The organism is Sphingomonas sp. Leaf28, from assembly GCF_001421685.1.
Taxonomy (GTDB): domain Bacteria; phylum Pseudomonadota; class Alphaproteobacteria; order Sphingomonadales; family Sphingomonadaceae; genus Sphingomonas; species Sphingomonas aurantiaca.
The window spans coordinates 171769-398703 of sequence record NZ_LMKX01000010.1; the positions used below are offsets into that span (position 1 = coordinate 171769).

Sequence of the window (226935 nt, forward strand, 5' to 3'; positions counted from 1 at the left end):
CGCGATCAGGCGCTGGTCCGCGCCGCCATGCCCGAAGGCGCGCGCGGCTTTCTCGATTCGATCCCGGCCTTGCGCAACCGCGAATGCATCATCTGCGGCGAAGGCGTGACGATTCCGATCCGCGTTGCCTTCGACACGCTGGAAGAGGCCAAGCAGCCCGCCTCCACCGATCCGCTATTCTCCGAGCTATGGCGCGATATCGGCGGCGAGGATCAGATCATCGGCCGAACGATCCAGCGGTGGCGCGCGCAAGGCAAATGACGGCGGCATAGACTCCCCCACAAGGGGGCCGCGCTCGTCTCAGTCGGCGTCGGGACCCAGCGTCGGATCTAGGTCGCGCGGGCGGACGAAGCGGGTCAGGCGGGCGGTCCCGGCCGCCAGATCGGACCAGTCGCCCTCGAACTCGAGTTCGGCGATGCTCGCGGTCGGATATTTGTCCTCCACCGCATCGCGCAGCGGGTCCGCACCGTCGGCGACGAGCATCAGCACCAGATCCTCGAGGCCGGGATTGTGACCGATAAGCAGCGCGCGCGTCGCCTTGGCGGGAAAGCCGTGCACCACGTCGAGCAACGTCACCGCGGATGCCAGATACACGCGCCGATCCATCGCCGGCGCGATCGTCCGTCCGTAACCCGATTCGATCTGTGCGAGCGTCTCGACCACGCGCACCGCGGGCGAGGCGATCGCATGGTCAAACGCCAGGTCCAACGACCGCATGTGCCGGCCGACCATCGCCGCAGCGCGCTTGCCCTTGGCGTTGAGCGGGCGATCGAAATCGCGGGCGACCGGATCGTCCCAGCCGGATTTGGCGTGGCGCAACAGCGTCAGCGTCTTCATGGCGATCCTCAAGCCGGTTCGCGGCTTTCATGCCCTACCGGAGCCCTTGAGGAAAGCCGGCTCGCCACTCGGGCCACCGCTTCTTCGAGCGTCACGCGCGCAATCGGCACGCCCGGCGGGAACGCGGCGAGCAGGCGCGAGGGCATCGCTGCCGACAGCATAACGAACACGCCCGAATCGTCGGCGCGGCGGATCAGCCGGCCGAACGCCTGCGCCAGCCGCGCGCGGACGAGCCGATCGTCATAGGCCGAGCCGCCGCCGGCAAGCCGCCGCGCGGCGTGCAGCACCGACGGTTTCGCCCAGGGCACGCCCTCCATCACCACGAGCCGCAGCGACTCACCGGGCACGTCGACGCCGTCGCGCAGCGCATCAGTGCCGAGCAGCGACGCGCCGGGATCGTCGCGGAAGATGTCGACCAGCGTGCCGGTATCGATCGGATCGACGTGCTGCGCGTGGAGCGGCAGGCCTTCGCGCGCGAGGCGATCGGCGATGCGCCCATGCACGCCGCGCAGCCGCCGGATCGCGGTGAACAGCCCCAGCGTCCCGCCACGGCTGGCGACGATCAGCTGCGCATAGGCGTTGGCAAGCGCGCCGATGTCGCCGCGCTTCACGTCGGTGACGATCAGCACTTCGGCCTGGCGGGTATAGTCGAACGGGCTTTTCGCCTCGAATCGCGCGGCGGGGCGAAGAAGGTGGGGGGCGCCGCTGCGCGCTTCGGCGACCTCCCAGTCGCCGCCGCCGGTGAGCGTCGCCGAGGTGACGAGCGCGCCATGCGCGGGCTTGAGGACGATCTCGGCGAACGGCCGAGTCGGGTCGAGCCAGTGGCGGTGGAGGCCGATGTCGAATTCGCGGCCCTCGATCCGGTCGACCGCGAGCCAGTCGACGAAATCGCCGTCGACCGGCCCGCCAACGCGCGCGAGCAGCGACAGCCACGCCGCGACCGTCTCCGCGCGCCAGCCGATCGAGGCGATTGCGCCCTCGACGCGCGCGCGGGCGGGGCCGTCCATCCAGTCGGGCGCTTCGGCGAGCACCGCTTCGAGGCGGCGGGCGAGCGTGACGAGTGGGCGGACCAGCGCGTCGAGCGCAGAGGCGGCGGGGGCGGCGGCCTCGATCAGAGTCGCGTCGGGTTCGGCGAGTTCGGTCTCCAGCCCATAGCCCGCATCGCCGGGTTGCTCGGCGCGCGCATAGGTGAGGCCGCGGACGGCGGCGAGCAGCGTCTCGATCGGTCCGAACGGCGCGCCTTCGCCAAGCCGTTGCAGCCAGCCGTCGCTCGCCAGCGCCCCCGCCGCGGTGACCGCGTCGCTGATCGCGCGCGCGCCCTGTTCGTCATAGCTGGCGAGGTCGGACAGCCGTGCGGCAAGGCCGCGCCGCCGGCCACGCCCACCCGATTCGGGGCCGAGGATCCAGCGGCGCAGTTCGATCGTCTCGGCACCGGTCAGCGCGGTCGCGAACATCGAATCGGCGGCGTCGAAGATGTGATGGCCCTCGTCGAACACATAGCGTGTCGGCCGGGTCGCGAGTTCGCGGCCGCGCGCGGCGTTGACCATCACCAGCGCGTGGTTGGCGATGACGATATCCGCGTCGGACGAGGCGCGCGCGGCGCGCTCGATGAAGCATTTCCGGTAATGCGGGCAGCCGGCATAGACGCATTCGCCGCGCCGGTCGGTCAGCGCGGTCGAGCCGTTGCGGCGGAACAAGGTCGGCAGCCAGCCGGGCAGGTCGCCGCCGACCATGTCGCCGTCGGCGCTATACGCGGCCCAGCGCGCGACGAGGTGTGCGAGGATCGCCGCACGGCCCGCGAACCCGCCCTGCAGCGCGTCCTCGAGGTTGAGCAGGCACAGGTAATTCTCGCGGCCCTTGCGCGTGACGACCTTGGCCTTGCGGATCGCGGCGTCGGGATAGAGTCGCGCGGTTTCCTGTCCCAACTGGCGTTGCAGCGTCTTGGTATAGGTCGAGATCCACACCGCGCCGCCCGCCTTCTCCGCCCAGAGCGACGCGGGCGCGAGATAGCCGAGCGTCTTGCCGATCCCGGTGCCCGCCTCGGCGAGGACGAGGTTGGGCGTGTCACGCATCGCACGCGGTGCGAAGGCGGCGGTCGCGGCGCCGGCATAGGCGCGCTGGCCGGGGCGTTCCTCCGCGCCATGCCCGGTGAGGTCGACGAGCCGCGCTTCGGCGTCGCCGGGCTCGATCGTGACGGTGCGCGGTGCGGGGCGCGGCGCATGCTCCTCCCATTCGGGCAGCACCGAGAACAGCCAGCGTTCGTTGACCGACGGCTTTTTCAGCCGCTCGGCGACGACCGGCGCCCAAGGCCAGCGCAGGCGGAACAGCGATTGCGCCGAGGTCCACGCGCCTTCGCGCTCGGGCCAGTCGCCATCGGTCAGCGCCAGCATCGCCTCGGCCGCACGCAGCAGGAACGACGCCACCTCGGCATCCTCGGTGGGAACGTCCAGACCGGTGACACGCGCGATGCCCTTGGGCGTCGGGACCGCGAACTGCGAAGGGCGCAGGAAGGCGTAGAGTTCGAGCAAATCGAGCCCCGACAGGTCGGGATAGCCGAGACGCTGCCCGATCAGCGGCGCGTTGAGCATGATGACGGGCGTATCGGCGGCGATCCGGATCGCCTCGCCCCGCCCGATCGGGCGCGCGCCGTCTGCATTCGCGATCCAGATGCCGGCGTGGCTGGCGTGGAGGGCGGGATAGGGAAGCACCGCGCGACCTTGTGCCAAGAGGAACGAAAGGGCAACCTTTTGTAAGGCGGCTGGGCAATCTCCGCTCTTCCGTCGTCCCACCGAAAGCTGGGATGACGGGAGGGTTTGAGAGACTTTTCAGCGATCTCATCATCCTAGGCCGCCGTTACGCAACCGGTACGGTTCACGTGCGTTGCGCCCCTATCGATACCGGGCTTTACTTACATCAACAGGGACGATGATCATGCAGAAGTTTCTCATGGCGCTGAGCGCGCTCTCGCTCGCCATTCCCGCTGCCGCCGTGATCCCCACGGGCAAAGCCGAAGCGCGCTCGCGGCATGAATATCGCGGTCACAACCGTCGCTATCAGGCGCGGCGCTGCCGCCATTCGAGCGGCACGACCGGTCTGGTCGCCGGCGGCGTCGGTGGCGCGGTGCTCGGCAATGCCGTTGGTGGTGGCCTGCTCGGCACGCTCGCCGGCGGCGCAGCGGGTGCGCTCGGGGGTCGCGCGATCGATCGGACGATCACTGCAAAGGATCGTTGCCGCTAAGACCCATGCGGCGGTGTGGGGGTGACGGGCAGCGGCGCACGCGCTAGTCGCGATGGGCTATGACCGATGACCTCCGCACCGCCGCCCTTGAGTCCAAAGCCTGGCCGTATGAGGAAGCGCGCAAGCTCCTCAAGCGGTATCCGAACGGCAAATCGGGCGCGCCGGTGCTGTTCGAAACGGGCTATGGACCGTCGGGGCTGCCGCATATCGGCACGTTCAACGAAGTGTTGCGCACGACGATGGTGCGCAACGCCTTCCACGCGCTGAGTGACACGCCGACGCGGCTAATTGCATTTTCGGACGACATGGACGGCCTGCGCAAGGTGCCCGACAACGTCCCCAACGGCGACATGCTGCGCGAGCATCTCGGCAAGCCGCTCACGCAGATCCCCGATCCGTTCGGCACGCATTCGAGCTTTGCCGCGCATAACAACGCGATTCTGCGCGAATTCCTCGACCGCTACGGCTTCGACTATGAATTCGCGTCGTCGACCGACTATTACACCAGCGGTCGCTTCGACGAGGCGCTGAAAGGCGTGCTGCGGCATTTCCAGGGCATCCAGGACGTGATGCTGCCGACGCTGCGCGCCGAGCGCCGCGCGACCTATTCGCCGGTGCTGCCGATCTCGCCGACCAGCGGCATCGTGCTGCAGGTGCCGATCGAGGTGATCGATGCCGAAGCCGGGCTGATCGCGTTCGACGATGAGGGCCAGCGGATCGAGCAGTCGGTGCTCGGCGGCAAGGCCAAGCTCCAGTGGAAGGTCGACTGGGCGATGCGCTGGGTTGCGCTCGGCGTCGATTACGAGATGGCGGGCAAGGACCTGATCGATTCGGTGACGCAGTCGTCGAAGATCGCGCGCGTGCTCGGGGGCCGGCCGCCCGAGGGCTTCAACTACGAGATGTTCCTTGACGAGAATGGCGAGAAGATCTCGAAGTCCAAGGGCAACGGCCTCAGCCTCGACCAGTGGCTGACCTATGGCCCGCAGGAGAGTCTCGCCTTCTACGCGTATCGCGAGCCCAAAAAGGCCAAGTCACTGCACATGGGCGTGATCCCGCGCGCGGTGGACGAATATTGGCAGTTCCGCGGCAATTATGCGGCCCAGGATCTGAAGCAGAAGCTCGGCAATCCGGTGCATCACATTCATGACGGCAAGCTCCCCGAGGGCGAGCTGCCGGTGACGTTCGGTCTGTTGCTCAACCTGGTCGGCGTGATGGGCGATGCGAGCAAGGCGCAGGTCTGGGGCTATCTGGCGAACTACGTCCCCGATGCGTCGGCGGAGAGCTATCCCGAGCTCGACAAGCTGATCGATCACGCGCTGGCCTATGGCCGTGATTTCGTCGCGCCGACCTTGAAGCGTCGCGCGCCCGTGGCGCACGAGGTCGCGGCGCTCGAGCGGCTCGACGCCGAACTCGGCGCGCTGCCCGCGGAGGCGAGTGCCGAGGACATCCAGAACATCGTCTACGAGATCGGCAAGACCGGCGGGTTCGAAAACCTGCGCGACTGGTTCAAGGCGCTGTACGAGACGCTGCTCGGCTCCGAGCAAGGGCCGCGGATGGGCAGCTTCATCGCGCTGTACGGCGTCGCGAACTCGCGCAAACTGATCGCAGAGGCCTTGGCGCGGTAAGGGCGTACGCTGGAAGAATCATCCACCCCGGTGGAGGCCGGGGCCCAATTGGGGGACGTACATAACGAGGTGCAGCGTATCGTTACTGCAGCCTCTCCAATTGGGCCCCGGCCTTCGCCGGGGTGGTGTTTGATCCACAGGATTTCGCGCGATACCTAGACGACAACACCGGAACATATTAGCAACAAAACGTCCCCACCCGACCCGGAAAGTGGCCATGTTTCATCGACCGATCGCCCGTCACAGCCTGTTCTTTGCGATCCGCCCGCCGCTGCCGCTCGCGCGCCAGATCACCGAGGCGGCGTCGTGGTTCGAGACCGAGGGGCAGAAGCGGCGCCCCGACCATCTCCACGTCACGATCGACATCCTCGACGACCATGACCGCGTGTCGACCGCGCTCGAGCGCGACCTCAAGGCGATCGGCGATGCGGTCGAGGCCGCACCGTTCGCGCTACGGTTCGATATCGCGGTCGGGACCGAGCGATCCGTCGCGCTGTGTTCGCGCCACCCGAACGCCTCGCTAGACGCACTGCGGCAGCGGATCGCGGTGGCGCGCGAGGCGGCGGGGCTGTCCGCACGCGCAGGCCACCGGTCCAGTCCGCGGATGACGCTCGGCTACCGCGACGGCGCGCCGTTCACGCACGACATCGCGCCGATCGGCTGGACCGCGGACGCGTTCGTGCTGGTCCACAGCCGGGTCGGCCAGATGCGGCACGACGTGATCGGTCGCTGGCTCCTGAACGGCGTGGACGATCGGCAGCTGGCGCTGTTCTAGGCTGTCGAATTGGTCGAACGCGCGGGACCCGGTAGGACCCACAGCGCGATCGGTTGGTTCTTCCCTCGTGACCGCGCACCAAGGAGCAAACATGCGGCTGTTCTTCGACGATGCCCAGCGGACCCATGCGCCAGCCCGCGAACTGCACAACGGCGCGTTCACCGCCTATGCGGAGACGCCCGCGCGCATAGATGCGATCCTCCGCGCGATCGGCCCGGTCGAGGCGCCGGAGGATCGCGGCGAGGCGCCGATCCTGGCGGTGCATACGCAAGCCTATGCCGCGTTCCTCAAGGATGCCGCGCGGCTGTGGCGCGACGCGGGGCGCGAAGGCGATGCGATCCCCTACGCGTTCCCGGTTCGCGGCCGCCGTCCGCTCGATCTCACGCGGATCGACGCGCTGATCGGTGCGCACAGCTTCGATGCCACTACGCCGATCACGCCCCAGGCCTGGGCCGCCTCCTACGGCAGCGCGCAGTCCGCGCTCGCCGCGACGCATGCGGTACTCGACGGCGAGCGCGCTGCGTTCGCGCTGTGCCGCCCGCCCGGCCATCATGCGGGTGCGGATTATTGCGGCGGATACTGCCATCTCAACACCGCCGCGATCGCCGCGCAGGCTGCGCGCGACGCCGGAGTCGCGCGCGTCGCGATCCTCGACATCGATTATCACCACGGCAACGGCACGCAGGACATTTTCGCGCGCAGGGGCGACGTGTTCTACGCCTCGGTCCATGCCGATCCGAAGACCGACTATCCCTTCTACTGGGGCCATGCCGACGAGACCGGCGAGGGCGAAGGGCTCGGCACGACGCTGAACCTGCCCTTGCCCCACGGCACGCGGATCGAGGCCTTCCGCGCCGCGCAGACGACCGCGCTCGACGCGATCGCCGCGTTCGATCCGGGCCTGCTGGTCGTGAGCTTCGGCGCGGATACGTGGGAGGGCGATCCGATCTCGCACTTCGCGCTGACCACGCCCGACTATGCCATACTCGCCGCCGATATCGCGGCCCGCGGCTGGCCGAGCGTCATTGTCATGGAGGGCGGCTATGCGGTCGACGCGCTGGGCCACAACGTCGCGAGTTTCCTGAGTGGCTTCTGAGGCGCCGATTGCTCTGGGCACACCCGCCTATCGCCGGCTGACGCTGGCGATGCTGTTTGCGGGGTTCTCCACCTTCTCGCTGCTCTATTCGGTGCAGCCGTTGCTGCCGCTGTTCGCCGCGCAATATGGCCTGACCGCGGAGGCCGCCTCGCTGGCGGTGTCGCTCGCGACCGGGCCCTTGGCGATCGGCATCCTGTTTGCCGGGTTCGTCTCGGACCGGGTCGGGCGGCGGCCGTTGATGATCGCGGCGATGTTCGCGGCGGGTGCGCTGACCGTGGCGGCGGCGGTTGTGCCGGGGTGGAGCGGGTTGCTCGTGCTGCGTTTCCTGACCGGCGTCGCGCTGGCAGGCGTGCCCGCGGTGGCGATGGCCTATGTCGCGGAGGAGGTCGATGCGGGCGCGGTCGGCGCGGCGATGGGACTGTATATCGCGGGGAGTGCGCTTGGTGGGATGGCGGGGCGGCTGGTCGTCAGCGTCGTCGCCGATCTCGAAGGCTGGCGCTGGGCGCTCGCCTCGGTGGGGATCGCCGGGCTGGCGATGGCGGAGGCGTTTCGCCGGCTGTCTCCGCCCTCGCGCAATTTCACGCCGAGCGAGGGGCGGCCGGGCGCGCTGCTGCGCAGTGCCGGGTCGCTGTTCACCGACCGCGCGATGCCGTTGCTGTATCTCGAGGCGTTCCTGCTGATGGGCGTGTTCGTGACGATCTACAATTATGCCGGCTTCCGGTTGATGCGCGCGCCGTACGGCCTCAGCCAGGCGGCAGTCGGGGCGGTGTTCCTGCTCTATGTGCTGGGATCGGTCAGCTCGGCGAAGTTCGGCACGCTCGCCGGGCGGCGCGGGCGGCGGACGATCTTCTGGATCCCGGTGGTGCTGCTGATCGTCGGCGTCGCGCTGACCGCGATGACTCCGCTGGCGCTGGTGATCGCGGGGATCGCGGTGGTGACGATCGGCTTTTTCGGCGCGCATTCGATCGCCAGCGCCTGGGTCGGCCGCCGTGCGCAAGGCGCGCGCGGACAGGCGGCGGCGTTCTACCTGTTCTTCTATTATATGGGGTCGAGCGTGCTGGGGTCCGCCGGCGGGGTCGCATGGACGCACGCCGGCTGGCCGGGGGTGACCGCGTTCTGCCTGGTGCTCGGCGTGGCGGCGCTGGTGATCGGGCTGGTCCTGCGCACCGTGCCGCCGCTGGTGGTGGAGCCGCCGGCGCCGCAGCGCATGCCGGATCCGTGACGCCCCTCCCACCGTCATCCCAGCGAACGCTGGGATATCCCCGTTAAGCACGCGTTGCCTGATACGGAAGGATACCCCAGCTTTCGCTGGGGCAACGAGGTTTGGCCGTCACGGTTGCGGCTTGCGCGAAGGCCAAGACCCTATCGCGACGCGACGTCGGTCGCATCGACGGGCGGCAGCCCGGCCATCGCCTTCGCAACGCCTTCCACCGCCTCCATCACGCGCAGGACGTTGCCCCCCGACAGCTTCGCCAGATCGCCATCGCTCCACCCGCGCCGCGCGAGTTCGGCGAACAGCAGCGGATAGCCGTCGACGCCCTTCAGCCCGATCGGCCCGGTGCCCTGGATGCCATCGAAGTCGCCCCCGATCCCGACATGATCGTGGCCAGCGATTTGCGCGATATGCTCGACATGATCGGCCACCGTCGCGGCGGTGACATGCGGTTCGGGATGCGCGGCGTCCCACGCGACAAGAGGCGCGGGCGACTTGGAACCATACACCCCCGCCGGCACGCCGATGCTCTTGGCATAGGCGGTTCGCGCGCCGTCCCAGCCGCGCCACGCGCCCGACAGGAACGACGGGTAGAAGTTCACCATCACCACGCCCCCGTTCGCGCCGATCGCGCGGAGCAGGTCATCTGGAATGTTGCGCGGCGCATCCGCAATCGCGCGCGCGCTGGAGTGCGAGGCGATCACCGGCGCCTTGGTCGCGGCGAGCGCCGCGGTCATCGTCGCGTCCGAGACGTGGCTGACGTCGACGATCATCCCGATCCGGTTCATCTCGGCGATCACCTGCCGCCCGAAATCGCTGAGCCCGTTGGCACGCGGTGCGTCGGTTGCGCTGTCCGCCCAGTTCAGGCTCTTGCCGTGCGTCAGCGTCATATAGGCGACGCCGAGCGCGCGGTACTGGCGCAACACAGAGAGCCGACCGTCGATCTGGTGCCCGCCCTCGACCCCGATCAGCGACGCGATCCGCCCGGCTTTCTCGATCCGGCGGATGTCGGCGGCGGTGGTCGCCAGTTCGAACGTCGCCGGATTGGCCGCGACGAAGCGGCGGACGATATCGATCTCCTCGAGCGTCATCTCGACCGCGCGCGGCGCGTCGGCGGGGATGTAGACCGACCAGAACTGGCCGCCGACATGGCCCTTGCGCAGACGGGGGATGTCGGTCTGGAGCGGGTAGGGCAGATGTGCGGTATCGGCCGACAGATCGACCGCCTCGACCTTCGCGTCGTGCAGCTCGCGAATCTCCCAGGCTAGGTCGTTATGACCGTCGATGACCGGGTTCCGCTTCAGCACGCGCTCGACTCGGCGGGATAGGACCGCGTCGGGCCCCGCCTGCGCAGCCATAAGCAGGAAAGCGGCGATCATGTCTTTGTCCCCCGTAACGTCCGCTCCATCCTGAACACAGTGTTCGCGCGCGACAAGCCGGGTAAGGCGCGCGCTACAGCAGGCGGAGGGGCGCATTTGAACACGGGGACCGCCGAACCGGCACGCGGCGCGGAGAGCCGACTTTCCACCGCGATCGCGATCGCGCGGCTGATCGGGATCATGGGGATCGTCTATGTCCACGCCTGGACCGGGCGAACCGCCGAGGAGCTCGCGGCGGTCTCGTTCGGCGGACAGGCGATCCTGCGCACCGTGCTGGGCGAGGTGTTCGGGCGCAGCGCCGTGCCGCTGCTCGGCATGATCTCGGGTTGGCTGGTCGTCTCGACCGCGATGCGCCAGCCTTACGGTGCGTTCCTGCGCGGCAAGGCGCGGACGATCCTGCTCCCGATGTTGCTGTGGAACGCGATCGCGATCCTGCTGGTCGGTGCCGCGGCGACGTTCGGCGACCTGAAGGCGCCGACGCCGTCGAGCATCGGCTGGACGCTCAACGAACTCGTGCCGCTCGTCCATGCCAATGATATCAACGTGCAGATGCCGTTCCTGCGCGACCTGTTCGTCGCGATGATGATCGCGCCGCTCCTGGTCCGGGCGTCGAGTCGATGGCTGGCGGTGGTTTCGATCATGGTCGTCGCGTGGAGTGTATCCGGGGTGCGCGTGCCCTTGCTGTTGCGGCCGCAGATCCTGCTCTTCTTTACCGCGGGCATCGCCGCGCGGCGGTTCGGCGTCCCGGAGGCGGTCGCGCGGTGGCCGGTCGCGCTGTGCGCGCTGCCGTTCGTGGTGCTGATCGCGCCGCGGCTCTGGACGGCGTTGCTGGGAAATGTCTTCTTCGACGCACATCCGCACGCGATGGCAGCGTTCGATATCGTGTTTCGCCTGGCGTCCGCGGTGCTCTTCTGGCGCGTGGCGTGGGCGTTGGCGGGGAGCCGCTGCGCAGAGGGCTTGCGGGAAATCGAGCGCTACGGATTTCTCGCCTTTTGCGATCATCTCGTGCTGTTGTGGCTGTTCGGGCCAGTGATCGGGCTGGTGACCGGCGCGCTCGGCGCGGGGCTGTATCCGGCGTATCTGCTGGTCCAGCCGTTGCTGGTGCTCGGCGTCACGATCGGTCTGGGACGCGCGTTGATGGCGGTTTCGCCGACCGCCGCGCGGGTCCTGAGCGGGGGACGGCTCGGGCGGTAGAGGGTGCGATCAGTCGCCGCGCGACGGCGGTCCGCGCTGGTTGACCCATGACTGGTTGCGGACGACGGTCGACCGGACCGGCCGCCCCGCCGCATCGCGCCACGGGCGATAGCGAAAGCGCAGCGTGATCAGGCGGCAGGTGGTCGCATCGAGTACCGCATTGCCGCTCGATCGCATGATTCCGCAGTGCGTGACGCTGCCATCGGTCTCGACCGTGTAGCTCACGCCGACGATCCCGCCCGCGCCGATCACCGCCTCGGCATTGAGGAAGTCCTTAGTCTTGAAGCGGCCGTTAAGCAGCTTTGGCGGGGTCTCGGCGCCGCCATCGCCGTCGCCATACCCGGCGCGGCCGCTGCCCGAGCCGTTGCCATCGCCACCCGCGCCGGTTCCGGGGCCCAAGACGGGCGCGGCGCCCGTGGTGGCCTCGCTACCCGGGCCGGGCTTCAGCGCGACAATGACCGGCGGTGGTGGAACGGGGGGCGGCACGATCGGCGTGGGCACAACGATGTCGGTGGCTTTCGCGCGCAGGTTGGCGGGCGCCGCCGCGCCTTCGGGACGATGGCGTTTCGCCGGCCGAGGGATGATCGTTTCAGGCGGCGGCGGGGGAGGTGCGGGGCCAATTGCGAACGTCTTCAGCGCGTCGGGGATGGCGACGGGCATGCGCACGCCGAGACCGAGGATCAGCGCGTAGCCCAAGACGCCACACAGGATCGTGGCACCGCCCGCGGATATCAGGCGATCGCGCGGGTTCGGGTGGACACCGTACATCCCGGCTAATTGGGGAGGGCGACGGCGGGCGGCAACTCCGCGCCTTGGGGTTCGGCCGCCGGCACTTGCGATACGTCTCAGTCAAGGGCTGCTGCCCCCGGACTTGCTTGACCCTTATCCCCCAGGAACAACGGTAGCCTTGTTTCCCCGCGAAGGCGGGGACCCAGACTGGGCTCCCGCCTTCGCGGGAGAACAAGGAGGAGCGGACTGCCGCTCGAACGCGGCCGGACCTTGCGTGACGGCGACAAGCAATGACGGGGTCGGGGGCTATTGTTCCCCGAGCCCTATGTCGGGTTGGTGCGGAACAGTGGATACCGGAACGCGCTTGGCGTAATTGGGCGGACGGTGCGCTGGCGTTGATACGAGAACGGGCGGTGCGACCTAAGTCACACCGCCCGTTCCTGGCGTGCGCCGCGGGAGTGAATCCCGCGGAGACGGTCGGCGCTATGGCGCCGCCGGCCGGCCCGTCGCGTGCGAACCTGCGCTTCGCTGGTTCGCACCGGCGTGCTGTTGCACGCCTCGCTCGGGCTTACAGTTTCTCCGTCAGCTCCGGCACGATCTTGAACAGATCGCCGACCAGGCCGATGTCCGCGACCTGGAAGATCGGCGCGTCCTCGTCCTTGTTAATCGCGATGATGACCTTCGAGTCCTTCATCCCCGCAAGATGCTGGATAGCCCCCGAGATGCCAACCGCGACATACACTTCCGGGGCGACGATCTTGCCGGTCTGGCCAACCTGATAGTCGTTCGGCGCATAGCCCGCGTCGACCGCGGCGCGCGAGGCACCGACGCCCGCGCCCAGCTTGTCGGCAAGCGGATCGATCAGCGCGTGGAACTGGTCGCTCGAGGCCAGCGCACGGCCGCCCGAGACGATGATCTTCGCGCTGGTCAGCTCGGGACGCTCGTTCTTGGCGATCTCCGAGCCGGCAAAGGTCGACAGACCCTTGTCGCCCGTCGACGCGACCGCCTCGATCTCGCCAGACCCAACCTCGGTCGCGGCCTTGGCGAAGGCCGTACCACGCACCGTGATGACCTTCTTCGCATCCGACGACTGGACGGTCGCGATCGCGTTGCCCGCATAGATCGGGCGCGTGAACGTGTCCTCGCTCTCGACCGACAGGATGTCGCTGATCTGCATGACATCGAGCAGCGCGGCGACGCGCGGCGCGATGTTCTTGCCGTGCGTGGTCGACGGCGCGACGAACGCGTCGTGTGTGGCCATCAGCTCGACGATCAGCGGCGCGACGTTCTCGGCCAGCGCATGCGCGAACGCGGCGTCGTCGGCGACATGCACCTTGCCGACGCCGGCGATCTTGGCGGCCTCGGCTGCGACGCCGTCGACGCCCTGGCCGGCGACCAGCAGATGGACTTCGCCGAGCTGCGATGCGGCGGTCACCGCCGACAGCGTGGCATCCTTGACGGCCTGACCGTCATGTTCGACCCAGACGAGCGTCTTCACTTGGCGACTCCCATTTCCTTGAGCTTGCCGACCAGTGCGTCGACATCGGCGACCTTGATCCCGGCCGAGCGCTTGGCGGGCTCGACCACCTTCAGCGTGGTCAGGCGTGGCGTCACGTCGACGCCGAAATCGGCCGGCGTCTTCTGCGCCATCGGCTTCGACTTGGCCTTCATGATGTTGGGCAGCGACGCATAGCGCGGCTCGTTGAGGCGAAGATCGGTGGTGATGATCGCAGGCAGCTTGAGCGTGTCCGTCTCCGCGCCGCCATCGACTTCGCGGGTCACGTTGACCGACCCGTCGGCGATCTCGACCTTCGACGCGAACGTGCCCTGGCCCCAGTTCAGGAGCCCGGCGAGCATCTGCCCGGTCTGGTTGTTGTCGTCGTCGATCGCCTGCTTGCCGAGGATGACCATGTCGGGCTTTTCTTCCTCGACGATCTTCGCGAGGATCTTGGCCACGCCCAGCGGCTCGACCTTGGTCTCGCTGACGACCAGAATCGCACGGTCAGCGCCCATGGCGAGCGCAGTGCGCAGCGTTTCCTGGCTTTTCTGCTCGCCGATCGAGACGACGACGATCTCCGTCACGCCCTTGTCCTTGAGGCGAATCGCCTCTTCGACCGCGATCTCGTCGAACGGGTTCATGCTCATCTTGACGTTCGCCAGATCGACGCCCGTTCCGTCCGCTTTCACTCTAGGCTTCACGTTGTAGTCAAGCACGCGCTTGACCGGCACCAGCACCTTCATCGGGGTTCCTTCCAAGGTGAATCTCATCGTTCGATCACCGTCGCACTATGGGTCACAGCGTGACGGCGTTGGCGCGACAGATGGCGGTTTCGCGCCGTTTTCGCAAGTCCGGTATGGAAACATCACCGTTCCGTAGCGTCACGACGGGCGACCAACCGGACCAGTCGCGACACCAACGAAAAAGGGCCCGGACGTTTCCGTCCGAGCCCCGTTTTTCGCAGAATCAGTATGCAGTGGGCAGTGGTTACGCCGCGACCTTCTGCACCTCTGCGACAATCTTCTTGGCGGCATCGCCAAGGTCGTTCGCAGGAACGATCGCGAGGCCGGAGTTCGCGAGAATCTCCTTTCCCTTCTCGACGTTCGTACCCTCGAGGCGGACGACCAGCGGCACCGACAGGTTCACTTCCTTCGCCGCCGCGACGATGCCGTCGGCGATGATGTCGCACTTCATGATGCCACCGAAGATGTTGACCAGGATGCCCTTCACGTTCGGATCCGCGAGGATGATCTTGAACGCGGCCGTCACCTTCTCCTTGTTGGCGCCGCCGCCAACGTCGAGGAAGTTCGCCGGGAACATGCCGTTCAGCTTGATGATGTCCATCGTCGCCATGGCGAGGCCGGCGCCGTTGACCATGCAGCCGATGTCGCCGTCGAGCTTGATATAGGCGAGGTCGTACTTCGAGGCTTCGAGCTCGGCAGGATCTTCCTCGGTCTCGTCGCGCAGCTGAAGCAGGTCCTTGTGGCGGAACAGCGCGTTGCCGTCGAACGCGACCTTCGCGTCGAGCACCATCAGCTTGCCGTCGTTGGTGACCGCGAGCGGGTTGATCTCGATCTGCTCGGCATCGGTGCCGATGAACGCGTCATACAGCTTCGACGCGGTGTTCGCGGCCTGCTTGGCGAGATCGCCGGTCAGCTCGAGCGCTGCAGCAACGGCGCGGCCGTGATGCGGCATGAAGCCGGTCGCCTGGTCGATATCGATCGACTGGATCTTCTCGGGCGTGTCGTGCGCGACCGCTTCGATGTCCATGCCGCCTTCGGTCGAGGCCACCATCATCACCCGGCCGGTGGTGCGGTTGAGCGTCAGCGCGAGGTAGAATTCCTTGTCGATATCGACACCGTCGGTAACGTACAGGCGATTGACCTGCTTGCCCGCGTCACCCGTCTGGATCGTGACGAGCGTGTTGCCGAGCATGTCGGTCGCGGCCGCGCGAACCTCGTCCTCGGTCTTGGCGAGGCGGACGCCGCCCTTGGCGTCGGGGCCGAGCTCGACGAATTTGCCCTTGCCGCGGCCGCCGGCGTGGATCTGCGCCTTGACGACGTAGAGCGGTCCGGGAAGCTTCTTCGAGGCCTCGACGGCCTCCTCGACGGTCAGCGCCGCGAAACCGGCGGGGACGGGGACGCCGAACTTGGCCAGCAGTTCCTTGGCCTGGTATTCATGGATGTTCATCGGGAAGGCTCCACGCAATTTTTAGGAAACTCGGGAATTGGTTCGGCGTAAAGCACAGGGCGGGTCGCAAATCCACCCTTAAGGCATTTGCAGTTGCGTCTCTTTCGCAATAGCATGTGCGAAACGCGCGTTTCCGCGGGTTTTGCGGAAGCGCCGCTAGGACAATTCGCCTTTTGCCCTGCGGCCTTGGCGGCCCTATACGAGAGAGATGGCGATCTGGCTCGGCATCCTTCTGTTTCTCGGTACCGTGCTCGGCATGGAGGCGTTTGCGTATGCCGCGCACCGCTGGATCATGCATGGCTTTGGCTGGTTCCTGCATGAGAGCCACCATCGCGCACGCCATGGCAACTGGGAGTTGAACGACCTGTACGCAGCGATCTTCGCGGTACCGTCGTTCGTGTTGGTGTTCGGCGGCTTGAACCTTGGCTGGTGGCCAGGCTTCGCCTGGATCGGCGCGGGGGTCGCGACCTACGGCATGATCTATTTCGGGTTCCACGACGTCATCGTGCACCAGCGCATCCCGAACCGGTATCTGCCCAAGTCCAAATACATGAAACGCATCGTCCAGGCGCACCGGCTGCACCACGTCGTCGAGACGCGCGAGGGCAATGTCAGCTTCGGCTTCCTCGTCGCCCCGAAGCCGGAGATGCTCAAGGCCGAACTCAAGCGGCGCGCGCGTGCCGGCATCCGGGCGCCTGCACGGCCGCGCGAGACGCAGGCCGGTACGCACGCTCCAGCGGTCGAATCATGATGGATTCGGAAAAAAGTAACCCTTTTGGGAGCAGTGTCCCGGACATGACACAGCCCGTCCCCATTCCCCCTGCCGACTCGACCGGCGAGGAGCTTCGTCAGGCGTTCCGCAAGGCCGTCAAGATGCGCGCGCATCTGCGCGACCGTGGCCAGACGCGATTCGAGATCGAGGTCACCGACCTCTCGCTCTCCGGCTTCCGCGCCGAGACGAGCTTTACCTTGTGGCCCGGAACGGTGGTCTGGCTGACGCTGCCCGGGCTCGCGGCGCTCGAGGCGGTGGTCGCATGGCGCGACAAGTTCAAATACGGGTGCGCCTTCGCCAAGCCGCTGCATCCCGCGGTGTTCGACCACATCGTCGCACTGTCGCAGCGCTAAGCACAACGGTCTCTTGCAAAGACGGAAACCCGGTCCGGGTCACCGCCTTCGCGTTCAAACACCCTGCCCCCGATCTCAGTCGAACAGGCTCGACACGCTCGTCTCGTCCGCGATCCGCTTGATCGCCTCGCCGAGCAGCGGCGCGATCTGCAGGTGGCGGATCTTGCCATGCGCGCCCTTGATGACGTCGTGATTGCCGATCGAATCGGTGATCACCAGCTCGCGCAACTCGGAGCCCTCGACCCGCGCGACCGCGCCCCCAGACAGCACACCATGCGTGACATAGGCGACGACGCCCTCGGCTCCCGCCTCCATCAGCGCAGCAGCGGCGTTGCACAGCGTCCCCGCCGAATCGACGATGTCGTCGACCAGGATGCAGAAGCGACCCTCTACCTCGCCGATGATGTTCATGACCTCGGACTCGCCCGCGCGCTCGCGACGCTTGTCGACGATCGCGAGCGGCGCGTTGTCGAGTCGCTTGGCCAGCACGCGCGCGCGCACCACGCCGCCGACGTCGGGCGACACGACCATCAGGTTCTTGCCGCCGAAGCGCGCCAGGATGTCCGCCGACATCACCGGCGCGGCATACAGATTGTCCGTCGGGATATCGAAGAAGCCCTGGATCTGCCCGGCATGCAGGTCGACCGACAACACGCGGTTCGCGCCTGCGACGGTGATCAGGTTGGCGACCAGCTTGGCCGAGATCGGCGTGCGCGGGCCCGGCTTCCGGTCCTGCCGCGCGTAGCCCATATACGGGATTACCGCGGTGATGCGGCGCGCCGACGCACGCTTGAGCGCGTCGATCATGATCAGCAGTTCCATGAGGTTGTCGTTGGCCGGGTAGCCGGTCGACTGGATCACGAACACGTCCTCGCCGCGGACATTCTCGTTGATCTCGACAAAGACCTCCTCGTCGGCGAAGCGCCGGACACTGACGTCGGTCAACGGCGTCTCGAGATAGGCGGCGATCTCCTGCGCGAGTGGCAGGTTCGAATTGCCGGTCATCAGTTTCATGAAAGTCTTCCCCGCTCGATCACGCGCACCCCTTAGGCGCACGAATCGCCGGTTGGAAGCGTTGCGTGCCGGGGTGGTGGGCCGGGGCGGCGGGCCAGCACATAGGCCAGATGGCCTGGAAGCGTTTGCCCGTCGGCGCGCGGCTACCTACAGCGATCCGCATGACCGTGATCACCCGTTTCGCCCCCTCGCCCACCGGCCGGCTGCATGTCGGCAACATCCGCACCGCGCTCCACAACTGGATGTTCGCGCGCGCGAACGGCGGCAAGTTCGTGCTCAGGATCGACGATACCGATCCCGAACGCAGCGAAGAACGGTTCGTCGATGCGATCCGCGCGGATCTCGACTGGCTCGGCATGACGCCCGATGCGGAGGAGCGGCAGTCGGCCCGGTTCGCGCTATACGAGTCGCGGTTCGCCGCGCTGGTCGCGAGCGGTCATGTCTATCCGGCGTATGAAACGACGCAGGAACTCGACCTCAAGCGCAAGATCCAGGCCGGACGCGGGCTGCCGCCGATCTATGACCGCGCGGCGCTTGCGCTGGACGACGCCGCGCGCGCGAAGCTCGAGGCGGATGGGGTGCGGCCGCATTGGCGGTTCAAGCTCGATCACGACTCGGCGATCGACTGGGACGATCTGATCCGGGGACCGCAACATTTCGAGGCCAGGACAATGAGCGATCCGGTCGTGCGGCGCGCAGACGGGTCGTGGCTCTACATGCTCCCCTCGGCGATCGACGATGCCGAGATGGGCGTCACGCATGTCGTGCGCGGCGAAGATCACGTCTCGAACACCGCGCTCCAGTTACAGATGTTCGCCGCGCTCGGCGTCGCGCCGCCGCAGTTCGCTCATGAGGCGTTGCTGACGGGGGCGGAGGGCAAGCTGTCGAAGCGACTCGGCTCGCTCGGCGTCGATCATTTCCGTGAAGTCGGGATCGAGCCGCAGGCGGTGCGTGCGCTGCTCGCGCGGATCGGGACAAGCGATCCGGTCGAGCCGATCGCCGATGCCGCGCCGCTGATCGCCGGGTTCGATTTCGCCAGGTTCGGACGCGCGCCGGCACGGTTCGACGAAGCCGAGCTCGCACAACTGAACGCGCGGATCCTGCACACGCTGCCGTATGACGATGTCGCCGCGCGGTTGCCGGCGGGGATGGGTGCGGCGGCGTGGGAGGCCGTGCGGCCCAATCTGGTGACGCTGGCCGACGCCGCGGACTGGTGGGGCGTGATAGAAGGCCCCATCGCGGTCGAGGGCGATACGGACGTTGCGTATCTCGACAGCGCCGTGGCGGCGGCTGGGGCGATCGACTGGTCGAGCGACCCCTGGCACGCGCTGACCGCTCGGTTGAAGGACGAGACGGGGCGTAAGGGCAAGGCGCTCTTCCTGCCGTTGCGCCGCGCGCTGACCGGGCGCGATCACGGGCCCGACATGGCGGCGCTGCTGCCGCTGATCGGCCGGGAGCGGGCACTGGAGCGACTGGCAGCACGGTAACGGCGCGCTCCCGGAATTCTGTCGCTCTGCGAACAGTACGTTCTCCCGCGAAGGCGGGAGTCCAGTCTGGCTTCCGCCTCCGCGGGAGAACAAGGAGCCGGCCAGCGGTCGACCAACCGGCCTGATATTCGCGGCAGCCAAGAGAAGCACCGCCCTCCCCCCAAACACCATGTCGGCGGAGGCCGGGGCCCAGTTAGAAAGGTCGCAGCTACAAAGCGCCTCTCTACGTTAGCAACGTCTCTCAACTGGGCCCCGGCCTTCGCCGGGGTGGTCGATATGTCGACGAGGGGAGGCTGCCGAACTGGCCGAACCGATGCGTCGAACTAGTCCGCTGTGTCCCTCACAACGCGAACGTCGCTGTCTCAGATCCGACGCCGACAAGACAGCGCATACCTGATTCCCTCTCCCCCAAACCCCTTGCCCTCGCAATGTGATGATGTACCATACCCATCGGCGGTGTCTATCGCGCCGCCAGCCTCAAGGAGATGAAGGGGAGACGGACATGTACGCGGATCGACCAAACCGGACCGGCGGATTCAATCCCGGCAGCCTTGGCATTGCGCTGCTGGTCAACGGCGCCGTGATCGGAGCATTGTTCTTCGCAGCGCCGAGACTGCTGCCATTCACGCCGCCCGACGGGCCGCTCATCACCTATGTACCGTATACGCCGCCGCCCCCGCCCGAGCCGGTGCGGCCCGCCGATCCGCTGATCCGCCAGCAACCGCGCCCCGGGCCGCGTCCCGATGCGCCGGTCCCGCAGGTACCGACGCCCACCGACACCGGCTTCGTCGTCACGCCCGATCCGCTCCCCCTCACGCCGCCGATCGGGGTCGAGGGCACCGGGACCGGCACCGTCGCGGTCGACCCGCCAAAGCCTACGCCGGTGTTCGTCCAGCCAGGCATCGACCCGCGCTACGCCGCCGATTTCCAGCCAAGCTATCCGTCGGAGGAACGCCGTGCCGAGCGCGAGGGCAGGGTCGTGGTGCGCGTGCTGGTCGGAATCGACGGGCGCGTGAAGCAGGTCGAGCGGGTCAGCGCGACCACCGACGCGTTCTACAGCGCCACGCTCGACCGCGCGCTGGCGAAGTGGCGGTTCAAGCCGGCGACGCGTGACGGTGTTCCGGTCGAGGCGTGGCGATCGATGGCGCTAACGTTCGTGCTGCAGAACTAAACCTTCGCGGGGGCAGGGCTGGCCTAGGCGGCCCTGCCCCCCTATCTTGGCGCGCATGGGCTTATTCAGTCGTTTCTCACCGATCGTCGCCTATCGCGACCTGCGGCTCTTCCTGAGCCAGCGCCAGCCGTACGAGTTCTTCTTCCTCGCGGCCGCGCTCTGCGTCACCACCTTCCTGATCTACGCATTCATGAAGGATTCGTACGTCGAGCAGGAATATCGCCCGAAGATCATCTATGTCGAACAATGGCCCGCCGATCGCACCGATGCGCAGATCATCGCGCAACAGAAGATCGACGCCCCGATCAAGGCCAAGGCGCTCGCCGAGCAGAAGGCGCGCGAGGACGCACAGCGCGCCTCGTTCAAGCGGCTCGACGACAAGCTGAAGGCGATGGGAATCTGACCCACGCTCCGGATGCGCGGTGGATGGGTGCCGCGCTGGCGCTGGCCGAGCGGTCCCGCGGGCGGACCGCACCCAATCCCAATGTCGGGTGCGTCATCGTCGCGGACGGTCGAATCGTCGGACGCGGCTGGACGCAAGCAGGCGGGCGACCGCATGCCGAGGCGATGGCGCTGGCCGAGGCCTGCGCGAAGGCGAACGGTGCAACGGCCTACGTCACGCTCGAACCCTGTGCGCACCAGTCGCCCCGCGGCCGCGCCTGCAGCGACCTGCTGATCGAGTCGGGCGTCGCGCGCATCGTCGCAGCGCTCGAAGATCCCGACGCGCGAACCGCCGGCCAGGGGTTTGCCCGCCTCGAGGCGGCTGGCATCACCGTGGCGCGCGGCATCCGCTCGGCCGAGGCGCGACGCTCGATGGCCGGGTTCCTGACGCGGCAGGCGCTCGGCCGCCCCCATGTCACGTTGAAGCTCGCGACCTCACTCGACGGCTGCATCGCCATGGCGGATGGATCGAGCCGCTGGATCACCGGCCCACAAGCCCGCGCGCATGCGCATCTCGAGCGGAGCCGGCACGAAGCGATCCTCGTCGGGCGCGGCACGTACGAGGCGGACGCGCCTCGACTCGACGTGCGCGTGCCAGGTCTGGAAAATCGCGCGCCTCTCCGCGTGTTGCTATCCACGACCCTCGCTGCCCCCCCGTCCCCGCCTCCGTTCCCCTCCCCCCGTCATTCCAGCGAAAGCTGGAATATCCCCGTTGAGGCGCCCGACGGAGCCTCACCGGAAGACCCCAGCTTTCGCTGGAGTAACGAAATTGGGAATTGGACCGTTATCGCCGAGCCGGGCGCCATCGCCACCCTCCCCCACGTCGATCACATCCTCGTGGAAGGCGGCGCGGCCGTAGCGTCGGCGTTCCTCGCCGCCGATCTCGTCGACCGGCTCCTTCTGTACCGCGCGCCGATCCTGATCGGCAGCGGCCGCCACGCACTCCGCGACATCGGCCTTACCGACCTGGCCGAGGCGCACCAACGCTGGACACAGCTCGACTCGCGGCAACTTGGCAGCGACCGGCTCGAGGTCTACGAGCGCGAACGAAACGAGGGATAATGTTTACCGGAATCGTCACCGACATCGGCACCGTCACCACCGTGGAATCGCCCGGCGATACGCGCGTGGTCGTCTCGACCGCCTATGATACCGCCACCGTCGATCTCGGCGCGTCGATCGCGTGCTCGGGCGTCTGCCTCACCGTTGTCGACAAGGGACCAAACTGGTTCGCGGTCGACGTCTCGGGCGAGACGATCAGCCGCACCGCAAAGGACCAGTGGACGCAAGGGCGCAAGTTCAACCTGGAACGCGCGATGAAGCTCGGCGACGAGCTCGGCGGCCACATCGTCACGGGCCATGTCGACGGTCTCGGCACCGTCGTCGCGGTGACCGAGGAAGGCGGCTCGCACCGCGTCACTATCCGCGCCGGCGCCGACATCGCGCCGTTCATCGCCCCAAAGGGCTCGGTCACAGTCGACGGCGTCTCGCTTACCGTGAACACCGTTCGCGACGTCGAGGGAGAGGTCGAGTTCGGCCTGAACATCATCCCACATACCTGGGCGGTCACGACGCTCGGAACGATCCACGTGGAACAGTCGGTCAATATCGAGATCGACGTCCTCGCCCGCTACCTCCAAAGAATGGAGCATTACCGTGCCTCTGCCCGCTGAGCTTGCCCGTCTGAAGCACGGTTATCTCTCCAGCCCCGAAGAGATCATCGACGAGGCGCGCAATGGCCGTATGTTCATCCTGGTCGATGACGAGGACCGCGAGAACGAGGGCGATCTCGTCATCCCCGCGCAGATGGCGACGCCCGAGAAGATCAACTTCATGGCCAAATACGGCCGCGGCCTGATCTGTCTTGCGCTCACCAAGGACCGCACCGAGGAACTCGGCCTCGAGCTGATGAGCCGCAACAACGGCACCCGTCACGAAACCGCGTTCACCGTGTCGATCGAGGCGCTCGAAGGCGTCACCACGGGTATCTCCGCGGCGGATCGCGCGCGCACCATCGCGGTGGCGGTCGATGCGACCAAGGGTAAGCCCGACATCGTCACCCCGGGCCACGTCTTCCCGCTGGTCGCGCGCGACGGCGGCGTGCTGGTCCGCGCCGGGCATACCGAGGCGGCGGTCGACGTCGCGCGGCTCGCCGGGCTCAACCCTTCGGGTGTGATCTGCGAGATCATGAACGAGGACGGCACGATGGCGCGGATGGACGATCTCGTGACCTTCGCGCAGTTCCACAACGTCAAGATCGGCACGATCCGCGATCTGATCGCGTATCGTCGCCGCTACGATCATCTCGTCGAGAAGCGCGCCGAGGCCAGCTTCACCTCCGAATGGGGTGGCGACTGGACCGCGCTGACGTTCTGGAACAAGGCCACCGGCACCGAACAGGTCGCGCTGGTCAAGGGCAAGATCGACCCCGCCACGCCGACGCTCGTCCGGATGCACGCGTTGTCGCCGTTCGCCGACATCTTCGGCGAATCGGGCGATCGCGGCCGTATCCTGGCGCGCTCGATGCAGATGATCGCCGACGAGGGCGCGGGCGTGATCGTCGTCATCAACCGCCCGCGCAGCAACACCTTCACCTCGGCGGTCCTGAAAAAGGCCGGCGCGGAGATCACGCCCGACATGGAAGAACTGCGCGACTATGGAGTCGGCGCGATGATCCTGACCGAGCTTGGCGTGCACGACATGGTGCTGATCACCAACACGCATCACACGCTGGTCGGGCTCGATGGCTATGGCCTGTCGATCGTCGGTGAACGGCGGATCGCGTCCCTGGATACCGAAGAGAGTTCAAACTGATGGCCCATCTCCTCATCGTCGAAGCCCGGTTCTACGATCACCTCAACGACCTGCTGGTCGAGGGTGCGAAGGCGGCGATCGAAGCCGCGGGCCACACGCACGAGACGATCACCGTGCCCGGCGCGCTCGAAGTCCCCGGCGCGATCGCGCTGGCAGCCGAGAGCGAGACGTTCGACGCGTACGTCGCGCTGGGCGTCGTGATCCGCGGCGAGACTTATCATTTCGAAATCGTCGCGGGCGAGAGCGCACGCGGGATCATGCAGTTGACGATGGACGGCCTGCCGATCGGCAACGGCATCCTGACCACCGAGAACGAGGCGCAGGCGCTCACGCGTGCCAAGCCGACCGAAGGCGACAAGGGCGGCGGCGCGGCGAACGCGGCACTGGCGATGCTGGCGCTGAAAGACCGCTTCCTCGCATGAGCAGCGCGTGGGTGAAGTAATCAACCTGAGGTTCGCGCGAAAGCAGCGGGCTCGGGCGGAGGCTTCCGCGCGCGCCGACCAGAACCGGCAGCTGTTTGGCCGGACGACGGCGGAAAAGGCGAGGGACGCAGCCGAGCACGCGCGGATCGAGGCAACGCTCGACGGCGCGCAACTCGAAACTCCCGAGCCCGACAACCCCGTTCAATAACCGCAGGCTGAGGCTTCCCGCGGCGGGCCTCGTCCCTCTCCCATCGGTAGCGAGCGACCACCAAGCGGTCGCGCAAGGTTTCGAACCCGCTGGTCCTTTGCAAAAAACCTGAAATCCTCCCCCTGGCGGGGGAGGATCATGCATGCGTGTTTGGGCACGGGCGTGGAAACCTCGCGCCCTTCACAGGAACGTCCCGCCCGACGAACTGTTGTGCCTGCGTAACAAGGGGGCCTTCATGATCTCGGATGCAAATGCGACATGGCTCGCCAAGCTCGGCTTTGCCGCGCGGGGGGTGGTCTACATCCTCGTCGGATGGTTCGCCGTCGACGCAGCGCTGCGGGGTGGCGAGGTTGCGGACAACCAGGGCGCGATCGGGTCGATGGCGGACGAGGCGTTCGGGCCTGTCCTGCTTGCGATCATCGCGGCCGGACTGCTCGGCTATGCGGTGTGGCGGCTGACCGAAGCTGCGGCGAACCCCGAGCAGATCGGCCGCGACGTCAAGGGCAGCCTCAAGCGGATCGGCCATGTCGTCAGCGGGATCGCGCATCTGATCCTCGCCTGGACCGCCGCCAAGCTCGCGCTGAAGACCGGCTCACGCGACGCGGCGGTCTCACCCGGCGACGAGAGCGCGCGCGACTGGACCGCGTTGCTGCTCGACCAGCCTGCCGGACGGCTGCTGGTCGGCGCGGTCGCAATCGGCGTGCTGGTCGCGGCGTTCCAGCAGGGACAAAAGGCGTGGCGCGGCGATTTCATCCGCGACCTGCGCGGCGACGCGCCTGCCCCCGGCTATGTCTGCACCATGGGCCGGATCGGCTACGGCGCGCGTGCGCTCGTGTTCGTGATCGTCGCCGGGTTGTTCGGCCTTGCCGCATGGAGCGCGCATGCAAGCGACGCAGGCGGCGTGGCCGACGCGCTGGAGAAGCTCCAATCGCAGCCGGGCGGCAAATGGCTGCTCGCATTGACCGGGCTCGGCCTGGCGTTGTTCGGCGCCTATTCGCTCATCGAGGCGCGCTTTCGCCGGCTCCATGTCGACCTGCCCGGGACCGATTGAGGCGCGCCGATAGCGGATTGTTAAGGCGCGGATGCTAGGGGGCTGCATGTACACGATCAGTTTCGACGTCCTGAGCAAGACCCTGACGATCGTTACCGAGGGATTCTGGTCGATCGCTACGACCGCAGCGTTCTCCGCCGAACTGCTCGCGCGCGGCACCGCGGCGCGACTGTATCACGGACGGTTCGTCGTGCTCGCCGACCTGCGCAAGGCGGCGATCCAGCCGTTGAAGGTGGTCGATGCGCTCGAGGCGATGATGCCCAAGGCGTTGAAGGTGACGTCCGCGCCGATCGCGGCGGTCGTCGCCTCGCATCTGGCCAAGCTTCAGACCGAACGCTATCTGAAGGCGGCGAACTGCCGGACGTTCCTCGATATCGACGCAGCGCGCGCCTGGCTGGCGAGCGACGACCACCCCGCCTGACGAAGGCTAGTCCTGCGGGGCCGTTTCCCGCAACGCCGCTTCGACCTCTTCGACCGTGATGCCGAACGCGCCGGCCAGCCCCGACACCGACGCGCCGCGATCGGCAAGCGTGCGGATCCGTGCGTTGTCGACGATGGTCTTGTAGCTGCGCGTGTCGCGCTCCTTCTTCGTCTCCTCACCGCTGCGGGCGAGCGCGCCGGAGCGGCGGCGCTTGGAGATCTTCAGCGCCTCGACGTCGTTGGTCGGCGGTGCATCGAGCCGCGCCTGAATACGCTGTCCCTCCTCGATCCGCCGCGTCTCTCGCGCGCGCTCGCGCTCCTGCGACTGGAGGTCACGCTGGGCCGCGCGGGATTCGGATCGCTGTTCGGAGGCGGCGAGCCGCTCCTTCGCGCGCTGCTCGCGGTCCTTCGCGCGCTCCTCGGCACGCCGCGCGGCACGGTCGGCGGTGCCCGGCATCAGCGGCCCCGTTCCCCTGCCCCCGCTCGGCCAACCGTCGGTCATGCGTCATCCTGTCGTCACCGGTGCGCCCTCAGCGGCGCGGAAGCGCGCTGCTAGGCGATGGCGTCACCGGTGACAATCAGCCTGCGCTCACCCGATTACGCGTCGGCGGTCTGCAGCGCCGGGTAGTCGATATAGCCCTCGGGACCCCGGCTGTACCACGTCTTGGCATCATCCTTCGCCAGCGGCGCACCGTCACGGAGCCGCTTGGGCAGATCGGGATTGGCGATGAACGGACGACCGAAGCTAATCGCGTCGGCGATGCCGGTGTCGAGTTCGGCCTGCGCCTTCTCGAGCGTGTCGTAATCCGAGTTCACGACAAGCACGCCGGTGAACACCTTGCGGATCGCCGGGCTGAGCTTTGGCACGTCGGTCTTGCCGAACGTGCCATCGGGGCCGGGCTCGCGCAGTTCGAGGAACGCGATCCCCAGATCGGACAGCGCCTTGGCGGCGGCGGTGAACAGCGGCTCGGGGTTGCTGTCGTCGACACCCTGCGAATCGCCGTTTGGCGACAGGCGGACGCTGGTGCGATCCGCGCCGGCGACCGCGATGACGCGCTCGGCGACTTCGCGGAGCAGGCGGATGCGGTTCTCGATCGAGCCACCATATTCGTCGGTGCGGCTGTTCGCGTTGTCGCGCAGGAACTGGTCGATCAGATAGCCGTTCGCGGCATGGATCTGGACACCGTCAAAGCCCGCGGCGAGCGCGTTCTTCGTCGCCAGCTCGTAATCGTTCAGCAGGCGCGGGATCTCGTTCAGCTCGAGCGGACGCGCGACCTCGAAATCCTTCTTGCCCTCGAAGGTGTGCGCCTGGCCTTCGGTCTTGGTCGCCGAGGACGAGACCGGCTGCGTTTCGTACACCGACGAATGGCCCTGACGACCCATGTGCCACAACTGCGCGATGATACGGCCACCCGCGGCATGAACCGAGTCGGTGACGGGCTTCCAGGCGGCGACCTGCGCGTCGGTCCACAGACCCGGCGCGAACGGCCAGCCGAGACCTTCGCGGCTGATGCCGGTGGCTTCCGAGATGATCAGCCCGGCGCTCGCGCGCTGCGTGTAATACTCGACCATCATGTCGCTCGGGACGGCGTCGCGGTCGGCACGGCCGCGCGTGAGCGGCGCCATGAGGATGCGGTTCGGCGCGTCAACGGCACCAAGGGTAATTGGATCGAAAAGGCTAGGCATGGAAGCTCCTTATTGGCCTGACGGGGCAAAGATAGGAGGCTACAGCGCGGCATGCATCGCCCTGACCCGCAAAGATTATCTAGCGTGCCCGATACGCCGCCCGATACGCCACATGATGTGCCTGCTGCGCCGGCCATCGCCGCACCCGGCCTGATCGCGTTCGCGGCGCTGGTGGTGGCCAACGTCGCGCTCGCTTTCGGGCCGTGGTTTGTCCGCGCGACCGAGGTGGGGCCGGTCGCCGCAGGGTTCTGGCGGCTTACGCTGGCGGTGCCGTTCCTGGTCGTGCTCGCGGTCCAGCAAGGCGCGCGGCCGATGCGGCTTGGCTGGAAGCTGTGGGCCGGGCTGCTCGCGGGCGGGGTGTGCTTCGCCGCCGATCTCGGCACCTGGCATCTCGGGATCCTGCGCACCACGCTCGCCAATGCGACGCTGTTCGGTAACGTCGCGACGCTGATCTTCCCGATCTACGGCTTCCTGATCGCGCGCAGCTGGCCGACGCGGACCCAGGCGTTCGCTTTGGCCTTGGCGGCGGCGGGTGGCGCGTTGCTGCTCGGCCGCTCATATCAGCTCGACGCGAAGAACCTTGCCGGCGATCTGTTCTGCCTGCTCGCGGGCGTGCTCTACACCATCTATTTCATCCTGATGGCGCGCGCGCGCGCGACGCTCGCGCCGGTCTCGGCGCTGACGCTGTCGACGCTGGCGGGCATCGCGCCGCTGCTCCTGTTCGCGCTGGCGATGGGCGAGCGCGTGCTGCCGGCTCACTGGACCCCGCTGATCGGGCTAGCGCTGTGCAGCCAGGTGCTGGGGCAAGGCCTGATGATCTACGCGCTCGGTCGCTTCACGCCGTTGGTGATCGGCATCGCGCTGCTGATCCAGCCCGTGGTGGCGGGGATCGTCGGCTGGCTCGTCTATGGCGAGCGCCTCGGCACCGCGGATCTGGTCGGGGTGGTGATGGTCGCGACGGCGCTGGTGCTCGTCCGGCGAGGCCCCCCTCTTGAAGACACGCTTGATACGCCTGATTTTGAACGGCAGGAGACGGTATGACCCAGGACCTTACGCTCGACGAAATCCGCGCCCTGCTCGCGCCCGGCATCGCCGCCAACGCGGCGTTCGACGGTTGGGGCGACGCCGCGCGCGACATGGCCGCGCAGGCCGAGCGGGTCGATACCGACATCGCCGCGCTGGCGTTCAAGGACGGGCCGGTCGACATGATCGACGCGTGGTTCGCGCATATCGACGACGTCATGCTCGCCGCGGTGCCGCCCGAACGCCTCGCAGCAATGAATATCCGCGACAAGATCACCGCGCTGGTCGAGGCGCGGCTTGATGCGACGTCGGCAGATCGCGAATCGCTGCGGCGCGCACTGGCGATCCTCGCGCTCCCGCAGAACCTGGCGAAGGCGACGCGGCTCGGCTGGCGGACGGTCGACACGATCTGGCACGCGGCGGGCGACGTCGCGACCGACTATAATTACTACACCAAGCGGACGATCCTGCTCGGCGTGTACGCCTCGACGATCACGATCTTCCTCGACGACGAGAGCGAAGGCCTCGCCGAAACGCGTGCCTTCCTCGGACGCCGCATCAATGGGATCATGCAGTTCGAAAAGGCCAAGTCCGGTTTCCTCAAGCGAACCGAGCATGGGTTCAGCCTGTCGCGATTCGTCGGTCGCCTGCGCTATCCGACGGCTTGAGCGCGGTACCGAACCCCGTCATCCTGGGCTCGACCGAGGACCCAGAACCCCGAAGGGTGCGCTAAGTGGCTCTGGGTCCTGACTTTCGTCAGGATGGCGGGACGGCGAGGCGATGGTAACCAGCGGCGGTTAGGGCTTCCCTTCCCCGAGCGTTACTGATAATCACTCGCATCATGGACATGCGCCCCGATCGATCCGTCAGCCTCGAAACCCTGCCGCGCAAGCAGCATGCGATTGTCGCCGCCATCGAATGGGCGCGACTCGCAGGGCCCGAGGCGCGCCGCCTGCGCGAACTCGGTTTCGACGAGGGTGTCGATGTCGAGGTGCTGCACCGCGCGACGCTGGGCCAGGGCCCGATCGCCTGCCGGATCGGCCGCATGACCGTCGCGCTGCGTCGCGCCGTCGCGGGCGCGATCCAGGTCTCTCCGATGCCTGCCGCGGCCGAATAATCCTTTAGAATGAACGCAGCACCGCTGGTCGCGCTGGTCGGCAATCCCAACGCCGGCAAGAGTGCGCTGTTCAACGCGCTGACGGGTGCGCGGCAGAAGGTCGGCAATTATCCGGGCGTCACGGTCGAACGCAAGGTCGGGCGGCTGATGCTCGACGACGGGCGGCCGGTCGAACTGGTCGACCTGCCCGGCGCGTACAGCCTCGAGCCCTCCTCCCCCGACGAGCGCGTCACGCGCGACGTCGTCACGGGCACGCAGGATGGCGAGCGCCTGCCCGACGCACTGGTCGTCGTCGTCGACGCCGCCAATCTCGACAATCACCTGCGCTTCACGCTCCAACTGATCGCGCTCGGCCTGCCGGTGGTGGTCGCGCTCAACATGGTCGATCTCGCGGAGCGCGACGGCCTGAAGCTCGATCCCAAGGTGCTCGAACGCGAACTTGGCGTGCGCGTGATCCCGACCGTCGCGGTGCGCAAACGGGGCCTCGACGAACTCAAGGCCGCGCTCTCCGGCATCGTCATCAACGGCCCGATGCGGCTGCGCAAGTCCGACGGCAGCGTGCAGGACGACATCGTCACGCTCCAGCGCCGCGCGCGCCAGATCGCAACCGCCGCGACCGTATCAGAAACGACCGTCCGCCGCTGGACGCACATGCTAGACGCGGTCGCGCTGCACCCCGTCGCCGGGCCGATCCTGCTGCTCGCGATCATGTTCTTGATGTTCCAGGCGGTGTTCAGCTGGGCACAGCCGTTCATGGACGCGATCGACGCAGGGTTCACCGCGTTGCAGGCGTTCCTGACGGCCGAACTCGCCCCGTCGCTGCTCCGCTCGCTGCTGGTCGACGGCGTGATCGCGGGGGTCGGCGCGGTGATCGTGTTCCTGCCGCAGATCCTGATCCTGTTCCTCTTCATCCTCGTGCTCGAGGCGAGCGGCTACATGGTCCGCGCGGCGTTCCTGATGGACCGCGTGATGGCGAGCGTCGGGCTGTCGGGACGTGCGTTCATCCCGCTGCTGTCGAGCTTTGCCTGCGCGATTCCCGGCATCATGGCGACTCGGACGATCGACGACGAGAAGGACCGGCTGACGACGATCCTGATCGCGCCGCTGATGACGTGCTCCGCGCGCCTGCCCGTCTACACGCTGATCATCGGCGCGTTCATTCCTAACACACGGATGCTGCCGTTCGTCGGGTTGCAGGGACTGGTGATGCTCGGGCTGTACGTGATGGGGATCGTCGGCGCGTTCGTCGCCGCCCTGGTGCTGCGCCGGACGGTGACCAAGGGCGTGTCGTCGGGGTTCATGATGGAGATGCCCAAATACCAGTGGCCGCAGTGGCGCGACGTCGGCATCGGCCTGTGGAGCCGCGCGCAGATCTTCCTGAAGCGCGCGGGCGGCATCATCCTGACCTCGACGATCATCCTGTGGGTGTTGCTGAGCTTCCCCAAGCCCCCCGAACAGCCTGCGGGCGCACCGAAGATCTCCGCGGTCGATTATTCGATCGCCGGGCGGATCGCCAACGGCATCGCCCCCGTGTTCGCACCGATCGGCTTCAACCGCGACATCGTGCTGGCATTGATTCCGGCAATGGCCGCGCGCGAAGTCGCGGTCGCGGCGATCGGCACGGTCTATGCGATCGACGATCCCGAGAGCAACCAGGGCGGAAAGGCGATGATCGAGAACCTTCGCGGCCGCTGGAGCCTGCCCACCGCGCTCGCCTTCCTGATGTGGTTCGTGTTCGCGCCGCAGTGCATTTCGACGATCGCCGTCACGCGTCGCGAGACAAACGGGTGGAAATGGCCGGCGTTCATGGTTGGCTATTTGTTCGCTGCCGCCTACATCATGGCTGGCATTACATACTGGCTGGCGGTGTTCGCCGGCCTCTGAGGGGCATCATGGCAGGCAGCGTCAACAAGGTAATCATCGTCGGCAATCTCGGGCGCGATCCCGAGAGCAAGGCGTTCCAGAACGGCGGCAAGGTCGTCAACCTGCGCATCGCGACGTCCGAGTCCTGGAAGGACAAGATGTCGGGCGAGCGCAAGGAAAAGACCGAATGGCATTCGGTCGCGATCTTCAACGAGGGCCTCGCCAACGTCGCGGAGAAGTATCTGCGCAAGGGCTCGAAGGTCTATATCGAGGGCGCGCTCCAGACCCGCAAATGGCAGGACGCGCAGGGCCAGGACAAATATTCGACCGAGATCGTGCTGCAGGGCTTCAACAGCGTGCTGACGATGCTCGACGGCCCGAACGGCGGGCAGGGCGGCGCCGGTGGCGGCGGTGGTAGCCGCGGCGGCGGCGACGACTGGGCCGGTGGCGGCGGCGGCAACGACTTCGGCGGTGGTTCGTCGGGCGGCGGCGGTGGTTACGGCGGCGGTGGTGGCCGTGGCGGCAGCGCACCCTCGGGTGGCGGCGCACGCGGCGGCAGCTTCGGCCAGACCGGCGGCTTCTCGGACGATCTCGACGACGACGTGCCGTTCTAAGGTCCGTGACGACGCCGTATTCCGTTTCGACGACCGCTTTGTACGACGAGGCCGAGCGCTCCCGCGTGATCTCGGCCTACGACGTCGCCGGTGCGCGTGCCAAAGGCCAGCTGGACGACATCGTGTCGTTCGCGGCCGAATTGTGCGGCGCACCGGTCGCGTTGCTGAGTCTCGTCGAGGAGGAATATCAGCGGTTCCTCTCGCGCACCGGCACCGATCTCGAACAGACGCCGCGCAGCATGTCGTTCTGTGCGCACGCGATGCACCATCATGACGTGATGGAGGTGCCCGACGCGCGCACCGATCCGCGCTTCACCGACAACGCGCTGGTGACCGGCGCGCCGTATGTCCGCTTCTATGCCGGTGCGCCGCTCGTCTCGAGCGAAGGCGTTCCGCTCGGGGCCCTGTGCGTGCTGGCGCCCGACGCCCGCGACGGGCTGACGCGGTTCCAGCGCGATGGGCTGACCTTACTCGCCAAGGCGGCGATGGGGCGGCTCGACGATCGCCGCACCGCACGCGAGCAAGCCCTTGCCGAGACCGAGGCGCGGCGCACGCTGGAAGCGAGCGACCTGAAGTTCCGCACGCTGGCCGACACCATGCCGCAGATGGTGTGGTCGACGCTGCCCGACGGCTTCCACGATTATTATAACGCGCGCTGGTACGAGTTTACCGGTGCGCCCGCGGGCACCACCGACGGCGAGGGATGGAACGGCATGTTCCACCCCGAAGACCAGGATCGCGCATGGTCGATCTGGCGCCAGTCGCTCGACACCGGCGCGCCCTATGCGATCGAATACCGGTTGCGGCATTTCGACGGGACCTATCGCTGGGTGCTGGGCCGCGCGCTGCCGGTCCGCGACGAGAGCGGCGCGATCCTGCGCTGGTTCGGGACGTGCACCGATATCCACGAACAGAAGCTCGCTTATGAAGAGCGCGAGGTCATCAGCCAGGAGCTGAGCCACCGCATCAAGAACATCTTCGCGGTGATCGCCGGGCTGATCGCGTTCGCCGCGCGCGGCAAGCCCGAGTTCGCGGGGATCGCGACCGACCTGCGTCACCGCATCACCGCGCTCGGGCGCGCGCACGACTTCGTCCGGCCACATAGCGCGAACTCGCGTCCTGCCGCGGCGCAGAACAGCCTGCACGGGCTGTTGCACGAACTGTTCGAACCCTATCAGCGGGTTGATGCCATGCGCGTGACAGTGGCGGGCGACGACGTGACGATCGACGATCGCTCAGCCACGCCGCTCGCGCTGCTGTTTCACGAGCTGGCGACCAACGCGACCAAATATGGCGGGCTCTCGACCGAGCTCGGCACCGTGCGGATCACCGCCACGGCAGGCGAGGATACGGTCACGCTGACATGGTGCGAAGAAGGTGGACCACGCGTGGAGAAACCGACGACGCCGGCAGGTTTCGGTACGCAGCTGATCGAAATGAGCGCGGTGCGGCAACTGGGCGGCACAATCGAGCGTAAATGGGACGAGTCTGGGCTGAACATGGTGCTCGCCGTCCCGCGAGCTGCCTTCAGCCGCTAGACGAGGCGGATGACGTCGTCATGGACGACGGGATGGTCTTCACAGGCCAGCGCGGCCGCCGCAAGGATCGCCGCATCGCTGAACGGCTTGCGGATATAGCCGAGGCATTCCACGTTGCCGATCTGGGACGGATTGGCAGTGACGAAGACGACCTTCACGCCATAATCATCCGCCATCCGCTTCGCGATTTCCGGCCCGGTCGGTCCGTCACGCAAATTGATGTCGACGAACGCGAAGCTGCATCCGGGCGCCGCCGCGATCGCGCTCTCGCGATCGGCCGCAATCCCTGCGACGTCATAACCGGCGTCGATCAGGATCCTCTCTAGGTCGAGGGCAACGAAAATCTCGTCTTCGACAATGAGGGCGGTGTTGGTCATCGGCCAAGTAACCAGTCGCCAACCGATGAGTTCCGCGTAAATCTAAGTTTCGGTCAGGGTTGATCGAGATTGCGTTACATCCGCGACCGCTGCTTCGTTATCGCCGCAGCAGGAAAACGGCGTGTTCGGCGAGCAGATTGGCCGCGCCTGCGCCGGTGCGCTTCTCGCCGGACAGGAACCACGCGTCCTCGACGGTGATCCCGCGCGCCTTCACGAAGCTGCGGAAATCGTCGATCGTGACGTGGTGGATATTGGGGGTGTCGTACCAGCTTTCGGGCAATTGCCGCGTCACCGGCATCCGGCCCCCCCACAGCAGCGACAGCCGGACTCGCCACTGCGCGAAATTGGGGAAGCTGACGAACGCGCGCCGTCCGATCCGCAGTAGATGATCGAGCACCAGATCGGGCGCGCGTGCGGTCTGCAGCGTCTGGCTGAGGATCGCATAGTCGAAGCTCGCATCGGGATAGCCCGCCAGATCGATGTCCGCATCGCCCTGGATCACCGACAGCCCGCGCGCGACCGCGGAGGCGACGTTACGCGCGTCGAGCTCCAGCCCGCGCGCGTCGACGCCGCGCGTGTCGCGCAGCGCCGCCATCAGCGCGCCGTCGCCACAGCCGATATCGAGCACGCGGCTGCCCTGCGCGACATGCTCGGCGATGACGGCGAGATCGGTGCGTAACGTCATGGTGCGGTCCGTAACTGATCGGCAAGCCCGGGGGCGAGGCGCTCCATATAGCGATCGGCGCGGACCAGCGGGTGGAAGCCGAGCTCCGCATAGACGCCGTGCGCGTCCGCGGTGACGAGCCCGATCCGCCGCAGCCCGGCAAATAACGGATGATCGAGGAACCAGCCGACCATCCGCCGCCCCAGCCCCTGCCCGCGTACCGATTCCTCGACCCAGACGTCCGCCAGCCATGCAAAGGTCGCATGATCGGTGATCATCCGCGCGAAGGCGACCTGTTCGTCGTCGCGGTATGCGCCGAGGGAGTGCGATCCGGCGATCGCGCGTTTGACGAGCGCGCGCTCGATCCCCGGCGACCAGTAGCTGCTCGCCAGCCACCCGTGGATGCGGTCGATCTGCAACCGGCTCGCGTCGTCCGAAAGGATGATCGTCATCGCCCTGCCCTCAGAAACCCGTCGACGACCCGGTTGAGATCGGGCGCCTCGAGTAGGAACGCGTCGTGGCCGTACGGGCTCGACAGCTCGACGAAGCTGACTGGTGCGCCGGCGGCGTTCAAGGCCTGGACGATCGCGCGCGACTCCGCCGTCGGATAGAGCCAGTCGGTGTCGAAGCTGACGAGGCAGAACCGCGACCTGGTCGCGCGGAAGGCGTTGGCGAGCAGCCCGCCATGCTCCTCGGCGAGATCGAAATAATCCATCGCGCGCGTGATGTAGAGGTACGAGTTCGCGTCGAACCGGTCGGTGAAGGCGAGGCCCTGGTGGCGCAGATAGCTTTCGACCTGGAAATCGGCATCGAATCCGAACGATTTCGCATCGCGCGCCTGGAGGCGGCGGCCGAATTTCTCGGTCAGGCCGGCTTCGGACAGATAGGTGATGTGCGCCGCCATCCGCGCGACCGCGAGCCCTGCGGTCGGCGCCGAATCGTCGTGATAGTCCCCGCCGCGCCAGTTGGGATCGGCCATCACCGCCTGGCGCCCGACCTCGTGGAAGGCGATGTTCTGCGCGGTGTGGCGCGCGGTCGAGGCGATCACAACGCACGCCTTCACGCGCTCGGGGAAAGTCGCGGGCCAGCTCAGCGCCTGCATGCCGCCCATCGATCCGCCGACGACCGCGTGGAGCACGCCGACGCCGAGATGATCGAGCAACATCGCTTGCGCGCGGACCATGTCGCGGATCGTGATGACCGGAAACGCCATCGCCCAGGGCCGCCCGGTCGCCGGGTTGATCGTCGCGGGGCCCGACGAGCCCATGCAGCTGCCGAGCACGTTGGCGCAGACGACGAAGTGGCGCGCGGGGTCGATCGGCTTGCCCTCGCCGACCATCCGCGTCCACCAGCCGGGCTTACCGGTGCGCGGGTGGTTCGACGCGACGTGCTGGTCGCCGGTCAGCGCGTGGCAGATCAGGATCGCGTTCGAGGCGTCGGCGTTCAGCGTGCCATAGGTCTCGTACGCGATATCGACCGGCGACAGCAGCACGCCGCCATCGAGCCTGAGCGGCCCCGGCAAGGTGACTCGGCGCGCGAGGCCGAAGCGGCGGTCGGTCACGGGGTCGATGGTCGCAGGATCGAGCATGCCGCGCGCTACCATAAGCAGCCGCCGTCACACCAGCGCGCCGTCCACCGCCGCGATCCTCCCCCGCCAGGGGGAGGTGGCGCCGAAGGCGACGAAGGGGAAGGACACGCAACGACGGTTTCCCTTGCCTCCCCCTCCGTCTGGCAAGCGCCAGCCACCTCCCCCTTGCGGGGGAGGTCGTCCCCCCCCGTCATCCTGACGAAAGTCAGGACCCAGGGTTACAGGCGCCGACATTCGTGGCTCTGGGTCCTGACTTCCGTCAGGATGACGGGAGAGAAGAAGGGAAGCGCGACGCCGACCTTTCGCCACCGGGACACACAAGCATTTGCCACCGCGGCACCGCGCCCGCTATGCCCCGCGGCCATGACAAACATCACGCCCGCCCCCTCGCCCAAGCCCTGGATCCTGGGGATCGCGCCGTACACGCCCGGTCGCTCGACGACCGACGATGGCCGCAAGGTGATCAAGCTGTCGTCGAACGAGAATCCGCTCGGCACCAGCCCTGCCGCGAAGGCCGCGTTCGATGCCGCCGACCGGACGCTCGAACGCTATCCCGATGCGGGCGCGGTCGAATTGCGCGAAGCGTTGGCGGCGCAGTACGACCTCGATCCGGCGCGCGTCATCTACGGCACCGGCTCCGACGAGATCCTGCATCTGGTCGCGGGCGCCTATGCGGGCCCGGGCGACGAGATCATCCATGTCCGCTATGGTTTCGCGGTGTACGAGATCGCCACGCGCCGCGTCGGCGCCGAGCCCGTCATCGTCGACGACCGCGACTATGCGACCGACGTCGATGCGATCCTCGCCGCGGTCACCGAGCGTACGCGCGTCGTGTTCGTCGCCAACCCCAACAACCCGACCGGCACCTTCACGCCGCGCGCGGAAATCGCACGGCTGCATGCCGGCCTGCCCAAGTCGGTGCTGCTGGTACTCGACCAGGCCTATGCCGAATATCTGTCGCCCGAGGAGGACGATGCGGGTCTCGCGCTCGCGATGACCGAGGCGAACGTGCTCGTCACGCGGACCTTCTCGAAGATCTACGGGCTGGCCGCCGAGCGGATCGGCTGGGGCTATGCCTGCGCGCCGATCATCGACGCGATGCACCGCATCCGCGCGCCGTTCAACGTGACCACCGCCGGCCAAGCCGCCGCGGTCGCCGCACTCGCCGACACCGGCTTCGTCGACGCGACGCGCGCGCACAACGACACGTGGCGCGGCTGGTTCGTCGAGCAGATCGGCCAGATGGGCAATGCGGGGCTCCGCTGCGTACCGTCGAAGGCGAACTTCGTGCTGGTGCTGTTCGAGGGCAACCTGACCGCCGACGCCGCCTATCACGGGCTGATGGAGGCGGGCTACATCGTCCGCTGGCTGCCCAGCCAGGGGCTGCCCAACGCGCTGCGCATCACGATCGGCACCGAAGAGGAGACGCGCGGCGTCACCGCGGCGCTGCGCGATCTGGTCGAGCGGGCCTGATGCTGCCGTTCGCGCGCGTCACGATCATCGGGCTGGGGCTGATCGGCTCGTCGGTGGCGCGCGCGGTGCGCGAGGCGATGCCGACGGTCCGCGTCACCGGCTACGACGCCGATGCGCGCGTGCGTGAAACGGCGGATCGGCTGCAATTCTGCGACGACGTCGCGGATTCGGCGGGCGCAGCAGTGATCGACGCCGACCTCGTGATCCTGTGCGTGCCGGTCGGCATCATGGGCGACGTCGCGCGCGAGTTCGCCGCAGAGCTTCCCGCGGATGCGATCGTCAGCGACGTCGGCAGCTGCAAGGCCGAGATCGTCCGCGCGCTGACCGACGCGCTGCCGAACGCGATCGTGATCCCGGCGCATCCGGTCGCCGGCACCGAACGGAGCGGCCCCGAAGCGGGCTTCGCGACGCTGTTTCGCCACCGCTGGTGCATCGTCACGCCCCCCGAAGGCGCGGATGCGGTCGCGGTCGAGCGCGTCTCCGAATTTTGGCGACGGCTCGGCGCGCAGGTCGAAACGATGGCGCCCGAGCATCACGACCGCGTCCTCGCGGTGACCAGCCATTTGCCGCATCTGATCGCCTACACGATCGTCGGCACCGCGGGCGATCTCGAGGAGGTGACGCAGTCGGAGGTCATCAAATATTCCGCGGGCGGCTTTCGCGATTTCACGCGGATCGCCGCGTCGGACCCGACGATGTGGCGCGACATCTTCCTCAACAACCGCGAGGCGGTGCTCGAGATGCTCCAGCGCTTTTCGGAGGATCTGAGCCAGTTACAACGCGCGATCCGCTGGGGCGACGGCGATGCGCTGTTCGACCTGTTCACGCGGACCCGCGCAATCCGCCGGAGCATCGTCGAACAGGGCCAGGACGACGACGTCCAGGATTTCGGCCGCACGCACGACTGAGATGTACCGCCCCGGCGGAGGCCGGGGCCCAATTGGATAGGCGCGGAGTAACGGCGCGCAACGCACGTTCGCCACGTCCCCCATTTGGGCCCCGGCCTTCGCCGGGGTGGTGCACGGCTCGGTTTAGTCCAGCGCGTTCATCGCCGCATGGACACGCTGCTCCGCCTCCTCGCGCGGCAGGCCCGGCGGTACCACCTCGCCGAAGCGGAAGGTAATCACCCCCGGCCGCTTCGGGCCCTTTTTCGGCCATACCAGCCCGCTGTCGCAGGCGATCGGCACCGTCGGCATCTTCAGCGCGCGGTAGAGCCCGGCGAACCCAGGCTTCAGCGGCGGATGCTCCCCCGGCGATACCCGCGTGCCTTCGGGAAAGATCAGGATCGACCGGCCCGTCGCCTTGGCCGCAGTCGCCTCCCGCATCATGCTGCGCATCGCCTTCGCCGACGCCTCGCGGTCGACGACGATCGCGCCATAGCGCCGCGCGGCCCAGCCCCAGGCCGGGATATCGGCCAGCTCGCGCTTCAGCACGATCGCCGGGCCGTCGAGCATCCGCTGCAGCTCGAGCGTCTCGAACATCGCCTGGTGCTTGCAGGCATAAAAGGCCGGCTCTTTCGGGCGCATCCCCTCGATCCGGACATGCACGCCGAGAATCACCCGCGCGCACCAGCGGTGAAACCGCGTCCAGATCGTCGAATGGACGATCACCGCGCGCGATCCGAACAGCGCGGAGATCGGCACGCTCACCACGATCGGCACCGACCCCGTGTAGAAAACGAGCATGAACGCCCAGTTGCGCAGCCAAATCATCCGCCAAATCCTATCCACAACGCGATCCGGCGAAGGATCAACTTGTTATATTCGTTGACCAGCGTCCCCAGCCGAGGCGTGCCGGGCACCCCGTCGCCAAGGATCACCACCGACGTGTCGAGCGCCGCCGCCAGCTCCATCCGCGCCCGCGCGAGGTGCCAGTCCGACGTCACCAGCCGCACCGACCGATATTTGTGCACGCGCACCCATCGCGCGGTCTCCTCGGCATTCGACCGCGTATCGACCGCCTCGCGACCCAGGTCGACACAGCAATCGAACACCGCCGGCGACGTGCGATATTCGAGCGCGAGGTCGATCGGCCTCACGCCGGGCGCGACGCCGGTAACCAGCATCCGCTTAGCCTGGTGATCGCGCAACAGCGCGAGGCCACGGTCGATCCGCCCCGGCCCGCCGGTCGGCACGACGATCGCGTCGGAGGTGAAGCCGTTCAGCGGCTCGGGCAGCATCAGCATGAACACGGCAAAACCGAACGCCCAGGCAAGCCCCATGATGCCAAGCAGCCGGACGATCACAGGATATGCCTCAGCGCGCGGACGATCGTCACGCGCGCGGCGAGCGTCGCCAGCACGACGAACGCGACCGGCAGCAGCGCGAGCGCGATCCAGTCGGTCCCGCCGAGCGTCACCCCGCCGAGCAGTTCGGAGCCGAGACCGTGCAACCGGACGCCGATGAACGCGACCACCAGCAACGCGGCGAGCCCGCCGCCGACGCCGCCGATCGTCGCGTCGAGCGCGATCCGCCGCTGGAACAGTCGCGCGACCTGCAGATCGGTCGACCCGAGCATGTGCATCACCCCGATCGTCGCGCGGTGCGTCTCGAGCCCAGCGCGCGCGGCGAGCACGACGACCGCGGCGGTCGCGCTCGCCATCAGCAGCACCAGCGCGAGCGCGAGGAAGGTGAGCGTGCGCATCACGTCGTTGACCGGCGACATCCAGCTTTCGTGGCGATCGACTCGGATCGCCGGGCCGAACCGGCGCAACGCGGCGGCGACGCGCACGGCCGCCGCATCACCCGAATCGCCGAGGTCGACGTCGATCATCGCCGGCACCGGTAATTGCGGATCGGCGCCGTCTGCGCCGAGCCAGGGTTGCAGCAACCGCGTGAGGTCCGCGCGGTCGACGGGCACGGCGCGTGCCACCCCGGGCATCGCCCGCAACGACGCGAGCACCCGCGCCGCGGCACCGTCCCGTCGCACCGGATCACCCTCGACGATCTGCACCGTCAACCGCCCCGCCAGTTGCCGATCGAGCAGCCGCGCCGCCCCCGCAGTCGCCAGCCCCAGCGCCGCGGCGAGCATCGTCAGGAACAGCATGATCGCCATCACCCATGTCATCGCGCGCAGCCCGCCCGCTTCGTCGAGCACGCGCCGCTCGGCCGAGGACCGTGCCTTGGTGGCGCCGCTCATGAGTCGGGCCGCGTCGGCGGATAGCGCAGCGAGCCCGTCGGATCGAGGAGCCGCCCGCGATCGAGCCGCATCATCTGCGCGCCTGGGATTCGCCCGAGCAAATGAAAGTCGTGCGTCGCGACGACCACGGTCGTGCCCAGCTTGTTGAGCGATTCGAACAGATGCAGCAGCCGCTCGGCCATGTCGGGATCGACGTTGCCAGTCGGCTCGTCCGCGACCAGGATCTCGGGCCGCGCGATCACCGCGCGCGCGATCGCGACCCGCTGCTGCTCGCCCCCCGACAGCGTCGCCGGGCGCGCATCCGCACGATCGCCGAGTCCGACCCAGGCGAGCATCTCGCGCACCGGCTGCTCGATATCCGCCTCGGGCATCCCCGCCACGCGCAACGGCAGCGCGATATTGTCCCAGGTCGACAGATGCGGGACCAGCCGGAAATCCTGGAACACCACGCCGATCCGTCGCCGGAAACCGGGCAGGCGGTCGCGCGACAACACCACCGCATCCTCGCCGAACAGCCGGATGACGCCGCGGGTCGGGCGTTGCGCAAGGTAGAGCAGCTTGAGCAACGAGGTCTTGCCGGCACCACTGGCACCGGTGAGGAAATAGAAGGCGCCGCTGCGCAGAGTGAAGCTGACGTCCGACAGCGTCTCCGGCCCAGCGTCCGGTCCCGTGCCGTAGCGAAGCCCGACATTTTCGAATTGGACGATATTCGCCATGACGTGGTTGCGCCCGCTCTCGCCCGCTTGATGCCCGTGCCAATGCCCGTATCGGCGCTTTCGCATGAAAGCGCGCGCCGCTTCAAGCTTGCCACATATGCGGACAGCGTGCTTATTCGGCACAAGAACGGTCGCGCTCCGGCGGCCGCTGGTGAAGCGTATCCATGATCCTCCAATGTCCCGAGTGCAGCACCCGCTATCTGGTGCCCGACAGCGCGATCGGGACCGAGGGGCGAACCGTGCGCTGCGCCAATTGCCGGCACAGCTGGTTCCAGGCCGCCACGCCGGTGGCCGAGGATGCGCTCGACCTGCCCGAAACGGCCCCGCTTGCGCCGGCACCGCCGCCGCTGGCGCCTCTGCCGCGCGCGTCGGTGACCGAGCCTGCGGACCGATTCGTGCCGTTCGGCTCCCCTGCGCCGGTCGCCGCCGCGCCGGTGACGCCCGATCCCGCCAGCCCGCCCGCCTTTGCTGCGCCGTCCTACGCGCCCCCGTCCTATGAGGCGCCGGCCTTCGCAGCGCCGAGCTATGACGCGCCGACATTCCCGCCGGTTTCCGACCAGGTTCCGTTCCGCCCGCGCCGCAATGCCACGCGGCGCTGGACGATCGTCGCGGTGCTTGCCGGGTTGCTGATGCTGATCGCGGCCTCGGCGATCGTCTATCTCGGCGCACCGGGCGTCGCCGCCAAGCTGGGTTTCGGCAGCCAGAGCGACGAAACGCCGCTGCGGCTGCGCGATAACCCGATCGAGCGGCGCGAGCTCGACAATGGCTCCGAACTGTTCGCGGTGAGCGGCCAGGTCACCAATCCTTCGGACCAGCGCCAGCGGGTCCCCGACATCCGCGCCGAACTCCGCGATGCGCAAGGCCGGCTCGTGTACAGCTGGACGATCACCCCGCAGCAGCGGACGCTGGCACCAGGTGGGGCGATTGATTTTAATTCGGCGACACTGAATGTTCCCGCAAATTCGAAGCGTCTGGAGCTGAGTTTTGCGGGCGAGGCGACTCGCTAGTCGACGCGCAATCGGCGGCGGACGATCCAGAACCGGGCTGCGTGGAGCAGCGCGGCGGTGACCATGCCCAGCCCCGAGGCATAGACCAGCGCCATCGGTCCGACGCCCGCATGCACCATCCACCAGCCCGCGCCGCCGGTGACGACGAAATAGGCGATGATGCTGTTCGCGCCCGCCACCACCTGATCGCCGAGCGAGCGCAGCGCATAGACCAGCACGACCTGCGCGCCGTCGAACAGGATGAACGGCGCCCATAAAGGCAGCATCGCCAGCGCGACGCCGTGGGTGGCGAGATCGGCCGGAAACGCCGCGACGATCGGCCCGCGCGCGACGACCAGGACGATCCCGCACAGCCCGAGCGCGAGCATCGACAGGCCGGTGGCGATCAGCGCGCGCGCGATCCCGGCCTTAGGATCGCCCTCGCCCACCGCATTGCCGACGCGGACCCCGCAAGCCGAGCCGAGCCCCAACGCCAACCCGAACGTCACGTTGTGGACCGAAAAGACGATCTGGAACGCATGCGCGACATCGTCGCCGAACCGGGTCGACAGCGCGATCAGGATCGAGAAGCCCGCAAGCTCCAACCCCGAGGCGATCGCGGGGACGATCCCGAACACCGCAAGCGCGACGATCCCGGCGGGCACACCGCGCCACGCCGCCAGGTCGAGCCGCCGGACGCCGCGCGCCGTCGCACGCGGCACGCTCAGCGCGGCGGCGATCATCCCGACCGCGCCGAGACCCGAGGCGATCGCAGTCGCGGTCGCGGCACCGACCGCGCCCATCGGCGCGAAACCGAGATGCCCGCCCGACATCGCCCAGGCCAACAGCGCATTCAACGGCAGGATCGACAGGTTGACCACCGCGACCCGGCGCGGCCGGCTGACACCCTCCAGGAAGAAGCTGGCGGCGACGATCATCAATTGCGGCGGATAGGCGAGCGCCATCACGCGCACGACTCGCCCCGCCGGCGCGACCAGCGCGGGCGCGACGCCGATCCCGGCCAGCATCGCGTCCGCGAAGGCGAGCATGATGCCGCCCACCACCAGCCCAAGCAGCAGCCCGAGGACGAGGCCCTCGCGCAGCACCTGCCCGGTACGCGGCAGATCGCCCGCGCCATCGGCGCGCGCGGCATGGACGAGCACGCCCGACAGCCATGCCAGCCCGGTGACGATCGCGATGAACGTCAGCGAGCGGCTCGCGCCGAGCGCCGCCACCTCATGCGCGCCGACCAACCCGACCACGATCACGTCGGTGACGTGCAGGATCGTCCAGTTGAGGCTGGTCAGCATCACCGGCCAGGCGAGCGCCAGCAAACGTCGCGTTTCGGCGCTGGTATCGGTCGAGAAAAGGACGTTGGGCATGGTTTGCGGTACCGGATGCGGACTTTATCGCAAAGCGCGCGCAAAGGCCGTTGCGTGAACCCGAAAGCCTTGCTAGTGGCGCTCGCCTACCAGCTGCCGGGTCCGCCCGGTTATGTTTCATGGGCGGCCATGGCGGAACTGGTAGACGCGCAACGTTGAGGTCGTTGTGGGCGAAAGCCCGTGGAAGTTCGAGTCTTCTTGGCCGCACCATTTTTCCTGACAGATAGAGCATCCCTTTCGGGGGCCACCCGTTTCGTTCCGGTCTCGGGAGGAGAACAGCCATGAGTTCGATCGACGACACGATCATCGACACGCCCGAGGGCCCGATGACGTTCGCGCAGTGGAAGAAGAAGAACCCCGTCCAGCTGCCATCGCGCCGGACCAAGGGGAAGAAGCTGCCCAACAAGGTGAAGCTGACCACCGACGAGGTATAGGTCGCGCGGTAGGGTGGCGGTCTTATTCAAAGCCACCGTCATCCTGACGAAAGTCGGGATCGAGAGCCGTTAGGACGATGCCTGAAACTCTGGATCCTGACTTTCGTCAGGATGACGGAGAGCAAGGTGAAGCTGACCACCGACGAGGTATAGGTCGCGCGGTAGGGTGGCGGCCTCGTTCCAAGCCACCGTCATCCTGACGAAAGTCAGGATCCGGGGCGGTGAAGGACGACGCCTCGAAACTCTGGATCCTGACTTTCGTCAGGATGACGGATAGCACGGTGAAGCTCACCACCGACGGGACATAGACGGCGCGGTAGAGTGGCGGTCTCGTTTCAAACGACTGTCATCCTGACGAAAGTCAGGATCCACTGTCGTGAAGGACGGCGCCTGGAACCCTGGATCCTGACTTTCGTCAGGATGACGGAGAACCCGGTGAAGCTTACCACCGACGAGGTTAGGTCGCGCTGCAATCCTCCCCCGCAAGGGGGAGGTGGCGCCGAAGGCGACGGAGGGGGCGGTACGCGCTGACTGCTGTTCCGTGTCCTCCCCCTCCGTCTGGCAAGTGCCAGCCACCTCCCCCTGGCGGGGGAGGATCTAGTGCCGACTTATCGCAGCCCCCGACCCATGCCGCGCGCGAATCATCCGGGCCTGGAACTTCACTCGCTGCCAGAACGTCGCATCGTCGAGCCGCCATTGCCGGATCGCCTGAGTCGCCAGCGTCTCGATCAGCGCCTCGCTGCTCGCCGCATCCTGCTTGGCGAACTCGCGGGCAAGCTCCTCGACGCACGGGCCGTGATCGGCGAAATCGCGCGGTGGCGTCATCTGTCTCTCTCCCTGTGGATCATCGCCGTCCGCCGAACAGCGCGCGCGTCGCGCCGCCGATCGTCGCCTGATCGAATTTCAGCCGCATCGTGACGTACGGTCCCTGCCGCGTGTACCGGTCGTCCTCGAAATCGCGGTCGCGGTAGCCGGACACGTTGTAGCCCGCGCTGATCCACGTGTTCTGCGCAGGCGACACGCCGACCGACGGCCCGCCGCTCCACGACCAGGCGCCGCGCGACCAGGCATGCTGCGCCGATCCGCTGACGCCGACATCGAACCGCGTGCCGATGTCGTGGCGCAGTTCGAACCCAGTGACGTCGATATAGCCGTCATAGGTGTCGTCGGCGAACCGCCCCGCGACGTATTTCGCGCCGTAATACAGCGTCGCCTCGGTGCCATGCCCGAGCCCTTCGGGGCCGGTGCGATAGTTCACCGCGAGGTTGTTGATGATCCGCGACGTTACCTGCTGCCCGCCGCCATAGGCCGGCACGCCCAGCACGTTGGAGTCCGAGAACCCCGCATCCGCGCTTTCGTGCCGCAGTTCGAGCCGTTCGAGCAGCGACCAGCGACTGTCGAGCGGCCGGAAGGCGAGCGCGACGTCGGCGGTGGCATAGGTCGCGACAGCGCCGCTCCGGTCGGTGATCGTGTATGCCTTGATGCTCGACGCGAGCGTCTTGCCCTGCCCCAGCGTGCGCAGGAAATTGGTGGTCAGCCCCCAGCGATCGCCGCTGTCGGCGTTGCGATATTCGAGCCGGCCATTCACCGACCAGCGCGCCTGGCGATAGGTCGCCCCCAGCGTCACCGCGGCATAATCGCCATTGGTCTGGTCCTGGCCGACATAGCCGCCCGAGGTGACCGGCTGGAACGCGTTGACGACGGCCCCCTCGGGAATCGCGCCCTTGAGCGTGTTGCTGGCGTCGAGCGTCCCGTCGACCGTCCAGTTCTTGCCGAGCGGCACCGACTGGCTGAGGCCGTATTGCGCATAGGTCCTGCCGCCATTCTCACCGATCGCCTGCTGGTTGAGCGTGCTCATCAGCTTGGCGCCGGTCCAGGGCGCGACGTCGACGCCGAACTGCTTGGTATGCGCGACATAGCCGTCGCCATTGGCGATCTCGTACCCGCCGATCAGGCGGATGCCGGGCTTGATCCGGTAGGCGAGCTGGATCTGGTGGCGAACCGGGAAATCGACGCTGTCGGCATCGCCGCCGGGTGCGAACTGGGTCTGGCCGGTCAGCGTCACCTTGTCGCCGAACAGCAGCTGCGTGCCGCCGAGCGTGAGCAACCGGCTGTCGCGGTCCTTGCCGTCGAGCCCACGATCCGCCGCATATTGCCCGCCGACGAAGATCGTACCGGTGTCGCGGCGATATTCGATCCGAACGTCGCCTGCGGTCCGGTTACCCGCGCTGGCGAGCTGCTGCTGGTGCCACACGAGGCCCGTCACGCTGATCCGGTCGGTCAGCCGCAACCGGCCGTCGAGCCCGAATTTGCGCGTGCCCGCTTCGACCAGATTCTGCTGGCCGACGCCGAAGGATGCATCCTGCTGGCGCGCATAAGCGAGCAGGTCGAGCCTGGTCCCGTGATGATCGACCTCGGCGAGATACGCCAAGCCCTGCCCGAGCCCGCCGCGTCCGCCCTTGGCGATCTCGCCGCGCAGTTCGGTGCCCGCGCCGACGCGCGCCTTGATGTCGGCGCCGAGGACGGTCGCGTTGGTGCCGGCGGTCTCGTCGCGGATCGCGGCGACACCGACCTCGACCCGGCCCTCGGCCAGCTTGGTCGCGACGCGCGCGGCGGCCGCCAGCTTGGCCGAACGCCCGCCCTCGACCTCGTAGTCCGCGACGATGAAGACCGGATTCAGATTGCTGTCGCGGCTGAGGATCGGCTGGCGGAAGCGGACCGTGCCCATGCTTGTGTCGATGTCATAGTCGATATGGCGGGTCAGCTGCGTCGTCGCGACGATCAGCTCGGAGCGGAACCGGTCGCGCGTCTCCAGCCGCAGCTTGTCGCTGTTGGGGACGATGTTGCGCCCCGACAGGCGATACGGACCGCTCAGGCCGTTGCCCTGGATCTCGTCGCGCGAATAGAGCGTGTCGGTGTTCGCGGCGAACCCGGTCGCGCGCACCCGCTTGCCTTCATAGGCGGTCTTCACCCCGTTGAGCGTGCGGTTGTAGCGGGTCAGCTGCGCGTCGGTGAAGCCGGTCTCGAAATCGCCGAACAGCGCATAGAATTCGCGACGCTCGAGCCGCAGGTACAGCTTGCGCCGGGTCGCGGCGTCATAGCCCTGGCGCGAACCGTCGCCATAAACGGTGTAATAGCGATCGGGGTCGATCGTGCCGAGCAGCCCGCGATCGGGGTCGTATTTGCGGTCGCTGTCATAGGCGATCGTCACGAGCCACGAGCCCTTGACGCGGCCCTTGGCGTAGAAGGCGAGCTGGCCGTCGGTGACGACGCTGTTCCGCTGCGCGCGCGGCAGGCCCGACTGGCGCTTGCTGAGCATGTCGTAGCCGATCGAGCCCGCGCCGAACCCGACCACGACCCAGTCCTTCGCAGACGCGGCGAGCCAGGCGCGAACCTCGTTGCGGTGGACGACCTTGTCTTCGGTCAGCGAGACGATCGCGTGGACCGCGCCCGCCTGGGTCGTCGGCTGGAGCGCGATGAAGGCCAGGCCGTCATCGCCGACCACCTGTGCGGTCGTCGACGACCGTTCGCGACCGGCAAGCTGGCGACCCTGTTCGAGCTCGGCCTCGACCGCGGCGGTATAGGGCTGGTCGACGGTGAACGGGACGAGCGTACCGGCGCGGACCGGACGGCCGGTCTTGTCGGTGACTCGCACCGCGATCAGCGGGCGGGTGAGGCCATCGGCGACGAGCCGGCTGCTGGCCGGATCGACCACCGCGCGGACGCCTGCGCCCGCATAATAGACGCTGCGGTCGATCGTCTTGACGACGCTGCCGTCCGCGGCGAGCACACGTGCCTGAAGGCGATTGTCGCCATCGATCAAGGGGATACCCGTCCAGCGCGAGACCGCGATCTCGGTCCCGTCGCGCAGGTCGGTGCCGTCGAACGCGAGCGGCTCGACCGGCTTGCCGTTGATCGTGAGCGCGACGCGCTGGCCGGGCATGTGCTTGACGACCGCACGGACGATCGGTGCGCGCGGGTTGTGGTCGGCGGCGGGGAACAGCCAGTCGATTCCCGGAGTCTGGCCGGCACCCAGCCAGTCGCGGCTGCCCGCGGCGGTGGCGTCGTCGAGGATCGCGACGGGGAGCGCGGCGTTCGCAGCGGCGACCTTGCCGGTCGGTTTCAGCTGGAAGTCGACGCGCTTGAGCAGGCCGCCATCGCCCTCGACGAAGCGCGAGATCGGGCTGTTCGCCTGGCGCGTATCGATGTCGCAGGCGACCGGTGCGTGCGTCGCGGGGATGCTCGACGTGTCGATCTGGACGACGTGACGCCCGGCGCGGACGCCCTCGAAATGGTACAGCCCGTCGCGATCGGTCGAGACGAACGTGCCGTCCTCCATCAGCAGGCGGATCCCGGGCACGCCCTTGCGCTTGTCGACCGGATCGCCGCAATTCCCCTCGGTCACGCGGCCGATGATCGTCATCGCGTCGGTGAACAGCAGCGGGCGCAGGCGGACCGATGCCGCCGCCTCGTTGCTGGTGACGCTGCCCGGCCCGATGACGCGCGCGCGATTGAGCGCTTCGCCGGTGGGGGCGCCGGGGGCGATGCTGACGACGTATTTCAGCTCGGTCGTGGCCCCCGCGGCGAGCACGGGGATCGCGAAATCGAGCGTGCGGCCGTCGCTGGAGACGGTCGGCTCGTCACCGCCGCGCGCGGACCTGCGCTCGTAGCGCAACCCTCTCGGCAGCGTGTCGGCGACGTGGAGGCCGCGCGCGGGGACCGAATCGCGGTTGGTGATGCGCAGCAGATACTGGACGAAATCGCCCGGCGCCGCCTCGCGGACGGAGGCGATCTTGGTCAGCAGCAGCGCGCCGCTGCCGGGGGCGTCGAGCGGGATGTCCGCCGAAAAGGGCTCGGGCGTCGACAGCGTAAATATCTCGCCGAAGCTGGCGTCCTTGAGGATGAACGCGGCGCCCTTCGGGTCCCTGAGCGCCGCGAGCGCCGCGCGATCGGCGGTCGAGGGCGCGACATAGGTGCCGGGCGGCACGACCTTCACCGCATAGCGGCCGGGTGTGGTCAGCGGAAAGCGATAGCGCCCGGTTTCGCCGGGATAGACTCGCCCGCTGGCATCGGTGACGCTCTCGCCCGTCACCATCGTCGAGGGATAGCGGCTGATCCCGTCGTCGCCGAACACGATGGCGGGCTGGCCGGCCTCGTCGACCAGCGTCACGGTCGCGCCGTCGACCAGCGCGCCGGTGCGCGAATCGAAGGTATAGCCGGCGGGATCGATCAGGATCGACGCGGTCGAGCCGAAGCTGAACTCGTCCTCGGTGAAGCTGAGCGTGATCTTTGCGCCGCGCGTGCGCACTTCGCAGGGTTCGAGTTCGGGGTATCGGCCGGTTTCGGTCGAGGGAACGCCGCCTGCGAAGATGCCGCTGTCGGGCGTGGTCTCGGTCAGCGTCAGCATGACCTTGTTCTCGCCGATATCGGCGGTGATCATCGACGTTTCACGGACCGCGGGATCCCGGTTGCCGGCCTGGTTGTCGAGCACCAGGATCATGTCCGCCTTGACGTCGAGCGCCGCAACCCGGGGCGCGGCCGCGAAGGTGGCCCCGTCGATCGGTGCGGGGGTGAAGGCATAGGTCGGCGCGGTCTGACACTTTGCCCCGGTGAACGCGTAATTGGGCGGTGCGAGACGGAAGGAGAGCGTCGTCGGACGCTTGCCGCGGTTCACGTCGAGCGAAACCGTGTTGGACGGGACGGTCCGTATCCCGGAGTCGCTGCCCGCGTCGTCGAACGACAGCGTTGCGGTATTCTGGACACGGACGGTCTGCGCCGTCGCCGGTGCCACACCAAGGGCGGGGCCGAGCAACAGCGTCGGAATGAGGGCGCACAGGCGCAAGAGGCGACGGGAGCTGGACATAAGGGCCCCTTTCCCGGCACGCGTCGCCACGCGCCGGGATCGGTCGTTCCTTGTTCGCGAGGGGTGGGATTTAGTTGATGGTGACCCGGAAGGTCGCCGCGACCGACGTACCGCCGAGCAGCGTCGGGATCGTCGCATTCACCGTTTTCGTGTTCGCATTGTACGAACCGGTGAAGTTGAGCACCGGCACGGTGATCGTTCCATCGTCCGCCAGCGGCACGCCGCCGACGATCCCCGTCAGCAGGCACGTCTGGCCGAGCGCGAGCGCGCCGATCGAGATCGAGTTGGCGACATAGGTGGTATTGGCGGGGATGACGTCGCTCAGCGTGACGTTGGACGCCGGAGTGCCGACCGTGCCGTTGTTGACGATCAGGCAATATTGCACGACCGCGCCCGGGATCGCCTTTGGCGCGATGGCCAGGTTGATCGGATCGGACAGCACCAGCTGCGACTTGGCGACGGTCAAGGCGACGTTGCGCGTGGTGATCTCATAGCCGAGCGACGCGCGGCCCTGTCCGTTCAGCGCGACGTCGAGACCGAGACCGTCCGAATCATTGTCGGCAAAGACCACGTCGACGACCGTGTCGTTGTTCGCGCCGACGCTGACCGCCAGCGGCAGCCCCTGCGCCGCCGCATCGCCACCCGCCGCGACCTGTACGATCAGCGTGACGCCGGCCAGCACATTGGCCTGGTTGTTGGGTATGTCGGCGACGATGAACACGATCGCCGACTGATCGGCCCCGAGTTCGTTGATGTACGTCGCGGTATCGACACCGGCGTCATAGGTGCCGTTGCCGTTCGAATCGACGAAGATCTTGATGTTTTCCACGTCGAAATTGTCGCCGGCGAACAGGTTCTGGATCGGCAGCTGGGTCGGCGAGAGCAGGAAATCCTGCGTGCCGTTGGTGTTGTTGGTCACCTTGAACGTCGTCACCGCCGCAGTCTGGCCGATCGAGACGGGTGTGTTGGCGGGCTGGTTGGCGGTGACGGTCAGGTTGACCTTGCGATCGACCACGAAGTTTACCGCGTTCGACGTTGCCGATTGCTGGACGCCGTTGACCGAATAGCTGGCCTGCGCGGTGTTGGTGACCGTCGTGCCGGCCGCGGTGCCCGCGGGCCCCGGTGCCTGCGCCTGTGCGCTCGCCGTGCCTGTCGCGATGCCGATTGCCACGACTGCGGCCGTACCGGCCATCAGCGTGCGAATTACCCCTTTTGCATGCATGTCTAAATCTACCTCTTAGGTGGTTGGTGTGGGTGGTGTGGTGGTGGTGGGAGACGCGATCATTTGAGCACGGCCTGGAACGCGAATTGACCTTGCGAACCGGCCGCCAACGGGCTTGCGAGGCGCCACCGGACGCTGGTGACATCGTTCGGGCTCGCCGCGCGCGTGCTGCCGTCGAGGCTGCGGACGCGGAGGGTTTCGAGCGAGCCGAAAGTCTTGCCGTCGACCGACACGTCGGGCGCGGGCGACCCTGGATTGGCCGAGCGATACGCGACCTGCCGCGGCAACGGGTTGTCGAGCACCACGTTGCCCAGCGGCTGCGTGCCCGTATTGCGGTAGCTGACCACGAAGATCACCTTGTCGCCCGGCGTCACCTTCGACGGCTTCACCAGCGCGATCCGCGTGGTGCCGTCGGCCGCGGCGGCGCGCGCCTCGACCAGGATGCTGCTGGTCACCTGCAGCGGCCCCGCCGCGGCGGAAGCGACCGCCGCGGTGGCCGCCAGGACGGCGGCAATCATCGGACGCGTAATCATGACTTTGCTCCTCATTGGATCTTTGCTTTGAACTGGACGACGTGGACCGACGCGGCCGCGACCTGCCCCAGCGCGACGGCGATGCCCGGGCCCTGGGCAGTGCCGCCGGCGGCGTCGAAGCGGCCCGCATCGTCGTCGGCGGCGTCGCTGAGCGGCGCGCCGTCGAGCGTCAGGCTGCCGGGGACGAAGGCGGTGCCGGCCGGGATCGGATCGGCGATCCGCGCGCCGCTGACCGCATCGGTGAAGCGCGCCTCGAGCGTGTAGGTGATGACCGAATCGCGCACCGCGGTCTGCGATCCGTCGGTCGCGCGGACCGACTGCGACTTGACCAGCGCGGGGCCGGCAATCGCGCTGGTCAGCGGGACGACGACGCTGGCGCTGGCCCCGGTCGGCCCGACGACCGCGTCGCCGCCACCGTCGCCAAGTCCCGCATAGGCCGTGCCGGGCGCGCCCGATCCGGTCACCGCGCGCGCGGTGACGGTCAGCGTGGCATCCGCCGCGGGGCGCTCCGCGGTGCCGGCAAGGATCGCGAACACGGTGATCGACCGGCCCGGGGCCAGCGGCGGCACCGTCGCGTCGACCAGCGCCGTATCGACCGCGGGATCATAGCGTCCGTCGCCATCGGCATCGATCGCGAGCGCCCGCAGCGTGACCGCCGGGGACGACAGCCGCGTTTCGAGGACGAAGGATTCGGTGCCGTTGTCGGCATTGGTCAACACGAACGGGACGATCGTCGGCGCCGCGGGCGACGGCGCAACGACGACCGCCCCCTGCCCTTCGCGGACGAGCCGGGTGTCGAGCCGCTCGGCGACGATCAGCGTGACCGTGTTCGACGCGACGGAGCGCGACGCGCCCTCCAGATCGTAGCGGAGATTGGCGGTGTTGAGGATCGGCGTGCCCGCCAGCGTCTCCGCACGGACTACAGCCGGGCGAACCGCAAAGGCGAAGACGCTCGCTGCCATGACGATCGCGACCGGCGCGGCGACGTCGGCGCATGTTCGGCGTGCTCTGTCACGGACCTTCAAGACGACGTCTGAACGCAATGTGCCCCCCACTTGTTGTTGGGGAACAAATCGAGCATTCGAACTTAATCAAATGCTACAAAATCGTAACGGTATGTTTTAATAGCAAAAATTGCAGATTTGATACTAAACCGGTTATAGTGTCTTCGTGACTAACATTTGATCCGATTTGCCACGCGACCGGCATCAACCGGATCTCGGCAGTCGAGACCAGACTTGCCCCAGAATGAACTTGTCAGCGAAGGAGCAGGGCTCGGAGATAACCGCGCATCGCCTGCTCGCCATCGTAGCTCAGCGAGATTTCGACACGCCGTCGATCGGTCGGATCGATCACGCGGTCGATGAGCCGCAGCTTGTGCAGATGCTCGATCCAGCGCTGCGACGTGGTCACCGGCGCGTCGGACATGCTGACCAGTGCCTTGATGTTCATCGGCTGGCGTTCGTCGCGCGACACGAACAGCGCGAGCATCATGTCCCAGGCCGGTTCGTGGAACAGCTCGGACGGCAGGAACCGGCGCCGCAGCCGGCGTTCGGCAAGCACGGCCTGCGCCTGTTCGACCAGATCGGTTTCGCTGGGTTCGGTACTGGTCGGCGCCGGATCGGCAGCATGGGCGACACGGCCGTTGAATTCTTCCGCAACCGCCGAAAGCTTGGCGGTCAGGTCCTTGATCAAATCCACTACCGACTCGTTCTTCACCAATCACTCCCTCTGTCCGTCTCCAACGCGAAATGCGGTCTCCGGCTCCCGCTCACCGGATCGCTCGCACCGCCATTGTGTCACCTGTCCGGGACAGCGTACTTACTGCCAATTCCCTACCCAAAAATCTGCACATAGCATGACATGATTGTCACCGTTTACCATGTAAAAATGCAGTATCTCCGCGATAGCCCCGAAATGCAGCGTAAGAATTGCCAGTTAAACGGTGATTACACACCATTCCGGTTTTATTTACTTTGTTACCCAAACCCATTATGGGTTATTTTGTATTGATTTCGCGCAATCCCGGCGTTTGTGGCCATTCAATACTATGGTATACTTTTCTTGGGTCGCCAGGACGCCGGGCGAAATCGTGTCTGCTGGGCGGCGTCAGTTTGAAGAGGGACCGAATGATGGCCGCGTCACGAATTTATGCGTTGCTGCAAGAGGCGTGCGCCGCGCTGGAAACCTCGGACGATCACGCGATCGCCGCCTATGTCGGGTTCGCCATGTCGCTGGTCGAGGAGAAATACGGGGTCGGACACGACCATCTCGAAAGCGTCAGCCGCGACTGACGCTGCCGTCGCCCGTCACAGGGGCGCGAGGGCCAGGCGCGGGAGGGACCGCGACGACCGACGGCCGCGGACTGCTCTCCACGGATACCGGAACATCCTGATTTTAGCGCAGCATGCGGATTGTCGGCCGCGGCAACGTCTATATGCATCGGCTATGCGTTAAGCAGTCGACTCGCGTGTCATCGCACGCGGACGAAAGGACGTTGTGCCCGCTTCCATGCCTGTTCCCCTGCCCAGCCCCTCCCCAGCCGCTCCGCCCGCCTATCTCAACGCCGTGGGGACGGCGGTTCCCGATCACGATATCCACGCCGCATTCATCGCCTGGGCGCGCGCGCGAACCGATTCGCGATCGACCAAGGTCTTCGACCGGATGGCGTCGCGGTCGGGGATCGGGCATCGCTGGTCGGTGCTGCCGCCGACCGCAGCCGGCGGGTCGCCGGTCGACGATGCCGGCTTCTACGCGACCGAGCCGCATCCGGGGACGGCGGCACGGATGACGCTCTATGCCGAGCACGCACCCGAGCTCGCGATCCGCGCGATCGCGGCGCTGCGCGACAGGATCGCGGTCGACGGCATCACGCATCTGGTGGTGGCGAGCTGCACGGGATTCGTCGCCCCCGGCATCGACCAGATCATCGCGCGCCGGCTCGGACTGTCCTCCAGCGTCGAGCGGCTGCTGATCGGGTTCATGGGCTGCTATGCCGCGATCGTCGCGCTGCGCAGCGCGCGGCACATCGTCCGGTCCGAGCCGAGCGCGCGCGTGCTGGTGGTGACGGTCGAGCTCTCCACGCTGCACCTGCAACCCGCCAACGATATCGAGGCGCTGCTGGCGATGCTGCAATTCGGCGATGGCGCCGCTGCTGCGCTGGTGACCGCGGATGCAGCCGGGTTCGCGCTCGAGGCGCCGTTCGCGGCGTCGCTGCCCGATAGCGAGACGCTGATCCGCTGGGACGTCACCGATGCGGGCTTTGCGATGCACCTGTCGGGCGAAGTGCCCGGCCGAATCGCCGCCGCGCTGTCCGACGCGGCATTTCGCACGGTCGTCAGCGATGGCCGGCCGCCCGAATCGATCGACGGCTGGGCGGTGCACGCCGGCGGCCGGTCGATCCTCGACGCGGTCGAGCATGCGATGCACCTGAACGCCGATGCGCTGGCGGCGTCGCGCCGGGTGCTTGCGGACAATGGCAACATGTCGTCGGCGACGCTGATGTTCGTGTTCGAGGCGTTGCTCAAGGGTCCGCCGATCGGCCACGGCGTCGCGCTGGCGTTCGGGCCGGGGCTGGCCGCGGAGGGCTTCGGATTCCGAAGCGCGCCATGAGTCTCGACACGCGCAGCCAGGCCGAGGAGCTGATGGACGCGGACGATCTCGACGCCGCGACCTATGCCGATGTGGTGGGCGATCTGGCGAGCGTGAACACCGTGACGATGGCGCGCCGCCCGACGCTCGATTTCCTCACGCGTGCTATCGCGGGGCGCAAGACCTTCCGGCTGCTCGACGTGGGCTTTGGCGATGGCGACATGCTGCGGCGGATCGCACGCTGGGCCGCCGCGCGCGGCATCGCGGCGGAGCTCGTCGGGGTCGATCTCAACCCGCGCAGCGAACAGGCGGCGCGCGCACATGGCGGCAACATACGCTACGTCACCGGCGACTATGCAGACCTTGCCGACGAGCCGTGGGACGTCATCGTCAGCAGCCTCGTCGCGCATCACATGACCCGCGATCAGCTCGTCGCGTTCCTGCGCTTCATGGAGCGGCATGCGAGTGCGGGATGGTTCGTCAACGACCTGCACCGCCACGGTTTTGCGCATTGGGGCTTCCCGATCCTCGCGACGCTGGCGCGCTGGCACCCGATCGTCCGGCATGACGGGACGCTGTCGATCGCGCGCAGCTATCGCCCCGACGAATGGCCGCCGATCCTCGCCGACGCCGGTATTTCCGCCGCGACCGTCCGCCGCGTCTTTCCGTTCCGGTTATGCGTCGAACGCCTGCGCTGATCGTCGGCGGCGGGCTCGCCGGGGCCGCGACGGCGATCGGGCTCGCGCGTGCGGGCCTGCCGCACCTGCTCGTCGAGCGATCGCGCGAGACCGGCGATGCGATCTGCGGCGGGTTCCTCAGCTGGCGGACGCTGGAGACGCTGGCCGGGCTCGGCATCGATCCCGATACGCTCAATCCCACCCGCGTCACGCGCGCGCGCATCTATGCCGGGACACGGCGCGCGGATGCCGCGCTGCCGCATGCCGCGGTGTCGGTCACGCGCCGCCGCCTCGACAGCGTCATGCTCGCGCAGGCCGAGCGGCTCGGCACGCCGATCGAGCGCGGCGTCACCGTGCGCGAGATTGACGGATTGACGGTGCGCACCGCCGATGGCGCCACCTTCGCCCCCGACGCGCTGTTCCTGGCGAGCGGCAAGCAGGACGTGCGCGGCATGGCGCGGCCCGAGACTGCGCGCGGTATCGATCCGACGCTGGGGCTGCGGGTCCGGATCGCGCCCTCCCCTGCGCTGCGCCGCGCGCTCGACGGTGGCATCGAATTGCACCTGTTCGATCGCGGCTATGCGGGGCTTGCCTTGCAGGAGGATGGCACCGCGAACCTGTGCCTCGCGGTGCATCGCTCGCGGTTGCAGGCTGCCGGATCACCTGCGCAGCTGCTGGCGGCGCTGGGGCGCGACATGCCCGCGCTCGGGGAATGGGTCGCGTTGATCGACGGACGTGCGCCGATCGATGCGATCGCCAACGTCCCCTATGGCTGGCGGCAACGCGCGGGCGTCGATGCGCTGTTCCGGCTCGGCGACCAGGCCGGAGTCATTCCGTCGCTCGCGGGGGAAGGAATGGGCATCGCACTCGCCAGCGGGGTCGCCGCCGCCCAGGCCTATGTCCGCGGCGGGCCCGGATCCGCCGAACGGTGGCAGGAGGATTTCGCGCGTCGCCTCGCCCGTCCGATCGGTATCGCCGGGATCGTCCGGCAGGTGGCGGAGAGCAGGCGCGCGGCGTGGCTGCTCCCGCTTTTGCGCCCTGGCTTGATCCAGATCATCGCCAATGCAACGCGGATCGGCCAGACCTGACCTTCGCCCTCCCGGCATCTTGAAATCCGTCCCGCCAGCACGAGATTCAAACCCATGGATCAGCTCAATCTTTCCGAAGCCGAGTGGCGCAAGCGACTCACCCCCGAACAATATCACGTGCTGCGCGAGGCGGGCACCGAACGCGCATTTGCCGGCGCGCTGAACGACAACAAGGCCGATGGCATCTACCGGTGCGCGGCGTGCTCGAACGAACTGTTCGACAGCGCGGACAAATATGATTCGGGCTCGGGCTGGCCGAGCTTCACGCAGCCGATCGGCCCCGATGCGGTCACCGATCACGCGGATCGCAGCCATGGCATGACGCGGATCGAGACGCGGTGCGCGCGTTGTGACAGCCATATGGGGCATGTCTTCCCCGACGGCCCGCCACCGACCGGGCAGCGTTACTGCATGAATTCGCTGTCGCTCGAATTCCGGCCGCGCAAAGCAAACGCCGCGGCTTGATGCCGCTTGTAGGGCGGGGGCATAGCGCGTAATTCCGCGAGCTACATGGCTCGTACGCGTTCTGCTTCCCCGTCCCGTCGGCCCCCCACTCCACCGGCGTCACGCTGGCGGCGGCGGCTGGTCGTCACTCTTCAGCTCTGTGTCGGGATCGGGGTGCTCGCACTCGGTGCACTGGCGATCGCGGTCTATGTCGCGATGTCGCAGCTGCCGAGCTTCGACAGCCTGAAATCCTCGCCGAACGGCCAGATGATCCGAGTCCATGCCGCCGACGGCACGGTGATCGTGTCGATGGGGCCGAGCTTCGGCGAATGGCTGCCGTACAGCCAGATCCCCCAGGTGATGCGCGACGCGACCGTCTCGGTCGAGGATCGCCGCTTCCGCTCGCATATCGGCATCGACCCGGTCGGCGTCGCGCGATCGTTGAAGGTGCGCTATGATCGCGGCCACTGGACGCAGGGTGGATCGACGATCACGCAGCAGCTTGCGCGCACCGTCTTCCTCAACAACCAGAAGAAGTTCGGCCGCAAGTTCCGCGAAGGTATCCTGGCGTTCGCGCTGGAGTGGAAGTTCACCAAGGACCAGATCCTCGAACTCTATCTCAACAAGGTCTATTATGGCGGCGGCGCGTACGGGATCGACGCGGCGAGCCGTAAGTTCTTCGGTCACGGCGCGGATCATCTGAGCCTGGCCGAGGCGGCGGTCATCGCCGGCCTCGTCAAGGCGCCGTCCAACTACTCGCCGACCGCCGATGCCGAGGCCGCGATGGGCCGCGCGGGCGTGGTGCTGGAGACGATGCGCGAGACCGGGGCGATCACCGCATCGCAGGCGGCCGATGCCGATATATCGGGCCTCAAGCTCGCGCCCGAGCCCAAGCAGAACAGCGTCCGCTACTTTACCGACTGGGCGTTGCCGCAGCTCGATACGCTGATCGACGAGACCACCGAGCCGCTCGAGGTCTGGACGACGCTCGACCTGACGATGCAGCGCCAGGCGGACAAGGCGATCCGCGCCAATGCGCCACCGGGCGCGCAGGGCGCGCTGGTCGCGCTCGATCGGGGCGGCGAAGTGCGCGCGATGGTCGGCGGCAAGGATTACGTCTCGTCGATCTACAACCGCGCGACGCAGGCGGTCCGCCAGCCGGGCTCGTCGTTCAAGCTGTTCGTGTACCTTGCCGCGCTCGAGGCGGGCCACAAGCCCGCGGATTCGATTGTCGATGAGCCCGTCACGATCAGCGGCTGGAGCCCGCGCAACGATTCCAGGCGCAATTCCGGCGCAGTCTCGCTGCGCACCGCGTTCGCCTATTCGCTCAACACCGTGGCCGCCAAGCTGGGCCAGGAGGTCGGCTTCACGACGGTGGCGGACATGGCGCGGCGGTTCGGGATCACGACGCCGGTCAATACGCATCCGTCGATGGTGCTCGGCACCTCGGAAGTGCGCGTGATCGACATGACGCGTGCCTTCGCCTCGGTCGCCAACAAGGGCGTCGCGGTCACGCCCTATGGAATCACGCGCGTGACCGCCAATGGCCAGACGATCTACACGCATGAGGTCGACCGCAGCCATGTGCTCGTCGCGCCCTATGTCGCCGCGGAGATGACCGATCTGCTGCAGACCGCGGTCAACACCGGCACCGGTCGCGCCGCGCAGATCGGCCGCCCCGTCGCGGGCAAGACGGGGACGACCAGCGCATCGAAGGACGGCTGGTTCCTGGGCTTCTCCAGCGGCATCACCACCGGCGTGTGGATGGGTCGCGACGATGCCAGGCCGATCGCCGGGCTGCACGGTGGCACCGCGCCGGCCAAGGCCTGGGCGGCGTTCATGAAGCCCGCGACCGCCAGCCGGCCGATCGAGCAGTTCGATACGCAGGTGACGTTGCCCGAATGGCAGCTCGAACCCGACGAGGAGAGCTATTTCGGCCAGCCCGACAATGGCCAGATGGCGGTCGATGCGGATGGCAACCCGATCGCGCAGGACGGCGTGCCCGTTCCGACCGACGCACAGACCGGCGACACGCTGGCGCGGCCCGATGCGGATCAGCCCGAGACTCCGGCGCCGCCCGCGGTCCCGCCGCAGCAGATGAACCAGGATTGGATCGACCGTGTCACCGGGCGTGAACGGCGCGAGCCGTCACCCGCGGGGCGTCAGCCACTCCAGCGCGACGTGCCGCGCGACCAGGTCCAGACCCAGCGCTTCCAGAGCGACCGGGATCAGGAAGACCGCCCGAACCAGTGAAGCCCGGCGCCGTGCGTGCGTAGCCAGACGCGCGCGGGGGTCGGGTCTTCGCCGTACAGCTGCTCGACCAGCGCGTGGAAGACGGGCGCGTGGTTCATGTGGACCCGGTGTGCGACTTCGTGCGCGACGGTGGCGCGGCGGACCCAGCTCGGCGCCAGGATCAGCCGCCAGCTATAGCGGATGACCCCGCTTGAGGCGCAGCTGCCCCAGCGGCCCTTGGCGTCGCCGACCGCGACCTGTGCGACGGTTACCTTGGCCTTGGCGGCATATTCGGCGGTTTCGGTTTCCAGGACGGCCAGCGCGGTGCGTTTCAGCCAGGCCTCGACGCGACGGGAAATCGTTTCGGGCGGCCCCGACAGCGACAGGACGGCGCCATCGCGGACGACCGTCCGGCGGCTGCCCGGCTCCCATGCGATCGTCAGCGCCTCGTCGGCGACGGTGAGCACCGCACCGGGCTCGAAAGGGCGGGGCTGGGGCAGCAACGCGCGCTGCTCGGCGATCCAGTCGGCCTTGTCCTCCGCCCAGGCCAGCGCCTGCTTCAACGCCGCCCGTTTGGGCAGCACGAGCCGCGCACGGCCGCTTGCGGGATCGATCGACAGACGCGCGCGACGGGCGCGGGGGTGACGGACGATCTCCAGACCCTCGATCATCGTGCGCGCACCGGCTTACAGTTCGCGGTCGATCACGTGATATTCCAGCTCGCCGGCCTCGTCCTCGCTGACGGTCCAGCCGCGGACGGACTGCTTGGCGCGGTGGACTGCCTCGCGGTCGCCGCAGACCAGGTAATGCCATTCGGGCAGCTGCTCGCCCGCCGCGCGCAGGCGGTAGGCGCAGGTCGAGGGCAGCCAGTCGATCCCGTGGACGTTGCCGGTCGTCAGCCGCACGCATTCGGGCACATAGGCGTGCCGGTGCCGGTAATCGGAGCATTGCCCGCTGCGCCGGTCGAGCAGGCGGCACGAGACGTTGGTCGCGACGAGTTCGCCGGTTTCCTCATCCTCGAGCTTGTGGATGCAGCATTTGCCGCAGCCGTCGCACAAGGCCTCCCATTGGCCGCGATCAAGTTGCTCGATCGGCGTATCTTCCCAGAAGCGTGCGCTCACCGGGCCCAGCGCTTGATCTCTGTCGCCACGGCATCGGGCCCTTTTTCCTGCGGCAGCAAAGCGAGGGGCTTGCCGTCCGGGTCCATCAGATAGGCCTGGCGGGAGTGGTTTACGAGGTAGCCGCCGCCCGGCGACGCATCGCCCTTGCTCGAATAGACCGCATAGTCGGTCTTGATCCGCGCGATCTGCGCGTCGGTGCCGGTCAGCCCGACCATGCGCGGGTGGAAGGCCGAGACGAACTGTTTGAGCACCGCGGGCGTATCGCGTGCCGGATCGACCGTTACGAACACCGGGACGATCTTCGCCGCCAGTACGGGGTCGCTCGACTCGAGCGTTTTCACCGCGGCGCCGATCGCCTGGACATCCGTCGGACACACATCGGGACAGAAGGTGTAGCCGAAATACATGATCCGGTATTTGCCGGCGAAACTCCGCTCGGTGACGGCCTGGCCATTCTGGTCCGTCAGCGCGAAGGCCCCGCCGATCCGGGCGCCTTCGAGCGGGGGTTTTGCGGGCGGTGCGGAGGCATTGCACGCCGTTAGGGCAAGGGCGCTGAAAAGGATGAAACGCATGGTCATGATGCCGCCAGCCTTGATCTGTTCGCTACTGCGGCGCAAGCGTCGGCCTATATCCAGGACGAACCAAGGAAGTCTCTCGATGCGTATTCGCCTGATGCTCGCCGCCGCCATTCTCACGCCGGCGCTGGGCGTCGCCACGCCATCCTCCGCGCAAGGCCAGTCGGAGGGGTACAAGTTCCTGTCCGCGGTGCGCGATGCCAAGAACAACGACGTGCTCGAGATGCTCGGCCGCCCGGGCAGCAACATCATCAACACGCGCGACGTCACCAGCGGCGAGGGCGCGCTCCACATCGTCATCAAGCGCAGCGACGAGGTGTATCTGCGGTTCCTGTTGCAGAAGGGCGCCGACGCGAACCTGCGCGACGGCAAGGGCAACACCCCGTTGCTGCTCGCGGTGACGCTGGGGCAGACGGGCATGATCCCGATCCTGACCGCCGCGGGCGCGAACCCGAACCTTGCCAATTCGGCGGGCGAAACCCCGCTGATCCGCGCGGTGCAGCGGCGCGATGTCGGCATGATCCGGGTGTTGCTGACCGAGGGCGCCGATCCCGACCAGGCGGATATCATGGCGGGCATGTCCGCGCGCGACTATGCCAAGCAGGACGGCCGCAACCCGGTCGTAACCAAGCTGCTCGCCGATGCACCGAAGAAGGTGAAGAAGGCGGTCTCGGGGCCGAAGTTCTGAACGGGCGCTCGCCACGAATCCCTCATCCGTCATCCTGGCGAAAGTCAGGATGACGGGTGCACTCAGAACGCCAACCCGTCCGCATCCGGGTCCATCTGCGCGATCAGCCGTCGCGCAGCGCGCCGCGCAAATGACAGCGTCCCCCGCTTGCGGACATGCGCGGGCAGGGGGGTGGTATGCGCCTCGCGCACGATCGCCGCATCATAGCGGTCCGCGACGATGATCCCGGTCCGCTCGGGCAGGAACACGGGGCCGTGCAGCGGCGCGGTGTCGAACCCCGCCGGCACCGCCCAGAAATACCGGTCGCAATGGGCGAGATAGTCGGGCCATTTCCCGTCGCCGAGCAGGTCCGCGCGCGAGACCTTGATCTCGACGATCACGATCTGCCCGCGCGCATCGACCGCCATGAGGTCGGCGCGACGGCCGCCATCGAGCGGTACTTCGGTCATCGCTACAAGGTCGTGGCGCAGCAGCATCCGGATCACGCCGCGCGCCACGTCAGCGGCGCACATCATGGCATCGGGGGGTGATCCCGGTTTGTCGATGCAGGAGTCCGGTGGCATGTCGAGCATAGCCCGGAAATAGAACAATCCGCGAACGAGGCAAGCTCATTCACGGATTGTGGTATCGCTGGTGGCGACGGATCGCCCGAGAGGGTTACGCGCTCAGCGATAGAAGACGTGGTTGCCGATCGAGGCGACCTTGACCGCGCGAACCGAAGGACGGCGATCGGCGGTGTTGAAGTACAGCGCCTTCTCGGCAGGGCTGTTCCAGGCGTCGGCGAGTGCAACCTTGGCGACCGCGATCGCGGTGCGATAGGCGGTGCCGGCGTTGATCGTGGGGATCTGGCCACCGCGGACAAAGCTGAACTGGCCGCGCTGCTTGACGACGGCGCAGACGTCGGCGGGGAAACGACCCGACTTGGCGCGGTTGATGATGACTTCGGCGACGGCGAGCTGGCCGGTCAGCGGCTCACCCTTGGATTCGAAATAGATCGCGCCAGCAAGGCACTGGAGCGCATCGTCGGCGGCGGCGCTGTCCTGCGCGGCGACGGCCTGGGCGAGCGTGTCGAATTCTTCGGCTTCGGCCGTGGCAGCGTTCGTGGCGATGGGCTCGACGGCAGCAACGGGCGTTGCGACTGGAGCGATCTGCGGAACATTCTGCGGGGAGAGGGCGTTGAGATTAGCAAGAGCAGTGAGATTGGTGGTCGAGCGATCGAGACCGGTTGCCTTGCCGGGAGCGCTGTTGCCGAGCAAGCCGGCGAGAGAGAAGGTCATGACTGCGATCGTCGCAGCCCGCTGAAGAATCGTCATTCAAACTTATTCAGATGCGGTTGAACCACGAAAGCGATCGTACAAGCCGATCGTCCGAGCATCCCCCCGACTGCGTAACTGATCCGGATCGCACCCGTCCCAGCACAACGCCATTCAATGTTGGAATCCCCCTCTATTGGGGGGGCTTTCGAGTCAATCGTTCAGGATCGTTTCAGCGGCGAACCGTTCCGCCGCTGCGATGTCCACCTCCACGACCCACAGATCGGGGTCGCGCGCGCGCCGCCGCCGCCAATAGCCGTCGGGGTCCTCGGCCGGAGTCGAGTCGATCATTGCGGTCCGCCCATCGGGCCCGAGACCGCGTTCCAGCAGGCGGGGAGGGGCCCCTTTATCGACCGCGATGACCAGGATCGCGCCGCCCTGCGGATCGCCCTTCGCCATCACCGCGCCGAACCCGCCGGCGTCGTTCACGCGGCGGAGGAGGGCGCTGACGAGCACGCCGCTGGGCAGCCGGCCGCTCATGCCGGCGCGCGGTATCCGGGCAGGCCGGCGAGCGCGATCCGCGAGCGCATGAAGGTGCCCGTGCCGCGCGCGGCCTCCTCGCCGTCCGCATCGATCAGCCGCGCATCCGCGACGAACACGCGCCGTTTGCCGCTGATCCAGCGGCCCTCGGCGATCACCGGTCCGACCTTCAGCGGCCGCGTGAGCAGGAGGTTGAACGCGGTCGTCAGCAGGAAACGATCGGTGACGAGGCTGTTCGACGCGTAGAACGCCGCATCGTCGAGCATCTTGAAATAGCTCGTCCCATGCGCGGCGCCACCCGCGTGATAATGGCGTTCGTTGATCGTGAAATGGATCCGCGCGACACCAGCTTCGGGGATTTCGAGCGAGGATTCGAAAAATCGATTGATCGGCGCCTGCGCGTAGAGCGATTCCAGCGCGCGAAAATGCGCCTCAGCGCCAGCCGACTCAGGCGGCATCGCGCACCTCGTCGGCGGTGAATAGTGCGTAGAGCGCATCGGGCGAACCCGCCCCGCGCAGTTTTTCGAGAAACGCCTTGTCGCGCAGTCGCCGCGATACGCGTGCGAGCGCCTTCAAGTGAACCGCCCCCGCATCGGTGGGGGAGAGCAGCATGAAGACGAGATCGACCGGAAGATCGTCGACCGCCTGGAAATCCACCAGCTGCGCCAACCGGACGAAGGCGCCCGTCACCTGTGCCAGCCCGTCCAGCTTGGCATGCGGGATCGCGACGCCGCCGCCAAACCCGGTCGAGCCGAGCTTCTCGCGGGCGGTCAGTCGCTCGTTGATCGTCTTGACGTCCGCATCGACGGTTTCGGCGGCCATCGTCGCGATATGCTGGAACACCGCCTTCTTCGTTGCGGCGACAACGCCCGTCTGCACTGCGTCGGGACGCAGCATATCACTGAAATCGGTCATGCTGTACATTGTCTCAAGGCGCCCCCGCGCAGGTCCGCCTTAGCGGGTTGCACGGGGGCGTAAAGGCGCAGCCGAGAGACGGACGCCGTATTGGACGCTTCTTATTGCGGCGAAGCGGAGGTTGGGGCGGAGGTCGGGGCGGAGGATGCCGCAGCACGCTGTGGCTCGACCCAGCCAATCGTGCCGTCGCCGCGGCGATAGACCATGTTGTGCGCGCCGGTGCCCGCATTCATGAACAGCAATGCGGCGGTATTGCGCAGATCGAGCATCATCACCGCGTCGGACACCGTCGCCTCGGGGATGTCGACACGCGTCTCGGCGATGATCAGCGGTGCGTCCGCGACATCGTCCTCCTCGACGCTTTCCTGGAACAGCGTGTAGCCGGCATTGTCGTAGCCGTTGCTCTCGGCCATCGCGACCGCTTCGCCGGCGTGGCGATCCTTCAGGCGACGCATGTAGCGGCGGAGTTGCGTCTCGATCTTGGCGGCGGCACCGTCGAACGCGGCGCGGGCATCATAGGCGTCCGAATGCCCCTTGAGCACGAGGCCCTTCATCACGTGCGCGACGATATCGCATTTGAAACCGGCGTCGTGCGGCCCCTTGCCGAACGTGACCTCGGCCGAGATGGCGCGCGCGAAATACTTGTCGGCGATACCCTGGAGTCGGTCTTCCACATGGCTGTTCAGCGCTTCGCCAGTGTCAACCTGATGACCAGAAATCCGGATATCCATGTTCGTCTCCTTGTCGACGTTACTGTCTTCGGGCGGTCCTGTTGGCTCCACCCTGCCGGCGTCATCCGGACGCCACGGCCCCCCAAATCGGATCCTTGATCCCCTTCATAAACGCCGCATGCGCCGCAAGGTCTCCCTCGCCCACCGCGAAAACCCGCGGCGGACGAACGACCCGAGGCGCCTGTGCGACGACCGGAGTCGAAGCGCTGCTGCCAGTGTCGCTGAGCAGCCCGAGGCCGATCTGGCGACCGCCCATCAGCTCGACATAAACCTGCGCGAGCAGCTGCGCGTCGAGCAACGCGCCGTGGAGGACGCGGTGGCTTCGATCGATTCCGAAGCGCGAGCACAGCGCGTCGAGCGAGTGCTTGGCGCCCGGATGACGGCTGCGCGCAATCTGCAGCGTGTCGACCATCCGCTTCATGTGGATGATCTGCCGCCCGCACTTGGTCAGCTCGCCGTTGAGGAACGAGAAATCGAAGCCGGCATTGTGCGCGATCATCGGCGAGTCGCCGACGAATTCTAGCAGCTCCTCGACCGCGTCACCGAATCGCGGCTTGTCGGACAGGAACGCCTGACTGAGCCCGTGGACGTTGAACGCCTCGACCGGCATATCGCGTTCGGGATGGTAATAAGCGTGGAAGGTGCGCCCGGTCTCAACCCGGTCGAGCATCTCGACGCAGCCGATCTCGACCATGCGGTCGCCACCGGAAAAACTGAGGCCGGTGGTTTCGGTGTCGAAGACGATCTCGCGCATCGCCATGGTATCGGCTCAGATTTCCAAGGACGCAAGCACCGCGCGAACCTGCGCCCGCGTTTCGTCGAAGCTCGTATCGGTATGGATGACATAATCCGCGCGCGCGCGTTTCTCGGCATCGGGGGTCTGGCGGGCGAGGATTGCCGCGAATTTTTCCGCGGTCATGCCAGGACGCGCGAGGACGCGCGCGCGCTGGACATCGGGCGCGGCGGAGACGACGACGATCACGTCGACTCGCTGGTTGCCGCCGGTTTCGAAAAGGAGAGGGACGTCGAACACGACTTGCTTGCCGGCATGCCTTGCCAGGAACGCGGCGCGCTCTTCGCCAACCGCCGGGTGGACGATTGCTTCGAGTCGCTTGATCGCGGCATCGTCGCCGAAAACCGCCGCGCCAAGCTTCGCGCGATCGACCGCGCCGTCTGCGGTCGTGCCGGGGAAGGCGGCCTCGATCGGTGCTACCAGTCGACCGCCGACCCCCTGCAACCGGTGCACCGCCGCGTCCGCGTCGAACACCGGGATGGCTTCGTCGGCGAACATCGCGGCGACGGCGGACTTGCCCATGCCGATCGATCCGGTGAGGCCGATGATCATTTGACCAGCAACGCCCGGAGATCCTCGTCGCGGTCGCGCGGTGGTTCCACGTGGAACAATATCTCGAACGCGACCGCAGCCTGGCCAATCAGCATCTCCAGCCCGTCGACGGTTTCCAGATCGCGCGCGCGCGCCGCCTTGAGCAGGTCTGTCTCGAGCGGCGAATAGACGATGTCGTACACGAGCGAGTCTGGCTCGAGCGCGCCAAGGTCGATCTCGAGCGGAGGTTGGCCCGTCATGCCGAGCACGCTCGCGTTGACGAGAAGCCGCGAGGGCGGGGCGGCGGGGCCGATCGGCAGCGCCTGACCCTTCAATCCGAAGCTCGACAGCAACGCCGCGCCCTTGAGCGGATTGCGGTTGAGGATCGTCACAGGGCCGACGCCCATCCGCGACAGCGCGAACAGGATCGCACGCGCCGCGCCGCCCGCGCCGATCACCGTCACCGGCTGGCCGGCGATGTCGAGGTCGTCGATCGGCGCCCAGAATCCGGCGGCATCGGTGTTGGTGCCGATGCAGTCGCCCGCCTGGTTGCGAAACACGGTGTTGATCGCGCCGATCGACCCGCGGACGTCGCCGGGGTCGGATACGTGGTCGAGCGCGGCGAGCTTGTGCGGCATCGTGATGTTGCACCCGCGCCAGTCCGGGTCCGCCTTGCGATCGGCGAAATAGGCGGGGAGATCGTCGGCGGTGACGAGCTTGTGGCGATAGTCGGCGTCGATCCCGAGCGCCTTGAGCCAGAAGCCGTGGATCAGCGGCGATTTCGACTGCGCGATCGGATCGCCGATCACTTCGGCATAGGGTCGGGTCATGCAAGGCTCCGTGCGTCCCCGCGACGGCGGGGATCCAGTCTGGAAGACGGTTTAGTCTACCGCGGTGGAATTGCCACGGGGCTGCATTTGCGCCGTTAGCGGCGTCATTCCTCCACGCCGTGCCGCTACACCCCGTCATCCCAGCGAAAGCTGGGATCTCCCTGTTTGGCGGGCGTCGTCTGCCTCGTGAGATACCCCAGCTTCCGCTGGGGTGACGGGTGGGAGTGGCAGGCGGTGCGGGTGCGGGTGCGGGTGCGGGTGCGGGTGCGGGGCAGGTGGAAGGGAGAAGCGGAAGATTACACCGGCAACTCGCCACGCATGCGCAAAAAATCGAGCACGTTCAGCAACGGCATCCCCAGCACCGTAAACTGGCTCCCCTCGATCCTGGCGAACAGCTGCGCCCCGGGCCCCTCGATCCGGTAGCAGCCGACGCAGCCCGCAATCGCCGGCCATTCAGCATCGAGATACGTCTCGATGAACGCCTCGGACAGCGGGCGGACGTGCATCTTCGCGCGCTCGACATGCCGCCAGATCGCCTGGCCATTCTCCGCGATCACCGCCGCGCTCCACAGATCGTGCCGCTTGCCCGACATCAGACGTAGATGCGCCGCCGCGTCGTCACGGTCAGTGGGCTTGTCGAGGATCGTGCCGTCCTCGAGCGCGACCAGCGAGTCGCTGCCAAGCACGAGCTGCCCCGGCATCCGCGCGGACACCTTGCGCGCCTTCAGCTCGGCCAGTGCATCGGCGAGATCGCGCGGCGACAGGTCGCGCAGTGCCGCCTTGGCCGCATCCTCGTCGACGCCCGCAAAGGTCGCGTCGAACGCCACCCCCGCCGCCGTCAGCATGGCCCGGCGCGAGGCACTTTGCGATGCCAGGACCAGGCTCATGCTTCGATCTGCCGCTGGTTGCACAGCGCGATGATCGCCGCCGCAGTTTCCTCGATCGACCGCCGCGTGACGTCGATTACCGGCCAGCCATTGTCCGCGAACATCCGCCGCGCAAAGGCGAGCTCGCGCATCACCGCCTCCTCCTCGACATAGGAGGTATCGGGCGCCTGGTGGAGCGACAGCAACCGGTTGCGCCGCACCTGGATCAGCCGGTCGGCACTCGTCGTCAGCCCGACGATCAGCGGCCGGCGGAGCGCATAGAGGATCTTTGGCGGCGGGCTCTCGACGACGATCGGGATGTTCGCGGTCTTGTAGCCACGGTTGGCGAGATAGATCGAGGTCGGCGTCTTCGACGAGCGCGACACGCCCGCGAGCACGATATCGGCCTCCTCCCATTCCTCCCACGCGATCCCGTCGTCATGCGCGATCGTCCACTGGATCGCATCGACACGCGCGAAATAGGCCGCGTCGAGGACGTGCTGACGCCCAGGTCGTGCCTTGGCCTGCTGTCCCAGCAAGCCGGACAACGCGTCGTTGACGGGGTCGAGCGGCGCTACGGCCGGAAGCCCGAGCGCGAGGCACCGCTGCTCGAGGATCCGCCGCGTCGCGGGGTTCACCAGCGTGAACACGACCAGCCCGGGGTTCTGCGCAATCTCTTGGAGGATCCGCTCGAGATGCGCCTCGGTCCGCACCATCGGCCAGAAATGGCGGACGGTCTCGACGTCATCATATTGCGCCAGCGCCGCCTTCGCGATGTTCTCCAGCGTCTCGCCGGTCGAATCCGACAACAAATGCAGATGGAGCCGCATCATGGGCGTTTTATCCCCAGCGGGCGGGTCCGTGGGTGTGAATCTGTGGATAACATGGGGAAAACGGCTAGCGTAACTCGCTGCCCTCGCCAAGCGACCGTGGCGCCGTGGATAACACCGATTCTATCCACACGCTCGCGCACAGGGCCGGATTTTATCCACAGGCTGTGGGTAATGGGGAGCCTTGAATCGAATCAGCGCGTTTGTCGCGGTGCGCGGGGGTCAAGCTGTTGGCAATTCCGGGATCACCGCATAAGTCCCGGGTTCAACCGCCCAACCACTGCAACAACCTATTTCTTGAATCTTCTTATAGTAGAAGAAGGGTGCTCCGCTGACCGATCCGACCTCCAATTCGCTCGCCTTCAAGCCCCTCCTGGCGACTCTTCGCGGGGAGCGTCAGGCCGTGCCGCCGCTGTGGCTCATGCGGCAGGCGGGGCGCTACCTCCCCGAATATCGCGCGCTGCGGGCCGAGAAGGGGGGATTCCTCGCGCTGGCGACCGATCCCGACGCCGCGGCAGAGGTGACGCTCCAGCCGATCCGCCGGTTCGGGTTCGACGGCTCGATCCTGTTCTCGGACATATTGATGATCCCCTGGGCGCTCGGTCAGGATCTCAGCTTCGGAGTGGGTGAGGGGCCGCGGCTCGAACCCGCGCTGGTCGACCATGCGCTCGATCGGTTGCAGCCGGTCATGGGGCGGCTGGAGCCGGTCTACGGCACCGTTGCCAAGGTCGCCGCGGCATTGCCGCCCGAGACGACGTTCCTGGGCTTTGCAGGCTCTCCCTGGACGGTCGCGACCTATATGGTGGCGGGCAAGGGGTCCAAGGATCAGTCCGAGACGCGGCGTTTCGCCTATGCCGATCCGGCCGCGTTCGGCGCGATCATCGATGCGATCGCGGACAATACGGTCGAATATCTCGCGCGGCAGATCGAGGCGGGCGTCGATGTGGTGCAGCTGTTCGACAGCTGGTCGGGAAGCCTCAGCCCCGCGCAGTTCGAGCGTTGGGTGATCGCGCCGACCGCGTCGATCGTCGAGCGCCTCCATGCGCGCTGCCCGGGCGTACCCGTGATCGGCTTTCCCAAGGGGGCAGGGGGCAAGCTTCCCGCCTATGCGCGCGAGACGGGCGTCGATGCGATCGGGCTCGACGAGACGGTCGATCCGGTCTGGGCGCATGCCTCTCTGCCCGCCGACATGCCGGTGCAGGGCAATCTCGATCCGCTTGCATTGATTGCGGGCGGTGCGGACCTCGATGCGGCGATCGACCGAATCCTCGCGGCATTCGTCGAGCGGCCGCACATCTTCAATCTGGGCCACGGTATCCTGCCCGACACGCCCGTGGAGCATGTCGAGCAGCTCATCGCCCGCGTCAGGAGCACGACATGAGCGGTTTTCTCGGAGCGGCCTATGACTGGGTGAAGGCCGCGCACCTGATCTTCGTGATCTTCTGGATGGCCGGGCTGTTCATGCTGCCGCGCTACCTCGTCTATCATCAGGAGGCGCTGGCCGCGGGCAATGCGGCCGAGGCGGCGAACTGGGTCGAGCGCGAAGGCAAGATCCGCCACATCATCCTGACGCCGGCGATGATCGTTGTCTGGGTGCTCGGGATCGCGCTGGCGCTGAACCTCGGGCTGGCGGATGGCGCGCCGGGGCTGGGTTGGCTGCACCTCAAGCTGCTGCTGGTGTTCCTGCTGACGGGCTATCATGGCTGGACGATCGGCTATGCCAAGAAGCTCGCGGCCGGGAAGCCCACGCTGACGGGCAAGCAACTGCGGATGCTGAACGAGGTGCCCGCGCTGGCGGTAACGCTGATCGTCGTGCTGGCGATCGTAAAGCCGTTCTGACCTTCTCAATCCTCCCCCGCCAGGGGGAGATGGCTGGCGCTTGCCAGACGGAGGGGCGGTAAGGACAACCCCTGCTGCGCATCCTCCCCCTCCGTCACCTGCGGTGCCACCTCCCCCTGGCGGGGGAGGATTGGAGGAAAGCGGCACGCACTCCGCTTGACTAACCGCCCCCTCAATTCTACCCCGATTTCCAGCACGGCCTCCTGGCGTCCTGCCCGGTCGTGTGGTCCTGCCTGTTCGGCTCGCCCAGTTCCGCTTTCCAGCGCACGCGCAGACCGAACCTGTTCCCGTTGATCGCTATCCGGAAATCCCCATGCATCTCAAAGACCTGAAGAAAAAGAAGCCTGCCGAGCTGGTCCAGCTGGCCGAGGAATTGGGGGTCGAGAGCGCCTCGACGCTGCGCAAGCAGGACCTGTTGTTCGCGATCCTGAAGGTGCAGGCGGACAATGGCGACCAGATCATGGGGCTCGGCACGATCGAAGTGCTGCCCGACGGCTTCGGCTTCCTGCGCTCGCCGGAGTCCAACTATCTCGCCGGGCCCGACGACATCTACATCTCGCCGAACCAGGTCCGGAAGTTCGGCCTGCGCACCGGTGACACGGTCGAGGGCGAGATCCGCGGGCCAAAGGATGGCGAACGCTATTTCTCGCTGGTGAAGCTCACTGCGGTCAATTTCGACGATCCCGACGTCGTCCGTCACCGCGTCAATTTCGACAATCTCACGCCGCTCTACCCCGAGAGCAAGCTGACGCTCGATCCCGCCGACCCGACCGTCAAGGACAAGTCGGCGCGCGTCATCGACATCGTGTCGCCGCAGGGCAAGGGCCAGCGCACGCTGATCGTCGCCCCGCCGCGCGTCGGCAAGACGGTCATGCTGCAGAACATGGCCAAGGCGATCACCGACAATCACCCCGAGGTGTTCCTGATCGTCCTGCTGATCGACGAGCGCCCCGAGGAAGTCACCGACATGCAGCGCAGCGTGAAGGGCGAGGTCGTCAGCTCGACGTTCGACGAACCCGCGCAGCGCCACGTCCAGGTCGCCGAGATGGTGATCGAGAAGGCCAAGCGCCTGGTCGAGCACAAGAAGGACGTTGTGATCCTGCTCGACTCGATCACCCGTCTGGGTCGTGCCTACAACACCGTCGTGCCGTCGTCGGGCAAGGTCCTGACCGGTGGTGTCGATGCGAACGCGCTGCAGCGTCCGAAGCGTTTCTTCGGTGCCGCGCGCAACATCGAGGAGGGCGGTTCGCTCTCGATCATCGCGACCGCGCTGATCGACACGGGCAGCCGCATGGACGAGGTGATCTTCGAGGAGTTCAAGGGCACCGGCAACTCGGAAATCGTGCTCGATCGCAAGGTCGCGGACAAGCGCATCTTCCCGGCGCTCGACGTCGGCAAGTCGGGCACGCGCAAGGAAGAGCTGCTGGTCGACAAGGCCAAGCTTTCCAAGATGTGGGTCCTGCGTCGCATCCTGATGCAGATGGGCACGATCGACGCGATGGAGTTCCTGCTCGACAAGATGAAGGATTCGAAGACCAACGAGAATTTCTTCGACAGCATGAATCAGTAACCGAGTGCGGCCTGCTGCAAGCTGCAGCAGGACTCGCACCGGTTCGGCCGGCGGGGCGAAGCTCCGACCGACGATATGGGTTTTGCCCATGTCCGCCCAAAAGACCGACCAGGCGGCACGCGAGAGCAATGGCTTTCGCGTGCCGCTTTGCTATTAAACCCCTCGAAATCCGCCACCCCCGCGCACCGGCGGTGGCCCGTCACCGGGAGCTGACATCTTGAGTATCATCGCCATGCTGGCCGCCGCCGCATCGGAAGTCGCCGGACCCGGCTCGCCGCTGGAGATCTGGCAGCACATCGTCGCCGACTTCTCCAATCTCGGCGATCCGAAGGCGCTGGCCGCGTTCGGATCGGTCCTGATGATCGACCTCGTCCTCGCGGGCGACAATGCGATCGTCGTCGGCGCACTCGCCGCGGGGCTTCCCGCCGACCAGCGCAAGAAGGTCATCCTGATCGGCATCGGCGCGGCGCTCGTCCTGCGCATCTTCTTCGCGCTGATCGTGACGTGGCTGATGGGCATCGTTGGGCTGATCTTCGCGGGCGGCTTGCTGTTGCTGTGGGTCAGCTGGAAGTTCTGGCGCGAAATCCGTGAGGGTGCGGAGAATGCCGGGTCCGAAGAGATCGAGGGTGACGAGCGCTCGGGGATCAAGTCGTCGAAGGGCTTTGCCAGCGCGGCTTGGGCGGTCGCGGTCGCCGACGTGTCGATGAGCCTCGACAACGTGCTCGCGGTCGCGGGCGCGGCGCGCGAGCATCCGGGCATCCTCGTCATCGGCCTGTTGCTGTCGGTTGCGATGATGGGTCTGGCGGCGAACTACATCGCGCGCGTCATCAACAAGTATCGCTGGATCGCCTATATCGGCCTCGCGGTGATCCTCGTGGTCGCGGTGAAGATGATCTACGAGGGCTGGGTCGGGACCGGCGAGACGCTCGGGATCATCTCGCTGCTCGGCTGATCACGCCGCTTTTGAGATAGCAAAAAGGCCTCGCCGGGATCGTCCGGCGAGGCCTTTTTCATGTCCGTCGCTCGCTCGTCATGCCGGGCATAGTGCGCCCCGACATAACCCCCACCATCGTCATCCCCGCGCAGGCGGGGATCCATATCCTCAAAGGGCGGCGATTTTTAAGCGACGCCAGCCAGTATGGATTCCCGCCTCCGCGGGAATGACGATTGTTGAGGGGAGGGGGCGCCCCTCAGCCCAGATGCTCGGCGAAGAACTTGGCCGTCCGCTCGTCGGCCAGCTTCGCTGACGCATCCGACCGGCGCTCGCCGAACTCGGTCGCGAAGCCGTGATCCTCGCCCGCATAATCGTAGATCGTCACCTTGGGGTGATCGTCGAGCCCGGCATGCATCGCCGCCTGCGCATCCTTGTCGACGAAGTGATCCTCCTCGGGCACGTGCAGCAGCACCGGATGCGCGATCGCGTTCTTCTCACCGAGCAGCCCGTCGATCCCGACGCCATAATAGCCGACGCTCGCATCGACGTCGGTGCGTGCCGCGGTCATGAATGCGAGGCGCCCGCCGAGGCAGTAGCCGACCACGCCGACCTTGGTTCCGTCGCCCAGTTCGCTGCGCACTGCGCGCACGGCCGCCTCGATATCGGCGATACCCTTGTCCTGGTCGAACTGGCCCATCAGCTCGAACGCGCGGTCGAACTCGGGCTTGATGTCGGGATCGAGTTCGATGCCGGGCTCGAGCCGCCAGAACAGGTCGGGCGCGATCGCGAGGTAGCCGGCCTCGGCGAGCGTGTCGCACTTGCGGCGGATGCCGGCGTTCACGCCGAAGATCTCCTGGATCACGACGATCGCGGCCTTGGGCGTGCCGGCCGGCGTTGCGCGATACGCGGTGAATTCGCCATCGCCGGCGAGCGTCGGGATGGTGGTGGTGTTCGTCATAGCAATCCTCCTTGCGGCCGTTCGTGGTCGAGCAGCCTGGATTTGGTGATGGGGCCGTTGCCCGCGGAATACGCACCAAGCCGCCCTCCGGCTCCAAGGATTCGGTGGCAGGGGACGATGATCGGAAACGGATTGCGCGCGCACGCCTGGCCGATCGCGCGCGGGCTCGACCGGATCGCCTTGGCGAGCGCGCCATAGCTCGCGGTCTGGCCATAGCCGATGTCGACGATCCCCTGGCGGAGGACTGCGCCGCGGTCGGTAGGCGAGGGGGCAAGCGGCAGATCGAACGCCGTCAGTCGCTCAGCAAAATACGCCTCGATCTGGCGCAGCGCCTCGCGGATCGCCGGCGCATCGGTCGCGACGGCATCGCCACTAGCCACGATCTCGATCGAGTCGATCCGGTCCGCGGTGCCGGTCACGCGGACCAGCCCGATTGGCGTTGCGATCGAGGCGGCATCGCGCGCATACATGACCCTGCTATGCAGCGCCCCGATCGGCCGCTCAAGCGTCATCGGGGGTGCCGCACATGAAGATGAATATCGAGATCGAATGTACCCCGGAAGAGGCGCGCCGCGCGGTCGGGCTGCCCGATCTGACGCCGATCCATGACCGCTATGTCGCGATGATGATGGACGCGATTCCCGACGGCCAGATGAAGCCCGAGATGCTCGAATCGATGATGCGCGGCTGGCAGCCTATGGGCGAGGCAGGGATGGCGATGTGGAAACGCATGTTTGACACCGCGACGAAAAGCAGCTGAGTTTCCCGTGAAAACGATCTTCGCGGTATCGAGCGGACGCCCGCCCGCGGCGATCGCTGTCGTCCGGGTGAGCGGGCCACACGCGTTCGCGGCGGCGCAGGCGCTGGCGGGGCCGCTGCCCGCGCCGCGTCATGCGAGCCTGCGGGGCTTGCGCGATGCAGGCGGCGCGTTGCTCGACCGCGCGCTGGTCATCGTCTTCCCGGGCCCCAATACCGCGACCGGCGAGGATCTCGTCGAGTTCCACTGCCATGGTGGTCGTGCCGTGATCGCCGCGGTCGAGCAGGCGCTGTCCGCGGTCGCCGGGCTTCGTCCCGCCGAGCCCGGTGAGTTCACCCGCCGCGCGCTGACCAACGGGCGCATCGACCTCACCGAGGCCGAGGGCCTTGCCGACCTGCTCGAAGCCGAAACCGAGGGGCAGCGCGTCGCGGCGATGACCGCGGCGGAAGGGCGGGTGAGCCAGGCGGTGCGCGGGTGGATGGACTCGGTCGCGATGCTGTCCGCGCGCATCGAGGCGATACTCGACTTTGCCGACGAGGACGACGTCGCCAGCGACAGCGCGGCGTTCGACGCGATCGTCGCCGGGGTGAGTGCGCTCGCCACCGAGATCGAGGCGGTGGTCGCTGCGCCGCCGGTCGAGCGGTTGAAGGACGGCCTGCGCGTCGTGATCGGTGGCCCGCCCAATAGCGGCAAGTCGACCTTGCTCAATCTGCTTGGCGAGCGCGATGCGGCGATCGTCTCGCCGATCTCGGGGACGACGCGCGACCGGATCGAACTGCCGGTGACGCGCGACGGCGTCGCCTATGTCCTGACCGATACCGCGGGGCTGATCGATACGCGGGACCCGATCGAGGCGATCGGCGTGACGCGCGCGGAGGATGCGCTGGCCGCTGCGGACATCGTCCTCTGGCTGGCCGACACGCCACCGCCGCGCTCGGACGCGATCTGGATCCACGCGCGCGCCGACCTGCCGGGGCGGGGCGAGATCCCGGCGGACCGCGCGCTCGCCATCGCGCAGACCGACCGTGGGTCGCTCGACCGGCTATGGGCCGCCCTGCATGCCCGCGCCGCGGCGATGCTCCCGCGCAGCGACGCGATCGCGCTCAAGGCGCACCAGCGGCGGCAATGCGGCCTCGCGGTCGACGCGCTACGATATCCCGGTTTGGACGCCCTCATCGTCGCCGAGCACCTCCGGCAGGCGCGCGCGATCCTGGCGGGCGTGCTCGGCCTCGACGCGACGGGTGAGATGCTCGACGCGCTGTTCGGGCGTTTCTGCATCGGCAAGTGATGTTCCACGTGGAACATCTTTGACGTGCTCAATGCGCCGTTCTAGGGCGGTGGCATGTTCGATGTAGTGGTGGTTGGCGGTGGCCATGCCGGAACCGAAGCCGCAGCCGCGGCGGCGCGCAGGGGCGCGCGCACCGCGCTCGTGTCGTTCGACGCGCGGCATATTGGCGCCATGTCCTGCAATCCCGCGATCGGCGGCCTCGGCAAGGGCCACATGGTCCGAGAAGTCGACGCGTTCGACGGATTGATCGGACGCGCGGCCGACGCCGCGGCGATCCATTACCGGATGCTCAATCGCAGCAAGGGATCGGCGGTCCAGGGGCCGCGCATCCAGGCCGATCGTCGGCGATATTCGCAGGCGATCCAGACGATGTTGGCGGCGACCGCAGGGCTGTCGATCGTTGAAGGGGAGGCCATCGCGCTCCATTTCGAGGGCGATCACATGGCGGGTGTCGTGCTGGCGGACGGCGCGATCGTCAAGGCGCGTGCGGTCGTTCTGGCAACGGGCACGTTCCTCGGCGGTCGCATCTTCCGCGGCGACGACCGCGAGGAGGGCGGTCGCATCGGCGAGCGCGCGGCCAAGCCACTGGCCGATCAGCTGCGGGCTCGCGACCTGCCGATGGCGCGGCTGAAGACGGGGACACCGCCCCGGCTCGACGGGCGAACGATCGACTGGGGGGCGCTCGCCGAGCAACCTTCCGACCTCGATCCCTGGACGATGTCGCCGATGACGCGCGCGCGTCCGCTCCCGCAGATCGCCTGCGCGATCACGCGCACGACCGACCAAACCCACGCGATCATCCGCGAGGCGTTCCATCGCTCGCCGTTGTTCACTGGCGCGATCGAGGCAGCGGGCCCGCGCTACTGCCCGTCGATCGAGGACAAGGTCCACCGCTTCGGCGACCGCGACGGGCACCAGGTGTTCCTCGAACCCGAGGGGCTCGATGATGCAACGGTCTATCCGAATGGGCTGTCGACCTCGCTCCCGGTGGAGGTCCAAGCCGCAATGCTGGCGAGCATCCCCGGTCTCGAACGCGTGACGATGACGATGCCAGGCTATGCGGTCGAGTATGACCATATCGATCCGCGCGCACTCGACACACGGCTGGCGCTCGGCGCAATCGAGGGCGTGTTCTGCGCCGGCCAGGTCAACGGCACGACGGGGTATGAAGAGGCGGCAGGGCAGGGGCTCGTCGCCGGACTCAACGCGGCGGCCCATGCATGCGATCTGGCGCCGGTGATCCTCGATCGCGCCTCGAGCTATCTGGGCGTCATGATCGACGACCTCACGCTGCAGGGGGTGACCGAGCCCTATCGCATGCTCACAGCGCGCGCCGAATTTCGCCTGTCGCTGCGTGCGGACAATGCCGAGACCCGACTTGGCGGTATCGCCGAAGCGGCAGGGTGCCTCGGTTCGGAGCGTCTCGCGCACCAGCATGCGCTGGCCGAGCATCGCGCCCGCTTCCGATCCTCGCTCGACTGCGAACGTACCGCGACCCATGTCGCCGACCAGGGTGCGGCAATCGGTCGTGACGGCGCGCGGCGGAGCGCGTTCGACTGGCTCCGGTTCGACGGCGTGACGCTCGCGCATGTCGCGCCGGATGCGGCAGACAGCATTCCGACCGCGGTCGTTGACGAAGTCTTAGAGGACGCCCGCTACGCGCCGTATATCGAACGGCAGGCGCAGGAGGTCGCGCGGCTGCGTGCCGACGAGGCGATCCGCCTCCCCGAGGACTTGGCCTATGATCGCATACCCGGCCTGTCGAACGAGATGATCGATCGCCTGAGCGCCGCCCGTCCGACCTCGCTGGCCGCCGCCGCCCGCGTCCGCGGGATCACGCCCGCCGCATTGTCGGCGGTCCTATTGCATACGAAACGAGTCCCAGCATGACCGAAGACGACGCAAAGGCCTGGGTCACCGACCGGTTCGGCCCCGAGGCGACCGAGCGATTGGCGGCGTTCGTCGACATGGTCGTCGCTGAGACACCGCACCAGAATCTGATCGCGCCGTCGACGATCCCGACGATCTGGGATCGCCACGTCGTCGACTCGCTCCAGCTCGTTGCGCTCGCAGGCGCCAACACGGGCGCGAAACGCTGGCTCGATATCGGCACGGGCGGGGGCTTTCCCGGCATGGTCGTCGCACTCGTACGCGAAGGCCCGGTCGATCTCGTCGAGCCGCGTCGTCGCCGGGCGGACTTCCTGCAACTTTGCGTCGCCCGGCTTGAGCTCGGCGGGCAGGTTCGCGTCCACGCCTCGAAGGTCGAGAACGCCACCGCCGACGCCGCGATCATTTCGGCGCGCGCGGTCGCGTCGCTGCAAAACCTTTTGCGTGGCGCGGCGCACTGCGCCACAAAGGAGACGCGGTGGCTGCTTCCTCGGGGGCGTTTCGATGAGGAAGAGCTGGCCGCGCTCAAGCAGCATTGGCGGTTTATGTTCCACGTGGAACAAAGCGTCACGAACCCGGAGTCGTCGATCGTGGTTCTGGATACGGTGAGCGCGCGATGATCACCATCGCGGTCGCCAATCAAAAGGGTGGGGTGGGCAAGACCACCAGCGCCATCAATCTCGCGACCGCGCTGGCGGCGACGGGCATGCGCGTGCTGCTGGTCGATCTCGATCCGCAGGGCAACGCGTCGACCGGGCTCGGCATCGGTCATTCGCAGCGTGAGCGGTCGAGCTACGACGTGCTGATCGGCGAGACGTCGATCGACGATGCGGTCGTCCACACGCGCGTGCCGCGGCTCGATATCGTGCCCGCAACGGTCGACCTGTCGGGGGCCGAGATCGAACTCGTTGACTTCGACGCGCGCACGCACCGCCTCGATCGCGCGATGAAGGTCGCGCGCGGGGCATGGGATATCGCGCTGATCGATTGCCCGCCGTCGCTCGGCCTGCTGACCATCAACGCGATGGTCGCGGCGGATTCCCTGCTCGTGCCGCTTCAGTGCGAGTTCTTTGCGCTCGAGGGGTTGTCGCAGCTGCTCAGCACGGTCGAGCGGATCCGCCAGCGGTTCAATCCGGGCCTGTCGATCCTGGGCGTCGCGCTGACGATGTTCGATCGGCGCAACCGCCTGACCGACCAGGTCTCGGCCGACGTCCGTGCGGTATTGGGGAAAGTGGTGTTCGAGACGGTCATCCCACGCAACGTGCGGCTGTCCGAGGCGCCGAGCCACGGGCTTCCGGCGCTGATCTACGATCACCGCTGCTCGGGCTCGCAGGCCTATATCGCGCTGGCGCGTGAGCTGATCGGACGCCTTCCCGCGTCGGCCCAGGTGGCCGCATGAGCGAGGGTAACAAGCGCGGACGGCCGGGGCTGGGCAGGGGCCTCAACGCGCTGCTCGGCGAGATGGCGCGCGAGACGCCGGTGTCGGCCGATGGCGCGCCCGCGCCGCAGTCGTCGGGCGTCCGGATGCTGCCGGTCAGTTCGCTGTCGCCGCATCCCGATCAGCCGCGCCGGCATTTCGACGAGGCGATGCTCGACGAACTCGCGGCGTCGATCGCGTCACGCGGGCTGATCCAGCCGATCGTCGTCCGGCCGCATGGCCACGACTATCAGATCGTCGCAGGCGAGCGGCGCTGGCGCGCGGCACAGCGCGCGCGGCTGCACGAGGTGCCGGTGGTCGTCCGCGACTTCGACGACGCCGAGACGCTTGAGATCGCGCTCATCGAGAACATCCAGCGCGAGGATCTGAACGCGATTGAAGAGGCGCAGGCCTATCAGCGGCTTGCGGGCGAATATGGCCACACGCAGGAGGTGCTCGCCAAGATCGTTCACAAGTCGCGCAGCCACGTCGCGAACCTGCTGCGGCTGCTCGAACTGCCCGCGCAGGTCCAATCGCAGGTGGTCGATGGATCGCTGTCCATGGGCCATGCGCGCGCACTGCTGGGATCGCCCGATGTCGAGACGCTGGCGGATCAGGTTGTGGCGCGCGGGCTATCGGTGCGCGAGACGGAGAAGCTGGCGCGCGACGCAAAGCCCGGGCGGAACCGCAGCGGTGGGCCGTCCGAGCCGCGGATCCCGGATGCGGACATCGCGGCGCTGGAGCGGCAGTTGGCGGACCTTCTGGGGCTCCAGGTGCGCGTCGCGCATACCGAGACCGGGGGCACACTGACGCTGAGTTACTCGACGCTCGATCAGCTCGATATGGTCTGCCAGCGGCTGACGGGCGGCGCGATCTAGGTCACGCGCGAGCCCGGACCGATCCCCCTCCGTTCGTGCTGAGCGAAGTCGAAGCACCTGCGCACGGGACCTTCCTTCGACTTCGCTCAGGACGAACGGGGTGAGGGGAGCGAGCGGAGAATGGGGGCCACCCCCACACCCCCCGTCATCCCGGCGGACGCCGGGACCCACGGTTGCGGTCCGTTTCACAAGAGAACGCGGCCTGTCCAAAAGTCCCGGCGTGCGCCGGGATGACGGAGGTGGGGGTGGTTGTGGGGAGGACGGCCAAAGGAACGACGCGCCGGCGAGCTAGTTACGCCGTGCGATCGCCTGCGACAGCGCGACGACAGCCGCCTCGGCCACAACCCCGCCGGCATTCCCCGACGCCATGATCGCACGCTCGGCAGTCCGGACCCTCTGAATCGCCGTCGCGAGCATGACGGGCGTCCAGCGGCGCAGCGAGCGCGCAGTGCTCGCCTCCTCCTTGAAGAACACCCGGTGCCGCTTCATCACCGCATCGACCGAGTCCCCCCGGTCGATCTCGCCGCGCATGTCGGCCAGCGCGATCAGGCGGCGGACGAGCTGGCGGAGCCACGGGATCGGCGACGTCCCCGCCTCTTCGAGCACGGCCAGTTCGGCGCCGAGATCGTCGACTCGTCCCTCGATCACCGCATCGATCGCGCGGCTCATTTCCGCGTCGCCCAAGTCTGCACCGACCGCGTCGAGCGCATGATGATCGAGGTCCGCCGGCCGATCGGGCGCGGCGTCGAGGTACAGCGCCAACTTCTCGATCTCGCGAGAAATGACCGCGCGATCCCCGCCGGTCGTGTCGACCAGCCGTCGCGCGACGCCGGGGGCAGGACGCAGCCCGTTCTCGCCCGCGATCGTCGTCGCCAGCCGCTCGGCATCCTGCGCGGTGGGGGCGTAGCAGGCGAACGCCATCGCGCGCGGCGAATCGATCGCGAGCTTGACAATCTTCGCGGTCGACTTGACCGTTGGCGCGATCGCGACGACCGGATTGCCGACACGCTCCGCGGCCAACAGGTTGGTGAACGCCTCGAGGCTTTCCTCCCCCGCCGAGGCGACGCGGACGAACCGCGCGCCCGCGAACAGCGACAGCGACGCAGCCTCGTCGGTCAGCCGGCCGGGATCACTCTTGAGCGTCGATCCGTCGAGATCGACGCGTTCGGCATCCGCCCCCATCGCCTTGGCGAGCAGGCGTGCGAGGTCGCTGGCGCCGGCCTCGTCGGGGCCGTGCAGCAGGTAGAGGCGGATCTCCGCACCCGGTTTGGCCAGCGCACCGCGAATCTGGCCCGCGGACGCCTTCACTTCGCCGGTGCGGTGCCCTGCGCCGCGGCGACGGCAGGCGTATTGCGCGCGTACAGCGCGATGCGCGCGACGATCTGGTCCGCGACGATCGCCGACAGACGTTCGAGCGCGGTGTTCTCGGCCGCGATCGTCGCATATTCGGAGCGGACGACGTCGATGCCGGCATCCGATCCCGCGGTCGCATCGAGCAGCACCGAATTGTCGCCGATCCGCACGAGCTGATAGCGCGCGCGCAGCGTCCGGCGTTCGCGAGAGACGCTGTCGTCGGTCCGCACGCCGAGCCCGCTGATCTGGTCGTCGAGGCGGATATCGATCCGGTACAGCGCCGGCGCGCCGTTCGAGGGCAGCCGGTCGCGCAGCGCGGTCGCCATCAGCCAGCCATTCTTGCCCGCGATCGGCGCAATCTCGACCTGGCCGAGCGCGCCCGCGACCGGACCGCTGCTGCCGCCCGCATAGAGCGGATGCAGCCCGCAGCCGGACAAGAGCGGTGCCAGCGCCAGCGCGCCGAGGATCGCCAGCCGCTTCATGCGACGATGTTCACGAGACGGTCGGGCACGACGATCACTTTCCGGGGCGCTTTGCCCTCGAGCAGGCGGACGATCTTCTCCGAGGCTAGCGCGGCCGCCTCGACCGCGTCCTTCGGCGCGCCCTTGGGGAACACCAGCGTATCGCGCAGCTTGCCGTTGACCTGCACCGCGATCGTGACCTCGTCGTCGACCAGCATCGCCGGATCGACGATCGGCCAGGCGGCGTCGGCGATCAGGCCGTCGTTACCTGCGGTCGCCCAGGCTTCCTCGGCGACGTGCGGGACCATCGGGCTGACGAGCAGCAGCAGGGTGCGGACCGCCTCTTCGCGATCCGCGGAGGGGGGAGCCTTCTCGATCGCGCTGCACAGCGAATATAGCCGTGCGACGGCCTTGTTGAACTGCAAGGCATTGATATCGCTCTCGATACCGACCGTCGTCCGGTGGCAGAGCTTGCGCAACGCCACGTCTTCACCTTCGGCTTTGGCCGCGTCGTCGGACTCGATCAGACGCCAGAGACGCTGGACGAACCGCCACGCGCCTTCGATGCCTGATTCGCTCCAGGGCAGATCGCGCTCGGGCGGCGAGTCGGAGAGCACGAACCAGCGCACCGCGTCGGCGCCGTACTGGTCGACGATCGGCTCGGGATCGACCACGTTCTTCTTCGACTTCGACATCTTCTCGATGCGACCGACGGTGATCGCGTCACCCGTCGCGATCTCGATGCCGTCGCGCACATCGTCAGGGCCGAGCCAGCGCCCGTCCGCGGACTTGTACGTCTCGTGCGTGACCATGCCTTGCGTGAACAGCCCGGCAAACGGCTCGGCGATGTCGAGCATGCCGATATGCTTCAGCGCGCGCGTCCAGAAGCGCGCGTAGAGCAGGTGCAGGATCGCATGCTCGACGCCGCCGATATACTGGTTGACCGGCAGCCACTTCTCCGCGCCCGTCCGGTCGAACGGTTTCGCATCCGGCTGGCTGGCGAAGCGGATGAAATACCACGACGAATCGACGAACGTGTCGAGCGTATCGGTCTCGCGCCGTGCTGCGCCGCCACAGGACGGGCAGGGGACGTTCTTCCACGTAGGATGGCGATCGAGCGGATTGCCGGGGATGTCGAACGACACGTCCTCGGGCAGCACGATCGGCAGCTGGTCCTTGGGCACCGGCACCGCGCCGCACGCGTCGCAGTGGATGATCGGGATCGGCGTGCCCCAATACCGCTGGCGGCTGACGCCCCAGTCGCGCAGGCGGAACACGGTCGTGCCCTTGCCCCAGCCTTCGCCCTCGGCGCGCTCGATCACGGTGCGCTTGGCGTCCTCGATATCCATCCCGTCGAGGAAGTGCGAGTTCACCAGAGCGCCGGCACCCGTCCAGGCGGTGTCGCCGACGAACACGGGAGCCTCGTCATCGCCTTCGGAGACGACGCGCTTGACCGGCAGGTCGTATTTGCGCGCGAAATCCAGATCGCGCTGGTCGTGCGCGGGCACGCCGAACACTGCGCCCGTGCCGTAGTCCATCAGCACGAAGTTCGCGATGTAGACGGGGAGTTGCCACGTCGTGTCGAGCGGATGCGTCGCGCGGATGCCGGTGTCGAAGCCCAGCTTCTCCTGCGTATCGAGCTCCGCCGCGGTGGTGCCGCCGCGCTTGCAGAGTTCGATGAACGCAGCCGCATCTGGGTTCGTCTCAGCGATCGCGCGCGCGATCGGATGATCCGCGGCGACCGCGACGAAGCTCGATCCGAACATCGTGTCGGGACGAGTCGTGAACACGTCGACCGAATCGATTCCCCTCCCGCCTGCGGAAGGGGTCAGGGTAGGGGAGGCCTCCCCAATCGCCGTCGCCGCGGTCGTGTCAGGCCCTCCCCCGACCCCTCCCGCAAGCGGGAGGGGAGCAGTGAGCGCGAACTTGAACTGCAACCCCTGGCTGCGGCCGATCCAGTTCTCCTGCATCAGCTTGACCTTGTCGGGCCAATGCTCGAGCGCGCCGAGCCCGTCGACCAGCTCGTCGGCAAAGTCGGTGATCTTGAGGAACCACTGCGACAGCTTGCGCCGCTCGACCAGCGCGCCCGATCGCCAGCCGCGCCCGTCGATCACCTGCTCGTTGGCGAGCACGGTCATGTCGACCGGATCCCAGTTGACCGCCGATTCCTTGCGATAGACGAGCCCCGCCGCGAACAGGTCGAGGAACAGCGCCTGTTCATGCCCGTAATAATCGGGCTCGCACGTCGCCAGTTCGCGCGTCCAGTCGAGCGCGAAGCCGAGGCGCTTGAGCTGCGCCTTCATCGTCGCGATGTTGGCGCGCGTCCAGGTGCCCGGATGCACGCCCTTTTCCATCGCCGCATTCTCGGCGGGCATGCCGAACGCGTCCCAGCCCATCGGATGGAGCACTTCCATGCCCTTCATCCGACGGAACCGCGCGAGCACGTCGCCCATCGTGTAGTTCCGGACATGCCCCATATGGATGCGCCCCGACGGATAGGGGAACATCTCGAGCACGTACGAACGCGGCTTGGTCGAAGAATCGTCAGCGGCGAACGTCTTGCGCTCGTCCCAGACCTTCTGCCACGCCGCGTCCGCCTTCAACGCATTGAAACGCGACGCCATGAGTGTGTCCTCAGCCCGCGATCGAGGCGCGGCGCAGGTCGCGAGCCTTGGTCAGGATGATATCCTCGAGCTTCTGCGTGGTCGCGGCCTGGACCGGCGACGACACCCACTGGCCGTTGCGATTGACTTCGCGGAGGGCGGCGACGCGCAGCGCATCGGCGCGCAGATCCTGATCGAGGATCGACACGGTCACCTTCATGCGCTCGGTCGGGGTCTGCGGGTTGGTGTACCAGTCGGTGACGATCACGCCGCCGTTGGAATCGGTCTGGAGCAGCGGCATGAAGCCCAGCGTGTCGAGGCTCGCGCGCCACAGATAGCTGTTCACGCCGATCGTGGTGATCTTCGAAGCCGCCAGATCGGCCTTGGGACGGGCGGAACCGCCGCCGCATGCGACGAGAGGCAGGGCAAACAGCACGACTGCGATACGCGAGCGGCGGAACATGGGCATCATCCTGGCAAGAAAATCAGCCCTTGCTCTACAGGCGTGCCCGCGCGCCCGCAAGCAGACGCCACACAGGCAGACGAGCGTCGGCGCGGGGATCGCTTCGGCAGCGGAGCGGGCCCCGATCGGTAGCGCTATCGCAGCGATCTGTGTGCTGATTGCAACACTGTCGGACAATTCGGTGACGATGGGGGATAATGCGTAGGTCTGCGGCCTTTGCTACGGATCAATTCATGTTAGGTGCTGTTTAACAGGATCCGATTACGGGATTCGAAGGACAAATTCGTTGTGATGACGCGTGGGGGTATTGTCGGGGTGGTTGCCGGGGCGCTTGTCGCCACCGCGGCCATCGTCGCGCCCGCCTTCGGCGCCAGCGAACAGCCCGCTCGGATCGCCAAGCGCAACGTCGCTGCCGTCCGCGGCATCGGATCGTTCACCCCCGCCGCCGCCGATCCCCGCCTTGCCGCGATGTTCGCGCGCGGCGGCTTCGACGCCGGCCGGTTCCGCTTCACCCCCGCCGAAACGCGGCAGGACAATCGCGCGGTGACCGTCGCGGTCCGTGCGCAGACCAACCGCGGCGTCGCCAACACGGCCAGCCTCGCATCGACGACGCCGACCGTCGGCATCGCGCCGATCGCGTATAATCTGGGCATGTCGGTCGGCTGGAAGCGGTTCGCGATCTCGGGTGATGTGAACAAGCTCGATCTCGGCGGCCTGCCGGGCAGCCGCCAGGCGGCCGATCTGGCGATCAGCTACAGCGCCAAGCGGTTCAGCGGTACCGTCAAGGCTGCCGCCGATCGTCCGCTGCCGAACACGCCGCACTTGATCGAGGATATGCCGAGCTACTCGGTCGATCTCGGCGGCTCCTACGCGCTGACGCGGAACCTGGCGGTGACCGCCGGCGTCCGTTACCGCTCGGACCGCGAACGCTTCGTGAAGGTCGATGACGACCGCCGCGACAGCCAGGCCGTCTATCTGGGCACCGCCTTCCGCTTCTAAGCGTGGTAACGGTGGTTTGCTGAATGCAAAACGATACCGCTTCACTTCACCTTAGCCCGTCACCCCAGCGCAAGCTGGGGTATCCCTCGTGGCTGGTGACACTCGCCCAACCATGAGATCCCAGCTTGCGCTGGGATGACGGGAGGGGCTTGCCGGCTACCGGGCGACGATCTCGCGCGACCCTAGCGCATCCACGCATCGATCGCGGCCCAGCCATGGAACCCGAACCGCCGGATCCGTCGCCACCGCGCCGCGTCCATCCCGCCCAGCGCCACGACCTTCGTACCGAGCCCACGCGCGATCCGAACGGCCCGCGCCGGACCCAACCCAACCGCGCGCTCATGCGATCGCGTCGCGTAGACCGGCGACACGAACAGCGCATCGGCCCCCGCGCGCTCGCCTGCCAAGGCCTCGCCCCGGCAATGCGCCGGCCACGTCCTGATCCCGCGCGTGCGTGCGCCACCATGAACGCCGTCGGTGCGAACCGTGGAGGTCCCGGCCACTACCAGCACCAGTCGCCGCGCGTGCGCCAGCCGTCGAACCCGCCGCAACAGCACGCGTCGCGCCGCCGCCGGTGTCGCGTAATGGCGGAATACCACGCCCGATCCGGGCGGCAATCGCCGGAGTGCTGGCCACAAGGCGTCGCCCATCCGCTCGTCGGTCATCAACCAGCGCTCGGGGATGGGCTTTCGGACCGACACGTCGCTGCCTATAGCGCGGGCCATGACATCTGACGACACCACGCCGCTCGAGTCCATCCGCAACCGGATTGCCAAGGCCGCCGACATCGCCGATCGCCGCGTGAGCGACGTCACGCTGATCGCAGTCTCCAAGACGCACCCCGCCGCCGCGATCGTGCCGCTGCTCGAACAGGGCCAGCGCGTATTCGGCGAAAATCGCGTTCAGGAGGCGGCGGAGAAATGGCCCGCCCTGCGCGCGGCCTATCCCGACGTCGAGCTCCATTTGATCGGCCAGCTCCAGTCGAACAAGGCCGCCGAGGCGGTCGCGCTGTTCGACTGCATCCACGCGGTCGATCGCCCCTCGCTGGTCGAGGCGCTGGGCAAGGCGATGGCCGCGGGCGATCGGCGCCCCGACTGTTTCCTCCAGGTCAATATCGGCGACGAACCGCAAAAGGGCGGCTGCGCGATTGCCGATCTGCCCGCTTTGCTCGAAAAAGCGCGCGCCGCCGGGCTGCCGATCGCCGGGCTGATGTGCCTGCCGCCCGCCGATATCGAACCCGCACCCTATTTCGCGCTCCTCGCCAAGCTCGCGCGCGAGTCCGGGCTGACCGGGCTCAGCATGGGCATGTCCGACGATTTCGAGACCGCGGTGACGATCGGCGCGACGCATGTCCGCATCGGCAGTGCGCTGTTCGGTGCGCGGGGCGTCGCGGCATGACGTTCGACGCATTGCTGTTCGACTTTGACGGCGTCCTGATCGACAGCGAAGCGGTCGGCAACCGCCACATCGCCGAGTGGCTCACCGCCGCGGGCCATCCGACGACCGCCGACGAATCGATGGCGAACTTCATGGGACTCGCCGGGCCGCAGTTCATCGACGCGATCGAGCGCTGGATCGACCGGCCGCTCCCCGACGCGTTCTACGCCGCGCGGCGAGCCGAGGACGCGCGCGTCATGGCCGCGGGCGTCGACGCGATCGAGGGGGCGGTGGCGTTCGTCCGGTCGCTCCCCGCCGACCTGCCCAAGGCGATCGTCTCGTCGAGCCCGGTCAGCTGGATCGCGCGCCATCTCGAGCATATCGGCCTGCGCGACGCGTTCGGCGACCATCTCTACAGCGGCCGCGAGCATGTGACGAACGGCAAGCCCGCGCCCGATCTGTACCTGTTCGGCGCGCGCCAGCTCGGCGTCGACATCACGCGGGCTGCGATCCTCGAAGACTCCCCCGTCGGCGCGACCGGCGCGGTGGCATCGGGCGGCTATGTCATCGGCCTGTCCGCGGGCTCGCATTGCAACGCAGACCATGGCGCACGGCTGAAGGCGATCGGCGTCGACGCGCTGGCCGACAGCTTCGACGACGTCGCGCGACTGCTGGGATAAGCCGGACCCCGGTTCTTGACGTCGGGGACAATGCCACCCCCCCGGCGAAGGCCGGGGTCCAGTTGGGGAACGGCAAAAACGGCGGACGGACCTTCGTTACATCGGCCTTCCCAACTGGACCCCGGCCTTCACCGGGGAGGTGCCCGCTTGAGAAATGCGCAGACGGAAAGCGCCGCGTCCGCAGTAGCGGTTAGCCCCGCTTACGCCGCCAGATCGCGCCGATCCCCGCCACTAGGTCATACGGGATCGCCGCTGCCTCCCGAGTCCGCATCTTGAGCTGATACCGACGGCTCCCGCCATGCGGCACATGGATCGCGCTCGCGGGCATCCCCAGCATCGTGAACAGCATGCGGATCCGCGGCTGGTGATAGCCGTCGGTGCAGATCATACACTGCGCATAGTCGCCCGCCCGCGCGAACGCGGTCGCGGCGACCACGCTCTGCAACGTATCGACGCTTGCCTCGTCGAGATGGATCCGCGACCGGTCGACCGTCTCGGCCAGAACGTCCGCCATCACCGACGCCTCGGACGGCCCATGCGCGCCCTTCGCGCCCGAGCAGAACAGGTCCGCATCGACATAGCGCGCTGCCGCCGCCGCCGCGAATGCGATCCGCCGCGCGAGCGTCGGGCTCGGGCTGCCGTCGGGACGCACGGCCGCGCCGAACACGACGATCAGGCGCCTGGAAGGCGGGATGTCGGTCAGAACTGGTGCCCCGTGCGGTCGCGCTTCGTCGCGAGATACTGCGCGTTATGCGGATTGGACGGCAGGACATGCGGCACGCGCTCGATCACCGTCACGCCCGCCGCCGCCAGCCCGGCGACCTTGGCCGGGTTGTTCGTCAGCAACCGCACCTCGCGCTGCCCGAGCAACGTCAGCATCCGCGCCGCCACGCCGAAATCGCGCGCATCGACCGCAAAGCCCAGCCGTGTGTTCGCATCGACCGTATCATAGCCCTGATCCTGCAACGCATAGGCGCGCAGCTTGTTGACCAGCCCGATCCCGCGCCCCTCCTGCCGCAAATACAGCAGGATACCCCAGCCACTGTCGCGAATCGCATGGATCGCGGCATGCAGCTGCGGCCCGCAATCGCATTTGAGGCTGCCGAGCACGTCGCCCGTCAGGCACTCGCTATGCAGCCGGACCAGCGGCGGCTCACCATTGGGCTGGCCGATCAGCAACGCGATATGTTCGTCGCCGCTTTCGGGGCTGCGGAACGCGACGATCTCCGCATCCTCTGCGCCCTCGACCGGCAGCCGCGCGCGCGTCGCGAGAGTCAGGCGAGTCGCATCCTCGTGCGCGTCGATATCGGCATGGGCGATCGCCACCTCGGGCTCGCCGGTGCCGAGGAAGAAGGCGGGCAACAGCCCGGCGATCCGCGCGAGCCGCAGCGCCGCCGCGGCCGCCTGCGGATCGGCGACCGGGATCGTCCGGAACGGCCCCTTCATCGGCGTCGCCAAGTCGAATTGCGGATCGGCCAGCGCGGTCGCCGCGGCAAAGTCGATCCACGGCGCGCGATCGACCAGCACGGGCTCGGTCGGATCCGCCGCGGCCAGCTGGTTCGCCAGCTTCAACGTCGCGGCACGCCCCGACGAGATCAGCACCCCACCCGTCGCGTTCGGATCGAACGCTGCAAGTCGCGTCGGGTCCGCCGTCTCGACCGCGAGCAGGACCAGCCCGTCGATCGCGATCGGCCACCCGCGCCGCAATGCGTCCACCGCACGAGCCGCAGCGCGCGGATCGCTCAAAACGCGAACTCGGTGAGGATCGGGATGTGGTCGGAGGGCTTCAGCCAACTGCGGCACCGCTCATACACGTGGTGCTCGACCGCGGCGTCTGCGGCCACACCGGTCGCCCACATGTGATCGAGCCGCCGCCCGCGATCCGACGCCTCCCAGTCCTTCGCGCGGTAGCTCCACCAAGTGTAGAGCCGCGCGGGCGCCGGGTGAAAGCGACGACCGAGATCGACCCAGTCGCCCGCCGCCTGCAACCGCGCGAGCGCCTCGACCTCGATCGGCGTATGGCTGACGACGTCGAGCAGCTGCTTGTGGCTCCACACGTCCGATTCGAGCGGCGCGATGTTGAAATCGCCGACCAGGATCGATGGCCCCGCGAGCGTCTCCGACCAGGTCGTCATCCGCTCGAGGAAATCGAGCTTCTGGCCGAATTTGGGGTTCGCCTCACGGTCGGGCACGTCGCCGCCGGCGGGGATGTAGACATTCTCCAGCCGGACGCCGTTGGGCAGCCGGACGCCGACATGACGCGCCTCGCTGTTTGCCTGCCAGTCGAACCGGTCGTCCTCGACGATCGGCACGCGGCTGAGAATCGCGACGCCGTGGTGCATCCGCTGGCCGTGCAGGACGATGTGCTCGTAACCCAGCGCGCGGAACGCCTCGAACGGGAAGTCGCCGTCGATGACCTTGGTTTCCTGCAGGCACAGGATGTCGGGTTGCTCGTCGCGCAGAAACTGTTCGACGATGGCGATCCGGAACCGGACCGAGTTGATGTTCCAGGAGGCGATTTTCACAGCCGCGATGTAGCGTCGCGTGGGGGGCGGGACAAGCAAGCGTCTCGAGCTTCGAAGACGGTAGAAGGCGCCATCGGCAAAGCCGCTGTCGTCGACCGGGCCCTAGAGAAAGAGGGGGCCCGTCGGCCGTGTTCGGGCGAGTCGCGCAAAATGCTTTTTCGCGCCGCCCTTCACATGAAATGACCCCCGCTCCGGGGGCATGGAGCGAGGGCCGACTCAGCGTTCGTCACGCAGGCAGACTGTGGAGAAACCATCCGGGCAACAGGGGGAAAAATCCCGAATGCCCCACATCCGCGGCCCACTCTCTAGGGACCGAAACCTGTCGCTGGCATGAATGACGCGAAAGTTTTGTTACTTTCTTCCACCCGTGCGGCGCGGATCGTTCCAGCGGAAGGTGTTGTCGCTGACCGCGTCGCCAAATTTCTGGTTGGTCAGGCGGATCGTCGTCCGGTTGTTCTGGCTGTCGAGCGCGACCCAGCCCTGCAGCATCAGCCCGCCCGGCGCGCCCGCGTTGCGCACGAACACCAACGTGATCCGGCCATATTCGGGGTGCTTGGGGTCGTTCGCCTCGACCGATACGATCCGCTGGTCATAGCCGGGCACCAGCTTGGCATAGCGCGTGATATCGCGAGTCGGATCGAGCAGCACGCCCAGCGGCGAGTTCTTGATCGGCCAGCGCTGCACCTGCTTCACCGAATAATCGATGAAGGTCAGCGCGCCGCCCTCCGCGACGATCAGGATCGGCACGCCCTTCTCGTACTGGAAGCGCAGCTTGCCTGGCTTCTTCAGCGTCAGCACGCCGGTCAGCACCTTGCCGTTGCGATCCGCCTGCGAGAAACTGGCGGTCATCGTCTCGACCGACTGGAGATGCTTCTGGACGGCAGCGAGATCGCCGCTCGCCTGCGCGACGGCAGGGGCGGGGACGGCGGCGACCGAGAGGGCGGCGATCGTCGCGATCACCGCGGGGCGGGTATTGAACATCGAAATCTCCTTGAAGCGCGGACAATTGCCGGCCCGCGCTTGAACCGCCACTGAATTCGGTACTTCGTCATCCTGACGAAAGTCAGGACCCAGGATCAAGCAGCGCGGCGGATATTACTCTGGATCCTGACTTTCGTCAGGATGACGGGGAGGGCGCGAGGACCGTCGCCCCCTACAGCGTGATCGCCCCCTTCAACCCGAGCACGGCGACGTCATTTGCATCATGCACGCCGCCCGGATTGTGGATGAACTGCACGTTCGGCCGTAATTCCAGCCACTTGGTCGGATGGACGCTGTAATAGATCTCCGACGCATATTCCGCATCCTGCACCGCCGGCCGCGTCGGATCGAGTGCCTGTCCCTTCGCGACGCGCCCGTTCACATTGGTCCGCGCGACACCGATGCCCAGGATGTCGCCCGGTCGCCAAGGGACCAGCCCCTTGTAGAACAGCCCCGCGGCGACCTGGTTGTCCGTCGTCGAGGTCGCGCGATCGGCCTGCGTCGCGTTGAGGAACACGCTGAGCCCGGTCACCGACTTGCCGTCCTTCGACGTGCCGGTGATCTGCTGCTGGACGTTGAAATACACGCCGTAGCGCGCGTCGTGGCGGAGCGGCGCCATGCCGGTGATCGCGATCGGCTGGCGGTTCACGTCGTAGTACACGTCGTTGCCGTTCGACGTGTTGACCCAGCCGCCGACCTTGTACGCGCCGACCCGGCCATCATCGTCGCCGCGCCGCCATTCGGCCTCGACCGGGATCAGCGCGCCGGTCGCGCCGTGGAACCGGCCGATCACGAAGTCCTTCTCCAGGTTGCGCGGGTTCACCTCATACGCCGCGGTCTTCAGCGTGAGGTGGTCGTTGACGTCGTAGCGCAGCCGCGCGCCCCATTGGCCGACCGGCCAGTTCTGCCAGTAATCGCCGACCAGATTGCCCGGCTGCGCACCGCAGAAGCTCAGATTCTGGAAATAGCAGGAGAATACCGCGAAATCCTCGCCGGGATTGGTCCGCCCGATCTTGAGCTCGAGTTTCTCGCCCAGCATCTGCTCGTACCAGAATTGCGTCAGGCGCAGCGTCTGGCCGCGGCCATAGACCTCCTGCACCTGTTGCAGCACGCCCAGATTGGCGTCGGCACCAAGATCGCGACCGCGACGGTAGGTGAGCGTCGCCTGGAACGCGCCGCCCTTCAATCCGACGACCTTGTCGAGATCGAGCAACATGCCGACGTCGAACTGCCCGGTTTCGCGGAGCAGTTTCCGGTCGCCGCCCGAAAAATTATAGCCGCTTTCCGAGGCATAGCGTGCGCTCAGCCCGATACCGCGGTCCGCCAGCTTCTTGCGGATATCGAACCAGTCGGCGAACAGCCCGGGCGGCGGGGTGCGGCGCGTATCCGCGGTCAGCGCGGAGGGAGACAGATCGCTGTCGCGGCGGACGCCTGAACGGGGGCGGTGCTGCGTGTCGGTGGCGGTGCTGCCGGGGGTCTGTTTCGCGGTGTCCTGCGCCCAACCCTGCCCGGATATCGCGAGCGCCAACGCCGCCACGCCCAACCGCCGATACCCCATCAATCCCACCTGTCGTCCGTAACTTGTGTTTCCCCCGTAGACCGCACCTCGTTCGTCCGAAACCCTCCGTCATGTCGCATGCGGCGAAACGGTCGCAGGTCCCGCCAATCCTCCTCCGCCAGGGGGAGGTGGCGCCGAAGGCGACGGAGGGGGAGGACACGGAACGGCGGCCATTCCTGTCCGCCCCCTCCGTCAGGCTGACGCCTGCCACCTCCCCCTGGCGGGGGAGGATTGCACCGCGTCCCTAGATCGCATGCCCCTCGGTATCGCGCAGCACTTCGCGCCGCCCGACATGATCGGGCCGCCCGACGATGCCGTCCTTCTCCATCCGCTCGATCAACCGCGCGGCCGAGTTATACCCGATCCGCAACTGCCGCTGCAGCCACGAGGTCGACGCCTTTTGCGACTCGCATACCAGCTGGATCGCCTGGCGATATTGCTGGTCCTCCGCCGAATCCTCACCGGTCGGCGATCCCTCCAGCGCGAAGCTCTCCTCGGGCTCCTCGGTCACCGACGAGATGTAGTCGGGCAGCCCCTGCGATCGCCAGTGATCCGCCACCAGCCGAACCTCGTCATCGGTCACGAACGGCCCATGGACGCGGACGATGCCCTTGCCGCCGGGCATGTAGAGCATGTCGCCCTTGCCGAGCAGCTGTTCGGCACCCTGTTCGCCCAGGATGGTACGCGAATCGATCTTCGACGTGACATGGAAGCTGATCCGCGTCGGCAGATTGGCCTTGATGACGCCTGTGATGACGTCGACCGACGGCCGCTGCGTCGCCATGATCAGGTGGATGCCCGCCGCGCGCGCCTTCTGCGCGAGCCGCTGGATGAGGAATTCGACCTCCTTGCCCGCGGTCATCATCAGATCGGCGAGCTCGTCGACGATCACCACGATCTGCGGCAGCACGTCGTATTCGAGCTTCTCCTCCTCGTACATCGGCGCGCCGGTGTCAGGGTGATAGCCGGTCTGCACCTTCCGCCCGAGCGGCTGCCCCTTGGCCTTCGCCCCGCGCACCTTGTCGTTGAAGCCGGCAAGGCTGCGCACGCCCACGGAGGACATCTGGCGATAGCGATCCTCCATCGTCTCGACCGCCCATTTCAGCGCGCGCACCGCCTTTGCAGGGTCCGTGACGACCGGCGACAACAGATGCGGGATGTCGTCGTACATGCTCAGCTCGAGCATCTTCGGATCGATCATGATCATCCGGCACTGGTTCGGCGTCAGCTTGTACAGCAGCGACAGGATCATGCTGTTGAGGCCGACCGACTTACCCGACCCCGTCGTACCCGCGACCAGCAGATGCGGCATCGGTGCCAGATCGGCGATCACCGAATCGCCCGCGATGTTCTTGCCCAGGATGATCGGCAGCTGTGCCGACTGGTCCTCGAACGTCTGGCTGCCCACGAGTTCGTGCAGGGACACCGCCTCGCGCCGCGCGTTGGGCAGCTCGATCCCGATCACGTTGCGCCCCGGGATCACCGCGACGCGCGCGGAAATCGCGGACATGTTGCGCGCGATATCGTCGGCCAGCGCGATCACGCGGCTCGCCTTGATGCCGGGCGCGGGCTCCAGCTCGTACATCGTCACGACCGGGCCCGGCCGCACCTCGATGATCGATCCCTTCACGTGGAAATCGTCGAGCACGTTCTCCAGCAGCCTTGCGTTGCGCTCGAGCCCCGCCTTGTCGACGACATTGCCCTGGCTCGGCGGCGACGGGGTCAGCAGGTCGAGGCTCGGCAGCGTGAAATTGTCGCGCAGGTCGAGCGACGACTGGCGCTCCTTGGGTTTCGCCTGCGACGGCGCAGTCTGGCGATCGGCGATGACCGGGGCAGGGCGCGGATCGGGCTCGGCGAGCGCGCGCGGCTCGACCGGCTTGCGCGTCAGCGTCAGCGGCTCGTCGTCGTCCTCGTCGATCTCCGCAAAGCCGTCATAGCCGAGCGCCTCGGTGCGATTGCGGCGGGGAAAGCGCCATTTGCGCTCGCCGAGATCGATCTCGATGCTCTTGCCCCAGACGATCGCGCCGGCGATCGCCGCGACCAGCCCGATCGCGCGCGCGGACCAGAGCTCGGCGACAGGCTCGCCGACAAAGCTCAGCGCCCAGTGAACCGCGCTCGCGACCGACAGCCCGATCACGCCACCCCATCCGGCGGGCAGCGCGAGCACCGACGAGCCCGAGACGAACGCCAGCGCGCTCGCCATCAGCGCGACGCCGATCGCCGCGCCGCGCAGCATCCGCACCCAGTGGCCCAGCGGCAGATCGCGCCACAGCCGCAGCCCGAGGATCGGCCCGATCGGCAGCAGCAGCGCCACCGCGGGGCCGAACAGGGTGAGCGCGATATCGGCGAACCACGCGCCCGGCGGCCCGACCAGATTGGCCGGCGAGCCGCCCGAGGCGGTGTTGAGCGCAGGGTCGCTCGGGTGATAGCTCGCCAGCGCCAGCGCCATCAGCAGCGTGCCGACGAACAACGCGATCGCCGCGATCAGCGCACCGCTGCGGACGGCACCCGCTTTCACCGTCTCACGCCACAAGGCTGGCTGCGCGCGGCTGGCCATGACCCGTATTCTCCAGAATCACTATAATAGGGTTAGTGCATCGCGCTGGGCTGGTCGGACGTCAAGCCGACCCCGCCGGCAATGCGCGGTCGCGCGCGGACAACACGGGTTAAACCGCGCCCGGATCGGCGTTGGCAGCGACCGGCTGGCGGGATAGAGCGGCGTCATGGACACAGATGTAATCATCCTCGGTGGCGGGCTGGTCGGCGCGACGCTCGCCGTGGCGCTCGACGTGCACGGCATCTCGACGATCGTGATCGACCCCGCCGACCCCGCGGTGACGCTGGCGCCGGGCTTCGACGGCCGCGCGTCGGCGGTGGCGAGCGCGAGCCACCGGATGCTCGACGCGATCGGCGTCGGCGCGACGCTGGCGGGGCAGGGCTGTGCGATCCGCCAGATCCGCGTCAGCGACGGGCTGGAGCCGGGCGCGCTCGATTTCGTCCCCGCCGCCGACGATGGCGCGCTCGGCACGATGTACGAGAACAAGCTGATCCGCCGCACGCTGTTCGACGCCGCCACCGCAGCCGCCAATGTCGATCTGCGCATGACGACGCGCGCGACGTCGGTCGACCGCGCCGACTCGGGCGTGACGGTCACGCTCGACTCGGGCGCCGTGATCCGTGCCCCGCTGCTGATCGCCGCGGAGGGCCGCAACTCGCCGACTCGCGAGGCCGCGGGGATCACCATCGCGCGCTGGTCGTACGATCACACCGCGATCATCGCCGCGTTCCACCACGAACGCCCGCACGACGACGTCGCCTACGAGATCTTCTACTCGAGCGGCCCGTTCGCGCTGCTCCCGCTTCCCGATGACGCCGACGGCCACCGCTCGGCGATCGTCTGGACGGTCGACGCGAAGAACGCCCCCGGCATGTTGAAGCTCGGCGACCGCGCATTCCTAGCCGAAGCCGAGAAGTCGATGGGCGGATTCCTCGGGGCGCTGTCGATGGCGACGCCGCGCTCGTCCTACCCGCTCGGCTTCCACCACGCCGCGCGGATCACCGACACGCGGCTCGCGCTGGTCGGCGACGCAGGCCACGGCATCCACCCAATTGCGGGGCAGGGCCTCAACCTCGGTTTCCGCGACGTCGCGACGCTCACCGAAGTGCTGGTCGAGGGCAAGCGCCTCGGCCTCGATCTCGGCGATGCGGCGCTGCTGGCGCGCTACCAGCGTTGGCGTGGGCTCGACACGTTCATGACCGCGGCGGCGACCGACACGCTGACCCGCCTGTTCGGCCTGCCGGGCAAGACCGCCAGCGCGGTCCGGCGTTTCGGGATCAGCGCGGTCAACGCGATCCCGCCGCTCAAAAATCGCTTCATGGCCGAGGCTCGCGGCGAGAGCGGCGACCTGCCCAAGCTGTTGCAGGGCCTCACGATCTGAGGCGGGCGATCTGCCGATCATGAGGCCGTGACAGCAGGATCAGCGCCAGCGCGGCGCCGATCAGGCACATCAGCATGTCCCATTGCGTATCCCAGGGGTCGCCCTGCGTCCCCAGGAACGCGTCCGCGCCCTGGCCGAGCGCGACCGCGGCCCCGAACTCGATCAGCTCGTACAGCGCGCTGACCGACAGGCAGTAAGCGAGCACGGTGATCGCCAGCACCCGGCCCGTAGCGATCACGCCGGTCCGCACCAGCACCTCTCGCAGGACGATCGCGGGTACGAATCCCTGCATCAGATGCCCGAACCGATCATAGGGATTGCGCGCGAGATGCAGCCAGTCCTGCACCGCAAACCCGATCGGCACGCGCGCATAGCTATAGGCGCCGCCCAGCATCAGCACGAGGCCGTGTGCCGCGATCAACAGCAGTGCGAGGTCGGTGAAGACGAAGCGGCGGCGCAGACCGACCAGCACCGGGAACGCGATCAGCACGGGGGCGATCTCCATCCACCACGTCGCGCGATCGAACGGTGCCCAGCCCGATGCGACGAGGCCGATCCCCCAGACCGCGCCGAGAACCAGCAGGCGACGGTCGGCAAAGTGCATCAGGCGGGGGCGTCGATCCGTCGGGCTTCCTCGACCAGCATCACCGGAACGCCGTCGCGGACCGGATAGGCGAGGCCCGCCGCTTCGGACACCAGTTCCTGTGCAGGCTCGTCATAGCGCAGCGGCGTGCGCGTCATCGGGCAGACCAGGCGCTCGAGCAGCCAGGGGTCGAGCGCGCTCACTGCAACGTCACCGATTCGTCGCCGTCGTGCCGCCCGAAAAACTGCATCAGCTGGATGATCAGCTCGGCGCGGTGTTCGATGTCCGGCGCCTCGAGCAGCGCCTGCTTGGCCGCCGAATCGAACGGGGCGATCTGCGCGATGCCGTTGACCAGGCTCTCGTCGTCGAGCCGCCCGACTGCATCCCAGTCGACCGCATAGCCCTGCATGTCCGCGAACCGACGCGATTCCATCTCGAGCGACGACCGCCGCCCGAGCGACAAGGCGTCATCCTCAACCAAAGGCAGCAGCTCGGCCTCGACCTGCCGGAACGCGGTCGTCACGTCGAGCTCGCGGACGATCCGGAACAGCGCGATGCCTTCGAGCACGACATTGTACCGCCCGTCGTCGAGCGCCTCGACCTCGGCGATCTTGCCGACGCAGCCAATGTCGTACAGCGCGTCGGCATCGTCATGCGGGCCGCCCCGCGGCTGGATCATCCCGATCCGCCGGTCGCGCGCCATCGCATCGCTGATCATCGCCCGATAACGCGGCTCGAACATGTGCAGCGGCAGGTGCATGCCCGGGAACAGCAGCGCCCCCGGCAGCGGGAAGATCGACAGTCGCGCCGTCGTGCGTGGAGGGGTGGCGCGGGGGGGCGACTCGGTGGTCATCCGAACAGGATCGCAGACAGACGCCGTCGCTGTCCAGAGACCCAGGGGTCTTCGAGCCCGACGACCTCGAACAGCTTGAGCAACTGCGCGCGCGCCGCGCCCTCGTTCCAGTCGCGCTCGGTCGCGATGATGCCGAGGAACGTGTCCGCCGCCGCATCGCGGTCGTTCGCCGCCATCTGGCCGTTGGCGAGCGCGAACCGGGCGTCGAGGTCGTCGGGGTTCGCCTCGACCGCAGCGAGCAGCGGCGACAGGTCCGCAACCGGCGGGGCGGACTGCGCGAGCGCGAGCGCCGCCTGCGCGCGGTGGATCGTCGGATCCTTGGCGATCGCCGGATCGAGATTCGCCAGCCAGTCGCTCGCCTCGTCGAGCTGCCCGGTCGCGACCAGCGCGCGGACGAAGCCGGCATGGACCTGCGGATGCTCGGGCGCGATCTCGGCGATCTCGCGGAACAGCCCCAGCGCGCGCTCGCCATCACCCGCGGCAAGCGCCTCTTCGCCGATCGCGATCAGCGGCTCGACATCGGCGGCCGGATCCGCCGGCCCGGCCTCGATCGGCAGCTGCTTGAGCAACTGGTCGAGCATCACACGCAACTGCGACTCGGTGCGCGCGCTGGTCATGTCGGCGACCAGCTGGCCCTGGAACATCGCATAGACGGTCGGGATCGACTTGATCTGGAATTGCGCGGCGATGAACTGGTTCTTGTCGGTATCGACCTTGGCCAGCACGACGCCCTTGTCGGCATAATCCGCGGCGACCTTCTCCAGCGTCGGGGTCAGTGCCTTGCACGGCCCGCACCATTCCGCCCAGAAATCGATGATCACGAGCTTCGTCATCGACGGTTCGACGACATCGCGACGGAACGCTTCGACGGCGTCCTTCTCCGCGGGGGACATTCCAAGCGTGGCCAAGTTCAACTCCCGTGTAATCCAGATGCGCTATTTGGGGGGCGGACGCCGCGAATGCCAGCTTTCAGAATGTCGCGGGCGAAGGACAATGCGCGCCCGGCCGTCGCGGCATCTACCATCCCAAACCCGTCACCCCAGCGAAAGCTGGGGTATGTCACGTGGCACGTGACGAGCGCCACACCATGAGACCCCAGCTTATGCTGGGGTGACGGCGGGAAGCTGGGGGTTGGTTGCAGCACCGGCCACGCCATCAATGAAAGTCGCGCGACTTTGGCAGGACGCGCACATCGCGAGGGTGTGTCGCGCGCGGGTGGTGCGCGCGAGCGTCCGGACTCCGCGTCAGCACCGGCCGGATCACCTCGTCGACGCGCGCCAGCGGCGGCTCCATCGCATGATCCTCCGACAACAGCCGCAGCATGTCGCTGCGATCCTGCACGCGCGCGGTCATCAGGTGCGTGACGCCTTCCTCGCTGCGCTGGATCACGCCCTCCAGCACAATCAGCCGCGACGCCATCACCGCGCGCCGGTTCGCCTCGAAATCGCGCGCCCACATCAGCCCGTTGGTGACCCCTGTCTCGTCCTCGATCGTCACGAAGATCGCATTGCCCTTGCCCGGCCGCTGGCGGACCAGCACCACGCCCGCGACCTTCGCGCGCCGGCCGTCCTTGGTCGCGTTGGCCTGCGCGCTCGACAGGATGCCTTCCGCTGCGAACCGCGCGCGCAGAAAGCTCATCGGATGCGCCTTCAACGACAGCCGCGTCGTCTGGTAATCCGCCGCCACCTGTTCGGACAGCGGCATCGCCGGCAGATGCGCGTCGGGCTCCTCGCCAAGTTCGGGCACCTCCGCCGCGGCGAACAGCGCAAGCTGCTTGGGCGGCGTCCGGCGGACATCCCACAACGCCTCGCGCCGCGGCTTGGCGACCGAGCGGAACGCGTCGGCATCGGCGAGCAGGTTCATCGCCCGCTGCGGCAGGTTCGCGCGGCGCGCGAGGTCCTCGATGCTGGCGAACGGCGTGGTCCGAACGCGGACGATCTCGTCGGCCCAGTCCTGACGGAACCCGTCGACCTGCCGGAACCCGAGCCGCAAATCCTCCCCGGCACGGGGAGGGTGACCATCCGCAGGATGGTGGAGGGGGGGCGCCGCGGACGTCCCGCCCGGAAGGGTGGCAGACGCAAGTGCTCCGTCTGTAACAGTGGCAGACGCAAGCGATCCGTCTGCGGAAGCCCCCCTCCACCCCGCTTCGCGTGGTCCCCCTCCCCGTGCCGGGGAGGATTCGAGAACATTGTCCCATCCGCTCGCATTCACATCGACCGGCAGCACGGTCACGCCGTGCTCCACCGCATCGCGCACGAGTTGCGCGGGCGCATAAAACCCCATCGGCTGCGAATTGAGCAGCGCGCAGCAGAACACCGCGGGGTGGAAGCATTTGATCCACGACGACACATAGACCAGCCGCGCGAACGACAGCGCATGGCTCTCCGGGAAGCCGTACGAGCCGAACCCCTCGATCTGCTTGAAGCACCGCTCGGCAAACTCCGCCTGATAGCCGCGCGCGACCATCCCGCCGACCAGCTTGGTCTGGAAATTGTCCATCCCGCCCACCTTGCGGAACGTCGCCATCGACTTGCGGAGCTGGTTCGCCTCGTTCGGCGTGAACCCCGCCGCGACGATCGCCAGCTTCATCGCCTGTTCCTGGAACAGCGGCACGCCGTAGGTGAAGCGCAACAGCTGCTGCAGCTCGTCGGGCGGCCCGAACTTCGGATCGGGCGAGGGGAACTCGACCTTCTCCTTGCCGCTGCGTCGCCGGAGATACGGATGCACCATATCGCCCTCGATCGGCCCCGGCCGGACGATCGCGACCTGCACGACCAGATCGTACAGGACGCGGGGGCGGAGCCTCGGCAGCATGTTGATCTGCGCGCGGCTCTCGACCTGGAACACGCCGATGCTGTCGCCCTTGCACAGCATGTCGTAGACGCGCGGATCCTCGGCGACCGCGATCGTGTCGAGCAGGTGGTCGCCGTGGCCATGCTTGCGCATCAGGTCGAAGCTTTTGCGGATACAGGTGAGCATCCCGAGCGCGAGGATGTCGACCTTCATCAGCCCGAGCGCGTCGATATCGTCCTTGTCCCATTCGATGAAGGTGCGGTCCTCCATCGCGCCGTTGTGGATCGGCACCATCTCGTCGAGGCGGCCCTGCGTCAGCACGAACCCGCCGACATGCTGCGACAGATGGCGCGGGAATTCGAGCAGCCGGTCGACCATCCCGCGCAGCCGCGAGATCTCCGGGTTTTCGATGTCGAACCCGGTTTCGGCAAAGCGCTGTTCCTGGAACCGGCTCGAGAAGCTCCCCCACACCGTGCTTGTCAGCCGCTGAGTCACGTCTTCGGTCAGGCCCAGCGCCTTGCCGACCTCGCGCACCGTGCTCTTGGGGCGGTAATGGATGACGGTCGCGGCGATCGCGGCGCGCTCGCGGCCATAGCGGCGATAGATATACTGCATCACCTCCTCGCGCCGCTCATGCTCGAAATCGACATCGATATCGGGTGGCTCGTCGCGCTCGCTCGAGACGAACCGCGAGAAGAGCAGGTCGTATTTCATCGGATCGACCGACGTGACGCCAAGCAGGTAACACACCACTGAATTGGCCGCCGAGCCGCGCCCCTGGCACAGGATCGGCGGGTCCTGCGCGCGCGCGAACCGGACGATGTCGTGCACCGTCAGGAAATAATAGGCGTATTTGCGCTCGCGGATCAGCACGAACTCCTCGTACAAAAGCTTCAGCATCTTGGCCGGCACGAGATAATCGTAGCGGTCGAGCGCGATCTGCCAGACGAGATGCTCGAGCCACGCCTGCGCGTCCCACCCCGCCGGAATCGGCTCGTGCGGATATTCGTATTTCAGGTCGTCGAGCGTGAAGGCGATTTGGCCCAGCAGCCGCGCGCTCTGCGCCACCGCGTCGGGGCGATCGCGGAACAGCCGGGCGATCTCCTCCTCGGGCTTCAGATGCCGCTCGCCATTCGCCGCGAGCAGCCGCCCCGCCTTGTGGATCGTCGTGCGCTCGCGGATGCAGGTGACGACGTCGTGCAGGTCGCGATCGTCGGGATAGGCATAGAGCGCGTCGGTCGTGGCCAGCACGGGGACGCCCGCCGCATCCGCAATCCGCCCGAACTGTGCCAGCCGCCGCCGATCGCGACCGCCGCGCGGCATCGTCACGCCGAGCCAGACCGAGTCCGCGCCCAGTCGCTTCACCGCCCGGAGCACCGTCGGCAGGTCGCGCTCGCGGCGTTCGGGCAGCGCATCGCCCTCGGGCAGCGGCGACACCGGCGTCGCACCGCGCGCGCTGGTCTCGGGCATCACCACCAGCATCATGTCCGCGTGATGCGCGATCAGGTCGCCGAGCCCGAGAAGGCAGCCGCCCTTCTCCGCACGGCGATTGCCGACCGTCAGCAACCGGGTCAGCCGCCCCCAGCCAAGTCGCGTCGCGGGATAGGCGATGATGTCCGGCGTGCCGTCCGCGAACACGAGCCGCGCGCCGACCACCAGCCGGAAGTCGATCGGCGGCATCGCCATGCCCAGCAAACCGTCGCGCGCCTTTTTCAACGCCTGATGCGCGCGGACCACGCCCGCCACGGTGTTGCGATCGGCGATCCCGATCCCGCCGAGCCCGAGCTCCACCGCGCGGCCGACCATCGCGCCCGCATCGCTCGCCCCGTCGAGGAACGAGAAATTGGTCGCCGCGACCAGTTCGGCGAAGCGGGTCATGGCGAGAGGCGATCGATACGCATCACGCGAACAGGCCGTGGAGATACCAGCGCGGCGTCTCCACCTCCGAATACAGCCCGTGGCGGAAGATCCAGAAGCGGCGGCCGCGCCGGTCCTCGATGCGGTAATAATCGCGCGTCGGGATATCCTCGCGCCGCCACCATTCGCCCGCGATCCGCTCCGGCCCCTCGCTATGCGCGACGTCGTGGACGGTGCGGCGCCAGCGAAAGCGGTGCGGCGGGCCGTCGGGGACCTCGGACATCATCGATTCGATCGGCTGCGGCGGATCGAACAGATAGATCGGACGGAGCGGGGGCTCGCCCTTTTCGGGGGTGATCCATGCGGTCGGGGCAGGGGTCTCGGCCGCGGGCAGCATCAGCTCGGCCTGTTCGGGAATATGGCTGTCGCGCGCCGAGAACCGGCGTACGCGAGTCCGGCCCAGCCGCGTGCTGAGCTGGTCGACGAGCTGCGCGACATCGCCCCGTTGCGCCTCGCCGCCCTCCAGCTTCAACTGCGACGCATCGAGTGTCTCGGCGAGCGCGACGTCGAGCCGGAGCAGGTCGTAGCCGAACCCGGGATCGAGCGGATCGGCCAGGCTGTCGATCCGCTCGCGGAACAGCCGCATCAGCAGCGCCACGTCGCGCGTCGGCTGGCCCGTCTCGATCCGCAGCCGCTGGACCAGCCCGTCCGCCCGGAACAGCCGCGCTTCCCACCGCCGGCCGCCTTCGTGACGCTCGGTCAACTGGATGTTCGCCTCTCCGGCCAGTTCGGCCAGTATCTCCAGCGCATAGTCGGTCCGCGTGATCGGTTCGGCAAAGCGGCGCTCGACGCCGATTTTGGCCACGGTGCGCCGCGCGACGATCGGCCCCTTCACCGATCCGTCGAGCCGGCGGATCATCATCGCCGCCTCCTCGCCGAACCGCGCGGCGATGACGCTCAGCGGGCGCGCCATCACGTCGCCGACCGTCTTCAGCCCGGCCCGGCACAACGCCGTCGTCGCATCCTCGTCGAGCCCGAGTGCGGCGACCGGCAACCGCTTGACCGCGCGCTTTTCATCGGGGGCGGGCGCACCGGCATAGCGTGCCAGCGCGCGCGCCGTATCGGGCGTGTCGCCGAACGCATGGCGCACCAGCAGCCCGCGGCGCGCCAGCCGGTCCTCGAGATCGGCGGCAAGCCGGCGCTCGCCCTCGAACTCGTGCACGCACCCGGCGATATCGAGGATCAGCCCGTCGGGCGCGTCGAGCGCGACCGAGGGCGTATAGCGCTGGCACCCGTCCGCCAGCCGCTCGAGCCATTCGTGATCGGCATGCGTATCATGGTCATAGACTTCGAGCTCGGGAACGCGCGCGCGCGCATCCGCCAGCGTCAGCCCCAGCTCCAGCCCCGCGCGCACCGCCGCGCGGTCGAGCGCCTTCAGCCGGATTCCGCCCGCCACCGTCTCGACAAAGGCGACCGGGGTCTCATCCCGTCCGACGAACAGATGCGGCCGCATCGTCCGCAGCCGCTCGATCGGCAGCCACGGAAACACCAGCGCGAGATAGCGCCGCGGGATCCCCGGCTCCGATCGGGACGACGGCGAGCGGGGCGTCTGCGGTGTCGCCGGCGGCGGTTTCAGCAGCGAGTTTGTTGAAGATATACGTGTCACGGTCCCACTCCACACGCCAGCGAAGCCCGGCCTGGCCTCCGCGTCGACGCAGCAATTCGATATCGAAGGCAGGCTTGCCCGGTGCATCGGCCTCCAGCGGCCGCGAGCGAAGCGCGCCGACCTGCCAGCGCGTCGCCGCCGCGCTCGGGACCGGGTCGGCACCGATGCGCAGGCTCAGGATCGTCACGCCCGATGCCTCGGCCGCCAGCATCAGCCGCCGCGTCGCGGTCAGGTCGATCTTGGGCGCCCGACCCCAGGATTCGATTAGCAACATCCCCAATCCGGGGCACCGCGCGGCATCGGCCGCGGCGCGCAACAGGCTCGCCTCGTCCTCGACCACGCCCAGCACCAGCGACGACACGTCGAGGCCGATCTCGACTAGCCCGCCGGCATGCAGCCGCCCGCCCTGGCGCTCGCTCGCCTCGGTGCGCAGCCACATCACCGGCGCCGTGCCGCCCACCAGCGCACAGGCGACCGCGAACCCCGCACCGCAGGCGGCGTCGTCCATCGTCGCGAAAACCTCGTGCAGCTGCGCGGGCGGCATACCCTGTGCCAGCCAACTATCGGCGGACCGGTCGTCGGCCTGAATCGGCATTCCCATCGTGGCGATCCGCTTGAGGCGGGCGATCAGGGCGGAAGACTCGTTCACGGTGTTCTTGTAATGTTCTATGGGTCGAGTCTCCAAGCGGAATCTCGTTTCGACAGAATTTCACATTAAAGTCGAAAAGGTGCTTGCCGATCTCGAAACCCCGGGCTAACAGCGCGCCTCACCCAGTCACCGTGTCGCTTCAGACCGGAGACATAGGCGCCAGAGCGGGCGTAGCTCAGGGGTAGAGCACAACCTTGCCAAGGTTGGGGTCGAGGGTTCGAATCCCTTCGCCCGCTCCAGTTTTCCCACTATATTGGGAAGGCTGACTGTCCATCCCGAGGATGGCTAGCCTAGTGGTGTCCCCACAAACATCTCCATTCTTCCAGTCACGACCTGCGGGTTTCCGTACGTGATGGTTTCGTCGTCGATGATCTCGACGCGATCGACCCATGCCTGGTGTTGGCGACGCGGTCCCTCCCGACAGTGTCGTCGCAAGTCAGCGACACTCGCCGATAGAAAGCCACGCAAAGCGAACTGCGAGGAGTTGGCAGTACGGTGACGAGAACGCGCGGGGAGGGGCTGTGCGAGCGTCTGGCTCGGGCGCTGCCCGGCAAGGCCGTCGCCCATTGAAATCGCTAGAAGAAAAATGGTGCCCGGAGACGGGGTCGAACCGCCGACACTGCGATTTTCAGTCGCATGCTCTACCAACTGAGCTATCCGGGCACGTCCGGTCTGGGACCGGAAGAGGGTCCGACCTTGCGATCGGAAGGGCGCGTTTAGTCGGCGTCTTCGGCGCTGTCCAGCCCCGTTTGCGAGATTGCGCGTCCGGGGATGCGATAGCCTTCGCCCAGCCACTGCAACAGATCGCGGTCGCGGTGCCGGCTCGAGCAGAACGGCTTGTACGCAGGCACCGCGGGCTGGTCGCAGATCGGGCATTTGACGGACGTGGCGGTCGCGGACATCAGGCACTCTCCAGTTCGTGGACGACGCCCGTGCGGCGTGCGAGTTCCGCCAGCCACTCGGCGCGCGCCATGAGGCGTGCGTGGACGCTGGCAGGCAGCGTGTGGCGGCGCGACGCGGTCGGCGGGGTCCGCTCGAGCGTACGCAGCGTCGCGCGCACCGCGGCGCCGACCGGATCGGCGCGCAGGATCTCGGGGATCGACGCACGCGAGCGCGGGCGAACGATCTGCAGGAAGCCGAAGCCGTTCATCGCGGTGCGCTCGAAGGGGGGCGGCAGCGATTCGTCGATCGCGCTGGCGACGGCGCCGCGTTGCGCCTTGCCGGCGATGGTCGGAAAATCGATGCCGATCGACCCGCCGATCCCGTGCCGGCGAATCGCCCGCGCAACCGCGTGCGCGGCGGCGATCGCCAGCGCGTCGAGCGGCGGCGCGCCGTCGACGTCGAACAGCGTCATCGCCGGCGTCGGCGACAAACGCAGCGCACCGAGCGGAAAGACGATCTCGCCACTCATCGCCTCGTCGAGCAATTCCGACCATCCCGCCGCCTCCAGCGCATCGGGTTCGTGCGCGCGCGGGCTGAGGACGGGCAGCCCGGTCGCCACGAGGCGATCGTACAGCGTGGGGGCAGGGCAGGGCGTCGAATCGCTCGGGACAGCCTTGGCGAGCTTGGCGCGGCCGGATTCGGGCAGTGCCTCGCGGACGATCTCGACGGTCAGGCTGGCGCCTTGCGTGATTCCGGGGGGAAGGTGGTTGATCAGCGCGTCGCCGCCATCGAGCGTCACGCGGCCACGCCGACCCGGCAGCAGTTCGACGAGACGCGCGCGGGCGACGAGGCCGACTTTCAGCGCGCAATCGTCTTCGCGCTCGATCGCGGCTTCGATAATCTGCTCATCCTGCACCAGCGCAGCGCGGGCTTCGCCGATGCCGGCTTCGTAGAGCCACACGGGCCCTGCGTCAGGCAAGCGCGAGGCCTGCGGTCTTCAACAGCGCGCGTGTTTCGAACAGCGGCAGGCCGATGACGCCCGAATGGCTGCCCGACAGGAAGCGCACGAACGCCTCGGCGCGGCCCTGGATCGCATAGCCGCCGGCCTTGCCGAGCCCTTCGCCGCACGCGATGTACGCGTCGATCTCCGCGGCCGAGAGCGGCTTGAACGCGACGACCGTGTCGGCGATCCGGGTCCGCACCTTGCCCGCCGCGTCGATCACGCAGACCGCGGACAGGCAATGGTGGCGCCGGCCGGACAGCTTGCCGAGCAGGTCGCGCTGGATCTCCACCGTGTCGGCGGGGGGCAGGATACGGCTGCCGAGCGCGATCGTCGTATCGCCGGCGAGCACGATCTCGCCCTCGCCACGCGCGACCGCGCAGGCCTTCTCGACCGCGAGGCGCAACGCATAGGCGCGGGGTGGTTCGGCCTTGCGCGGGGCCTCGTCGATGTCGGGGGATGCCACGCGCGACGGCACGACGCCGAGCCGCGCGAGCAGGTCGCGGCGGCGGGGCGAGGAAGAGGCCAGGACCAGCATTGGTGCCTCGTTATGAAGCGGTGCGTGCCGGGGCACGCGCCTTATGATCTAAGCAGGGGTGCGGATGCACCCACGGGCTTATTTGAAGCGGTAGGTGATGCGACCCTTGGTCAGATCATAGGGCGTGAGTTCGCACAGCACCTCGTCGCCGACCAGCACGCGGATGCGGTTCTTGCGCATCTTGCCGGCGGTGTGACCGAGAATCTCGTGGTCGTTTTCGAGCTGAACCCGGAACATCGCGTTGGGGAGGAGTTCCACCACGCGGCCGCGCATCTCGAGCAGTTCTTCCTTGGCCAAATATAATCTCTGAATTGGGGGAATTTCGGGACGAGCGCCCTTACCGCAGGTTCGCGAAAAAGGAAAGCACGGCCGAAGGACGGTCACGGGCCCGATGCCCATGGCCGCTGATCGAACTGTAAATATCGTCGTCCGGTACGCGGGAAACAAGGACGCGCTATGCAACCCTTCGTCAGGATGACGGCGCGATTGCGATCACGACAGTCCGGCGCACTCACAACAGGCTCGCCTGATACACGGTCGCTTCCCGCGCGGCGCGACGGAAGGCGGCGCGGTCGACATTGGGGATGCGCGGACGCAGGCCCTGGAACAGATCGGCGAGAGTCAGGATCTGGAGCTTGGGAAACGTCTCGTCGACACCCGCGCGGTAGATCCCCACCGCGGCGGCGCGGCGCTCCATCTCGCGCGTCGGCTTGGCGTTCATGATCAGGATGCCGATCGGCGCCTTTTCGCGCGCGATCGTCGCGGCGAGCGTCTCGACCATCGCGGTGTCGGGGTTGAGCCCCCCCTTTACCGACACGATCGCGCGGTGCGTGACCATCTTGCCCGATGCGACGTCATGGTCGTTGAAATAGATCAGCCCGTCGATCCCGCCGTCCGCGCCCTTCTTCCGGCCGCCGAACGGCAGCGCATCGACCATCGACACCGCCCACCACTGGAACTGGTATTTGTCCCTGAGCGCGAGATCGTACGCGGAGGCGAGATCCTTCGGCGTGCCCTCGACGGTAAAGGTGACGGCGGGAAACGCGTCCTTCATCCGCTTTTCGATCAGCGAGATGGCGAGATGCGTGACGTCGATTCCGATCCATTGCCGACCGAGTTTTTCCGCCGCGTGCACCGCGGTGCCACACCCGCAGAACGGATCGAGCACCACGTCGCCCTCGTTCGACGACGCCGCGATGATGCGTTCGAGCAGCGCCACCGGTTTTTGCGTGGGATAGCCCAGCCGCTCCTTCGAGACCGGCGCGATGATCGGGATGTCCCAGACGTCGTTCATCGCGACGCCCAGCGAAACGCCCGATTCCAGCGTCGGATTGCGGACACCGGCTGCGGTGAACGTGACCTTCTGCAGTGCGCCCTTCCACCGCTTTTGCGAACTCGGCGAGGGCGGCCCGGTGAGCGTGTTGAACAAATTGCCGGATTCGCGCTTGGTGTAGAACAACAGGCAATCGTGCATCCGCTGGAAGCGGTGCGATACCGAGGGCCAGCGACGATAGCTCCAGATGATCTCGTTCTGGAAATGGCGCTTCCCGAACGTCGCATCGAGCAGCAGCTTGAGATAATGGCTCGCGGTCGGATCGCAGTGGAGATACAGGCTGCCGGTCGGTTTGAGCACGCGGTGCAACTCGAGCAGGCGGACCGCCATCATCGCCAGATACGCCATCATGTCGTTGTCGCCGAGGAACCCGCGCATCGCGTTCAGCAGGTCGAACGCCTTGGTGTTGCCGCTCCGCTGGACCTGGTCGAAGGCGTCCTCGGCGCGTTCGTTCCAGTGCCAGGTGTCCTCGAACGCCTCGATCTGCGCGTTGGAGGATTTGCCGTCGGGTTCCTTGAACAGGATGCCGTAATTGGCGTTCGAATTGAACGGCGGGTCGAGATAGATCAGGTCGACGCTCTCGTCGGCGACTTCCTTGCGAAGGACGGCGAGGTTGTCGCCGTAGAAGAGATGGTTTTCGGGCCGGTTTCGCATCGCTGGAGGATGCCGGGGCAAACCGGCGTTCGTCCAAGCGAGATGCATCCGTCGTCGATGGATTTGCTCCGTTCCGGCGCTTTCGCGGCGGTGGCCGCGGTGGATGCGACCGGTCGCTACGCCGGATTATATTTCGCCAGGAATGCCCCCATCGCCTTCAGGAACTCCAGCCGGTCTTCGGCGCGGGTGAAATGATGGTCGCCGAGCGGCTGTTCGATATAGTCATAGGGCTTGCCCGCCTCCTTCAGCGCGGCGGCCATCATCCGCGATTGCTTCACCGGGACGCGCTTGTCCTCGCGGCCGTGCAGGATCAGGATCGGGATCGAGAAATCGGCGGCGCCGAACCGCGGCGAGACGCTGCGGTAATCGGGCGCCTGCTTCTTCAGCCAGTCGCCGCGCGTCTTGCCGTACAGGAACTTGCCGTCGTAGCGCTGCATCGCCTGCAGGTCGGACACGCCGGCATAGGAGATGGCGCAGCGATACAGCGCGCCGTCGCGCTGCGCGGCGCGCATCGCCGCATAGCCGCCATAGGAAGCGCCAGCCATGCAGACGCGCTTCGGGTCGGCGATGCCCTTCTTTGCAAGGTCGACGATCGCGTCGTTCAGATCGTCCTGCATCTTGAGGCCCCATTGCCCTTCGCCGCGTCTGGCGAAGACGGTGCCGTAGCCGGAGGATCCGCGATAATTGGGCTGGACGACCGCATAGCCGGTCTCCGCCAGATATTGCGCCCACCAGTCCCAGTCCTCGGAATCGCGCGCGAACGGGCCGCCATGCGGCAACACGATCAGCGGCAGGGCCTTGGGGCTGCGGCCACGCGGCAATGTCAGCAGCGCCTCTATCTCGACGCCGTCGCGCGCCATGTACCGGATCGTCGTCACCGGCGACAGCATGCGCCCCTTCAGATCGGTGTTCTGCCACGAATAACGCTGCATCGATCCGTTGGCGGGATCGTAGAAATACAGCGCGCCGGCCTGTGACGGCGATCCGACCTGGACCAGGAATTTCGACCGGGTGCGATCCCAGGAAACGATCCGCGCGCGCCGCGTGCCGACCGCCTTGTCGACGGCGTCCTGGATCTCCTTCAGCTTCGGGTTCAGCCAGATCGTATGGCCGAAGCGATCGGTGACCGTGATGCCGTCGATATCGTCGCCGGTCGCGTTCTCGACGATCCCGTCGACATCATAGCCCTCCGCGCCATACAACTTCTTCCCGAGCTTCAGATCGGGCAGCGAAACCTCATAGATTTCATCACGCCCCCCCGAATCATCACTCGCAATCGCGCTGCCGTCGGCGCGAAAGGTCATGGGGATGACGATGGTCTGGCTGCCGCGTGCGGAGGCGATCACCTTGAACGGATCGCGGTTCGTACTGCGGTAGAGCAGGGCCTTTTTTCGCGAATCGTCGTCATAACGATAGCCCATCCGGACGACGCCCGCGCCATCGGCATACCAGTCGAAGACGTTGCTTTGGCCGCTGGCGACGGTCTTCGTCCGGCCGGTCGACAGATCGACCTCGGCGACCTGCGGATACCATTGGCTTTCGCTTTCGATGCCGGTCTGCCGGGACAACAGGATGCGCGGCGTGCCGTCGCTTGCCGTCCACAAGACGTCGTCCGCGCGGACACCGGAATGCGTCCAGTCGATCCGGTTGACCTTGGTCATGTCGGCTTTGACGCCCAGCGTGCGCGTGACATAGATGTCCTCGCCGTACAGCACGTCCTGCGAGCCGACGCCGACCGCCAGCCAGTCGTCGCCGACCCAGCGCCACCAGTTGATGTCGACGCTCGCTCCCACCTTCACCGCCGCGACCTTGCCGCCGGGGAACAGCGGCGCGACGACGAGCACCTGCTGGCCGCCGATCGCCATCTTGGCGGCGATCCGCGTACCATCGGGCGACATCTTCGGGTTCTCGATGCCGGGGAGCTTGGCGAAGGTTTCTACCGGGACGCGGGCGTTCGTTGCGGCGGGCGTTGGCTGTGCGGTGGAAGGGGCGATGTCCCGTGTCGGTGCGGGGACTGCGGTCTGTGCGGCGATCATCGCCGGAACCAGCACGCTAGCCAGCGTAAACATGCGCCACGTCATAAGTCTCTCCCCCCGGCCATCCCCCGACGACCGATCGCACAGACTATCGCGTTCGATCACCGGGGCAAGAGGCGCAGGCGGAATGACCCCGTAGTGCTGCAAGGTTCCTGTCGAATTCGGTCGAGGTTACGCCTCTCTTTCGCGACGGGCGGGGCGCGGCACGGGGGCTGGATCCCCCCGGCCGCGCCCGGCCCGTGTCACGCGGGTCAGCCGACTGCGCCGCCGGCCAGCGCCGCGAGCAATAGCAGTGCGACGATGTTGGTGATCTTGATCATCGGGTTCACCGCAGGGCCGGCAGTGTCCTTATAGGGATCGCCGACCGTGTCGCCGGTGATCGCGGCCTTGTGCGCTTCGCTGCCCTTGCCGCCGTGATGGCCATCCTCGATATATTTCTTGGCATTGTCCCACGCGCCGCCGCCGCTGGTCATCGAGATCGCGACGAACAGCCCTGAGACGATCACGCCCAGCAGCATCGCGCCGAGCGACGCGAACCCGGCGGCCTGCCCCGCGACTGCGGTGATGATGAAATACACCGCGAGCGGCGACAGCACCGGCAGCAACGAGGGTACGATCATCTCGCGGATCGCCGCCTTCGTCACGAGGTCCACCGTCCGCGCGTAATCGGGGCGACTGGTCCCGAGCATGATGCCGGGATTGGTCCGGAACTGCTCACGGACCTCCTCGACGACCGCGCCGGCGGCGCGACCGACCGCGGTCATCCCGAACGCGCCGAACAGATAGGGGAGCAGCGCGCCGAGCAGCAGCCCGACGATGACGTACGGGTTCGACAGGCTGAAATCGACCGTGACGTCGGGGAAATAGGTCGCGAGATCGGTCGTGTACGCGCCGAACAGCACGAGCGCGGCGAGCCCCGCCGAGCCGATCGCATAGCCCTTGGTCACCGCCTTGGTGGTATTGCCGACCGCGTCGAGTGCGTCGGTCCGCTGGCGGACGTCGTCGGGCAGGCCCGCCATCTCGGCGATGCCACCGGCATTGTCGGTGACGGGGCCATAGGCGTCGAGCGCGACGACCATCCCCGCCTGCGCGAGCATCGCGGTGGCGGCAAACGCGATGCCGATGATCCCGGCGAGCTGATAGGCGACGATCACCGCGACGACGATGACGAGCGTCGGCATCGCGGTCGATTCGAGGCTGATCGCGAGGCCCTGGATGACGTTGGTGCCGTGGCCGGTCTCCGACGCCTTGGCAATGCTCTTGACCGGGCGGTGGTTGGTTCCGGTGTAATACTCGGTGATCCACACGATCAGCCCGGTCACGACGAGCCCGATCATCATCGACCAGAACAGGTCCATGCCGGTGAAGCTCTGCGTGAGCGACGGCGCGGCCTGCGTGGTGAGATCGTCGGTGGCGGGATCGAGGAAGCCGGCGCCGCCGATCACGCGGTGGAGATCGCCGAGTACATATTGCGTGGCGAGATAGATCGCTGGGATCGACAGGATCGTCGAGGTGAAGAAGCCCTTGTAGAGCGCGCCCATGATGCTGCCGCCGCCAAGGCGGACCATGTACGTGCCGATGATCGAGGTGACGATGCACACCCCGCCGACGAGCAGCGGGAGAGTCATCAGCCGCATCAGCTCGGCACCGCTCGCCTGGATCAGCAGCGCGATCGAGATCATCGTGACGCCAAGCGTGACGACATAGGTCTCGAACAGATCGGCGGCCATGCCCGCGCAGTCGCCGACATTGTCGCCGACGTTATCGGCGATGACCGCGGGGTTGCGGGGGTCGTCCTCGGGGATGCCCGCCTCGACCTTGCCGACGAGATCCGCACCGACGTCTGCCGCCTTGGTGAAGATGCCGCCGCCGAGCCGCGCGAAGATCGAGATCAGCGACGCACCGAAGGCGAGCGCAGTGAGTGCTTCGACGATGATCCGGTCGTTGGGGGCGTGGCCCGCGGGGCCGGTGAGATACCAGAAGAACGCGCTGATCGCGAGCAGCCCGAGCCCCGCCACGAGCATGCCGGTGACCGCACCCGAGCGGAACGCCATCGTCAGCCCGGCTTGCAGCGACGTGCGCGCGGCTTCGGCTGTGCGAACGTTGGCGCGGACGGATATGTTCATCCCGACGTAGCCCGCGACGCCGGACAGCACCGCGCCGATGACGAAGCCGATCGTCGAGATCCGACCGAGTGTGAACAGCAGGATTGCCGCGACGATGACGCCGACGATCGCGATCGTGGTATATTGCCGCCCGAGATAGGCCTTTGCGCCCTCCTGGATGGCGGCGGCGATGTCCTGCATCTTTTCATTGCCGGGGGAGGCGGCGAGCACCTGTCGACTCGTGACGAAGCCGTACAGCACGGCGATGACGCCGCAGATCATGGCCAAATAGACGGTCGTCATACGGCGCTATCCCTTTTCCAGTTCCTCCTCCGGTCTCGGCTTTGCCGAGTCCCGATGTCAGGAGCCTATCAGTGCAGGGGTATTGCGCAAGTTATCCCCGCCGGGCGTGCTCATAGCCTAGACTTGCCGGGAGCGGGACGGGCGTGCCCGAGTCGTGGAGGGTAAGGCCCGCGCCGGTCGAGAACGCGCCGATCCGCGTCGCGTCCGTGACGAACTCTTCGGGCGCGGCGAAGAGGAGCTGATAGTCGTCGCCCGCGGTCGCCGCCGCGATCCGGTCGCCCGAGACCGCACGATAGGCCGCCGACAACGGCACGGCGGCCAGGTCGATCGCCACCGCGAGCCCGCTCGCGCGCGCCATCCGCGCGGCGTCGATCAGCAGGCCGTCGGACACGTCCATCATCGCATGAACCTGCGGCGCGAGGAGGCGGCCGTCGGCGAGGCGCGGCTGCGGGCGCCGGTACGCAGCCAGAAGTTCGGGCGGGCCGTCCTCGCCGAGCGCGATGGCGAGCCCCGCGCCGGCATCGCCGATCGTGCCGGTGACGTAGAGCGCATCGCCGGCGCGCGCACCGCCCCGCGCCGGCGCGGCGGCGTCGCTGCCGAATGCGGTGACGGTCAGGATGCGCGGCGCGCCCGGCGGCAGCGTGACGGTATCGCCACCGATGATCCGCGTGTCGAACGCTGCGAGGATCTCGGCGATCCCGTCGAGAAAGGCGCGGTCCCACGCGGCGTCGCGCAAGGGGTAGTTGAGGAGGATTCCCTCGGCGATCGCTCCCTTCGCGGCGAGGTCGGAGAGATTGGTCGCGACCAGCTTCCACGCGACGTCCTGCGGCGGGTCCCTGGGCAGGAAATGCACGCCTTCGACCAGCGTGTCGGTGGTCACGACGAGCGGGCCTGCGTCGAGCAGCGCGGTGTCGTCGTTGAGACTACGCGCCGCCGGGTGGAGCGGGAGGCGGCGGAGCGCGGCAATGAACTCGGCTTCGGTCATGGTCTGCTCCCTCTCCCCTCCGGGGAGAGGGCTGGGGTGAGGGGCCGTTCCAGGCGCCGCACTGCTTGGCAGCCCCTCACCCCGACCCTCTCCCCGGAGGGGAGAGGGAGGTCCTCAGCTACGTACTTCTTTCGCGATGCCGTCGAGCAGGCCGTTAACGAAGCCCGATTCGCGCTTGTCGTAGAAGGCATGCGCGACGTCGACATATTCGCTGATGACGGCTGCAACCGGCACGTCCTTGCGTGCGAGCAGTTCGTAGGTGCCGACACGGATGATCGCCTTCATCGGCTTGTCAAGACGGGCGAGCGTCCAGCCCTTGGCGAGCTTGCCCTCGATCAGCACGTCGATCTCGCCCGCGCGCGCGTTGGCGCCGGTCACGAGGTCGTCGAAGAAATCGACATCGGCCTCGGCATATTCGACGTCTTCAATCGTCGCGCCGAGCCGGTGCTGGTGGAATTCGTTGAGCAGGACGGGCATCGCGGTGCCCTCCATCTCATGCTGGTAGGTCGCCTGGACGGCGGCGAGACGCGCGGCGGCGCGCGCCTTTGTGCGGGGGGCGGTTCTGGACATAAGCGGTTGCCTGTACGCGCGGGGGGCTTGCGTGTCAGCCCTTAGCGTCTCGCCTGTGTCTAGGCGAAGAAGATTGGTTCACGCGGAGACGCGGAGACGCGGAGGTGTTGCGTGCGGCGCAGCCGCTTCGATCTCCTTGTTGGCCTCTGATCGGAGGGCCGCTGCGCGGCGAGGTCGACACCTCCGCGTCTCCGCGCCTCCGCGCGAACAAAATCAGTGGTTGAGGCGAAGCCGCAGCGCCACTGATTTGGCATGCGCGGGCAAACCTTCTGCGTTGGCGAGCGCGACGGTCGCGGGGCCGAGTTCACGCAGCGCGGCTTCGTCGAGCGCCAGGAAGCTGGTGCGTTTCATGAAGTCGAGCACCGACAACCCGCTGGCGAAGCGCGCACGGCGGCCGGTCGGCAGGACGTGGTTCGGCCCCGCGACGTAATCGCCGATCGCCTCGGGGGTGTAGCGGCCGAGGAACACCGAGCCTGCATGGCGGATGCGGTCGAAAAAGCCCTGCGGATCGGGGATGGCGAGCTGGAGATGCTCGGCGGCGAGTCGGTCGACCAGCGGGATCGCGTCCGCCAGCGTATCGACGACGACGATCGCACCGTTGGTGTCCCATGCGATGCGCGCGACCGCCTCGGTGGCGAGGTCGCGCAACTGGCGGTCGACCGCGTCCGCCACCTTGTCCGCGAAGGCGGCATCGTCGGTGAACAGGATCGACTGCGTCGTCACGTCATGCTCGGCCTGGCTGAGCAGGTCGGCGGCGGTCCATTCGGGGTCGTTGAGCGCATCCGCCACGACGACGATCTCCGACGGGCCCGCCACCATGTCGATGCCGACCACGCCGTAGACCTGGCGCTTGGCCTCCGCGACCCACGCGTTGCCGGGGCCGGTGATCACGTCGACCGGTTCGATCCGACCGGCGCCATAGGCGAGCGCGGCAACGGCCTGTGCGCCGCCAACGCGCCAGACCTCGTCGACACCGGCGAGATGCGCGGCGGCGAGGACCAGCGGGTTGATCTGGCCGTCCGGGGTCGGCGTGACCATCGCGAGACGGCCGACGCCTGCAACCTTGGCGGGGATCGCGTTCATCAGCAGCGACGAGGGGTAGGCGGCGCGGCCACCGGGGACGTAGATGCCCGCGGCGTCGACCGGCAACCAGCGCGCGCCGAGCCGGACGCCCGCCGAGTCGACCGAGTCGCTGTCGAGCGGGCGCTGTTTCTCATGATAGGCGCGGATGCGAGTCGCGGCGAGTTCGAGCGCGGTGCGCAACTCAGGCTCGAGCGCGTCGAACGCGGCCTTGCAGTCGGCGGCGTCGATCTGCCAGCCGGTGCTCTCGAGGTCGTGGCGATCGTGCTTGTGCGTGAGGTCGCGGATCGCGGTCTCGCCATCGCGACGGACGGCGGCGATGATCGCGGCGACATCCTGCGTGACGCCGGCGTCGGATTCGCGGCGGTCCTCGACGAGCGCGGTGAAGCGCGTCGCGAAGTCCGCGTCGGTGGTGGAAAGGCGGATCACTCGCCCCCCCCCCGCATGCGGGAGGGGTTGGGGGTGGGCACGCGCTCACCGCGGGCGTTACGCTGGAGGATAGCGCGAGCCCAACCCCCAGCCCCTTCCCGCATGCGGGAAGGGGAGTAGAATAGCGCTGTCATGCTGCGATCTCCTGCGACTCGACCGCGCGGCGGAACGCCTCGACCAAGGGCACGACCCGTGCGCGTGTCTTCATCGCGGCGCGGTTGACCACCAAGCGGCTGGTGACTTCCATGATCGTTTCGACCTCGACTAGGCCGTTCTCGAGCAGCGTGCGGCCCGACGAGACGAGGTCGACGATGCGCGGCGCGAGGCCGAGCGTCGGGGCCAATTCCATCGCACCGTTGAGCTTCACGCATTCCGCCTGGACGCCGCGGTCTGCGAAATGCGCCGCGGTCACGTGCGGGTATTTGGTCGCGACGCGGACGTGGCTCCAGCCGCGTGGATCGTCCTTGGCCGCCATCGCGGTGGGCTCGGCGACCGACAGTCGGCAATGGCCGATGCCGAGATCGACCGGCGCGTAGAGTTCCGAGTAACCGAACTCCGCGATCACGTCCGAACCGACGATGCCGAGCTGCGCCGCGCCGTGCGCGACGAAGGTCGCCACGTCGAACGCGCGCACCCGGATCAGCGAGATGTCCGGATCGTTGGTCGCGAAACGCAGCGCGCGGCTGTTCTCGTCGGAGAACGACGCTTCGGGATGGATGCCTGCGCGCGCGAGCAGCGGCAGGGCCTCGGCGAGGATACGTCCCTTGGGGACGGCGATAATGATCTGGGAGTCAGGCACGCGCCGGGCTTTACGGGTGGGGCTTGGCGGGTGCAACAACCTGCACATGGCAAATGAACCGGCAAACCGCGCGTGCTTCGACATCCAGGCGGGCTATTGCACCGCGATGGACGCGCCGGTGACGGCGCGGGTCTGCACGGCGCTGGCGCACGCGCTCGATCGCGACAGCGCGACGGGACGGCGGGCGCTCGACTGGGCGGGCGAGCCGGTCGCCGATGCGCTGGCATTGCGTCTGGTCGGCGGCCTGCACGCGCTGCACCGCGCGGGTGTGGACCCGGCGCTGTCGGCGGTGTTCTCTGGCGCGGAGACCGACCCGACGCGCGTTGCGGCCACGGTGAAGGCGACGCTCGTCGCGCAGGATGCGGCCTTGCTGCCGTGGCTCGACGGGCCGCCACAGACCAACGAGGCGGCGCGGTCCGCCGGCATGATGACCGGGATCTTGCACCTGGCCGAGCGATACGGGCCACGGTTCGAGCTACTCGAGATCGGATCGAGCGCGGGGCTCAACCTGCTGATCGACGCCTATCGGTTCGACCTTGGCGGCGTGGCGGTCGGGCCATTGGCATCGCCGGTGACGATCCGCCCCGAATGGCGGGGTGCGCCACCGCCAACCGCGCCGGTCGCGATAGAGTCGACTCGCGGCGTCGACATCCAGCCGGTGGATGTCGCCGATCCCGCCGCCGCGGCGCGGCTCGAAGCGTATGTCTGGGTCGATGCGGTCGAGCGGCAGGCGCGGCTCGCGGCGGCGATCGCGATGGTGCGCGAGGAGGGCGTCGATCTGGCGCAAGGCGAGGCGGCGGACTGGGTCGAGGCGCGGTTGGCCGAGCCGCAGCGCGAGGGCGTCACACGTGTGCTGATGCATTCGGTGGTGTGGCAGTATCTGCCCGCGGCGTCGCGCGAGCGGATCCGGGTCGCTATGGCGTCGGCGGGCGCGCGCGCAACGATCGAGCGACCGCTGGGCTGGGTGATGATGGAGCCCAATCGCGATCTGCACCGGCACGAGGTGCGCGTACGCGGTTGGCCGGGCGAACGCGCGATGGAACTGGTGGCGCTGACACATGCGCATGGCGCGTGGGTCGAAGGGCTCTCCGCTCCCTATGAGACGCGCGATTACGTCATGCGGCGCGGCGCGTACGAGAAGGGTTGAGCCGGCCGGGATCGCTCCCGGCCGGCATCGATCGGCTCAGTAGAAGAAGCCGTTGTTGACCTGTGCGACGCGGCCGTTGCGCGTGTCGACCAGGACGACGTCGCGGCCGTAGCGGACCCAGCGCTGATAGCCGTAAGCCGGACGCGCGAGGCGGTACGTCTGATAGTCGTTGATCCAGTACTGACGGCCGTAATAGTTCGGCGCGAACTGGTAGCCGACGTTCACGGGACGATAGCGATAGCCGCGCGGGCCGACATAGGCAGGGCGACGATAGACGTTGCCGTGCGTGCGGCGATAGTCACGCCAGTCCTCGCGGCGCTCCTGACGGTCTTCGCGCAGCTCGCGGCGGGCTTCGCGGATGTCGCCGCGGTCGCCATAGCGGCGTGCCTGCTGGAGTTCGCGCTGGCTCTGGCGGACTTCGCGCTGATCGCGGCGGACTTCGCCGTAGCTCTGCGCGGTGGCGAACGTGGGAACCAAGGTGGCGGCGGCAACGGCCGCGAGGATCATCTTACGCATGACTGCTCTCCTGTCTTCGACGCCGTATCAAACGGCATGACAGGGGTTTTGCTCCCGCCGCGGTGAACGGTTTCAGAATGCGGCTGTCAGGATCCAGACAGGTGGCGGGCAAGCGTTCCATCGCTGCCGCCCCGCCCGTCATCCCAGCAAAAACCGGAATCTCATCGGGGCGGTCGCGCCGGCTCGAACGGGGAGAACCTAGCATTCGCTGGGATGACGGTTTTTGGGGGAGCGGGGGCGGGGTGTCAGACTCCCCAGCGGCGCATCGCGGCGATCACCGCCTCGGGCTTCTCCCAAGGTACGAAATGCCCCGCATCGACCTTTTCGACCGTAAGCTTGGGCACATAGTCGGCCAGGTCGAGCTGGCTCGGCAGCAACGCGGTGTCGCGCATGCCCCAGATGACCAGCACCGGCATCCGCATCGGCGGGAAGGGTGCGTCGAGAAAGGCGGGGCGGGGCGGGGTCTCGTCCATCGCGGGGACGACGATCGCGCTCGCGCGGTACCAGTTGAGCATGCCGGTGATCGCGCCCGGCTGGCCCCATTCGTCGAGATAGGCGGCCTTCTCCTCGGCCATCGTGGCAAGGTCCGCATGCTTGGAAAAACTGGTGTCGAAGAAGGTTTCGAGCCCGATCGACTCGATATGTTTTTCGAGATCTGGGTTGCGGAAGGCGCGGATATACTGGCTGGCGGCGCGCTGTTCGCGGTCGTCGAACATGGTTCGCTGGAAGACGAGCGGATGCGGCGCGTTGATGATGGCGAGCCTGGCGATGCGCTCCGGGTGCCGCAACGCCGCCATCCATGCGACCGCGCCGCCCCAGTCGTGACCGACCAGCGTGAAGCGGTCGATTTTGAGGTGATCGGCGAGCGCGATCAGGTCGGCGACGATCTTGTCGGGGGTGTAGCTGTCGACGCCGTCGGGTTTCGACGATCGCGCAAAACCACGCTGGTCCGGCGCGACGACATAATGATCGCGCGACAGGTCGGGCGCGATGGCGCGCCAGGTGCGGTGCGATTCGGGGAAGCCGTGGAGGAGGATGACGGGCGGGTTCGCCGGATCGCCGGTGATCGCCACATCGAGCTCTACGCCGGTGGACAGCGCGATGCGTTGCAGGTCCGTCATCATTCCCCTCCCGCTGGCGGGAGGGGTTAGGGGAGGGCCTACCCGCTCGCGCTGCCCTTTGATCATGCCCTCCCCCGCCCCCTCCCGCAAGCGGGAGGGGGGAAGAAGGAGCAACCCCTCCCGCTTGCGGGAGGGGAGCTGACGGCGCGATCTCCCTCCCTCTGGCGGGGGAGGATGTGTCAGGGGTAGCTCACCGTCTTGGGGACTGCCGGAATCTCGATCCATTCCTTCTCGTCGCCGGGGACCTTCGGGAAATTGCCGGCATTCCAGTCGCGCTTGGCCTGTTCGATCCGGTCGCGGTTCGAGCTGACGAAGTTCCACCAGACGTGGCGCGGCGTCGTGAACGCATCGCCGCCGCACAGCATCGCGCGGCCGCCGGTCGCCGAGCGGAGCGTGGCCGCTATGCCGGGCCGCAGGACGTAGAGTACTTGCGGTTCCAGCTTCACGCCCTCCAGCGTCGCCTCGCCCATCGCGAGATAGATCGCGCGTTCCTCCGCCGCCGCGTCGATCGGGACGCTCGCGCCGGGATCGAGCGCGATGTCGGCGTAGATCGTCCCCGAATAGGTGGTGGTCGGCGCGGTCTGGCCCCAGAGGCTCCCCATGATGATCCGCGATCGCGCGCCGTGCGCCTCGATTACCGGCAGTTGCGCCTTGGTGACATGCTCGAACGCGGGATCGATCTCCTCGACAGCCTCGGGCATCGCCAGCCAGGTCTGGATACCCGACAGGTTCGGCCCCCCGGCGCGCTCGTCGCCGGGCGAGCGTTCGGAATGGACGATGCCGTGGCCCGCGGTCATCAGATTGACCGCGCCGGGCTCGATCCGCGCCTGCGTGCCGAGCGAATCGCGGTGGTCGATCGCGCCGTCGAACAGATAGGTGACGGTCGACAGGTTGATGTGCGGATGCGGGCGGACGTCGATGCCCGACCCGACCTCGAGATGCGCGGGGCCCATCTGGTCGAAGAACAGGAACGGGCCGACCATCGTCCGCGCCTTGTTCGGCAAAGTGCGGTGGACCTTGAACCCGCCGAGATCGTGCGTCGAGGGCAGGATGGTCTGAAGGACGAAATCATCGAGCATGTGCGCTATCCCTTGGCAGGTTCCGAGGCGTCGAGAAGGTCGACCAGGTCTGCTGGATAGATGGTTTCGTCATGCGCGGCGATGTCGTTTCGGGAAAACCAGCGGTGACCGACGAGCAGTTGCTTCTCCTGTTCGGTAAGATTGCCCGCCTTCACCTCGCAGCGGTCGATGTCGATCCGGAAATAGCGTTCGTCGGCGGTCACCGCGACGCCGTCGAAGGTCAGGAAGTCGATCGTCCGCTGCGCGACCTCGGGGCCGCAGTCGATGTCGAGGCCGACCTCTTCCCAGAGTTCGCGGCGGGCGGCGGCGGCGTAGCTCTCGCCCGGATCGACCGCGCCCCCGGGCGTGCACCACAGCGGCGGGCGATCGTTGGGGGTGAAGCGGAACATCAACACGCGGTCTTCGCCGTCGACCAGCAGGATGCGTGCGGCGGGGCGCGGGGTTCTCACAGCCCGATGCACCTTCCCGGCGAAGGCCGGGGCCCAGTTGGAAAGGTCGATATGGCGACGGGCTGCCCATCGTTATGCCTGTCCCCCAACTGGACCCCGGCCGTCGCCGGGGAGGTGCTGGACGGGACAGTGCTGGTTGTGAGGAGGCTGCCAAGACTCATGCGGCATCCAGTTCGGAATAATGGCGGAAGATGCCGTCGGTGTTGAAGGCGATCCGGCGGTCGCTTTCCAGATACGCCTTGATCCCCGGCAGCTCGGCGACCTGATCGTGTATGCGGATAAGATTGGGATACTCGGGCTCAAGCGTCTTCATCCGCTGCGGAAACATGTAGCGCAGCCCCTCGACGATCTGGAACAGCGAGGTGTCGGCATAGCTCCATCGGTGGTCGATGAGCCAATCGCCCGGATTGGCCTGCGCCGCATCCTCGAAATGGCCGAGGAACTTCGGTAGGCGCTCCTCGCGGAACTGCTTCGCAGCGCGCGCGGCCTCGGGCTTCTGGTCGTCGTAATAGTCCATCATCGCAACCGGATGGTGGACGTTGTGGACCTCCGCGACGAGGTCCGCGATCGTCAGCTGCAGCTGGTTGAGCCACAGCCGGTCGGCCATGGTCGACGGCGCGATCGAATGCCGTTCGCCGAGATACATCAGGATGTTGGCCACCTGCGCGATGACCAGGCCGTCCAGTTCGAGATAGGGCGGCGCGAACGGCGTGCGACCGGTGCGGTCGTTCAGATCGGCGAGCAAACCCTCTTCGCCGACCGTCCGCGCGCAATCCTCATACGCGATCTCCGCGGCTTCGAGCGCGAGCCGGACGAACTCGCCGCGCCCCTGGATCGACGGCCAGTACCAGAGCTTGTACGCCATCAAATCTCCCCGGGCGCGCGGGCCTTGATGGCAAGCGCGTGGATCTTCGTGCTCAACAACTCGGCAAGCGCCTGGTTCACGAGCCGCTGACGCGCGACGCGAGTAAGGCCTTCGAATGTCGGCGTTTCCACCTCGACGCGGAAATGCGTCTCGCCGGTGCCGTCGTCACCCATGTGGCCGGCATGGAGTCCGCTCTCGTTGACGACCGTCAGGTGCGTGGGGTTAAGCGCGGTGGTGAGGCGCGCGGTGATCTGGTCCTGTACGGAGCCGGTGGCGAGGTCTGTCATGCGCCCTATATAGCCCGTTTTGGAAGCGCGGGGAGCCGGTGGCGGACGACGATCGAAAAGAGCGGAAAGAGCGACCTAGCCCGCGGTTTCACGGCCGTGTGGAAGGGACGGGGCGCGTCTGCATGTGGCGCGACTGCGAAGAGCCGGGCGAATTTCGCGCGCCGCCTTTGGAAGGGCCGAGCGATGGCGGGCCGCCGCAGTTCCGCTGGTTCTGCCTCGAGCATGTCCGCGCGTTCAACGCGGGCTATAATTTCTTCGACGGGATGACCGCCGACGAGATCCATCATGCGCAGCGACCGATGGCGGGCTGGGAACGCGAAACGCGCGCGTTTGCGCATGGCGGTGGCGACACGCCGCCCAAATGGGCGGACTTCGCCGACCCGATCGACGCGATCGGCGCGCGCTTCGGCGAACGGATGGCGGCGGCCCGCAAGGACGGCCGCGTGTTGTCCGATGGCGAACGACGGTCGTTGCGCGTCCTGGGTCTCGGCACGGATACGGACCGGACCGCGCTGCGCAAACGCTATAGCGAACTCGTTCGCCGCTATCATCCCGATCGCAACGGCGGCGACCGTGCGCACGAATCGGAGTTGCAGAAAGTGATCGCCGCATACCAGCACCTGAAGGGCGCCGCGGCGTTCGCCTGACCGTCATCCTGGGCTCGACCCGGGATCCAGAGCCAAGACGCGCTACGATCGCGGCTCTGGATCCCAGCCTTCGCCGGGATGACGGATCGAGAATGTGATCCATACTTACTCTGATCGATATTTCACGATCCGCCTGCCGGAACCGCATCGCTGGCGAGCGGTTCGTCTAACTCATCCGGTCAATCGCCCGACCAATCGTACAGCGGCGGTTGAGTAACAGCCCGCGCTTGGCCTAGAGCTACCGGGAACACGAGGCCAACATGACCGATATCCCGAATACCCAGCCCGACAGCCGCGAGACCACGATCCTCGACGCCCCCGACCGCATGGTGAAGGTGCGCGAGATGTTCGGGATCGATTCCGACATGCAAGTGCCCGCCTTCTCCGAAGCCGACGAGCGCGTCCCCGATCTCGATCCGGCATACGTCTTCGACGCGGACACCACACTCGCCGTCCTCGCGGGCTTCGCCCACAACCGCCGCGTGATGGTCCAGGGCTATCACGGCACCGGCAAGTCGACGCATATCGAGCAGGTCGCGGCGCGCCTGAAGTGGCCGTGCATCCGCATCAACCTCGACGCGCATATCAGCCGCATCGATCTGATCGGCCGCGACGCGATCGTCCTCAAGGACGGTCAGCAGATCACCGAGTTCCGCGAAGGCCTGCTGCCCTGGGCGCTGCAGACGCCGACCGCGCTCGTGTTCGACGAATATGACGCCGGCCGCCCCGACGTGATGTTCGTGATCCAGCGCGTGCTGGAGACCGAGGGCAAGCTGACGCTCCTCGACCAGAACCGCGTGATTCGCCCGAACCCGTGGTTCCGCCTGTTCGCGACCGCCAACACGGTCGGCCTCGGCGATACCAGCGGGCTGTATCACGGCACGCAGCAGATCAACCAGGGCCAGATGGACCGCTGGAACATCGTCGTCACGCTCAACTACCTGCCCGCCAAGGTCGAGGCACAGATCGTGCTCGCCAAGTCGGGCGAATATGACAAGCCCGACGGCAAGAAGGTCGTCGAGAACATGGTCCGCGTCGCCGACATGACGCGCAAGGGCTTCGTCAATGGCGACATCTCGACCGTGATGAGCCCGCGTACTGTCATCACCTGGGCGCAGAACGCGCTGATCTTCGGCGATGTCGGCTTCGCGTTCCGCCTGTCATTCCTCAACAAGTGCGACGAGGCCGAGCGGCCGCTGGTGGCGGAATATTACCAGCGCGTGTTCGGCAAGGATCTCCCCGAGAGCGTGGTAGGCAAGGCGTAAGCTTTTGGCGAACGAAACGCCTCTCGATCGCTTCAAGGCGGTTCTGGCCGGTACGGCACGCGCGATCGCGGAGGAGCCCGAGGTCGAGCTCGCCTTCACCGCGGACGCGCCGACGCAGAGCGGCAAGCACATCAAGGTGCCGATGCCCGCACGCGCCTTGCCGGCCGAGCAGGTGGCGGAGGCGCGTGGGTTCGCCGACGGCTTCGCGCTCCGGCTCAAGCTGCACGACATCGCGCTGCACACCCGTGCTGCGCCGGTTGAAGCGGTAGCCCGCGCGGTGTTCGACTCGGTTGAGACCGCGCGGATCGAGGCGCTCGGGTCGCGCGGCTATGCGGGGATCGCGGACAATCTTGACCGGGCGCTCGACGTGCGGCTGCGCGCCGATCCGATCACGCGCGCGCGCAATCGCGACGAGGTGCCGCTGTCGACCGCGCTCGGCCTGCTGGTGCGCGAGAAGCTGACCGGGCAGGAATCACCCGCGATCGCCGCGCCCGGTCTCGCGCTGGTGCGTGAGTGGATCGAGAGCAAGACCGATCTCGACGCGCTGGCCTATGCGCTCGACGACCAGAAGGCGTTTCAGGGTCTCGCGCGGAAGATGCTGCAGGAGCTGGAACTGGTCGAGGGCGACCAGGTCCCCGAGGAAAGCGAAGAGGGCGGCTCCAAGGACGAAGGCACCGACGAGCAGCAGCAGGACGAGGGCGACGAAGGCGACGACCAGGGCGAGGATGGCCAGGGCGAAGTCGAGGCGCGGGGCGAACAGTCCGAGCAGCAGAACGAGGAAAGCGACGGCCAGGAGCAGAGCGACGAGTCGATGGACGACATCGACGGCGAGCCTGGTGACGATGGTGAGGAAGGGATGCAGCCCGTCCGCCCGAACCGTCCGTTCGCGGACATGGGCGGCGCGTTCGACTATAAGCCGTGGACCACGCAGTTCGATGAGGTGATCGCCGCTACCGAGCTGTGCGACGCCGACGAACTCGCGCGGCTGCGCGGCTATCTCGACCAGCAGCTCGTGCATCTGCAATCGACCGTGTCGAAGCTCGCCAACCGCTTGCAGCGCCGCCTGATGGCGCAGCAGTCGCGGTCGTGGGATTTCGATCAGGAGGAGGGCATTCTCGACGCGGCGCGCCTCGCGCGCGTGATCGTCAACCCGACGCTGTCGCTGAGCTACAAGGCCGAACGCGAAACCGATTTCCGCGACACCGTCGTGACGCTGCTGATCGACAATTCGGGATCGATGCGTGGCCGACCGATCTCGATCGCGGCGATCAGCGCGGATATCCTCGCGCGCACGCTCGAGCGCTGCGGCGTGAAGACCGAGATCCTCGGCTTTACGACGCGTGCGTGGAAGGGCGGGCAGAGCCGCGAGACGTGGCTCGCCGCCGGGCGTCCACCGCAGCCGGGTCGGCTCAACGACATTCGCCACATCGTCTACAAGCGCGCCGACGAGCCGTGGCGGCGTGCGCGCAACTCGCTCGGGCTGATGATGCGCGAGGGGTTGCTGAAGGAGAATATCGACGGCGAGGCGCTGATGTGGGCGCATGCCCGCCTCGTCGCACGGCCTGAGGAACGTCGCATCCTGATGGTGATCAGCGACGGTGCGCCGGTCGACGATTCGACGCTCAGCGTGAACTCGGGCTCGTATCTCGAACGGCATCTGCGCCAGGTGATCGGCTGGATCGAGAGCAAGTCGCCGGTCGAGCTCGTCGCGATCGGCATCGGCCACGACGTTACCCGCTATTACGCACGCGCGGTGACGATCATGGACGTCGAGCAGCTTGGCGGCACGATCATCGAACAGCTCGCGTCGCTGTTCGACACAGAGTGATCATCGCGTGATCGAGGCGCCGGCCGGCGGCTTCCACGGCCCCGTCAAGCGCTCGATCACCATCGCCGGCCACCAGACCTCGATCAGCCTCGAACCCGTCTTCTGGCAGGCGCTCGAAGCGGCGGCGGCGCGTATCGCGCTGCCGCTGTCGGCGCTCGTCGCGGAGATCGACGCGATCCGCATTGTCGCGGACGATCCGCCCAATCTCGCTAGCGCATTGAGAACATGGCTCTTCGATAATTTCCGTTGAGAACTACTCGCATTAGCGTTGACAGTGCGAACGACTCTCAATAGCGAGCCCCTCACGAACAAAGGGGTTTGTCCATGTCGCTACCGTCGCCGCGCGCATCGTTGCCGCGTTCGTCTTCCGTGCCTGCGTTTCTCGCTCTGTCGTGCGTCGGGGCCTTCGCGACCGCGCCGGCCTATGCGGCGGATGCCGACAAGGCGGCGGCACCGGTGACCGATGCACAGCAGCGCGAGGAGATCCTCGTCAACGGCCAGCGCATTCACGACGAGGGCCCGAAGCAGGTCGCGCCGCTGGTCAACACGCCGCGGTCAGTGATCGTGCTGCCTAAGGAAGTGATCGAGCAGACCGGCTCGAACAGCCTCGCCGACGCGCTGCGCACGGTGCCCGGCATCACCTTCGGCGCGGCGGAGGGCGGCAATCCGATCGGCGATCGCCCGTTCATCCGCGGGTTCGACAGCCAGGGTAGCATCTATGTCGACGGCGTCCGCGACCTCGCCGCGCAGACGCGCGAAGTGTTCGCGGTCGACTCGGTCCAGATCGTTCGAGGCTCGGATTCGACGCTCGGCGGGCGCGGCTCCGCAGGCGGCACGATCAACGTCCTGTCGCGCCTGCCGCAGCTCGATACCTTCGGATCGCTCAGCGCCAGCTACGGCGAGGCGGACTATAAGCGCGTCACCGGCGACGTGAACCTGAAGGTTTCGGACACCGCCGCCCTTCGTATCGAGGGCATGTGGCACGATCAGGACGTCGCAGGCCGCGATGCGATCTGGCAGAAGCGCTGGGGGATCGCGCCGTCGTTCGCGGTCGGGCTCGGCACGCCGACGCGGCTGACCGCGAGCTTCTATCACATGGAGAGCTCGGAATTGCCCGACAGCGGCATCCCGTATCTCTACACGATCGCCAACCATCCCGGCACGGGCAACGTCACGACGCAGCCCGCGCTCGGCACCGTCACGACGGCGGGCGGCCAGACCGGCTACGTCTCGCGGAAAAACTTCTACGGGCTGGCGGCGCGCGATTTCCGCGATGCGACCACCAACCAGGCGACGATCCGCGTCGAGCATGATTTCGGCGGCATCACGCTGCGCAACACCGCGCGCTACACGCACAGCGACCAGAGCTATATCTTCACGCTGCCCGACGACAGCCAGGGCAACGTGTATGGCACGACCGCGACCAACACCGGCGCGAACGTGACGACCGGCGGCTATGTCTGGACGCGCGGTAACACGCGCTACGGCTATAGCGAGAGCATCGTCGACCAGACCGACTTGTACGGCAAGTTCGCCACCGGCGGGATCGAGCACAGCTTCTCGCTCGGTACCGAGATTTCGTGGGAGAAGACCCGCCGCGGCACGTTCGTGTCAGCCAACGGATCGACGATCTCGCCACGCTGCAACGCCGCGACCATCGCGCGCTCCTATTGCGTCAGCCTGTTCGATCCGAACCCGTATGCGCCGTGGGTCAACTATACGAGCGACACGTCGACGACCGCGACCCCGATCGTGAAGGGCGCGCCCTCGACCGAGACGCAGAACGACGCGAACACGAAGGCGGTCTACGCGTTCGATTCGATCACGCTGATGCCCGCGCTAATCCTCAACCTGGGCGCGCGCTACGACCGGTTCGAATCCACCATTACGCTGCCGGGCGCTGTTCAGACCAAGGTCAATCGCGTCGACAATCTTTTCAACTGGCAGGCCGGCCTCGTGTTCAAGCCGACGTCGGAGACCAGCCTGTATGCGAGCTACGCGACCGCCGCGACGCCGCCCAACAGCCTGCTCGGCGAGGGCCGCGAGGATAACGCGATCACGGCCGCGACGCTCAGCCTGCTGAAGCCGCAAAAGACCAAGTCGTACGAGGTGGGCGCAAAGGCGAGCCTGTTCGGCGAAAAGCTCCAGCTCGGCGCGGCGGTGTTCCAGACGGACATTTCCAACGCGCGCGTGCTCGACGACACCAACACCGCGTCGTTCATCGGCGAGACGCGGATCCGCGGTGTCGAGTTCAACGTCAGCGGGACGATCCTGCCCGGCTGGACGGTGTTCGGCGGCTTCACGCATCTCGACCCGAAGATCATCGACGGCGGCTTCACGGCGCTGACTGTACCGGCGTTCTCGGAACTGGTGAACGGCGTCGCCACCGTTCGCCAGCCGGCAAAGACCGTGCAGGTCGTGTCGGTCAACACCGGCAAGCAGGTGCCACAGACCGCGCGGAACAGCTTCACCGCGACGACCAATATCGACGTGATCAAGCGGCTCCAGATCGGCGGCACCGCGCTGTACATGGACGAACAAATCGGCGGCTATGCCGACAACCGGACCGCGACGCAGACCGCGGCGGGCGTCGTCTCGGTGAATGCGGCGACCAAGATTCTGACGCGCAGCATCCCCGATTATTGGCGCTTCGATGCGCGCGCGAGCTACAAGCTGACCGACAATATCGACCTCAGCGTCAACGCGCAGAACGTGACGAACAAGACCTATTTCACGCAGACCTTCACCAACCACTATGCCGCGATCGCCGCGGGCCGGACGGTCTTCGGCACGGTGAACCTGCGCTTCTGATGGCGATGACGGCGATCGATACGCTCACGCCCGACGCCATCGCCGCGCGCCTCTCCGGAAGTCCGGCGGAGCGCGCGGCGTTCGTGCGCGAGGCGGCGGACGCGGGCGTCGCGGAGGCGCAGGCGGTCTATGGGCAGATGCTGCTCGACGGCGTGGGTGTCGTCGCCGATCCTGTCGCGGCGCTCGGCTGGTTCACGAAGGCGGCGGCCCAACATCACGTGATGGCGCTCAACATGGTCGGGCGCTGCTACGATCTCGGCTGGGGCGCTGCGGTCGACAAGGGGCGGGCGGCGCAGTGCTACCGGATCGCTGCCGAGCGCGGGCTCGACTGGGCGATGTACAATTACGCGACCTTGCTCGCGCTGGGTGAGGGCGTCGCCGAGGACAAGCCGTCGGCGCTGGCATGGCTGGAGAAGGTAGTGGCGATGGACTCGGGGCTCGCGAGTGCGAAGGCGCTCAACTTCGTCGGCAGCTTTGCCGAAGACGGGTGGGCGTGCGATCGCGATATGGCCCGCGCGGCGGATTGTTACGCCCGGGCGGCCGAGGGCGGCGATTTCCGCGGCTGTTTCAATCACGCGCGGATGCTCGGTGCGGCGGGGGAGATCGAGATGGCGTTGGGGTGGTTGCAGCAGGCGGGGCGGCGCGGGAATGCGGCGTTTCTCGCCAAGGCCGAGGCCTGGCTGGCGGCCAGCGCGATCCCGGCATTCCGCACGCGCGGCGTCGCGGCGTTGCGGGAGGGCGCGACGTGCTGATCGCGATCCCCGACGTGCTCGATCCTGCTTGCGTCGCCCGGGTCCGCGCGCTGATCGACGCGGCCGACTGGATAGACGGCAACGCGACCTCGGGCCCGCAAAGCGCGCTGGCCAAGCGCAACGAACAATTGCCCGAGGAATCGGCCGCCGCGCGCGAAGCCGGCGGCCTGATCCTCGATGCGCTCGGCCAGTCGGCGTTGTTCGTCGCCGCCGCGCTGCCGCTCAAGGTCTTTCCGCCGCTGTTCAACCGCTATGCCGGCGGGCAGGATTTCGGGCTGCACGTCGACAATGCGGTCCGGATCAAGCGCGGCTCCGATTTTCGCATCCGCAGCGATCTGTCCGCGACGCTCTTCCTCGCCGACCCTGAAACCTATGACGGCGGCGAGCTGGTGATCGAGGATCGGTTCGGGCCGCAATCGGTCAAGCTGCCCGCGGGGCACATGGTGCTCTATCCCGCGTCCAGCCTGCACCGCGTCGCGCCGGTGACGAGCGGCGTGCGCGTCGCGTCGTTTTTCTGGCTGCAGTCGATGGTGCGCGACGATGGTGCGCGGGGCATCCTGTTCGATCTAGACCAGGGCGTGCAGGCGGTCGTGGCCGCGCAGGGGCAGGGCGATCCGGCAACCGTGCGGCTGACCGGTGTGTATCATAATCTGCTGCGCCGCTGGGCCGATGTCTAGGCACGCACGGAAAGGGGATGGATGGACGTGCGTAGGCTCGCCATGCCACGCTCCACGAACGGGGGAATAATCGATGAATAAGCTGGCGATGCGCAGGGCGTGGTTCCAGGTCCATAAGTGGATCGGGCTGATCCTGGCGATCCTGATCATTCCGCTGTCGCTCAGCGGCGCGGCTTTGGTGTGGCATGATGCGCTCGACCGGATCGTCGATCCGACCCGCTATGCGGTCTCGGGCACGACCGTGCTGGGCCCCGATGTCTATGTCGCGGCGGCAATGAGCCGGTTGAAGCATGGCGAGCGGATCGCACAGCTGACCATGCCCGAGGATGGCGGTCCGGTCGTCGTCGCCGCTGCCGCCGCCGGGGTCGCGCCCAAGCGACCGGGGCCGCCGCAGCGGACGATGGTGTATCTCGATCCGCCGACCGCGCGCGTGCTGGAGGTGTCGGCGTCGAACGGGGGGCTCGTGCGGTTCCTCCACGTGCTGCACGGCAGCCTCCAGCTGCCCGGCGTGGGGCGTTCGATCGTCGGCTGGATCGGCGTGGCGATGATGGTGTCGTGCTTCACCGGGCTGTGGCTGTGGTGGCCGACGATCGGCAAATGGACGCGCGGGCTGCGGTATCGGCGCCATCGCAACGCCGATACGAACCTGCATCACCTGTTCGGCTTCTGGATCGCGCTGCCGTTGTTCGTGCTGTCGTTGACCGGCGCGTGGATCTCGTTCCCACAATTCTTCGGCAAGATCACCGGCGAGGCGTCGCGGCCGCGCGGGGGTCCCGATCGCGCCGCGATGATGCGCGCAAAGCCGCTTGCGAAACCCGGGCAGCCGCTCGCCGTGGCGATCGGCAAGGCGCGCTCGCTCGCCGGCGGTGCACCGCTTCGCAGCGTGACGTGGCCGACCGATCTCAGCGCCGACTGGACCGTGACGTTCGCGCGCGGCAACACGCCGGTCGGGGTGAAGATCGCCGACGATACCGGCGGCGCGACGGCGGCCCCCGCGCGGCCGCAGACGGGCGTGGCGCGGTGGATGCGACGGATCCACGACGGCACCGACATGGGCGCGCTGTGGCAGGTGATCATCTTCCTCGGGGGGATCCTGCCCGCGGTGCTGGCGGTGACCGGGGTGATCATGTGGTGGCGCGCGCGGGGCTGGAAGGCGGAGCTGGCGGCGAAGCGGTCCGCGCGCGTGGGGTAATCTGTGTCCCTCTCCCCGCCGGGGAGAGGGAAGGAGGCGCCGTAGGCGACGGGAGGGTGAGGGCACGCTCTCCGAGACACGTGCCCTCACCCTCCCACCCGGCTTTGCCGTGCGGGCCCCTCCCTCTCCCCGGAGGGGAGAGGGGTTCAGGGGTTACCGGCCCAGCAACACCCTTGCCTGGCCGGCGATCTGTGCCAGCATCGCCGCATTCGGGACGGCGGCGTGACGCGCGCGGTCGATTACTGCCTTGAACTGCGCCACGCGCGTTGCGTTGGCCGTCAGCCACGCGTCGACCGCACCCTGAGGATCCTGCGCGCCGCGCCGCGCGAGGAACTCCAGCCGCAGCTGCTGGAAATCGCGCGCGAGGCCGGCGATCAGCAGCCGCTCCCACGGATCGGTCGGGCTGATCCGCGCCGCATTCGCCTGCGCCCAGTCGAGCCCCAGCGCCTGCCCGAGATGCGTGAACGCGCGTGTGAGGACCGCCTCGTCGAGCGTCATCTGCTCGCCGAGATCGGCGAGCCCGATGGCGCCATCCATCTCGAACAGCCGCACGACCTTGCGCACCAGGTCGCCCGGCGCACCGACGGCCTCGAGCTGTCCGGCGATCCGGCTGCTCTGCGCATTGGCCTCTTCGAGCAGCAACGCCGCGGTCTGGCGATCGAGCTGCGTGATGCCCTTGGCGAGCCGCGCCATCACCTCGCCCGGCGCGGTGCCCGGCGCCGACACGCGCAACAGATCGGCGATCTGCGAGCGCGTTGCGACGGCGACCTCGTCGAACAGCGCGATGCGCGCTGCCTCGGGCATGACCGCGGTCTCGATCTCCGCCCATAGCGTCGGCAGGTCGAACAGGCGCTCGGCGACGACGAACATCGCCGCGATATCGCCCATCGCCGCGCCTTCCTCTTCCGCCAGTTCGAACGGGTAGAGGATGCCGAGACGATTGACGATTCGGTTGGCGAGCTTGGTCGCGACGATCTCGGGCCGCAGCCGGTGCTCGTCGATCGCCGTTTCGAACCGCTCGCGCATCGCGGCGGGGAAGGCGGCATGAAGATCGGGCTTCAGCGCGTCGTCCACCGCGATACCGCTATGCTCGATCGCATCCTGCAAGGTGAGCTTGGCGGTCGCCAGCAGCACGGCGAGCTCGGGCCGCGTGAGCCCCAGTCCGTCCTGGCCGCGCCGCAGCAGGATGTCGTTCGACGCAAGACCCTCGACCGCCCGGTCGAGCCGGCCGGCGCCCTCGAAGATCTCGATCACGCGGACATAGCTCGGCATCGCCACCGCGCCGTCCGCCTCGGCGATCGACAGCGCCAGCGTCTGGAGGCGGTTGTCCTCCAGGACGAGGTGCGCGACGTCGTCCGTCATACTGGCGAGCAGCGTGTTGCGATCCTCGTACGCGAGGCGGCCCTCGATCATCTCGCGGTTGAGCGCGATCTTGATGTTGACCTCGTTATCCGAGCAGTCGACGCCCGCCGAATTGTCGATGAAGTCGGTGTTGATCCGCCCACCGCGCGTCGAAAACGCGATACGCGCGGCCTGCGTGACGCCCAGGTTCGCGCCCTCGCCGATCGCGATGACGCGCAGGTCCTCGGCATTCACGCGCAACCGGTCATTGGCCGGATCGCCGACCGCGACATTGGCTTCCGACGAGGCCTTCACATAGGTGCCGATGCCGCCGAACCAGAGCAGGTCGGCGGGCGCCTTCAGGATCGCGGAGATCAGCGCGCCCGGCTCCATCTCGCTCGCCGTTATGCCGAGCGCGGCCTGCACCTGCTTCGACAGCTTCACGCTCTTGTCGGTGCGCGCGAAGACGCCGCCGCCCTTCGAGATCAGCGTGGCGTCGTAATCCGCCCAGCTCGACCGCGGCAGCGCGAACATGCGGTTGCGCTCGGTCCAGCTTGCGGCCGGATCGGGATCGGGATCGAGGAAGATGTGGCGGTGATCGAACGCCGCGATGACCTTCAGCGTCTTCGACAGCAGCATGCCGTTGCCGAACACGTCGCCCGACATGTCGCCGCAGCCGACGACGGTGATGCTCTCGCTCTGCACGTCGAGACCACGCTCGGCGAAGTGGCGCTGGACGCTGAGCCACGCGCCCTTGGCGGTGATGCCCATCGCCTTGTGGTCGTAGCCGACCGAGCCGCCGCTCGCGAACGCATCGCCCAGCCAATAGCCGCGTTCGAGCGCGAGCGCGTTGGCCACGTCGCTGAACGTCGCGGTGCCCTTGTCCGCCGCCACGACGAAATACGGGTCCTCGCCGTCGAGGATCGTCACGCCGTCCGGGTGGACGACCTTGCCCTCGACGATGTTGTCGGTGATCGACAGCAAGGTGCGGATGAAGATCCGGTAGCTCTCGGTCCCCTCGGCCAGCCACGCGTCGCGGTTCGACGGGGCGGGGAGCTGTTTCGGATAGAAGCCGCCCTTCGCGCCGGTCGGCACGATCACCGCGTTCTTGACGCGCTGCGCCTTCATCAGCCCGAGGATCTCGGTACGGAAATCGTCGCGACGATCGGACCAGCGCAGGCCGCCGCGCGCGACCGGGCCGGCACGGAGGTGGATGCCCTCGACCCGCGGCGAATAGACCCACACTTCGCGCCACGGCACGGGGGCGGGGAGGCCCGGGATCAGATGGCTGTCGAGCTTGAACGCGAGCGCTTCGGCCGCGGCGGGTGCGAACGCGTTGGTACGTAGTGTCGCCGCGATCAGGTTGCGATAGGCGCGCAGGATGCGGTCGTCGTCGATCGCCGACACCGCGTCGAGCCCGGTCTCGATCGCCTGGTCCGCCTCGATCGCGTTGCCCGGATGATCGGGATGATGGACCGCTGTGAAGCGCGCGATGAGCGCCGCCGCGACCTTCGGTGCACGGCGGAGTGCATCGACGACGGTGGTCAGCCCGTAGGGAAGCCCTGCCTGGCGCAGATAGCGGAACCACGCGCGGAACAGCACGATGGCGTCGGGGCGCATGCCGAGTTCGACGATCAGCCGGTTGAACGCGTCATTCTCGGCCGCGCCCTCCAGTACCGCAGCGATCGCGCCTTCGAGAATGCTGGCATCGCTTTGCTGCGCCGCGGCATTCGCCTCGAGCACGAAATCATGCACGAACGGAATGCTGTCGTCGCGCAACCGCGTCGGCAGCTCGCCGATCACGCGGAAACCGAAATTCTCCAGCACCGGCACGGCGTCGGAGAGCGGCAGCGCGCCGCCCAGCTTGTAGATCTTGAGCTGCGGATCGGCGCCGGCCTCACCCGGGACGAGGCGCACGCCGCGTCCATCGGTATCGGTCAGCGCGGCGATCCGCTGGATATCCTCGGCGGCCTCGGCGGGCGTGCTGAGGTTGCGATAGTTTTGCGGGAATGCGGCGGCCCATTTGAGCGCAAGACGCGCCGCACGCGGCGGCGGCAACGTCTCGACCAGCGCGGCCTCGACGTCCGACACCCAGCCGCGCACCATCCGCTGCAACCGCAGCGCGAGCGGTGCGACCTCGGGCATCCGTCCGTCGCCGCGCAGATCGAGCGTGTAGCGGATCATCGCGACCTCGCCGTCCTCCAGCGCGATCGACCAGTTCAGGATGCTGGCATTCGCCGCCTCCGCCAGCATGTCGCCGATCGCGACGCGCCGGCTGGTGGTGACGTCGTCGCGCGGCAGCCAGACGAACCCGAACAGGTGACGACCCAGCGGCGATTCGACCAGCACGAGCGCCGGCCGCGGCCGATCCGCCAGGCTCATCGCGGTCAGCGCCAGATCCTCGAGCGCGGCAGGGGCGAATGCGATCACCAGATCGTGGGGCAGCGCCGTGAACGCATGCGTCAGCGCCTTGCCGGCATGACCGCGCGGGTCGAAGCCGAACTTCGCCTTCATCGCGGCCAGTCGCGTGCGCAGCACCGGCACGTCGCGCGGCATCGCGGCCAGCGCGGCGCTGGTCCACAATCCGCTGTAGATCGACAGGCCAGCGACCGTCGTGCCCTCCATGACCGGCACGACCACGAGGTCGAGCGGCACCGCGCGGTGCACGGTCGAGATCAGGTTCGACTTGAGCAACAGCGGCGAATCATTACCCGCCTCGAACCACTCGATCGCCAGCGCGCGCGAGGCGGCGGCGAGGATCGGAACGCGGTGTTCGTTGCGCGCAATGCCCAGCGCCGCGCGACCACTGCCGTCACGATGCCAGATCTGGTGCCCGAGCAGCGTCAGGTGCCCGTTCAGGAACCACTGCAACAGCGCCGCACCCTCGCCCTCGGGGAGCATCGCGATGTCGTCGTCGAGCGCGGCCTGCATCGCGCGCCAGTCGGTCACCGCCGCGCGGACATCGGCGAGTACCGCGGTCAGGTCCTCGATCAGTCCGCGACGGTCACGTGCATCGGCGCGCTCCATCTCCAGATAGATCATCGATTCGGGGCGGCCGGCACCATGGCCGTCGGCGTCGATCGCGTGCAGCGTGCCGTCGGGGGCGCGCGTCGTCCGGACGACGGGATGGATGATCCGATCGACCGCAATGTCCTGCACGCCGATCGCCGCAGCGATCGAATCGACCAGGAACGGCATGTCGTCGTTGATGATCGCGAGGCGCATACGCCGCCGCGTATCGTCCGCGCTGATCGGCTCGATCGCGATCGCCGGCGCACCGTCGCTGCGGTGCGCCGCGGTCGCCGCAACGAACGCCGCGGCTTGCGCGACCTCGCTCGGACCGAAGTCTTTCAGTTCGCCCGGAAGGGCCCGTTCGGTCAACCGGCCCGCAAGGGTTTCGGTGAGCGTCTTCAACGATTGGTTCGCCATAGATTGGGGCCTATGCGCTCGCCGTCCGCCTATCTCAAGGCTTGTGGCAGGTGCGAAGGGATATGCTGCAGCGCACCTAAGCCGCGGCGCGTTCGGCCGCTGCAATCGCGCTCAGGTCGCCGTCATAGCTCTGCAGAAAGCTCGGCAAGCCGCCGACGGGCACCTGGTGACGCTGCGCATGCGACAACACCGCGGCGAACGTCGCGAGCCGCGCGGCGTCGATCGTGTGACCGAAGACCAGCGTGACGATCTGCAACGGCGTGACCGTCTCCTGCGGCAGGCACGCGGCGGCGAGCATCGCGGCATAGTCATCGCGCTCGCACATGGCCGCGACGCAGAGGTCATGCGCCCGACTTAATGCCCGATCGAGCGCGGCGCGACTGCGCGCTTCGGCGGCACGCAGGTGTGCCGCGCTTTCGCGGGCCATCGCCAGCTGCTCGCCGAGCGGCCCGGTCGGCAGCGCGTCCGACGGCAGCATTTGGGAGGGCAGGGGGGAGTCGAGCACCAGCTCCTGCACCGGCGGCGCGGCGCTTTCGAAACCGCTGCTCGGACCATCGGCCCAGACCTGCGCGATCGCGCCCGAAGGCTGCGGCGTCGCACGGACGGCGGCGTCGAGCTCGGCGACCAGCGTCGCCTGCATGTCGGCGTCCGCCAGCTCCTTCCAGTTGATCACGCCGTAGATGAAGTCGATCGTGGTGCCGCCCGATGCGAACGGCATCAGGATCCCGCGGTACAGCGTCGTGCGCCCCCGGCTGCTGACGAATTCCGCCTCGAAGCCGATCGGCGCGCGGTTGGCGATGATCTGCAGATAATGGTCGGTCAGTCGCGACAGCAGCGAGCGGCTCGGCACGTCGGCGATCGTAGCGATCGGCCCCTCCAGCCCACATTCCTCGCGCAGCGCGCGGCCCAGATAGGCGATCTTCGGATCGCCCATGCCGTGGCTGAAATCGAGCAGCACGCTATGCGGCCCGAAATCCGTGATCGTCTCGGGCTCTAGGTTCGCGATCGAGGGATAGGGGCGCCCGTCCAGCAGCGACACCCAGTGATTATAGGCGCGCACATGCATCCGGCGCTCGTCGCCACCCAGATCGAACATCACGTCGTTGACGCCCGCATCGGTCGAATCCGCGCCGAGCGGCTCATGCGGCACACCGTCCGCGTGGAGCGCGTGCCGGGCGCCGGCGAGCGCGAGACTGTCTGCCCCCGCGGCGTGTCCGCCATCTCCGCTGCGTGCCATCGTCATGCCCAAGGATCCCCGTACCGTCGCGCCGGTTGTGCACGACGCTTGGTAAACACCGGGTAAATTCGCAAACCGCTTGTCAGCCCGCAAAACCGCTGTTAATTGCCGCCCCCTCGACAGGATGTTTCCGTCGTCGGGCCGCTTTAGCTCAGCTGGTAGAGCATCGCATTCGTAATGCGGGGGTCACAGGTTCGAGTCCTGTAAGCGGCACCAAACTCCAGATAACATCATGATAACGCGGGAAAGTCGCAGTTTTCCGTGCGTTCTTACGTCGCCGGGGTACATGGCGGGGGTACAAAAACCCTGATATGCCATTATTCGTGAAGCATATTCTAAGGCACCCATCGGGCCGTCTGAGCTATCGGCGGTACTTCGCGCTGAAGCTGCGTCCTTTCATCCCAGGTTCGCCCGCGCACCTAAAGAAATCGTTGGGCTTGCCAGACAGCCCCGGTTTTCTAGGCCGCTACACCCTAGCGGATGATGAGTACGCCAAGATCGTCGCGCGGGCTCAAAAGGTTCTGGCGGGAGCCTATGATAGGCTGGATGCCCCCATGCTCGCCTATCTCGGCAAGCTCTTCGAAACCCGATGGTTGGACCGGGAGGAGGCTGAGCGACGTAAGGGCCGTGATGGCTGGGCCGCGCTGACTGAAGGCGGCTGGGACGAGTGGCTGGACGAGTTTCGGCGGTGGTATGCTGAAGGTGATCGAGAGGAAGCCGTGGCCTTCTGGGGTACCGACGGCCGGCAGCTTCTTTTGGACCAATCGATCGACTTGGACCCTTCGGACGATGACGCGTTTTCGCTGCTTTGTCTTGAATTGAACGAAGCTGCGCTGAGGGTTAGCGCTGTCTCGCTTGCGCGTTTATCAGGACAGCTTGCAGTGATCCCTGAGATGCCCGCGCCGCCCCCGAAGCGCGTTGCCGTCCCTGTTGTTCCCTACGTTCCGCTTCTCTCGACCTTTGACGCCTACGCCGCGTCCGTGGGAATGACTCCCAGGATACAGAAGGAAGGCCGCAATTACATTGCGAAGCTAATCACCTTCCTGGGTCATGACGATGCCGCACGGATCACGTCGAAAGACGTAGGAGCTTGGAGAGATCAACTCCTTGTCGAGCCCGCTCAGCGTGGCGGTCAGCGCTCCCCGGTAACGGTCAACGACAAGTATCTGGCGACCCTGAAGGCTATGCTGGGGTGGGCGGCGAAGAAGGGCAGGGAGTTGCTACCCGAGAATGTAGCGGCAGGTATCCGGGCGGAAGTGCCCAAGCGATCGAAGCTGCGCGAGCGGCATTTCAATGACAGCGAGGCGAAGGCAATCCTCGCCGCGTCTTTGGTCCCCGCGCCCCCCAAAATGGCTCCTGGGAATCGCTTGGCTCGCCGATGGGTGCCATGGCTATGCGCTTACACTGGTGCGCGAGTTGGGGAGATGGCCCAGCTTCGTGGGCAAGACGTGCAACAGGTCGATGGCATCTGGACTCTGCGTATCACTCCCGACGCTGGCCCAGTGAAAAATAAGGAATATCGTGTCGTGCCGTTACATGAACATCTGATCGCCCAGGGTTTCCTGAAGGTCGTCGATGCTGCCGGGAGCGGTCCAATATTTTATGATCCGGCGATGCGGCAGTCCCCCGAAGACCATAACCGTCACATCGACAAGGTTGGCGAGAAGCTTGCAAAGTGGGTACGCGACGACGTTGGCGTTACTGATAAAGGTATTAAGCCAAACCATGCTTGGCGGAACCTCTTCAAGACTATCGCTGTCGACCTCGGCGTCCTGCCGCGCGTATCCGATGCGATCACGGGTCACGCTTTACCCCGTGGCGAAGTAGGGCGGACGTACGAAGGGCCATTTCTCAGGACTTGTGCCGAAGCGATCGGACGCTTCCCGCGGTTTGTAGTTGATGGCGTGTGATAAGCGAGCATTAGCTGCCATCCAAACGCTTAGCCCCTCGACTCAACGGCGTTCGCCGGTCGGCATGAACGACAAGTTCGAGCAGACCTCTGGGCGATCAAGTCCCGCGCCGCCGTCACGACGCCGAGGTTCAAGGCCACATCAAGACACTGGCAGACTGCCGGGAAACTTCGAGTGATCGTTGCTTCGCTGTCCGGGGCAGCGCGGGCATCAAGCCCCCGCGGGTGGTCGCTAATTAGGTAAAGGACCCTCTCGTAAGCCTGCTTGCGCAGCTGCCGTTACACGTCAGAATTCGCAGGATCGCCGTAATTCCGCGGCGTTTGGTAACTGAGGTCCCATGTCGTTCGCGTGAGTTAAACCCTGCTGCTGCTGCTATGAGGGCTTTGATCATGGCGACTATGCCGCGATAGGGTTAGCGCCGATCGGAGTGTTAGCGGCCCGGCTCGACTCGCAATACGCGTAACCACAGCGGCCCAATATCACGGACGAACGTAGATATTCGACCCGGTTTCGTTACGGCTGAGGTTATGCCTACGCCTCTCCATTTCAAACCGATGACGATCTTGGCCGCCGTAGGGCCCCTCGGTGCCGCTATTGGATCCGATTGGTTACCTGAGCTCCGCGAGGCGTGAGAAAGTCGCAGCCAATGCAAAAACCGTCAGCGCCATGGCGGACCAATGAACTATGCTACTGCAGTTTCCTTTTTCTTGGCCTCTCCCAAGTGGAGAACTTCACCCAGGAAGAGATAAACATTGAGGAAAAGGCTGAATGCCTCTTCTGTGGTTACATCTGTGTGAACGCCTGTTGATACTCGGTCGTATAGATTAGCGAGGTTTTGCCGGATGCGAATTCGTCGTGACTTGCTCTCTGTTCGCTCGGCCACATAGACGTTGATGCGGTTTTGGTGCTTGCTGGCATCCAGACTAAGATCGTTTCCACCGAGATTGTAACTACCAGTCTGAGGCGGGTAGATTGCGTCGGCAAAGCTATCGATGATCCGGCGGCATGTCGTTAAGGCTTGGCTGATCGCTTCGTCACCGCCCTCCCGTAGACGGGCAACCACCGATGGCAGCTTTTCGAGTACGTCCCCAGCATGAGCCGCAATCAGCGCGTCAACATCCTTTTTGTATTGCTCGAATGTGCTCTCCGCTACCTTGGCAAACTCGCGCTCATAATAAACACTGACGACGAAAGTGTGTAGCATGTTTAGAACGCGGGACCGTATCGCAACCATAGAGGAGATGGATTTAGCGAGTGCCTGTTGGGCATCCCGGTTCATTCTCATGGCACCAATCAGTCCATCGCCAGATAAACTTTCTACCTTACTTACGTCGATTCGCTGTCTCTGAACGCGAATGTTCTCCTCGATCTGTGCAAGCGGCCCCCAGTAGCCAGTTTGTTCCTCAAAGTTACTCCATCGACCTGTCCGGCTCATGTAATAATCTGAAAGTTGCTTAGAGGTTGAGTAGCCTTCGATTTCCAGCTTGATCCACTGCTTAATTTCGTCAGTGCCGGCCAATCTTGCAAGACGCGAGCACTTCAACAAGAGCTTGTCAGCCTCGAGCCTTTGAAGCTCAATGTCATCCAGCAGCTCGCGGCTGAGGAAGAGAATATGATCGGATTCGCTTTCAGTTGCCATCTTTTGGTCTATTCATTTCGTCAGGGGAATAGCAAGGCTACCGACGTTGGCGGCGTCTCGCGGTGCACGCTGGCGACGAGGGCGCTAGCGAGCAACTTCGACGCCTCCACATCCGATTGCTCCACGGCACTGCTCGTGACATCGGTCGCTGTCGTCTCAGGCGTGAGTGTGACTGAATGTGTGCGCCGACGAGACCGGACGCCGCGGCAGGACTTTTTCTTCTGGTATGCTCCGGTCCCTGGGGCCCTCTTAAAGACACCATAAGGCACCCGATGGAAGAACAATACTCACTCACCAACGGGGGCCGATAGGTCCTGCGGCCACTGTAGGTGCGTCGCCGGTCTGACTGCGGACGGAGCGCCGGTCACTTTCTCGATATACATGGCAAAGGCGCTCTCCAGTGCTCGCTGAGCGACCGGCAGGCTCCCGACAGGCGCGATAAGGCAGTCGTGAACCGGCAGGCTCGGGATGCCCTTCAGACGCAGCGAGCGCATGGCCGCTAGCACGATCTCGCTCTCGTGATACATCAGCGACAACACGGAGACATCGTCGTTTCCCTCCAGTTCCCCAAGAACAGGATGGGCCTTGAGGATCGCCTCTCGGGCTTGGGCGAAGGGGTGATCAGCCTGGAGGTTCCCATCCGGCTTGATGGCCGCGTAGGTCTCTCGGGCCTTCTGCGACCAACGAGTTGCCTTCGCGTCGCCCCGGCCTACCGCGTGAGTGATCCATGCCTTCACAACCTCTCGGTCCATCCCGTTGACGGCGTATGGGTCCGTCATCGCCGCATCGAATTGCAAGCCGCGAAGGCCGTACAAGATAGACAGGTGCGAGGCCTTTAGGTCGACCTCGCCGATCCGTTCGCCCCCCAGGCGCATGACAGCGAAGCGATCGTCCTTGCGGTCGCCTTCATAGCCACCGCCGGACACCGAAAACATCCGTCCGCCCCACCGCCAAGCGAAGCCTTCAACGTCGCCATTGTTGAAAATCCGCCTCAGCCCGGAGAATGTGGCACCATCGACACCTGCCGCCTCGATGAACGAGTTGTGCTCCTCCACCTCCTGCACCATCGACCGTACGCGATCAGCCTGATTGTCGACGGGCAACTGCTGGCCCTCGGTCCTGTTGGGGCCATAGCCGATCTTCTGGCTCTTCAGAACGATCAGCGCCGCGCCGGCCTCCGCCTTGGCGACCTCCGCCCTCGGTCGAGCCCAATGTTCCAGCCAGTCTGGAAGCGAGTCTGCTAGCACGCCGGCATTATCAGCCAGCACCAGAGCTCGGCCAGTGAGGCGGAAGCAGCCTTGGACCGATGACGATACGGTTCCTTTAGCGACGTGCGCCAGGAAATATCTATAGCCGGCCAGAAACTCCAGAAGCCCAGCGCCGATTAGGGCCTCGCGAGTCCGCCGGAACACGTCGTGGCCGAAGGGGAGGCCGGTGAAATCCTTGTCCGCCATGCCGCGTTTGCCGATCGGCACGCCGTCTCGCAGGCGCAATCGAAGAAGGTCGGCCATGAGGGCCCCAATCGCCTTGCGGTGCTTCTCTACAGTCGTCTTGCGTTGCTGGAGGTCAGCGGGCCACGCCGGCAAGATGACGTCCTTGAGAAGTTTCTCGACAAACGCGGTGGCCTCTGTCGAAATTGGATGGCTTCGGAGTTCCATCAGCGGCGCCGCTTCCCGCTCATCCCACGTGAATTCGCCTGCCTTGATCGAGTCCTTCTCACTCATGCGGCAGGGGGCCTGGCACCACTAACTGCCTGCCCTCTCTCGGCCGCGCCACAGTACCGCGTGACGGTCGCCTTGCTGATCTCGAAGTGGCCGCAGGTCTCTCGGATGCTGGCGCCATTCGCCCGCCGCCACGCAACGACCTCCGCCGCATTGGCAACAGTGGGACGCCCGAGGGACGCCTTGCCCCGGTGAGTCCTCCCCGTTGCCTCCAGGGACGATCGGGCAGCTACACGGCCTGCATCACACCGCTCCTTGATACGTTGGCGCTCCATGTCAGCCATCTGGGCCAGGACGGCGACGATGAGTTCGCCGACACCTCGCCCGATCGGTCCAAGGCCCCGCACGTCCAGGGTGACGCCGAGGCCCAGAAGATGGCGGACGGTGGACTGCACGTCCAGGGCGTCACGGCCCAGCCGGTCGATAGAATAGACGCATAGGGTATCACCCTCACGGACGAATTGGAGAAGCTTTGCGAACCCGGGCCGGTCCGCTGCCAGCACGGCACCGCTTATGCCGGCGTCTTCGTATTCGCGATCGAAGGGGCCGATAAGGGCCTGCCGCTGAGCTTCAACGCTCTGGTCGCCAGTCGAGACGCGGTAATAGGCTAGACGGGTCACTCGGGGGCTCCATGCCTCAGAAGGTACCCACGCCTAATGGATCATGTCTCAAATACCGTCAAGGTATCTTTAGGACCATCCTAGGCATGCGGGAATGTGGTGACTCACAACCTACAAGTTTTGGCTCGCCACGCATCGGTGGCGTGCGTGCAAAATATACCAATCCAGCTCATTCAAAATAGCGCTAACGTGCCGCTGAACAGGAACGGCAGCACAACTCCGGTATAAAATCCCGGCAGGGCCGCCTGGATCTATAAGTCCAAGGTTGATTGCCGCCGCTAAACTTTGGCTTCGTAAGTTTTCTGCATGAAGCGCTTATAGAAAGTTGAAAGCGCCTTCCTTAATTTCACCCGTACTAATGAATACTGGCGAAGGCGCCTTCTATTACGCGAGTCAAGCAGTCGCCAGATCAACCAGATCGAGTTTTTGTAAGATTTCTGAGCTCATCTTGACCATTGTTGAATTCAGATATCCAAGAATCCGTCTCCGATCTCATCTCATTGGATATTGATTGTGTAAAATCCAGACATAGTTTCGATAGGTCAGGCATTGGTACTGATCCATTTTCATAGTTCATACCAATTATACGAACGCGGAAACTCTCGGCCAATGCTTCAATACTCATCGCTGTTTTCATGAACCTAGCCCATCCGGCAGAAACTCCGAATACGCGATCTCCAAGTAGCAGCGATCCTCCAAGAGCTAAAAGAATATACCCAATATAGGGGTCAATTCCCAATTCGGCTTTGGCAAGGAGCGGAGCAACTCCGCCACTTGTTATTAGTGAGATTGAACCAATTCGTAGAATCTTCGAAGCCCACTGGAGGCGCCTCTTCTTGCGGCGATACCAATCGGATCCGCGTAGGGCAAAACTCAAACGGTCGATTGCTATGACTTTTAAAGCTTCATCCATACCAGGCGGTAGTGAAAAATCGTTATATACCTCTGCTGATACCCGTCGGTCATTCTTAGAACTCGGCATCAGTACCCTCCTCGCGCCGTGTCCAAGCGAGAGGATCAAAGTAGCGGAATTCACCTTCCCGCACCGAAACTAGAAGTTCGTCGGTATTAATAGATGATTCCACAAGCGCGGTATCAATCTGCTTCATGAACCTTGTTATTAGTGCAACATTAGCGTCTTGTGATCTTGACCCACGGCTGCGTAACACATTGGCAACCTCGATATAAAGTGTTGCTTGGGCAAGGCTCTCAAACGTACCCTCTTGATATAGTTCGACAATTCTTGTTCCTACCTGATGCCCAGGGAGTAAGTAGGTCGCCCGCAGTACATCAACAGAGCCATAGCCCTCAAGGCCCGCTATAGGCACATCGCACAGGGGTATGTAAGTTGAAGCTGAGCTTTGGCGAGAACGTGCCCTATCACGAAACATTTCCGTAAATTGATAAGCGGCGCGAGTATCAAGTTGGCGAAGACCGTAGATCACCTTATCGCTGTTCAGCCATATTGTATCGTCACCGATCAAGCCGAGGCGGGCATCAATACGCCGCTCTGATTCAACCGCACGAATTTCCTTGAGTTCAAAGCGACGTTGCAGAGTATCAAGGGCCAGTGCCGATGTCGTTGCATTGCTTATAATATCGCCCTGGGGCAACCACCCAGTGCCATGAGTAACCTCTATAATAGACCGGGCGGTAACATCTGTCGCTGCTTCTCGTATGAGGCTTTCTACTGACCGGATAAGCGGAGCTTCAATCAGCCAAAGTTCAGCTTTTTCAACGAGCTCGTCGAGCGACGCGGAGATGCGCTTACCGCCACTCTCTAACAAAAAGAGCGGCAACTGAGAAACGGATTCGGCAAAAGCCCCTCGATCGATTTGCGCCGCACGGGGGGAGGTGTATGGCGCGGCTATAAATGGTGCTTGGCCTACGGCCCAGCTTAGCGAATATTCTTCCTCGTGAGACAGTCGGTTAACCTCATCCTTAACCTGTTCAGCAAACAAATTGTAAATCTTAGATATGGTAGTTAAGCGCTCTTTTGTATCTTCGATTGCGGATCGCGCAACATTGGTGCGGGGTGCTGAACTTCCGGTTGCGTTTGCAATCGCTAAAATCGTCTGACCATCAAAGCCAGGAGTATTGAAATCTACGGCTATCCCCTGAATGCAGGTGCCGATCGGAGCATTCTCATCGTCCTGCCTTGTACGCGGATCGCCGCTGCCGACTAATGACCAATCTTTGAAAAACTCATCTTTTGCGATGGCATAAGCCAAATCGACACCGGAAACCTCTTTCTCAATTATCCGATAGCTTCTGGTACCGATCAATCGCTTACCTTTGAAGGTTTTAAGATAGGAGTCCAGCGCGTCAGCAGGGCGTGCGAAGCCCACTTGAACCGCGGGTTCGTTATCAGCTAGGACCTCAATGTCACAGCCGGGAAAAACGATCCACCGCTGCACTGTGGACAAGACATCAACCTGCTTGGCACTTGGCCTTAGTCGTAAGCTGATTGAGGTTCCATGCAACCCAAGCGGTAAAACCGCCTCAGCGTCCTTCGGTAATAGCCTGATTAGGTATTTTCCGTGTACTGTTCTGAGAGATATTTGTCGTGCCTCGTCCTCCTCGGGCGTAACAGTGATGATCTCCACAGAATCCGCGACCATAAATGCAGTAAGTACGCCTATCCCAAATCGACTAATCGGATTAAAATCCGGGTAATCCTTTTTGAACTGGGAGTCTTGATATCGGGAAGATCCAACCTTTAGAAGATGTCGCTCTACAATATCTTGAGTCATGCCAGTTCCATTGTCTGAAACGGTAAGCTCACCTTTATCAGAATCCCAGGTTATTGTTACCTTTCCCACCTTGCTCACATCATCAGACCGCCATTGCAAACGAACAGCATCGATCGCATTCTGAACAAGTTCACGAATTACAACGCTACTATCATTGTATAGCGTATGGCCAGTTAGAAGTGTTAATATCCTTTTTTGATCGAGTTCAAAACCGAAGGTGCGAGGAATAAAGCCTTCCGCTTCAACCTTACGGTCGTCGACCTTGCGCCAGGGAAAGGTATGAATACCCCCATGTTGCTTTCGGGACTTTTCTATCGCTTGAAATGAACGTTCCAACTGCGACTCGGCGTATCGTAGATAGGATGTGAGGCCGAAAAATCCCTCCGCTTGATCGAAGTGGGCAAATACCTCTATGGTGTCGCTCGGCAATGCCGCATCCGATCGGCCCTCCTGATCTGTCATGGTCTTTCGCCGAACGCGAGTAACCGCATTCTGTTTATGCCATTCGACCTGACTAATTGGGTCCGACGGGCTGATGACCCGGTAGAGGGCAGATGGAGCGCGAGAATTTGATATTTGTAGAAGGTCAACGGTGCGCAATATTGTTGCAATATACTGAAGATCTGCTTCTTCTTTATCGCTGTTCCCGTATGGCTGGGAAAGGCCGTATTTGTTGGTATCTTCTATATCATCGAGGTTATGACTCTCACAAACCTTTGCGATGTCTCTCCTGAGCGTCAAGGATAGTTTGCCGACCAAAAGTTGTATTTCAGAGACAACGTTATCGGTTAGGCCTAACTCGCTTTTGAATGACCCTTCCAGCCAAGCCCGAACCCTGCTGCCGTGATTGTACCGTACAAACTCTTGATAAAGGAGTCGCTCTCGGACATCGGTCTCCATTTCATTAAGGCGTGACTGATAGTCTTCACCTTCCGTGCCTTTGAATAGATGGTCTTCGACCCACGTCGTATATCCACTCTTTTTCCGTTCCTTAAATTCACTACGCGTTATTAAAAGACCGAGGTCATGGAAATATATACTTAGCGTAAGAATAAAACATTCCGCAGGGGTGAGTGCTGCTTTTGCCTCGTCTGGAATTATCCATTCCGCGAGTTCAAGCATGTCCTTCACATGAGAGAAGCTGTGCACCGTGTACTCGTCGAAAAACCCGTATCGGCCTACCTCTGTGAGTAAGAGCTCAACGTTTCGGCGGATATCCATGAGATTCACTGGAAACGCTGACAGCTTGGTAGCTTCTAATGCTCGTGTCTCGATCGATGTTAACGCTGATTCCACTTAACGCCCCCCGGTCTGCTGTTTAATGTCGCCTTTGTACGGAATCCTGCAGCATGTCCGCATGAGGCGCAATGGGTATAGGACTGTCTGCTATCTTCTTAATCGGAAGCTCTTGTCCCTCCCTTCGCTGCCTAAATGCATCACGGGATGGAGCTGCCTGCCTTTAGCGGTTTGGCATAGTCGGTGCGGCGACCACCGAATCATCGGTGCCTCACGAAAGGATTGGCGAGGGGGGGGGATTTCGATCACGGGTCCCCTGGCCGCCCCCGGGGGGAGCCCGCCCGGTTCGTGGTCAATCGGGTTCGAAACTGACGGCTTCGCTCGCGCGACCACAGCGCCAGTCCGACCCTGTGTACACCCGCCGTTTCCCTGGAGATCGCTTACGGTCGACCCGATTAATTTGCCACTACTCTACATAGCTGCGAAATAGCTGCGAACGCCACCGTGCCATGAGCAAGCCCCCTGTCCGCTGGAGATGGTACGAGTGCCATCCGCGCAGACTGTATTGTCGAACCGGCGGGGCTTCTCGCGACATTGCGTAGCCAATCCTGAAATACCCGCGATGGCAGCGATATAGACACAAAAGATCACCAGCCCGTTAGGCTCTGTTGGCTTACCTTTGTTGTTGCCATTCATGGAATGCTCCGGATTGAAAGGCACCATCGGTGATTGAACGCTTAAACACGTGGCATAGAAAGGTTTCGGTTAGTCACAGACTGTTGGATTATTCCGTCCGTTATATTCAACACGGCAACTGGCGCCTTCTGACGAATGATCCGAGACGGCAACGATGACCGCATCAAACGTGAGGATAATCGTCATAGCTACGATTACCGAGTACTTCTTGGTTTTGACCAAAAAGCCAAACAGGTACGCCAACCGTCACCGCTAACCATATGAGCATCGCTTCGCCTGACGCGCCCGGCACGCTAAGTGCGGTTGTAACTGTGTAGATGCCGAGACCAAGCCCGATTGCTTTATCCCGACCCATCCTGAAGCCGCTGACAGGCCGATCTTCGCTTGGCGTGTTTAATGGCATCTAGCCCCCCCAGGGTCGGCTCCCGACAACCGAACCTTACAGTCGCCCCGTTAACGAACCTTCAATCCCGCCTCCTCGTTACTGCCATCCGAACCCTCACCGTTCTCTTGGGTCCCATGCCGCGCCACCGGCCACATTTCGACGTGACGGAAAGCCGTTGAGATCGACCGGGCCGGCTTTTCCCCGAGGGTTCCTGAGGGCTCCTTCGGTGCACCGGGTTCTTTTTTCGACTAGGCGGCGCTTCGGCTATGCGTAAGATGCCGGGATGGATACCGAACGCCCCCGACCGGCCCTGAGGGCTTGGCAGGACTGCTTAGTCGATACGATCCTGGAGGAGCTGGCTTTGGGCATGAACGTCCGCATAGTCCTCCCCGGCGCTTCGTCACCGATGGTTATCGAGGATGCGCGTGTAGAAGGCGCCCTAGTCCTCCTGAGCGACCAACCGGGCACCCGGTATTATCTCGGGTCGATGGCCGGCGCCGTCCTTCTAGCGGCCCCGCTGGAGGGTGAAGGGACAGGGACATGGCGCCCGCACTCCTGGACGCCGACCATGAACATCGACGGGAAGCGGCCAGACATCAAGTCCATTCGGCCTGTGCCGGGATCGCACGAGGTTTAAGCATGAACATCGCAGACACCGATCGCCTTCAGCGTCACCCAGAAGCCCCGTGGGGCGGTTGGCAGGACATATTGGTCTCAACGATCCGGGGCGAGATTGATCGGGGCATGATCGTAAGGGTTGTTCTTCCCGGTCTCGCCAAGCCCGTCGTGGTCGAGGATGCCGCCACCGAGCTGTCCATGGTCATCTTAGCAGACCAGCACGGCTACCGGTTCTATATCGGCTCAATGGTCGGGGTGGTGATCTTGGCGTCTCCTGTTGAGGGCAAGGGAACGGGCCTATGGTATCCCGAGACCGTCACGCCCCGCATGTCCGTCGACGATCATCCTGAGCATCGGGGCCAGTAGGCCGCTCCAGAGCCCCACGAAACTCAATGAACGCGGTCCGCTGGGCGATGCCTGTTTGAGGCCGATTGACTCTCAGTGGCCCTCAAAGGCCCTCCTGACCTACCCAGGCCAGTAGGGTCTCCAGGTCCTCCTGTGTCAGCACGATCCGCTGGGGTCCGGAGCCGTCCGCCGGGACCTGATCGAGCCGGGGATGCCCGGCTGCGAGCGGGAGTACCGCGGGGCTACCCCTTGATACCGTAAGTTAAGCTGCTGCGAACATGACCATCGGGGCGCTTGCTGCAATCGCCGTAGCTGTCACATTCGTTAGATATGAACGGTGCGTCTTCCTGATATTCTGAAATCTCGGCCAATGATCCCCCTTGAACTTGTCGCCTCCGGAGGGTACAAAAACTGGGTCAAAAGCTTACATAGGTTCAGTAGAAAATGGCTCATAACTGCCGTTTACTGGAACATGGTGCAGCCTCCTGTAAGCGGCACCATACTACAGAAGCGCGGACGAGCGGGGCCTATTTTAAGATTTGCTCGCGTTGCGCTGGACTTGTAGGATAATGTTGCTCAGATGTTCTCACCGCAGCAATAGGCGGGGGATGGCCTGGTCCAGACATCAGGCACCAGTAAGCGGACCGCATTTTCACGGTGGCTACGGACGGGCATGGTGCCATCGGCGCTAGGTCCTGACGGTCTCGAACTCAAATTCAATCCATGGCATGATCCGGCGGACGGCCGGTTTAGATTTGCAGATGCGGGGCGCCATGATGGATCGACCCAAACGATACGACGAGCGCCAGAAACGATCGTGTGCGTTCTGGGAGCGGTCGCGCTCCAAGCCTAGGGGATAATCATACGTCGCGGACCGGAAAACCGCCAAAGGCTGAAGCGCCCCGCGCCCGACCGCTCACGGGCGACGACCCGAAATCGGTAGAACGCAGGTCGGTCAAGGTGCAGTCCACGCGGATCCCGGGAGCGCGGCCCGGTGGTCAGCCGAACCCCGTCGCCGAATTTGTTGGTGGCGTCGGTCAGGGACTTTATGATGTTGGGGAAGGAACCGTGACGGGAGTCCATGTTGCGCTAACAACAAACCCGGTAACGACTGTTCGCAGCGCCGGCCGTGGCATCGCGGCCATGATCGACACCGCAATCGCTGCTGAGGATACCCCGGCCCATATCCAGGCCTCCCGCGCGGCAAGCGCCGTTGCCAACGCCTCGGCGCGGGACATCGGTCGCGCCGCAGGAAAGGTTGCTGGGAACGTCGCACTGGCGGTAGCGCCGGGGGCGGCGCTCTCCAAGGCTGCCGCATTGCGCCGACTTGCTATCGCGAGGCCGCGTATAACCTTTGACCCGCCGCAAATCGGCTGGGTCAAGGAGACGACCAAGTTAAAAAAGCCTTGGAAACCCTATAACGATTCGGCGCCCGGCGCGCGCGCCGGTCAGGCGCCAACGTTGATGCGGACGATGCCCAACGGTTCTAAGCGGCCGGTGAAGTTTGACGGCATTCAGGGCGATTATATGGTCGACCGAAAATGGGCTGTCGTAAACAGGCCTCGTTCGCGGGCCCAGATTTTGCGGCAGTCTGAGGTATTAGCACAACACCGTCTGATCGGGACGTGGGAGGTCCCTACGCCTGTCGAGAAAACCAAGGCACTGAAACTGCTCAAGCAGATGAGCATCACGAACATCCACGTAAAGGTTCTGAAGCCATGATCGCTATGCAGGTTGCAGAAATTATCGCGGAGTATGCCGTGTTCCTCGAACTGACCGGCGACGAGGAACTTAACCCTGACACTGCCGTGAAGATGATGGAAGCCTTGGCTAGCCATCTTCAAGAAATGGACAAAGGATTTCTCCGTGAGCTCGTGAACGCGTTTCCCATCATAGCCGAGGAATATAGTGGCGAGGCGCAAGAGGTGGTGCGCAACATATCTTATGGCTACTATCTTGAAGAGGCTCTAGCGGCTGACGACCCGGTCAAGCTGGCTACATTGGAAGCGTTGCGCGACGCGACGGGCTGAACGGCGGTAGTTGGATTCGCAGGAATCTCAAGGACCCATAACCTAGCGTCTACCCTTATAACACTGACGACTGACCGAAATCATCCAATGATCTGAGTGCTCAGCTTTGTCCGTTGTAGGGCACCATTTTTATAAGCGACAAGTTATTGGTTTAACTTACATTTTGTCACTCCGGTCTGCGCTGCTGCGTTTTCCTGTTTGGTGCGACTTCGGTGCATTGCACCGGGGGCGAGCTTCTCAAGGTCGGCCAGAATGCCGGTTAGTGCAGTGCCGACGCTGGGAAATTCGCCGATCGCGTAGACTTCGGTTTGGCTGCCGTCGCTGTGGCCCATGAAGCCTTCGAGATCCCATTTCGTGGCGCCACGGTTCCTAGCGAACGTCGCGGGGCTGTGTCGCAGGAGATAGGACCGCCACTCGCGGCCCTTCGGCATTTCGAGCCTCTGGGCATGGTGTCCCAAGCCCGGTCGACATCTTGCGCCGGGCGCCCGTGATAATTGACGAGCCAGCCGCGGCCGGGGCGGGCGGTCGGTTCCAGATTCATGAACGTCGCGTATTCAGCGCGCAGCCAGCGATCGAGCGTTGGCAGAACGGGCACGAGTGCACGGTACTTCTTGTTCTGCGTTCTTCCCTGGGGGTTCAGGTCGATCGTCGGGGCGCCCGGCCACCACTGCTCCCGATCGGGCGCGACGTTGATGTCTACAACAGCGCCAGGGCGCGCGAGCGTGCAGATCGACGCGATCAAGAATGCGTGCAGCGATCCGCGCTGGCGACCCGGCTCGGCTGCATGGGCAAGCATCTGTGCCAGTTCTGCGATCCCGGATCCGGGTGCGTCGCTTGCGCTGCACCTGGCGGGCGGGGAGGGGTTTGCAGATTGGTCGTTTGTCCGAGCGAGGCGGCTCGGCATTGTCCGCGTGATTCAGTGGCGCGATGAGTTGTGCGATCAAGGCCTCGGTCGCTGCTGGCGAACGGGCGCGTGAAACGGTGACCTGGCTTTTACCGTTTCGCCATTCGATAGGGTGCTGCTGTGATCGGGCTCGGAACGCGTGAACGAACACCGATGCGCATGCCATCGCGCACGTCCTGGCATGGCCAAACCGCCCTTCGACACCAAAGGCCCCTCTGCATCGAGAAATTCAACGACGTGGGCAAGGCGGCTCGCAATCGTGTTGGCGGAGGCGCGCGTGTTGCCCCCCGCGATCTGATAGTCGGCGATCGCGTCGGTCAGCAGGGACGCGTTGGCTTGGGCGAGCGATTGGCCGCACGCTTGGCAAACTGCAGCAACTTTGCCTCGCGCAGCTTGCGGGCGTGGGCGGGAAGCTGCTCGCCGCGGGACCTGCGTGCGGCAGCAACGTCTGGAATGTTCGGGTCGGACTCACCGCGGTCCCTGTTGATGTTGAAGTTCAGCGTGGGGACCGTGATGCAGAGTTCGTCGGCCAGCCTGCCCTTGCCGAACAATCCGGCCGCGGTATCGAACCTCGTCATCCGGACCGCCGCGATCGGGAACAGGTCGCTGATCGTGGCGGTGGGACGAGTTGGCCGAGCGTGTCGACTCCCTCGTTCGCCGACGATCTCTCGCACCTGCGCGGCGCGCTCGACCGGGCGAGCATCGCGACTACCTTCGCATCGTTGCCGATCAGGCCGGAGCGTCCCTGCGGTTCGGAGCAGGGCTCGGGATCGTCGCCGGCTTGCGACACGGCAGAACGGGTGGGGAACCCGGACTAGGCCACCCAACTCGGCCGGCAGCAGCCGGGCGTTCCGTCCACGGCCACTGTGATCCGGTCCGCGAAGTGGAACAGCGCCAGAAGCGGGATGTCCGCAATGGCAGGCAGAGTTCCTCCGGGTTTCATTGAACAGGAGGGCAGGGGCGGCAGGTCGATGACCAACTTGGCAACGGTCAGATGCATGTCGGTAGGCCAATCAACCCGCATCAACAAAATGACGAAAAATTCAATTGTCCGATAAAACTGATATCGCTAACAAGGCAACAAGCGCCGTCTTGATAAGGTGCGTCGTCAGGGGTGCAACCTCCAAAATGAGGTCGCGGAAATGGGGGAGGATCTAATGAGCGCGTTTGTTACCGATTCGGATCGGCGCCGGAATAGCTTTGCTGCAATGCGCGCCGGTGTGTCCGTGGCGGCGCTGCTCGCAGCCGGCATTAGCGGAACTGCCTGGGCGCAAGCCGAGACGCAGGCCATATCGCCTGACACGACCCAGGCCGCGGCACCGGGGCAGGGTGTCGGGGACTCGGCAGCAGACCAGGCGGACGGTGATATTGTCGTCACGGGTCGTCGCGCCGCACTCGAAGCCGCGGACGAGCGCAAGCGTCGCAGCGAGACCATCGTCGACTCCGTCGTTGCCGACGACGCTGGCAAGCTGCCGGACAATTCGATCACCGAAGTTCTGCAGCGCGTCTCGGGCGTGTCGATCGTCCGCTTTGCCGCACTCGGCGATCCCGATCATTATTCGGTCCAGGGGTCCGGCGTGCAGGTACGCGGCCTGACCGGTGTGGCCTCGCGTCTCAATGGCCGCGAGATCTTTAGCGCTAACAATGGTCGCGCGATCCTGTGGAGCGACGTGACGCCCGAACTGATGTCGGCGGTCGACGTCTACAAGGCGTCGACGGCGGACCTGATCGAGGGCGGCACCGGCGGCCAGATCGATCTGCGCACCAAGCTGCCATTCGACTTCAACGGCAAGTTCCACGTCGCGGGTACCGGCGAACTCGCGCTGGGCGACATGGCGAACAAGGCCGATCCGTCGGGCTCGGTGCTGGTCACCGACTCGTTCGACACCCCGATCGGCCGGATCGGCCTGCTTGGCGACGTCGCGTTCAGCCAGTTCAGCTCGCTGTCGCAGTTCATCCGCGTCAGCCCCTATTTCAAGACCAAGCTCAGCGACGGCAACGAGCGCTACGTGCCCAGCGGTTTCGCGTATGGCGACGAGGCGTTCCAGTACAAGCGCTACGGCATCTACGGCGCGGCGCAATGGGCCCCGTCGGACAGCCTGACCTTCACCGGCAGCTTCTTCCAGTCGCGCTACAAGAGCCAGTCGAGCGATTACGGTACGCAGCTCGATTCGCAGACTCTGGCGGTCGATCCGGCGAGCAGCAGTTTCGACAGCAATGGTTTGCTGACGAAGACGAACGCGCTCTTCAACCGCGACACCGGCACGTTCGCCCCGACGGGCGGGTCGGTCAACAGCAGCGGTAACAAGGGGTTCGTCGAGAGCAACACGCGGACGCGCGATTACTCGCTGTCGTTCGCCTGGGCACCCCAGGACAGCCACCTGTCGCTGAAGGGCTCGCTGCAGCGCGTCGATTCGCGGCAAATCTATGATCGCCTCGATATCTTCCGCGATGTCGGTTTCGGCCAGAGCTTCGGCATGGATCTGACCGGCGACCTGCCGCAGATCAGCGTCAGCCCGGCGACGCAGGCATCCTTTGCGGACCCGGCAAATTATTTCTGGACCGCGTCGATGCCGCACAACGAGCGGAACAAGGGGCGGCTGGACGCAGGGCAGCTCGATGCCGAGTACACGTTCGACGACAGCTTCTTCCGGTCGGTCAAGGTTGGCGGCCGCTACGCCAAGCGGACCGAGCGCGACCTGGCGAACGGGTATAACTGGACCGCGCTCGGCCGTGGCTGGAACGGCGACCCGCAGCTGACCTACGCCAATGCGGCGCCGGGCGACGTCGCCAGCCACGCGTTCAAGGACTTCTTCCGCGGCGACACGACGCTGCCTGGCAACCTGATGTTCGCGTCGGAAAGTCTGGCGGACCGGTTCAACGCCAACCGCACCGGGCTGGTGCAGTCGCCGCCTGCCGGCTTCTGTACTGGTATCGAATCCAACTGCTCGGCCGCCGGCCCACTGCCGGTCACCGGCTATGGTGGTCTGTCCGGGATCCGGCCTGTCGGGTTCGTCCTGCCGGGCGACCAGGTCGAGAACAGCACCAAGAATATCGCGGGCTATGCGCTGGTACGCTTCGGTCCCCAAGAGAACGTGCGCGGCATCTCGGGTAACATCGGCGTTCGCGTCGTGCACATCGAGAACGAGGGCAGCGGCTTCATCCAGCAGAATGGCGGGACCGTCTTCATCCGCAGCAATGGCGTTCAGCAGACTCTTGCGAACACCTTCCTCGCGCGCGGTGGCAAGGCGGACTTCACGCGTGTCCTGCCGTCGATCAACCTCGAATATTCGCCGACCGACAGGATCAAGGTGCGCGGCGGCTATAACATCACGATGGACTTGCCGTCCTTCAACGCGCTGCGCGCGTCGGGTTCGATCGGCGTGGCGACGACACCCAGCCAGACTCCGGGCGGGATCGGGACGTTCAACAACTTCACCGCCGACACGGGCAATCCGTTGCTCAAGCCGACGCTGTCGAACAACGTCGACATTTCGCTCGAATATTACGGGCGCGCGGGCACGTCGTTCCACATTGCCCCGTTCTACAAGCGGCTGACCAACCTGCCTATCTACGCGCTGACGACGCGGCAGGTGACGGTACAGTATACCGACGGGACGACCGAGAACGTGTCTGCATCGGCGACCGACTACAGCAACTCCACCAAGGCGGCGACCGTCAAGGGCGTCGAGGTCGGCGGCCGCTTCTTCCTCGACATGCTGCCCGGCGCGCTGGCCGGGATCGGCTTCGAGGGCAACTACACCTTCATCAAGAGCAGCAATCCGGGCGACGTCTACCGCGACATCACCGGTGCCGCCAGGAACGACGCGCCACTCGTGGGGCTGTCGAAGCACAATCTGAACGCAACGCTGCTCTATGAGCGCAATCCGATCTCGTTGCGGATCGCCTATTCGTGGCGCTCGCAATATCTGCTGTCGACCAACAGCAACGGCACGAACGGCACGTATACCTATTACAGCGCGCCCGGCGTCATCAGCAATCAGGATGGCGGGCTCGACACGTCGACCCAGATCGCGCTGCCGATCTATGGCGGCAACTACGGGTCGATCGATGCGGGCGTCCGCTTCAAGGTGACCGACTATCTCTCGTTCGGCGTGCAGGGGACCAACCTGACCGCGTCGACGCAGCGTACGCTGATGGGCGGCTATCCCGGCGGCAAGCTGGTCGGGCGCAGCTGGTTCCAGGCCGATCGTCGGATCAGCACTGGCATCAACCTGGCCTTCTGACGATGATGCACCGCTCGCCGACACCATGTCGGCGAGCGGCAGAGCGAGGCGGCGATGACCAAGCGGATCCTGATCGTGGGCGGCGGCACCGCCGGGTGGCTGACCGCGGGCTATCTCGCCAAGCGGCTGGGCGCCGACCTCCCGGCGGGCGTGGCTATCACGCTCGTCGAGTCGCGTGACATCGGGATTCTCGGTGTCGGCGAGGGGACATTCCCGACGATACGGCGGACGCTGGCGACGATCGGGATCGACGAGGCCGATCTGATCCGCCGGTGTGGCGCGACATTCAAGCAGGGCGCCAAGTTCGTGCATTGGCGGCACGCGCCAGGGCAGGGCCCAACCGATCATTATTCGCATCCGTTCCAGGTCGCGGACTCGAGCGACGGCCTCGACCTGCTGCCCTATTGGCTGCTGGGGCACGGCGGCACGGAGAATTGGGACGAAGTTTCCAACCCGCAGAAAAAGGCGGCCGACCGGCATCGTGCGCCGAAATTGGCATCGAACCCCGATTATGTCGGGCCGCTGAATTACGCGTTCCATTTCGATGCGGTGGCGCTTGCCGGATTGCTGCGCGAGCAGGCGGTGAAGAATGGCGTCCGGCATCTGACCGATACCGTGAACGAGGTGCTGCTCGACGCCGACGGTGCGATCGGCGGCGTGCGTACCGAGCGCAACGGGATGCTCGACGCGGATCTCTACATCGACTGCACGGGCTTTCGCGCCGAACTCATCGGCAAGGCCATGCGAATCCCGTTCCGCTCCTGCCGCGACGTGCTGTTCTGCAACCGCGCCATCGCCGCGCAATTGCCTTATGCACGGCCCGACGAACCGATCGCGTCCTATACGATTTCGACCGCGCAGGAGGCGGGGTGGATCTGGGACATTGGTCTCGATCGCCGACGTGGCATCGGCCATGTCTATTCGTCCGACCATAGCGACGATGAAGCCGCTGAGCGCGTGTTGCGTGGCTATCTGGGCGCGGCGGGCGAGAAGGCCGACGTACGCCACTTCAAGTTCGAAGCCGGCTACCGCGAGGTGAACTGGTACAAGAACTGCGTCGCAGTCGGGCTGTCGAGCGGCTTCTTCGAGCCTCTCGAAGCGACCGGCATCGCGTTTGCCGAGGTGTCGGCGGGCATGATCGCCAACCTCTTTCCGTGGGGCGGCGATTACGAGACGTCCGCGCGTCAGTTCAACGCAAACATGCTGCGCCGCTACGAACGCGCGCTCGATTTCATCAAGCTGCATTATTGCATCTCGGAACGGCGCGACACGGCGTTCTGGCGTGACAACGTCGCCGACGCGTCCGTGCCGAACAGCCTGTTGGAAATGCTCGATCGATGGCGGTTCCGGCCGCCTAACGAGCTCGATATCGATGGGCAGATCGACATCTTCACCGAAGCGAGCTGGCAGTACGTCCTCTACGGCATGGGCTGGAAGACCGACCTGAGCGCCAAAGCCGGGGTGCTTCGCTATGGCGACGATGCACGCCGAGCGTTCGCGGAGGTACAACGCCAGGCGCGCTATGCGATCGCCAATCTCCCGTCGAACCGCGATCTGGTCGCCTACGCCCAGTCTCACAGCTTCGGTGGACGGGCGGCGGCGTGACGGACACGCGGCCCGGGCAAATCACCAAGGTCGTTATCGTCGGTGGCGGCACCGCCGGCTGGATGGCCGCGGCGGCGCTGTCCCGGCTTGTCGCCGGTGGCGTTTCGGTCACGCTGGTCGAGTCCGAGGAGATCGGCACCGTCGGCGTCGGCGAGGCGACGATCCCGTCGCTGCTCGACTATAACCGCATGCTCGGGATCGACGAGGATGCGTTCGTCCGCGCGACCGGTGCGACGTTCAAGCTTGGGATCGAGTTTCGCGACTGGCGGCGGCTGGGCGAGGCCTATCTGCACCCGTTCGGCACGCATGGCCGCGATATCGACGGCGTTTCCTTTCACCAGCTCTGGCTCCGGCAGGCCGCCTCGGGCACCCCCGATCCTGGCCCGATCGGCGACTATTGCCTATCCTCCGTGGCGGCGCGGCGCGGGCGGTTCACCCGGCCAAGCGCCAACCCCCAGTCGGTCCTGTCGACCTTGTCCTATGCTTTCCATTTCGACGCAGCGCTATACGCGCGGTTCTTGCGCGATATGGCGGAGCAGGACGGCGTGGTCCGCGTCGAGGGACGCGTGGTCGCGGTGGACCGGGACGCCGAAACCGGTTTCATCGAGGCGGTGCGGCTCGAAGGCGATCGCCGGATCGAGGGCGAATTGTTCGTCGACTGCAGTGGTTTCCGGTCGCTGCTGCTGGGTGAAACGCTGGATGTTCCGTTCACGAGCTGGAAGCAATGGCTCCCCTGCGACCGCGCCTGGGCGGTGCCGAGTGCACGACAGGGGCCGCTGACGCCCTATACGCGGGCGACCGCGGATACGGCGGGGTGGCGCTGGCGCATTCCGCTCCAGCACCGCGTCGGTAACGGCTATGTCTATTCCAGCGCGCATATCGACGACGACGATGCGAAGCAGGCGCTTCTGGCGGGGCTCGATGGCGCGGCGCAGGGCGAGCCGCGCCAGTTGCGCTTCGAGGCGGGGCGGCGCGAACGCCTGTGGGACCGGAACTGCGTGGCGATCGGGCTTGCCGGCGGTTTCCTCGAACCGCTCGAATCCACCAGCATCCACCTGATCCAGTCGGGGATCACACGCCTGATGAGCCTGTTCCCCGATCGCGGGCTCGGCAGCGCAGAGCGCGATGAGTATAACCGCGTCATGCTCCGCGAATACGAGCAGGTGCGCGATTTCATCATCCTGCATTACCATGCCACCGAGCGCTCGGATTCGCCGTTCTGGGACCATTGCCGGACGATGACGGTGCCGGAGTCACTGCTCGCCAAACTCGGCTTGTGGTCGGGGCGGGCGAGGGTGTTCCGCGACCAGGGCGAGCTGTTCACGCCCGACAGCTGGATTGCGGTGCTGCTCGGCCAGGGCGTTTGCCCGGACTCGTTCGATCCGCTCACGGCCGGCTTGCCGCCGTCCGAAACCGCGCGGTTCATGGCGCATATCCGTGACATGATCGACAAGACTGCGGCGGCGATGCCGATGCACGAGGATTTCATCGCCCAGCACTGCGCGGCATCGTCGCGGCGGTCCGCGTAATCCCGATGACTCGCAACCAATGACGCGCATGACGCGATTCTGGCGGCCGATCATCGCGACGCTGCTGATGGCGCTCACCGCCCATGGTTCGGCGCGGCCGCCCGAGGTGGTTCCGTACCACTGGACCAACGTGAAGGTGGGGGCAGGCGGCTATGCTCCCAACATCGTGTTCAGTCCGGCGGAACGCGGGCTCGCCTATCTGCGGACCGACATGGGCGGTGCGTATCGCTGGGACGACACGGCGCGCCGCTGGCTGCCGCTGCAGGACGGCAATGCAACGCCGAGCTATATGGGGATCGAAAGCATCGCGCCCGATCCACGCGATCCCGATATCGTCTACATGGCCGCGGGGATGAACGCCGGCCAGCCCGCGGCGATCCTGCGATCGGCGGATCGCGGACGGGTCTGGCGGGTCACGCCGGTCCCGTTCGCGATGGGCGGGAACGAGGACGGCCGCGGGCTCGGCGAGCGGCTGGCGATCGACCCCAACCAGACGCGTCGGCTGTTCTTCGGCTCGCGCCACGACGGGCTGTGGCGCAGCGACGATGCCGGCGCGACGTGGCGCAAGGTGACCGCCTTCCCCGTTGCCGGACTCGGCCGACCGGCGTGGCGCCGGACGCATGGCGGCGTGGCGTTCGTCGCGATCGACCCCATGAGCGGAGGCGCGGGTAAGCCGTCCCGGCGGATATGGGCGGGCATCGCGGATCCGGGCGCGGTGCATCTCTATCGCTCGGACGACGAGGGGGAGACATGGGGCGCGGTTGCGGGCCCGGCGCTGCTGGCCGCCAAGGGCGTGATCGATTCACGCGGCGTATTGTGGGTCGGCTATGCCAGCGGGCTCGGCCCGAGCGGCATCGCGACGGGGGCGGTGTGGCGCTACGATCCCGGTGGACGTGGCCGCGACGTTACGCCGCGAACGTGGCGCCAAACCGGCGCGGAGGGTGCGTTTCTCGGCGTCGCGGTATCGCCGATGGCTCCTGGTACCGTGGCGGTCTCGACGGTCGATCGCTATCGCCATGGCGACTCGCTCTGGCTGAGTCGCGATGATGGCCGCACATGGAACGATGTCGGTACGCGCAGCCGCCGCGACGTGTCGAAGACGCCGTTTCTACTGCATGAAGGCAAGGGTGCCGATTTCGGGCACTGGATCTCCGGGCTAGCCATCGACCCCTTTGATCCGACGCATGTCGCCTACACGACGGGCGCCACGGTCTATGCGACCCAGGCCTTGCGCGCCACGGGAGGGGTGGATTGGGTCCCCTGGACCGAGGGTATCGAGCAGACCGCGGTGATCACGCTCGCATCGCCGACCGGTGGCGCGCCGTTGCTCTCCGGTTTTGGCGATCTCGCCGGCTTCGTCCATGACGATCTCGACCGCTCGCCACGGCCAACCTTCGTCAATCCCTATATGTCGAATACGAACAGCATCGATTACGCAGGCCTGGCGCCGAACGTGATCGTGCGCAGCGGCAGCTTGTATCTCGACCGGCCCCGGCAAGCGTCTATGGGCCGGTCCGACGATGGCGGTCGCACATGGACAGAGATTGTTTTGCCACCGATGGGCAACCCGGCCAGGCGTGAAGACCTGAATGGGGATTGGCCGATCAGTGTATCGGCGGACGGCGTGACGATGGTCGTGGCGACCCCGGTCGCACAAGTTTCGCGTGATGGCGGACGTCTCTGGTCGGCGGTTCGCGGCTTGCCGGGCAAGACCCGCGCTGTGGCCGACAAGCGCGATCCGCGGATCTTCTATGCCGTGGATGTTGGCCGCGGGAAGCTGTTGGTATCCCGAGACGCCGGGATCAGCTTCGCACCGCTGGCCAGCCATGGCCTACCTGCGGATCTCGCCCCGCTAGGCAGGCAGGGCCGCGAGGCGCAAAGTTCACTCCTTGCGGCCCCCGACCGTACGGGAACCCTGTGGCTGCAGGCAGGCACGCAGCTGTTTCGCAGTTCCGACGGCGGCATTAGCTTCGTATCGGCCACGGACCGGCTCAAAGTCGAACTCTTCGGTCTGGGCCGAAACGGCGTGTTTGCGGTCGGGACGCTCGGCGGCGTCAGGGGGGTGTGGCGCTCGATGGACGCGGGGCGGTCTTGGGTGCGTATCGACGACGACTCGCATCGGTGGGGCGGGCGCTACCGCGTCGTCTCAGGCGATCCCCGGCGCGAAGGTCGCGTCTATCTCGGCACGGATGGACGCGGCGCGTTCTATGGCGATCCCGCAAAGGCGCGGTGAGTTTGTTACTTCGCCATCCATTCCGAGCGGTGCCCCGCTGCTGGCCTTGCCACGTTCGTTGGCGATATGTTTCGATGAACGAACGGTGGAATTCGGGAACAGGGAACCTCGCTCTGCGCGTCCGAAATTGGGGGCGGCTGGAGAGGCCGAATTCAGGTCGGTGTGCGGCGCAGCAGGAGCAGGCACGACACGCAGCCCAGCACCGGTAACGCCAGCGCGGCGACCACGATGGGGGAAATACCGCCGAGGTACCAGGTGCATGCACCATCCTGCAACGCGACCGCGATCGAGAGGATCGCGCCGCCGACGCCGGCCGCGCCCTTGAGCGTCGCGAGAAACAGGCCGATCGGCAGCGCTTCGGACCCGCCGCCTTCATCCTTGCCGGCACGGATGCTCCGCGCGAGAAGTGCCCAGATCGCCATGTTGGCACCGGCGTTCGCGATGCCGATGACGATGAGCGGCGCCAAACCCGCGCCCTTGTCGAGCTGCCAGCCCAGCAACGCGACACCCGCAACCATGAACCCATAGGCCAGTCGCAGGACGGTCTGTGGCGAGCAGCGCTGCGACAGCAGGATCCAGCCGGGCAGCGACAGCGCCTGCGCCAGCGTCATCGTCGACAAAGCGGGTCCCGCCCAGGCCGCATCGCCATGCACCACCGTGCCGAAGAATGGCAGCGCGCGACTGAAGATCGGGATCAGGCTCGACTGGATCGCGATGAGCATCAGCACGCGGCGATAGGCGTGGTTGCGCCATAGTCGGCTAAGGAGCGCACCGGAACTCGCACGCATGGGAGCGACTGCCGCAACTGGCAGCGTGCTGGTCACGTGCCGGGCGAGGGTCAGGGTCGCGAGATACAGGAGGCCGCCGCCAAGCGCGCACAGCCCGAACGCCGTGTGCCGCTCCATGGCACGTGGCACCGCCAGCAGGAAGGAGGAGGCAAGGCCCACCAGCCCGGCCCCGATCGCGCTGAAGACGAGGCGGAGCCCCGACACCATCGACGCATTCCGCGCCGTCGTCGCGACCCGGACGAGCAGCGTGTTGTGCCCGATGTCGCACAGAGTGTAACCGATCCGGCAGGCCGCGACCGCCGCAACGACGAGCAGCGGATGCGATCGCGCCGGGATCGCGAAGATTGCCCAGAAGGCGAGCCCGCACAGCGGCGCGCCGATCTGGATCAGCCGGGCGAGCAGATCGGGCCGGGCATAGCGGTCGACGAGATGCCCGACCACGACATCGGCGCACGCGTCCCAGAACATCATCCCCGACAGCAGCGCCCCCGCCCATAACGGCGGGAGATGCGCGGCGGTGACGAGATAGAACAGCAGGAAGCTCTCGAACGTCGTCCAGACGACGCTCTTCCCGAGATTGCCCGCCGCATAGCCGAGGTTGATCCCGAGCCGCGGCACGGACTCATCGCGAATAGGCGCAGGGGTGGGCAGGGGAGCGGCCATCGTGCGAGCGGGTAGCGGTGTCGCCTTTCATTTTCTTGACATGCTGCAAATATATACGGTCGCGATGATGAACCGACATCGCCCGCAGATCCTGTTGACCGAGCAGCAGAAGCGCATCCTCTGGCAGCTCCGCATCGGCGGACCGAGCCCTCGGATCCAGCTCGCCGAGACGCTCGGCATGAACGGCGCCTCGATGACGCGGATGACGCAGCAGATGATCGCGCTCGGGGTGGTCGAGGAGCAGGATTCGCAGGGTGCGGCGACACGGGGGCGGCCGATGGTGCCGCTCGCGATTTCGGGGCATGGCGGATGGGCGGTCGGCGCGACGGTCCATCCGGGCTGGCTCGAACTGGTGCTGGTCGATTTCTCGGGCAAGCCGTTGATCCGCGATTCGCTTCGGTTCGACAGCCCCGATCCGCTGGTTTTCGCGCGGACGCTCGATGCGCGGCTGCGTGCGCTGGCCGCCGACCATGGCTTCATGCGCGGGCGGTTCCTCGGGGTGGGCGTGGCGGTTCCGGGCTACAGGATCCGTGGCGATCGCAACCATCGTCAGGTCGTCGACCGGCTGTCCGGCTGGAGCGACGTCCCGCTTGCCGAGATGCTCGGCGACGTGCTCGGCATGGCGGTGTGGATCGAGAATGACGCGACCGCCGCCGCGCTCGCCGAATTCTACCAGAAGGACATCATCGGGCGATATCGCTCGGTGCTGGTGCTGTTCCTCGGGCATGGCATTGGCGCGGGGCTGATCGCCGAGCGCGATCTGTTCGCGGGCGAGCATGGCAATGCGGGCGAAGTCGGGCGGCTGTTCCCGACCGGCCAGCCGCGACCGTCGGGAATCGACCTGCTGCATCTGTTGCAGGCTGCCGGCGAAGCGATCGAGTCGCTGTCGGAGATCGACGCGTTGCAGGTGCGGCAAGCCCCGCTGATCGCCGACTGGATCGAACGCGTCGCCCGCCAGCTCGAATATGCGGTCATCACCGGCACGGTCTGGCTCGACCCCGGCGCGGTCGTCATTTCGGGTGCGCTGCCGCTGGCGATACTGGAGCGGCTGGCAGTACGGATCGATCATCTCGTAGCGGCGCGCGACGCGGACTATCGCGGGGAAATTCCCAAGGTTCACGCGTCGCCGATCGGCAGTTCCGCGGTGGTGATCGGTGCCGCGCTCGCACCGATCCATGCGGTGACCGCGCCCAGTAACGGGGGCTGAACGGCGTCATCCACACAATTCTGGTCGCGATTATTTAATTACGTGAAAGTAATTAAAACTGTCATGACCGCTGATCATAGCGCGCCCCATCGTGACCTTTGGGGGGTATCATCATGCATAAGAATCGTTTCCTGAGCAGCACCGGCCTTTGGGCCTTCGCCGCGCTCGCCACCCCGGCCGTCGCACAGCAGCCCGCGCCGGTGGCGAGCGCTGCACCGCAGGCCGCTGCCCCCGCCGCCGGGCCCGAGGCCGTCCCGAGCGACATCGTCGTGACGGGCTCGGCGCGCGCGCAGCGCCGCTTCGACGTTTCCTACGCCGTCAACACGCTGTCGAGCGACGACATCAAGAAGCTCGCGCCGCAGAGCATGGCGCAATTGCTCAGCGCGATCCCCGGCGTCCAGGTCGAATCAACCGGCGGCGAGGTGCAGAACATCACGCGCGTGCGCGGTATTCCGACCGATCGCGGCTATCTGTATTTCCAGCAGGACGGCCTGCCGCTGTTCCACGATCTCGACGGCTATTTCTTCAACGCGGGCGACGGGATGAACCGGACCGACCTGATGACGCAGCGCGTCGAGGTCGTCCGCGGTGGCCCCGCGCCGATCTATGCGAGCGGGGCGGCGGCGATCGCCAACGTCATCACGCGCACCGGCACCGACACGCCGCACGGCGAGGCCAAGCTCACGCTCGGCACGTCCGGGCTGTACCGCCTCGACGCGTACCAGTCCGGGCCGCTCGGGCATGACACCTATTATTCGGTCGGCGGGTTCATCCGCCAGAATGACGGCTATCGCGACGCGGGCTTTCCGTTCGATCGTGGCGGGCAGATCCGCGGCAATCTGAAGCACGATTTCTCCAACGGCTCGATCAAGCTGTCGGGCGAATATGTGAACGACCGCAACGGCTTCTATCTGTCGCTGCCGACCGCGGACCCGCGCAACCCGTCGGTCAGCCTCAATCCGTTCCTCAATTCGCTGACGGGCACGTTGAGCACGCCCGCGTTGCGCTCGGTCAACATCGCGTACCGCAATGGCGCGGGCGTCGTGCAGAACCGGAGCGGCGACCTCGCCGATGGCCGCCACATGCGGATGGGCAATGCGCAGCTCGATTATGAGGGCGATTACGGGCCGTGGCACGTCTCCGCCAAGGCAGGCTATACCTCGGGCCGCTCCACCCTCGACGCGCTCTACACGACGTCCAACCCGCAGGATGCGACGACCTTCGCCAACGGCTTCCGGTCGGCGGCGCAGTCGGCGTTCGGCAATGTCGCACGGCTCGGCTACGCGATCGCGGGGACGAACGGCGCGACCGTCTATGACCCGGCGAGCCAGTCGGGCCTGGTGCTGAGCGCCCAATATCGCTCGACCGAGGCGAAATTCTATTCGGGCCAGGGCGATCTGAGCGTCACGCGCAAGTTCGAGACGCCGATCGGCACGCACGACATCCGCGTCGGCGTCTATGGCGCGGACTGGGGCAGCACCGTCTTCGGCGTCTATCAGAACTATCTGGTACAAGTCGCGTCGCAGCCCAAGACGCTCGATCTCATCGCCTATGACGCGCAGGGCGCGGTGCGCGGCTATGTCACGGACAATGGCGCGCTCAACGACGCGTCGTCGCTGGTCGGCGGCAAATATGATGCGCAGATGGTCGCGGTGTACGGCACCGACACCTGGGACGTGACCGACAAGCTGCGGATCGACCTCGGTTTGCGCCAGGAATATTACAGCTATACCGGTTTCTCGCAGACCACCGCGGCGTATAACCTCGGCAATGCGACGACGCTCGCGGACAACAGCACGCGCGGCTTCACCGGCGCGATCGTCAACACCAAGCTCAAGCCCAAGGCGACGAACTGGACCGTCGGCGCGAATTACGATCTGAGCCGCAGCTTCGGCGTCTACGCGCGCGCGTCGCAGCTCGAAGTTCCGGCCTATGCGTCGTCGGTGGCGATCGCGGGATCGTCGTTCACCGCGTCCAAGGCCAAGCTGTACGAAGCCGGGGTCAAGGCGGTGTCGGGGCGGTCCTATCTGTACGTCACCGGCTTCTACACCAAGTTCGATCCGCTCAACGCGAGCTTCACCACCTTCAACCCGACCACCGGGCGAAGCGACCAGGTCGTCAACTTCGTCGGCTCGGCGGAGGACAAGGGCATGGAGGCGGACGGCCAGCTCCGGATCCGCGGCCCCTTGTCGCTGTCGGGCGCGCTGACGGTGCAGGACCCCAAATACATCAACTTCACCAGCAGCACCGGGGCGAATGCCGGCGCGGTCGCGGGCAAGCAGATCGTCCGCCAGCCCAAGGTCTATGGCAACATCCGCCCGAGCCTCGATTTCAACGCGGGCGGCAATCGGGTGAGCGTCTATGGCCGCTACGATTATGTAGGAAAGCGTTTCGTCGACGTGACCAACACCACCGCGCTGCCCGGCTACGGCTATTTCAGCGCAGGGGTGATGATCGATCGTGGCCCGTGGAGCTTCCAGGTCGCGGGCGACAACATCACCAACGCGCACGGCCTGACCGAAGGCAATACCGCTGGCGACACGCTGACCGGGCAGGGGACGCCCGACGCGATCTTCGGGCGGCCGCTCTGGGGCCGCAACGTCCGCTTCTCGCTCGGGCTCAAGTGGTGAGCGCGATGGACCTGCTCATGAAAGTCCTGCCCTGCGCGGTCGGCGGGCTCTTGCTCGCGACCGGCACTGCGAACGCCGCCACGACCGACGCCATCATGGCGAACATCCGCAATCCCCAAGGCCGCCTCGTCGTCATCGCGCATCGTGGCTGCCACGAGCCCGCGCCGCGCCACGGGTTCGGTGCGGCGCCCGAAAACGGGGTGTCGGCGCTGGAGCATTGCGTTGCGATCGGGGTCGACATGATGGAGACCGATGTCCGCGAGACCAAGGACGGCTATCTCGTCATGGTGCATGACGAAACCGTCGATCGCACCACCACCGGCACCGGCAAGGTCGCCGACCTGACGCTCGCGCAGATCAAGGCGCTGCGGCTCCGCCAGAACGAGGGCGGTCGCGACGCCCCGGTGACGGCGGAACAGGTCCTGACGCTCGATGAAATCCTCGCGCTGGCGAAGGGGCGGATCACGCTCAACCTCGACGTCAAGGATGCCATCTATCCGCAGGTGATCGCGGCGGTGCGCGCGGCGGGCGCGCAGGACCGCGTGACGCTCAAGACGCGGGTCGGCATCGGCTCGCCGCCGATCGCGGCGATGGCACCGTATGATCAGGTGCCGTTCCTCGTCATCCCGATGGAGGGCGACGACAGCGGCGCGACCATCCCCGACATCATCGCCGCGCAGATGGCGGGTCGTACCAAGCCGGTCGGGATCGAACTGCCGTACCATCTGCCCGAGGCGGCGCTCCCGGCGATTGCGGCGCGGTCGCGCAAGCTCGGCGTGCGGCTGTGGGTCAACATGCTCGACGGCAGTTTCGTGCTCGGCGCGGGCAGCGACAAGGATGCGTTGCGGATGCCCGATGCGGTGTGGGGCAAACTGGTCAGGGAAGGCGCGTCGATGCTGCTGACGGACGAACCCGAAGCGATGGTGGCGATGCGGGATACGGCGAGGAAATAACGTCACGCAAGGCTTCCACCTATGTTGCGCGGGCAGCCGGCGGCGTCTTCCGGACCAATTGCTGGACTTGGACTCTTCAAATCGCCGCCCGCTTGATCTCTTGGCCTTCGCCGGATCTCAAGCGTGGCGGCGGTGTCGTTGGTCAGCGCACGCCCTGCTTGCGCGCCCCCGCGATCATCTTCCGGGCGACCAGGCGAACCGCGTCGTCATCCTTGGTCGCGTCGGTTGCCGGATCGCCGAGGTGATCGAGGCTGTTCTCCATGAAGTCGAGCAGGCCGCTGTGACGGTCCTCGACATATTCCATCAGCTTGAACAGCAGATGCTCAGTCGCGATTTCGCGCTGGCGGGCCAGTGTCGCGGTATCCGGCGTCGGGGTATCCGGCGTCGTCACTTTGCCGCCTGCTCCGACGCGTCGAACTCGGCGAATGCGGCGCGAACCTCATCGGCGGTGGCATCGTCGGCGACGTCGACGGTCACCACGACCTTGCCGTTCAGCTCGGCATCGTCGCGCGGCTCGGGGCTCGGCGCGCCTGCAGCGTTGTCGGAGCCCGCTTCCTCGATACCCGCCGAGTTTGCGGCGCCATCGGGTGCGACGACGACCTTGGACCGGTCGATGTCGAATTGCTGGACCAGCCGCTCGACGGTCATCTCGGCTCCGCGCCGCGTATCGAATTTTCCGATCAATTTCATCTTGGTCTCTCCCAGCCGGGGTGGCGTGGAGCATCAACACGCGAGACCGCCCCCGGTGCCATGCGCGCAGCGTCGCGCAGGACCGGTCCGCCGCAATTGACGCATTCGGGGGTGGACCATAAACATTCGTGCCAGAGCAAAGGCTTTCGAGGCCGAGGTCCTCCGGATGGGAATGGTGTATGCCGCAACGCGCGCTGAAACCCGAACAACGGCTGTGCGAACATCTCGAAGATGCGCTGGCCGAAGCCGAGGCGCTGGGCTGGATCGTGGTCGCCGCGCTGATCTCCGAAGCGCTCGAGGCAATGGCCCGGCCAGAGGTCTGACCGGGCAACGCTAGCCCAAAGACGTTGCCACAGCCACGTCATGACCGTGACTCGCCGGCCGTAGCGACAGGCCGCGATCATCCCCCAGCAGGCGGCGATATTCCGCCTCGGCATGGCCATAGGTGTCCGCGGCGAGCAGCATCAGCTTGGCACGGTCGCGCACGGTGATGCGGCCGCGCCCCGCGCGGATCGCCCGTTCCTCCTCGAGCCGGTGGAGCGCGTCGGTGACGCTGCTGCGACGGACGCCGAGCATCAGGCTGAATTCCTCGTGCGTCATGCAGATATCGTCGTCGCGGACCCGGTCATGGTAGAGCAGGATCCAGCGCGCCATGCGCCGCTCGATCGAATGCGCGAGCGACGAGACGATCGTCCGTCCCATCTGGATCATGAAGACGTTGACGAACCGCAACAGCGACAGGCGCAGCGTCACGCTCTGCTCGGCGGCGGCGACGAAATGCTCCGCCGCGATGCGCAGCGCCTCGCCGCGCTCGGCACGCATCACCACGTCGTAGGGCGAGCGGCTATTGCCGAGGAGGAGCGGCCAGCCGACAAAGCCTTCCGCCCCGATCAGTCCGACGGCGTAGCGATGATCGCCGTCGAGCGCATCGAGCACGCCGGCGATGCCCTCTTCCGGAAAGCACAGGCTGTCGATCGCATCGCCCGCATGCGACAGCGGATCGCCGATCGAAAACGGCACACGGGTCAAATGCGGGGCGAGCAGCGCGAAATCCTGCGTGCTCAGGCTCCGCAGCAACAGGTTCTTCGTATCGCACTGTCGAAACTGCTCGGTCAGGACATCGGGCTCGGCTGTTCCGAACATCTTCCACGTCATCGTCATTTCCTGAAAAGGTCTGGACCTCAAAGGGATCAAGGCTCTGTCCGGTTCCGTACCGCAACCATTGTATCAAGATCGGGGTTGCTGCCTGCGAGACTGGAGGAGTCCCCATGACCGTTTCCCTCGAACAGGCGCTCGACGGGCACGCGGTCATATCGCGCGCGGGACTCCAGGGCGCTGGCGGTTGCGCGGGTTAGGGCAGCGTTCGCCTGCACCTCGCGCATCCGCCGACCTCATGACGATCACTGGAAAGGCAAACACATGGCCAACGAACCGATCCGCTATAGCCCCGACGTCGAGCAGGTGCAGCCCGACGAGCAGGATACCGTCGTCGAACTCAACGAGGCGTTCGATGTCATTCTCGAGCGCACGGCCGAGGATTACGGTCATGCGGTTCGCTCGGTCCATGCCAAGTCGCACGGGCTGCTCGAAGGCGAGTTGACGATCGATGCGGGCCTGCCCGCCGAGCTGGCGCAGGGGCTGTTTGCGACGCCCGGCGCGCATAAGGTGCTGATCCGTCTGTCGACCAACGCAGGCGACATCCTGCCCGATGTCATCAGCCTGCCGCGCGGCCTGGCGATGAAGGTGTTCGATGTCGAGGGCGACCGTCTGCCGGGCTCTGAGGGCAATGCGCAGGATTTCATCATGGTCAACGGCCCGGTGTTCCAGGCCAAGACCTCGGCAAAGTTCCTTGGCAACCTGAAGCTTCTCGCCAGGACGACCGACCGGATCGAGGGCACCAAGACCGTCGCGTCGGCAGTGATGCGCGGTGTCCGCCACGCGTTCGAGGCGGTCGGTGCCGAACCGCCGACGGCGCTCAATTCGCTCGGCGGCGCGCCCAATTCGGAGCCGCTCGGCGATACCTATTACAGCGCGACCGCGTTCCGGTACGGCGATCATATCGCCAAGTTCAGCCTGGCACCGGTCGCGCCGGGCATGACGGTGCTCACCGGCAAGGAGATCGACGTCGACGGTCGCGAGAACGCGATCCGCGAGGACGTCCGCGACGAGGTCCGTGGCATGAATCTCGAATGGGAGTTCCGCGTCCAGCTGTGCCGTGATCTGGAGGCGCAGCCGGTGGAGGATTCGACCGTGCAATGGGACGAGCAGGAGACGCCGTTCATCCGCGTCGGCACCGTTCGCGCCCCGGCGCAGGACAGCTGGAGCGACGATCATGTCCGTCGCATCAATGAGGAAAGCCGCTTCAGCGTGTGGACTGGAATCGCCGCGCATCGCCCGCTCGGCAACATCAACCGCGCCCGCAAGGACACGTATCGCCATTCGGCGGACTTCCGCGCACGCACCAACGGCTGCCCCTATCACGAACCGACCGCGCAGGACGCCGGATCGGAGCGCATCTGATGCGCGCCGCACCATTTCCACCCGAAGAGATGCCCGCCGAGCTTCGTCCGCTGCACGACGAGATGGGCGCGTATATCGCCGAGCATCTCAAGGGTTTCGTCTCGCGGCGCGACGATGGCGCGCTGATCGGTCCGTTCGCGCCGATGTTGCGCTTCCCGGCCTTTGGTCGCGCCGCCTGGATCTATACCAAGGCGCTGATCGACAATGCCAGCTTGCCCAAGCCGGCGCACGAGGTCGCGATCCTCGCCACAGGTGCGGCGTTCAACTCGCGCTACGAACTTTACGCGCATGAGCGGGTAGGGGCGGCCGTCGGCCTCAGCGACGCGAAGGTCGCGACGATCGCGGCGGGGCAGCGTCCCGCCGACCTGACCGAGGAGGAGGCCGCAGCCTATGACGTCGCGGTCACGCTGGCGGGCGGCCGCCAGCTGCCCGCGACGACCTATCGACGCGCGGTCGACGCGTTCGGCGAGGACCGTACCGCCGAGCTGATCTACCTCGTCGGCGGCTATTGCCTCGTGTCGGTGCTGCTCAATGCTTATGACATGTCGGTACCCGGTCGGGAGGAAAGCCTTCCCGCGGATCGGGGGGAAGCCGCATGAGCGCCCGGCGCACCACCGGCGCGGTGGCGGGCGGGATCGTCGCCGGGCTGGCGATCACCGCGCTGCTGATGCGGGGGGAGAAGACCAGCGGCACGCCGTCGGAGCTGGTCGATCTGGAACGCACGAGCGCGCGCAAGCTCGGCATGGCGACACCGCCGGCCGACCGGCTCGCGGCGCCCGGCGAACAGGCGATCGTCCAGGGCGGCCATCTGCTGCTCTCGGCAGGCGCGGCGCTCGTCTATGCCGCCGCGACTGACGAGGACAGCGACGTGCTGGTCTCGGGTATCGGGTTCGGCCTGGCCTTTTACACGGCGATGCACTGGCTGACGGGGCCGTTGCTCGGCGTGAAGCCGCCCGAATGGAAGGCGGATGCCGGGACGATCGGCATGCATACGCTCAACCATGTCGGCTTCGGTCTGGCGACCGCTGCGGGTGCCAGGCTGGCGGCGCGCGCATGAACGCGATGCGGCGCGTCGCGCAGTCGGACGGTGCAGTGCCCGTCATGCCGGAACCCTATGCACCTACGCCTGTTTGGGAGCGCTGACATGCCGATCATCACCACCGACACGCTGGCCATCGCCTATACCGACACGGGGCCGCGCGACGGGCAGTCCGTGCTGCTGATCCATGGCTGGCCCGACGATGCCTCGACCTGGGACTCGGTCCTGCCGGCGCTCCATGCCGCGGGACTGCGGACCATCGTGCCGACGCTCCGCGGGTTCGGCGAGACCCGGTTCATTGACGCAGATAGCCCACGCACCGGCAACAGCGCGGTGCTGGCGATCGACATGATCGCATTGATGGATGCGCTCGACATCGATCGATTCATGATCGCGGGGCATGACTGGGGCTCGAACACCGCCGAGGCGCTCGCGGTCGGCTGGCCCGACCGGGTCGAGCGGCTGGCGATGCTCGCTACCCCGCCGCGTCTGGGGGGCATGCCGACTCCGCCGTTCGCGCAGGCGCAGCGGCAATGGTATCACTGGTTCATGGCGACCGCGCGCGGTGCGCACGCGGTCCGCGACGATCGCACCGGGTTTGCGCATATCCATTGGGAGAATTGGGCGCCGCCGGGCTGGTTCGACGAGGCGACGTTCCAGCGCGTCGCGCGCGCGTTCGACAACCCCGACTGGGTCGACGTCACGCTGCACAGCTACCGTGCGCGCTGGGACGAGGCGGAGCCCGATCCGCGCAGCCAGTGGTTGGAGGACAAGGTCAAGGCGACCGCCACGCTGTCGTTGCCCGCCATCTACATCCAGGGCGCGGTCGACGGCGTGAACCCGCCGTCCGCGAGCAAGGCCGTGCCCGGCAAGTTCGCGGGGCCCTTCGCGTTCGTCGAACTCGCCGGCGTGGGTCATTTCCCGCAGCGCGAGAACCCGAACGCGGTTGCGCGCCACCTCATCCAGCTTTTCACCGGCAATCCTGCCGACCTGTCCGACACCATCGACCGGAGCCTGTTAATGTCCAAGACCAAGCCCTTCCTCGCGGGCGCCGCCGCCATTGCCGTCATCGCCGCCGCCGCGATCGGCGTCGCGCAGGCCCAGCCTCGTGGTGCCACGCCCCGCGGGGCCACGCCGCTGACTCAGGTCGCGCAGTTCGATCACCAGGCGACGGGCGTCGCGGTCACCGCCGACGGCCGCCGCTTCGTCAATTTCCCGCGCTGGACCGACGACGCGCCGATCTCGGTCGCCGAAGTGATGAAGGACGGGTCGCTCAAGGCCTATCCGGATGCGAAGTGGAACAGTTGGCGCAACGCGCGGGCGAGCGAATTGCCGGTCGGCGACTATTTCGTCTGCGTCCAGTCGATCGTGCCCGACGGCCACGGCAATCTCTGGATCCTCGATCCCGGCGCACCGGGTAACGAAAAGATCCTCGAAGGCGCACCCAAGCTTGTAAAGGTCGACCTCGCGACGAACCGCGTGACGAAGGTCATCAAGGTGCCGCTCGACGTCGCGTTGCAGGGCACCTACCTCAACGACATCCGCTTCTCGCCCGACGGCAAGACCGGGTACATCACCGATTCCGGGACGCGCGGCGCGATCATCGTGATCGACCTGGAAACCGGCAAGGGCTTCCGCGCGCTCGACGGGCATGGCTCGACGCAGATCGACAAGGCCGTGAAGGTGATGACCGACGGCAAGCCGCTCGTTCGCCCCGACAACCGCCAGCCCGCCTTCGCCGCCGACGGCATCGCGATCTCCAACGACGGCAAGACGCTGTATTACCAGGCGCTGACCGGCAAGACGCTCTACTCGATCGACACCGCGCTGCTCCGCGACGGCGTCAGCGAGCAGGATCGCGCCGCGGGCGTGAAGACGGTGGCGCAGACTCACGTCGCCGATGGCCTGTGGATGAGCAAGGCGGGCGTGCTCTACATCACGTCACCGACCGACAACGGCATCACGCGGCTGGTGGGCGATCATGTCGAGCCGGTGCTCACCGATCCCCGCCTGCGCTGGCCCGACACCTTCGCCGAAGGCCCCGACGGTCGCATCTACGTGACCGCCAGCCACATCCAGGACACCAGCTGGTTCAAGCCGGGCGCACCCGCCTCGTTGCGCACCGAGCTGTTCTCGTTCGCACCGGCCAAGCGTTGATCGGCTGACCGGGAGGTTTCCGCCCGGTTGATGCCCGGCGGGGGGGCTGCCAACACGCATATTTAATATTGGCAGCCTGCCTCGCCCGTCATCGCTATGTTCATGTTCGCATGTTATATATCGCGCGTGACAACAGCCATTCCCCATAACTACGCCATCGGCATCGAGCCGGCTGACATCGACTTCATGGGTCACGTCAACAACGCGAACTATCTGAAGTGGGTGCAGGCGGCAGTGATCGACCATTGGCAGCGGCTCSCGCCCGCCGATGCGGTCGCCGGGCACCTGTGGGTCGCGCTCAAGCACGAGATCACCTACCGCAAGCCGGCCTTCCTGAACGACGACGTCATCGCGACGGTGCTGCTCGAAAAGGTACAGGGCGCACGTGCGTTCTATGAAACGATCATCAAGCGCGGCGAGGATGTGCTGGCCGAGGTGAAGTCGAGCTGGTGTTGCCTCGATGCGGAAACGCTGCGGCCCTCTCGACTCGCGAGCAACGTGGTCGAGCGGTTCTTTCCGAAGGACTGAGGCCGCCACCCCCCCGGCGAAGGCCGGGGCCCAATTGGTGAGGTGGCAGTAAGGGCGCGCAGTCCCTTGTTATTGCCGTCCCCCAATTGGGCCCCGGCCTTCGCCGGGGGGGCGTTGGTGTAGCGCGTCACACCACCTCGTACGGCACCGCGCCGCGGCGATCCGGATCGACGCGGATCTCGCTCGCGGCCGGCGGAAACGCGCGCTGGTCGCAGTCGGTGCGCAGGCAGATTCGGCACGAAGACCCGATCGGCGTCGCGATCCCCCCGGTCCCCAGCGCATCCGCATAGATGAACTCCGACGCATTCGCCTCCTCGCAGCCCAGCGCCACCGCATAGCGCCGCGCCGGCCGCGTGTAGGTCTCGGACGGTTTCACCAGCCCCTTCGCCATCGAGACATAGCGGATCCCGTCGGTCGTCTCGATCAGCTGCGTCAGGATCCGGTCCGGAATCGCGACCGCCTCGTGCACGATCCACAGCGGACACGCCCCCCCGAACCGCGCGAACTGCAACCGCGTGGCCGAATGCCGCTTGGTGATGTTGCCCGCCATGTCGACGCGGCAGAAGAAGAACGGGATGCCGAGCGCACCGGGGCGCTGCAGCGTCGAGAGTCGGTGGCAGGTCTGTTCGAAGCTCGTCCCGAAGATCCGGCGCAGCCGGTCGATGTCATGGCGCACGCTGCGCGCCTCGGCGCGGAAGCGGGTGTAAGGCATCACGATCGCGCCGGCCGCGTAGTTGGTGAGCCCCGCGGTCAGCAGCGCGCGCGCGGTTTCCGACACCATCTCGGATGCGGCGACGATCCCGCCGATCACGTCGCCGAACTCGTGCCGCGCGACCTGGTGCGCGAGTGAGAACAGGATCGTCTCGCCCGGCTGCGATCCGTCGAGCCGCAACGTCGCACCGTCATACTCGCGCAAGGGTGCTGCGAGCGCGCCCGAGATCGCCACCGATACGCCGCACGCCGCGAGCCTTGCCTCGAGCGCGGCGATCCGGTCGCTCCCCAGCGTCTCGCCGATCTCTTCCGCGCGGCGGTCGAGCGAGTCGACATAATTGCCCGCCGCGTGAAACCAGTCGCGCACGTCCTCCCACGGCAGCAGCCCGGGTGCGCCAGACCCCGCGACCAGTCGGTCGTCGAGCGCGCGCAACTGCTCCTGCGCACGGCGATACGCGTCATGCATCGCGACGAGCCGCTGCGCGAGCAGCGGCTGGTGCTTCACCGCGCGGCGGATCGCGCGCTCGTCGAGCGTAGGCGCCGCAACGCTCGTGTCGGTGACCGCCTCGAGCGTCGCGACGAGCAGCGCGGTGTCGTCTGCGGCGTCGATGCTGCCCCAGTCGGCGGGAAATTCGCGCGCGAGCGTGACGAGCACGGCTTCGCTGACCGGGCGATCGCCATTCTCGATCTGCGAAAGATAGCTGACCGAGATACCGATCCGCACCGCCATCGCCGCCTGGCTGATCCCGACCGTACCGCGCAAGGTCCGCAGCCGGTGTCCGACAAAGAGGCGGCGAGGGGGCGTGGTCATCGCACGAGTCTAGTTTGCAAATATGGGCGGCACAAGTTTGCAACATTGCATTTGCGCGAAGCGTCCCGCTCTGTGAAGGCAACCAGCAGGACGGAGAGACGATGTCATCGACGATCGAAGAGCTTGAACGACGCCGCGAAGCCGCAAGAGTGGGCGGGGGGATCAAGCGGATCGGCGCGCAGCACGCCAAGGGGAAGCTCACCGCAAGGGAGCGCCTTGACGTGCTGCTGGACGAGGGATCGTTCGAGGAGCTCGACATGTATGTCGAGCACAACTGCGTCGATTTCGGCATGCAGGACCAGGTGATCCCCGGCGATGGCGTGGTCACGGGATCGGGCACGATCAACGGCCGCCTCGTCTTCGTCTTCAGCCAGGATTTCACGGTATTCGGCGGGTCGCTCAGCGAGCGTCATGCGCAGAAGATCTGCAAGGTGATGGACAGCGCGTTGAAGGTCGGCGCGCCGATCATCGGGCTGAACGACAGCGGCGGCGCGCGAATCCAGGAGGGCGTCGCCTCGCTTGGCGGCTATGCCGAGGTGTTCCAGCGCAATGCGCTCGCCAGCGGTGTCGTGCCGCAGCTTTCGCTGATCATGGGCCCGTGCGCGGGCGGCGCGGTCTACAGCCCTGCGATGACCGACTTCATCTTCATGGTGAAGGATTCGAGCTACATGTTCGTGACCGGCCCCGATGTGGTGAAGACGGTGACGAACGAGGTCGTGACTCAGGAGGCGCTTGGCGGCGCGGTGACGCACACGACCAAGACGTCGGTCGCCGACAATGCGTTCGAGAACGATATCGAGGCGCTGCTCGCGGCGCGCGACTTCTTCGACTTCCTGCCCGAATCGAACCGCGCGGGCGTGCCCGAGCGCCCGACCGCGGACGAGTGGGACCGGATCGAGGACAGCCTCGACACGCTGGTCCCCGCATCGGCGAACCAGCCTTACGACATGCACGAGTTGATCCGGAAGGTCGTCGACGAGGGCGATTTCTTCGAGACGCAGCCGGCGCATGCCGCCAACATCATCACCGGCTTCGGCCGGATCGAGGGGCGGACCGTCGGCTTCGTCGCGAACCAGCCGATGGTGCTGGCGGGCGTACTCGACATCAATTCGTCGAAGAAGGCGGCGCGGTTCGTGCGCTTCTGCGACGCGTTCGAGATCCCGATCGTGACGTTCGTCGACGTCCCCGGCTTCCTGCCCGGCACCGCGCAGGAGCATAACGGCATCATCAAGCACGGCGCCAAGCTCCTGTTCGCCTATGCCGAGGCGACCGTGCCCAAGATCACGGTCATCACGCGCAAAGCTTACGGCGGCGCGTATGACGTGATGGCGTCGAAGCATCTGCGCGGCGACCTGAACTATGCGTGGCCGACCGCGGAGATCGCGGTGATGGGCGCGAAGGGCGCGGTCGAGATCATCTTCCGTGGCAAGACTCCCGAGGAGATCGCCGAGCGGACCGCGGAATATGAGGCGCGCTTCGCCAACCCGTTCGTCGCGGCGTCGAAGGGCTTTATCGACGAGGTGATCCAGCCGCACTCGACCCGCCGCCGGATCGCGCTCGGCCTACGGAAGCTCCGCGGCAAGAGCCTGGAGAATCCGTGGAAGAAGCATGATAACATTCCGCTGTGATCCCGCGTGTCATGCGGTCCGGCTCAGCCTCCGTCACCCCAGCGACCGCTGGGATCTGACGCGGCCGGGCGGCGGTTCGCGTGCTGAAACTTCGGCATCCGCTGGAGTGATGACGTGCCGGGGGACGGAGGTATCATGCTAGCGTTTCTCCTGCTTCTCCAGGCCGCCGCACCCGCGCCAGCCGCCCCCGCCTGGAAGCTCGCCGACCGCACCAATCCCGCGGGCGTGCGCAGCATCTCCGCGTCGGTTACCGGTAATGACGGGCTCTCGCGGTTTGTCGTGAAGTGCGACGTCGCGTCCGAACCGATCGTGTCGATCCAGTTCATCCAGCCGCAGCCGCTCGGGCCCGGCGCGGACAAGCCCGTCGCGGTGCGGTTCGATGGCGGGCCGGCGTTTACCTATAACTGGCAGTTTCCGGGGACGGGGACCTATGTCACCGATCCCGAGGCGATCACCCGGCTGACCAGTTTCCTGGTCAAGTCGAAGACGGTGCGGGTCGAGACGACCAATGGCGCCAGCTTCGCGGTGCAGGCGAACTTCGCCGCGCCCGCCAGCGATGCGATGGTGCGGCAGGTGCTCGGCGTCTGTGGGTACACGCTCGGGGTGGTCCCCCCGGTGCCGCCCAAGCCAGCCGCGGAGCCGGCCGAATGACGCGTTGTATCGCTGCCAGCCGCACATTATCATGTCATGATAAGGAGTCGTGACATGCAGACCGAACGCGTGACGTTTCTGACCTCGCCCGATCACAAGGCGGCGCTCGATGCCTTTGCCGCCAGCAATGGTAAATCCGTCGGCCACGTGCTGCGCGAGGCCTCGACCCGGTACCTCGTCGAAGGCGAAGCGGACGAGGAAGCTGCGCTGGCCCTGCTCGTCCGCGAAGTCGAGGCTGCCGTTCCCGTGATGCGCGCCGATATCCGCGACACGATCGCCTCGATCCAGCGCGCCAACGACGCCGTCGACGCGGTGCTTGCCGGCGAGCGACCCCGCGCATGAGCGTGGTCGGCGATGCGTTGAAGGCGATGCGCACCGTCCTGCTCATGCAGGAGGATCTGCGCTTGATGAAGGACGCCGCGCACGCACAGAGCGATCGGCTCGCGCGTCTTGCTGAAGCGCATGGCGCGCTGCGCGACCGCGTCAGCCGACTTGAAGGCATTATCGAGGGCGCTGCGATGGCTCGTCGCATGCCCGACCAGCCGAGGATCGAAGGATGACTGCCAATCTTGGCCGCCTCAACCATGTCGGCGTCGCGACGCCGTCGATCGCGAAGTCGATCGAGACGTATCGCACGCTGCTCGGCGCGACCGCGATTGGCGAACCGTTCGATTTGCCCTCGCAAGGCGTGAAGGTGTGCTTCATCGATGCGCCCAACACGCAGATCGAGCTGATCGAGCCCTATGACGACAGCTCCCCGATCGCGGGGTTCCTGCGCAAGAACCCGGCGGGCGGTCAGCATCATGTCTGCTTCGAGGTCGCGGATATCGACGCGGCGGTCGCGGATCTGAAGGCAAAGGGCGCGACCGTGCTCGGCGAACCGCGGATCGGCGCGCATGGCACGCCGATCGTGTTCGTGCACCCGAAGGACTTTGGCGGGATGCTGGTCGAACTCATGGAAACACCGAAGGGCGCGCACTGATGGCCGAGCATATCCTGAGCGAACGGCGCGGCGACGTGCTGGTGCTGACGCTCAACCGTCCCGACCGGCTGAACGCCGCGCCGCCCGCGATGTTCGAGGAACTGGCGGCGGCACTCGCCGATCTCGACGGTGCGCGCGCGGTGCTGATCGCGGGCGCGGGGCGCGCGTTCTGCTCGGGCGCGGATGTCGGTGGCGGGGCGCTCGGCTCGGACAATCCGGGCGAGGCGACCTATGCGGCGCTGACCGGCAGCTATAATCCGACGATGGTGGCGATCGCCGACCTGTCGGTGCCGGTGGTCAGCGCGGTGCGCGGGCCCGCGGCGGGGATCGGTTGCAGCCTCGCGCTCGCCGCCGATTTCTGCGTCGCGAGCGAGAGCGCGTATTTTCTCCAGGCGTTCGTCAATATCGGGCTGGTGCCCGATGGCGGCGCATCGTGGATGCTGCCGCGGCTGATCGGCCGTGCGCGCGCGACCGAGATGATGATGCTGGGCGAGCGCGTGCCCGCCGCCAAGGCGCTCGACTGGGGGATGGTGCACAAGGTCGTCGCGGACGACGCGCTGGACGGCGAGGCGTTCGCGCTGGCCGAGCGGCTGGCGGCGATGCCGACGGTCGCGCTCGGGCTGATGCGCCGCGCGATCACCGCGGCGTATGCGAGCGATTATGCGGGCGCGATGGAGGCCGAGGCGGTCAACCAGCGCGCCGCGCGCGGGTCCGCGGATTCGATGGAGGGCGGCATCGCCTTCCTGGCGAAGCGCAAGCCGGTGTTCACGGGGAAGTGACGACTCGCTCTTCTCGTTCCCCGGCGAAGGCCGGGGCCCAGGCTCGATGCGCAGCATCGAACGCGCTCCCGCGCGCGATTTGTTTGAGGGGCTGGGCCCCGGCCTTCGCCGGGGAACTAGGTAATGACTGATAAATCCAATCCAACGATCGCCGACTGGCAGGCCGCCGCCGCCAAGGAAGTCAAAGGCGCCGACCTTACCTGGGCCACCCCGGAAGGGATCGACGTCAAGCCGCTCTACACCGCGGAAGATGTCACCGCCGACCCTGGCCTCCCCGGTTTCGCCCCCTTCACCCGCGGCGTCCGCGCATCGATGTACGCCGGCCGGCCGTGGACGATCCGGCAATATGCGGGGTTCTCCACTGCCGAGGCCTCCAACGCCTTCTACCGCCGCAACCTCGCCGCCGGCCAGAAAGGCCTGAGTGTCGCGTTCGATCTCGCCACCCACCGCGGCTACGACAGCGACCATCCGCGCGTCACCGGCGACGTCGGCAAGGCCGGCGTCGCGATCGACAGCGTCGAGGACATGAAGATCCTGTTCGACGGCATTCCGCTCGACAAGATGTCGGTCAGCATGACGATGAACGGCGCGGTGATCCCGATCCTCGCCTTCTTCATCGTTGCGGGCGAGGAGCAGGGCGTGCCGCGCCACCTGCTCGACGGGACCATCCAGAACGACATCCTCAAGGAGTTCATGGTCCGCAACACGTACATCTACCCGCCCGAGCCGAGCATGCGGATCATCTCGGACATCTTCGGCTACACGTCGCGCGAGATGCCCAAGTTCAACAGCATCTCGATCAGCGGCTATCACATGCAGGAGGCGGGAGCGACGCAGCTCCACGAGCTCGCCTTCACGATCGCCGACGGCATGGAATATGTGAAATACGGGGTGGCTTCCGGACTCGACATCGACAAGTTCGCCGGGCGGCTGTCGTTCTTCTTCGCGATCGGCATGAACTTCTTCATGGAGATCGCCAAGCTGCGCGCCGCGCGCGTCCTGTGGCACCGCGCGATGACGCAGCTGGGCGCGCAGGACGAGCGCTCGAAGATGCTGCGCACGCATTGCCAGACGTCGGGCGTCTCGCTCACCGAGCAGGATCCTTACAACAACGTCATGCGCACGACGATCGAGGCGATGGCGGCGATGCTGGGGGGCACGCAGTCGCTCCACACCAACGCGCTCGACGAGGCGATCGCGCTGCCGACCGACTTTTCCGCCCGGATCGCGCGCAACACGCAGATCGTGCTCCAGGAAGAGACGGGGATGACCAAGGTCGTCGATCCGCTCGGCGGCAGCTATTATATCGAGAGCCTGACGCAGAGCCTCGTCGATGGCGCATGGACGCTGATCGAGCGGATCCAGGCCGAGGGCGGGATGGCGAAGGCGGTCGCCGCGGGCTGGCCCAAGGCGATGATCGAGGAAGCCGCGGCAGGTCGCCAGGCGCGCGTCGATCGCGGCGAGGACGTCATCGTCGGCGTGAACAAGTACAAGCTCGCCGAACAGGACGCGATCGAGATCCTCGACGTCGACAACGTCGCGGTGCGCGCCGGCCAGGTCGAACGGATCGCGCGGGTGAAGGCCACGCGGGACGAAGATGCGTGCCGGGCGGCGCTGGATGCACTCCGCGAGGGCGCCCGAATTCCTCCCCGGAACGGGGAGGGGGACCGTCCGGAGGATGGTGGAGGGGGCGCTCCACACACGGATACGCCCGTGGAGCCCCCCCTCCGTCAGCCTTCGGCTGCCACCTCCCCGGATCGGGGAGGATTTGAAAACAACCTGCTCGCGCTCGCGGTCGAGTGCGCCCGTGCACGCGCCACGCTCGGCGAGATCTCGTCGGCGATGGAGGACGTGTTCGGGCGCTACGGCACGCAGCCGACGCCGGTATCGGGCGTTTATGGCGGCGCGTATGAGGACGACGCGCGCTGGACCCGGCTGACCGACGGTGTCGCGGCGACCGAGCGGCGGATGGGCCGCAGACCCCGGATGCTCGTCGCCAAGATGGGCCAGGACGGCCATGACCGCGGCGCGAACCTTGTCTCGTCGATGTTCGGCGACCTGGGGTTCGAGATCGTGCCGGGCGCGCTGTTCCAGACGCCGGCGGAGGTCGCCGCGCTGGCGCTGGCCAAGGACGTCGACATCGTCGGCGCCTCCAGCTTGGCGGCGGGGCACAAGACGCTGATCCCCGAGCTGATCGATCACCTGCGCGAGGCGGGGCGCGCGGATATCAAGGTGATCGCGGGTGGCGTTATTCCCGCACAGGACTATCAGGCGCTGCGTGATGCCGGGGTCCAGGCGATCTTCGGACCCGGCACCAACCTGATCCAGGCCGCCGAGGACGTCTTGAAGCTCCTCGGCCATAATATGGGCCCGCAAGAGGAAGCCGCAGAATGACGACCGAAATTCTAGACCTTCTCCCCTCCCGCCTGCGGGAGGGGTCGGGGGAGGGCAGTGCCGCAAACACTGCCGCCGCCGCCGTCTCGGGCCAGCCCCTCCTCCGACCCCTCCCGCAAGCGGGAGGGGAGCCCAGGACCGATTGGACCCGCCCGGAAATCGCCGCGCTGTTCGACCTGCCGTTCGACGAACTCATGTTCCGCGCGCAGACGGTCCACCGCGCGCATCACGCGGTCAGCGAAGTGCAGTTGTGCACGTTGCTGTCGATCAAGACCGGCGGCTGCCCCGAGGATTGCGGCTATTGCTCGCAGTCCGCCAGTGCGGACACGCAGCTGAAGGCCGAAAAGCTGATGGACGTCGACGCCGTCCTCGCCGACGCCGCGCAGGCCAAGGCGGCCGGATCGCAGCGTTTCTGCATGGGCGCCGCCTGGCGCAACCCTAAAGCCCGCGACATGCCGAAGGTCGTCGCGATGGTCGAGGGCGTCCGCGCGATGGGCCTCGAGACGTGCATGACGCTCGGCATGCTCGACGCGGAGCAGGCGAAGCAGCTCGCCGATGCCGGCCTCGATTACTACAACCACAATATCGACACCTCGCCCGAGAATTACGGCAACGTCATCACCACGCGCACCTTCGGCGATCGGCTGGAGACGCTGGCCAACGTGCGTGACGCCGGGATCTCGGTGTGCTGCGGCGGGATCGTCGGGATGGGCGAGACGCGCACCGACCGCGTCGGCTTCGTCCACGCGCTCGCGACGCTGCCGCGGCATCCGGAGAGCGTTCCCGTCAACGCGCTGGTCCCGGTCAAGGGGACGGTACTGGGCAACATGCTCGCCGACACGCCGCTCGCGCAGATCGACGATATCGAATTCGTCCGCACCGTCGCGGTCGCGCGCATCACGATGCCGCTCAGCATGGTGCGCCTGTCCGCCGGCCGCGAGAGCATGTCCGAGGCAACGCAGGCGCTCTGCTTCATGGCGGGCGCGAACTCGATCTTCACCGGCGACAAGCTGCTGACCACGGGCAACGCCGGCGACAGCGCGGATGCGACGCTGCTGGCGAAGCTCGGGATGACGCCGATGGTCGGCCCCGAACCGATGCGCGAGGCCAAGACATGCTGCTGATCGCGCTGCTGTTAAGCGCCGCCGCGCCGATCCAGACGCAGGCCGACATGAACCGGTCCGCGGGCACGAGCTACACGCAGGCGGATGCGGCGATGACCGCGCAGTGGAAGCGTACCTATGCCTATATGAAGCAGCGCGACGGGCAGGACGGGTCGCGCGGCGGCGGGTTCGGCTATGCCGCCGCGTTGCTCGAGAGCCAGCGCGCCTGGCTCAAGTTCCGCGACACGCAATGCGTAATCGAGGGCGGGCAATATGCCGGCGGTTCGGCGCAGGGCATGACGACCGCCGGGTGCCGCACCGATCTGACCAAGGCCCGGACGGCGCAGCTCAAATCGATGATTTGGTACCAGTAACCCCAAGTCCGCACCCGGGCCATGTCCGGGGAGACGGCACAGAGTAGGGCGAGAGATGTTCAAGAAAATCCTGGTCGCCAATCGCGGCGAGATCGCGTGTCGGGTCATGCGGACCGCCAAGGCGATGGGCATCAAGACCGTCGCGGTCTACTCCGATGCCGATTCGCGCAGCCCGCACGTCCTGATGGCGGATGAAGCGGTCCGGCTCGGGCCTGCACCCGCCGCCGACAGCTATCTCAAGGCCGAGCTGATCCTGCTCGCCGCCAAGGAGACCGGCGCGGACTGCATCCACCCCGGTTACGGCTTCCTGTCTGAGCGCGAGAGTTTCGCGCTGGCGTGCGCCGAGGCGGGCATCGCGTTCGTCGGGCCACCGCCGGCCGCGATCGCTGCGATGGGCGACAAGATCGAATCGAAAAAGCTCGCCAAGGCGGCGGGCGTCAACGTCGTGCCGGGCTATCTCGGCGAGATCGACAGCACCGATCACGCGGTCGAGATTGCGGGCGGCATCGGCTATCCGGTGATGATGAAGGCGTCGGCCGGCGGCGGCGGCAAGGGCATGCGGCTCGCCTATAGCGAGCAGGACGTCCGCGAAGGCTTCGAGGCGACCAAGCGCGAGGGGCTGGCGTCGTTCGGCGACGACCGCGTGTTCATCGAAAAGTTCATCGAGTCGCCCCGCCATATCGAGATCCAGCTGATCGGCGATCAGCATGGCAACATCGTCTATCTCAACGAGCGCGAATGCTCGATCCAGCGGCGGCACCAGAAGGTCGTTGAGGAGGCGCCATCGCCATTCGTCACCCCGAAGATGCGGAAAGCGATGGGCGAGCAGGCGGTCGCACTGGCGCGCGCGGTCGGCTATTATTCGGCCGGGACGGTCGAGCTGATCGTGTCGGGCGCGGACACGACCGGCGAGGGGTTCTACTTCCTCGAGATGAACACCCGGCTCCAGGTCGAGCATCCGGTGACCGAGGAGATTACCGGGCTCGATCTCGTCGAACTGATGATCCGCGTCGCGGCGGGCGAGCCGCTCGGGTTCGCGCAGGACGAGGTCAAGCTCAACGGCTGGGCGATCGAGAACCGGGTATACGCCGAGGATCCGTATCGCGGCTTCCTGCCGAGCATCGGGCGTTTGGTGCGCTACAACCCGCCCGAAACCTCCCCCCTCCCGCAAGCGGGAGGGGCCGGGGGTGGGCACGCGTTCTCCTCCAACGCTACGGTTGCGTATGACGTGGGCGCGAGCCCACCCCCCAGCCCCCTCCCGCAAGCGGGAGGGGGAGCAGCCGAACCCCGCGTCCGCGTCGACGACGGCGTGCGCGAGGGCGGCGAGGTCAGCATGTTCTACGACCCGATGATCGCCAAGCTCATCACCTGGGCGCCCACCCGCGACGCCGCGATCGCCGCGCAGATCGCCGCGCTCGACGCGTTCGAGCTCGAAGGGCCGGGCAACAACATCGATTTCCTCTCGGCGATCATGCAGCACCCGCGCTTCCAGTCGGGCGCGCTAACCACCGGGTTCATCGCCGAGGAATATCCCGACGGCTTCCACGGCGCCCCCGCCGATGCCGAGCTGCTCAAGACGCTCGCCGCCGTTGCCGCGTTCGCCGCGACTGCGGAGGCCGATCGCGCCCGCCGCATCGACGGCCAACTCGGCAAGCGCCTGCGCCCGCCCGCCGACTGGTCGGTGACGATCGACAAAATCGACCATGCGGTAAGCGTCTCGACCGACGGCATCGCGGTCGACGGCGAGGAGCTCGACCTGGCGCTCGAATACACGCCGGGCGACCGGATGGTCGTCGCCGACGGCCACGGCGCCGATGGCAACGAGCATCTGACGATCCGCATCGCCAAGGCGCGCGCGGGCTTCAAGCTCACCACGCGTGGCGCGAGCCACGTCGCGCGCGTGCTGCCGGCGCGCGTCGCCCCCTATACCGCGCACATGATCGAGAAGGTCGCGCCCGATCTCTCGAAGTTCCTGATCTGCCCGATGCCGGGTCTGCTCGTCCGGCTCGACGTTGCGGCGGGCGACAGGGTCGAGGCGGGGCAGCCGCTCGCGGTGGTCGAGGCGATGAAGATGGAGAACATCCTGCGCGCCGAGAAGACCGGCACGGTCAAGTCGGTCGCGGCGAAGACCGGCGACAGCTTGGCGGTCGACCAGATGATCCTCGAACTCGACTGACCGCGCGCGACCGTGCCGGGCGACCCTGCCTCGCCCGGGGCGACGGGGGCGGCAAACTGTTTCCCCGCGAAGGCGGGGACCCAGTCTGGGCTCCCGCCTTCGCGGGAGAATAAGGGGGCGTCTGTGTTTTGCGAACACCTTCCCACAGGTACACCACCCCGGCGAAGGCCGGGGCCCAAATGGTAAGGTCTTCGTAATGGCACGCGGACCTCGACCATGATTGGCCCCCAATTGGGCCCCGGCCTTCGCCGGGGTGGCGTCTATCGGGGGGAGCGACGGGCATACCGACCCGGTGATTCCGCCGCCCCCTCCCGTTTACCCGCCCATCGCTGTACAGCGCCGCGGATGACACTCCTCCGTTACCTCGCCGCGCTGCTCCTTGCGGTGACCGCGATCACCGCGCTCCCCGCCGCCGCACAGGACGAGGCGAAGGTCGCGACGGTCGCCGCCGGTCTCACCCAGGCGTCGGCCGAGCTCCAGGCGATCGACGACGCCACCCCCGCGGCGCGCGACGACAAGGCGCGGCAGGCGTTGCGCGATCGTGCGCAGGCGGTGCAGACCACCGCCGCCGACGCGGTGCGCACGCTCACGCCCGAGATGGCGCTGGTCCAGGCGCGCGTCACCGAACTCGGCACCGCGACTCCCGGCGTCGTCGAGGCCCCCGAGATCCGCGCGCAACGCAAGCTCCTCGCGCAAAGCCAGTCGGCGATCGACTCGGCGATCAAGCGCGCGCGGCTGATCGGGATCGAGGCCAAGCAGCAGATCGACGATATCGGCGCGGCCGAGGCGGAGGAACTCGGCCAGCAACTGTCCGAGAACACCGGCTCGCCACTGTCGCCGACGCTATGGGCGGCGATCGTCGATCACCTGCCCCGCGATACCGCGCGGCTCAAGCGGTTCGCCACGACCGAGTTTCGCCAGTTCGCGGCGCGGTTCGATACGCGCACGGGCACCGGCCTGCTGGTCGGGCTGCTCGCCGCGCTCGTCCTGCTCATACCGCTGCGGCGCTGGCTGCACGGCGTCGGGCGTCGCTATGCGGCCAATCACACGCCGGGCGGTCGGCTGCGGCGCTCGGCCTATGCGCTGTGGCTGGTGGTGATCGGCACCGCGCTGCCGGGACTCGCCGCCTGGGCAGTCGTCGCGTCGCTGCGCTGGGGCGGGCTCGTCTCGCCCGCGTGGAGCCGGTTCGGCGCGATCTTCGTCGGGATTTCGTGGTTTGCAGCCTTCGTCGCGTCGCTTGGCGGCGCGTTGCTGCTGCGGACCCAGCCGACGTGGCGGTTGCTACCGATCGGCGACGCCGCGGCATACGCGCTCAGGCCGTATAGCTGGATGGCCGCCGCGCTGATCTTCGCCGGCCAACTGCTGATCGCGACCAACCTGCTCATCGGCGTCAGCGCGCCCGCATCGAGTGCGGCCAACGCGGTCGTCGCGCTGCTGCATATCGTCCTGCTCGGCGCGATCCTGGTGACGCTCGGCCGGCTGCGCGCCGCCGCACTGCCCGATCCGGCCAAGCCCGCGCGCAACACGCTGCTCGCGATCGTCGCGACCCTGGTCTGGCTGGTGCTGATCGCGGCGCTCGTTGCGGGGCTGATCGGCTATGTAAACTTCGCACTCAAGGTTGCGACGTGGCTGGTCTGGGGCGCGATCGTCGGGGCGAGCCTGTACCTGATGATGACCTTCACCGACGACGCGTGCCGGACGCTGTTGTCGAGTGGCAACCGGCTCGGCCGCTCGGCGAACAGCGGTTTCGGCGTCGACAACAAGACGGTCGACCAGATCGGCGTGCTGCTGTCGGCCGTATTGCGGCTGTTGCTGATCATGCTGGCGGTGGGCGCGGTGATGGCCCCGTTCGGCGCGGGAGTCGGGTCGGCGTTCGAGCTGTTCGGGACCGTCGCGAACGGAGTCACGATCGGCCAGATCACCATCTCGCCGGGCGCGGTGCTGCGCTCGATCGCGGTGCTGTTCGTCGCGCTGGCGATCATGCGCGGGCTGCAGCATTGGCTGGTGAACAGCTACCTGCCGACCACGTCGATGGATGCCGGCGCGCAGAATTCGGTGACGATGGTCGCGCGCTATGCGGGGATCATCGCCGCGGTGCTGTGGGCGCTGGGGGCGCTCGGCATCGGCATGGAGAAGCTCGCTGTCGTGCTCGGCGCGCTGTCGGTCGGGATCGGCTTCGGCCTCCAGGCGATCACGCAGAACTTCGTCTCAGGCCTGATCCTGCTCGCCGAACGCCCGGTCAAGATCGGCGACCTCGTCCGCATCGGCAACATGGAGGGCGACGTGAAGCGGATCAACGTCCGCTCGACCGAGATCCAGGTGGCGGACCGATCGACGCTGATCGTGCCCAATTCGGAGCTGATCACCAAGACGATCCAGAACATGACGCTGGCGGCCCCCCTCGGCCGGATTCAGCTGCAATTCTCGGTCCCGCTCGAGGAGGATCTCGATGCCGTGCGCACCATGTTGTTCGCCGCGTTCGCCGAGAAGCACGAGGTGCTCGACGACCCGGAGGCTAAGGTGTTCATCGATTCGATCGACGCCGGCCGCGCCAAGTTCAACTGCTTCGCCTATGTGGCGAGCCCGCGCGATGCCTATCCGATCCGCAGCGAATTGCTGTTCACGCTGCTCCGCCAGTTTCGCGAGGCGGGGATCGAGGTCGGATCGACCGCGACCAAGATGGAGTTGGTCGGGTCGTTCGCCCCGACCCCGCAGCCCGGGGACGATAATTCCGGCTAGAACAGCGCGTAGGGCAACGACACGCTGAAGCTCGATCCCGCCGCCATCGTGCCACGCGGGCGGACGCGGACGTTGGTGACGGCCTTCGGCGCGGTCGTCGGATCGTAGGTCCAGGTGGCGCCGTTGTCCGACGAGAAATCGACGTCGTCGGTCGTGCTCCCCGGCGCGGTGTAGGTGGCGCCGAGCGACGACGCGGGCGATCCTTCCGTGGGGACGAGATACGCGGTTGAGGCGGTCCCGTCGCCGTCGAGCGCGACCGTGGCGCGAGCCGGTGTCGGCAGCACGACGGCGACCGAATTGGCGTCGACTGCGACGATATCGGTGTTGGTGAGCGTGATTGTCGTCCGCTGTCTGCTGCCGGGAATCGCGCGCGGATTATTGGTGGTCGAGATCGGATCATAGGTCGTGCGGGTGGTGATCACGACTCCGACCGGCCTCGCCGAGACGACCATCGTCACGTCGACCCTCGCCGGGGTGACGCCACTGCTCTGGTCGAGCGTACCGGCACAGACGCCCAGCGCGCCGAGCAACGAGCAGAATCGCCACTCCCAACCGATCGTGAAGCTGCCCGTATAGGTCCCCGGTTTGACCGCCGTCAGCGACGACGGGCGGACATAGACCTGGACGTTGCGCGCCGCTCCGCCCAGCAATCCGAGCAGGTTGATGACCCCGCCGTTCATGTAGACGAACGGTGTGCCGGGCGTGAACGGATACGCGCCCGCGCTGTCCGCGGCGATCACATAGCGTGCGGTGACGGTGTCCGCAGCGTTGGTCGAGGTCAGCTTGAACCCGTCCGCGCTGGTCACCGTCGCGCGCAGGAAATTGCCCGACAGCACCGATATCACCGTTCCCGGGCAGTCGAAGCCGCCCGGCACCGCACCGTATGGCGGTGCACCATTGACCAGCGCCGGGGGCGAATAGGTGCCGAGCGCGGTCGGGCCGGTATTGGTGACCGCGCAGGCCGCCCATGCCGAGGACGGCGCGCAGGCAAGGAGGGCGATGAACAGTTTCGGCAGTCCGGTCGTCAACGCTTCGCCCCCTCGATTTAGGTCTGCGCGAGCTTGGCCGGCATTCGTTAATGCGTTTTGAAGAACCGGATTCGGGTGTTTGCGCACGCCGAAATGGTCTGCGATGGCCTTGTCCGCCGCGTTGAACTGTTCGAAACAGCAAGGATGACGATCCCCCGCTCCGAAATCTGCCGCGTATGAGTGCGCACGCCGAAACGCCACGCGCCAGCAATGTCCTGATCGCCAGCGTGGTCACCGCGGCACTCGCTGGGCTGTTGTTCGGCTTCGACACCGCGGTGATCGCGGGCGTCACCGGTGCGCTGAAGGCGAAGTTCGCGCTCAGCGAGGCGTGGCTCGGCTTCACCGTGTCCTCGGCGCTCTGGGGGACGCTGATCGGCGCGCTGTTCGTCGGCATGCCCGGCGATCGCTATGGCAGCCGCAACGTCCTGCGGATGCTCGCCTTCCTGTACGTCGTCACCGCGCTGGGCTGTGCGCTGGCGTGGAACTGGCACAGCTTCATCGGCTTCCGCTTCATCAACGGCATCGCGATCGGCGGGTCGTCGGTGCTGGCGCCAGCCTATATCGCCGAGCTCGCGCCGCCGGCGCAGCGCGGCAAGATGGTCGGCGGGTTCCAGTTCGCGGTCATCCTCGGCATCCTGCTCGCCTATGTCTCGAACGCGATCATCGGGTCGCTCGGGCTCGGCGATGTCGAGTGGCGGTGGAAGCTGGGGATCGTCGCGCTGCCGTCGCTGGTGTTCTTCGCGCTGCTGTTCCGCATCCCCAATTCGCCGCGCTGGCTGCTTGCCAGGCGGCGCGATGCGGAGGCGCGGGACGTGCTGGCAATGGTCGGGATGAGCGCCGACATCGCGCGCCGCGAACTCGACGCGCCCAAGGGCGACGCGACGCTCTCCTGGACTCGGCACCGCAAGCCGATCACGCTCGCCTTCCTGGTCGCGATGTTCAACCAGTTCAGCGGCATCAACGCGTTCCTCTATTACCTCAACGACATCTTCAAGGCGTCGGGGGGCAGCCTCTCGCCCGACCTGCAGGCGGTGATGATCGGCGTCGCCAACATGGTGTTCACGCTGCTGGGCATGCTGCTGATCGACCGGATCGGGCGGCGGACGCTGTTGCTGTGGGGTTCGGCGGGCATGACCGCGGCGCTCACCGTCGGCGGGCTCGCGTTGCTGGGCGTGCTGCCGAGCTGGCTGCTGCTGCCGTCGCTGATCGTGTTCATCATGTTCTTCGCCCCCGGCTCGGGCGCGGTTATCTGGGTGTATATCTCGGAGGTGTTCCCGCAGAACGTCCGCGCGCGCGGCTCGAGCATCGGGTCGTCGAGCCATTGGGGCTGGAACGCGGTGATCGCGCAGGCCTTCCCGATCGCGGCGGCGTGGTCGGCGGGGGTGCCGTTCCTGGTCTTTGCCGCGATGATGGCGGTGCAGTTCGTGACGGTGCTGTTCTACTTCCCCGAGACCAAGGGCGTACCGCTGGAGGAGATGGACGCGCATCTGGCACGGTGAACCGGCATAATCCTGCGACAATTGCCCCGTAGTCGAGCGGCTTGGTCGACAGCGATCATCGGGAATTGACGGTTATGCGTACACTGGGTCTGGTTCTGGCGGTAAGCGTGCCCGCAATGGCGGCGGCGCAACAGGCGCCCTCGACGCCTGCCACGGCAGCGCCCGCGGCGCAGGCTGCGGAGCCGGACGAGGCCGCCGAGTCCGAGGACATCGTCGTCACCGGATCGCGCAAGCTGCCGGGGTCGGTGATCGGCGACATTCCGCCCGACCAGAGCCTGGGCCAGGCCGAGATCCGCTCCTACGGCGTCAGCTCGATCTCCGACCTGCTGAGCGAACTCAGCCCGCAGACCACCAGCGGACGCGGCAGCGGCGGCGCGCCGGTGGTGCTGCTCAACGGGCGCCGGATCTCCAGCTTCAGCGAGATCCGCGACATCCCGACCGAGGCGATCCAGCGCGTCGAGATCCTGCCCGAGGAGGTCGCGCTCAAATACGGCTATCGCGCCGACCAGAAGGTCGTGAACTTCGTCCTGCGCCGCCGCTTCCGCGCGGTCACCGCCGAGGCGGTCGACACGGTACCGACCGAGGGTGGCACCAACGCCCCGAACACTAAGCTCGACCTGCTCACCATCGCCCGCGATCGCCGCGTGAACCTGCACGTCGAATATAGCGCGGCGTCGGCGCTGACCGAGGCCGAGCGCGACATCGATGCAACGACGCCGACCGCGCAGAGCCCGCGCGGCGCGGACAATGCGATCGTCGATCAGCGCCCGTTCCGCAGCCTCCAGGGGGCGACCAGCACCTTCACCGCGAACAGCGTCTATGCGCGCAATATCTTCGGCAACATCGGCGCGACGATCAACGGGCGGCTCGAATCGACCGACAGCCGCAGCCTCAATGGCCTGCCCAGCGCCACGCTGACACTGGCGGACGGCAGCACCATGAACCGCGCGCTCAACGACGACGGCTTCCTGCCGCTCGCGCAGCGCGTGTCGTCGATCGCCGCGCATCTCGGCACTACGCTGAACGGCGATATCGGCACGTGGCGCTGGAACGTCACCGGCAATTACGATCGCAGCGACACGCAGACCTTCACCGATACCGGCGTCGACGCGACCGCCTTCCAGGCGCGCCTGACCGCGGGCGATCCGACCGCCAGCCCGTTCAACCGCCTCACCGCCAGCGATATCGGCGCCGCCCCCGGCAACCGCGCTTATGCCTCGCAGAGCACCGGCGGGCTCGATGCCGTGGCGAACGGCAACCTGTTCAACCTGCCTGCGGGCGCGATCTCGACGACGCTGAAGCTGGGGGCGGAAACCGCCGATTTCAGCAGTCGCTCGTACAGCTCCAGCCTGTTGCAGGACGGGCAGACTCAGGTCGGCCAGACCGAACGGCGCGGCGCGGTGTCGCGCGATACGCTCAGCGGCCAGGTCAATGTCGACGTGCCGCTGACCAGCCGGTCGAAGGACGTCCTCCCGTTCCTCGGCACGCTGTCGGCCAACTTCAACCTGGCGCAGGATCATCTGTCGGATTTCGGCACGCTGACCACGCTCGGCTATGGCGCGAACTGGTCGCCGATCGAGGGCGTCCGCGTGATCGCCTCGGTGACCGACACCGACGAGGCGCCGACCGCGCAGCAGCTCGGCAACCCGTCGATCACCACGCCCAACGTCCGCGTGTTCGATTATGTGCGCGGCACCACCGCGACCGTCACGACGATCAGCGGCGGCAATGCCGGGCTCGTCGCGGACAACAACCACGTCAAGAAGGTCGGGGTGACGCTCAAGCCGTGGAGCGCCAGGGACCTTTCGATCACCGCCAACTACGTTGAAAGTCGCGTCGATAACCCGATCGCCGCCTTCCCGGCGGCGACCGCCGCGATCGAATCGGCGTTTCCGGATCGCTTCGTCCGCGATGGCGCGGGCACCCTCGTGCAGGTCGACCGTCGCCCGATCAATTTCGCGCGCAGCGACCGCTCCGAACTGCGCTGGGGAATCAACTTCTCCGCGCCGCTCAAGTCGAAGATTCAGCGCGAATTGGAGGCGTATCGCGCCGGCACCGGCCCCAATCCATTCGAGGGGATGCAGCCCCCCGGCGGCTTCCGCCGTCCCGACGGCGCGGGCGGCGATGGTCCGCGTGGCGGCCCCGGTGCTGGCCCAGGCGGCGGCCGAGACGGTGGTCCGGGTGGCGGCGGTCGTGGCGGCGGCGGCGGTGGCGGGCGCGGCTTCGGCGGTCGTGGCGGGCAGGCCGGCGGGCGCGTCCAGTTCGCGGTCTATCACACCTGGCATTTCACCGATCGCGTGCTCGTCGCGAACGGCGGTCCGAGCCTCAACCTGCTAGACGGCGACGCGATCGGCAGCAGCGGCGGCCAGTCGCGGCACGAACTGGAGGCGCAGGCGGGCTACACCAACAACGGTCTCGGCGCGCGCATCTCCGCCAACTATGCGACCGGCACGCGCGTCAACGGTGGCACCATCGCCGCACCCGAGACGCTCAACTTCGGCGGGCTCGCGACCGCCAACGCGCGCCTGTTCGCCGATCTCGGCCAGCGGCTCGAATGGGTGAAGGCGCACCCGTGGCTGCGCGGGATGCGGATCAGCCTGTCGGTCGACAACGTCTTCAACACGCGGCAGCGCGTGACCGACGCGACGGGCGCGACGCCGAACACCTATCAGCCGGACTATCTCGACCCGCTGGGCCGCACCGTCCGGCTCAGCGTCCGCAAGCTGTTCTTCTAGCGCCTAGAGCCCGACCTTCGCCGCCAGCCACCGCGCCGCGGCCTCGGGCGTCTGCTTGTCCGCGTCGCGGTCGACCTGATAGTTCGCCGCGCGCATCGCCTCGACGGGAATCCGCCCGACCAGCGGCGTCAGCGCGGCGCGGAACCTTGCGTCCTTTGCGCGCGACGGCGCCACCATCAGGATCGCGTCATAGCCCGGGATCGCGTGGCGCGGGTCGGTCAGCACGGTCAGCGAATCCGCCGCGATCCGTCCGTCTGACGAGAAGGCGGAGATCACGTCGACATTGCCGCTTTCCAGCGCGCGATACATGAAGGTCGGGCTGTACGGCGTGGTCTTGGCGAACCGCAACGGATAGGCGCGCTTCACCGCCGCCCATTCGGGGCGTTCGAGAAACTCCAGATCGCTGCCGAGCGTCATTTGCGGCGCCGTCCTGACCAGATCGTCGAGGCTCGCGATCCGCTTGGCGCGCGCGTCCGCACCCTTCATCGCGAACGCATACGCATTCTCGAAGCCGAGCGAGCCGACCAGCCCGACGCCGTGTTCGCGCGCCGCCCAATCGGCGATCGCCGCGACCATCGCGCGATGCTCGGGCACGTCGCGCCGCTTCATCTCGTTGGCCCAGATCGTCCCGGCATAATCGACATACACGTCGATATCCCCGCCCGAGAGCGCCCCGAACACCACGGCCGAGCCCAGCCCGTCGCGATACTCGACGGTATAGCCCGCCCGTTCGAGCCGATCGCCGATCAGCCGCGCGAGGATATATTGCTCGGAAAAGTTCTTCGCGCCGACGACGACCGTTCGATCGCCGCCGCTCTTCGGCCACAGCGGCAGCGTCGCTATCGCCGTGCCCGCGACCAGCACCACCGCGCTCGCGATCCACAGCCAGCGGCGACGAGCGCGGATGCCATATTCGATTCCGCCGATCAGCGCATCGACCGCCAGCGCGAGCGCCGCCGCCGAAAGGCAGCCCGCCAGCACCAGCGCCCAGTTCTGCGTCTGCAGCCCGGCGAAGATCATGTCGCCCAGGCTCGGTTGGCCGACCGTCGTCGACAGCGTCGCCGCGCCGATCGTCCAGACCGCGGCGGTGCGGATGCCGGCGATCAGCACGGGGGCGACCAGCGGTGCCTCGACCAGTCTCAGCTTCTGCGCGGGCGTCATCCCGACCGCGTCGGCTGCCTGGATCACCGCCGGGTCGATGCCGTGCAGCCCCGCCACCGCGTTGCGGATGATCGGCAGCAGCGCATACAGCGTCAGCGCGATCAGCGACGGCAGGAAGCCGAGCGCGGGTATCCCGCCGCCGACCAGCGCGGACAGGCTGAGCAGCACGGGGTAGAACAAGGCGAGCAGCGCGAGGCTCGGGATCGTCTGGACGAGGCTGGCAAAGCCGAGCGAGACGCGCGCCACGGTCGCGTTGCGCGCCGACCAGATACCGAGCGGCAGGCTGATCGCGATGCCCAGCAGCAACGCCGATGCCGACAGCAGGACATGCGCGGCGAGCAACGGCGGTACGCCGCCGAGCGCGTCGACGAACGCGCTCATGCGACCAGCGCCTGCAGGCGTTCGGCCTGCGCGCGGGGGACCTGCACCAGCGCCTGCGCATCGTCGCCGCCCTTGCCCGCGACCAAATCCGCCGGGGTCGCGTCGGCGACGATCCGCCCCGTCTTCATCACCAGCACGCGGTCCGCCAGCAGCAGCGCCTCCGCCATGTCGTGCGTGACGAGGATCGTGGTCAGCCCGAGCCGGTCGTGCAGCGCGCGGATCCGCGTGCCGAGCGCGTCGCGCGTCACCGGATCGAGCGCGCCGAACGCCTCGTCGAGCAGCAGCAGCTTGGCGCCGGGTGCGAGTGCGCGCGCGATGCCGACGCGCTGGCGCTGGCCGCCCGAGAGCGCGTCGGGCATCCGGTCGGCGATCGCGCGCGGCAGGTCGACGAGATCGAGGAGCTCGGCGACCTTCGCCTCGTCGCTGCGCCCCGCGATCTTCAGGCCGATCGCGATGTTCTGCGCGATCGTCATGTGCGGGAACAGCCCGATATTCTGGAAGACATAGCCGATCCGGCGACGCAGCATCGGCGCGGGTTCGGTGGCGACGTCGCTACCGTCGATCGTGACGTGCCCCTCGCTCGGCTCGACTAGCCGGTTGAGCGTCTTCAACAGCGTCGACTTGCCCGATCCCGACGTCCCGACCAGCGCGACGAAGCTGCCGCGGGCGATCTCGAGCGAGACCGAATCGACCGCGATCGTCGTCCCGTATCGCTTGGTGACGCGGTCGAAGGCGAGCGCTGGCAAATTGTCTGGCATGTTGCGGTAGGATGCGGGAAACATACCGGAAAATCAAATCGGGAGAGGCGCCATGACGCAGCAGAGCATTTTCATCACCGGCGGCGGGTCGGGGATCGGCCGCGCCACCGCGATCCTGTTCGCGCGCAAGGGCTGGCGGGTCGGCCTGGCCGACGTCAATGCGGCCGGGCTTGCGGAAACCGCGGCGCTGTTGCCGTCGGGGATGGCGAGCACCTACCAGATGGACGTCCGCGACCGCGAGGCCTGGGTGGCGACGCTCGATGCGTTCGTCGCCACCACCGGGGGGCGGCTCGACGTGCTGTTCAACAATGCGGGCATCGGCTCGGGCGGGCCGCTCGCGGAGACCGACTTTGCCGAGATCGACCGGGTGATCGCGATCAACCTGGTCGGCGTGCTCAACGGCGCGCGGATCGGCCATGCCTATCTCAAGCGGACGCCCGGATCGTGTCTGCTTAACACCGCCTCCGCCTCGGCGATCTACGGGTCGTCGGGGCTCGCCCCCTATTCGGCGACCAAGTTCGGCGTGCGCGCGCTGACCGAGGCGCTCGACGGCGAATGGGCGGCGGACGGGATCAAGGTGCGCTCGATCGTGCCGAGCTTCATCGACACGCCCTTGCTAGACACCGGGGCCGGCGGCACCAACCACTCGATCCGCGAGACGGTGACGGGGGCAGGGCTGGAGCTGACCGGGGTCGACAAGGTCGCCGAGGCGGCCTGGGCCGCGGTGCACGGCGACAAGGTCCATACGCTGGTCGGCAAGACCGCGCACCGCATGGCGTTTGCCGCGCGGTGGATGCCCGGCAGCCTGCGCAAGCGGATGCGGCGGACCCTGCGCGAGCCGCAGTAACGCCGTGCTGACGCCTCAGCGCGACGCGCGCGTCACGCGTCGCCGACGATCGCGTCGATCGCTTCGGCCATCTCGATGTCGCGCGGCGACAGGCCGCCGGCGTCGTGCGTGGTCAGCAGGATTTCCACGCGGTTCCACACGTTCTTCCATTCGGGATGATGGTTCGCGCGCTCGGCGATCAGCGCGACCTGAGTCATGAAACCGAATGCCTCGACGAAATCGGCGAACACGATCGTCCGCGTGATCGCGTCGCGCGCATCGTCATAATCCCACTCGTCGAGGCCATCGAGGGCCTCGGCCCGGTCCGTATCGTTCAGCGCTTCGATCATCGGGCTCTCCCTTGCCGCCTTGGTTCGCCAACGACTATGGCTGGCGGGATGAGCGGGCAAGCACCATTCCGGGGAGAAGCCCCCGATGCCGATGCGATCGAGGCCATCGCGCGCGCGACGATCGCCCGGCTGCCGGCGCAGTTCGCGCAGCATCTCGGCGACATCGTCTTCGCGGTCGAGGAGTATGCCGATGACGAGACGCTCGCCGCGCTCGGGCTCGAGCACCCGCTCGATCTGTCGGGCCTGTATCACGGCCGCCCGCTCGGCGAGAAATCCTCGATGGATTCAGGCGCGATGCCCGACCGCATCGTCCTCTACCGGCGCGCGATCCTGGAGGAATGGATCGACACGGGCGTCCGCCTCGACGATCTCGTCGCGCATGTCACGATCCACGAGATCGGCCATCATTTCGGGCTCAGCGACGACGACATGCACGCGCTGGAGGACGATGTGGAGGACGGCGCCGAAGATCCGGCGGCGTGACCCTCGGCTTTCGCGACGTCGCGTGCGTGCGGGGCGGACGGTTGCTGTTCTCGCATGTCTCGTTCGATCTTGGCGCGGGTGATGCCGCGATCGTCATCGGCCCGAACGGGGTCGGCAAATCCAGCCTGATCCGGATCGCCGCCGGCCTGCTCGCGCCGTTCGAGGGGCGTGTCGCGTGCGACGGGGACAAGGCGCTGCTCACCGAAGCGGCGGCGCTCGATGCGGAACGCCCGCTGGTCGCCGCGCTCCGCTTCTGGGCCAGCCTTGACCGCGCGCCCGATCCCGGCGCGCGCGTCGCCCGCGCGGTACGGGCGCTCGATCTCGATGCGCAGGCGGACGTCCCCGTTCGCCTGCTCTCGACCGGTCAACGCCGGCGCGCATCGATCGCGCGTGTCGTGGCGAGCGAGGCGCGCGTCTGGCTGCTCGACGAACCTGCCAACGGGCTCGACACCGTTTCCGTTGCCGCGCTGGAGGCGGTGATCGCGCGGCACCGGGCAGGCGGCGGCATCGCGCTGGTCGCCACCCACCTCCCGCTCGCGCTGCCGGGCGCGCAGGAGATCGCGCTGTGATCGCGCTCATCCGCCGCGATCTGCGACGCAGCGTGTCGAGTGGGGGCGCCACGCTGGTCGTCGCGTTCTTCCTGCTCGTGGCGACGCTGTTCCCGTTCGCGATCGGCCCCGATGCGGCGCTGCTCGCGCGGATCGGCGGCGGCGTGATCTGGACCGCGGCCTTGCTCGCCGCGCTGCTGCCGGTCGAGCGGCTGATCGGGCCGGACCTTGAGGCGGGGATCTTCGACCAGTTCGCGGTGCGGGGGCTGTCGATGGTGTCCGTCGCAATGGCCAAGACGATCGCGCATTGGCTGAGTTTCGGGCCGCCGCTGATGCTGGCCGCGATCCTCGCGGCAGGGCTGCTCAACCTGTCGGCCGAGACGCTGCTCCGCGTCGAGATCGGGTTGCTGATCGGCACGCCGGGATTGGCGGCGCTCGCGGTCGTGACCAGCGCGCTCGTCGCTGGCGTGCGCGGCGGCGGTGCGGTGACTGGGCTGGTGATGCTGCCGCTCGCGGTGCCGCTGCTCATCTTCGGCGCGGGGACGCTCGATGCGGCGGGCGGGGCCGGCGCGATCAAGCTGCTCGCGGCGGTCAGCCTCGTGCTGGTCGCGGGCGCGCCGTTCATCGCCGCGGCGGCGATCCGGGCGGCGCTGGATTAATTGGGGAGCGGCCTGCCCATCGCCTCTCCCATCCTTGGATGGGGGCAGGCGATGGGCGCGACGGACGCTCAGTTGAGCGTCGTCATCTCCACGGCCTTGCCCTTGGAGGTCGGGTTCGACGCGTTCGCCTTGGGCGCCTTTTCGGCCTTGGGCTTGCGGACTTCCTTGTTCGATTTCTTCTGGCTCTTGGCCATGACGACACCTCGTGAGGCGGGAGGCCTCGGCATCGTGCTACACCCTTATCGGTCGAGACGCGCCTGTTATCGCAGCAGGCGCAATGTCGCCGCGTCCTCGACCCCGTCGAAGAACCGCGCGAGCGCCGCGCGGAACGGTGCAGGCGCCTCGGCGACCGCGGCGAACAGCGTCATCGACGACCGCAGCTTCACCGCATCGATGCCCCCGAAAATCGCCTCTGCCGAGCCCTGCGCCGCGGTCACCGCCTCCGTCGCCTTGATCAGCCGCGGCCCGAGCACCGGGTGCGCCAGATAGGCCCGTGCCTCGTCCGCATCGGCGATCGCATAGGTCCGCGCCATCGTGCTCTGGCCAAGCCCCGCGATCTGCGGAAAGATGAACCACATCCAGTGGCTGCGTTTGGCGCCGGCGCGCAGTTCGGCGATCGCCTGGCGGTACACGCCGTCCTGCGCGGCGACGAAGCGGGTCAGGTCCTGCGGCATGCCCGCGAGATGGTCGCGATCGCGCTCGACGCAACCCCTGGAAGCGCCGATGCGTTGATCGACGAAGAAGAGGATGGCGCATGAAGACGATGATGATGGTCGCGATGCTCGCCCTCCCGCTGCTGGGCGCTTGCGGGCAGAAGGACGATCCGACCGATACGCTGGCTGCGGGCAACTTCACGCCGCCGCAGACGCGCGCGCCGACGCCGCTCCCGGGGCAGGCGCAGACCACGCCGATCACCGCCTATGTCGGCAAATACCCGCATGACGCGGTCGGCGGGGTCGCGTTTTACGACCGCACCGATGTCGCCTCGGGGCTCGTGACGGCGGTGGGCGATGCCAAGCTGCGCGAGACGATCCGGGGTCGGTCGGGACCCGCCACACCGGTGTTCAAGATGGGGGAGCGAGTCGCCGCCTGGGGCTGCGAGGAGCATAATTGCGGCGATCATAACTGGACGGTGATCGTCGACAGCAAGGCGGCCAAGACCCAGGTCTGCTATCACGATGCCGCGACGATGGGCACGCGCAGCGACTGGTATGACGGCGCCGCCCCCGTACGCCGTGCCGAAACCTGCCCTTCGGAAGGATAGAAGATGCTCGAACATATCCCCGCCTGGCTCGGCCACGCGATGAGCGGTCTGCGCGCGGGCGCCGACAAGCTCGCGATCGCCCAGCTCGGTACCAGCTTCGAGACGCTCGACCTGACCAGCCCGGCGTTCGCGCACGAAGCCCGGATGCCACCGCGCTTCACCGCCGATGGCGAAGGCGTCTCGCCGCCGCTCGTCTGGAACGCACCACCGGCCGGGACGGCGCATATGGTGCTGATCGTCGAGGATGCCGACGCGCCGACTCCGCAACCGCTCGTCCACGCGATCGTCTGGGGGCTCGACGCCGATGCGGGGCGCCTGCCCGAGGGCGCGATCGTCGCCGATGGCGCTGGTGACGCGGCGGGCGCCGAGTCCGCCGGTAGCGACGTCGGTCGTAATTCCTATCTGCGCGAAGGCTGGCTGCCGCCCGATCCGCCCAGTGGGCATGGCGAGCATCGCTACGCATTTCAGCTGTTCGCGGTCGATGCGGGCGCCGGCGCGGTCGGTGAGACCCCCGGACGCTCGGCGGTGATCGACGCCATAAGCGGGCATGTCCTGGCGGCGGGATTGTTGATCGGGACCTATTCGCGCGAGACCGAGGCGCCGGTCGGTCCGGTAGGCGTGGCTGCGTCGGCGTAACCCGACGCGCTGACGTCAGACCAGCGTCGCGCCGCTATGCGTGACGATCAGCAGGATGGTGGTCGAGAAGGCGGCAAGCCCGATAAGGATGCTGCGACCCATGATGGCTCTCCTTTGGGATCGGATCAGGCGATCGGGATGATCGGCGTGGCGGAGGTGACAGCGATCGCGGCGAAGAGGACGGCGCCGACGAACGAGACGGCGATGCGCTGGGCGGCTTCGAAACGGAACGACATGGTAATTATCCTCGATTTTCAGGCTCCGGACCATCCGGTTGCCGATATCGAGGGATTTGCATGCGCCGTGCCAATTTCGGAACGCGCTGAATTACTTGGGTTTTCCGTTTGTCTCGACCGCCAACTGGTGAAATCCACCAGTAAACGTTCGTAGATTCCGCCAACTACCGGGATCAGCCCGCGCAGATCTGGTCGCGGCCATGCTCCTTGGCGGCATAAAGCAGGCGGTCTGCGCGCAGGAATGCGGCTTCGGCGGGTTCGGCGGCGTGGATCGCGGTGACACCGGCCGAAAAGGTGATGGTCCCGAGCGGGGTATCGGTCTCGCGGTTGCGGAACCGCTTGGCCGCGACGACCGCACGCACCGAGTCGAGCAGCGCCGCCGCGTCGGACAGGCTCAGCCCGGCGAGCAGCACGGCGAATTCCTCACCGCCGTGGCGCACGACCAGATGCGGTGCGCATTCGGCCGCCATCGCCTGGCCGATCGCGGTCAGCACACGGTCACCGACGCTGTGGCCATGGATGTCGTTGACCCGCTTGAACCGGTCGATGTCGCAGACCGCGAGGCAATAGGGCCCCGCCTTCGCATCGCGCGCGGCATAGGCCTCCTCGAACGCGCGCCTATTGGGCAGGCCCGTCAGCACGTCGCGCCGCGCCGTGTCGCGCGCTTCGGCCAGTTTCGAGCGCAGCGCATCGGTTTCGGCGGTGGCCAGCGCCAGCCGGACTTCGCTGTCGTGGATCCTGGCGATCATCGAGCTGGTGATTCGCGTGATCTCGTCCAGTTCGGCAAGCTGCGTGAGCGCCGCCGCGCTCTTTGCCAGGTCATGCCCGAAATCCTCGGTCTCGGCCTGGATCGTCCGGACGATCTGCGCGAACCCGTCGACCTGTTGCTGGGTCTCGATCACCAGCGCGATCGCCGAATCGGTCCGGTCGGCCAGGCTGGGTCCGGCCGTATCCGCAGCCGACCGCGCAAGGGCAGGGGGCGGCCCCTCGACCACCCGGCCGCCGAGCCGTTCGATATCCTGCCTGGTCAATCGCAGGTCGAGATCGGTGTGCTCCCGTACCGCCTTTGCAAGCTCGCTATCGGGCGCCGACAGGACGGCGAAGGCGAACGCATAATGCGCCGGATCGGGGCTCAGTTTCTGCTCGTCGAGAAACCGGCCGATCCGTTGGAACAGCGAGGCGTCCTGCAATGACCCGGCCATCGGTTTGGCCGCCTGTACGTCGCGCATTACGTCCCCCGCCTTTCCGGATCGCCCGATACACCCGAAAGCGTTAGGATTATGTCACCAAACCGGCAAGTATTTGCCGGTTTGGTTGTTTTTGCCCGGTCATTACCAGCACATGGCGGACAGGCGGGCATTCCGAACGGGCGACGTTGCCGCTTACTTGCCCGTCAGTTTCTCGACCGCGGCGAGCGTCGACGACACGTGCGCGGCGGGGTTCATGTCGTCGTGCACGAATGCGATCCGGCCGGTCTTGGCGATGACGTAGCTGGTGCGCTTGGTCACGTCGCGACCCGCAATCTGCTGGCCGAGCGCGACGTCATAGCCCTTGACGACATTGGGCCCTGCGCTGGCGACCGCGAACTTGCCCGCGCACTTCTCCGCCGAGAACTTGCTGAGCGTCTCGACATTGTCCGCCGACATGCCGATCACCGTCGCGCCAGCCTTGGTGAAGGCGGGAATCGCCTCGGCAAACGCGTGTGCCTCGGCGTTGCAGCCGCCGGTATAGGCCGCGGGGAAGAAGTAGAGCACGACCGGGCCCTTCTTGAGCTGCTCGGCGAGGTGCACCGTGAACACCTTGCCGGCGATCGCGCCGCGCGTGGTGAAGTCGGGCGCCTTGGCGCCGGGGGCGAGCGCCGCGAACGCCGGCGTTGCGGCGAGAAGAGCGGCGGTGGCGAGGGTCGAGACGAGGCGCATGGACGATACTCCGGTTGGATTGCAACGGCCTACGCCGCCGCGGACGATCCGTCCATTGCTCCCGCCATTGCTCCCGATGCCGGTCGCCGATAGGCAGGGACAATGCCAGTGACCCAAGCCGATATCGATCTCGCGCACCGCCTCGCGGATGCCGCGGGCCACGTCATCCGACCCTATTTCCGCCACGAGCACGGCGTCGAGATCAAGGACGACCAGTCCCCCGTCACGCGCGCCGACCGCGAGGCCGAAGCCGCTATGCGCAGGCTACTCGATGCCGAACGCTCGGGCGACGGCATCATCGGCGAGGAATATGGCGAGAAGGCTGGCGTCACCAACCGCAAATGGGTGCTCGACCCGATCGACGGCACGCGCAGCTTCACCGTCGGCCGCGCGATCTTCGGGACGTTGATCGCGCTCGTCGAGGATGGCTGGCCGGTGCTCGGGATCATTGATCAGCCGATCCAGCGCGAACGCTGGGTCGGCGTCGCGGGCCGCCCGACGACGCTCAACGGCGTGCCCGCACGGACGCGGATGTGCCGCGAACTGACGGGCGCGACGATCGCCACCACCAGCCCGCATCTGTTCGACGAGGTCGACGTCGCGCCGTACCTCGCGCTGGTCGCGGCGATCTCGGGCGGCAATCCGCGCCAGGGCCCGGTCTATGGCGGCGACTGCTATAATTACGGGCTGCTCGCGAGCGGGCATCTCGACGTCGTCTGCGAGTCGGGTCTCAAGATCTACGACTTCGCCGCTTTGGTGCCGGTCGTCGAAGGGGCAGGCGGGATGATGTGCGACTGGAACGGCGACCCGCTGACCGCCGACAGCGAAGGCCATGTGCTCGCAATCGGCGACCCGGCGCGGCTGGACGACGTGCTCGAGGCGATGCACCGGCAGCAGGACGGTCATGGGCACGAAGGACACGGGCACTAACTCCCCCCCTTCCGTCATCCCGGCGAACGCCGGGACCCACGGACACGCAGCGCCCGCTAACGGTCCAAACCGCAACCATGGGCCTCGGCGTTCGCCGGGGTAACGGGGGTGGTAGAGCAAACCCCGTCGATCGCCCCGCGAGCCTCGCGCATGATTCAGAAGATCCCGAGGAACTTCTTCTTCTGCGCTTTCCCCTCGGCAGTGGACGGCTTCCCATCCTCGGCCTTGGCGGTGGTGCCGTGTCCCACGTCGTCGCGCGGCTGGCCCTTGGTCGTCCGCTGCGCCTGCGCGGTCGCCCCCGCCAGCACCGGGCCGCACGCGGTCGACTTTGCATCGCCGACATCGACGAACGCCAGAATGCCCGCCACCGGCGTCGCCACCAGCGCGAGCCCAAGCCCGGTCCCGACCCGCGCGAGCAGATCCTTCGAGATCACGTTGAGCTGCGGTGCGGCGAACATGCCGCCGACTCCCACCGGCGACTGGCCCGCGAACAGGCTGAACTTCTTCGAATCCGCGCGGAAGGCCAGGTCGACCGCCTCGTTGCGGAAGCTGAACCCGCCGCGCCCGACGATCACGTTCTTGCGCGTGTCGATCAGAATCGGATCCGCCGCCGCGACGCCGCCGCGCACGGTAAAGCCGATCAGCCCGCAATTCACCTGCACCGGCTCCTTGAGCTTCCCCTGGAACATCCGCTGCGCAAACGTGCCGATGTCGAGCTCGGCGAGCTGGACGTTGCGCACCGACAGCGCGCCCGACGGCATCACGAACGCGATCCGCCCGCGTGACGACGCCAGCGACTCGTGAATCGAATCGCCGCGTCCCTTCAGCTCGATCCGCCCCTTGATCGTTCCCGTCGTCCCCGCCTCGGCAAGGCCATAGCCCTTCAGCAACCGCCCCAGCGGCGTCGGCGCGAGGCGGATGTCGTAGGACACCGCGCTCGGCCGCGACCGCGTGTCGAAGACCACGTCGGAGGCGACGTTGCCGCGCGCCATCGCGAACGTCAGCGGCGACAGCGCAAGCCGCCCGCGCTCGAGATCGAGGGTCAGGTCGACGTTCGAGATCGGGATGTTCTTCGACCGGACCACGCCGATCGTCCATTTCAGGTCGGCATCGAAGATCTGCATCGTCTCGATCGGGAGATTTGCATTGGGCAGCAGGCGCTGGGCGCCCGCACCCGTCGCCGCGGCGGCGGCCACCGCGCCCTTCGATTCGACGATGTCCGGATTATAGCCGATGAACGGCGCGGCATCGACGATGTCGAGGCTCTTGGTCGCCAGCACCGAATCGAGGTGGATCCGCTCGCCATTGGTGATGGTCAGCGTGCCCGCCAGATCGGTCTTGCCCGCGATCCCGGTAATCCGCGTGAAGCGGTATTCGTCGCCCTGCTTCACGAGCTGCCCGCGCAGCCGATAGGTCCGCGTGTTCGGAATCGCGACGTCGATCACGCCGAGCAGCGTCGACAGATTGGCGCCGCGCGCAGTGACCGCGAGCGGGACGTTCTCGATATCGGCGATGCTGGGCAGCGTGCCCGCGACGTCGATCACATTGCCCGCTGCGCGCATCCGCGCGACCAGCTTGTTCTGCCCCCGATTGGCGGTCGCGTCGGGCGACAGCAGCTGCGCCGTCACCGTGAACGGCGTCTCGCGCAGCCGGCCGGTGCCTTTGAGGCCGACCGCGCGGCCGATCGTCGCATCGACCGAGCGGATGTCCGCGACGTCGAGGTTGGCCAGCACGCGCATCCGCGGATCGAGATAGCGCACCGTCGTGCCCGTCACCGTCGCCACGTCGATCCGCGGAAATTCGAGCGGCTTGCCGCCCTTCTTCTCGCTGAACGTCCATGTGTTGGCCGTGTGGGCGGCATTCCACTCCAGATCGACTGCACCGTTGACGAGATCGAGCCAGTACAGCCGACGTTTGCCGAAGAGCAGCGACAAGGGCGCGATCCGCGTGTCGAGCTTGTCCGCCTTGAACAGGTTGGGCCTGCTCGCCCAGTCGGGATTGGAGAGCGTGAAGCGCTCGGCGTAGAACTTGATTCGGAACGGCGCGAAATAGAGCTGGAAGTCGCCGCCGACCGTCACCGTGCGGTGCGTCATCGACCCGACGATCCGCTCGAACGGATGCTTCAGGAAGCGGCCCTTGGTGATGTAGAGCACCAGCCAGATCGCGGCGAACACCGCGACGATCCCGATCAGAATGTTGCGCAGGATCCGCCGCTTGCGACGCGCTGGCGTGTCCGCGGGTCCTGGGGCCGGGGAGGGGGCGTCGATCGGCTGCGTCGGGCTGGCGTCCATGATAAGCCTATCGCATGGCGGGCGTAGCGGTTCCACCTATGGTCGGACGCCGCATGAATGCGGGAATGCGGGTTAGGATTCCTGATTAACGCGGGAATGCGGGTTGAGATTCCTTATTAATGCGGCTATCGGCCCCGCTTCCTCGAAGGAATACGCGTTCGACGAATCGCCCGGCCAGTGTGGGCTGCCGCGGCGATTTCAGCGTTTTCCTTCGTCAACCGAAAGGATAAAAATGCCCAAGCTGAAGACCAAGAGCGGCGTCAAGAAGCGCTTCAAGCTCACCGCCACCGGCCTGCTCAAGCACGGCGTCGCCGGCAAGCGTCACCGTCTGGCGCATCACAACGGCAAGTACATCCGTCAGAACCGCGGCACCAAGCTGCTGTCCAAGGCCGATACCGCAGCAGTGAAGGCCTGGGCGCCTTACGGCCTGCGTTGAGCTGAGAAGGAATTAGACAATGGCACGCGTAAAACGGGGTGTTACCACCCGCGCCAAGCACAAGCGTATTTTGGTTCAGGCGAAGGGCTATTATGGCCGTCGCAAGAACACCATCCGCATCGCCCGTCAGGCCGTCGAAAAGGCCGGACAGTACGCATATCGCGACCGCAAGGTTAAGAAGCGCACGTTCCGTGGCCTCTGGATCCAGCGTATCAACGCCGGCGTCCGCGCCGAGGGTCTGACCTATTCGCAGTTCATGCACGGCGTGAAGCTTGCGGGTATCGAACTCGACCGCAAGGTCCTGGCCGACATCGCCATGCACGAGGGCGCAGCCTTCAGCGCGATCGTCGCACAGGCAAAGGCAGCACTCCCCCAGGCCGCGTAATCCGCGACTGAGATGTGTTTGCGAAAGGGCGCCGGTGGGAAACCACCGGCGCCCTTTTCTGCGTCTGGCGCCGATGCTTTCCGTCGCTCCCACCTCCGTCATTCCCGCGAAGGCGGGAATCCATATTGGCAAGCCGTTGTGATCATCCGCACGGTCCGCCACTATGGATTGCCGCCTTCGCGGGAATGACGGGAGAAGTGATGGACCGGCAACCCTGCGTCTACATCCTCGCCAGCGGCAAGCACGGTACGCTCTATATCGGCGTGACGTCGAACCTGCTCGGACGGCTGCAACAGCATCGCGAAGGGTTGATCAAGGGGTTCACGTCCCGCTACGACGTAGTGCGGCTGGTACATTATGAGATGGCCGACACGATGGACGCTGCGATCGCGCGCGAGAAGCAGTTGAAGAAGTGGAACCGCGACTGGAAGGTGACCCTGATCGAGCGTGACAATCCTGACTGGGACGATCTGGCGATCGGCTTGGGATTGGACCCCGTTTCAGGTCGTCGTTCCCGCTAGGCGGGGGCCTTCGTCTAAGGGGCCAGGTATAGAGGCGCTACGGCAGCCAGTATGGATCCCCGCCTCCGCGGGGATGACGAAGTTAGGATTTCGAAACAGTGACGCAAGACCTGAACCAGATGCGCGAACACATGTTGACGGCGATCGCCGCGGCATCCGGCCTCGACGCGCTGGAGGCGTGCCGGGTCGAGGCGCTCGGCAAGCAGGGCACGATCACCGCGCTGCTGAAAACGCTCGGCAAGATGACCCCCGACGAGCGCCTCGTCCAGGGCCCGCTCATCCAGGGGCTTCGTGAGGCTGTGGCGAACGGCATCGCCGAACGGAAAGCGACGCTCGAACGCGCCGCGCTCGACGCGCGCCTCGCGAGCGAAACGCTCGACATGACGCTGCCCGCCGACGCGCCCACGCCCGGCACGATCCACCCGGTCAGCCAGGTCATGGACGAACTCGCCGAGATCTTCGCCGACCTCGGCTTCGCGGTCGCGACCGGGCCCGAGATCGAGACCGACTGGCACAACTTCTCCGCGCTCAACATTCCCGAGACGCATCCGGCGCGCGCGATGCACGACACCTTCTATCTCCAGCAGGGGATCGACGCGAAGGCCGCGGGCACCGCCGACGAGAAGACCACCTTCTCGCTGCTCCGCACGCACACCTCGCCCGTCCAGATCCGCACGATGCTGTCGCAGAAGCCGCCGATCCGCATCATCGCGCCGGGCCGCACCTACCGCTCGGACTCGGATGCCACGCACACACCGATGTTCCACCAGGTCGAGGGCCTCGTGATCGACAAGGGCATCACGCTCGGCCACTTGAAGTGGACGCTCGAGACCTTCGTGAAGGCGTTCTTCGAGCGCGACGACATCGTGCTCAGGATGCGCCCGAGCTACTTCCCGTTCACCGAACCCTCGGTCGAGATCGACGTCGGCTACACGCTGGTCAAGGGCAAGCGCGTCGTCGGCGGCGCCGAACCCGATGGCTGGCTCGAGATCCTCGGCAGCGGCATGGTCCACCGCAAGGTCATCGAGGCGTGCGGGCTCGATCCCGACGAGTGGCAGGGCTTCGCGTTCGGCTGCGGAATCGACCGTCTCGCGATGCTCAAATATGGCATGGACGACCTCCGCCCGTTCTTCGACGGCGATATCCGCTGGCTGAAACATTATGGTTTCTCGAGCCTCGACGTTCCCACTCTGTCGGCAGGAGTCGGCGCATGAAATTCACGCTCAGCTGGCTCAAGCAGCACCTCGACACCACCGCCACGCTCGACCAGATCGTCGACGCGCTGACCCGTATCGGCCTCGAGGTCGAAGGCGTCGAGAATCCGGGCGAGAAGCTCGCCGCGTTCCGCATCGCCAAGGTGCTCAGCGCCGAACGCCATCCGCAGGCCGACAAGCTGCAGATCCTGTCGGTCGACGCGGGCGATGGCCCGCTCCAGGTCGTCTGCGGCGCGCCCAACGCGCGCGCCGGGCTGATCGGCGTGTTCGGTGCGCCCGGCGCCTACGTCCCCGGTCTCGACGTGACGCTCAAGCTCGCGAGCATCCGCGGCGTCGAGTCGAACGGCATGATGTGCTCGACGCGCGAGCTCGAGCTCGGCGAGGATCACGACGGCATCATCGAGCTGCCCGCGGACGCGCCGATCGGCACGCCGTATCCCGATTATGCCGGGCTCACCGATCCCGTCATCGACGTCGCGATCACCCCCAACCGCCAGGACTGCATGGGCGTGCGCGGCATCGCGCGCGATCTCGCCGCGGCCGGCATGGGCACGCTCGCGCCACTGATCATCCCCACCTCTGTCACCGCAGCCCCCGCCGCCAACCCCACCCCCTCCGTCATCCCCGCGGAGGCGGGGATCCACGGCGCGGCAAGCGCGAATGGTGAAGTGGATTCCTGCCTTCGCGGGAATGACGGCACAGGGGCTGGGGACGGACCCGATGTCGCGACGCTGGACTCGGACGGCTGCCCCGCCTTCTTCGCCCAGACCGTCACCGGCGTGACCAACGGCGACTCCCCCGACTGGATGCGCCGCAGCCTGCTCGCGATCGGCCAGAAGCCGATCTCCGCGCTCGTCGACATCACCAATTACCTGATGATCGACCTCGGCCGCCCGCTGCACGTCTATGACCGCGCCAAGCTGTCGGGCGGCCTAGTCGCGCGCAAGGCCAAGGACGGCGAACAGGTCGTCGCCCTCAACGGCAAGACCTACACGCTCGACGCCAGCATGACCGTCATCGCCGACGATGTGGCGGTGCACGACATCGGCGGCATCATGGGCGGCGAGCATTCGGGCGTCTCCGCGGACACCACCGACGTGCTGATCGAATGCGCCTATTTCGATCCCGACCACATCGCGCGCACCGGCCAGGCACTCACGCTCACCTCCGACGCGCGCAGCCGATTCGAACGCGGCGTCGATCCGGCGTTCCTCGAAGACGGCCTCGCGATCGCCACCGCGCTCGTGCTCCACATCTGCGGCGGTACCGCGAGCGCCGTCACGCGCTCGGGCGAAGCACCGTCGGAGCCGCGCGTGATCCATTACGACCCGCGCCTCAGCGCCGACCTAGGCGGCCTCCACGTCGCCCCCGAACGCCAGGCCCGCACTTTGTTGTCGCTCGGCTTCACGATCGGCGCGATCAAGAGCGCGGATGCGTTCAGCGACGCGCTGTTCTCGACGATCGAGGGCAAATGGCCGGTCACGGTTCCGAGCTGGCGCCGCGACGTCGACGGCCCCGCCGACCTCGTCGAGGAAGTCGTCCGGATCGAGGGCATCGACAGCATCCCCTCGACGCCGCTGCCGCGCATGCCCGGCGTCGCCAAGCCGACCGCCACGCCCGAGCAGAAGCTCGAACGTCGCGCGCGCCGCGCCGCCGCAGCCCGCGGACTCGACGAAGCGGTGACGTGGAGCTTCCTCTCGGAGGCCGAAGCCGCACCGTTCGGCGGCGGCGCGTGGACGCTCGCCAACCCGATCAGCGAAGACCTGAAGGTCATGCGCCCCTCGCTGCTCCCCGGTCTGCTCGCCGCAACGGGGCGCAACCTCAAGCGCGGCCAGCAGAGCGTCCGCCTGTTCGAGATCGGCCGCCGCTACCTCGCCGACGCCGAACGCGCGACATTGGGCGTCGTGCTGGCCGGCGACCGCCGCCCGCGCGGCTGGCGCGAGGGCAAGGCTGCGAGCTTCGACGCGTATGACGCCAAGGCCGAAGCGCTGGCGCTGCTCGCCGCCTTGGGCGCGCCCGTCGACAACCTTCAGGTCATGGGGGAGGCGGGCGATGCCTGGCACCCCGGCCAGTCGGGCACGCTCCGGCTCGGACCGAAGACGGTGCTGGCAAGCTTCGGCATGCTCCACCCGTCGGTGCTGAAGGCGTTCGACCTTGATGGCGCGGTCGCGGCCGTCGAAGTCTATCTCGACGCAATCCCACCCAAGCGCGCGTCCGGCTTCGCGCGTCCCGCCTACACGCCGCCCGCGCTCCAGGCAGTCCGCCGCGACTTCGCGTTCCTCGTGCCGGCGGCGCTCGCCACCGACACGCTGGTCCGCGCGGTCAAGGGGGCCGACAAGGCCGCGATCGTCTCCGCGCGCGTGTTCGACGTGTTCACCGGCCAGGGCGTCGAGGACGGCCACAAGTCGGTCGCGGTCGAGATCGTCCTGCAACCCACCGCCAAGAGCTTCACCGACGAGGAGATCAAGGCGGTGGCCGACAAGGTCGTCGCCGCAGCCGCCAAGCAGGGCGCGAGCCTGCGCGGGTAAAGCCGCCCCCAACACCCCCCCCGGCGAAGGCCGGGGCCCAGTTGGGGAACAGGTGTAATGGCGGACAGGACGCCAGGGACGCCTAGCCCGGAGCCGCGCGGGTCGGGCCGAGCAGCAAGCAACGCCGCGCAAGCCTGTTCGAGCCCAACGGAAGGAACCCCATGACCGACCTGATCACGATCGCCAACGACCAACTCACCGCCCGGATCAACCCCCACGGCGCCGAACTCACGCACCTGCTCGACGCCGACGGCCGCGAGCTGATGACCAACGCCGACCCGGCATTCTGGACCGGCCATGCGCCGATCCTCTTCCCCGTCGTCGGCGTCGTCAACGAAGGCGTCATCCGCCTCGACGGCCAAGCCTACCCGATGCAGAAGCACGGCTTCGCGCGCCACTCGACGTTCGATGTCATCGCACACACCGAAACGTCCGCCACCTTCCGCCTCACCGACACCGAGGAAACCCGGAAAGCCTACCCGTTCGCCTTCGCGCTCGACATCGTCTTCACGTTTGACGGCGCGACGCTGGCGATCGAGGCGCGCATACACAATCGCACCGACGCCGCCATGCCGGCGAGCTTCGGCTTCCACCCCGCCTTCGCCTGGCCGCTCCCCTACGGTGAGCCCCGCGCCGACCACCGCATTACCTTCGCCGCCGACGAACCCGGTCTGCTGAAAGCGATCAGCCCCGACGGCCAGATCGCTGTCGACGAGCGCCCCTCGCCGGTGGAGAATCGCGTGATCGCCCTGCGCGACGAACTTTTTGCCAAGGACGCGCTCGTCTGGGACCCGATCCATTCCGATTCGGTGACCTTCGGCGCCAAGACCGGCCCGCAGTTGCAGATCGCCTTCCCCGACACGCCCAAGCTCGGCATCTGGACCAAGCCCGGCGCGGCGTATGTCTGCGTCGAACCCTGGCACGGCATCGCCGACCCCGAAGGCTATACGGGCGACTATCGCGCCAAGCCCGGCGTGTTCGAGGTCGCGGCGGGCGACACGAAGATCATCACCATGAGCGTGACGCTGGTCCCACACGAACGCTGACCCAACGATCCTCCCCCGCCAGGGGGAGGTGGCTGGCACTCGCCAGACGGAGGGGGAGGTAAGGGAAACCGCTGTTCCGTGTCCTCCCCCTCCGACGCTTCGCGCCACCTCCCCCTGGCGGGGGAGGATCGAACATCGGTCCAAACGGAGAGGATGACTCATGTCTCCCCTCTGTCCTACACGCCCCGCATCTGCCAATAGCACGCGATGATCGCTGCAAGCCTTCTCCTCCCGACCCCGCCGCGTCCCGCGCGGGGAGGGGATTCCGAGCGGTACGTAGCCTGAATTTCCTTACCTTCCGAGCCCCGACTCGGCTCCCCGGATCCACGCCATGACCCAATTTCCCCGCCGCACCTTCGCGATCATCTCGCATCCCGATGCCGGCAAGACCACGCTGACCGAGAAGCTGCTGTACTTCGGTGGCGCGATCCATCTCGCGGGCGAGGTGAAGGCGCGCGGCCAGAACCGCCGTGCGCGCTCCGACTGGATGAAGATCGAGCAGCAGCGCGGCATCTCGGTCACGTCGTCGGTCATGACGTTCGAACGCCAGGGGATCACCTTCAACCTGCTCGACACGCCGGGCCATGAAGACTTTTCCGAAGACACGTATCGCACGCTGACCGCGGTCGACTCAGCGGTCATGGTGATCGACGCGGCCAAGGGCATCGAGCCGCAGACGCGCAAACTCTTCGAGGTCTGCCGCCTGCGCAACGTGCCGATCATCACCTTCGTCAACAAGGTCGACCGCGAAGGCCGCGACCCGTTCTCGCTGCTCGACGAGGTGGCGGAGATGCTTCAGCTCGACGTCTGTCCGATGAGCTGGCCGGTCGGCATGGGCGGCGAGTTCGAGGGCGTGTACGATCTCTACGCCAACACGCTCAGCCGCCCCGAAGGCGACAGCCGCGAATTCATGGGCAAGGCGATCCCGTTCGCGGGCATCGACGACCCTGAGCTGGCCAAGATCCTCAGCCCCGAAGGCATCGTCCGCCTGAACGACGAGGCTGAACTCGCGCAAGGCGGCTATTCGAGCTTCGACGCCGAGGCGTATCGCGCGGGCAATCTGACGCCGGTGTATTTCGGCTCGGCGCTCAAGGATTTCGGTGTCGCCGAACTGATCGCAGCACTCGCCGACTACGCCCCGCCGCCGCGCGCGCAGCCCGCCGAGCCCGCCCCCGTCTCGCCCGACGAGCCCGAAGTCACCGGCTTCGTGTTCAAGGTGCAGGCGAACATGGACCCCAACCACCGCGATCGCATCGCGTTCATGCGGCTGTGCTCGGGCGTGTTCAAGCGCGGCATGAAGCTGACCCCCACCGGCCACGGCAAGCCGATCGCGGTCCATTCGCCGATCCTGTTCTTCGCGCAGAACCGCGAGCTGGCGGACGAGGCGTTTCCGGGCGACATCATCGGCATCCCCAACCACGGCACGCTGCGCGTCGGCGACACGCTGAGCGAACGCGCCGCGATCCGCTTCACCGGCCTGCCGAACTTCGCCCCCGAAATCCTGCGCCGCGTCGTGCTCAAGGACTTCACCAAGACCAAGCAGTTGCGCAAGGCGCTCGACGACATGGCGGAGGAGGGGGTGACGCAGGTCTTCTACCCCGACATCGGCTCGAACTGGATCATTGGCGTCGTCGGGCAGCTGCAGCTCGAAGTGCTGCTCTCGCGCCTCGATGCGGAGTATAAGGTCGCGGCCGGGCTCGAGCCCGCGCCGTACGAGACCGCGCGCTGGATTTCGGCGGAAGACCCGCAGGAGCTCAAGACCTTCGCCGAGATCAACCGCGGCGCGATGGCCAAGGATCGCGACGCCAACCCCGTCTTCCTCGCCAAAAGCGCATGGGAAGTGAACTACATCGCGGAGCGCTATGCCAAGATCCGCTTCGCCGCCACGCGGGAACGGTAAGGGACCGCGACCGCAATCGGTCGTCATCCCCGCGGAGGCGGGGACCCGTATGCTCAAACGCGTGCGGATCGATTGCTGAGGTTAGCCAATATGGATCCCCGCCTGCGCGGGGATGACGAACCCGGTGGTCTGAAGTTCAGTCCGCCGCCAGCGCCTCGGCGAGCATGTCGCGGATCGCGCGCAGCGCGGGCATCGGCGATTCGGCCTGCGCCACGATATCGGCAGGGCCGGGGATTGCAGGCGGCGCGGTCTTCTCGCCCGCCAGGAGCTGCTGCACGCCGCGGACGGTATAGCCCTCGCGGTTCAGATACTGGTCGATCCGCCGCACCAGCGCGACGTCCTCGGGCCGATAATAGCGCCGGTTGCCCGCGCGCTGCAGCGGCTTGAGCTGGAGAAAGCGCGTTTCCCAATAGCGCAGGATATGCTGTGGCAGACCGGTATCGCGCGACAATTCGCCGATCGTCCGGAACGCTGCCCCCGCCTTGTTCGCCGACGGCGGGGTATCGTCGTTCATCGAGACGGCATCGGCGTCGTCAGGCACGCGGATCGGTGGCGCCGACAATGCGCTCGCGCATCATCTGGCTCGCCCGGAACGTCAGCACGCGGCGCGGTGCGATCGGCACCTCGATGCCGGTCTTGGGGTTGCGCCCCACGCGCTCGCCCTTGTCGCGAAGCACGAACGTGCCGAACCCCGAGATCTTGACGTTCTCGCCGCCGGACAGTGCACCGCACATCTCGGCAAGGATCTGTTCAACGATCTTGGAGGAATCAGCACGCGACAGCCCCACCTCGCGGTGGAGGGATTCGGCCAGATCGGCCCGCGTCAAAGTACCGGTCATCGTCATTGCAAGCTCCCACACCCGGCGCTTCTCCTACACATGCGCGAAGGCGAGCGGAAGAACTTTTGTTCTACAAGCGGCCCGGCATGTTTGGAAACGATTAGAAGCGGATAACCGCAGCGCCCCAGGTGAAGCCGCCACCCATCGCTTCGAGGATGACGATCTGTCCCTGCTGGATGCGCCCGTCGCGGACCGCGACGTCCAGCGCGAGCGGCACCGACGCCGCGGACGTGTTGGCATGCTGGTCGACGGTGACGACGACCTTGGCCGGTGCGAGGCCCAGTTTGCGCGCGGTCGCATCGAGGATCCGGGCGTTCGCCTGATGCGGCACGACCCAGTCGACCTGGTCCGCGCCGAGCCCCGCCATCGCCAGCGACTCGGTCATCACCGACGCCAGGTTGGTCACCGCATGGCGGAAGACCTCGCGGCCCTTCATGCGCAGCTTGCCGACGGTGCCGGTCGTCGAGACGCCGCCATCGACGTACAGAAGCTCGTTGTGCCGCCCATCGGCGTGCAGCTTGGTCGTCAGGATCCCGCGCCCGTCCGCGTCCGCGGTGTCCTGCGCCTCGAGCACGATCGCGCCGGCGCCATCGCCGAACAGCACGCACGTCGTCCGGTCTTCCCAGTCGAGGATGCGGCTGAACGTCTCCGCGCCGATCACCAGCGCGCGCTTGGCGACACCGCTGCGGATCATGCTGTCGACGACCTGGACCGCGTAGAGGAAACCCGAGCACACCGCGGCGACGTCGAACGCGACGCAGTCGTCGATCCCGAGCATTGCCTGCACCTTGGTGGCGCTAGAAGGAAACGTCTGGTCGGGGGTCGCGGTGGCGAGCACGATCAGGTCGATGCTCTGCGCATCGATCCCGGCTGCGGCCAGCGCGGCCTTGCACGCGTCGGCCGCCAGCGTCGCGGTCGTCTCGCCTTCGCCGGCGATGTGGCGAAAGCGGATCCCGGTGCGTTCGACGATCCACTCGTCGCTGGTATCGACGGTCTCCGCGAGTTCAGCGTTCGAGACCCGGTGGGCGGGCAGGGCGGAGCCGGTGCCCATGACGACCGAACGGATCATGCCGCCTTCTCCACATTGCCGAGATCGTCGGCGATCCGCCGTACCAGGTCGTTGCGGACCATCTTGGCGGCATTGCCGATCGCGGTCGCGACACCGCGCTCGTTGGCGCCGCCATGGCTCTTCACGACGATGCCGTTGAGCCCGAGAAAGACCGCGCCGTTGTGATTATTGGGATCGAGGTGATCGCGCAGCAATTCGGTCGCCGGCTTCGAGATCAGGAAGCCGAGCTTCGAGCGGACCGAACTGCGGAACGCACGCTTGAGCAGGTCGGCGACGAATCGCGCGGTGCCCTCGGCGGTCTTGAGCGCGATGTTGCCCGAAAAGCCGTCGCACACGACGACATCGACCTCGCCGCGCGACAGCCGGTCGCCCTCGATGAAGCCGTTGAACTGCATGTCGACCGACGGCGTCGCGCGCAGCTGGGCTGCAGCGTCGCGAATCTCGTCGGTACCCTTCATGTCCTCGCTGCCGATATTCAGCAGCGCGACCCGGGGGTGCGGGATGTCGAGCGCAGTGCGCGCATAGGCGGCGCCCATGATCGCGAACTGGACGAGGTTGCGCGCATCGCACTCGGTGTTCGCACCGAGGTCGAGCATCACCATGTCGGTATCGCCCAGGGTCGGCAGACGCGCCGCGAGTGCCGGCCGGTCGATCCCGGGCAGCATCCGCAGCGACAGTTTCGCCATCGCCATCAGCGCGCCGGTGTTACCCGACGACACCGCAGCGGCGGCGCGACCCTGTTTCACCAGGTCGATCGCGATGCCCATCGACGTCTTCTTCGCCCGCCGGATCGCCTGGCTCGGCTTTTCGCTCGAGCCGACGACCTCGGGGGCGTGGACGATCTCGGAATTCTGCGACAGGTTCGGATGAGCCTTGAGCTCTTCGCGAATCGCAGCTTCGTCGCCGACCAGTATGAAGCGCATGCCCTCGAATCGATGACGCGCGCGCGCGACGCCGGCGAGCATTACTGCCAGCCCGTCGTCGCCACCCATCGCATCGACCGCGATCCAGCCGCTGTCGGGCATCGTCAATCCTTCGTTCAAGTTAGAGGTTCCGGACGGAAGCCTCAGCCCTCGATCGAGAGGATTTCACGACCGTTATAGTGACCGCACGACCCGCACAGGTTGTGCGGACGCTTCAGTTCGCCACAGTTGGGGCATTCCTGGAACGACGCGATCGTGAGCGAGTCGTGGCCACGGCGCATGCCGCGCTTGGAGGGCGAGGTTTTTCTTTTGGGGACGGCCATTTCGGCACCTTGTTCAATCTAAAGGTCGGGGCTCCGAGTACGCCTGGACACGGAACTCGGCAACCGACATGAATGCCGGCCGCCTGAAGCAACCCATGCGGCCTGACGCTCGCGAAGCGTGGCGCTATAGCGATTTCGTCCCGCGTTGCAAGCATTGGCCCCCCGCGTTGCAACCATTGGTCCGGGGTGGCAGGACCCGATCCGACATCCAACGAGGGGCAACGCCGTGATATTACCCGTGACGCTGACGATCGCAGCGGCTGCTGCCGTCGTCAATCTATGGCTCGCGTTCCGAATCGTGCCGATGCGCGTGAAGGGGAACGTCCTGATCGGCGACAATGGCGATGCGCTGTTGCAGGGCCGGATGCGCGCGCATGCGAACTTCACCGAATATGCGCCGTTCATCCTGATCCTGATCGGCCTTATCGAACTCGCGGGCGGGTCGACGACCTGGCTCTGGATCGCCGGCGCGGTGTTCGTGATCGCCCGAGTCGCGCATGCGTTCGGGATGGACCGGCCGACGTCGAGCATACCGCGCGCAGGCGGCGCGCTGGCGACCTGGGCGCTGATGGCGCTGCTCGCGGGCTGGGCGCTGACGATCGCCTATCAGGCCAACACGGTCCCGGCCGCCAAGACCTTCCAGGTCGTGCCGTCGGGAGGCCGCGCATGAGCGCGCTTCGCCTGTTTGCCGCCGCAGCGCTGCTGACGGCATCGCCTGCCGTCGCGCAGATTTCGCCCGAGCGCCTGTCCGCCGACGTGAAGACGCTCGCGTCCGACTCGTTCGAGGGGCGCGCGCCCGGCACGCCGGGGGAGACCAAGACGATCGACTGGCTGATCGCGCAGTTCAAGGCGATGAAGGCGCAGCCCGGCGGCCCGAACGGCAGCTGGACGCAACCCGTACCGCTCGTCCACACGCGCATGGGCACCGGCACCGTCCGCGCCGGCACCACGCCGCTGGTGCAGGGCCGCGACGTCTATCTCAGCACCGTCCGCGGGGTCGACCGCGTCGCCATCGCCAACGCGCCGATGGTGTTCGTCGGCTACGGCGTCAGCGCGCCCGAACGCGGCTGGGACGACTTCAAGGGGCTCGATCTCAAGGGCAAGGTCGCGGTCTTCCTCGTCAACGATCCCGACTTCGAGGCGATCGCCGGTGACGATTCGAAGGGCAAGTTCGGCGATCGCCGGATGACCTATTACGGCCGCTGGACGTACAAATATGAGGAGGCGGCAAGGCGGGGTGCCGTCGCGGCGCTGATCGTCCACGATACGCCGGGCGCCGGCTATGGCTGGTCCACGGTGACGGCGCCGGCTGGCGAGAATTACGACATCGTGCGGAAGGATCCCGAATCGCGGGTGATGCTCCAGGGCTGGCTCGAGGGTGGCGCTGCGACTCGGCTGTTCGCCGCCTCCGGCCTCGACCTCGCCGGCTTGCGCAAGGCGGCACGCCGCAGCGACTTCCGCCCGGTGCCGCTGAAACAGGCGTTCACCACCGACCTGCCGGTCAAGCACGACACCGCCGAGAGCCGCAACGTGCTGGCAAAGCTGCCGGGGAAGACCCACCCCGACGAGGTCGTGATGTTCGGCGCGCACTGGGATGCCTATGGGATCGGCGCGCCCGACGCGCAGGGCCGCACGATCCGGCCCGGTGCCAACGACGATGGGCTGGGCGTGGCGGGCGTGCTCGAACTCGCGCGCACCTTCGCCAAGGCACCGCGGACCGACCGCAGTCTCGTCTTCGCGCTCTGGAGCGGCGAGGAGCGCGGGTTGCTCGGCTCCGAAACCTATGCGGTGAACCCGGTCTATCCCGCCGCGAAGACGGTCGCCAACCTGACGCTCGACATCCTCCAGACCGCGGGTCCCGCAAAGGACGTCATGCTCGTCGGCGCAGGCCAGAACAGCCTCGAGGACATGCTCGGCGATGCCGCCAAGGCGCAGGGCCGCGCGGTAACCCCCGAAGCGCTTCCCGAACGCGGGCTGTTCTACCGCGCCGATCATTTCTCGGTCGCGCGCCGCGGCGTGCCGACGCTGCTGCTGATGGCAATCAGCGGTGCGCCCGATCTCGTGACGGGCGGGCGGACGGCGGGGCAGGCGTGGCTCGACGGCTATATGAAATGCTATCACCAGACGTGCGACGCCTGGCGCCCGGACTGGGATCTGCGCGGCGCCGCGCAGGATATCGGGCTGTTCCAGACGATCGGGACGAAGCTCGCAAACAGCCGGTCGTGGCCGGAATGGCGCGATGGCTCCGAGTTCAAGTCGGTGCGGGCCGAGACGGCGGGCGAGCGGAAGTAGGATCTAGCCCACGCGCACTACCACCCCGGCGAAGGCCGGGGTCCAGTTGGAAAGGTTGCCGTAACGGAGCGCGACCTCCACCAATCTTCGTTCCCCAACTGGGCCCCGGCCTTCGCCGGGGTGGCGGCGTTGGAAGGGTGGCGGTTCTTCCTGCTCTCCCGCGAAGGCGGGAGCCCAGGGTCACGAACGCTATCGCCCGGTACCCTGGACCCCCGCCTCCGCGGGGGAACAGACAGGGTTGTGAACGGCGGTCAGGCCGCCAGCGCCCGATCACTCACGAACATGTTCGTCGCCCGCTCATGCGCAAACGTGCTCGCCGGCCCATGCCCCGGGATAAAGCTCGTATCGCTCCCCAGCGGCCACAATTTCTCGACGATCGACTTCACCAGCACCTGGTGATTGCCACCCGGCATGTCCGACCGCCCGACCGACCCCTGGAACAGCACGTCGCCGACCTGCGCGAACTTCGACGGCGCGTGGTGGAAGATCACATGCCCCTCGGTATGCCCCGGCGTCTCGTACACATCGAGGACGAGATCCCCGACCGACACCGTGTCGCCCTCGACCAGCCACCGGTCGGGCTCGAAATTGACGCCGGAAATCCCGTATTTCGGCCCATCCTGATCGAGCCGCTGCAACCAGAACCGGTCCGCCTCGTGCGGCCCCTCGATCGGCACGCCCAGATCGTTCGACAGCCGCTTGGCGCCACCTGCATGATCGATATGGCCATGCGTCAGCAGGATCTTCTCGACCGTCACGCCCGCCTGTTCGACCGCCGCCATGATCCGCGGCAGGTCGCCGCCCGGATCGATTACCGCCGCCTTCATCGTCGCGGTGCACCAGATGATGGTGCAGTTCTGCTGGATCGGCGTGACGGGGACGATCGCGGCGCGGAGGGGAGGATTTGTCATGGCCTCGAAATAGGATAGCGCATCGGTTGGAGCAATCGCCGCTTGCGATTTGCCCCGCGGCCCGTGCAACAGTCGCAACGATGTGGACTGCGCCCTTCGTTTTGCTCGACGACGCCCGCGAGGGCGGGGCTCCAGCCCGGCTGTACCGCGATCCTATCCGGATCGTCCGCGCCGACACGCTCGCCGAAGTCCGCCCCGCGCTCGACGCCCTGCGCGCCGCCCGCGCAGACGGTCTCCACGCCGCCGGCTACCTGACCTACGAAGCTGGCGCCGCCCTCGCATCGAAGCCGCTCGACGTCCGCACCGAGGGGCCGCTGCTCTGGTTCGGCCTGTTCGCCGGGTACGAGACGATCGCCGCGCACGATGTCGCCGCGCTGCTCCCCGATCCCGCAGGCGCGTGGACGGGCGCGCCACGCCCACTCATCGACCGCGACACCTATGACGCCAGCCTCAATCGCGTGCTCGACCTGATCGCGGCGGGCGACATCTACCAGGCGAACCTCACCTTTGCCGCCACCGTGCCGTTCGTCGGCGACCCGCTCGCGCTCTACGCCCGGCTCCGCCGCCAGGCCCGGGCGGGCTATGGCGCACTAATCGATACCGGCGAGACGCGCTTCCTGTCGCTCTCCCCCGAACTGTTCTTCGCGCTCGACGGCGACACGCTCACCTGCCGCCCGATGAAGGGAACGGCATCACGAGGTGAAACGCCCGATACCGACCGCATGGCTGCTGAGGCGCTCGCGACCGATCCGAAGCAGCGCGCCGAAAACCTGATGATCGTCGACCTGATGCGCAACGACCTGTCGCGAGTCGCGACCCACGTCGCGGTCCCCGACCTGTTCACTGTCGAGACCTATCCGACCGTCCACCAGATGACCTCGACCGTCACCGCCACGCTCAAGCCCGGCTGCGACGCGGTCGACGTGCTCGCCGCGCTGTTCCCGTGCGGCTCGATCACCGGCGCGCCCAAGCAACGCGCGATGGAGGTCATCGCTGAGGTCGAACACGCCCGCACCCGCGGCATCTACACCGGCGCGATCGGTCGTTTCGATCCGAGCGGCGACGCGATCTTCAACGTCGCGATCCGCACGATCGCGATCGAGGACGGTGTGGCGACGATGAGTCTCGGCTCGGGGATCGTCGCCGACAGCGCGGCCGACGCCGAATGGGCGGAATGCCACGCCAAGGGCGCGTTCGTCACCGCCGGGCAGCGCCCGTTCGACCTGATCGAGACGATGGCGTTCGATCCCGACGACGGGCTCACCCGCCTCGAAGCGCATCTTGCACGCATGAAGGCCAGTGCGGAACGGCTCGGCTTCACCTTCGATCGCCACACCGCGCGCAACGAGCTCCAGGCCGCGACCTTCCGGTTGCGCGGCCCCCGCCGGATCCGCCTGCTGCTCAGCCCGTCGGGCGCGATCGCGATCGAGGCGGCACCGCTGCCGCATTCGCCGGCCGAGGCGCACGTCGCGATCGTCCCGCTGCCGGTCGCGCCCGCCGACTTCCGCCTCCGCCACAAGACGAGCGCGCGCGGCTTCTACGACGCGGCGCGCAAGGCTGCCGGCACGTTCGAGGTGCTGTTCGAGGATGCCGACGGCTTCCTCACCGAAGGCAGCTTCACCTCATTGTTCGTGCCGCGCGGCGACGTGCTCGTGACGCCGCCGCTACGGAACGGCCTGCTCCCCGGCATATTGCGGGCCGAGCTGGTCGAATCGGCGCGCGCGATCGAGGCGCCGCTCACCCGCGCGGACCTTGCCGGCGGATTCTTCATCGGAAATGCGGTTCGTGGCCTCATTCCGGCGATTGTTGCGGTTGCGAAATCGGTGACGCGGGGCGTATAGCCCGCGCGAATTCCGCAGGCGAAATCTGCGGACAACCGCAAAGGTTCCAGCATGCACGCATCTGCCGCGCTCGGTCGCATCAGCCCTTCGCCGACGCTCGCGATCACTAGCCGCGTTCTCGAACTGAAGCGCGCGGGCGTCGACGTGATCGGGCTGGGCGCGGGCGAACCCGATTTCGACACGCCCGACTTCGTCAAGGAAGCCGCGATCCAGGCGATCCGCGACGGCAAGACCAAATACACCAATGTCGACGGCACGATCGAGCTGAAGCAGGCGATCGTCGCCAAGTTCGCGCGCGACAACCGCCTGACCTACACCACCGATCAGATCAGCGTGAACGTCGGCGGCAAGCACACCTTGTTCAACGCGATGGTCGCGACGATCGATCCGGGCGACGAGGTTGTGATCCCCGCGCCCTATTGGGTCAGCTATCCCGACGTCGTGCAGTTCGCCGGTGGCGTGCCCGTGATCGTCAAGGCCGGCCCCGAGGTGGGCTACAAGCTCGATCCCGCAGCACTCGACGCGGCGATCACGCCAAAAACCAAGTGGGTGATCCTCAACTCGCCGTCGAACCCGACCGGCGCCGGCTACACGATCGACGAACTGAAGGCCTTGGGCGCGGTGCTGGCGAAGCACCCGCACGTCTGGATCTTCGCCGACGATATGTACGAGCATATCGTCTATGACGGCTTCAAGTTCGCGACGATCGCCGAGGCGTGCCCCGAGCTGTTCGAGCGCACGCTGACCGTCAATGGCTGCTCGAAGGCCTATGCGATGACCGGCTGGCGGATCGGCTATGCCGGCGGTGCGGCGTGGCTGATCAAGGCGATGGCCAAGCTCCAGTCGCAGTCGACCTCGAACCCATGCTCGATCGCGCAGGCCGCGGCGGTTGCCGCGCTCAACGGCGACCAGTCGTTCCTCGCCGAGCGCAACACCG

Annotated in this window: 213 protein-coding genes and 4 tRNA genes (2 of these 217 cut by a window edge); 111 read left to right on the forward strand and 106 right to left on the reverse strand. The window is 66.7% G+C overall.

Going from position 1 to position 226935, the window contains the following annotated elements; genetic code table 11:
* Positions 1-261: the end of an ATP-binding protein gene (locus ASE79_RS16255; RefSeq protein WP_056419051.1), read on the forward strand. It extends 1410 nt beyond the left edge of the window; only the last 261 of its 1671 coding nucleotides appear in the window; its start codon lies off the left edge, out of view; it ends in the stop codon at positions 259-261.
* Positions 262-300: 39 nt separating this feature from the next.
* On the opposite strand, the gene ASE79_RS16260 is transcribed toward ASE79_RS16255, so the two are convergent.
* Positions 301-837, reverse strand: coding sequence for a SixA phosphatase family protein (locus ASE79_RS16260; RefSeq protein ID WP_056419053.1), 537 nt, complete (start codon positions 835-837; stop codon positions 301-303).
* An 8-nt stretch (positions 838-845) separates the two neighbouring features.
* Positions 846-3545 carry an ATP-dependent DNA helicase gene (locus tag ASE79_RS16265; protein WP_056419055.1) on the reverse strand — a complete coding sequence of 900 codons (2700 nt, stop codon included), beginning with the start codon at positions 3543-3545 and terminating at the stop codon, positions 846-848.
* A gap of 223 nt (positions 3546-3768) precedes the next feature.
* On the opposite strand from ASE79_RS16265, the gene ASE79_RS16270 reads away from it, so the two are divergent.
* The 5 genes from ASE79_RS16270 to ASE79_RS16290 all read left to right on the forward strand — a co-directional run bounded on the left by ASE79_RS16270 (position 3769) and on the right by ASE79_RS16290 (position 8792).
* Entirely contained in the window at positions 3769-4074 is a 306-nt protein-coding gene (locus ASE79_RS16270) for a hypothetical protein (RefSeq protein WP_056419695.1), read from the forward strand.
* Positions 4075-4133: 59 nt separating this feature from the next.
* The gene (locus ASE79_RS16275; protein ID WP_056419058.1) at positions 4134-5699 is read left to right on the forward strand and encodes a lysine--tRNA ligase; all 1566 of its coding nucleotides are present in this window, start codon (positions 4134-4136) and stop codon (positions 5697-5699) included.
* Positions 5700-5916: 217 nt separating this feature from the next.
* On the forward strand, positions 5917-6474 hold the full coding sequence (locus ASE79_RS16280) for a 2'-5' RNA ligase family protein (protein ID WP_156359733.1): 558 nt from the start codon (positions 5917-5919) through the stop codon (positions 6472-6474).
* A gap of 91 nt (positions 6475-6565) precedes the next feature.
* The gene (locus tag ASE79_RS16285) at positions 6566-7570 is read left to right on the forward strand and encodes a histone deacetylase family protein (protein WP_056419065.1); all 1005 of its coding nucleotides are present in this window, start codon (positions 6566-6568) and stop codon (positions 7568-7570) included.
* Positions 7560-8792, forward strand: a complete 1233-nt coding sequence (locus ASE79_RS16290; protein WP_056419068.1) for an MFS transporter — start codon at positions 7560-7562, stop codon at positions 8790-8792. The genes ASE79_RS16285 and ASE79_RS16290 overlap by 11 nt, the downstream gene beginning before the upstream one ends.
* Positions 8793-8932: 140 nt before the next feature.
* Here the strand turns inward: ASE79_RS16290 and ASE79_RS16295 are convergent, their stop codons facing one another.
* Positions 8933-10162 carry a dipeptidase gene (locus ASE79_RS16295; RefSeq protein ID WP_056419071.1) on the reverse strand — a complete coding sequence of 410 codons (1230 nt, stop codon included), beginning with the start codon at positions 10160-10162 and terminating at the stop codon, positions 8933-8935.
* A gap of 96 nt (positions 10163-10258) precedes the next feature.
* Between ASE79_RS16295 and ASE79_RS16300 the strand changes: the two genes are divergently transcribed.
* Positions 10259-11356, forward strand: a complete 1098-nt coding sequence (locus ASE79_RS16300; RefSeq protein ID WP_056419699.1) for an acyltransferase family protein — start codon at positions 10259-10261, stop codon at positions 11354-11356.
* A gap of 9 nt (positions 11357-11365) precedes the next feature.
* On the opposite strand, the gene ASE79_RS21905 is transcribed toward ASE79_RS16300, so the two are convergent.
* From ASE79_RS21905 to sucC, 4 genes are all read right to left on the reverse strand, one after another.
* Entirely contained in the window at positions 11366-12124 is a 759-nt protein-coding gene (locus ASE79_RS21905) for an energy transducer TonB (protein ID WP_056419074.1), read from the reverse strand.
* Positions 12125-12653: 529 nt separating this feature from the next.
* Complete coding sequence (locus ASE79_RS16310; RefSeq protein ID WP_056419077.1) at positions 12654-13583, reverse strand: electron transfer flavoprotein subunit alpha/FixB family protein; 930 nt, start codon at positions 13581-13583, stop codon at positions 12654-12656.
* The gene (locus ASE79_RS16315) at positions 13580-14326 is read right to left on the reverse strand and encodes an electron transfer flavoprotein subunit beta/FixA family protein (protein WP_056419080.1); all 747 of its coding nucleotides are present in this window, start codon (positions 14324-14326) and stop codon (positions 13580-13582) included. The genes ASE79_RS16310 and ASE79_RS16315 overlap by 4 nt, the downstream gene beginning before the upstream one ends.
* Positions 14327-14570: 244 nt before the next feature.
* Positions 14571-15773: an ADP-forming succinate--CoA ligase subunit beta gene (sucC, locus tag ASE79_RS16320; protein WP_055874762.1), complete on the reverse strand. Its 1203-nt coding sequence runs from the start codon at positions 15771-15773 to the stop codon at positions 14571-14573.
* 208 nt (positions 15774-15981) lie between these two features.
* On the opposite strand from sucC, the gene ASE79_RS16325 reads away from it, so the two are divergent.
* Positions 15982-16524, forward strand: coding sequence for a sterol desaturase family protein (locus ASE79_RS16325; RefSeq protein WP_056419083.1), 543 nt, complete (start codon positions 15982-15984; stop codon positions 16522-16524).
* 44 nt (positions 16525-16568) lie between these two features.
* The gene (locus tag ASE79_RS16330; protein ID WP_056419086.1) at positions 16569-16898 is read left to right on the forward strand and encodes a PilZ domain-containing protein; all 330 of its coding nucleotides are present in this window, start codon (positions 16569-16571) and stop codon (positions 16896-16898) included.
* Between the two features lie 75 nt (positions 16899-16973).
* On the opposite strand, the gene ASE79_RS16335 is transcribed toward ASE79_RS16330, so the two are convergent.
* Positions 16974-17912: a ribose-phosphate pyrophosphokinase gene (locus ASE79_RS16335; RefSeq protein WP_056419089.1), complete on the reverse strand. Its 939-nt coding sequence runs from the start codon at positions 17910-17912 to the stop codon at positions 16974-16976.
* A 161-nt stretch (positions 17913-18073) separates the two neighbouring features.
* Between ASE79_RS16335 and gltX the strand changes: the two genes are divergently transcribed.
* The 10 genes from gltX (at position 18074) to ASE79_RS16385 (ending at position 25927) form a co-directional block, all read left to right on the forward strand.
* Positions 18074-19399 (forward strand): glutamate--tRNA ligase, encoded by a 1326-nt coding sequence (gene gltX / locus ASE79_RS16340; RefSeq protein ID WP_056419092.1) that lies wholly within the window; start codon positions 18074-18076, stop codon positions 19397-19399.
* A gap of 502 nt (positions 19400-19901) precedes the next feature.
* Entirely contained in the window at positions 19902-20570 is a 669-nt protein-coding gene (locus tag ASE79_RS16345; protein WP_056419095.1) for a TonB family protein, read from the forward strand.
* Positions 20571-20625: 55 nt separating this feature from the next.
* Positions 20626-20973: a hypothetical protein gene (locus tag ASE79_RS16350; protein WP_056419098.1), complete on the forward strand. Its 348-nt coding sequence runs from the start codon at positions 20626-20628 to the stop codon at positions 20971-20973.
* Positions 20974-20996: 23 nt separating this feature from the next.
* A complete protein-coding gene (gene ribD / locus ASE79_RS16355) occupies positions 20997-22073 on the forward strand; it encodes a bifunctional diaminohydroxyphosphoribosylaminopyrimidine deaminase/5-amino-6-(5-phosphoribosylamino)uracil reductase RibD (protein WP_056419101.1) in 1077 nt (358 codons plus the stop codon).
* Complete coding sequence (locus ASE79_RS16360) at positions 22073-22684, forward strand: riboflavin synthase (RefSeq protein ID WP_056419104.1); 612 nt, start codon at positions 22073-22075, stop codon at positions 22682-22684. Before ribD ends, ASE79_RS16360 begins: the two co-directional genes overlap by 1 nt.
* Positions 22668-23825 (forward strand): 3,4-dihydroxy-2-butanone-4-phosphate synthase, encoded by a 1158-nt coding sequence (gene ribB / locus ASE79_RS16365; RefSeq protein ID WP_056419107.1) that lies wholly within the window; start codon positions 22668-22670, stop codon positions 23823-23825. The genes ASE79_RS16360 and ribB overlap by 17 nt, the downstream gene beginning before the upstream one ends.
* The gene (gene ribH / locus ASE79_RS16370) at positions 23825-24247 is read left to right on the forward strand and encodes a 6,7-dimethyl-8-ribityllumazine synthase (protein ID WP_056419110.1); all 423 of its coding nucleotides are present in this window, start codon (positions 23825-23827) and stop codon (positions 24245-24247) included. Before ribB ends, ribH begins: the two co-directional genes overlap by 1 nt.
* Before the next feature lie 7 nt (positions 24248-24254).
* Positions 24255-24455 (forward strand): DUF4169 family protein, encoded by a 201-nt coding sequence (locus ASE79_RS16375; RefSeq protein ID WP_056419113.1) that lies wholly within the window; start codon positions 24255-24257, stop codon positions 24453-24455.
* Between the two features lie 235 nt (positions 24456-24690).
* Positions 24691-25506, forward strand: a complete 816-nt coding sequence (locus ASE79_RS16380) for a DUF1206 domain-containing protein (protein ID WP_056419115.1) — start codon at positions 24691-24693, stop codon at positions 25504-25506.
* Between the two features lie 46 nt (positions 25507-25552).
* On the forward strand, positions 25553-25927 hold the full coding sequence (locus ASE79_RS16385) for a hypothetical protein (RefSeq protein WP_056419118.1): 375 nt from the start codon (positions 25553-25555) through the stop codon (positions 25925-25927).
* A 6-nt stretch (positions 25928-25933) separates the two neighbouring features.
* Here ASE79_RS16385 and ASE79_RS16390 read toward each other — a convergent pair whose 3' ends face one another.
* Positions 25934-26428: a hypothetical protein gene (locus tag ASE79_RS16390; protein ID WP_235516997.1), complete on the reverse strand. Its 495-nt coding sequence runs from the start codon at positions 26426-26428 to the stop codon at positions 25934-25936.
* A 95-nt stretch (positions 26429-26523) separates the two neighbouring features.
* Complete coding sequence (locus ASE79_RS16395) at positions 26524-27612, reverse strand: alkene reductase (protein ID WP_056419123.1); 1089 nt, start codon at positions 27610-27612, stop codon at positions 26524-26526.
* 51 nt (positions 27613-27663) lie between these two features.
* Here ASE79_RS16395 and ASE79_RS16400 point away from each other — a divergent pair, with 51 nt between their 5' ends.
* From ASE79_RS16400 to ASE79_RS16425, 6 genes are all read left to right on the forward strand, one after another.
* On the forward strand, positions 27664-28653 hold the full coding sequence (locus ASE79_RS16400) for a DMT family transporter (RefSeq protein WP_082445390.1): 990 nt from the start codon (positions 27664-27666) through the stop codon (positions 28651-28653).
* Positions 28650-29303, forward strand: coding sequence for a COQ9 family protein (locus ASE79_RS16405; RefSeq protein ID WP_056419126.1), 654 nt, complete (start codon positions 28650-28652; stop codon positions 29301-29303). The genes ASE79_RS16400 and ASE79_RS16405 overlap by 4 nt, the downstream gene beginning before the upstream one ends.
* 179 nt (positions 29304-29482) lie before the next feature.
* A complete protein-coding gene (locus tag ASE79_RS16410; protein ID WP_416354520.1) occupies positions 29483-29752 on the forward strand; it encodes a FeoA family protein in 270 nt (89 codons plus the stop codon).
* A gap of 9 nt (positions 29753-29761) precedes the next feature.
* Positions 29762-31636 carry a ferrous iron transporter B gene (gene feoB, locus ASE79_RS16415; protein ID WP_056419133.1) on the forward strand — a complete coding sequence of 625 codons (1875 nt, stop codon included), beginning with the start codon at positions 29762-29764 and terminating at the stop codon, positions 31634-31636.
* Between the two features lie 8 nt (positions 31637-31644).
* Positions 31645-32229 (forward strand): single-stranded DNA-binding protein, encoded by a 585-nt coding sequence (gene ssb / locus ASE79_RS16420; protein ID WP_056419136.1) that lies wholly within the window; start codon positions 31645-31647, stop codon positions 32227-32229.
* Positions 32230-32234: 5 nt separating this feature from the next.
* A complete protein-coding gene (locus ASE79_RS16425; protein WP_235516999.1) occupies positions 32235-33767 on the forward strand; it encodes a sensor histidine kinase in 1533 nt (510 codons plus the stop codon).
* Here the strand turns inward: ASE79_RS16425 and ASE79_RS16430 are convergent.
* The 4 genes from ASE79_RS16430 to metX all read right to left on the reverse strand — a co-directional run bounded on the left by ASE79_RS16430 (position 33764) and on the right by metX (position 36396).
* Positions 33764-34144, reverse strand: a complete 381-nt coding sequence (locus tag ASE79_RS16430) for a response regulator (protein WP_056419138.1) — start codon at positions 34142-34144, stop codon at positions 33764-33766. The genes ASE79_RS16425 and ASE79_RS16430 overlap by 4 nt on opposite strands.
* A 97-nt stretch (positions 34145-34241) precedes the next feature.
* Entirely contained in the window at positions 34242-34829 is a 588-nt protein-coding gene (metW, locus tag ASE79_RS16435) for a methionine biosynthesis protein MetW (protein ID WP_056419141.1), read from the reverse strand.
* Positions 34826-35260: a GNAT family N-acetyltransferase gene (locus tag ASE79_RS16440; protein ID WP_056419144.1), complete on the reverse strand. Its 435-nt coding sequence runs from the start codon at positions 35258-35260 to the stop codon at positions 34826-34828. Before ASE79_RS16440 ends, metW begins: the two co-directional genes overlap by 4 nt.
* Positions 35257-36396: a homoserine O-acetyltransferase MetX gene (gene metX, locus ASE79_RS16445; RefSeq protein ID WP_056419706.1), complete on the reverse strand. Its 1140-nt coding sequence runs from the start codon at positions 36394-36396 to the stop codon at positions 35257-35259. The genes ASE79_RS16440 and metX overlap by 4 nt, the downstream gene beginning before the upstream one ends.
* A 363-nt stretch (positions 36397-36759) precedes the next feature.
* Between metX and hisC the strand changes: the two genes are divergently transcribed.
* Both hisC and ASE79_RS16455 read left to right on the forward strand, forming a co-directional pair.
* Positions 36760-37869 (forward strand): histidinol-phosphate transaminase, encoded by a 1110-nt coding sequence (gene hisC, locus ASE79_RS16450; protein WP_056419147.1) that lies wholly within the window; start codon positions 36760-36762, stop codon positions 37867-37869.
* Positions 37869-38777: a prephenate/arogenate dehydrogenase family protein gene (locus ASE79_RS16455; RefSeq protein WP_056419150.1), complete on the forward strand. Its 909-nt coding sequence runs from the start codon at positions 37869-37871 to the stop codon at positions 38775-38777. Before hisC ends, ASE79_RS16455 begins: the two co-directional genes overlap by 1 nt.
* A 123-nt stretch (positions 38778-38900) precedes the next feature.
* Here ASE79_RS16455 and ASE79_RS16460 read toward each other — a convergent pair whose 3' ends face one another.
* From ASE79_RS16460 to ftsE, 4 genes are read right to left on the reverse strand one after another with little or no spacing between them, the layout of a single operon-like run.
* Positions 38901-39581, reverse strand: a complete 681-nt coding sequence (locus tag ASE79_RS16460; RefSeq protein ID WP_056419152.1) for a lysophospholipid acyltransferase family protein — start codon at positions 39579-39581, stop codon at positions 38901-38903.
* A complete protein-coding gene (locus ASE79_RS16465; RefSeq protein ID WP_056419155.1) occupies positions 39578-40114 on the reverse strand; it encodes a YdcF family protein in 537 nt (178 codons plus the stop codon). The genes ASE79_RS16460 and ASE79_RS16465 overlap by 4 nt, the downstream gene beginning before the upstream one ends.
* Entirely contained in the window at positions 40111-41007 is an 897-nt protein-coding gene (locus tag ASE79_RS16470) for a cell division protein FtsX (RefSeq protein ID WP_056419158.1), read from the reverse strand. Before ASE79_RS16470 ends, ASE79_RS16465 begins: the two co-directional genes overlap by 4 nt.
* Positions 41004-41723, reverse strand: a complete 720-nt coding sequence (gene ftsE / locus ASE79_RS16475; RefSeq protein ID WP_056419161.1) for a cell division ATP-binding protein FtsE — start codon at positions 41721-41723, stop codon at positions 41004-41006. The genes ASE79_RS16470 and ftsE overlap by 4 nt, the downstream gene beginning before the upstream one ends.
* Positions 41724-41887: 164 nt before the next feature.
* On the opposite strand from ftsE, the gene ASE79_RS16480 reads away from it, so the two are divergent.
* Positions 41888-42730 carry an MJ0042-type zinc finger domain-containing protein gene (locus tag ASE79_RS16480; RefSeq protein ID WP_056419164.1) on the forward strand — a complete coding sequence of 281 codons (843 nt, stop codon included), beginning with the start codon at positions 41888-41890 and terminating at the stop codon, positions 42728-42730.
* On the opposite strand, the gene ASE79_RS16485 is transcribed toward ASE79_RS16480, so the two are convergent.
* The gene (locus ASE79_RS16485) at positions 42727-44091 is read right to left on the reverse strand and encodes an MATE family efflux transporter (RefSeq protein WP_056419167.1); all 1365 of its coding nucleotides are present in this window, start codon (positions 44089-44091) and stop codon (positions 42727-42729) included. The two genes, ASE79_RS16480 and ASE79_RS16485, sit on opposite strands and share 4 nt — an antisense overlap.
* A gap of 123 nt (positions 44092-44214) precedes the next feature.
* On the opposite strand from ASE79_RS16485, the gene ASE79_RS16490 reads away from it, so the two are divergent.
* Together ASE79_RS16490 and ASE79_RS21470 are read left to right on the forward strand one after the other, a co-directional pair.
* Positions 44215-44301, forward strand: a tRNA-Leu gene (locus ASE79_RS16490).
* Between the two features lie 71 nt (positions 44302-44372).
* The gene (locus tag ASE79_RS21470) at positions 44373-44525 is read left to right on the forward strand and encodes a hypothetical protein (protein WP_165391702.1); all 153 of its coding nucleotides are present in this window, start codon (positions 44373-44375) and stop codon (positions 44523-44525) included.
* Positions 44526-45122: 597 nt separating this feature from the next.
* On the opposite strand, the gene ASE79_RS16495 is transcribed toward ASE79_RS21470, so the two are convergent.
* From ASE79_RS16495 to ASE79_RS16520, 6 genes are all read right to left on the reverse strand, one after another.
* Entirely contained in the window at positions 45123-45350 is a 228-nt protein-coding gene (locus ASE79_RS16495; protein ID WP_056419170.1) for a hypothetical protein, read from the reverse strand.
* Positions 45351-45369: 19 nt separating this feature from the next.
* Positions 45370-50388, reverse strand: a complete 5019-nt coding sequence (locus tag ASE79_RS16500; RefSeq protein WP_082445391.1) for a DUF11 domain-containing protein — start codon at positions 50386-50388, stop codon at positions 45370-45372.
* Positions 50389-50458: 70 nt separating this feature from the next.
* Positions 50459-51580, reverse strand: coding sequence for a hypothetical protein (locus ASE79_RS16505; protein ID WP_235517001.1), 1122 nt, complete (start codon positions 51578-51580; stop codon positions 50459-50461).
* An 89-nt stretch (positions 51581-51669) separates the two neighbouring features.
* Entirely contained in the window at positions 51670-52143 is a 474-nt protein-coding gene (locus ASE79_RS16510; protein WP_056419179.1) for a DUF11 domain-containing protein, read from the reverse strand.
* 11 nt (positions 52144-52154) lie between these two features.
* A complete protein-coding gene (locus ASE79_RS16515; RefSeq protein WP_235517003.1) occupies positions 52155-53168 on the reverse strand; it encodes a hypothetical protein in 1014 nt (337 codons plus the stop codon).
* A gap of 232 nt (positions 53169-53400) precedes the next feature.
* Complete coding sequence (locus tag ASE79_RS16520; protein WP_056419185.1) at positions 53401-53862, reverse strand: hypothetical protein; 462 nt, start codon at positions 53860-53862, stop codon at positions 53401-53403.
* A 413-nt stretch (positions 53863-54275) separates the two neighbouring features.
* Here ASE79_RS16520 and ASE79_RS21095 point away from each other — a divergent pair, with 413 nt between their 5' ends.
* The 6 genes from ASE79_RS21095 to ASE79_RS16545 all read left to right on the forward strand — a co-directional run bounded on the left by ASE79_RS21095 (position 54276) and on the right by ASE79_RS16545 (position 60196).
* Positions 54276-54437 carry a hypothetical protein gene (locus ASE79_RS21095; protein ID WP_156359735.1) on the forward strand — a complete coding sequence of 54 codons (162 nt, stop codon included), beginning with the start codon at positions 54276-54278 and terminating at the stop codon, positions 54435-54437.
* Between the two features lie 217 nt (positions 54438-54654).
* Positions 54655-55755, forward strand: coding sequence for a type III polyketide synthase (locus ASE79_RS16525; protein WP_056419187.1), 1101 nt, complete (start codon positions 54655-54657; stop codon positions 55753-55755).
* A complete protein-coding gene (locus ASE79_RS16530) occupies positions 55752-56432 on the forward strand; it encodes a methyltransferase domain-containing protein (protein WP_056419190.1) in 681 nt (226 codons plus the stop codon). The genes ASE79_RS16525 and ASE79_RS16530 overlap by 4 nt, the downstream gene beginning before the upstream one ends.
* Positions 56411-57499: an NAD(P)/FAD-dependent oxidoreductase gene (locus ASE79_RS16535; protein WP_056419193.1), complete on the forward strand. Its 1089-nt coding sequence runs from the start codon at positions 56411-56413 to the stop codon at positions 57497-57499. Before ASE79_RS16530 ends, ASE79_RS16535 begins: the two co-directional genes overlap by 22 nt.
* A 54-nt stretch (positions 57500-57553) precedes the next feature.
* Positions 57554-57964 (forward strand): peptide-methionine (R)-S-oxide reductase MsrB, encoded by a 411-nt coding sequence (gene msrB, locus ASE79_RS16540; RefSeq protein ID WP_056419196.1) that lies wholly within the window; start codon positions 57554-57556, stop codon positions 57962-57964.
* A 45-nt stretch (positions 57965-58009) separates the two neighbouring features.
* Entirely contained in the window at positions 58010-60196 is a 2187-nt protein-coding gene (locus ASE79_RS16545) for a transglycosylase domain-containing protein (RefSeq protein WP_056419199.1), read from the forward strand.
* Here ASE79_RS16545 and ASE79_RS16550 read toward each other — a convergent pair.
* From ASE79_RS16550 to ASE79_RS16560, 3 genes are read right to left on the reverse strand one after another with little or no spacing between them, the layout of a single operon-like run.
* Positions 60172-60846, reverse strand: coding sequence for a M48 family metallopeptidase (locus ASE79_RS16550; protein ID WP_056419202.1), 675 nt, complete (start codon positions 60844-60846; stop codon positions 60172-60174). The two genes, ASE79_RS16545 and ASE79_RS16550, sit on opposite strands and share 25 nt — an antisense overlap.
* Before the next feature lie 15 nt (positions 60847-60861).
* The gene (locus ASE79_RS16555) at positions 60862-61296 is read right to left on the reverse strand and encodes a YcgN family cysteine cluster protein (protein WP_398457037.1); all 435 of its coding nucleotides are present in this window, start codon (positions 61294-61296) and stop codon (positions 60862-60864) included.
* Complete coding sequence (locus ASE79_RS16560; RefSeq protein ID WP_056419712.1) at positions 61293-61874, reverse strand: SCO family protein; 582 nt, start codon at positions 61872-61874, stop codon at positions 61293-61295. Before ASE79_RS16560 ends, ASE79_RS16555 begins: the two co-directional genes overlap by 4 nt.
* 79 nt (positions 61875-61953) lie before the next feature.
* On the opposite strand from ASE79_RS16560, the gene ASE79_RS16565 reads away from it, so the two are divergent.
* A complete protein-coding gene (locus tag ASE79_RS16565) occupies positions 61954-62559 on the forward strand; it encodes an ankyrin repeat domain-containing protein (RefSeq protein WP_056419204.1) in 606 nt (201 codons plus the stop codon).
* Between the two features lie 62 nt (positions 62560-62621).
* Here the strand turns inward: ASE79_RS16565 and ASE79_RS16570 are convergent, their stop codons facing one another.
* The 11 genes from ASE79_RS16570 to ASE79_RS16620 all read right to left on the reverse strand — a co-directional run bounded on the left by ASE79_RS16570 (position 62622) and on the right by ASE79_RS16620 (position 69851).
* Positions 62622-63131, reverse strand: a complete 510-nt coding sequence (locus ASE79_RS16570; protein ID WP_056419207.1) for an MmcB family DNA repair protein — start codon at positions 63129-63131, stop codon at positions 62622-62624.
* Between the two features lie 93 nt (positions 63132-63224).
* Positions 63225-63872: a cell wall hydrolase gene (locus ASE79_RS16575; RefSeq protein ID WP_056419209.1), complete on the reverse strand. Its 648-nt coding sequence runs from the start codon at positions 63870-63872 to the stop codon at positions 63225-63227.
* A 153-nt stretch (positions 63873-64025) separates the two neighbouring features.
* The gene (locus tag ASE79_RS16580; RefSeq protein WP_056419212.1) at positions 64026-64352 is read right to left on the reverse strand and encodes a DUF1491 family protein; all 327 of its coding nucleotides are present in this window, start codon (positions 64350-64352) and stop codon (positions 64026-64028) included.
* Positions 64349-64810, reverse strand: a complete 462-nt coding sequence (locus ASE79_RS16585) for a PaaI family thioesterase (protein WP_056419214.1) — start codon at positions 64808-64810, stop codon at positions 64349-64351. Before ASE79_RS16585 ends, ASE79_RS16580 begins: the two co-directional genes overlap by 4 nt.
* Positions 64800-65267, reverse strand: a complete 468-nt coding sequence (locus tag ASE79_RS16590) for a PTS sugar transporter subunit IIA (protein ID WP_056419715.1) — start codon at positions 65265-65267, stop codon at positions 64800-64802. Before ASE79_RS16590 ends, ASE79_RS16585 begins: the two co-directional genes overlap by 11 nt.
* Positions 65268-65368: 101 nt before the next feature.
* The gene (gene hpf, locus ASE79_RS16595) at positions 65369-65998 is read right to left on the reverse strand and encodes a ribosome hibernation-promoting factor, HPF/YfiA family (RefSeq protein WP_056419718.1); all 630 of its coding nucleotides are present in this window, start codon (positions 65996-65998) and stop codon (positions 65369-65371) included.
* Between the two features lie 61 nt (positions 65999-66059).
* The gene (gene dnaQ, locus ASE79_RS16600) at positions 66060-66752 is read right to left on the reverse strand and encodes a DNA polymerase III subunit epsilon (protein WP_056419719.1); all 693 of its coding nucleotides are present in this window, start codon (positions 66750-66752) and stop codon (positions 66060-66062) included.
* 15 nt (positions 66753-66767) lie between these two features.
* The gene (coaE, locus tag ASE79_RS16605) at positions 66768-67343 is read right to left on the reverse strand and encodes a dephospho-CoA kinase (RefSeq protein ID WP_056419217.1); all 576 of its coding nucleotides are present in this window, start codon (positions 67341-67343) and stop codon (positions 66768-66770) included.
* Positions 67340-68152 (reverse strand): shikimate dehydrogenase family protein, encoded by an 813-nt coding sequence (locus ASE79_RS16610; protein WP_056419220.1) that lies wholly within the window; start codon positions 68150-68152, stop codon positions 67340-67342. The genes coaE and ASE79_RS16610 overlap by 4 nt, the downstream gene beginning before the upstream one ends.
* A gap of 296 nt (positions 68153-68448) precedes the next feature.
* Complete coding sequence (locus ASE79_RS16615; RefSeq protein WP_082445392.1) at positions 68449-69039, reverse strand: Maf family protein; 591 nt, start codon at positions 69037-69039, stop codon at positions 68449-68451.
* Positions 69036-69851 carry a pyruvate, water dikinase regulatory protein gene (locus ASE79_RS16620; RefSeq protein ID WP_056419224.1) on the reverse strand — a complete coding sequence of 272 codons (816 nt, stop codon included), beginning with the start codon at positions 69849-69851 and terminating at the stop codon, positions 69036-69038. The genes ASE79_RS16615 and ASE79_RS16620 overlap by 4 nt, the downstream gene beginning before the upstream one ends.
* Positions 69852-70179: 328 nt before the next feature.
* On the opposite strand from ASE79_RS16620, the gene hemE reads away from it, so the two are divergent.
* The 4 genes from hemE (at position 70180) to ASE79_RS16640 (ending at position 74209) form a co-directional block, all read left to right on the forward strand.
* The gene (hemE, locus tag ASE79_RS16625) at positions 70180-71229 is read left to right on the forward strand and encodes a uroporphyrinogen decarboxylase (protein ID WP_056419226.1); all 1050 of its coding nucleotides are present in this window, start codon (positions 70180-70182) and stop codon (positions 71227-71229) included.
* On the forward strand, positions 71226-71687 hold the full coding sequence (locus ASE79_RS16630) for a CopD family protein (RefSeq protein ID WP_056419229.1): 462 nt from the start codon (positions 71226-71228) through the stop codon (positions 71685-71687). Before hemE ends, ASE79_RS16630 begins: the two co-directional genes overlap by 4 nt.
* Before the next feature lie 313 nt (positions 71688-72000).
* Complete coding sequence (rho, locus tag ASE79_RS16635; RefSeq protein WP_031395107.1) at positions 72001-73257, forward strand: transcription termination factor Rho; 1257 nt, start codon at positions 72001-72003, stop codon at positions 73255-73257.
* Positions 73258-73489: 232 nt separating this feature from the next.
* A complete protein-coding gene (locus tag ASE79_RS16640) occupies positions 73490-74209 on the forward strand; it encodes a TerC family protein (protein ID WP_200910407.1) in 720 nt (239 codons plus the stop codon).
* Positions 74210-74447: 238 nt separating this feature from the next.
* Here ASE79_RS16640 and ASE79_RS16645 read toward each other — a convergent pair whose 3' ends face one another.
* Together ASE79_RS16645 and ASE79_RS16650 are read right to left on the reverse strand one after the other, a co-directional pair.
* On the reverse strand, positions 74448-75149 hold the full coding sequence (locus ASE79_RS16645) for a dienelactone hydrolase family protein (RefSeq protein WP_056419232.1): 702 nt from the start codon (positions 75147-75149) through the stop codon (positions 74448-74450).
* Positions 75146-75619 carry a methylated-DNA--[protein]-cysteine S-methyltransferase gene (locus ASE79_RS16650; protein ID WP_056419728.1) on the reverse strand — a complete coding sequence of 158 codons (474 nt, stop codon included), beginning with the start codon at positions 75617-75619 and terminating at the stop codon, positions 75146-75148. The genes ASE79_RS16645 and ASE79_RS16650 overlap by 4 nt, the downstream gene beginning before the upstream one ends.
* Before the next feature lie 56 nt (positions 75620-75675).
* Between ASE79_RS16650 and ASE79_RS16655 the strand changes: the two genes are divergently transcribed.
* Genes ASE79_RS16655 through ASE79_RS16680 form a run of 6 tightly spaced genes read left to right on the forward strand, consistent with a single transcriptional unit; the run spans position 75676 to position 81376 of the window.
* Positions 75676-75909 (forward strand): DUF6489 family protein, encoded by a 234-nt coding sequence (locus tag ASE79_RS16655; RefSeq protein ID WP_056419235.1) that lies wholly within the window; start codon positions 75676-75678, stop codon positions 75907-75909.
* 7 nt (positions 75910-75916) lie between these two features.
* Positions 75917-77194, forward strand: coding sequence for a tRNA uridine-5-carboxymethylaminomethyl(34) synthesis GTPase MnmE (mnmE, locus tag ASE79_RS16660; protein WP_056419237.1), 1278 nt, complete (start codon positions 75917-75919; stop codon positions 77192-77194).
* A 54-nt stretch (positions 77195-77248) separates the two neighbouring features.
* Positions 77249-79084 carry a tRNA uridine-5-carboxymethylaminomethyl(34) synthesis enzyme MnmG gene (gene mnmG, locus ASE79_RS16665; RefSeq protein WP_056419240.1) on the forward strand — a complete coding sequence of 612 codons (1836 nt, stop codon included), beginning with the start codon at positions 77249-77251 and terminating at the stop codon, positions 79082-79084.
* Positions 79081-79701 (forward strand): 16S rRNA (guanine(527)-N(7))-methyltransferase RsmG, encoded by a 621-nt coding sequence (gene rsmG / locus ASE79_RS16670; RefSeq protein ID WP_056419243.1) that lies wholly within the window; start codon positions 79081-79083, stop codon positions 79699-79701. The genes mnmG and rsmG overlap by 4 nt, the downstream gene beginning before the upstream one ends.
* Positions 79698-80480, forward strand: coding sequence for a ParA family protein (locus ASE79_RS16675; RefSeq protein ID WP_056419245.1), 783 nt, complete (start codon positions 79698-79700; stop codon positions 80478-80480). The genes rsmG and ASE79_RS16675 overlap by 4 nt, the downstream gene beginning before the upstream one ends.
* Entirely contained in the window at positions 80477-81376 is a 900-nt protein-coding gene (locus ASE79_RS16680; protein WP_056419246.1) for a ParB/RepB/Spo0J family partition protein, read from the forward strand. Before ASE79_RS16675 ends, ASE79_RS16680 begins: the two co-directional genes overlap by 4 nt.
* 288 nt (positions 81377-81664) lie before the next feature.
* Here the strand turns inward: ASE79_RS16680 and holA are convergent, their stop codons facing one another.
* From holA to ASE79_RS16700, 4 genes are read right to left on the reverse strand one after another with little or no spacing between them, the layout of a single operon-like run.
* Positions 81665-82684, reverse strand: a complete 1020-nt coding sequence (holA, locus tag ASE79_RS16685; RefSeq protein ID WP_056419249.1) for a DNA polymerase III subunit delta — start codon at positions 82682-82684, stop codon at positions 81665-81667.
* Positions 82681-83211, reverse strand: coding sequence for an LPS assembly lipoprotein LptE (gene lptE / locus ASE79_RS16690; protein ID WP_056419252.1), 531 nt, complete (start codon positions 83209-83211; stop codon positions 82681-82683). The genes holA and lptE overlap by 4 nt, the downstream gene beginning before the upstream one ends.
* Entirely contained in the window at positions 83208-85814 is a 2607-nt protein-coding gene (gene leuS, locus ASE79_RS16695) for a leucine--tRNA ligase (protein WP_056419254.1), read from the reverse strand. The genes lptE and leuS overlap by 4 nt, the downstream gene beginning before the upstream one ends.
* A gap of 10 nt (positions 85815-85824) precedes the next feature.
* The gene (locus tag ASE79_RS16700) at positions 85825-86256 is read right to left on the reverse strand and encodes a DUF3576 domain-containing protein (protein ID WP_056419732.1); all 432 of its coding nucleotides are present in this window, start codon (positions 86254-86256) and stop codon (positions 85825-85827) included.
* Between the two features lie 291 nt (positions 86257-86547).
* Between ASE79_RS16700 and ASE79_RS16705 the strand changes: the two genes are divergently transcribed.
* Positions 86548-87255, forward strand: a complete 708-nt coding sequence (locus ASE79_RS16705; RefSeq protein WP_199861046.1) for a hypothetical protein — start codon at positions 86548-86550, stop codon at positions 87253-87255.
* A gap of 182 nt (positions 87256-87437) precedes the next feature.
* Here the strand turns inward: ASE79_RS16705 and ASE79_RS16710 are convergent, their stop codons facing one another.
* A complete protein-coding gene (locus ASE79_RS16710) occupies positions 87438-87980 on the reverse strand; it encodes a thiamine phosphate synthase (protein WP_056419261.1) in 543 nt (180 codons plus the stop codon).
* Here ASE79_RS16710 and ASE79_RS16715 point away from each other — a divergent pair.
* The gene (locus ASE79_RS16715) at positions 87979-88653 is read left to right on the forward strand and encodes a YggS family pyridoxal phosphate-dependent enzyme (RefSeq protein ID WP_056419264.1); all 675 of its coding nucleotides are present in this window, start codon (positions 87979-87981) and stop codon (positions 88651-88653) included. The genes ASE79_RS16710 and ASE79_RS16715 overlap by 2 nt on opposite strands.
* A complete protein-coding gene (locus tag ASE79_RS16720) occupies positions 88650-89312 on the forward strand; it encodes an HAD family hydrolase (protein ID WP_056419267.1) in 663 nt (220 codons plus the stop codon). Before ASE79_RS16715 ends, ASE79_RS16720 begins: the two co-directional genes overlap by 4 nt.
* Before the next feature lie 190 nt (positions 89313-89502).
* Here ASE79_RS16720 and ASE79_RS16725 read toward each other — a convergent pair whose 3' ends face one another.
* From ASE79_RS16725 to ASE79_RS16750, 6 genes are all read right to left on the reverse strand, one after another.
* Positions 89503-89979: a YdcF family protein gene (locus ASE79_RS16725; RefSeq protein WP_056419269.1), complete on the reverse strand. Its 477-nt coding sequence runs from the start codon at positions 89977-89979 to the stop codon at positions 89503-89505.
* Between the two features lie 32 nt (positions 89980-90011).
* A complete protein-coding gene (ribA, locus tag ASE79_RS16730) occupies positions 90012-91058 on the reverse strand; it encodes a GTP cyclohydrolase II (RefSeq protein ID WP_056419272.1) in 1047 nt (348 codons plus the stop codon).
* Positions 91055-91837 carry an exodeoxyribonuclease III gene (locus tag ASE79_RS16735; RefSeq protein ID WP_056419275.1) on the reverse strand — a complete coding sequence of 261 codons (783 nt, stop codon included), beginning with the start codon at positions 91835-91837 and terminating at the stop codon, positions 91055-91057. The genes ribA and ASE79_RS16735 overlap by 4 nt, the downstream gene beginning before the upstream one ends.
* A 351-nt stretch (positions 91838-92188) precedes the next feature.
* Positions 92189-92818: a LolA family protein gene (locus ASE79_RS16740; protein WP_056419737.1), complete on the reverse strand. Its 630-nt coding sequence runs from the start codon at positions 92816-92818 to the stop codon at positions 92189-92191.
* 172 nt (positions 92819-92990) lie between these two features.
* A complete protein-coding gene (locus tag ASE79_RS16745; protein ID WP_056419278.1) occupies positions 92991-94376 on the reverse strand; it encodes a carbohydrate porin in 1386 nt (461 codons plus the stop codon).
* A gap of 244 nt (positions 94377-94620) precedes the next feature.
* Entirely contained in the window at positions 94621-96933 is a 2313-nt protein-coding gene (locus tag ASE79_RS16750; RefSeq protein WP_055874972.1) for a DNA translocase FtsK, read from the reverse strand.
* 166 nt (positions 96934-97099) lie between these two features.
* Between ASE79_RS16750 and ASE79_RS16755 the strand changes: the two genes are divergently transcribed.
* Positions 97100-98314, forward strand: a complete 1215-nt coding sequence (locus ASE79_RS16755; RefSeq protein ID WP_056419283.1) for a UbiH/UbiF/VisC/COQ6 family ubiquinone biosynthesis hydroxylase — start codon at positions 97100-97102, stop codon at positions 98312-98314.
* Here the strand turns inward: ASE79_RS16755 and ASE79_RS16760 are convergent.
* From ASE79_RS16760 to ASE79_RS16790, 7 genes are all read right to left on the reverse strand, one after another.
* A complete protein-coding gene (locus tag ASE79_RS16760; protein WP_056419286.1) occupies positions 98304-98918 on the reverse strand; it encodes a DUF2238 domain-containing protein in 615 nt (204 codons plus the stop codon). The two genes, ASE79_RS16755 and ASE79_RS16760, sit on opposite strands and share 11 nt — an antisense overlap.
* Positions 98918-99100, reverse strand: coding sequence for a Trm112 family protein (locus ASE79_RS16765; RefSeq protein WP_082445394.1), 183 nt, complete (start codon positions 99098-99100; stop codon positions 98918-98920). Before ASE79_RS16765 ends, ASE79_RS16760 begins: the two co-directional genes overlap by 1 nt.
* Positions 99097-99750 (reverse strand): LON peptidase substrate-binding domain-containing protein, encoded by a 654-nt coding sequence (locus ASE79_RS16770; protein ID WP_056419292.1) that lies wholly within the window; start codon positions 99748-99750, stop codon positions 99097-99099. The genes ASE79_RS16765 and ASE79_RS16770 overlap by 4 nt, the downstream gene beginning before the upstream one ends.
* A complete protein-coding gene (locus ASE79_RS16775; protein ID WP_056419294.1) occupies positions 99747-100643 on the reverse strand; it encodes a tetratricopeptide repeat protein in 897 nt (298 codons plus the stop codon). Before ASE79_RS16775 ends, ASE79_RS16770 begins: the two co-directional genes overlap by 4 nt.
* Before the next feature lie 262 nt (positions 100644-100905).
* Positions 100906-104421 carry an error-prone DNA polymerase gene (locus ASE79_RS16780; RefSeq protein WP_056419299.1) on the reverse strand — a complete coding sequence of 1172 codons (3516 nt, stop codon included), beginning with the start codon at positions 104419-104421 and terminating at the stop codon, positions 100906-100908.
* A 22-nt stretch (positions 104422-104443) separates the two neighbouring features.
* Entirely contained in the window at positions 104444-105913 is a 1470-nt protein-coding gene (locus tag ASE79_RS16785; RefSeq protein ID WP_235517020.1) for a Y-family DNA polymerase, read from the reverse strand.
* On the reverse strand, positions 105882-106715 hold the full coding sequence (locus ASE79_RS16790) for an ImuA family protein (RefSeq protein ID WP_056419301.1): 834 nt from the start codon (positions 106713-106715) through the stop codon (positions 105882-105884). The genes ASE79_RS16785 and ASE79_RS16790 overlap by 32 nt, the downstream gene beginning before the upstream one ends.
* Before the next feature lie 164 nt (positions 106716-106879).
* Between ASE79_RS16790 and ASE79_RS16795 the strand changes: the two genes are divergently transcribed.
* Positions 106880-106954: transfer RNA gene (locus ASE79_RS16795), tRNA-Gly, on the forward strand.
* 348 nt (positions 106955-107302) lie between these two features.
* Here the strand turns inward: ASE79_RS16795 and ASE79_RS16800 are convergent.
* From ASE79_RS16800 to hisG, 12 genes are all read right to left on the reverse strand, one after another.
* Positions 107303-107378, reverse strand: a tRNA-Phe gene (locus ASE79_RS16800).
* Between the two features lie 53 nt (positions 107379-107431).
* Positions 107432-107617 carry a DNA gyrase inhibitor YacG gene (locus tag ASE79_RS16805; protein WP_056419304.1) on the reverse strand — a complete coding sequence of 62 codons (186 nt, stop codon included), beginning with the start codon at positions 107615-107617 and terminating at the stop codon, positions 107432-107434.
* Positions 107617-108558, reverse strand: a complete 942-nt coding sequence (locus tag ASE79_RS16810) for a ribonuclease (RefSeq protein ID WP_235517005.1) — start codon at positions 108556-108558, stop codon at positions 107617-107619. Before ASE79_RS16810 ends, ASE79_RS16805 begins: the two co-directional genes overlap by 1 nt.
* Positions 108559-108568: 10 nt before the next feature.
* Entirely contained in the window at positions 108569-109135 is a 567-nt protein-coding gene (locus ASE79_RS16815; RefSeq protein WP_056419309.1) for a Maf family protein, read from the reverse strand.
* Positions 109136-109213: 78 nt separating this feature from the next.
* Complete coding sequence (gene infA, locus ASE79_RS16820; RefSeq protein ID WP_031441079.1) at positions 109214-109432, reverse strand: translation initiation factor IF-1; 219 nt, start codon at positions 109430-109432, stop codon at positions 109214-109216.
* Between the two features lie 214 nt (positions 109433-109646).
* Entirely contained in the window at positions 109647-111122 is a 1476-nt protein-coding gene (locus ASE79_RS16825; protein WP_056419312.1) for a DNA-methyltransferase, read from the reverse strand.
* A 116-nt stretch (positions 111123-111238) separates the two neighbouring features.
* Positions 111239-113203 carry an alpha/beta hydrolase family protein gene (locus ASE79_RS16830; RefSeq protein WP_082445395.1) on the reverse strand — a complete coding sequence of 655 codons (1965 nt, stop codon included), beginning with the start codon at positions 113201-113203 and terminating at the stop codon, positions 111239-111241.
* A gap of 206 nt (positions 113204-113409) precedes the next feature.
* Positions 113410-115566 (reverse strand): sodium-translocating pyrophosphatase, encoded by a 2157-nt coding sequence (locus ASE79_RS16835; protein WP_056419315.1) that lies wholly within the window; start codon positions 115564-115566, stop codon positions 113410-113412.
* A gap of 91 nt (positions 115567-115657) precedes the next feature.
* Positions 115658-116551: a thiamine-phosphate kinase gene (thiL, locus tag ASE79_RS16840; RefSeq protein WP_056419317.1), complete on the reverse strand. Its 894-nt coding sequence runs from the start codon at positions 116549-116551 to the stop codon at positions 115658-115660.
* A gap of 114 nt (positions 116552-116665) precedes the next feature.
* A complete protein-coding gene (gene nusB / locus ASE79_RS16845) occupies positions 116666-117121 on the reverse strand; it encodes a transcription antitermination factor NusB (RefSeq protein WP_056419319.1) in 456 nt (151 codons plus the stop codon).
* 213 nt (positions 117122-117334) lie between these two features.
* Entirely contained in the window at positions 117335-118630 is a 1296-nt protein-coding gene (hisD, locus tag ASE79_RS16850; RefSeq protein ID WP_056419321.1) for a histidinol dehydrogenase, read from the reverse strand.
* A 130-nt stretch (positions 118631-118760) separates the two neighbouring features.
* Complete coding sequence (gene hisG / locus ASE79_RS16855; protein ID WP_200910401.1) at positions 118761-119429, reverse strand: ATP phosphoribosyltransferase; 669 nt, start codon at positions 119427-119429, stop codon at positions 118761-118763.
* Between the two features lie 46 nt (positions 119430-119475).
* On the opposite strand from hisG, the gene ASE79_RS16860 reads away from it, so the two are divergent.
* Complete coding sequence (locus tag ASE79_RS16860) at positions 119476-120576, forward strand: DUF2332 domain-containing protein (protein WP_056419327.1); 1101 nt, start codon at positions 119476-119478, stop codon at positions 120574-120576.
* A 36-nt stretch (positions 120577-120612) separates the two neighbouring features.
* Here the strand turns inward: ASE79_RS16860 and ASE79_RS16865 are convergent, their stop codons facing one another.
* The 6 genes from ASE79_RS16865 to ASE79_RS16890 all read right to left on the reverse strand — a co-directional run bounded on the left by ASE79_RS16865 (position 120613) and on the right by ASE79_RS16890 (position 124893).
* A complete protein-coding gene (locus tag ASE79_RS16865) occupies positions 120613-121092 on the reverse strand; it encodes an RcnB family protein (protein WP_056419330.1) in 480 nt (159 codons plus the stop codon).
* A 245-nt stretch (positions 121093-121337) separates the two neighbouring features.
* Entirely contained in the window at positions 121338-122213 is an 876-nt protein-coding gene (locus ASE79_RS16870; RefSeq protein ID WP_056419751.1) for an alpha/beta fold hydrolase, read from the reverse strand.
* 179 nt (positions 122214-122392) lie between these two features.
* Positions 122393-123292 (reverse strand): pirin family protein, encoded by a 900-nt coding sequence (locus tag ASE79_RS16875; RefSeq protein WP_056419333.1) that lies wholly within the window; start codon positions 123290-123292, stop codon positions 122393-122395.
* A 5-nt stretch (positions 123293-123297) separates the two neighbouring features.
* Positions 123298-123681 (reverse strand): NUDIX hydrolase, encoded by a 384-nt coding sequence (locus tag ASE79_RS16880; protein WP_416354521.1) that lies wholly within the window; start codon positions 123679-123681, stop codon positions 123298-123300.
* A 217-nt stretch (positions 123682-123898) separates the two neighbouring features.
* Positions 123899-124606 (reverse strand): glutathione S-transferase, encoded by a 708-nt coding sequence (locus ASE79_RS16885; RefSeq protein WP_056419339.1) that lies wholly within the window; start codon positions 124604-124606, stop codon positions 123899-123901.
* Positions 124606-124893 carry a BolA family protein gene (locus tag ASE79_RS16890; protein ID WP_056419342.1) on the reverse strand — a complete coding sequence of 96 codons (288 nt, stop codon included), beginning with the start codon at positions 124891-124893 and terminating at the stop codon, positions 124606-124608. The genes ASE79_RS16885 and ASE79_RS16890 overlap by 1 nt, the downstream gene beginning before the upstream one ends.
* 122 nt (positions 124894-125015) lie before the next feature.
* Between ASE79_RS16890 and ASE79_RS16895 the strand changes: the two genes are divergently transcribed.
* The 8 genes from ASE79_RS16895 (at position 125016) to ASE79_RS16930 (ending at position 134065) form a co-directional block, all read left to right on the forward strand.
* On the forward strand, positions 125016-125540 hold the full coding sequence (locus tag ASE79_RS16895; protein ID WP_082445396.1) for a J domain-containing protein: 525 nt from the start codon (positions 125016-125018) through the stop codon (positions 125538-125540).
* Between the two features lie 260 nt (positions 125541-125800).
* The gene (gene cobS, locus ASE79_RS16900) at positions 125801-126805 is read left to right on the forward strand and encodes a cobaltochelatase subunit CobS (protein ID WP_056419347.1); all 1005 of its coding nucleotides are present in this window, start codon (positions 125801-125803) and stop codon (positions 126803-126805) included.
* 4 nt (positions 126806-126809) lie between these two features.
* Positions 126810-128633: a cobaltochelatase subunit CobT gene (cobT, locus tag ASE79_RS16905; protein ID WP_056419349.1), complete on the forward strand. Its 1824-nt coding sequence runs from the start codon at positions 126810-126812 to the stop codon at positions 128631-128633.
* A 7-nt stretch (positions 128634-128640) separates the two neighbouring features.
* Complete coding sequence (locus ASE79_RS16910) at positions 128641-128883, forward strand: ribbon-helix-helix domain-containing protein (RefSeq protein WP_056419354.1); 243 nt, start codon at positions 128641-128643, stop codon at positions 128881-128883.
* A gap of 74 nt (positions 128884-128957) precedes the next feature.
* A complete protein-coding gene (locus ASE79_RS16915) occupies positions 128958-131444 on the forward strand; it encodes a TonB-dependent receptor (protein WP_056419358.1) in 2487 nt (828 codons plus the stop codon).
* 5 nt (positions 131445-131449) lie between these two features.
* On the forward strand, positions 131450-132196 hold the full coding sequence (locus tag ASE79_RS16920) for a tetratricopeptide repeat protein (RefSeq protein WP_056419754.1): 747 nt from the start codon (positions 131450-131452) through the stop codon (positions 132194-132196).
* Complete coding sequence (locus ASE79_RS16925) at positions 132190-132873, forward strand: Fe2+-dependent dioxygenase (protein ID WP_056419362.1); 684 nt, start codon at positions 132190-132192, stop codon at positions 132871-132873. The genes ASE79_RS16920 and ASE79_RS16925 overlap by 7 nt, the downstream gene beginning before the upstream one ends.
* A gap of 73 nt (positions 132874-132946) precedes the next feature.
* Positions 132947-134065 (forward strand): PepSY-associated TM helix domain-containing protein, encoded by a 1119-nt coding sequence (locus tag ASE79_RS16930; RefSeq protein ID WP_056419364.1) that lies wholly within the window; start codon positions 132947-132949, stop codon positions 134063-134065.
* Between the two features lie 153 nt (positions 134066-134218).
* Here the strand turns inward: ASE79_RS16930 and ASE79_RS16935 are convergent, their stop codons facing one another.
* Both ASE79_RS16935 and ASE79_RS16940 read right to left on the reverse strand, forming a co-directional pair.
* Positions 134219-138835 (reverse strand): NAD-glutamate dehydrogenase, encoded by a 4617-nt coding sequence (locus ASE79_RS16935; RefSeq protein ID WP_056419366.1) that lies wholly within the window; start codon positions 138833-138835, stop codon positions 134219-134221.
* A gap of 76 nt (positions 138836-138911) precedes the next feature.
* On the reverse strand, positions 138912-140078 hold the full coding sequence (locus ASE79_RS16940) for a hypothetical protein (RefSeq protein ID WP_056419369.1): 1167 nt from the start codon (positions 140076-140078) through the stop codon (positions 138912-138914).
* Positions 140079-140212: 134 nt separating this feature from the next.
* Here ASE79_RS16940 and ASE79_RS16945 point away from each other — a divergent pair.
* Positions 140213-140288 (forward strand) — tRNA-Thr (locus ASE79_RS16945).
* 107 nt (positions 140289-140395) lie between these two features.
* Positions 140396-141982 (forward strand): recombinase XerD, encoded by a 1587-nt coding sequence (locus tag ASE79_RS16950; protein ID WP_235517008.1) that lies wholly within the window; start codon positions 140396-140398, stop codon positions 141980-141982.
* A 682-nt stretch (positions 141983-142664) separates the two neighbouring features.
* Here the strand turns inward: ASE79_RS16950 and ASE79_RS16955 are convergent.
* From ASE79_RS16955 to ASE79_RS20505, 5 genes are all read right to left on the reverse strand, one after another.
* A complete protein-coding gene (locus ASE79_RS16955; RefSeq protein WP_056419375.1) occupies positions 142665-143621 on the reverse strand; it encodes a hypothetical protein in 957 nt (318 codons plus the stop codon).
* A gap of 287 nt (positions 143622-143908) precedes the next feature.
* On the reverse strand, positions 143909-145345 hold the full coding sequence (locus tag ASE79_RS16960; RefSeq protein WP_056419377.1) for a hypothetical protein: 1437 nt from the start codon (positions 145343-145345) through the stop codon (positions 143909-143911).
* On the reverse strand, positions 145342-145962 hold the full coding sequence (locus tag ASE79_RS16965; protein WP_056419382.1) for a recombinase family protein: 621 nt from the start codon (positions 145960-145962) through the stop codon (positions 145342-145344). Before ASE79_RS16965 ends, ASE79_RS16960 begins: the two co-directional genes overlap by 4 nt.
* Before the next feature lie 409 nt (positions 145963-146371).
* Positions 146372-146944, reverse strand: coding sequence for an SLATT domain-containing protein (locus ASE79_RS21100; protein ID WP_156359736.1), 573 nt, complete (start codon positions 146942-146944; stop codon positions 146372-146374).
* Positions 146931-149837 (reverse strand): ATP-binding protein, encoded by a 2907-nt coding sequence (locus tag ASE79_RS20505; protein WP_235517024.1) that lies wholly within the window; start codon positions 149835-149837, stop codon positions 146931-146933. The genes ASE79_RS21100 and ASE79_RS20505 overlap by 14 nt, the downstream gene beginning before the upstream one ends.
* A 1834-nt stretch (positions 149838-151671) precedes the next feature.
* On the opposite strand from ASE79_RS20505, the gene ASE79_RS16975 reads away from it, so the two are divergent.
* From ASE79_RS16975 to ASE79_RS16985, 3 genes are all read left to right on the forward strand, one after another.
* The gene (locus tag ASE79_RS16975; RefSeq protein ID WP_056419388.1) at positions 151672-152016 is read left to right on the forward strand and encodes a hypothetical protein; all 345 of its coding nucleotides are present in this window, start codon (positions 151672-151674) and stop codon (positions 152014-152016) included.
* A 1122-nt stretch (positions 152017-153138) separates the two neighbouring features.
* Positions 153139-153717, forward strand: coding sequence for a hypothetical protein (locus ASE79_RS16980; RefSeq protein WP_056419391.1), 579 nt, complete (start codon positions 153139-153141; stop codon positions 153715-153717).
* Positions 153714-154025 carry a hypothetical protein gene (locus ASE79_RS16985; RefSeq protein WP_056419393.1) on the forward strand — a complete coding sequence of 104 codons (312 nt, stop codon included), beginning with the start codon at positions 153714-153716 and terminating at the stop codon, positions 154023-154025. The genes ASE79_RS16980 and ASE79_RS16985 overlap by 4 nt, the downstream gene beginning before the upstream one ends.
* A 143-nt stretch (positions 154026-154168) precedes the next feature.
* Here ASE79_RS16985 and ASE79_RS21760 read toward each other — a convergent pair whose 3' ends face one another.
* On the reverse strand, positions 154169-154456 hold the full coding sequence (locus tag ASE79_RS21760) for a hypothetical protein (RefSeq protein WP_235517010.1): 288 nt from the start codon (positions 154454-154456) through the stop codon (positions 154169-154171).
* A 790-nt stretch (positions 154457-155246) separates the two neighbouring features.
* Positions 155247-155507 (reverse strand): hypothetical protein, encoded by a 261-nt coding sequence (locus tag ASE79_RS16995; RefSeq protein ID WP_056419396.1) that lies wholly within the window; start codon positions 155505-155507, stop codon positions 155247-155249.
* A gap of 579 nt (positions 155508-156086) precedes the next feature.
* Here ASE79_RS16995 and ASE79_RS17005 point away from each other — a divergent pair.
* From ASE79_RS17005 to ASE79_RS17020, 4 genes are read left to right on the forward strand one after another with little or no spacing between them, the layout of a single operon-like run.
* Positions 156087-159176 (forward strand): TonB-dependent receptor, encoded by a 3090-nt coding sequence (locus tag ASE79_RS17005; RefSeq protein WP_162237056.1) that lies wholly within the window; start codon positions 156087-156089, stop codon positions 159174-159176.
* Between the two features lie 54 nt (positions 159177-159230).
* Positions 159231-160781 carry a tryptophan halogenase family protein gene (locus tag ASE79_RS17010; protein WP_056419403.1) on the forward strand — a complete coding sequence of 517 codons (1551 nt, stop codon included), beginning with the start codon at positions 159231-159233 and terminating at the stop codon, positions 160779-160781.
* The gene (locus ASE79_RS17015; protein WP_268796171.1) at positions 160778-162310 is read left to right on the forward strand and encodes a tryptophan halogenase family protein; all 1533 of its coding nucleotides are present in this window, start codon (positions 160778-160780) and stop codon (positions 162308-162310) included. Before ASE79_RS17010 ends, ASE79_RS17015 begins: the two co-directional genes overlap by 4 nt.
* 28 nt (positions 162311-162338) lie before the next feature.
* Positions 162339-164543 (forward strand): WD40/YVTN/BNR-like repeat-containing protein, encoded by a 2205-nt coding sequence (locus ASE79_RS17020; RefSeq protein ID WP_235517012.1) that lies wholly within the window; start codon positions 162339-162341, stop codon positions 164541-164543.
* Positions 164544-164695: 152 nt separating this feature from the next.
* On the opposite strand, the gene ASE79_RS17025 is transcribed toward ASE79_RS17020, so the two are convergent.
* Positions 164696-165994: an MFS transporter gene (locus ASE79_RS17025; RefSeq protein WP_056419406.1), complete on the reverse strand. Its 1299-nt coding sequence runs from the start codon at positions 165992-165994 to the stop codon at positions 164696-164698.
* 67 nt (positions 165995-166061) lie between these two features.
* Between ASE79_RS17025 and ASE79_RS17030 the strand changes: the two genes are divergently transcribed.
* From ASE79_RS17030 to ASE79_RS17040, 3 genes are all read left to right on the forward strand, one after another.
* The gene (locus tag ASE79_RS17030) at positions 166062-167201 is read left to right on the forward strand and encodes an ROK family transcriptional regulator (RefSeq protein ID WP_235517014.1); all 1140 of its coding nucleotides are present in this window, start codon (positions 166062-166064) and stop codon (positions 167199-167201) included.
* 113 nt (positions 167202-167314) lie between these two features.
* Positions 167315-169831 carry a TonB-dependent receptor gene (locus ASE79_RS17035; RefSeq protein WP_056419412.1) on the forward strand — a complete coding sequence of 839 codons (2517 nt, stop codon included), beginning with the start codon at positions 167315-167317 and terminating at the stop codon, positions 169829-169831.
* Between the two features lie 17 nt (positions 169832-169848).
* Entirely contained in the window at positions 169849-170784 is a 936-nt protein-coding gene (locus ASE79_RS17040) for a glycerophosphodiester phosphodiesterase family protein (RefSeq protein ID WP_056419765.1), read from the forward strand.
* A 142-nt stretch (positions 170785-170926) separates the two neighbouring features.
* On the opposite strand, the gene ASE79_RS17045 is transcribed toward ASE79_RS17040, so the two are convergent.
* Both ASE79_RS17045 and ASE79_RS17050 read right to left on the reverse strand, forming a co-directional pair.
* Positions 170927-171175 carry a hypothetical protein gene (locus tag ASE79_RS17045; protein WP_056419414.1) on the reverse strand — a complete coding sequence of 83 codons (249 nt, stop codon included), beginning with the start codon at positions 171173-171175 and terminating at the stop codon, positions 170927-170929.
* Positions 171172-171474 carry a hypothetical protein gene (locus tag ASE79_RS17050; protein ID WP_056419416.1) on the reverse strand — a complete coding sequence of 101 codons (303 nt, stop codon included), beginning with the start codon at positions 171472-171474 and terminating at the stop codon, positions 171172-171174. Before ASE79_RS17050 ends, ASE79_RS17045 begins: the two co-directional genes overlap by 4 nt.
* Positions 171475-171653: 179 nt before the next feature.
* Here ASE79_RS17050 and ASE79_RS21105 point away from each other — a divergent pair, with 179 nt between their 5' ends.
* Positions 171654-171797, forward strand: coding sequence for a hypothetical protein (locus ASE79_RS21105; RefSeq protein WP_156359738.1), 144 nt, complete (start codon positions 171654-171656; stop codon positions 171795-171797).
* Positions 171798-171807: 10 nt separating this feature from the next.
* On the opposite strand, the gene ASE79_RS17055 is transcribed toward ASE79_RS21105, so the two are convergent.
* A complete protein-coding gene (locus tag ASE79_RS17055) occupies positions 171808-172629 on the reverse strand; it encodes a Crp/Fnr family transcriptional regulator (protein WP_162237057.1) in 822 nt (273 codons plus the stop codon).
* Positions 172630-172893: 264 nt separating this feature from the next.
* Between ASE79_RS17055 and ASE79_RS17060 the strand changes: the two genes are divergently transcribed.
* The 5 genes from ASE79_RS17060 (at position 172894) to ASE79_RS17080 (ending at position 177718) form a co-directional block, all read left to right on the forward strand.
* Entirely contained in the window at positions 172894-173994 is a 1101-nt protein-coding gene (locus ASE79_RS17060; protein WP_056419423.1) for a catalase family protein, read from the forward strand.
* Positions 173994-174593, forward strand: coding sequence for a carboxymuconolactone decarboxylase family protein (locus ASE79_RS17065; protein WP_056419426.1), 600 nt, complete (start codon positions 173994-173996; stop codon positions 174591-174593). The genes ASE79_RS17060 and ASE79_RS17065 overlap by 1 nt, the downstream gene beginning before the upstream one ends.
* Complete coding sequence (locus ASE79_RS17070; RefSeq protein ID WP_056419428.1) at positions 174590-175051, forward strand: hypothetical protein; 462 nt, start codon at positions 174590-174592, stop codon at positions 175049-175051. The genes ASE79_RS17065 and ASE79_RS17070 overlap by 4 nt, the downstream gene beginning before the upstream one ends.
* 87 nt (positions 175052-175138) lie before the next feature.
* A complete protein-coding gene (locus ASE79_RS17075) occupies positions 175139-177190 on the forward strand; it encodes an L-dopachrome tautomerase-related protein (protein ID WP_056419432.1) in 2052 nt (683 codons plus the stop codon).
* A gap of 126 nt (positions 177191-177316) precedes the next feature.
* Entirely contained in the window at positions 177317-177718 is a 402-nt protein-coding gene (locus tag ASE79_RS17080; RefSeq protein WP_056419768.1) for an acyl-CoA thioesterase, read from the forward strand.
* A gap of 127 nt (positions 177719-177845) precedes the next feature.
* Here ASE79_RS17080 and ASE79_RS17085 read toward each other — a convergent pair whose 3' ends face one another.
* A complete protein-coding gene (locus ASE79_RS17085; protein ID WP_056419433.1) occupies positions 177846-179240 on the reverse strand; it encodes a helix-turn-helix domain-containing protein in 1395 nt (464 codons plus the stop codon).
* A gap of 101 nt (positions 179241-179341) precedes the next feature.
* Here ASE79_RS17085 and ASE79_RS17090 point away from each other — a divergent pair, with 101 nt between their 5' ends.
* The 11 genes from ASE79_RS17090 (at position 179342) to ASE79_RS17140 (ending at position 192066) form a co-directional block, all read left to right on the forward strand.
* Entirely contained in the window at positions 179342-180868 is a 1527-nt protein-coding gene (locus ASE79_RS17090) for an acyl-CoA carboxylase subunit beta (RefSeq protein WP_056419438.1), read from the forward strand.
* A 135-nt stretch (positions 180869-181003) separates the two neighbouring features.
* Positions 181004-181519 (forward strand): hypothetical protein, encoded by a 516-nt coding sequence (locus tag ASE79_RS17095; protein ID WP_056419440.1) that lies wholly within the window; start codon positions 181004-181006, stop codon positions 181517-181519.
* Positions 181520-181573: 54 nt separating this feature from the next.
* Complete coding sequence (locus ASE79_RS17100; RefSeq protein ID WP_056419443.1) at positions 181574-181861, forward strand: hypothetical protein; 288 nt, start codon at positions 181574-181576, stop codon at positions 181859-181861.
* Entirely contained in the window at positions 181858-182079 is a 222-nt protein-coding gene (locus tag ASE79_RS17105) for a hypothetical protein (RefSeq protein ID WP_056419446.1), read from the forward strand. The genes ASE79_RS17100 and ASE79_RS17105 overlap by 4 nt, the downstream gene beginning before the upstream one ends.
* Entirely contained in the window at positions 182076-182501 is a 426-nt protein-coding gene (mce, locus tag ASE79_RS17110) for a methylmalonyl-CoA epimerase (protein WP_056419450.1), read from the forward strand. Before ASE79_RS17105 ends, mce begins: the two co-directional genes overlap by 4 nt.
* The gene (locus tag ASE79_RS17115; protein WP_056419454.1) at positions 182501-183280 is read left to right on the forward strand and encodes an enoyl-CoA hydratase-related protein; all 780 of its coding nucleotides are present in this window, start codon (positions 182501-182503) and stop codon (positions 183278-183280) included. Before mce ends, ASE79_RS17115 begins: the two co-directional genes overlap by 1 nt.
* Before the next feature lie 123 nt (positions 183281-183403).
* The gene (gene scpA / locus ASE79_RS17120; protein ID WP_056419457.1) at positions 183404-185674 is read left to right on the forward strand and encodes a methylmalonyl-CoA mutase; all 2271 of its coding nucleotides are present in this window, start codon (positions 183404-183406) and stop codon (positions 185672-185674) included.
* Entirely contained in the window at positions 185671-186798 is a 1128-nt protein-coding gene (gene bioB, locus ASE79_RS17125) for a biotin synthase BioB (protein ID WP_082445401.1), read from the forward strand. The genes scpA and bioB overlap by 4 nt, the downstream gene beginning before the upstream one ends.
* Positions 186789-187151, forward strand: a complete 363-nt coding sequence (locus tag ASE79_RS17130) for a lysozyme inhibitor LprI family protein (protein WP_056419461.1) — start codon at positions 186789-186791, stop codon at positions 187149-187151. Before bioB ends, ASE79_RS17130 begins: the two co-directional genes overlap by 10 nt.
* A 55-nt stretch (positions 187152-187206) precedes the next feature.
* Positions 187207-189327 (forward strand): acetyl-CoA carboxylase biotin carboxylase subunit, encoded by a 2121-nt coding sequence (locus tag ASE79_RS17135; protein WP_056419464.1) that lies wholly within the window; start codon positions 187207-187209, stop codon positions 189325-189327.
* Between the two features lie 345 nt (positions 189328-189672).
* Complete coding sequence (locus ASE79_RS17140; RefSeq protein ID WP_056419467.1) at positions 189673-192066, forward strand: DUF3772 domain-containing protein; 2394 nt, start codon at positions 189673-189675, stop codon at positions 192064-192066.
* Here ASE79_RS17140 and ASE79_RS17145 read toward each other — a convergent pair.
* Positions 192063-193094 carry a spore coat protein U domain-containing protein gene (locus tag ASE79_RS17145; protein ID WP_056419470.1) on the reverse strand — a complete coding sequence of 344 codons (1032 nt, stop codon included), beginning with the start codon at positions 193092-193094 and terminating at the stop codon, positions 192063-192065. The genes ASE79_RS17140 and ASE79_RS17145 overlap by 4 nt on opposite strands.
* A gap of 176 nt (positions 193095-193270) precedes the next feature.
* On the opposite strand from ASE79_RS17145, the gene ASE79_RS17150 reads away from it, so the two are divergent.
* On the forward strand, positions 193271-194593 hold the full coding sequence (locus ASE79_RS17150) for a sugar porter family MFS transporter (RefSeq protein WP_056419473.1): 1323 nt from the start codon (positions 193271-193273) through the stop codon (positions 194591-194593).
* A 74-nt stretch (positions 194594-194667) separates the two neighbouring features.
* On the forward strand, positions 194668-197328 hold the full coding sequence (locus ASE79_RS17155) for a TonB-dependent receptor (RefSeq protein WP_056419476.1): 2661 nt from the start codon (positions 194668-194670) through the stop codon (positions 197326-197328).
* Positions 197329-197331: 3 nt separating this feature from the next.
* On the opposite strand, the gene ASE79_RS17160 is transcribed toward ASE79_RS17155, so the two are convergent.
* Positions 197332-198870 (reverse strand): ABC transporter permease/substrate-binding protein, encoded by a 1539-nt coding sequence (locus ASE79_RS17160; RefSeq protein WP_056419479.1) that lies wholly within the window; start codon positions 198868-198870, stop codon positions 197332-197334.
* The gene (locus ASE79_RS17165) at positions 198867-199628 is read right to left on the reverse strand and encodes an ABC transporter ATP-binding protein (RefSeq protein ID WP_056419773.1); all 762 of its coding nucleotides are present in this window, start codon (positions 199626-199628) and stop codon (positions 198867-198869) included. The genes ASE79_RS17160 and ASE79_RS17165 overlap by 4 nt, the downstream gene beginning before the upstream one ends.
* A 52-nt stretch (positions 199629-199680) precedes the next feature.
* Here ASE79_RS17165 and ASE79_RS17170 point away from each other — a divergent pair, with 52 nt between their 5' ends.
* Positions 199681-200475 carry an SDR family oxidoreductase gene (locus ASE79_RS17170; RefSeq protein WP_056419482.1) on the forward strand — a complete coding sequence of 265 codons (795 nt, stop codon included), beginning with the start codon at positions 199681-199683 and terminating at the stop codon, positions 200473-200475.
* A 32-nt stretch (positions 200476-200507) separates the two neighbouring features.
* On the opposite strand, the gene ASE79_RS17175 is transcribed toward ASE79_RS17170, so the two are convergent.
* The gene (locus ASE79_RS17175) at positions 200508-200804 is read right to left on the reverse strand and encodes a 4a-hydroxytetrahydrobiopterin dehydratase (protein WP_056419483.1); all 297 of its coding nucleotides are present in this window, start codon (positions 200802-200804) and stop codon (positions 200508-200510) included.
* Positions 200805-200840: 36 nt separating this feature from the next.
* On the opposite strand from ASE79_RS17175, the gene ASE79_RS17180 reads away from it, so the two are divergent.
* From ASE79_RS17180 to ASE79_RS17190, 3 genes are read left to right on the forward strand one after another with little or no spacing between them, the layout of a single operon-like run.
* Positions 200841-201287 (forward strand): metallopeptidase family protein, encoded by a 447-nt coding sequence (locus ASE79_RS17180; protein ID WP_056419486.1) that lies wholly within the window; start codon positions 200841-200843, stop codon positions 201285-201287.
* Complete coding sequence (gene ccmA / locus ASE79_RS17185) at positions 201284-201856, forward strand: heme ABC exporter ATP-binding protein CcmA (protein ID WP_056419489.1); 573 nt, start codon at positions 201284-201286, stop codon at positions 201854-201856. The genes ASE79_RS17180 and ccmA overlap by 4 nt, the downstream gene beginning before the upstream one ends.
* The gene (locus ASE79_RS17190) at positions 201853-202494 is read left to right on the forward strand and encodes a heme exporter protein CcmB (protein WP_056419492.1); all 642 of its coding nucleotides are present in this window, start codon (positions 201853-201855) and stop codon (positions 202492-202494) included. Before ccmA ends, ASE79_RS17190 begins: the two co-directional genes overlap by 4 nt.
* 68 nt (positions 202495-202562) lie before the next feature.
* Here ASE79_RS17190 and ASE79_RS21910 read toward each other — a convergent pair whose 3' ends face one another.
* Both ASE79_RS21910 and ASE79_RS17195 read right to left on the reverse strand, forming a co-directional pair.
* Positions 202563-202688 carry a hypothetical protein gene (locus ASE79_RS21910; RefSeq protein WP_259466878.1) on the reverse strand — a complete coding sequence of 42 codons (126 nt, stop codon included), beginning with the start codon at positions 202686-202688 and terminating at the stop codon, positions 202563-202565.
* A 66-nt stretch (positions 202689-202754) separates the two neighbouring features.
* Entirely contained in the window at positions 202755-203168 is a 414-nt protein-coding gene (locus ASE79_RS17195; RefSeq protein ID WP_056419495.1) for a DUF1810 domain-containing protein, read from the reverse strand.
* Between the two features lie 80 nt (positions 203169-203248).
* Here ASE79_RS17195 and ASE79_RS17200 point away from each other — a divergent pair, with 80 nt between their 5' ends.
* From ASE79_RS17200 to ASE79_RS21110, 3 genes are read left to right on the forward strand one after another with little or no spacing between them, the layout of a single operon-like run.
* Entirely contained in the window at positions 203249-203758 is a 510-nt protein-coding gene (locus ASE79_RS17200; RefSeq protein ID WP_056419498.1) for a hypothetical protein, read from the forward strand.
* Between the two features lie 3 nt (positions 203759-203761).
* Entirely contained in the window at positions 203762-204394 is a 633-nt protein-coding gene (locus ASE79_RS17205) for a YbhB/YbcL family Raf kinase inhibitor-like protein (RefSeq protein WP_056419500.1), read from the forward strand.
* Between the two features lie 36 nt (positions 204395-204430).
* Positions 204431-204784, forward strand: a complete 354-nt coding sequence (locus ASE79_RS21110) for a hypothetical protein (RefSeq protein ID WP_156359740.1) — start codon at positions 204431-204433, stop codon at positions 204782-204784.
* Between the two features lie 19 nt (positions 204785-204803).
* Here ASE79_RS21110 and ASE79_RS17210 read toward each other — a convergent pair whose 3' ends face one another.
* Together ASE79_RS17210 and ASE79_RS17215 are read right to left on the reverse strand one after the other, a co-directional pair.
* Positions 204804-205859 carry a GGDEF domain-containing protein gene (locus ASE79_RS17210; protein ID WP_082445403.1) on the reverse strand — a complete coding sequence of 352 codons (1056 nt, stop codon included), beginning with the start codon at positions 205857-205859 and terminating at the stop codon, positions 204804-204806.
* 153 nt (positions 205860-206012) lie between these two features.
* Positions 206013-206549 (reverse strand): peroxiredoxin, encoded by a 537-nt coding sequence (locus ASE79_RS17215; protein WP_056419503.1) that lies wholly within the window; start codon positions 206547-206549, stop codon positions 206013-206015.
* Between the two features lie 102 nt (positions 206550-206651).
* Here ASE79_RS17215 and ASE79_RS17220 point away from each other — a divergent pair, with 102 nt between their 5' ends.
* Positions 206652-207479 (forward strand): inositol monophosphatase family protein, encoded by an 828-nt coding sequence (locus ASE79_RS17220; protein ID WP_056419506.1) that lies wholly within the window; start codon positions 206652-206654, stop codon positions 207477-207479.
* Between the two features lie 155 nt (positions 207480-207634).
* On the opposite strand, the gene ASE79_RS17225 is transcribed toward ASE79_RS17220, so the two are convergent.
* Positions 207635-209770, reverse strand: a complete 2136-nt coding sequence (locus ASE79_RS17225) for an AsmA family protein (RefSeq protein WP_156359741.1) — start codon at positions 209768-209770, stop codon at positions 207635-207637.
* A gap of 232 nt (positions 209771-210002) precedes the next feature.
* Between ASE79_RS17225 and rpmI the strand changes: the two genes are divergently transcribed.
* The 7 genes from rpmI (at position 210003) to ASE79_RS17260 (ending at position 217800) form a co-directional block, all read left to right on the forward strand.
* Positions 210003-210206, forward strand: a complete 204-nt coding sequence (gene rpmI / locus ASE79_RS17230; protein WP_031395289.1) for a 50S ribosomal protein L35 — start codon at positions 210003-210005, stop codon at positions 210204-210206.
* A 19-nt stretch (positions 210207-210225) separates the two neighbouring features.
* On the forward strand, positions 210226-210591 hold the full coding sequence (gene rplT, locus ASE79_RS17235; RefSeq protein ID WP_031395288.1) for a 50S ribosomal protein L20: 366 nt from the start codon (positions 210226-210228) through the stop codon (positions 210589-210591).
* Between the two features lie 200 nt (positions 210592-210791).
* A complete protein-coding gene (locus tag ASE79_RS17240; protein ID WP_056419509.1) occupies positions 210792-211112 on the forward strand; it encodes a GIY-YIG nuclease family protein in 321 nt (106 codons plus the stop codon).
* A gap of 119 nt (positions 211113-211231) precedes the next feature.
* Positions 211232-212326, forward strand: coding sequence for a phenylalanine--tRNA ligase subunit alpha (gene pheS, locus ASE79_RS17245; RefSeq protein WP_200910411.1), 1095 nt, complete (start codon positions 211232-211234; stop codon positions 212324-212326).
* Positions 212323-214854 (forward strand): phenylalanine--tRNA ligase subunit beta, encoded by a 2532-nt coding sequence (pheT, locus tag ASE79_RS17250; RefSeq protein ID WP_056419512.1) that lies wholly within the window; start codon positions 212323-212325, stop codon positions 214852-214854. The genes pheS and pheT overlap by 4 nt, the downstream gene beginning before the upstream one ends.
* Before the next feature lie 161 nt (positions 214855-215015).
* A complete protein-coding gene (locus ASE79_RS17255) occupies positions 215016-215900 on the forward strand; it encodes an aldose 1-epimerase family protein (RefSeq protein WP_056419514.1) in 885 nt (294 codons plus the stop codon).
* A 331-nt stretch (positions 215901-216231) separates the two neighbouring features.
* The gene (locus ASE79_RS17260) at positions 216232-217800 is read left to right on the forward strand and encodes a peptide chain release factor 3 (RefSeq protein ID WP_056419518.1); all 1569 of its coding nucleotides are present in this window, start codon (positions 216232-216234) and stop codon (positions 217798-217800) included.
* Positions 217801-217936: 136 nt separating this feature from the next.
* Here the strand turns inward: ASE79_RS17260 and ASE79_RS17265 are convergent, their stop codons facing one another.
* From ASE79_RS17265 to rpmF, 5 genes are all read right to left on the reverse strand, one after another.
* On the reverse strand, positions 217937-218314 hold the full coding sequence (locus ASE79_RS17265) for a MerR family transcriptional regulator (RefSeq protein WP_056419781.1): 378 nt from the start codon (positions 218312-218314) through the stop codon (positions 217937-217939).
* A gap of 19 nt (positions 218315-218333) precedes the next feature.
* Complete coding sequence (locus tag ASE79_RS17270) at positions 218334-218645, reverse strand: integration host factor subunit alpha (protein ID WP_056419521.1); 312 nt, start codon at positions 218643-218645, stop codon at positions 218334-218336.
* Between the two features lie 94 nt (positions 218646-218739).
* Positions 218740-219708, reverse strand: coding sequence for a beta-ketoacyl-ACP synthase III (locus ASE79_RS17275; RefSeq protein ID WP_056419524.1), 969 nt, complete (start codon positions 219706-219708; stop codon positions 218740-218742).
* Positions 219705-220733, reverse strand: a complete 1029-nt coding sequence (gene plsX / locus ASE79_RS17280) for a phosphate acyltransferase PlsX (RefSeq protein ID WP_056419528.1) — start codon at positions 220731-220733, stop codon at positions 219705-219707. Before plsX ends, ASE79_RS17275 begins: the two co-directional genes overlap by 4 nt.
* 41 nt (positions 220734-220774) lie before the next feature.
* The gene (rpmF, locus tag ASE79_RS17285) at positions 220775-220954 is read right to left on the reverse strand and encodes a 50S ribosomal protein L32 (RefSeq protein WP_056054400.1); all 180 of its coding nucleotides are present in this window, start codon (positions 220952-220954) and stop codon (positions 220775-220777) included.
* 226 nt (positions 220955-221180) lie between these two features.
* Between rpmF and ASE79_RS17290 the strand changes: the two genes are divergently transcribed.
* Positions 221181-221624: an MAPEG family protein gene (locus ASE79_RS17290; protein WP_056419531.1), complete on the forward strand. Its 444-nt coding sequence runs from the start codon at positions 221181-221183 to the stop codon at positions 221622-221624.
* The gene (locus ASE79_RS17295) at positions 221621-223246 is read left to right on the forward strand and encodes a M28 family metallopeptidase (RefSeq protein ID WP_056419533.1); all 1626 of its coding nucleotides are present in this window, start codon (positions 221621-221623) and stop codon (positions 223244-223246) included. The genes ASE79_RS17290 and ASE79_RS17295 overlap by 4 nt, the downstream gene beginning before the upstream one ends.
* A gap of 251 nt (positions 223247-223497) precedes the next feature.
* Here the strand turns inward: ASE79_RS17295 and ASE79_RS17300 are convergent, their stop codons facing one another.
* Positions 223498-224157, reverse strand: a complete 660-nt coding sequence (locus ASE79_RS17300; RefSeq protein ID WP_056419535.1) for an MBL fold metallo-hydrolase — start codon at positions 224155-224157, stop codon at positions 223498-223500.
* Between the two features lie 80 nt (positions 224158-224237).
* Here ASE79_RS17300 and pabB point away from each other — a divergent pair, with 80 nt between their 5' ends.
* Together pabB and ASE79_RS17310 are read left to right on the forward strand one after the other, a co-directional pair.
* Positions 224238-225998 (forward strand): aminodeoxychorismate synthase component I, encoded by a 1761-nt coding sequence (gene pabB, locus ASE79_RS17305; protein WP_056419537.1) that lies wholly within the window; start codon positions 224238-224240, stop codon positions 225996-225998.
* A gap of 51 nt (positions 225999-226049) precedes the next feature.
* Positions 226050-226935, forward strand: partial view of a pyridoxal phosphate-dependent aminotransferase gene (locus ASE79_RS17310; protein ID WP_056419539.1) — the 5' portion only. 314 nt of this gene lie beyond the right edge of the window; the window shows 886 of its 1200 coding nt (coding positions 1-886); the start codon lies at positions 226050-226052; its stop codon lies beyond the right edge, outside the window.

What these genes read in the sequence shown, in the direction of transcription:
- ASE79_RS17065 (WP_056419426.1), top strand. Translation starts at nt 173,994, where the DNA reads ATGCGCGCCGCACCATTTCCACCCGAAGAGATGCCCGCCGAGCTTCGT.
- ssb (WP_056419136.1), top strand. Translation starts at nt 31,645, where the DNA reads ATGGCAGGCAGCGTCAACAAGGTAATCATCGTCGGCAATCTCGGGCGC.
- ASE79_RS16335 (WP_056419089.1), bottom strand. Translation starts at nt 17,912, where the DNA reads ATGAAACTGATGACCGGCAATTCGAACCTGCCACTCGCGCAGGAGATC.
- ASE79_RS16430 (WP_056419138.1), bottom strand. Translation starts at nt 34,144, where the DNA reads ATGACCAACACCGCCCTCATTGTCGAAGACGAGATTTTCGTTGCCCTC.
- ASE79_RS17180 (WP_056419486.1), top strand. Translation starts at nt 200,841, where the DNA reads ATGGCTGGCGGGATGAGCGGGCAAGCACCATTCCGGGGAGAAGCCCCC.
- ASE79_RS17020 (WP_235517012.1), top strand. Translation starts at nt 162,339, where the DNA reads ATGACGCGATTCTGGCGGCCGATCATCGCGACGCTGCTGATGGCGCTC.
- ASE79_RS17270 (WP_056419521.1), bottom strand. Translation starts at nt 218,645, where the DNA reads ATGACGATGACCGGTACTTTGACGCGGGCCGATCTGGCCGAATCCCTC.
- ASE79_RS16580 (WP_056419212.1), bottom strand. Translation starts at nt 64,352, where the DNA reads ATGAGCGGCCGGCTGCCCAGCGGCGTGCTCGTCAGCGCCCTCCTCCGC.
- ASE79_RS17205 (WP_056419500.1), top strand. Translation starts at nt 203,762, where the DNA reads ATGCTCGAACATATCCCCGCCTGGCTCGGCCACGCGATGAGCGGTCTG.
- ASE79_RS17150 (WP_056419473.1), top strand. Translation starts at nt 193,271, where the DNA reads ATGAGTGCGCACGCCGAAACGCCACGCGCCAGCAATGTCCTGATCGCC.
- ASE79_RS16785 (WP_235517020.1), bottom strand. Translation starts at nt 105,913, where the DNA reads ATGCGGCCGCATCTGTTCGTCGGACGGGATGAGACCCCGGTCGCCTTT.
- ASE79_RS16895 (WP_082445396.1), top strand. Translation starts at nt 125,016, where the DNA reads ATGTGGCGCGACTGCGAAGAGCCGGGCGAATTTCGCGCGCCGCCTTTG.
- pabB (WP_056419537.1), top strand. Translation starts at nt 224,238, where the DNA reads ATGTGGACTGCGCCCTTCGTTTTGCTCGACGACGCCCGCGAGGGCGGG.
- rpmF (WP_056054400.1), bottom strand. Translation starts at nt 220,954, where the DNA reads ATGGCCGTCCCCAAAAGAAAAACCTCGCCCTCCAAGCGCGGCATGCGC.
- ASE79_RS17055 (WP_162237057.1), bottom strand. Translation starts at nt 172,629, where the DNA reads ATGACGTGGAAGATGTTCGGAACAGCCGAGCCCGATGTCCTGACCGAG.
- ASE79_RS16295 (WP_056419071.1), bottom strand. Translation starts at nt 10,162, where the DNA reads ATGATCGCCGCTTTCCTGCTTATGGCTGCGCAGGCGGGGCCCGACGCG.
- ASE79_RS16985 (WP_056419393.1), top strand. Translation starts at nt 153,714, where the DNA reads ATGATCGCTATGCAGGTTGCAGAAATTATCGCGGAGTATGCCGTGTTC.
- ASE79_RS17195 (WP_056419495.1), bottom strand. Translation starts at nt 203,168, where the DNA reads ATGCCGCAGGACCTGACCCGCTTCGTCGCCGCGCAGGACGGCGTGTAC.
- ftsE (WP_056419161.1), bottom strand. Translation starts at nt 41,723, where the DNA reads ATGGCGAATATCGTCCAATTCGAAAATGTCGGGCTTCGCTACGGCACG.
- ASE79_RS16525 (WP_056419187.1), top strand. Translation starts at nt 54,655, where the DNA reads ATGCCTGTTCCCCTGCCCAGCCCCTCCCCAGCCGCTCCGCCCGCCTAT.
- ASE79_RS17215 (WP_056419503.1), bottom strand. Translation starts at nt 206,549, where the DNA reads ATGCGCCTCGTCTCGACCCTCGCCACCGCCGCTCTTCTCGCCGCAACG.
- hpf (WP_056419718.1), bottom strand. Translation starts at nt 65,998, where the DNA reads ATGGATATCCGGATTTCTGGTCATCAGGTTGACACTGGCGAAGCGCTG.
- ASE79_RS16330 (WP_056419086.1), top strand. Translation starts at nt 16,569, where the DNA reads ATGACACAGCCCGTCCCCATTCCCCCTGCCGACTCGACCGGCGAGGAG.
- ASE79_RS16805 (WP_056419304.1), bottom strand. Translation starts at nt 107,617, where the DNA reads ATGTCCGCGACCGCCACGTCCGTCAAATGCCCGATCTGCGACCAGCCC.
- ASE79_RS16395 (WP_056419123.1), bottom strand. Translation starts at nt 27,612, where the DNA reads ATGCCTAGCCTTTTCGATCCAATTACCCTTGGTGCCGTTGACGCGCCG.
- ASE79_RS16560 (WP_056419712.1), bottom strand. Translation starts at nt 61,874, where the DNA reads ATGACCATGCGTTTCATCCTTTTCAGCGCCCTTGCCCTAACGGCGTGC.
- ASE79_RS16975 (WP_056419388.1), top strand. Translation starts at nt 151,672, where the DNA reads ATGAACATCGCAGACACCGATCGCCTTCAGCGTCACCCAGAAGCCCCG.
- ASE79_RS16770 (WP_056419292.1), bottom strand. Translation starts at nt 99,750, where the DNA reads ATGACCACCGAGTCGCCCCCCCGCGCCACCCCTCCACGCACGACGGCG.
- ASE79_RS17075 (WP_056419432.1), top strand. Translation starts at nt 175,139, where the DNA reads ATGCCGATCATCACCACCGACACGCTGGCCATCGCCTATACCGACACG.
- ASE79_RS17155 (WP_056419476.1), top strand. Translation starts at nt 194,668, where the DNA reads ATGCGTACACTGGGTCTGGTTCTGGCGGTAAGCGTGCCCGCAATGGCG.
- ribH (WP_056419110.1), top strand. Translation starts at nt 23,825, where the DNA reads ATGGCCCATCTCCTCATCGTCGAAGCCCGGTTCTACGATCACCTCAAC.
- ASE79_RS16380 (WP_056419115.1), top strand. Translation starts at nt 24,691, where the DNA reads ATGATCTCGGATGCAAATGCGACATGGCTCGCCAAGCTCGGCTTTGCC.
- ASE79_RS16955 (WP_056419375.1), bottom strand. Translation starts at nt 143,621, where the DNA reads ATGGCAACTGAAAGCGAATCCGATCATATTCTCTTCCTCAGCCGCGAG.
- scpA (WP_056419457.1), top strand. Translation starts at nt 183,404, where the DNA reads ATGACTGATAAATCCAATCCAACGATCGCCGACTGGCAGGCCGCCGCC.
- ASE79_RS17170 (WP_056419482.1), top strand. Translation starts at nt 199,681, where the DNA reads ATGACGCAGCAGAGCATTTTCATCACCGGCGGCGGGTCGGGGATCGGC.
- ASE79_RS16550 (WP_056419202.1), bottom strand. Translation starts at nt 60,846, where the DNA reads ATGATCGAGGGTCTGGAGATCGTCCGTCACCCCCGCGCCCGTCGCGCG.
- ASE79_RS16315 (WP_056419080.1), bottom strand. Translation starts at nt 14,326, where the DNA reads ATGAAGGTGCTGGTGCCGGTCAAGCGCGTGCTTGACTACAACGTGAAG.
- ASE79_RS16650 (WP_056419728.1), bottom strand. Translation starts at nt 75,619, where the DNA reads ATGTATGCGCGCGATGCCGCCTCGATCGCAACGCCAATCGGGCTGGTC.
- ASE79_RS21905 (WP_056419074.1), bottom strand. Translation starts at nt 12,124, where the DNA reads ATGTACGGTGTCCACCCGAACCCGCGCGATCGCCTGATATCCGCGGGC.
- ASE79_RS16325 (WP_056419083.1), top strand. Translation starts at nt 15,982, where the DNA reads ATGGCGATCTGGCTCGGCATCCTTCTGTTTCTCGGTACCGTGCTCGGC.
- coaE (WP_056419217.1), bottom strand. Translation starts at nt 67,343, where the DNA reads ATGATCATCGGCCTCACCGGATCGATCGGCATGGGCAAGTCCGCCGTC.
- ASE79_RS17255 (WP_056419514.1), top strand. Translation starts at nt 215,016, where the DNA reads ATGACCGACCTGATCACGATCGCCAACGACCAACTCACCGCCCGGATC.
- ASE79_RS17095 (WP_056419440.1), top strand. Translation starts at nt 181,004, where the DNA reads ATGCTAGCGTTTCTCCTGCTTCTCCAGGCCGCCGCACCCGCGCCAGCC.
- pheT (WP_056419512.1), top strand. Translation starts at nt 212,323, where the DNA reads ATGAAATTCACGCTCAGCTGGCTCAAGCAGCACCTCGACACCACCGCC.
- ASE79_RS16360 (WP_056419104.1), top strand. Translation starts at nt 22,073, where the DNA reads ATGTTTACCGGAATCGTCACCGACATCGGCACCGTCACCACCGTGGAA.
- leuS (WP_056419254.1), bottom strand. Translation starts at nt 85,814, where the DNA reads ATGGCGTCGCGTTTCAATGCGTTGAAGGCGGACGCGGCGTGGCAGAAG.
- ASE79_RS16630 (WP_056419229.1), top strand. Translation starts at nt 71,226, where the DNA reads ATGAGCGGTTTTCTCGGAGCGGCCTATGACTGGGTGAAGGCCGCGCAC.
- mnmG (WP_056419240.1), top strand. Translation starts at nt 77,249, where the DNA reads ATGTTCGATGTAGTGGTGGTTGGCGGTGGCCATGCCGGAACCGAAGCC.
- ASE79_RS17175 (WP_056419483.1), bottom strand. Translation starts at nt 200,804, where the DNA reads ATGATCGAAGCGCTGAACGATACGGACCGGGCCGAGGCCCTCGATGGC.
- ASE79_RS16835 (WP_056419315.1), bottom strand. Translation starts at nt 115,566, where the DNA reads ATGACGACCGTCTATTTGGCCATGATCTGCGGCGTCATCGCCGTGCTG.
- ASE79_RS16830 (WP_082445395.1), bottom strand. Translation starts at nt 113,203, where the DNA reads ATGACGTGGCGCATGTTTACGCTGGCTAGCGTGCTGGTTCCGGCGATG.
- ASE79_RS16890 (WP_056419342.1), bottom strand. Translation starts at nt 124,893, where the DNA reads ATGACAGACCTCGCCACCGGCTCCGTACAGGACCAGATCACCGCGCGC.
- ASE79_RS16510 (WP_056419179.1), bottom strand. Translation starts at nt 52,143, where the DNA reads ATGATTACGCGTCCGATGATTGCCGCCGTCCTGGCGGCCACCGCGGCG.
- ASE79_RS16480 (WP_056419164.1), top strand. Translation starts at nt 41,888, where the DNA reads ATGATCCTCCAATGTCCCGAGTGCAGCACCCGCTATCTGGTGCCCGAC.
- ASE79_RS16460 (WP_056419152.1), bottom strand. Translation starts at nt 39,581, where the DNA reads ATGATTTGGCTGCGCAACTGGGCGTTCATGCTCGTTTTCTACACGGGG.
- ASE79_RS17030 (WP_235517014.1), top strand. Translation starts at nt 166,062, where the DNA reads ATGAACCGACATCGCCCGCAGATCCTGTTGACCGAGCAGCAGAAGCGC.
- ASE79_RS16715 (WP_056419264.1), top strand. Translation starts at nt 87,979, where the DNA reads ATGACATCTGACGACACCACGCCGCTCGAGTCCATCCGCAACCGGATT.
- ASE79_RS16575 (WP_056419209.1), bottom strand. Translation starts at nt 63,872, where the DNA reads ATGACGATTCTTCAGCGGGCTGCGACGATCGCAGTCATGACCTTCTCT.
- ASE79_RS17005 (WP_162237056.1), top strand. Translation starts at nt 156,087, where the DNA reads ATGAGCGCGTTTGTTACCGATTCGGATCGGCGCCGGAATAGCTTTGCT.
- ASE79_RS17035 (WP_056419412.1), top strand. Translation starts at nt 167,315, where the DNA reads ATGCATAAGAATCGTTTCCTGAGCAGCACCGGCCTTTGGGCCTTCGCC.
- ASE79_RS16345 (WP_056419095.1), top strand. Translation starts at nt 19,902, where the DNA reads ATGTACGCGGATCGACCAAACCGGACCGGCGGATTCAATCCCGGCAGC.
- ASE79_RS16930 (WP_056419364.1), top strand. Translation starts at nt 132,947, where the DNA reads ATGAATAAGCTGGCGATGCGCAGGGCGTGGTTCCAGGTCCATAAGTGG.
- dnaQ (WP_056419719.1), bottom strand. Translation starts at nt 66,752, where the DNA reads ATGCGCGAGATCGTCTTCGACACCGAAACCACCGGCCTCAGTTTTTCC.
- ASE79_RS21910 (WP_259466878.1), bottom strand. Translation starts at nt 202,688, where the DNA reads ATGGCCAAGAGCCAGAAGAAATCGAACAAGGAAGTCCGCAAGCCCAAG.
- ASE79_RS16960 (WP_056419377.1), bottom strand. Translation starts at nt 145,345, where the DNA reads ATGAGTGAGAAGGACTCGATCAAGGCAGGCGAATTCACGTGGGATGAG.
- ASE79_RS17225 (WP_156359741.1), bottom strand. Translation starts at nt 209,770, where the DNA reads ATGGACGCCAGCCCGACGCAGCCGATCGACGCCCCCTCCCCGGCCCCA.
- ASE79_RS16350 (WP_056419098.1), top strand. Translation starts at nt 20,626, where the DNA reads ATGGGCTTATTCAGTCGTTTCTCACCGATCGTCGCCTATCGCGACCTG.
- mce (WP_056419450.1), top strand. Translation starts at nt 182,076, where the DNA reads ATGACTGCCAATCTTGGCCGCCTCAACCATGTCGGCGTCGCGACGCCG.
- ASE79_RS16440 (WP_056419144.1), bottom strand. Translation starts at nt 35,260, where the DNA reads ATGACGATCATCCTTTCGGACGACGCGAGCCGGTTGCAGATCGACCGC.
- ASE79_RS16285 (WP_056419065.1), top strand. Translation starts at nt 6,566, where the DNA reads ATGCGGCTGTTCTTCGACGATGCCCAGCGGACCCATGCGCCAGCCCGC.
- ASE79_RS16870 (WP_056419751.1), bottom strand. Translation starts at nt 122,213, where the DNA reads ATGACGGACCTGCAACGCATCGCGCTGTCCACCGGCGTAGAGCTCGAT.
- sucC (WP_055874762.1), bottom strand. Translation starts at nt 15,773, where the DNA reads ATGAACATCCATGAATACCAGGCCAAGGAACTGCTGGCCAAGTTCGGC.
- ASE79_RS16710 (WP_056419261.1), bottom strand. Translation starts at nt 87,980, where the DNA reads ATGGCCCGCGCTATAGGCAGCGACGTGTCGGTCCGAAAGCCCATCCCC.
- ASE79_RS17140 (WP_056419467.1), top strand. Translation starts at nt 189,673, where the DNA reads ATGACACTCCTCCGTTACCTCGCCGCGCTGCTCCTTGCGGTGACCGCG.
- ASE79_RS16995 (WP_056419396.1), bottom strand. Translation starts at nt 155,507, where the DNA reads ATGACGAGGTTCGATACCGCGGCCGGATTGTTCGGCAAGGGCAGGCTG.
- ASE79_RS16825 (WP_056419312.1), bottom strand. Translation starts at nt 111,122, where the DNA reads ATGCGAAACCGGCCCGAAAACCATCTCTTCTACGGCGACAACCTCGCC.
- rplT (WP_031395288.1), top strand. Translation starts at nt 210,226, where the DNA reads ATGGCACGCGTAAAACGGGGTGTTACCACCCGCGCCAAGCACAAGCGT.
- ASE79_RS17115 (WP_056419454.1), top strand. Translation starts at nt 182,501, where the DNA reads ATGGCCGAGCATATCCTGAGCGAACGGCGCGGCGACGTGCTGGTGCTG.
- ASE79_RS17275 (WP_056419524.1), bottom strand. Translation starts at nt 219,708, where the DNA reads ATGATCCGTTCGGTCGTCATGGGCACCGGCTCCGCCCTGCCCGCCCAC.
- ASE79_RS16275 (WP_056419058.1), top strand. Translation starts at nt 4,134, where the DNA reads ATGACCGATGACCTCCGCACCGCCGCCCTTGAGTCCAAAGCCTGGCCG.
- ASE79_RS16935 (WP_056419366.1), bottom strand. Translation starts at nt 138,835, where the DNA reads ATGGCGAACCAATCGTTGAAGACGCTCACCGAAACCCTTGCGGGCCGG.
- ASE79_RS17135 (WP_056419464.1), top strand. Translation starts at nt 187,207, where the DNA reads ATGTTCAAGAAAATCCTGGTCGCCAATCGCGGCGAGATCGCGTGTCGG.
- ASE79_RS16755 (WP_056419283.1), top strand. Translation starts at nt 97,100, where the DNA reads ATGGACACAGATGTAATCATCCTCGGTGGCGGGCTGGTCGGCGCGACG.
- ASE79_RS21105 (WP_156359738.1), top strand. Translation starts at nt 171,654, where the DNA reads ATGCCGCAACGCGCGCTGAAACCCGAACAACGGCTGTGCGAACATCTC.
- ASE79_RS16455 (WP_056419150.1), top strand. Translation starts at nt 37,869, where the DNA reads ATGCTGCCGTTCGCGCGCGTCACGATCATCGGGCTGGGGCTGATCGGC.
- ASE79_RS16780 (WP_056419299.1), bottom strand. Translation starts at nt 104,421, where the DNA reads ATGACCCGCTTCGCCGAACTGGTCGCGGCGACCAATTTCTCGTTCCTC.
- ASE79_RS16615 (WP_082445392.1), bottom strand. Translation starts at nt 69,039, where the DNA reads ATGAGCCTGGTCCTGGCATCGCAAAGTGCCTCGCGCCGGGCCATGCTG.
- ASE79_RS16705 (WP_199861046.1), top strand. Translation starts at nt 86,548, where the DNA reads ATGACGCGTGGGGGTATTGTCGGGGTGGTTGCCGGGGCGCTTGTCGCC.
- ASE79_RS17265 (WP_056419781.1), bottom strand. Translation starts at nt 218,314, where the DNA reads ATGAACGACGATACCCCGCCGTCGGCGAACAAGGCGGGGGCAGCGTTC.
- ASE79_RS16680 (WP_056419246.1), top strand. Translation starts at nt 80,477, where the DNA reads ATGAGCGAGGGTAACAAGCGCGGACGGCCGGGGCTGGGCAGGGGCCTC.
- ASE79_RS16610 (WP_056419220.1), bottom strand. Translation starts at nt 68,152, where the DNA reads ATGACCCGACCCTATGCCGAAGTGATCGGCGATCCGATCGCGCAGTCG.
- ribD (WP_056419101.1), top strand. Translation starts at nt 20,997, where the DNA reads ATGGGTGCCGCGCTGGCGCTGGCCGAGCGGTCCCGCGGGCGGACCGCA.
- ASE79_RS16280 (WP_156359733.1), top strand. Translation starts at nt 5,917, where the DNA reads ATGTTTCATCGACCGATCGCCCGTCACAGCCTGTTCTTTGCGATCCGC.
- ASE79_RS16620 (WP_056419224.1), bottom strand. Translation starts at nt 69,851, where the DNA reads ATGATGCGGCTCCATCTGCATTTGTTGTCGGATTCGACCGGCGAGACG.
- ASE79_RS16590 (WP_056419715.1), bottom strand. Translation starts at nt 65,267, where the DNA reads ATGACCGATTTCAGTGATATGCTGCGTCCCGACGCAGTGCAGACGGGC.
- pheS (WP_200910411.1), top strand. Translation starts at nt 211,232, where the DNA reads ATGCGCGAACACATGTTGACGGCGATCGCCGCGGCATCCGGCCTCGAC.
- ASE79_RS21760 (WP_235517010.1), bottom strand. Translation starts at nt 154,456, where the DNA reads ATGCCGAAGGGCCGCGAGTGGCGGTCCTATCTCCTGCGACACAGCCCC.
- ASE79_RS16655 (WP_056419235.1), top strand. Translation starts at nt 75,676, where the DNA reads ATGAAGATGAATATCGAGATCGAATGTACCCCGGAAGAGGCGCGCCGC.
- ASE79_RS16880 (WP_416354521.1), bottom strand. Translation starts at nt 123,681, where the DNA reads ATGTTCCGCTTCACCCCCAACGATCGCCCGCCGCTGTGGTGCACGCCC.
- ASE79_RS17100 (WP_056419443.1), top strand. Translation starts at nt 181,574, where the DNA reads ATGCAGACCGAACGCGTGACGTTTCTGACCTCGCCCGATCACAAGGCG.
- ASE79_RS16815 (WP_056419309.1), bottom strand. Translation starts at nt 109,135, where the DNA reads ATGCTGGTCCTGGCCTCTTCCTCGCCCCGCCGCCGCGACCTGCTCGCG.
- ASE79_RS17165 (WP_056419773.1), bottom strand. Translation starts at nt 199,628, where the DNA reads ATGCCAGACAATTTGCCAGCGCTCGCCTTCGACCGCGTCACCAAGCGA.
- ASE79_RS16720 (WP_056419267.1), top strand. Translation starts at nt 88,650, where the DNA reads ATGACGTTCGACGCATTGCTGTTCGACTTTGACGGCGTCCTGATCGAC.
- ASE79_RS21470 (WP_165391702.1), top strand. Translation starts at nt 44,373, where the DNA reads ATGAGTTCGATCGACGACACGATCATCGACACGCCCGAGGGCCCGATG.
- ASE79_RS16775 (WP_056419294.1), bottom strand. Translation starts at nt 100,643, where the DNA reads ATGTCCCCCGCGGAGAAGGACGCCGTCGAAGCGTTCCGTCGCGATGTC.
- feoB (WP_056419133.1), top strand. Translation starts at nt 29,762, where the DNA reads ATGAACGCAGCACCGCTGGTCGCGCTGGTCGGCAATCCCAACGCCGGC.
- ASE79_RS16860 (WP_056419327.1), top strand. Translation starts at nt 119,476, where the DNA reads ATGGCAAATGAACCGGCAAACCGCGCGTGCTTCGACATCCAGGCGGGC.
- ASE79_RS16505 (WP_235517001.1), bottom strand. Translation starts at nt 51,580, where the DNA reads ATGGCCGGTACGGCCGCAGTCGTGGCAATCGGCATCGCGACAGGCACG.
- ASE79_RS16940 (WP_056419369.1), bottom strand. Translation starts at nt 140,078, where the DNA reads ATGACGATGGCACGCAGCGGAGATGGCGGACACGCCGCGGGGGCAGAC.
- ASE79_RS17160 (WP_056419479.1), bottom strand. Translation starts at nt 198,870, where the DNA reads ATGAGCGCGTTCGTCGACGCGCTCGGCGGCGTACCGCCGTTGCTCGCC.
- ASE79_RS16410 (WP_416354520.1), top strand. Translation starts at nt 29,483, where the DNA reads ATGCGCCCCGATCGATCCGTCAGCCTCGAAACCCTGCCGCGCAAGCAG.
- ASE79_RS16545 (WP_056419199.1), top strand. Translation starts at nt 58,010, where the DNA reads ATGGCTCGTACGCGTTCTGCTTCCCCGTCCCGTCGGCCCCCCACTCCA.
- ASE79_RS16645 (WP_056419232.1), bottom strand. Translation starts at nt 75,149, where the DNA reads ATGACGAACACCACCACCATCCCGACGCTCGCCGGCGATGGCGAATTC.
- ASE79_RS16260 (WP_056419053.1), bottom strand. Translation starts at nt 837, where the DNA reads ATGAAGACGCTGACGCTGTTGCGCCACGCCAAATCCGGCTGGGACGAT.
- ASE79_RS16915 (WP_056419358.1), top strand. Translation starts at nt 128,958, where the DNA reads ATGTCGCTACCGTCGCCGCGCGCATCGTTGCCGCGTTCGTCTTCCGTG.
- ASE79_RS17105 (WP_056419446.1), top strand. Translation starts at nt 181,858, where the DNA reads ATGAGCGTGGTCGGCGATGCGTTGAAGGCGATGCGCACCGTCCTGCTC.
- ASE79_RS21110 (WP_156359740.1), top strand. Translation starts at nt 204,431, where the DNA reads ATGCGTGACGATCAGCAGGATGGTGGTCGAGAAGGCGGCAAGCCCGAT.
- ASE79_RS20505 (WP_235517024.1), bottom strand. Translation starts at nt 149,837, where the DNA reads ATGCTTGAACTCGCGGAATGGATAATTCCAGACGAGGCAAAAGCAGCA.
- ASE79_RS16585 (WP_056419214.1), bottom strand. Translation starts at nt 64,810, where the DNA reads ATGCCGCCTGAGTCGGCTGGCGCTGAGGCGCATTTTCGCGCGCTGGAA.
- ASE79_RS17070 (WP_056419428.1), top strand. Translation starts at nt 174,590, where the DNA reads ATGAGCGCCCGGCGCACCACCGGCGCGGTGGCGGGCGGGATCGTCGCC.
- ASE79_RS16700 (WP_056419732.1), bottom strand. Translation starts at nt 86,256, where the DNA reads ATGTTCCGCCGCTCGCGTATCGCAGTCGTGCTGTTTGCCCTGCCTCTC.
- ASE79_RS16390 (WP_235516997.1), bottom strand. Translation starts at nt 26,428, where the DNA reads ATGACCGACGGTTGGCCGAGCGGGGGCAGGGGAACGGGGCCGCTGATG.
- ASE79_RS17130 (WP_056419461.1), top strand. Translation starts at nt 186,789, where the DNA reads ATGCTGCTGATCGCGCTGCTGTTAAGCGCCGCCGCGCCGATCCAGACG.
- ASE79_RS17295 (WP_056419533.1), top strand. Translation starts at nt 221,621, where the DNA reads ATGAGCGCGCTTCGCCTGTTTGCCGCCGCAGCGCTGCTGACGGCATCG.
- ASE79_RS17085 (WP_056419433.1), bottom strand. Translation starts at nt 179,240, where the DNA reads ATGACCACGCCCCCTCGCCGCCTCTTTGTCGGACACCGGCTGCGGACC.
- ASE79_RS17040 (WP_056419765.1), top strand. Translation starts at nt 169,849, where the DNA reads ATGAAAGTCCTGCCCTGCGCGGTCGGCGGGCTCTTGCTCGCGACCGGC.
- ASE79_RS17050 (WP_056419416.1), bottom strand. Translation starts at nt 171,474, where the DNA reads ATGAAATTGATCGGAAAATTCGATACGCGGCGCGGAGCCGAGATGACC.
- ASE79_RS16675 (WP_056419245.1), top strand. Translation starts at nt 79,698, where the DNA reads ATGATCACCATCGCGGTCGCCAATCAAAAGGGTGGGGTGGGCAAGACC.
- ASE79_RS16745 (WP_056419278.1), bottom strand. Translation starts at nt 94,376, where the DNA reads ATGGGGTATCGGCGGTTGGGCGTGGCGGCGTTGGCGCTCGCGATATCC.
- ASE79_RS17300 (WP_056419535.1), bottom strand. Translation starts at nt 224,157, where the DNA reads ATGACAAATCCTCCCCTCCGCGCCGCGATCGTCCCCGTCACGCCGATC.
- ASE79_RS16535 (WP_056419193.1), top strand. Translation starts at nt 56,411, where the DNA reads ATGCGTCGAACGCCTGCGCTGATCGTCGGCGGCGGGCTCGCCGGGGCC.
- ASE79_RS16405 (WP_056419126.1), top strand. Translation starts at nt 28,650, where the DNA reads ATGACCCAGGACCTTACGCTCGACGAAATCCGCGCCCTGCTCGCGCCC.
- lptE (WP_056419252.1), bottom strand. Translation starts at nt 83,211, where the DNA reads ATGAAGCGGCTGGCGATCCTCGGCGCGCTGGCGCTGGCACCGCTCTTG.
- ASE79_RS21100 (WP_156359736.1), bottom strand. Translation starts at nt 146,944, where the DNA reads ATGCCGAGTTCTAAGAATGACCGACGGGTATCAGCAGAGGTATATAAC.
- cobS (WP_056419347.1), top strand. Translation starts at nt 125,801, where the DNA reads ATGACCGATATCCCGAATACCCAGCCCGACAGCCGCGAGACCACGATC.
- plsX (WP_056419528.1), bottom strand. Translation starts at nt 220,733, where the DNA reads ATGCCCGACAGCGGCTGGATCGCGGTCGATGCGATGGGTGGCGACGAC.
- ASE79_RS16270 (WP_056419695.1), top strand. Translation starts at nt 3,769, where the DNA reads ATGCAGAAGTTTCTCATGGCGCTGAGCGCGCTCTCGCTCGCCATTCCC.
- ASE79_RS17025 (WP_056419406.1), bottom strand. Translation starts at nt 165,994, where the DNA reads ATGGCCGCTCCCCTGCCCACCCCTGCGCCTATTCGCGATGAGTCCGTG.
- rpmI (WP_031395289.1), top strand. Translation starts at nt 210,003, where the DNA reads ATGCCCAAGCTGAAGACCAAGAGCGGCGTCAAGAAGCGCTTCAAGCTC.
- ASE79_RS16865 (WP_056419330.1), bottom strand. Translation starts at nt 121,092, where the DNA reads ATGCGTAAGATGATCCTCGCGGCCGTTGCCGCCGCCACCTTGGTTCCC.
- msrB (WP_056419196.1), top strand. Translation starts at nt 57,554, where the DNA reads ATGGATCAGCTCAATCTTTCCGAAGCCGAGTGGCGCAAGCGACTCACC.
- ASE79_RS16570 (WP_056419207.1), bottom strand. Translation starts at nt 63,131, where the DNA reads ATGCTCGACATGCCACCGGACTCCTGCATCGACAAACCGGGATCACCC.
- ASE79_RS17200 (WP_056419498.1), top strand. Translation starts at nt 203,249, where the DNA reads ATGAAGACGATGATGATGGTCGCGATGCTCGCCCTCCCGCTGCTGGGC.
- rsmG (WP_056419243.1), top strand. Translation starts at nt 79,081, where the DNA reads ATGACCGAAGACGACGCAAAGGCCTGGGTCACCGACCGGTTCGGCCCC.
- ASE79_RS16980 (WP_056419391.1), top strand. Translation starts at nt 153,139, where the DNA reads ATGATCGACACCGCAATCGCTGCTGAGGATACCCCGGCCCATATCCAG.
- ASE79_RS16470 (WP_056419158.1), bottom strand. Translation starts at nt 41,007, where the DNA reads ATGAGCGGCGCCACCAAGGCACGGTCCTCGGCCGAGCGGCGCGTGCTC.
- thiL (WP_056419317.1), bottom strand. Translation starts at nt 116,551, where the DNA reads ATGACCGAAGCCGAGTTCATTGCCGCGCTCCGCCGCCTCCCGCTCCAC.
- metX (WP_056419706.1), bottom strand. Translation starts at nt 36,396, where the DNA reads ATGCTCGATCCTGCGACCATCGACCCCGTGACCGACCGCCGCTTCGGC.
- ASE79_RS16885 (WP_056419339.1), bottom strand. Translation starts at nt 124,606, where the DNA reads ATGGCGTACAAGCTCTGGTACTGGCCGTCGATCCAGGGGCGCGGCGAG.
- hisC (WP_056419147.1), top strand. Translation starts at nt 36,760, where the DNA reads ATGACAAACATCACGCCCGCCCCCTCGCCCAAGCCCTGGATCCTGGGG.
- ASE79_RS16485 (WP_056419167.1), bottom strand. Translation starts at nt 44,091, where the DNA reads ATGCCCAACGTCCTTTTCTCGACCGATACCAGCGCCGAAACGCGACGT.
- rho (WP_031395107.1), top strand. Translation starts at nt 72,001, where the DNA reads ATGCATCTCAAAGACCTGAAGAAAAAGAAGCCTGCCGAGCTGGTCCAG.
- metW (WP_056419141.1), bottom strand. Translation starts at nt 34,829, where the DNA reads ATGACGTTACGCACCGATCTCGCCGTCATCGCCGAGCATGTCGCGCAG.
- ASE79_RS16385 (WP_056419118.1), top strand. Translation starts at nt 25,553, where the DNA reads ATGTACACGATCAGTTTCGACGTCCTGAGCAAGACCCTGACGATCGTT.
- ASE79_RS16500 (WP_082445391.1), bottom strand. Translation starts at nt 50,388, where the DNA reads ATGTCCAGCTCCCGTCGCCTCTTGCGCCTGTGCGCCCTCATTCCGACG.
- bioB (WP_082445401.1), top strand. Translation starts at nt 185,671, where the DNA reads ATGACGACCGAAATTCTAGACCTTCTCCCCTCCCGCCTGCGGGAGGGG.
- gltX (WP_056419092.1), top strand. Translation starts at nt 18,074, where the DNA reads ATGACCGTGATCACCCGTTTCGCCCCCTCGCCCACCGGCCGGCTGCAT.
- ASE79_RS17090 (WP_056419438.1), top strand. Translation starts at nt 179,342, where the DNA reads ATGTCATCGACGATCGAAGAGCTTGAACGACGCCGCGAAGCCGCAAGA.
- ASE79_RS17220 (WP_056419506.1), top strand. Translation starts at nt 206,652, where the DNA reads ATGCCAGTGACCCAAGCCGATATCGATCTCGCGCACCGCCTCGCGGAT.
- ASE79_RS16875 (WP_056419333.1), bottom strand. Translation starts at nt 123,292, where the DNA reads ATGCTCGATGATTTCGTCCTTCAGACCATCCTGCCCTCGACGCACGAT.
- ASE79_RS16565 (WP_056419204.1), top strand. Translation starts at nt 61,954, where the DNA reads ATGCGTATTCGCCTGATGCTCGCCGCCGCCATTCTCACGCCGGCGCTG.
- ASE79_RS16400 (WP_082445390.1), top strand. Translation starts at nt 27,664, where the DNA reads ATGCATCGCCCTGACCCGCAAAGATTATCTAGCGTGCCCGATACGCCG.
- ASE79_RS16640 (WP_200910407.1), top strand. Translation starts at nt 73,490, where the DNA reads ATGCTGGCCGCCGCCGCATCGGAAGTCGCCGGACCCGGCTCGCCGCTG.
- ASE79_RS16750 (WP_055874972.1), bottom strand. Translation starts at nt 96,933, where the DNA reads ATGGCCAGCCGCGCGCAGCCAGCCTTGTGGCGTGAGACGGTGAAAGCG.
- ASE79_RS17240 (WP_056419509.1), top strand. Translation starts at nt 210,792, where the DNA reads ATGGACCGGCAACCCTGCGTCTACATCCTCGCCAGCGGCAAGCACGGT.
- ASE79_RS16530 (WP_056419190.1), top strand. Translation starts at nt 55,752, where the DNA reads ATGAGTCTCGACACGCGCAGCCAGGCCGAGGAGCTGATGGACGCGGAC.
- ASE79_RS17210 (WP_082445403.1), bottom strand. Translation starts at nt 205,859, where the DNA reads ATGCGCGACGTACAGGCGGCCAAACCGATGGCCGGGTCATTGCAGGAC.
- nusB (WP_056419319.1), bottom strand. Translation starts at nt 117,121, where the DNA reads ATGTCCAGAACCGCCCCCCGCACAAAGGCGCGCGCCGCCGCGCGTCTC.
- ASE79_RS17260 (WP_056419518.1), top strand. Translation starts at nt 216,232, where the DNA reads ATGACCCAATTTCCCCGCCGCACCTTCGCGATCATCTCGCATCCCGAT.
- ASE79_RS16920 (WP_056419754.1), top strand. Translation starts at nt 131,450, where the DNA reads ATGACGGCGATCGATACGCTCACGCCCGACGCCATCGCCGCGCGCCTC.
- ASE79_RS16760 (WP_056419286.1), bottom strand. Translation starts at nt 98,918, where the DNA reads ATGCACTTTGCCGACCGTCGCCTGCTGGTTCTCGGCGCGGTCTGGGGG.
- ASE79_RS21095 (WP_156359735.1), top strand. Translation starts at nt 54,276, where the DNA reads ATGGCCGCGTCACGAATTTATGCGTTGCTGCAAGAGGCGTGCGCCGCG.
- ASE79_RS17060 (WP_056419423.1), top strand. Translation starts at nt 172,894, where the DNA reads ATGGCCAACGAACCGATCCGCTATAGCCCCGACGTCGAGCAGGTGCAG.
- ASE79_RS16740 (WP_056419737.1), bottom strand. Translation starts at nt 92,818, where the DNA reads ATGTTCAATACCCGCCCCGCGGTGATCGCGACGATCGCCGCCCTCTCG.
- ASE79_RS16495 (WP_056419170.1), bottom strand. Translation starts at nt 45,350, where the DNA reads ATGACGCCACCGCGCGATTTCGCCGATCACGGCCCGTGCGTCGAGGAG.
- ASE79_RS17010 (WP_056419403.1), top strand. Translation starts at nt 159,231, where the DNA reads ATGACCAAGCGGATCCTGATCGTGGGCGGCGGCACCGCCGGGTGGCTG.